The sequence below is a fragment of the Pseudomonas sp. NFACC04-2 genome (assembly GCF_900119265.1).
Lineage (GTDB): Bacteria > Pseudomonadota > Gammaproteobacteria > Pseudomonadales > Pseudomonadaceae > Aquipseudomonas > Aquipseudomonas fluorescens_AA.
Map to the genome: position 1 here is coordinate 288,358 of NZ_FPJC01000003.1, position 186,347 is coordinate 474,704.

The 186,347-nt window shown below is 61.3% G+C and carries 156 protein-coding genes, 3 tRNA genes and 4 pseudogenes (1 of these 163 running past the window's edge); 79 read left to right on the plus strand and 84 right to left on the minus strand.

Annotated elements, in window-relative coordinates; all coding sequences use genetic code 11:
• The 3 genes from BT125_RS05770 to BT125_RS05780 all read right to left on the minus strand — a co-directional run.
• A protein-coding gene (locus BT125_RS05770) for a cupin domain-containing protein (protein WP_072405591.1) crosses the window boundary here: on the minus strand, positions 1–95 show its beginning. Its footprint begins 613 nt before the window's first position; only the first 95 of its 708 coding nucleotides appear in the window; the start codon lies at positions 93–95; its stop codon lies off the left edge, out of view.
• A 49-nt stretch (positions 96–144) separates the two neighbouring features.
• Positions 145–1,002, minus strand: a complete 858-nt coding sequence (locus tag BT125_RS05775; protein WP_072405592.1) for a GNAT family N-acetyltransferase — start codon at positions 1,000–1,002, stop codon at positions 145–147.
• 226 nt (positions 1,003–1,228) lie between these two features.
• Positions 1,229–2,155: a 2-hydroxyacid dehydrogenase gene (locus BT125_RS05780; protein WP_072405593.1), complete on the minus strand. Its 927-nt coding sequence runs from the start codon at positions 2,153–2,155 to the stop codon at positions 1,229–1,231.
• Positions 2,156–2,441: 286 nt separating this feature from the next.
• Here BT125_RS05780 and gabT point away from each other — a divergent pair, with 286 nt between their 5' ends.
• The 9 genes from gabT (at position 2,442) to BT125_RS05825 (ending at position 10,552) form a co-directional block, all read left to right on the plus strand.
• Positions 2,442–3,734: a 4-aminobutyrate--2-oxoglutarate transaminase gene (gene gabT, locus BT125_RS05785; protein WP_072405594.1), complete on the plus strand. Its 1,293-nt coding sequence runs from the start codon at positions 2,442–2,444 to the stop codon at positions 3,732–3,734.
• Positions 3,735–3,827: 93 nt separating this feature from the next.
• Entirely contained in the window at positions 3,828–4,484 is a 657-nt protein-coding gene (locus BT125_RS05790; RefSeq protein WP_072405595.1) for an HAD family hydrolase, read from the plus strand.
• A gap of 46 nt (positions 4,485–4,530) precedes the next feature.
• A complete protein-coding gene (locus tag BT125_RS05795) occupies positions 4,531–5,019 on the plus strand; it encodes an Lrp/AsnC family transcriptional regulator (protein ID WP_072405596.1) in 489 nt (162 codons plus the stop codon).
• Between the two features lie 297 nt (positions 5,020–5,316).
• Positions 5,317–6,348: a phosphate ABC transporter substrate-binding protein PstS gene (pstS, locus tag BT125_RS05800; RefSeq protein ID WP_072405597.1), complete on the plus strand. Its 1,032-nt coding sequence runs from the start codon at positions 5,317–5,319 to the stop codon at positions 6,346–6,348.
• Between the two features lie 72 nt (positions 6,349–6,420).
• Complete coding sequence (pstC, locus tag BT125_RS05805; RefSeq protein ID WP_072405598.1) at positions 6,421–7,386, plus strand: phosphate ABC transporter permease subunit PstC; 966 nt, start codon at positions 6,421–6,423, stop codon at positions 7,384–7,386.
• On the plus strand, positions 7,386–8,297 hold the full coding sequence (gene pstA / locus BT125_RS05810; RefSeq protein ID WP_060742349.1) for a phosphate ABC transporter permease PstA: 912 nt from the start codon (positions 7,386–7,388) through the stop codon (positions 8,295–8,297). The genes pstC and pstA overlap by 1 nt, the downstream gene beginning before the upstream one ends.
• A gap of 75 nt (positions 8,298–8,372) precedes the next feature.
• Positions 8,373–9,134 (plus strand): phosphate ABC transporter ATP-binding protein PstB, encoded by a 762-nt coding sequence (gene pstB, locus BT125_RS05815; RefSeq protein WP_025214260.1) that lies wholly within the window; start codon positions 8,373–8,375, stop codon positions 9,132–9,134.
• A 93-nt stretch (positions 9,135–9,227) separates the two neighbouring features.
• Positions 9,228–9,926, plus strand: a complete 699-nt coding sequence (locus tag BT125_RS05820; protein ID WP_072405600.1) for a hypothetical protein — start codon at positions 9,228–9,230, stop codon at positions 9,924–9,926.
• Entirely contained in the window at positions 9,926–10,552 is a 627-nt protein-coding gene (locus tag BT125_RS05825) for a hypothetical protein (protein WP_371857790.1), read from the plus strand. Before BT125_RS05820 ends, BT125_RS05825 begins: the two co-directional genes overlap by 1 nt.
• 129 nt (positions 10,553–10,681) lie before the next feature.
• On the opposite strand, the gene BT125_RS05830 is transcribed toward BT125_RS05825, so the two are convergent.
• The gene (locus BT125_RS05830; RefSeq protein ID WP_072405601.1) at positions 10,682–11,635 is read right to left on the minus strand and encodes a hypothetical protein; all 954 of its coding nucleotides are present in this window, start codon (positions 11,633–11,635) and stop codon (positions 10,682–10,684) included.
• A gap of 443 nt (positions 11,636–12,078) precedes the next feature.
• On the opposite strand from BT125_RS05830, the gene BT125_RS05835 reads away from it, so the two are divergent.
• Positions 12,079–12,714 carry a hypothetical protein gene (locus BT125_RS05835; protein WP_072405602.1) on the plus strand — a complete coding sequence of 212 codons (636 nt, stop codon included), beginning with the start codon at positions 12,079–12,081 and terminating at the stop codon, positions 12,712–12,714.
• Positions 12,715–12,756: 42 nt separating this feature from the next.
• Here the strand turns inward: BT125_RS05835 and BT125_RS05840 are convergent, their stop codons facing one another.
• From BT125_RS05840 to BT125_RS05855, 4 genes are all read right to left on the minus strand, one after another.
• A complete protein-coding gene (locus BT125_RS05840; RefSeq protein ID WP_072405603.1) occupies positions 12,757–13,302 on the minus strand; it encodes a hypothetical protein in 546 nt (181 codons plus the stop codon).
• A 300-nt stretch (positions 13,303–13,602) separates the two neighbouring features.
• Positions 13,603–14,097 (minus strand): DoxX family protein, encoded by a 495-nt coding sequence (locus BT125_RS05845; RefSeq protein WP_072405604.1) that lies wholly within the window; start codon positions 14,095–14,097, stop codon positions 13,603–13,605.
• A 295-nt stretch (positions 14,098–14,392) separates the two neighbouring features.
• Positions 14,393–14,629, minus strand: coding sequence for an ATP-binding protein (locus tag BT125_RS29960; RefSeq protein WP_072405605.1), 237 nt, complete (start codon positions 14,627–14,629; stop codon positions 14,393–14,395).
• A 229-nt stretch (positions 14,630–14,858) separates the two neighbouring features.
• Positions 14,859–16,001: a DUF3500 domain-containing protein gene (locus BT125_RS05855; protein ID WP_072405606.1), complete on the minus strand. Its 1,143-nt coding sequence runs from the start codon at positions 15,999–16,001 to the stop codon at positions 14,859–14,861.
• 220 nt (positions 16,002–16,221) lie between these two features.
• Here BT125_RS05855 and BT125_RS05860 point away from each other — a divergent pair, with 220 nt between their 5' ends.
• Entirely contained in the window at positions 16,222–17,130 is a 909-nt protein-coding gene (locus BT125_RS05860; RefSeq protein ID WP_072405607.1) for a LysR family transcriptional regulator, read from the plus strand.
• Positions 17,131–17,292: 162 nt separating this feature from the next.
• Here the strand turns inward: BT125_RS05860 and BT125_RS05865 are convergent, their stop codons facing one another.
• Positions 17,293–19,425 (minus strand): xanthine dehydrogenase family protein molybdopterin-binding subunit, encoded by a 2,133-nt coding sequence (locus BT125_RS05865; RefSeq protein WP_072405608.1) that lies wholly within the window; start codon positions 19,423–19,425, stop codon positions 17,293–17,295.
• Positions 19,426–19,474: 49 nt separating this feature from the next.
• A complete protein-coding gene (locus tag BT125_RS05870) occupies positions 19,475–19,930 on the minus strand; it encodes a (2Fe-2S)-binding protein (protein ID WP_072405609.1) in 456 nt (151 codons plus the stop codon).
• Positions 19,931–20,346: 416 nt separating this feature from the next.
• On the opposite strand from BT125_RS05870, the gene BT125_RS05875 reads away from it, so the two are divergent.
• Positions 20,347–20,802, plus strand: coding sequence for an HhH-GDP family DNA glycosylase (locus tag BT125_RS05875; protein ID WP_072405610.1), 456 nt, complete (start codon positions 20,347–20,349; stop codon positions 20,800–20,802).
• 221 nt (positions 20,803–21,023) lie between these two features.
• On the opposite strand, the pseudogene BT125_RS05880 reads toward BT125_RS05875, so the two are convergent.
• A pseudogene (locus tag BT125_RS05880) lies at positions 21,024–21,253 on the minus strand (helix-turn-helix transcriptional regulator); the annotation flags it as partial.
• 373 nt (positions 21,254–21,626) lie between these two features.
• On the opposite strand from BT125_RS05880, the gene BT125_RS05885 reads away from it, so the two are divergent.
• Positions 21,627–23,174: a TerC family protein gene (locus BT125_RS05885; protein WP_072405611.1), complete on the plus strand. Its 1,548-nt coding sequence runs from the start codon at positions 21,627–21,629 to the stop codon at positions 23,172–23,174.
• Between the two features lie 32 nt (positions 23,175–23,206).
• Positions 23,207–24,319, plus strand: a complete 1,113-nt coding sequence (locus tag BT125_RS05890) for an NAD(P)/FAD-dependent oxidoreductase (protein ID WP_072405733.1) — start codon at positions 23,207–23,209, stop codon at positions 24,317–24,319.
• Here the strand turns inward: BT125_RS05890 and BT125_RS05895 are convergent.
• Positions 24,309–24,881, minus strand: a complete 573-nt coding sequence (locus BT125_RS05895) for a TetR/AcrR family transcriptional regulator (protein WP_072405612.1) — start codon at positions 24,879–24,881, stop codon at positions 24,309–24,311. The two genes, BT125_RS05890 and BT125_RS05895, sit on opposite strands and share 11 nt — an antisense overlap.
• A 114-nt stretch (positions 24,882–24,995) precedes the next feature.
• Between BT125_RS05895 and BT125_RS05900 the strand changes: the two genes are divergently transcribed.
• Complete coding sequence (locus tag BT125_RS05900; RefSeq protein WP_072405613.1) at positions 24,996–26,432, plus strand: amidase; 1,437 nt, start codon at positions 24,996–24,998, stop codon at positions 26,430–26,432.
• A gap of 105 nt (positions 26,433–26,537) precedes the next feature.
• On the opposite strand, the gene BT125_RS05905 is transcribed toward BT125_RS05900, so the two are convergent.
• Positions 26,538–27,545: a Rossmann-fold NAD(P)-binding domain-containing protein gene (locus BT125_RS05905; RefSeq protein ID WP_072405614.1), complete on the minus strand. Its 1,008-nt coding sequence runs from the start codon at positions 27,543–27,545 to the stop codon at positions 26,538–26,540.
• A gap of 110 nt (positions 27,546–27,655) precedes the next feature.
• Here BT125_RS05905 and BT125_RS05910 point away from each other — a divergent pair, with 110 nt between their 5' ends.
• A complete protein-coding gene (locus BT125_RS05910) occupies positions 27,656–28,279 on the plus strand; it encodes a TetR/AcrR family transcriptional regulator (RefSeq protein ID WP_170866807.1) in 624 nt (207 codons plus the stop codon).
• Between the two features lie 52 nt (positions 28,280–28,331).
• On the opposite strand, the gene BT125_RS05915 is transcribed toward BT125_RS05910, so the two are convergent.
• On the minus strand, positions 28,332–29,714 hold the full coding sequence (locus BT125_RS05915; RefSeq protein ID WP_072405615.1) for an XAC2610-related protein: 1,383 nt from the start codon (positions 29,712–29,714) through the stop codon (positions 28,332–28,334).
• A 152-nt stretch (positions 29,715–29,866) separates the two neighbouring features.
• Between BT125_RS05915 and BT125_RS05920 the strand changes: the two genes are divergently transcribed.
• Positions 29,867–30,496: a LysE family translocator gene (locus BT125_RS05920; RefSeq protein WP_072405616.1), complete on the plus strand. Its 630-nt coding sequence runs from the start codon at positions 29,867–29,869 to the stop codon at positions 30,494–30,496.
• 64 nt (positions 30,497–30,560) lie between these two features.
• Positions 30,561–31,241 (plus strand): class I SAM-dependent methyltransferase, encoded by a 681-nt coding sequence (locus BT125_RS05925; protein WP_072405617.1) that lies wholly within the window; start codon positions 30,561–30,563, stop codon positions 31,239–31,241.
• 39 nt (positions 31,242–31,280) lie between these two features.
• Here the strand turns inward: BT125_RS05925 and BT125_RS05930 are convergent, their stop codons facing one another.
• Positions 31,281–32,522, minus strand: a complete 1,242-nt coding sequence (locus tag BT125_RS05930; RefSeq protein WP_072405618.1) for an OprD family porin — start codon at positions 32,520–32,522, stop codon at positions 31,281–31,283.
• A 239-nt stretch (positions 32,523–32,761) separates the two neighbouring features.
• Between BT125_RS05930 and BT125_RS05935 the strand changes: the two genes are divergently transcribed.
• The 8 genes from BT125_RS05935 to BT125_RS05970 all read left to right on the plus strand — a co-directional run bounded on the left by BT125_RS05935 (position 32,762) and on the right by BT125_RS05970 (position 40,917).
• Positions 32,762–33,709 (plus strand): LysR family transcriptional regulator, encoded by a 948-nt coding sequence (locus tag BT125_RS05935; protein ID WP_072405619.1) that lies wholly within the window; start codon positions 32,762–32,764, stop codon positions 33,707–33,709.
• A gap of 91 nt (positions 33,710–33,800) precedes the next feature.
• A complete protein-coding gene (locus tag BT125_RS05940) occupies positions 33,801–34,592 on the plus strand; it encodes a putative hydro-lyase (protein WP_072405620.1) in 792 nt (263 codons plus the stop codon).
• A gap of 40 nt (positions 34,593–34,632) precedes the next feature.
• On the plus strand, positions 34,633–35,166 hold the full coding sequence (locus tag BT125_RS05945) for a hypothetical protein (protein ID WP_072405621.1): 534 nt from the start codon (positions 34,633–34,635) through the stop codon (positions 35,164–35,166).
• 58 nt (positions 35,167–35,224) lie between these two features.
• Positions 35,225–36,160, plus strand: a complete 936-nt coding sequence (locus tag BT125_RS05950) for a LysR family transcriptional regulator (protein WP_072405622.1) — start codon at positions 35,225–35,227, stop codon at positions 36,158–36,160.
• A 97-nt stretch (positions 36,161–36,257) separates the two neighbouring features.
• Entirely contained in the window at positions 36,258–37,637 is a 1,380-nt protein-coding gene (locus BT125_RS05955) for a UDP-glucose dehydrogenase family protein (protein ID WP_072405623.1), read from the plus strand.
• Positions 37,638–37,813: 176 nt separating this feature from the next.
• Positions 37,814–38,521, plus strand: coding sequence for an HPP family protein (locus tag BT125_RS05960; protein WP_072405624.1), 708 nt, complete (start codon positions 37,814–37,816; stop codon positions 38,519–38,521).
• A 134-nt stretch (positions 38,522–38,655) separates the two neighbouring features.
• Complete coding sequence (locus BT125_RS05965; RefSeq protein WP_072405625.1) at positions 38,656–39,762, plus strand: enoyl-CoA hydratase/isomerase family protein; 1,107 nt, start codon at positions 38,656–38,658, stop codon at positions 39,760–39,762.
• A gap of 3 nt (positions 39,763–39,765) precedes the next feature.
• Positions 39,766–40,917 (plus strand): acyl-CoA dehydrogenase family protein, encoded by a 1,152-nt coding sequence (locus tag BT125_RS05970; RefSeq protein WP_072405626.1) that lies wholly within the window; start codon positions 39,766–39,768, stop codon positions 40,915–40,917.
• A gap of 260 nt (positions 40,918–41,177) precedes the next feature.
• On the opposite strand, the gene BT125_RS05975 is transcribed toward BT125_RS05970, so the two are convergent.
• The 11 genes from BT125_RS05975 to pssA form a co-directional block, all read right to left on the minus strand.
• The gene (locus tag BT125_RS05975; protein WP_072405627.1) at positions 41,178–41,951 is read right to left on the minus strand and encodes an enoyl-CoA hydratase; all 774 of its coding nucleotides are present in this window, start codon (positions 41,949–41,951) and stop codon (positions 41,178–41,180) included.
• A gap of 13 nt (positions 41,952–41,964) precedes the next feature.
• Positions 41,965–43,092, minus strand: a complete 1,128-nt coding sequence (locus tag BT125_RS05980) for an acyl-CoA dehydrogenase (protein ID WP_072405628.1) — start codon at positions 43,090–43,092, stop codon at positions 41,965–41,967.
• Between the two features lie 9 nt (positions 43,093–43,101).
• Positions 43,102–44,292: an acetyl-CoA C-acyltransferase gene (locus BT125_RS05985; protein WP_170866808.1), complete on the minus strand. Its 1,191-nt coding sequence runs from the start codon at positions 44,290–44,292 to the stop codon at positions 43,102–43,104.
• 13 nt (positions 44,293–44,305) lie between these two features.
• On the minus strand, positions 44,306–45,067 hold the full coding sequence (locus BT125_RS05990) for an SDR family NAD(P)-dependent oxidoreductase (protein ID WP_072405629.1): 762 nt from the start codon (positions 45,065–45,067) through the stop codon (positions 44,306–44,308).
• 16 nt (positions 45,068–45,083) lie between these two features.
• Entirely contained in the window at positions 45,084–46,748 is a 1,665-nt protein-coding gene (locus tag BT125_RS05995) for an AMP-binding protein (RefSeq protein WP_072405630.1), read from the minus strand.
• A 264-nt stretch (positions 46,749–47,012) separates the two neighbouring features.
• Positions 47,013–48,470, minus strand: a complete 1,458-nt coding sequence (locus tag BT125_RS06000) for an ArnT family glycosyltransferase (RefSeq protein ID WP_072405736.1) — start codon at positions 48,468–48,470, stop codon at positions 47,013–47,015.
• A gap of 67 nt (positions 48,471–48,537) precedes the next feature.
• On the minus strand, positions 48,538–48,831 hold the full coding sequence (locus tag BT125_RS06005) for a lipid-A-disaccharide synthase N-terminal domain-containing protein (protein ID WP_072405631.1): 294 nt from the start codon (positions 48,829–48,831) through the stop codon (positions 48,538–48,540).
• A gap of 1 nt (position 48,832) precedes the next feature.
• The gene (locus tag BT125_RS06010; RefSeq protein ID WP_072405632.1) at positions 48,833–49,576 is read right to left on the minus strand and encodes a glycosyltransferase family 2 protein; all 744 of its coding nucleotides are present in this window, start codon (positions 49,574–49,576) and stop codon (positions 48,833–48,835) included.
• A gap of 25 nt (positions 49,577–49,601) precedes the next feature.
• Entirely contained in the window at positions 49,602–50,573 is a 972-nt protein-coding gene (locus BT125_RS06015; RefSeq protein WP_072405633.1) for an NAD-dependent epimerase, read from the minus strand.
• 260 nt (positions 50,574–50,833) lie between these two features.
• Entirely contained in the window at positions 50,834–51,850 is a 1,017-nt protein-coding gene (locus BT125_RS06020; protein WP_072405737.1) for an AraC family transcriptional regulator, read from the minus strand.
• A gap of 11 nt (positions 51,851–51,861) precedes the next feature.
• Entirely contained in the window at positions 51,862–53,205 is a 1,344-nt protein-coding gene (gene pssA, locus BT125_RS06025) for a CDP-diacylglycerol--serine O-phosphatidyltransferase (protein WP_072405634.1), read from the minus strand.
• A gap of 125 nt (positions 53,206–53,330) precedes the next feature.
• On the opposite strand from pssA, the gene BT125_RS06030 reads away from it, so the two are divergent.
• The 3 genes from BT125_RS06030 to BT125_RS06040 all read left to right on the plus strand — a co-directional run bounded on the left by BT125_RS06030 (position 53,331) and on the right by BT125_RS06040 (position 55,123).
• Entirely contained in the window at positions 53,331–53,894 is a 564-nt protein-coding gene (locus BT125_RS06030) for a TetR/AcrR family transcriptional regulator (protein ID WP_072405635.1), read from the plus strand.
• A 43-nt stretch (positions 53,895–53,937) separates the two neighbouring features.
• Complete coding sequence (locus BT125_RS06035) at positions 53,938–54,417, plus strand: nuclear transport factor 2 family protein (RefSeq protein ID WP_060742285.1); 480 nt, start codon at positions 53,938–53,940, stop codon at positions 54,415–54,417.
• 304 nt (positions 54,418–54,721) lie between these two features.
• Positions 54,722–55,123: a hypothetical protein gene (locus BT125_RS06040; protein ID WP_060742284.1), complete on the plus strand. Its 402-nt coding sequence runs from the start codon at positions 54,722–54,724 to the stop codon at positions 55,121–55,123.
• A gap of 36 nt (positions 55,124–55,159) precedes the next feature.
• Here the strand turns inward: BT125_RS06040 and BT125_RS06045 are convergent, their stop codons facing one another.
• The 4 genes from BT125_RS06045 to BT125_RS06060 all read right to left on the minus strand — a co-directional run bounded on the left by BT125_RS06045 (position 55,160) and on the right by BT125_RS06060 (position 59,856).
• Entirely contained in the window at positions 55,160–57,583 is a 2,424-nt protein-coding gene (locus BT125_RS06045; RefSeq protein WP_072405636.1) for a TonB-dependent receptor, read from the minus strand.
• A gap of 76 nt (positions 57,584–57,659) precedes the next feature.
• Positions 57,660–58,604, minus strand: coding sequence for a FecR domain-containing protein (locus BT125_RS06050; RefSeq protein WP_072405637.1), 945 nt, complete (start codon positions 58,602–58,604; stop codon positions 57,660–57,662).
• The gene (locus tag BT125_RS06055) at positions 58,604–59,113 is read right to left on the minus strand and encodes a sigma-70 family RNA polymerase sigma factor (protein WP_072405638.1); all 510 of its coding nucleotides are present in this window, start codon (positions 59,111–59,113) and stop codon (positions 58,604–58,606) included. The genes BT125_RS06050 and BT125_RS06055 overlap by 1 nt, the downstream gene beginning before the upstream one ends.
• Positions 59,114–59,334: 221 nt before the next feature.
• On the minus strand, positions 59,335–59,856 hold the full coding sequence (locus tag BT125_RS06060) for an SgcJ/EcaC family oxidoreductase (protein ID WP_060742280.1): 522 nt from the start codon (positions 59,854–59,856) through the stop codon (positions 59,335–59,337).
• A 171-nt stretch (positions 59,857–60,027) separates the two neighbouring features.
• On the opposite strand from BT125_RS06060, the gene BT125_RS06065 reads away from it, so the two are divergent.
• Genes BT125_RS06065 through BT125_RS06085 form a run of 5 tightly spaced genes read left to right on the plus strand, consistent with a single transcriptional unit; the run spans position 60,028 to position 65,576 of the window.
• Positions 60,028–61,212, plus strand: a complete 1,185-nt coding sequence (locus tag BT125_RS06065) for a sensor histidine kinase (protein ID WP_072405739.1) — start codon at positions 60,028–60,030, stop codon at positions 61,210–61,212.
• Complete coding sequence (locus BT125_RS06070) at positions 61,209–61,877, plus strand: response regulator (RefSeq protein WP_072405639.1); 669 nt, start codon at positions 61,209–61,211, stop codon at positions 61,875–61,877. Before BT125_RS06065 ends, BT125_RS06070 begins: the two co-directional genes overlap by 4 nt.
• Complete coding sequence (locus tag BT125_RS06075) at positions 61,874–64,186, plus strand: ATP-binding protein (protein ID WP_072405738.1); 2,313 nt, start codon at positions 61,874–61,876, stop codon at positions 64,184–64,186. Before BT125_RS06070 ends, BT125_RS06075 begins: the two co-directional genes overlap by 4 nt.
• Complete coding sequence (locus BT125_RS06080) at positions 64,183–64,650, plus strand: response regulator (protein WP_072405640.1); 468 nt, start codon at positions 64,183–64,185, stop codon at positions 64,648–64,650. Before BT125_RS06075 ends, BT125_RS06080 begins: the two co-directional genes overlap by 4 nt.
• Before the next feature lie 32 nt (positions 64,651–64,682).
• Positions 64,683–65,576: an AraC family transcriptional regulator gene (locus BT125_RS06085; protein WP_072405641.1), complete on the plus strand. Its 894-nt coding sequence runs from the start codon at positions 64,683–64,685 to the stop codon at positions 65,574–65,576.
• A 155-nt stretch (positions 65,577–65,731) separates the two neighbouring features.
• Here BT125_RS06085 and BT125_RS06090 read toward each other — a convergent pair whose 3' ends face one another.
• The 5 genes from BT125_RS06090 to BT125_RS06110 form a co-directional block, all read right to left on the minus strand.
• On the minus strand, positions 65,732–66,544 hold the full coding sequence (locus tag BT125_RS06090; protein ID WP_072405642.1) for an energy transducer TonB: 813 nt from the start codon (positions 66,542–66,544) through the stop codon (positions 65,732–65,734).
• Positions 66,541–66,987 (minus strand): protein TolR, encoded by a 447-nt coding sequence (gene tolR, locus BT125_RS06095; protein ID WP_060742274.1) that lies wholly within the window; start codon positions 66,985–66,987, stop codon positions 66,541–66,543. Before tolR ends, BT125_RS06090 begins: the two co-directional genes overlap by 4 nt.
• A gap of 14 nt (positions 66,988–67,001) precedes the next feature.
• A complete protein-coding gene (gene tolQ, locus BT125_RS06100; RefSeq protein ID WP_072405643.1) occupies positions 67,002–67,709 on the minus strand; it encodes a protein TolQ in 708 nt (235 codons plus the stop codon).
• Between the two features lie 63 nt (positions 67,710–67,772).
• Complete coding sequence (locus tag BT125_RS06105) at positions 67,773–69,689, minus strand: phytase (protein WP_256573729.1); 1,917 nt, start codon at positions 69,687–69,689, stop codon at positions 67,773–67,775.
• A 103-nt stretch (positions 69,690–69,792) separates the two neighbouring features.
• Complete coding sequence (locus tag BT125_RS06110; protein ID WP_072405645.1) at positions 69,793–72,321, minus strand: TonB-dependent receptor; 2,529 nt, start codon at positions 72,319–72,321, stop codon at positions 69,793–69,795.
• Positions 72,322–72,796: 475 nt separating this feature from the next.
• Between BT125_RS06110 and BT125_RS06115 the strand changes: the two genes are divergently transcribed.
• Both BT125_RS06115 and BT125_RS06120 read left to right on the plus strand, forming a co-directional pair.
• Positions 72,797–73,711, plus strand: coding sequence for a GGDEF domain-containing protein (locus BT125_RS06115; protein ID WP_072405646.1), 915 nt, complete (start codon positions 72,797–72,799; stop codon positions 73,709–73,711).
• Positions 73,708–74,745 carry an AraC family transcriptional regulator gene (locus tag BT125_RS06120; protein ID WP_072405647.1) on the plus strand — a complete coding sequence of 346 codons (1,038 nt, stop codon included), beginning with the start codon at positions 73,708–73,710 and terminating at the stop codon, positions 74,743–74,745. Before BT125_RS06115 ends, BT125_RS06120 begins: the two co-directional genes overlap by 4 nt.
• Before the next feature lie 44 nt (positions 74,746–74,789).
• On the opposite strand, the gene BT125_RS06125 is transcribed toward BT125_RS06120, so the two are convergent.
• The 4 genes from BT125_RS06125 to BT125_RS06140 form a co-directional block, all read right to left on the minus strand.
• Positions 74,790–75,230: a CBS domain-containing protein gene (locus tag BT125_RS06125; protein ID WP_072405648.1), complete on the minus strand. Its 441-nt coding sequence runs from the start codon at positions 75,228–75,230 to the stop codon at positions 74,790–74,792.
• 176 nt (positions 75,231–75,406) lie between these two features.
• Positions 75,407–75,793 (minus strand): nitrite reductase small subunit NirD, encoded by a 387-nt coding sequence (gene nirD / locus BT125_RS06130; protein WP_072405649.1) that lies wholly within the window; start codon positions 75,791–75,793, stop codon positions 75,407–75,409.
• Positions 75,793–78,354 (minus strand): nitrite reductase large subunit NirB, encoded by a 2,562-nt coding sequence (gene nirB / locus BT125_RS06135; protein ID WP_072405650.1) that lies wholly within the window; start codon positions 78,352–78,354, stop codon positions 75,793–75,795. Before nirB ends, nirD begins: the two co-directional genes overlap by 1 nt.
• A 534-nt stretch (positions 78,355–78,888) precedes the next feature.
• On the minus strand, positions 78,889–79,512 hold the full coding sequence (locus BT125_RS06140) for a TetR/AcrR family transcriptional regulator (RefSeq protein WP_072405651.1): 624 nt from the start codon (positions 79,510–79,512) through the stop codon (positions 78,889–78,891).
• Positions 79,513–79,594: 82 nt separating this feature from the next.
• On the opposite strand from BT125_RS06140, the gene BT125_RS06145 reads away from it, so the two are divergent.
• Positions 79,595–80,224: an NAD(P)H-dependent oxidoreductase gene (locus BT125_RS06145; protein ID WP_072405652.1), complete on the plus strand. Its 630-nt coding sequence runs from the start codon at positions 79,595–79,597 to the stop codon at positions 80,222–80,224.
• Positions 80,225–80,226: 2 nt separating this feature from the next.
• Here the strand turns inward: BT125_RS06145 and BT125_RS06150 are convergent, their stop codons facing one another.
• A complete protein-coding gene (locus BT125_RS06150) occupies positions 80,227–81,789 on the minus strand; it encodes a L,D-transpeptidase family protein (protein ID WP_072405653.1) in 1,563 nt (520 codons plus the stop codon).
• 162 nt (positions 81,790–81,951) lie between these two features.
• Between BT125_RS06150 and BT125_RS06155 the strand changes: the two genes are divergently transcribed.
• Together BT125_RS06155 and BT125_RS06160 are read left to right on the plus strand one after the other, a co-directional pair.
• Positions 81,952–82,635 (plus strand): murein L,D-transpeptidase catalytic domain family protein, encoded by a 684-nt coding sequence (locus BT125_RS06155; protein WP_072405654.1) that lies wholly within the window; start codon positions 81,952–81,954, stop codon positions 82,633–82,635.
• 86 nt (positions 82,636–82,721) lie between these two features.
• A complete protein-coding gene (locus tag BT125_RS06160; protein ID WP_072405655.1) occupies positions 82,722–83,678 on the plus strand; it encodes a class I SAM-dependent methyltransferase in 957 nt (318 codons plus the stop codon).
• On the opposite strand, the gene BT125_RS06165 is transcribed toward BT125_RS06160, so the two are convergent.
• On the minus strand, positions 83,647–88,770 hold the full coding sequence (locus BT125_RS06165; protein WP_072405656.1) for a dermonecrotic toxin domain-containing protein: 5,124 nt from the start codon (positions 88,768–88,770) through the stop codon (positions 83,647–83,649). The two genes, BT125_RS06160 and BT125_RS06165, sit on opposite strands and share 32 nt — an antisense overlap.
• Before the next feature lie 129 nt (positions 88,771–88,899).
• Entirely contained in the window at positions 88,900–89,844 is a 945-nt protein-coding gene (locus BT125_RS06170; RefSeq protein WP_072405657.1) for a LysR family transcriptional regulator, read from the minus strand.
• A gap of 126 nt (positions 89,845–89,970) precedes the next feature.
• Here BT125_RS06170 and BT125_RS06175 point away from each other — a divergent pair, with 126 nt between their 5' ends.
• The 4 genes from BT125_RS06175 to aldA are packed head-to-tail and all read left to right on the plus strand — an operon-like array spanning position 89,971 to position 94,724.
• The gene (locus BT125_RS06175; protein WP_072405658.1) at positions 89,971–91,266 is read left to right on the plus strand and encodes an MFS transporter; all 1,296 of its coding nucleotides are present in this window, start codon (positions 89,971–89,973) and stop codon (positions 91,264–91,266) included.
• 16 nt (positions 91,267–91,282) lie between these two features.
• Positions 91,283–92,467 carry an L-rhamnonate dehydratase gene (gene rhmD, locus BT125_RS06180; protein WP_072405659.1) on the plus strand — a complete coding sequence of 395 codons (1,185 nt, stop codon included), beginning with the start codon at positions 91,283–91,285 and terminating at the stop codon, positions 92,465–92,467.
• 11 nt (positions 92,468–92,478) lie between these two features.
• Entirely contained in the window at positions 92,479–93,279 is an 801-nt protein-coding gene (locus tag BT125_RS06185; RefSeq protein ID WP_072405660.1) for an aldolase/citrate lyase family protein, read from the plus strand.
• An 11-nt stretch (positions 93,280–93,290) separates the two neighbouring features.
• Positions 93,291–94,724, plus strand: a complete 1,434-nt coding sequence (aldA, locus tag BT125_RS06190; RefSeq protein WP_072405661.1) for an aldehyde dehydrogenase — start codon at positions 93,291–93,293, stop codon at positions 94,722–94,724.
• Between the two features lie 108 nt (positions 94,725–94,832).
• On the opposite strand, the gene BT125_RS06195 is transcribed toward aldA, so the two are convergent.
• The 3 genes from BT125_RS06195 to BT125_RS06205 all read right to left on the minus strand — a co-directional run bounded on the left by BT125_RS06195 (position 94,833) and on the right by BT125_RS06205 (position 96,941).
• Positions 94,833–95,435, minus strand: coding sequence for a LysE family translocator (locus tag BT125_RS06195; protein ID WP_072405662.1), 603 nt, complete (start codon positions 95,433–95,435; stop codon positions 94,833–94,835).
• Between the two features lie 53 nt (positions 95,436–95,488).
• The gene (locus BT125_RS06200; RefSeq protein WP_072405663.1) at positions 95,489–96,325 is read right to left on the minus strand and encodes an AraC family transcriptional regulator; all 837 of its coding nucleotides are present in this window, start codon (positions 96,323–96,325) and stop codon (positions 95,489–95,491) included.
• A gap of 193 nt (positions 96,326–96,518) precedes the next feature.
• Complete coding sequence (locus BT125_RS06205) at positions 96,519–96,941, minus strand: GlcG/HbpS family heme-binding protein (protein WP_072405664.1); 423 nt, start codon at positions 96,939–96,941, stop codon at positions 96,519–96,521.
• A gap of 270 nt (positions 96,942–97,211) precedes the next feature.
• Between BT125_RS06205 and BT125_RS06210 the strand changes: the two genes are divergently transcribed.
• Together BT125_RS06210 and BT125_RS06215 are read left to right on the plus strand one after the other, a co-directional pair.
• A complete protein-coding gene (locus tag BT125_RS06210) occupies positions 97,212–98,297 on the plus strand; it encodes an aromatic ring-hydroxylating oxygenase subunit alpha (RefSeq protein ID WP_072405665.1) in 1,086 nt (361 codons plus the stop codon).
• Entirely contained in the window at positions 98,294–99,244 is a 951-nt protein-coding gene (locus tag BT125_RS06215) for a PDR/VanB family oxidoreductase (protein ID WP_072405666.1), read from the plus strand. The genes BT125_RS06210 and BT125_RS06215 overlap by 4 nt, the downstream gene beginning before the upstream one ends.
• 132 nt (positions 99,245–99,376) lie before the next feature.
• On the opposite strand, the gene BT125_RS06220 is transcribed toward BT125_RS06215, so the two are convergent.
• Complete coding sequence (locus tag BT125_RS06220) at positions 99,377–100,090, minus strand: GntR family transcriptional regulator (protein WP_072405667.1); 714 nt, start codon at positions 100,088–100,090, stop codon at positions 99,377–99,379.
• Positions 100,091–100,180: 90 nt separating this feature from the next.
• The gene (locus tag BT125_RS06225; protein ID WP_072405668.1) at positions 100,181–101,212 is read right to left on the minus strand and encodes an Ldh family oxidoreductase; all 1,032 of its coding nucleotides are present in this window, start codon (positions 101,210–101,212) and stop codon (positions 100,181–100,183) included.
• A gap of 220 nt (positions 101,213–101,432) precedes the next feature.
• Between BT125_RS06225 and BT125_RS06230 the strand changes: the two genes are divergently transcribed.
• Together BT125_RS06230 and BT125_RS06235 are read left to right on the plus strand one after the other, a co-directional pair.
• On the plus strand, positions 101,433–106,262 hold the full coding sequence (locus BT125_RS06230; RefSeq protein WP_072405669.1) for a dermonecrotic toxin domain-containing protein: 4,830 nt from the start codon (positions 101,433–101,435) through the stop codon (positions 106,260–106,262).
• 167 nt (positions 106,263–106,429) lie between these two features.
• Complete coding sequence (locus tag BT125_RS06235) at positions 106,430–107,428, plus strand: FecR family protein (protein ID WP_072405670.1); 999 nt, start codon at positions 106,430–106,432, stop codon at positions 107,426–107,428.
• A gap of 195 nt (positions 107,429–107,623) precedes the next feature.
• Here the strand turns inward: BT125_RS06235 and BT125_RS06240 are convergent, their stop codons facing one another.
• Positions 107,624–109,972 carry a bifunctional acylase PvdQ gene (locus tag BT125_RS06240; protein WP_072405671.1) on the minus strand — a complete coding sequence of 783 codons (2,349 nt, stop codon included), beginning with the start codon at positions 109,970–109,972 and terminating at the stop codon, positions 107,624–107,626.
• A 296-nt stretch (positions 109,973–110,268) separates the two neighbouring features.
• On the opposite strand from BT125_RS06240, the gene BT125_RS06245 reads away from it, so the two are divergent.
• Complete coding sequence (locus BT125_RS06245) at positions 110,269–110,649, plus strand: hypothetical protein (RefSeq protein WP_060742244.1); 381 nt, start codon at positions 110,269–110,271, stop codon at positions 110,647–110,649.
• A gap of 9 nt (positions 110,650–110,658) precedes the next feature.
• Here the strand turns inward: BT125_RS06245 and BT125_RS06250 are convergent, their stop codons facing one another.
• A complete protein-coding gene (locus BT125_RS06250) occupies positions 110,659–110,847 on the minus strand; it encodes a hypothetical protein (protein ID WP_042731964.1) in 189 nt (62 codons plus the stop codon).
• Between the two features lie 293 nt (positions 110,848–111,140).
• Here BT125_RS06250 and BT125_RS29965 point away from each other — a divergent pair.
• The 17 genes and pseudogenes from BT125_RS29965 to BT125_RS06330 all read left to right on the plus strand — a co-directional run.
• Positions 111,141–112,220: pseudogene (locus BT125_RS29965) on the plus strand (cache domain-containing protein); the annotation flags it as partial.
• A 333-nt stretch (positions 112,221–112,553) separates the two neighbouring features.
• Positions 112,554–113,081, plus strand: a pseudogene (locus BT125_RS29970) (methyl-accepting chemotaxis protein); the annotation flags it as partial.
• Between the two features lie 221 nt (positions 113,082–113,302).
• Positions 113,303–113,749 (plus strand): DUF411 domain-containing protein, encoded by a 447-nt coding sequence (locus tag BT125_RS06260; protein WP_072405673.1) that lies wholly within the window; start codon positions 113,303–113,305, stop codon positions 113,747–113,749.
• On the plus strand, positions 113,749–114,183 hold the full coding sequence (locus tag BT125_RS06265; RefSeq protein WP_072405674.1) for a YqaA family protein: 435 nt from the start codon (positions 113,749–113,751) through the stop codon (positions 114,181–114,183). Before BT125_RS06260 ends, BT125_RS06265 begins: the two co-directional genes overlap by 1 nt.
• 85 nt (positions 114,184–114,268) lie before the next feature.
• Positions 114,269–115,300 (plus strand): alpha/beta fold hydrolase, encoded by a 1,032-nt coding sequence (locus BT125_RS06270; RefSeq protein WP_072405675.1) that lies wholly within the window; start codon positions 114,269–114,271, stop codon positions 115,298–115,300.
• 11 nt (positions 115,301–115,311) lie between these two features.
• Positions 115,312–116,274, plus strand: coding sequence for a D-2-hydroxyacid dehydrogenase family protein (locus BT125_RS06275; protein ID WP_072405676.1), 963 nt, complete (start codon positions 115,312–115,314; stop codon positions 116,272–116,274).
• A gap of 630 nt (positions 116,275–116,904) precedes the next feature.
• Entirely contained in the window at positions 116,905–118,476 is a 1,572-nt protein-coding gene (gene glgA, locus BT125_RS06280) for a glycogen synthase GlgA (RefSeq protein ID WP_072405677.1), read from the plus strand.
• A 7-nt stretch (positions 118,477–118,483) separates the two neighbouring features.
• A complete protein-coding gene (gene treZ / locus BT125_RS06285) occupies positions 118,484–120,286 on the plus strand; it encodes a malto-oligosyltrehalose trehalohydrolase (protein WP_072405678.1) in 1,803 nt (600 codons plus the stop codon).
• Positions 120,283–122,361: a 4-alpha-glucanotransferase gene (malQ, locus tag BT125_RS06290; protein ID WP_072405679.1), complete on the plus strand. Its 2,079-nt coding sequence runs from the start codon at positions 120,283–120,285 to the stop codon at positions 122,359–122,361. The genes treZ and malQ overlap by 4 nt, the downstream gene beginning before the upstream one ends.
• Positions 122,358–125,144, plus strand: coding sequence for a malto-oligosyltrehalose synthase (locus tag BT125_RS06295; protein ID WP_072405680.1), 2,787 nt, complete (start codon positions 122,358–122,360; stop codon positions 125,142–125,144). Before malQ ends, BT125_RS06295 begins: the two co-directional genes overlap by 4 nt.
• A 20-nt stretch (positions 125,145–125,164) precedes the next feature.
• Entirely contained in the window at positions 125,165–125,518 is a 354-nt protein-coding gene (locus tag BT125_RS06300; protein ID WP_072405681.1) for a DUF2934 domain-containing protein, read from the plus strand.
• Positions 125,519–125,744: 226 nt separating this feature from the next.
• Positions 125,745–127,904: a glycogen debranching protein GlgX gene (gene glgX, locus BT125_RS06305; protein WP_072405682.1), complete on the plus strand. Its 2,160-nt coding sequence runs from the start codon at positions 125,745–125,747 to the stop codon at positions 127,902–127,904.
• 250 nt (positions 127,905–128,154) lie between these two features.
• A complete protein-coding gene (locus BT125_RS06310) occupies positions 128,155–128,919 on the plus strand; it encodes a PIG-L deacetylase family protein (RefSeq protein WP_072405683.1) in 765 nt (254 codons plus the stop codon).
• 292 nt (positions 128,920–129,211) lie between these two features.
• Entirely contained in the window at positions 129,212–129,976 is a 765-nt protein-coding gene (locus BT125_RS06315; RefSeq protein WP_371857792.1) for an endonuclease/exonuclease/phosphatase family protein, read from the plus strand.
• 182 nt (positions 129,977–130,158) lie between these two features.
• On the plus strand, positions 130,159–132,618 hold the full coding sequence (locus BT125_RS06320) for an autotransporter family protein (RefSeq protein ID WP_072405685.1): 2,460 nt from the start codon (positions 130,159–130,161) through the stop codon (positions 132,616–132,618).
• A 295-nt stretch (positions 132,619–132,913) separates the two neighbouring features.
• A complete protein-coding gene (locus tag BT125_RS06325; protein ID WP_072405686.1) occupies positions 132,914–133,828 on the plus strand; it encodes an autotransporter domain-containing protein in 915 nt (304 codons plus the stop codon).
• 252 nt (positions 133,829–134,080) lie between these two features.
• Positions 134,081–135,706, plus strand: coding sequence for an NADP-dependent glyceraldehyde-3-phosphate dehydrogenase (locus tag BT125_RS06330; protein WP_072405687.1), 1,626 nt, complete (start codon positions 134,081–134,083; stop codon positions 135,704–135,706).
• A gap of 33 nt (positions 135,707–135,739) precedes the next feature.
• On the opposite strand, the gene BT125_RS06335 is transcribed toward BT125_RS06330, so the two are convergent.
• Entirely contained in the window at positions 135,740–136,633 is an 894-nt protein-coding gene (locus BT125_RS06335; RefSeq protein ID WP_072405688.1) for a DMT family transporter, read from the minus strand.
• A gap of 133 nt (positions 136,634–136,766) precedes the next feature.
• On the opposite strand from BT125_RS06335, the gene BT125_RS06340 reads away from it, so the two are divergent.
• Positions 136,767–137,204 carry an Lrp/AsnC family transcriptional regulator gene (locus tag BT125_RS06340; protein ID WP_003202176.1) on the plus strand — a complete coding sequence of 146 codons (438 nt, stop codon included), beginning with the start codon at positions 136,767–136,769 and terminating at the stop codon, positions 137,202–137,204.
• 41 nt (positions 137,205–137,245) lie between these two features.
• On the opposite strand, the gene BT125_RS06345 is transcribed toward BT125_RS06340, so the two are convergent.
• Positions 137,246–138,592, minus strand: coding sequence for a hypothetical protein (locus BT125_RS06345; RefSeq protein ID WP_072405689.1), 1,347 nt, complete (start codon positions 138,590–138,592; stop codon positions 137,246–137,248).
• Between the two features lie 382 nt (positions 138,593–138,974).
• Complete coding sequence (locus tag BT125_RS06350) at positions 138,975–139,646, minus strand: Bax inhibitor-1/YccA family protein (RefSeq protein WP_025213780.1); 672 nt, start codon at positions 139,644–139,646, stop codon at positions 138,975–138,977.
• A 124-nt stretch (positions 139,647–139,770) separates the two neighbouring features.
• On the opposite strand from BT125_RS06350, the gene BT125_RS06355 reads away from it, so the two are divergent.
• From BT125_RS06355 to BT125_RS06365, 3 genes are all read left to right on the plus strand, one after another.
• Positions 139,771–139,858: transfer RNA gene (locus BT125_RS06355), tRNA-Ser, on the plus strand.
• Positions 139,859–139,982: 124 nt separating this feature from the next.
• Positions 139,983–140,837, plus strand: coding sequence for a prohibitin family protein (locus BT125_RS06360; protein ID WP_072405690.1), 855 nt, complete (start codon positions 139,983–139,985; stop codon positions 140,835–140,837).
• Positions 140,838–141,102: 265 nt separating this feature from the next.
• The gene (locus tag BT125_RS06365; protein ID WP_072405691.1) at positions 141,103–142,899 is read left to right on the plus strand and encodes a DAHL domain-containing protein; all 1,797 of its coding nucleotides are present in this window, start codon (positions 141,103–141,105) and stop codon (positions 142,897–142,899) included.
• 187 nt (positions 142,900–143,086) lie between these two features.
• Here the strand turns inward: BT125_RS06365 and BT125_RS29640 are convergent, their stop codons facing one another.
• Entirely contained in the window at positions 143,087–143,278 is a 192-nt protein-coding gene (locus tag BT125_RS29640) for a DUF2188 domain-containing protein (RefSeq protein ID WP_072405740.1), read from the minus strand.
• A 101-nt stretch (positions 143,279–143,379) separates the two neighbouring features.
• Positions 143,380–144,279, minus strand: a complete 900-nt coding sequence (locus tag BT125_RS06375) for a polysaccharide deacetylase family protein (RefSeq protein WP_072405692.1) — start codon at positions 144,277–144,279, stop codon at positions 143,380–143,382.
• A 239-nt stretch (positions 144,280–144,518) separates the two neighbouring features.
• Between BT125_RS06375 and BT125_RS06380 the strand changes: the two genes are divergently transcribed.
• The 3 genes from BT125_RS06380 (at position 144,519) to BT125_RS06390 (ending at position 145,700) form a co-directional block, all read left to right on the plus strand.
• Positions 144,519–144,773, plus strand: a complete 255-nt coding sequence (locus tag BT125_RS06380; protein WP_060742222.1) for a DUF6555 family protein — start codon at positions 144,519–144,521, stop codon at positions 144,771–144,773.
• 151 nt (positions 144,774–144,924) lie between these two features.
• Entirely contained in the window at positions 144,925–145,155 is a 231-nt protein-coding gene (locus BT125_RS06385) for a hypothetical protein (protein ID WP_072405693.1), read from the plus strand.
• A 119-nt stretch (positions 145,156–145,274) separates the two neighbouring features.
• Positions 145,275–145,700, plus strand: a complete 426-nt coding sequence (locus tag BT125_RS06390) for a hypothetical protein (protein WP_072405694.1) — start codon at positions 145,275–145,277, stop codon at positions 145,698–145,700.
• 24 nt (positions 145,701–145,724) lie between these two features.
• Here BT125_RS06390 and BT125_RS06395 read toward each other — a convergent pair whose 3' ends face one another.
• Together BT125_RS06395 and BT125_RS06400 are read right to left on the minus strand one after the other, a co-directional pair.
• Positions 145,725–145,952 carry a PLD nuclease N-terminal domain-containing protein gene (locus BT125_RS06395; protein ID WP_072405695.1) on the minus strand — a complete coding sequence of 76 codons (228 nt, stop codon included), beginning with the start codon at positions 145,950–145,952 and terminating at the stop codon, positions 145,725–145,727.
• An 86-nt stretch (positions 145,953–146,038) separates the two neighbouring features.
• Positions 146,039–146,224, minus strand: a complete 186-nt coding sequence (locus BT125_RS06400) for a hypothetical protein (protein ID WP_072405696.1) — start codon at positions 146,222–146,224, stop codon at positions 146,039–146,041.
• Between the two features lie 280 nt (positions 146,225–146,504).
• Here BT125_RS06400 and BT125_RS06405 point away from each other — a divergent pair, with 280 nt between their 5' ends.
• The gene (locus BT125_RS06405; RefSeq protein WP_060742220.1) at positions 146,505–146,867 is read left to right on the plus strand and encodes an NUDIX hydrolase; all 363 of its coding nucleotides are present in this window, start codon (positions 146,505–146,507) and stop codon (positions 146,865–146,867) included.
• A 96-nt stretch (positions 146,868–146,963) separates the two neighbouring features.
• On the opposite strand, the gene BT125_RS06410 is transcribed toward BT125_RS06405, so the two are convergent.
• From BT125_RS06410 to BT125_RS06420, 3 genes are all read right to left on the minus strand, one after another.
• A complete protein-coding gene (locus tag BT125_RS06410) occupies positions 146,964–147,431 on the minus strand; it encodes a hypothetical protein (protein ID WP_256573730.1) in 468 nt (155 codons plus the stop codon).
• Positions 147,432–147,664: 233 nt separating this feature from the next.
• Positions 147,665–147,751: transfer RNA gene (locus BT125_RS06415), tRNA-Leu, on the minus strand.
• A gap of 193 nt (positions 147,752–147,944) precedes the next feature.
• Positions 147,945–148,018 (minus strand) — tRNA-Cys (locus BT125_RS06420).
• A gap of 362 nt (positions 148,019–148,380) precedes the next feature.
• Between BT125_RS06420 and BT125_RS06425 the strand changes: the two genes are divergently transcribed.
• The 3 genes from BT125_RS06425 (at position 148,381) to BT125_RS06435 (ending at position 151,266) form a co-directional block, all read left to right on the plus strand.
• The gene (locus tag BT125_RS06425; RefSeq protein WP_083564462.1) at positions 148,381–149,202 is read left to right on the plus strand and encodes an SRPBCC family protein; all 822 of its coding nucleotides are present in this window, start codon (positions 148,381–148,383) and stop codon (positions 149,200–149,202) included.
• On the plus strand, positions 149,202–150,374 hold the full coding sequence (locus BT125_RS06430) for a zinc-dependent alcohol dehydrogenase (RefSeq protein WP_072405698.1): 1,173 nt from the start codon (positions 149,202–149,204) through the stop codon (positions 150,372–150,374). The genes BT125_RS06425 and BT125_RS06430 overlap by 1 nt, the downstream gene beginning before the upstream one ends.
• Positions 150,375–150,486: 112 nt before the next feature.
• Entirely contained in the window at positions 150,487–151,266 is a 780-nt protein-coding gene (locus BT125_RS06435) for a TSUP family transporter (protein WP_072405699.1), read from the plus strand.
• On the opposite strand, the gene nudC is transcribed toward BT125_RS06435, so the two are convergent.
• From nudC to BT125_RS06550, 23 genes are all read right to left on the minus strand, one after another.
• Positions 151,234–152,064 carry an NAD(+) diphosphatase gene (gene nudC, locus BT125_RS06440; RefSeq protein ID WP_072405700.1) on the minus strand — a complete coding sequence of 277 codons (831 nt, stop codon included), beginning with the start codon at positions 152,062–152,064 and terminating at the stop codon, positions 151,234–151,236. The two genes, BT125_RS06435 and nudC, sit on opposite strands and share 33 nt — an antisense overlap.
• Before the next feature lie 6 nt (positions 152,065–152,070).
• Positions 152,071–152,883 (minus strand): crotonase/enoyl-CoA hydratase family protein, encoded by an 813-nt coding sequence (locus tag BT125_RS06445; protein ID WP_072405701.1) that lies wholly within the window; start codon positions 152,881–152,883, stop codon positions 152,071–152,073.
• A gap of 264 nt (positions 152,884–153,147) precedes the next feature.
• Positions 153,148–154,623, minus strand: coding sequence for an efflux transporter outer membrane subunit (locus BT125_RS06450; protein WP_072405702.1), 1,476 nt, complete (start codon positions 154,621–154,623; stop codon positions 153,148–153,150).
• Entirely contained in the window at positions 154,620–157,724 is a 3,105-nt protein-coding gene (locus tag BT125_RS06455; protein WP_072405703.1) for an efflux RND transporter permease subunit, read from the minus strand. Before BT125_RS06455 ends, BT125_RS06450 begins: the two co-directional genes overlap by 4 nt.
• A 178-nt stretch (positions 157,725–157,902) precedes the next feature.
• Entirely contained in the window at positions 157,903–160,998 is a 3,096-nt protein-coding gene (locus BT125_RS06460; protein ID WP_072405704.1) for an MdtB/MuxB family multidrug efflux RND transporter permease subunit, read from the minus strand.
• Positions 160,995–162,308 (minus strand): MdtA/MuxA family multidrug efflux RND transporter periplasmic adaptor subunit, encoded by a 1,314-nt coding sequence (locus BT125_RS06465; RefSeq protein ID WP_072405705.1) that lies wholly within the window; start codon positions 162,306–162,308, stop codon positions 160,995–160,997. Before BT125_RS06465 ends, BT125_RS06460 begins: the two co-directional genes overlap by 4 nt.
• 191 nt (positions 162,309–162,499) lie before the next feature.
• Positions 162,500–163,000: a thiol peroxidase gene (tpx, locus tag BT125_RS06470; RefSeq protein WP_018602018.1), complete on the minus strand. Its 501-nt coding sequence runs from the start codon at positions 162,998–163,000 to the stop codon at positions 162,500–162,502.
• Between the two features lie 118 nt (positions 163,001–163,118).
• Positions 163,119–163,790: a DUF3313 domain-containing protein gene (locus tag BT125_RS06475; RefSeq protein ID WP_072405706.1), complete on the minus strand. Its 672-nt coding sequence runs from the start codon at positions 163,788–163,790 to the stop codon at positions 163,119–163,121.
• A 92-nt stretch (positions 163,791–163,882) separates the two neighbouring features.
• A complete protein-coding gene (locus BT125_RS06480) occupies positions 163,883–164,377 on the minus strand; it encodes a hypothetical protein (RefSeq protein WP_072405707.1) in 495 nt (164 codons plus the stop codon).
• 97 nt (positions 164,378–164,474) lie between these two features.
• Positions 164,475–164,972 (minus strand): GNAT family N-acetyltransferase, encoded by a 498-nt coding sequence (locus BT125_RS06485; protein WP_072405708.1) that lies wholly within the window; start codon positions 164,970–164,972, stop codon positions 164,475–164,477.
• 179 nt (positions 164,973–165,151) lie between these two features.
• Positions 165,152–166,132, minus strand: coding sequence for a LysR family transcriptional regulator (locus BT125_RS06490; RefSeq protein WP_072405709.1), 981 nt, complete (start codon positions 166,130–166,132; stop codon positions 165,152–165,154).
• 203 nt (positions 166,133–166,335) lie between these two features.
• Positions 166,336–167,280, minus strand: a complete 945-nt coding sequence (locus BT125_RS06495; RefSeq protein WP_072405710.1) for a peptidylprolyl isomerase — start codon at positions 167,278–167,280, stop codon at positions 166,336–166,338.
• A complete protein-coding gene (locus BT125_RS06500) occupies positions 167,277–167,756 on the minus strand; it encodes a YbjN domain-containing protein (RefSeq protein ID WP_072405711.1) in 480 nt (159 codons plus the stop codon). The genes BT125_RS06495 and BT125_RS06500 overlap by 4 nt, the downstream gene beginning before the upstream one ends.
• A 22-nt stretch (positions 167,757–167,778) precedes the next feature.
• Positions 167,779–168,426 (minus strand): DNA repair protein, encoded by a 648-nt coding sequence (locus tag BT125_RS06505; protein WP_072405712.1) that lies wholly within the window; start codon positions 168,424–168,426, stop codon positions 167,779–167,781.
• Positions 168,427–168,441: 15 nt separating this feature from the next.
• A complete protein-coding gene (locus BT125_RS06510) occupies positions 168,442–170,133 on the minus strand; it encodes a putative porin (RefSeq protein WP_072405713.1) in 1,692 nt (563 codons plus the stop codon).
• Between the two features lie 39 nt (positions 170,134–170,172).
• Positions 170,173–170,877 carry an energy transducer TonB family protein gene (locus tag BT125_RS06515; RefSeq protein WP_072405714.1) on the minus strand — a complete coding sequence of 235 codons (705 nt, stop codon included), beginning with the start codon at positions 170,875–170,877 and terminating at the stop codon, positions 170,173–170,175.
• A gap of 2 nt (positions 170,878–170,879) precedes the next feature.
• On the minus strand, positions 170,880–171,305 hold the full coding sequence (locus BT125_RS06520) for an ExbD/TolR family protein (protein WP_003201710.1): 426 nt from the start codon (positions 171,303–171,305) through the stop codon (positions 170,880–170,882).
• Between the two features lie 10 nt (positions 171,306–171,315).
• The gene (locus BT125_RS06525) at positions 171,316–173,115 is read right to left on the minus strand and encodes a DUF2341 domain-containing protein (protein ID WP_072405715.1); all 1,800 of its coding nucleotides are present in this window, start codon (positions 173,113–173,115) and stop codon (positions 171,316–171,318) included.
• Positions 173,116–173,132: 17 nt separating this feature from the next.
• Positions 173,133–174,695: a ShlB/FhaC/HecB family hemolysin secretion/activation protein gene (locus BT125_RS06530; RefSeq protein ID WP_371857793.1), complete on the minus strand. Its 1,563-nt coding sequence runs from the start codon at positions 174,693–174,695 to the stop codon at positions 173,133–173,135.
• A 68-nt stretch (positions 174,696–174,763) separates the two neighbouring features.
• Positions 174,764–175,366, minus strand: a complete 603-nt coding sequence (locus BT125_RS29975) for a transposase (protein ID WP_072405717.1) — start codon at positions 175,364–175,366, stop codon at positions 174,764–174,766.
• A 328-nt stretch (positions 175,367–175,694) separates the two neighbouring features.
• A complete protein-coding gene (locus BT125_RS06540) occupies positions 175,695–176,492 on the minus strand; it encodes a transglutaminase family protein (RefSeq protein WP_072405718.1) in 798 nt (265 codons plus the stop codon).
• A complete protein-coding gene (locus BT125_RS06545; protein ID WP_003201699.1) occupies positions 176,489–177,439 on the minus strand; it encodes an alpha-E domain-containing protein in 951 nt (316 codons plus the stop codon). Before BT125_RS06545 ends, BT125_RS06540 begins: the two co-directional genes overlap by 4 nt.
• 3 nt (positions 177,440–177,442) lie before the next feature.
• Positions 177,443–178,852 carry a circularly permuted type 2 ATP-grasp protein gene (locus tag BT125_RS06550; RefSeq protein WP_072347172.1) on the minus strand — a complete coding sequence of 470 codons (1,410 nt, stop codon included), beginning with the start codon at positions 178,850–178,852 and terminating at the stop codon, positions 177,443–177,445.
• A 768-nt stretch (positions 178,853–179,620) separates the two neighbouring features.
• Here BT125_RS06550 and BT125_RS06555 point away from each other — a divergent pair.
• Positions 179,621–180,616 carry an acyltransferase family protein gene (locus tag BT125_RS06555; protein ID WP_072405742.1) on the plus strand — a complete coding sequence of 332 codons (996 nt, stop codon included), beginning with the start codon at positions 179,621–179,623 and terminating at the stop codon, positions 180,614–180,616.
• A gap of 70 nt (positions 180,617–180,686) precedes the next feature.
• Here BT125_RS06555 and BT125_RS06560 read toward each other — a convergent pair whose 3' ends face one another.
• Positions 180,687–182,771 (minus strand): TonB-dependent siderophore receptor, encoded by a 2,085-nt coding sequence (locus tag BT125_RS06560; protein ID WP_371857794.1) that lies wholly within the window; start codon positions 182,769–182,771, stop codon positions 180,687–180,689.
• 253 nt (positions 182,772–183,024) lie between these two features.
• On the opposite strand from BT125_RS06560, the gene BT125_RS06565 reads away from it, so the two are divergent.
• Positions 183,025–184,821 carry a methyl-accepting chemotaxis protein gene (locus BT125_RS06565; protein ID WP_072405720.1) on the plus strand — a complete coding sequence of 599 codons (1,797 nt, stop codon included), beginning with the start codon at positions 183,025–183,027 and terminating at the stop codon, positions 184,819–184,821.
• 92 nt (positions 184,822–184,913) lie between these two features.
• On the opposite strand, the pseudogene BT125_RS06570 reads toward BT125_RS06565, so the two are convergent.
• Positions 184,914–185,188 (minus strand): annotated as a pseudogene (locus BT125_RS06570) (hypothetical protein); the annotation flags it as partial.
• 134 nt (positions 185,189–185,322) lie between these two features.
• Here BT125_RS06570 and BT125_RS06575 point away from each other — a divergent pair.
• On the plus strand, positions 185,323–186,192 hold the full coding sequence (locus BT125_RS06575; RefSeq protein ID WP_072405721.1) for an AraC family transcriptional regulator: 870 nt from the start codon (positions 185,323–185,325) through the stop codon (positions 186,190–186,192).
• Positions 186,193–186,347: the final 155 nt, after the last annotated feature.

Sequence of the window (186,347 nt, forward strand, 5' to 3'; positions counted from 1 at the left end):
AAAGGATCGTTGGCGCCCAATGGGCCGGAGGTGAATGCTGTTGACGCGGGAGTGCCGTTGGCATGTGCAAGCAGCACGGCGGTGGGTTCTGGCATGAGGGTGTTTCTCCAGGAGAATGGATGGTGTCGTTATGAGGTAAGGGCGTCAGCCGATGGCCTGGGTCACCAGGGCAAATTGATGCACGCCGCCGCTGGCCTGGGGTGGGGTCCCACGAACCATTTGTGCGACGGTGTCGACCTGTTTCAGCCCGGCTTCTTCCAACCAAGGACCCAGGCCACTGTCGGAAGGGATGTCAACGCGCACGAAAGCACTCGGCACTTGAGTCAGCAACACCGCGATCAGGTGCTTGGCCTGCTCTGGGTTTTCTGCAACGACCGGACCGATGGAACGACCACGACCGAAGGGACGCAGGAGGGCGAACGCTCGCAATTGACCCTCACGCTCGATACCCACGACGTCTTCGACACTCTCGAACAGATCGTTGAGCACGGCATGCCTGTCCAGGCCGCTGCCGGCGTTGGCGAGTTCGATCAGGTCGTTTCGATCGGCTTCGGTCAGGTGGCGCAGGCGCTCACCGGATGGCAGATCCGTGGGGGCCGGAGGCGATACGTTTCCTTGGTGCTGTTGGATATGCCCAAAGTCAACGAATCCCTGGCTGGCATAAAGGGGCGTACCGGCGAGTGTCGCATTGAGCATGGCGGTCTGCGAGCCGCACGCCTGGAGCGCCAGCTCCATCAATTTGCGACCGATGCCCTGGCCTTGGTACTCATCACTGACGATCACCAGACCGATCGTGGCGTAATCACCCTGCGGGCAGGTGAACGCCGTACCGATCAGGCGGCCTTCGTCCTCTACGACAAAACCCTGCGAGACACGCTGCAGCATGGCCCAGTCTTCCAGGCGGTGGGGCCACTTCAACTGCATGGACAAGGCATGAGCCGATGTCACATCGGCAGGCGTCATGGGGCGATAGATATAGGCGGGGCGTTGCGTGTTGGACATGACAGATCTCCATGGACAGGGAGCGTGACCGGTCGGATTTCTCCGCTGAAAGTGTTGGTATCTCACCTGCTGCCAGGCCTGACAAGAGGCGGAGATTGATTCGGTAGATTGCATAAGTTGCGGCTTCGCACGCCGCAGTTATTGCTCAAATCGGGAGCAGGCTCAGCAGCAAATATCAGCGGATTTTTTGTAGGTGCTTATCTCGTAGGTGCATGACAAGCGTGGGTCAATAACGTCGCTGAGGGTCAATCTGGCCGAGCATCGGTTCGCCGCGTTGATGGCGACGGATATTGTCCAGCAACACGCCAAAGGCGCTTTCGGGCTGGGTCATCGCCGCGATATGTGGTGTCAGCAATATTTGCGGATGCCGCCAGAACGGGTGATCCGGCGCTGCCGGTTCCTGTTGCAATACGTCGAGCACCGCGGCACTGAGCTGGCCGCTGGCTAGAGCCTCAAGCAGATCCTCTTCGATCAAGTGCCCGCCACGGCCCATGTTGACCAAGGCAGCCCCCTTGGGCAGATGTTGGAACAACTGGCGGTTAAGAATCCCTTTGGTCTGCTCGGTCAATGGCAAGACACACAGCACGATGTCGCATTGGCCGAGGAACGCCGGGAGCTGTTCGTCACCGGCAAAGCAATCCACCCCGGCGATGCGGTGTTCGCTGCGTGCCCAACCTGATAAGGCGAAGCCAAAGGTCTGCAAGGTGGCCAGGATCTGCTGGGCCTGCATGCCTAGCCCCAGGACACCGACCCGACGCTGGGCCGCCGGCTGCAGCAAGTGAGCCTGCCAGCATCGGGCGACCTGTTGCTGGCGATAACGGAGCATGTCCCGGTGCAGGCTGAGCACGGCGAAACTGGCGTATTCGCACATGCCCCGGGTGATTCCGGGGTCGAGTAACCGGACCACCGGCAGGGAAGCGGGCAGGCGATCAAGGTCAAGCTGGTCGACCCCGGCCGACAAGGCAAACAGCACCTCCAGGTTTGGCAGCCGTGTTTCGAGGTCGTCCGGCGCCTGCCAGGCGGCGAGGTAGCGAATATCCTTCGGATCGCCGATGTCCGGCCAGGCACGCCATTCGATATCCGGTGCGTGCTCGGCGAATAGACGCTTCCATTGTTCGCCGCGTACCGGGTCGGCTTTATAAAGCAGGGCCATGGGTCACTTCTCATACTGGATAGGGAACCTCCAGCATGCCCGAGTGGCAAAGCAGGATGTATCAAAAGAGCCTGCGTAATCACACATCGCTGCGTTGTATAGGGCATCTGCCGGCAGATTCCATGGGGTTGGAGACGGCTGAAGGAATCTGCTGTTTACCGGGGTGAAAACAGTCGATCCGAATTTCCCAGAGGCCAAGTTCGGCTTAGACAATTGCGTCGAACGCTTAACCTGTGGAACACATCGCAGCCGTTTCCCGGTTGCAAGGTTCACTGTGGGAGATGCCATGAACAGTAAAGTCGAAGAAACCCCAAGCTTGCTCCGTCAACGCGATCAATTCGTGCCCCGGGGTCTGGTCACCGCACATCCGCTGGTCATCGACCGGGCCCAGGGGGCTGAAGTGTGGGACGTGGACGGGGCGCGCTACCTGGACTTCGTCGGCGGCATTGGTGTCTTGAACATCGGGCACAATCACCCGAAGGTGATCGCGGCAGTGCAGGCCCAATTGCAAAAGGTCAGCCATGCTTGCTTCCAGGTGGTGGCTTACAAGCCCTATCTCGACCTGGTCAAGCGGCTGTGCGAGTTGGTGGGTGGTCAGCAAGCCTACAAGGCGGCGCTGTTCACCTCTGGCGCGGAGGCGGTGGAGAACGCGGTGAAGATTGCCCGCGCCCATACCAATCGTCCCGCCGTCATTTCCTTTCGTGGCGGTTTTCATGGGCGTACCTTGCTGGGTACGACGCTGACCGGCATGAGCCAGCCCTACAAGCAGAACTTCGGGCCCTTCGCACCGGAGGTCTTCCATACCCCATACCCGAATGCCTATCGCGGCTTCAGCAGCGAGATGGCGTTGCAGGCCCTGAATGAGTTGCTGGCGACCCAAGTCGCTCCGGAACGGGTCGCGGCGATCATCATCGAGCCGGTGCAGGGCGACGGCGGTTTCCTTTCTGCGCCACCCGAGTTTCTCCAGGCGCTGCGGACCCTGACCGAGCAACACGGCATCGTACTCATCCTCGATGAAATCCAGACCGGCTTCGGCCGTACCGGCAAATGGTTCGGTTTTCAGCACGCCGGCATTCAGCCGGACCTGGTCACCGTCGCCAAGAGTCTGGCAGGTGGCTTGCCCATCTCGGGCGTGGTGGGGCGTGCGCACATCATGGACGCGCCACTGCCCGGTGGGCTCGGCGGCACCTACGGTGGAAACGCCTTGTCCTGTGCCGCCGCGCTGGCGGTGATCGACGCTTACGAACAGGAGCAGTTGCTCGAACGTGGCCAGGTCCTGGGCGATCGGCTGCGTCAGGGCCTGCTGCGCTTGCAGGCGCGTCACCCGCGCATTGGTGACGTGCGCGGTACCGGCTTCATGCTGGCCATCGAATTGATCAAAGACGATGAGGCCCGCAGCCCCGATGCCGAACTCACCCAACAACTGATCGACCAGGCCAGGGTAGGCGGGCTGTTGGTGATCAAATGCGGGGTGTACCGAAATGTCCTGCGCTTCCTGGCGCCCCTGGTCACCGAAGAAAGTCAGATCGACGAAGCACTGACCATTCTTGAAGCAGCATTGCTCCGCGTGTTGGATTAATCTCAGGCCTCGGTCGGCCCACTAATCGTGAAGGGCCGACCGAGGGCATTTAGCGCATATGGATTGATGAATGCATCATGGGAGGCGACACACATGCACCTGACTGATTATCGTGCGCTGCTGATCGATTGCGACGACGTCCTGGTCGATCGGGATTCTGGTGTCTGGACGGCCCTGCAACCTTTGCTCGACAACCATCCGGGCACGCCAGGCAAAGAAGCAGTGCTGGCTGAGTTCGACGAGGCGATGCGCGGGCTCTATCCGCGGTTTTCCGAACTGGGCTTCAGTGGTTTATTGTGCTTTGCCCATCGTCAGCTGGCAGAGCGCCTGGGGCTCAAGGTCAGTTGGGAGGAGGGCATGAGCTTTGCCCGTTCGGCCTGCAACTGGTCGCTGTTCGAGGACGCGCCCGGTGCCATGTTGTACCTGCGAAAATTCTACCGGCTGCTGGTGTACTGCGATCGTGATGCCGAGGATCGTGACCCGCTCTGCGAGCGCTTGGGAATTCCCCTCGAGGACCTGCATTCCCGCGCCAACAATCCATTGGAGGACGAGGCATGGTTGCTGGCGAACAAGCTCAAGCCTGAAAACATCATGCAGGTGTCCAGGCCGCCCGTGTCTCCGCCAAAGTCGGCGGGCTTGTGCCTGATCCGCCGTGGCCATGAGTCTGATAATCAAGAATATTCCGCCGATTTCTACATCACCAGCATGGCCGACCTCGTCGCTCAGCATCAGCTATCTTTGCGGCGTTGAATTTGCTAAAACCACTGTCAACCTGAAGACAACCGAGGGGTACCCGATGGAAGGTTTAATAAAACTAGACCGAATTGATATCAGTATCCTTGTTGAACTTCAAAAGGACGGTCGAATGACCAACGTCAGTCTCGCCGATGCCGTGGGCCTGTCATCCAGTCCGTGCCTGCAGCGGGTCAAGCGGCTTGAGTCGGCCGGTTATATTTCCGGCTACAGGGCTCATCTCAACCTGGCCAAGATCACTGACTCGGTCACGGTGTTCACTGAAATCACCCTCAGCGACCACAAGCGGGAAGACTTCGCCAAGTTCGAATCCAATATTCGCTTGGTCGATGAGGTGCTGGAGTGCCATTTGATCAGCGGCGGTTACGATTACCTGGTGCGCTTCATGACGTGCAGTATCCAGCATTACCAGGAAGTGATCGAAGGGTTGCTGGACAAGAACATCGGCATTTCCAAGTACTTCAGCTACATCGTCATCAAATCCCCCGTACTCAAGGATGGGATTCCGCTGCGTAGGCTGCTGCGTCACTGATACGTCCCAGCGATAGCCGTCCATGACGGCACCCCCTCAAACGGTCCTTACGACCTTCAAGCAGCCCCAGTGCCACCGGAATCAATGCGCCTCGGCATTGCGTCCGATCAATCGGCGGTGTGACTTCAACGTCTTCAGACTCTGCGCAAACGCCAGGGTATGCGTATGCGCAAGCCTTTCATGTCGGTGCCGTGGCGCAAAACGGGGACATTTGTCCCTTTGCAATTCGATGTTCATAAAACCGTAACACGACTGTTGCAGAGTTCCCCAGCCCGTCATCACAAGGAATTTCTTTCAATGAAAAGTTTGATGAAGTCTGTTGCGCTCGCCGTTACGCTTTCTCTTGGTGCCACTTCGGCGTCATTCGCTGCAGAAAGCGTCCGTCTGACGGGTTCTGGCGCGAGTTTCCCGGCGCCGATCTACCTGACCTGGTTCAAGGATTTCAGCAAGAAATCCGAAGGTGTCACTGTGGATTACCAATCCAAGGGCAGTGGCGCGGGTGTACAGGACTTCCTGAATAAAACCGTTGATTTCGCCGCCAGTGACTCGGCAATGAAAGACGAAGATATCGCCAAGGTGGCCGAAGGCGTGCAGTTGCTGCCGATGACCGCCGGGGAAATCGTGCTGGCCTATAACCTGCCGGGCAATCCTAAAGGCCTGAAGTTGCCACGCGATGTGTACTCCAACATTTTCCTGGGCAAGATCACCCGCTGGAACGATCCGCAGATCGTCGCCGCCAACCCGGACCTGAAATTGTCCGATACCCCGATCACGGTGGTTGTGCGTGCGGATTCCAGCGGTACGACCGCGGTATTCACCAAGCACCTGGCAACCATCAATCCGGAGTTCAAGCAGGCGCTGGGGGAGGGCAACACCGTCAACTGGCCGGCCAGTGACAAGTTCATCAAGTCGCCGAAGAACGATGGCGTGACGGCTACTGTGCGCCAGACACCAGGCGCGATCGGCTACATCGAATACGGCTTCGCCAAGCTCGCCAAGGTTGACTTTGCCCAGTTGCAGAACAAGGCCGGCCACTACGTCGTGCCAAACGCCGAGAGTGGTGCCGAGGCCCTGGCAGCGGTGAAGATGCCGGATAGCCTGGTGTCCTGGTTGCCTGATCCAGACGGCGCCAAGTCCTACCCGATCACGTCCTATACCTGGATGATTTTCCGCAAGGACAACGGCAACCCGGCCAAGGCCAAGGCCATGCGTGAAATGGTCGAATACAGCCTGACCGAAGGGCAGAAGATTGCCGACTCGATGGGGTATATCCCGTTGCCGCAATCGGTTGTCGACCAGGTTCGCAAAGCGTCCGCCAACATTCAGTAACGCCTGAGGCCTCTCTCGGCGTGTGCTGTCAGCCATGCCGGGAGAGCTTTCCCCCTGTTCCGGACTTACCCAATGAACAAACCCTTTGTCGTACCGGTGAATCCAGACTCCGCCTGCCAGCCACCGTCTGCGAAGGACTTTCTGGTTGATCGCACCTTTCGTGCGCTTGCGCGTATTGGGGTGGTCCTGGTGCTGGCGTTGGTATTTGCCCTCGTATTCGAAGTGGGACGCAAAGCCCTGCCTGGCATGGAAAAGCACGGATTTGATGTGCTCCTCGGCACCGTCTGGGACGTTAACCAGGGTAAATACGGCATCCTGCCGGCAATCTGGGGCACGCTCTACAGTGCCTTCATCGCATTGCTGATCGCGGGCTTTTTCGGCGTCAGCATGGCGATTTTCCTGACCCAGGACTTCCTGCCTCCCAAGCTCGCCGCCATTTTCCGAACCATTGTCGAATTACTCGCGGCCATCCCCAGCGTCGTCTACGGCCTGTGGGGGATCTACGTAGTGATCCCGGCGATTCGGCCACTGACGACCTGGTTGAACAGCGAACTCGGCTGGATACCATTTTTCGGCACATCCTTGAGCGGGCCGGGGCTGCTTCCTGCGGCGCTGGTGCTCGCCATCATGATTCTTCCGACCATTGCCGCTGTTTCGCAGGATGCGCTCACGGGCGTACCGATGAAAACCAAGCAGGCCGCCTACGGCATGGGGACCACCCACTGGGAAGCGATTCTCAAGGTGATGGTGCCGTCGGCCGCGACGGGCATCTTCGGTTCTTTGGTACTGGGATTGGGACGCGCGTTGGGTGAAACGATGGCGCTGGCCATGCTGGTAGGCAACGCGAATAACATTTCCCTTTCGCTGTTCGCACCGGCCAACACCCTGGCGGCCTTGCTGGCTCTGAACTTCCCCGAAGCCGGGCCGAACGAGATCGAGGTGTTGATGTATGCCGCACTGGTGCTGATGTTGATCACGTTGATCGTGAACGTCTTTGGCTCCTTGATCATGATGTACGCCCAACGGGGTAATAAGTGATGACCGACCTGACTGCTGCAACAGACTTGACGGCTCCAGCAGGCGCGATGCCCAGCCTGCAACGCAAGTTCGAGGGCCGCGCCCTGCGCAGCCTGATCTTGACCACCCTGGTCTGGGGCGGGGCGCTGCTGGCCAGCGTACCGTTGATTTCCGTGCTCTACATGCTGATCACCCGAGGCGGCGCTCGCCTGAACCTGGAAGTGTTCACCGAACTGCCGCCGACTGGCTTCGAGATGGGCGGGGGCTTCGGCAACGCAATGGCCGGTACCTTTGTGATGGTGGGTATCGCGGCGGCAATTGCGGTGCCGGTCGGCATCATGGCGGCGATTTTCCTGGCTGAACTGGGGCCGGACAGCAAGCTGGCGAACGCGGCGCGCTTTGCCGCCAAGATGCTCACGGGGCTGCCTTCGATTCTGGCCGGGGTGTTTGCTTATGCCCTGGTGGTGATGACCACCGGCACTTACTCGGCTCCGGCAGGTGGCGTGGCGCTGGCAGTCCTGATGCTGCCTATCGTCGTGCTGACGGCGGAAGAGTCGATGCGGATGGTGCCCAAGATCATGAAGGATGCCGCCTATGGCATGGGCTGCACCCGCTCGCAGGTGATCTGGAAAATCGTCTTGCCCACCGGCATGCCGGCGATCCTGACCGGCGTCATGCTGGCGGTGGCACGTGCCGCGGGCGAAACAGCGCCGCTGTTGTTTACCGCACTGTTCAGCAACTACTGGATCTACCACCAAGGCAGCCTCGAGGTCATGAACCCGACGGCATCGCTTGCCGTGCTGATCTACAACTTCTCCGGCATGCCGTTCGACAACCAGCTCGAGCTCGCATGGGCGGCCTCACTGGTGCTGGTGATGATCGTGCTAGTCGTAAATATCATCAGCCGTATTTTCGGCAAGCCCAAGTATTAAGAACGGGAGCATCTGATCTTGAACGTATCCACTGCGCAAATAGCCGCTCCGTTTGTCACCCAGGCGCCTGTAGTCATGGACTGCAAACTGGACAAGATTTTCTACGGCAACTTCATGGCGGTACGTGACAGCCATGTACCGATCGAGAAAAACAAGATCACCGGTTTCATCGGGCCATCCGGCTGCGGCAAGAGTACCGTGCTGCGCAGTCTTAACCGGATGAACGATCTGGTAAAAGGTTTCCGTTTCGAGGGCCACGTGCATTTCCTTGGGCAGGATGTCTATGGCAAGGGCGTTGATCCGGTGGTCGTGCGCCGTTACATCGGCATGGTGTTCCAACAGCCGAACCCGTTCTCGATGAGCATCTTCGACAACGTCGCGTTTGGCCTGCGCCTCAACCGCTACAAAGGCGATATAGGCGATCGGGTCAAGCATGCGCTGCAAGGCGCCGCCCTGTGGGATGAAGTCAAGGACAAGCTCAAGGTCAGCGGCCTGTCGCTCTCCGGCGGCCAGCAACAACGACTGTGCATCGCCCGCGCCATCGCCACCGAGCCGGAAGTCCTGCTACTGGATGAGCCGTGTTCGGCACTCGACCCGATCGCTACCCGGCGGGTCGAGGAATTGATGGTCGAGTTGAAGAAGGATTACACCATCGCGCTGGTCACCCACAACATGCAGCAAGCCATCCGTGTTGCTGACACCACTGCGTTCTTCTCGGTGGATATTTCCCAAGGCACGCGTACTGGCTATCTGGTTGAAATGGGCCCGACGACGCAGATTTTCGACAACCCACGTGAACAGATGACCGGTGACTACATCAGCGGCAAGTTCAGCTAACCATACCTCCGGTCAAGGCCGCATACCTGCAGAAGCCAAATGGATTTGGCGGGCATCCGGTAGACATTTACCAAGCGCTTCCAAGGAGCACCAATGCCTGCTACGCATCGCCTTGATTTGCCTGCGATTGAACATGCACTGCGCGAAGTGCAACACCGCTTCGCCGAGCTCAGCCGGCACTTCACGGAGCCACGCGACCCCTTGACTGACGAAGTGCTGCACAACGTACTTGAAGGCTACGCGTTGATTGACGACTATGTTGCCCGCGGCGTCGATCTGTTTGACCTTCAACACCTGAACCTGATGCTCGAGATCAACGCTACGGTACTTTGTGGCCGAGACCCGACGCGCCGCTTGGAGTACGCACAACACCTGGCAGCGACCGAGGCGCATTTCTTCAACAACGTTGAGGGAGGCATCAAGGACTTGTTCAATTGGTATTGCGCGTACCGCAGCGAATCCGTCTGGAAGCGGGCGGCTGGCGTCTATGTGCGCATTCTCAGCAAGCCGCAGTTGTTCATTGAAGGGAACAACCGCAGTGGGTCGCTCATCGTCAGCTACCTGCTGATGCGCGCGGGCTTGCCGCCTTTCGTGTTGACGCTGGAAAACGCCAAGGGCTACTTCAACCCGTCATCGGTTATACGCAACTCTGCCAAACATGGAGTCAAGGCGTTGTACGAACTCCCCAAGATCAAGAAAAAATACGCAGCCTTTCTAGAAGAACAAGCGCCTGACCCGATGAAGTTTTTTCTCAAGGGCAAGTCTTTGCCCATCTCTCAGGGTGGCCATTGATGAACGAGAATTCAGCGCTCGCCAAATGCAAAACCTTCGGCAGCCGGGCAGGGCAGGCCATCCGCGGGGCCATCCCGATGCAGGTGCCCAGGCGGCAGCGCATACGAATTTCGTTTGATATCGATGACACGCTCGCCTGCCAACTCCACCACTGTGAAATCGAACAAAGCCGATTGCCGGCCTGTCTTCATCGCTGGCTGGGTGAGCCGTTACGCAGGGGGACACGCGCCCTGATCCAAGAGCTGCGCCGCCAGGATTGCAGCATCTGGGTCTATACATCGTCCGGTCGCACGCCGTCCTACATCCGGCGTTGGCTGTTGCTCTACGGCATCCGCGTCGACGGCGTGGTCAACAGCGTGCTGCACAATCAAGCGCTAACGGTCCATGGGCTGTCGAATGCACCCTCGAAATATCCGCCGGCGTTCGATATCGACTTGCACGTCGATGATTCCGAGGGCGTGCAGATTGAAGGTAATGACCATGGCTTTCGTGTTGTCGTGGTGCATCCGGAAGATGACGGCTGGGCGCATAAAGTGCTGGAGGCGGTCGCCATTGTTCAGGCGCAGCTGGCTTGGCAGCAGATGCCTGTCCAACGACCTTCGTTACGTCGGGTGCCGACTGTTTAGCGGGTGATTGCGAGCCGCATCCGTTCTATACAAGCTCACGGACCCGGCTCCATGGAATGTTGATCTCTGAAAGCTTTCTACGTGCTAAAGGCAAATTGTGGGTGAGGGCGCGTTGGCCTTGGCAGCAGCTTATTCAGTAGTAGTTTGGCGAACGAAAGGCGTGCAAATGAAGACGAACATTGCAGCTAAGAAACAGCTTAATCCGCCTCCTAAGGCCGTATTCACTACGGTGCCAAGCAAATCTACAGCACTGTCAGAAGTCTTGAGCTTGTGCTGTGCCATAAAACACTCGGCTTCCAGCGCCCCAAGAAACTTGCAATCCGTTTGCTGCAGCGGCCGGTGGGTGGTCGCCTCAATCTTGAATTTGCTGGTATAGGCATCTAGCTCTTTTTCGTAAAGGGTCAGCGAGGTTTGCGACATACCGACTAGCGCGATGCCGACCATCACGGTGCCAGCTTTAAACAGAGCGGAATAGGTTTTCTGATTGAAGATCGCTTCAAAGATGCGTTTTTCCACTCCGCTTGATTCGATAATCGGCAGGGGCGCGGGTGGAGTCAAAGTGATAGGCGTACCTTGCAGATACCGCTCGATTACGTTGACTAACTCCTCGTGTATCGCGGCCCTGTTACGCACACGCAGCGCATCTTTCACTGCAAGCACAATCGTTAGACCCGCGATAATTAGAAGCATCAGGCTGTCTTTGGAGGCAAGCAGCTTGATGTTACCCGTGGACATATTGCCCCAATCGAACATGCCGGCCGTCTTGGTCAAACCGAAGGCAGTGATGAGTGTGACAAGAGCTAAAAGGAAGTTTCCTCGCTCGGTGAGCTTGGCGTTGATGTTTTTCAAAATCAGTTGGTAAGTTTTCAACTCGGCCGAGGTTTTGGGTTGTCGGGCAATGATGTCGGAAAGCGTTTGCGCGCCGAGATCGAGCAGTTGGCTTTCTTGAGTGGTCAGTTCATCCCAGTATTTCTCAGCGTTAAACAAGCGTGAAAAGAAGCCGCGCAAGGTGAAATGATTTCGCATCGTTGTAGCTTCGCGCTCTTTGACGTAGGCATTTTTCAGCGTGTGCAGCACATCCATACTCAATCTCGTGTGGGGAATTATCGAGTTCGGATTTACGCACCAATGGCTCAGTGATATCAACATGGAAAGCGGAGGAACACAGCCAAACGCCTCCATTCTGATCTTCGCTCCAAGAACCAGCACCGCTGGCGAGGGCCGATGAGCTACATTTAGCCAGACGTTTCTGAATCTAAGTGTTCGCCCAAGGCATAGCGTGGCCTGGCCTAAAACAGGGAATTTCAACGCGCAGCAGTTGATTCAAGTCACGACCGCTGAGGAAGTGGGTCCGGGCAAATTATCCATCAGTCCAGACGCAGTCGCTCAGCTCATCCCTCAGCCTCGTCAATGGAAAAACGCGGGCGAGGGCAGAGAGTGATGGCCTTTTGATTTTAAGCGAATGTCGCTAGAATCCGTCCCCCCTCTCTGTGAGCGGCATCAATACATTAAGCAAGGAAGTCGATATGCAATTTGGAAAAGCCATAGGCCTTGCCTTGGCCTTGAGCCTCAGTGGATGCGCCAGTTTCACCAAAGATGAAGTCGCACCCGTGAATCTGCCTTCGATGGCCAGCTATTCGAACAAGCCGAACGTCTATGTCGACTTCGATTTCTATCAGGGCGAACCCGACAATGCCAAAGCCACCGAGGTGCCTCAGGCCCGTGACATGCTCAAGCCCGATCTGAAGCGAACCTTCGATGAATCAGGGCTTTTCGGGCGCGTGGTGTTCGACGAGTTCCAGAAGCAACCCGGCGACTACAACCTTCGCCTGAAGGTCTACAACCATGCGCCAGGCGGTGGGCAAATGGTCTTGGCGTTCATCAGTGGCTTCACGTTCACCATCATTCCTGCGTTGGCAACCGACCAATACACCATGAGCCTGGAAACCTTGGACGACCAGGGCCAGCCGTTGGGCAAGGCCAGCAATCATGACGCGATCAACACTTGGATGGGTATCTGGTTCCTGCCGCTGGCAGGTAACACGCCCAAGGCCGCCATCACCGACACCTTCAATCGCCAGGTCAATGCGCTGCTGAAAAATTGGGTCGACAACAACCGCATGAAATATTCCGCTGTCGATACCCACATCCCACGGGGTTGAGACCGATAGAAAAAGAGCCGCAGTCGCGGCTCTTTTTTTTGATCACTTCAACGCTTGAGTGAACTGTGGATCGTTGTACAAGCTCTTGAGCAGATCTTGCAGCATAGGGTTGTAGTTGTTAGCCGCCGCCGGAATGGCGATCGGACCGAAGAAGCTACTGTCCCACTCACGTTGCACGTCTTTAGTGGTTTCGTACAGGACCTGGTCACCTTTACGCAGGGTGAAGCGTGCAGCCAGCTCGCCGTGCCCAGTGCCCACGCCAGCGGTGAGCTGGCTCTTGATCAACTGAACCTGCAACTGCCGATCAGCACGAGGATCCAACAGACCCGCCTGACGCAGCTCATCGTTGATCGCGGCCTGGATGTGCAGTGGAACGCTGCCCACGGGCGAAGAAATCGGGTTCAGGCGCACCATCAGCGACCCTTGGCCCGTATCAGCATTCACCTGCGTCTCGCGCAAGGACTGCATGGGCTCATTTTTCTTGAGCTGCTGAACGTTCTGGAAATTGGGTTCATAGCGGGTCATGGTCACGCCGCAACCCTGAAGCAGCAATGCGCAGAACGGTAGAGCCAGGTAGAGCTTCTTCACAGCAAATCCTTATGTGCTTTTTTAGAAGGCGTGATTATCGACAGATAGCCTTGAGCCATCAAGGGTGGGGACAGGTTTATGGTGGACTTAACCATCGTGTGGACGGATCAGTCATTCATCTCCCCCCTGATGACTGCTGTTCACCGAAAGGTCGATAGAGCCGGTGGTCACGGCTGGCGCAGACTGACCCGGCCACAACCAGTAAGACCCAGGGTCAGCAGGCTGCCGAGTGTCAGAGATAAACTGAAAAAGGTCCTGGATATCCTAGATTGCGGCATGACAGCAAATTCCCTGAAGGATTTAAAGTTCGCGCCCGAGCAGGCGGTCCAGTGAGTGGCGGCCGGCTCCCCTGAAGGCGATATAGATGAAGAGAAACGCCATCAGGACCGGGTACTCGATGCCGCGATCGATCCAGGGCCAGGTCGGACCAAGGATGTAGGCGATTGCCGCCATCTGCAGGGCCATGGCCACCGCGAGTCCCCGGGTTGCCAGCCCCAGCGCCAGTAACAATCCGCCGAGCCCTTCAAGCCAGGCGACGAACAGGCCGAAGAGTTCGGGCGCAGGGAGATGCAAGATGTTTTCGATCAAGCGGATCGAACCCGCCATGGGGTCGGCCATGGAGCCGTGTGAGGTTCCCAACAGCTTGGGCAGGCCATGGGTCAGCATGACGATGCCCAGGCATAACCTCAGCAACGCGTAGGCGAGGGGTTCGCCCCATTGATAAAAAGGGCCCAGGGCCGGGATCAGCAGCTTCGGTTGCAGTTCTGCATCTGAGGAGTGAGGAGTCGATTTCATCTAAGGTGTCCTGGCATTGTTCAATGGGGGCTGGTGCAAGTGCGTCGAATCGCTGTTACAACGAAGCGCGCACCGCCCTGGTATTGTGGGTCGCTGTTTGCCAGTGGATAAATCCGCATAAACTGCCATTACTATTCATCTCGGATAAACAATCGCTGATTGGCAGACACCTGTTCCAACAGGCCTGCCGAAAAGGTTGGCGTAGGGCGCTGTGACCGTGACCGACAAGGTAGCCTGGGCGACATTTTGCGCAAGCGCTGAGGCACTGCTCCGTGCTTCGAAAAAGAAGAAGGGGTTAACGGGTCAGTGGAAGATTAATCAGGGCACGCATGCCCGCATCCAGATTGTTCAAGCTGATATCACCTCCATGGTGACGCACTATGGCCTGGGCGATGGACAGGCCCAGGCCAATACCTCCCGTATCGCGACTGCGGGAATCCTCCAACCGGAAGAACGGGGCGAACACTTGTTCCCGGGGATGGTTTGGGATACCGGGCCCGTCATCCTCGATGATGATGTCGATACCTTCCATGGCCTGGAGGATACTGACCCGAGCCTATTCGCCATACCTGACGGCATTAACAATGATGTGGGGGGACGGCTCCATCGGAAACTCCATGTGCCATAAACCGTTCAGGCCGGATATGCGCAGATTTTTGAGTATTTCGCGCACCTGGGCTGTGCCCGTTGAGCTGTGTGTGACATTTCGCGAAAAACAGCTAGGCAACGGGCTTCGACTGTCCGGGGGAAAGTGACCTTTTTCAGTGCGGATGCTGCTCCAGGTGCTGGCGCAACAGACTCTGGCCATAGTCGTTGCCATTGGGCGTGCGCACTACCGCATGTACATGCTGATGATCGGTGAACGTGCCGTGGATCTCGTCGAATTCGATGAGGATCACAGGGCTGAAAATCCGATAGTAGATTCGACCATCATCGCGCTCCCGGGCGACAAACCATGTGTCATCGAGATGCGCCCGGACCTCATCCATGGCAATGTCCGCGTGTCCTTCACGCAAGTTGCCGACAAAGTTTTCGATCAAGACGGCCAGCGCCTGACGCTGGCTGCCCTGCAACTCGTTGCCGCGTATGCCTTCTTGTGGAACCTTGGCATTGTCGTTGCCGGCTCCAGAGATGAACGACTGCCAACCGCGCAGGCGGGCCTTCTTGGCCTGCTCCGGGTTCAGAGAGGCGAGAAAGTCCTTGGCCCCGCTACGTTCAACCTGTAGCACGGACAACCCTTGGTAACGTGGCGGTAGTGCCGCGTCAGGCGGACTGTACATGGGCTCTGAGCCCCAGAAGGTCGGACTCATCACCACTTGATCGCCGAGAATGAAGTAGTTGATGACCAGATGGTGTCCTTCGAACTGAAACCCCCAGGGTTCGTTATCCGAAGGGCGGCCGAACAGCGCCAAGTAATACTCGTCCTCGTTGAAACTATGGGTGTCGCCGGTGATGACGCCCAGCACATGGTTCAACTTGATGATGTCCTCGCTGAGTTTCAGTCCCTTGGCGCTAAGCGACTGGCGCAGCAACTCAAAGACATTGGCGCGGCTGGTTGCAGACAGATCCCCCAGGCGCAGGCCAAGGCGTTCATTGGAGCGGTGGAAGTTGCTCCATACCCGCCATTGTTCACTGTCCACCGCGAAGCTCGCCTGCTGTCTCTGTGTCGCGCTCAAGCCATCCAGCAGATGGGTGGTGGCCTCGGCGATCGCTTGCGTACTGACGCCTGTGGATTTGCGTTTGTGCAGCGACGGATCCACACGTTCGTCGTAAGCGATACCCCTGTAGGGTTCGATCGCTGAAGAGACCGGGCTGGCCAGGAACAAAAAGGCTGTGACGGTGGAAAGTGTCGTTCCGCCCAGCCTACGTAGATACCTGCCTTGTTCCGCTAGAAAACGCTTCATGACTGCGTCGCTCCAGACGTCGGACTACTGATTTGATAATGGTTGGCCTTCATCGCTGCCTCTCACAAGATGGATTCGAAACGACATATGCGCCGCCATGGCATGCCTCGGGAGAAACCATCGAAGCCACGAAAGTAATTCTGATTGCTTCCAGAGGATGGATAAATGCGGAATAACTGGTAAGACTATTTATCCCTTACCAACAATAGGGCGCTCCACGGTGGACAAATTCGACGCCTTGCAACTCTTCATCCGAATCATCGAGCAGGGCAGCTTCACCCGTGCCGCCAATGCCCTGAACATCCCACGAGCCACTGCTACCCTGGCTATCAAGGAGCTGGAACGACAGCTCGGTGCACGCCTGCTCGAGCGTACGACGCGGCAGGTTCGGCCAACGCTGGACGGCCAGGCATTCTATGAGCGTTGCAAGCGTATTCTTGGGGATCTGGAAGATGCCGAGTCTTCGCTCAGCACGGTATTGGCAAATCCACGTGGCACGTTGCGCCTGGATCTGCACGGCTCGCATGCGACCCAGATCATCTTGCCTAACATCCAAGACTTCCATCGGCGCTATCCCGAAATCAACCTGGCGATCAGTAGTGGTGATCGGCTGGTGGACTTGGTGAGCGAAGGCGTCGATTGCGTAGTACGTGCGGGTAACCCGCGCGACTCGTCGCTGGTAGCCAAGCGCTTGGCGTTGATGCCGGAAGTCGTTTGTGCCAGTCCCGGCTATCTGGCGGAGCACGGCACACCGACATCCCCCGAGCAGCTAGGCGAACATCAGGCGGTAGGTTTTTTTGCCAGTAATCACGACATTCGGTATCCCTTCAGTTTTCTCATCGACGGCCAGGTGGTCGATCAGGAGCTGGGCAGCTGGATATCGGTGAATGATGCTGAGTGCTACAGGAGCTGCGCACTCAGCGGTTGTGGCCTGATCCAGGTTCCGCGGTTTCGCGTGGAGCAATACCTGGCAACAGGGCAATTGGTGGAGGTCCTGGGCAACTGGCCCAGCGCCGGACTGCCGGTCTCGGTACTGTATCCTTATCATCGCCAGCTTTCCCCCCGGCTGAAGGTCTTTGTCGAGTGGGTGAGCGGGTTATATACCCAGCGCTTCGGGCCCTTGACCTGAGAAAGAGCAGGGCCTGCTCATCGACGGCATCGGGACGTCAATACGCAGAACCTTCAACCTTGACCACGCTGGTCAGCACCGAATCATCACCATTGCGTTCGGCGGCGATGATCGCTGCCAGCGAGTCACTCATACCTGACATATGCACCTTCCAGAGTTTGCTTATGCACGGCTTGAGAGGCGTAACGGCAACTCGCGCAAGCGCTGGCCCGTCAGGGCGAACAGCGCGTTGGCCACCGCCGGTGCCACTGGGGGCGTCGCAGGTTCGCCCACTCCGCCGGGGCCCTCGGTGCTGGGGAGGACATGCACCTCAATCTGCGGCATCTCATTCATGCGCAGTACCCGATAATCGTGGAAGTTGGACTGCTGGACGCGCCCCTCCTTGATACTTATCTGCCCGAACAGCGCCGCGCTCAGTCCGAAGACGATAGCGCCTTCCATCTGCGCCTTGATGTTGTCCGGGTTGATCGGGATTCCGCAGTCGATCGCACAGACCACACGGTGGACACGGATCTCGTCATGCTCAATGGATATCTCCACCGCCTGAGCGCAGAAACTTCCGAAGGACTGATGCACGGCAATGCCCTGGCCTCGACCAGCCGCTGCTTTACGTCCCCAGCCAAAGCGCTCGGCGGCGAGGTTCAGCACCCCAAGATGACGGGGTTCAGTCTTGAGCAGCAGACGTCGATAAGCCAATGGATCTTGGCCGGCTGCGTGCGCCAGCTCATCAACCGCGCTTTCCATGACAAACGCATTATGGCTGTGTCCAACCGAGCGCCAGTACCACACGGGAACGTTGGAGCGGGGCGAGTGCGCTTCGACTCGATAGGCAGGGGTGTGCTTGATATAGGGCGAGTCGCTCATACCTTCGATTGATGTCGGGTGAATGCCCTCGGCATCGGGGAAGATCGACTGTCCGGCACTGGTCTGCGACCAGGACAGCGGTCGGCCGGCACGATCCAGGCCAACCCTGAGACGTTGCGCGAAGGCTGCGCGGTAATAGCCGCCCTGCATATCGTTTTCGCGACTCCAGAGCGTTTTCACCGGTACTCCCGCGGCCTTGGCGACCTGCACGGCCTCCGCCACGAAATCCTGCACGGCGCGTCTGCCGAAGCCACCGCCCAGGAAGGTGGTGTGGATGCGTATCTGTTCCGGAGCCAGGCCGGTGATTTTTGCGGCAGTTCGTTGATTGAAGGTTTGCATCTGGCTACCCACCCAGATGTCGCAGCTATCGGCACCGAGCCTCACCGTGCAGTTCAACGGCTCCATGGCGGCGTGTGCGAGGTAGGGCACGAAATACTGCATCTCGACCACTTTATGCGCGGCCTCTCGGGCTTTCTCGACGTCACCGTTCTGTGTCGCGACCAGTCCGGGGGTATGGGTCAGTTTGACGAAATCCTCGCGTTGCCGATCGCTGTCGAGGATGACGGCACCGCTCGCAGCTTCCCATTCCACCTGCAGCACATCGCAACCCCTCTTGGCCGCCCAGTAGTGATCAGCGATCACCGCGATACCGCTGGGGACCTGGACCACGTTGCGCACGCCGGGAAGTGCCCAGGCCTGGGTCGCATCGAATGCACGCACAGTGCCGCCTAACATCGGCGCACGTGCTACCACCGCGCACAGCAAACCGTCGAGTTGAACGTCGATGCCGTACTGCGCACGTCCGCTGATTTTCTCTGGCGAGTCCAGACGCAAAGCGCCTTTGCCGATCAGCGTCCAGGCACCAGGTTCTTTCAAGGTGAGGGTGGCTGGGTCCGGTGCCGGGAGGAGGGCGGCCTGTTCGGCCAATTCGCCATAACGCAGATGGGTATTACCGGTGATGACCACACCATTTTCGGTACGCAATGCACTGGGCGCTTGCCCAAGGCGAATGGCCGCTGCCTGGATCAGCAGGGTGCGGGCCATTGCACCGGCCCGACGGTAGCGTTCGAACTCTTCGCGAATGCTGGATGAACCAACGGTGGCCTGAACCCCTCGTTGAGGGCTGGCGTACGCCGCAGCCGCTGGCGCGTGCTCGACCTTGAGTCGACTCCAATCGGCATCCAGCTCTTCGGCGATGAGCATCGTCAGCGTGGTCCAGATTCCCTGGCCCATTTCAGAGTGAGCCAGCAGGATGGTAATGCTGTCGTCCGGCGCGATCCGCAGAAAGGCATTGGGCGCGAATTCGGAGTCTGTGGTCTGAGCCATCAGGCGTTCGGCGCCGGGAACCGAGAAGCCGACGATCAGCCCACTGCCGAGCACCGCACTAGACTTGAGAAAACCGCGACGAGAGGGGACGAGAACGGGGTTCATCAGAGAACTCCTTAACTGGAATAGGACCTATGGAAGAGAGGACGGAGCGTCAGGTCTTGCTTAACTCGGCAGCGCGATGAATTGCGTTGCGAATACGCTGGTAAGTACCGCAACGGCATATGTTCCCGGCCATGGCCTGATCGATATCGGCATCGGTGGGGGTGGGGTTGCTTGCTAACAACGCTGCGGCGCTCATGATCTGCCCAGACTGGCAGTAACCGCACTGGACAACGTCAAGTTCGGCCCAGGCACGCTGTACCGGATGGCTGACATCTGCTGATAGACCTTCGATCGTAGTGATCTTTTTGCCAGTCACGGCGCCGGCCGGCATGACACAACTACGCTGCGGCGAACCATCGATATGCACGGTGCAGGCGCCACATTGGGCCATCCCGCAGCCGAACTTGGTGCCGGTCATGTGCATGAGATCACGCAGTACCCACAACAGCGGCATGTCGGCGGGTGCATCCACGTCTAATTCCTGTCCATTGATCTGTAGCTTCATCGTTAACTCCTGTTTGCGACCGCAAAGATCCGCCATGGTTAACGGATGGCCGCAATGCTGTAGGGGCATAGGGATTGAGGAGAAGCTTACAAGTCGGGCGCTCCGATCATAAAGACAGGAGAATTGAATGATCTGTGCAGGGGGGACTAACAATCAGACGGGCCACCAAAGTCATTCATTGGTGGCTGGCGTTGCAGAAGCCCATGACCTGAGCGCTATATCCAGAAACAATGAAGCCAAGTGAACGTCGAGACCTTGCGCCCCTCCAAATATCAATAAAGGACGATCCACGATGCAACCGAAAACTGAAGGCGTCCAAGAGCACGGCCCCAGCGGCGTGCCCTTATCGATCCAGAGTGGAGGAGCAGAGCAATGGACAACTATCATCTGAGCCCGACCCCAAGGCGCTCCAAGGGATGATTTCTGTCACCGCTGCTGACCTTGGTATCGATATGGAGGATCCGAGCGGCCATGGGTTGTATAAGTGGCTGCTCGCCAGTTTTCTGATCGGTAAAAGGATCCGTTCCTCTGTTGCCGTTGAGGCGTACCGGAACTTGGTTGATCGAAATGGCTTGGATACGCCTGACAAATTGGCTCGTCGCTCGCATCGCGATCTGGTCAGATATCTCGGCCAAGCTGGCTATGCCCGTTACGATGAGTCTACCGCGAGGCGACTGCATTGTCTGGCGACCCGCGTGTCCGGGGAATTGGATTCTCACCTGATTGCCCTGAGCAATGGTGGGATGGACGTCTCCACGTTCCGACGCTGGCTTTTGGGCTTCGAAGGCGTTGGCCCGAAGACTGTGGAGATCTTCATGCGCGAGGCAGCGGCAGTGCTTGAAAGACAATCTACAAAGGGATCTTTACGTTGAGTGGAGCCAGAGTACCGCCTGGCTGTTTTGTGGAACGCGACAGAGGTTAGTGGAAATGGATGGAGAGGACAGGAACCTTATAAACATCTCGTTTAACATAATATACATTATGTGTAGCCAATGATCAGATCATGTGGCGCCCAGTGCAGGCTTTCTCGCTGTGCTACCCGCTGTCAGCCACGGCCCAAAACTTCCATACGTGACAGCGACACTGAACTTCGTCAGTTGGCAAAAGCTTCCTGAAACACCAGCGCGTTACCCGCATTGGCAAGCGGGACATTTGAGGTATGGCTAAGGACAAAATTCACGAACAGATGAAACAGCTCGGATTGGCTGGAAATGCCGAGTTTGAAATACAGGTGCTTGCGATGGTTTTTTACCGTGCCCTCCGAGATACCAAGGTGCAGTGAATCGAAAGGCTGGAGTGTCCACGCAGGATCATGCTGACGATCACCAGCAAATACGTACCGTTAATTGTCGTTCTGTCCACGCGGTGATCCTCCGATATCTCGTTCAGGGCAAACTTCCCGTACGTCATCTTCGAATGCACCACATAAGCTGCCTATGTCTCCAAGGGGTCATGTCGACGCATCGTGCTCATCAATCTCCCCTTTGTCAGATCCTGTAATAAATCGTCCCGTATGAAGTATTGGAAACCGTTGTAGGATTTCTTCCCCAATCATTGCCAGGTCTGTATGAACACCCTTCAGGAACCTCCCAGTCGCCCTTCAAAGAACCGTTTTCTCTCCTGCGCCCCAGCGGCCTGCATACGCTCGTTGCAGCCCCCTTCCCTCGCATTGATCGTCCGAGGGAGCGAATAAACCATGGAATGGATCGTTGACCCCACGGCATGGCTGGGCCTGCTGACATTGATCGTGCTGGAGCTGGTGCTCGGCATCGATAACCTGGTATTCATCGCCATCCTGGCCGACAAACTTCCGCCCGAGCAGCGCGACCGTGCCCGCATCATCGGCCTGTCCCTGGCGTTGCTGATGCGCCTTGGCCTCCTCGCCAGCATCTCCTGGATGGTGACGTTGACCAACCCGCTGTTCGAGGTCTTCGGCAAGACGTTTTCGGGCCGGGATCTGATCATGCTATTCGGTGGTGTGTTCCTGTTGTTCAAAGCGACCATGGAGTTGCATGAGCGACTCGAGGGCCACGTGGCGCAACGTTCCGGCAATGCCGCCTATGCGATGTTCTGGCCTATCGTTGCGCAGATTGTGGTGCTCGACGCGGTCTTTTCCCTGGATGCGGTGATCACGGCCGTGGGGATGGTGGAGCACCTGTCGGTCATGATGATCGCGGTGATGTTCTCGATCGGCTTGATGATGATCGCGAGCAAGCCGCTGACAAAATTCGTCAACGGCCACCCTACCGTCATCATGCTGTGCTTGGGCTTCCTGATGATGATCGGCTTCAGCCTCACGGCTGAAGGACTGGGCTTCCACATCCCGAAAGGCTACTTGTACGCCGCGATTGGTTTCTCGATCCTGATCGAACTGTTCAACCAGTTGGCGCGCTCGCGTCGCAAGAAAAGCCTGCAAGGTCTTCGACCTATGCGCGAGCGTACTGCCCATGCGGTGTTGCGCCTGCTGGGCGGTCAGAAGCTGGGGGCCGATGAAGTCGGCGAGGAAATCGCCGACATGCTGGAAGGCGATGAGCCGGAGCAGGTTTTTCATCGGCGCGAACGGGTCATGATCAGTGGCGTGCTGCAATTGGCCGAGCGCCCGATACGCAGCGTGATGACGCCTCGTGCGCAAATTGACCACCTTGACGTGGCAGACACTGCGCAAGAAATCCGTACGGCATTGATGCACTCTTCTTACTCGCGCTTGCCGTTGATCCGCGAAGGGCGCGTGGATGAGCCGCTAGGCTATGTCCATAAGAAAGAACTGCTCAAGGAAATACTGGCGGGCAATCAGCCGAACCTGGAAGTCATGGCGCGCAAAGCTATCAACCTGCTCGACAGCTTCACTATCCTCAATGCGCTGGAGCAAATGCGTAAAGAGTCGACCCACATCGCGTTCGTCGTGAACGAGTTCGGCGATTTCGTCGGCCTCCTCACCATGACTGACATCCTGGAATCCATTGCAGGTGAACTGCCGGACGCCAGTGAAATCGAAGGCCCGAATATTGTTCCCCAGCAAGACGGTTTCCTGGTCAGCGGCACCCTGAATCTCAGTCAGGTCCTCGAACACATCGACTTTCAGGCGAAAGCGACAGAGGATTACCAAACGCTGGCTGGTTTGGTGATGAGCCTGCTGGATCGCTTGCCGATCATTGGCGACACGCTCAGTTGCCAAGGATGGAGCATGACCGTGATGGAGGTTGAAGAGCGTCGAGTAACCAGGGTGCTGTTGCGTAAGGAATAAGCACAGAGATGCAATTGAGAGGAGCCGTGACGGTGAGTGTCGATATCGATTGCGTAGTCGTGGGTGCGGGGGTCGTCGGTCTTGCCGCCGCGCGTGAAATGGCCCTGGCAGGCCATGAAGTGCTGGTGATTGAAGCCGGAGAAGCGATTGGTATCGGCACAAGCTCACGTAACTCAGAGGTGATCCATGCGGGGATCTACTACCCGCCCGGCAGCCTTAAGGCCCAGTTGTGCGTCGAGGGCAGGCATTTACTCTATGCCTACTGCGATAGCCGTGGCGTCAGCACACGTAACACCGGAAAGCTGATCGTCGCCAAGGATGAAGCGCAAGTTCGCCAGTTGGAACTCTTGCTCGAGCGAGGACGGCTGAATGGCGTGGAGGATCTACGCTTGCTCGATCGTGAGCAAGCCCTCGCGCTGGAACCTGCGCTTGAATGCATCGCCGCGTTGTATTCGCCGTCGACCGGAATCGTGGATTCCCATGCGTTGATGTTGGCGTTGCAAGGCGATGCTGAAGCGGCGGGCACCACCATCGCGTTCCACTCGCCCCTGATCAGCGCCCAGGTCACCGCTGACGGTTTCCTTCTCAATGTCGGAGGGCCTGCACCGATGGCGCTGTCCTGTCGCCTGCTGATCAACGCGGCCGGCCTCCATGCGCCTGCATTAGCCAGGCGCATGGAGGGTTTGGCGCAACAAACGGTACCTCAGGATTACCTGTGCAAAGGCAGCTACTTCAGCCTGGCCAAGCGCGTGCCCTTCACACGTCTCATCTACCCCGCGCCGGAGGCCGCCGGCCTCGGGGTACACATGACCTTGGACCTGGGCGGCCAAGCGCGTTTCGGCCCGGACACCGAATGGGTCGAGACCGAGGACTATCAGGTCGATCCATCGCGGGCCAATGCCTTCTATGCAGCGATTCGCAGCTATTGGCCCGGTTTACCGGACAACAGTTTGCAGCCCGGGTACAGCGGGATTCGCCCGAAAATTTCCGCACCTGGCGAACCTGCCAGCGACTTTCTCATCAGCAGTGAACGGCTGCATAACGTTCCGGGATTGATCAATCTGTTCGGGATCGAATCGCCTGGGTTGACCGCTTGCCTTGCCATTGCCAAGCGGGTTCGGGGCCGCTTGAGCGCTAGCCGCTGATTTTTTTCCGAACCATCTTCATCAGATTTTCACCGACACCCTCGATGCTTTTGTTCTGCGAAACGACCTGGGCCCCCTCCATCAGATAAGTGAGTTCCATCGCAGCTTCGTTCGATTCGGGCAAATCGGCCGCGACACAGAGATCCACCAGCCGGAGGAACTGTCGCTTTTTATGCTCTTCGATGAGTTGGCGGGCAGGATTTCCTGGCTCGGGTAGTTCCGCCAATGAATTGGTAAACGGACAGCCTCTATAAGACGCTGCCGAAAGATCCTGGGCGATGAACTCGGCAAACCCGAGAATCTGCGCCTTTGCATCGTCGGCGTACTGTGCCGAAAGCGCGTCGAATATCTCGGAATATTTATCGACGAGCAGCCGTAGCCACTCCAGCACCAGCGCGTCTTTCGAATCGAAATGCCGGTAGACGGTCATCTTGGTCGACTTGGCCTTTGCCGCGATGGCATCCACCGTCACCCGACTAATGCCTTCATTGAAAAACAGCTCCTCGGCTGCATCGAGAATCCTTTCTCGGGGAGCTAACTGTGGAATTCGTTCGGGCCGCATGGTGTTCTCCGCTTGACATCGATACTTAACGGTATCTTACTATACTCATTAGTATCGATCGATACCGACAAGTAATCATACCGCTTTTGCCAGGTAGATGGCTCGGAGAACGCGATGAGAACCACTGAATACGCCGAATACGATGCAATGGGTCTTGCTGAGCTGATCAGCAGCGGTCAAGTCACTCAAGCCGAAGTCAGCGCTGCGGCCCTGTCCGCCATTGAGCAGCTCAATCCAAAGATCAATGCGGTGGTTGAGGTTTGGGGAAATGAACCTCAGGCAGCTACCGGGCCATTCAAGGGCGTGCCGTTTCTGGTCAAGGACTTAGGGCTGACTGCCAAGGGGCACCTGAATGAGCTGGGCAGTCGCTTGGCGACCGGGTGCATTGCCGTTGAAGACTCTAACCTGATGATCCGTTTGCGACAGGCAGGCCTCGTGACCATCGGCAGAACCACCACTCCGGAATTGGCTGCCAGTACAACCACTGAATCCGTATTTTCGGGCCCTACGCGCAACCCATGGGATTTGAGTCGCAGCGCTGGTGGATCGAGTGGTGGCTCGGCCGCTGCCGTAGCCGCCGGCCTGGTACCTGCGGCGCATGCCACCGATGGCGGTGGTTCTATCCGCGTACCATCAGCCGCTACCGGACTATTCGGACTCAAGTCCAGCCGGGGCAGAATTTCAATGGGGCCTGCGGTGGACGAAGTATGGGCCGGGCTTGCCGTACACGGTGTCGTCAGTCGAACCGTGCGCGACAGTGCCGCTTTACTGGACGCAACCAAAGGGGCTGCTGTGGGTGATCCCTTTGAGATTGTTAAGACGCAACATTCCTATCTGGCGGAAACGACTCGCGAGCCGGGATCCCTACGGATTGGCCTTCTCCTGCATCCGCTAAACGCCACTCGTTGCGCCGAACCGATCGCAGAAGCGACCCGCAATGTTGCGGTCCAGCTCCAAGGCCTGGGTCATAGCGTGGAAGAAGTCCGTCTGGACATTGGTCTGAGCTGGGACGGCTTTATTGAAATGAATGCACGGTTCTGGTCAGCCAATACCGCTGCCTGGATCAATGCCATCGCTGCGGGAACAGGCCGCCCCATTGACGCCACCACGCTTGAACCTGCCACGCTTTCGCTGCATCAGATGGGGAGTCAACTCACCGCCATCGATTTGCTTGAGGCCATGCATTCGAGAAATCTTGTGACCCGTAGCATGGGTCACTTCTTCTGCAAATACGACGTCCTGTTGAGTCCGACGCTGCCAGCACTGCCCCCTGCAATAGGCAGCTATAACGATGGGCAGCAGCATCTGGATGGCAGAGGCTGGATAGATCGAGTATTCAGCCACTCCCCTTTCACCGCGTTAGCGAATGTCACGGGGTCCCCTTCTATGTCCATGCCATTGGCGTTTGATCCAGAAAGTGGTCTACCTATAGGCATGCAGTTCTCAGCGGGCTTTGGTCGAGAGGACTCGCTGCTGCGTCTGGCAGGTCAGTTGGAGCGAGCCTTGCCTTGGGCAGCACGCAAACCTGAGGTTTGGGCTGGAAAGCTGTAGCCGGGTGGGTATCTCTCAGCATTAGCGTGCTAGCCGATAGCCGGCTAGCAGATCTGACCTTTTAGAAGCCGCCAAGAAAACGCTCAGCACACGGGATTGCGCAGGTCATGACTCCTCCAGCTTGCGTAACTCACCGCCCTCCGCCTTCAGACGCTCCAGATACGCGCTGGCGTCCAATAGTTGATAAGGGAAATAAAGCCCTGGCGGAGTCGGTGGCTGGCCGTCCAATCCGAGCAGCCGTTCCAGAGTCATAGCGACGCTGAGGCCGGTCAAGGGTGCAGCGCCTGCCGGGTGGATGACCGCATGACGGGTATGCAGCGGTTCGCCCTTGAGGTCATCGCCAACCAGTTCGATGATGATCTCGGTAGACATCGGCCGCCCCTGGCGTCGGCTTGAGCTCACCGCGGTGGCCATGTTGAACTGGACATTCGGTGCACCCGTCGCCGCCGCCAGGCCAACGACATCAATGGAGGAAAAGCCCCAAGCGTCGATTTGCGTACCATCCACCGCGCGGAAACTTGCCTTGGACTCCTCCCCTTCGCGCCAGACGAACACATCGTCGCGTCGTGTCAGCGCGGCGGGCAGCATTTTGTTCAGGTGTTCAAAGTCGGTGGCGACGGTTGGGCCGCCGGTGTCCTGCTCATCGACCAGCGCGTTGATACAGATATCGTGGACTCGGCTGAATGCCCGGGCAATGCTCAGTGTCGACACTGTTGTGGCGCCTGCCATCCATTCGTAACCCAGGACAATGGGCGAGGCGTCAGGCCTGTGCATGTATGTCGCGATTTCCGGCGCGATCTCGAAAACACCGGAGGAAATGCTGAGGTGCGGCACGCCGCGCTTTTGCGCAAACCGCAACCCGGCAATGGCGTGGTCCATATAAAAGACCACGACAGCGCTGAGCGGGTGATCGCCGAGGCCCAGATCGTCTGCGTCGGCGTCGATCACCACACCCTGCGCCCCGCCAATGTGCTCCGCGGCGCGCTGAGCCTTGGCCAGGTCGCGACCGCCGATCAGCAGGGGTACGTCGGGATGAGCGGCGCGCAGCGCCCGGGCGGTATGGTGGCCAATGGCGCCAGAACCGCCCATTAGCAAGATAGGATCGAGTGACATGGTGTGTTCTCCTTGTCTCTGGTTTAAACCTACTTTCAGTAGGTAAGCTAACACAACATCACGCACTTCAACCTACCATTGGTAGGTTTTTATCAACCAGGAACGAAAACGTGCAGAAAAACACTGAGCAAAACGCTATCAGCTCCCCTCCTCGCCGGCTTTCGAAAGCCGAACGGCGGCGACAGTTGCTGGATACCGCGTTATTGATCGTGCGCGAGGAAGACGCGGATCGCTTGACCTTGGGGCATCTGGCCGTTCGCGCCGGCGTGTCCAAACCGGTGGTCTACGATCATTTCGGCACTCGCTCGGGCCTGTTGATCGAGCTCTACAAGTGGATCGATACCGAGCGGGTCGCCGCTTTCCGTGACGCCATGTCCAAGACTGCGCGCAGCCTGGAGGAGACGGCCCTGGTCCTGGCCAGCGCCTACATTCATTGCGCGGCCGATAACACCGACGAATTCCATGCCGTGGGTGCGGCCCTGGCAGGCAGCGAGGAAAAGGCAGCGGTGTTCCAGGAGCTTCTGGACAACTGTGTGCAGATGTTCATGTCTGTGCTCGAACCTCATACGACGTGGTCAGCGGACGAACTTGAGCGATGCTGCATTGGCCTGGTTGGCGCGGGAGAAGCCCTGTCCGGCGCGTTGGTACGGGGGCGGCACGGCGAAGATGAGGTCATCGGAACGTTCGCTTCACTGATTCGAAGTGTCGTAGAACCGACAGGGACGCAGCGTTAGTCGCTGCCGTAACGGACCCGGGTGCTTACTGTCCGATTGGCTGCTGTGGTGCTCAACGCAGCTTCAAATACACCCCAGCCAGTCCGTCCTGTGAATCCGGCACCGCGTTGTAACCAATGACCGCAAAGCCTTTCACCAATTGAATGTGATACGGCCCGTTCTTCTCGCTGGCTTGCGGCTCGCGCACGATGATCAGGTTGTCGGCGTCCATCGGCACGATGTGATGCTCGGTCCCGCTGTCCTTCGTGGTCACGGTGAACTCGGCGACTTCTTTCCCATTGGCGTCGCGGTCCGGGAGGATTTTCAAGTCCAGATCCGCGTCGTGCCCCGGGGCATCCTGGCGCATCCGGTAATGGCCGCCGCGCTGGTCAGCGTCGACGTCGTCGATTTTCTCGACATCCAACTCCCGTTCTTCGTCATGTAGCAGGACTGCCCGTTGGCGGTCGTCGCCCTTGGCATCGCTGATCCACGTGCCGGTGAAAAAATAGGGCTCGACGTTTTCCCGGGAGATCCGCCAGGTACCGGTTTGACCACCGTCGCCGGCATATTCATGGAGGCTGACAAGGTCATCGTCAGCGTCTTCCCGAATGCCCAGCAGCTTGATCGGTTCGCTATTGCCCGCCTGGGTATAGCGCACTTCGCCAATGATCACAGCGCCTTGCGCCTGATACCAGAGCTCTACCGGCGTCGTGGCATCGAGGGTTCCGGCAAGGATCACCGGATCTTCCCTTTCCGGACCTTCCAGGCGCGATTGTTCGTGCCACTGGCCTTCTTTCAATTCACCCGTGGTGCGCAGCGTGTAGCCGCCAGGCATGCTGGTGTTTTCGCCTGGCTCGGTAGGCTGGATTTGCTCTTCGGTGCTTGAATAAAGCAGCACCAACTCGTCGCCACGCATTTTCCAGTGGGTGGCGCGACTCCAGCAGCAGTCGCGGTCGGTTTGCGAAAGCAGAATGCCGTCCAGCGGGCTGACGGAAAACATGCCCTTGCTGTCCTCCTTTGCCAGGTTCGTCAGGGCCGGGTTGAGGACCCATTGGGTTTTCTGCGGATCTTGCAGGTAAACGTCGAATGTCGGTTTGTAGCTCGCGTCGGGATCATTGCCGTTGCGAATCGCCAAGTCCTGGCGACCGTCGAAGTTGAAATCGTCGAAGTACAACAAGCTCTGGGGGCCAAGTAGCCAGTTATCGACCTTACCGTTGCGGTCCACGGGCACATTGCCGGCGGATGTCTGCAATTGCTGCAGGGCTTCGAGGGTTTTGCCGTCGCGCACGGTAATGAACGCTTGTGCTAGCTGATGTGGATCTTCCGGCGGCTCCGGGAACAGCACGTCGATCAGGTACTGACCGCTGCGATCATTCACCGAAAACGCCCGCGGCTCGGCCATGACCGAGGCTGCCAGCGCCGTGGAAAGAAGCACACTGCCGACAAGCGAACGCATCCATCGACTTCCTTGCTGAATTCGGGGCCGCAGTTTAGCGACAACCGTGACTCATCGCGAGACGACTGTTGCTATCAGATAGGCCCGGACTGTAACTGACGCCCTCCTCGTCCTTTGCTTACTGTCGTGGCTCATCCCACGGAGTGATCCCCATGCCGGATACCGCCAATCTCTACCTGTTCGTGATCGCTGTCGTGCTTCTGCTGATCGTCCCGGGGCCCAACATGGCCTTTGTCACCAGTCATGCGTTGGCCCACGGCTGGCGTGCCGGCGTCGCAGCCGCCCTCGGCATTGCCTTTTCGGACGTGCTGATGACACTGATGGTCAGCGCTGGCATTGGTGCGCTGGTCATGAGCTGGGCGCCAGCGTTCGACGTGCTGCGCCTGGCCGGGGCCGGTTATCTGCTGTGGCTGGCCTGGCAAGCACTGCGAACCCCAGCAGCGACGCAGGATAGCCAGCTCCAGGCGGCTTCGCTGTGGAAAATCTTCTGCCGAGGCACCCTCAACAGCCTCTTGAATCCCAAGGCGCTGCTGTTCTTCATGGTGTTCCTGCCCCAGTTCGTCAACCTCAAGGCCGGCGGCGTGGGCCTGCAGTTGATCTTCCTTGGAGCCTTGCTGGCACTGATTGCACTGGTCTTCCATACGCTGCTGGGTGTTGGCGCCGCCCAGCTCAGGGCAAAACTGGCAAGCGGTGGGATTTCAAGACGCCTGGGCACCTATGGTTTTGCCGGGGTCATGGCAGCGCTGGCGGCACGCCTGTTGTTTCTTGACCGACCGCTTTGACCTGCGACGCCCCTGCGCCAGCCGTTGTCCTATGCTTACTCGACCTATTGCCGGAGCTGGATCAATGTCGCTCTCCGAAACCACCCTCCTCCAAAGCTGGCACCACAATGCCCAAGCCTGGATCGAAGCCATCCGCACGAGGGCCATCGAAAGCCGTCAGACGGTCACCGACCAGGCCATGCTGCTGGCGGTACTGAGCCGTCAGCCCGAGCGCGTGCTGGATCTGGGTTGTGGCGAAGGTTGGTTGTTGCGGGCGCTGGTTGAACGGGGCGTCGAGGCGGTAGGTGTGGATGGCGACGCGACCTTGGTCGATGCGGCCCGGGCGTCGGGATCCTCGCCGGTGCATCTGGCAAGCTATGACGCACTGGTGGAGGCGAAGGTGGACGTCGGCAGCGGCTACGACCTGGTCTGCGCCAACTTCGCCCTGTTGCATCAGGACATCATCCCGCTGCTCGCCGCGATGAACGCCTTACTCGGCCCTGGCGGTGCACTGGTGGTCCAGACGTTGCACCCCTGGACCGTGGCGGCGGGTAATTATCAGGACGGCTGGCGAGAAGAGACCTTCGATGGGTTCAAAGGCCAATGGCAGCCGATGCCGTGGTACTTCCGCACCTTGTCCAGTTGGCTCAATGCCTTGGACATGGCGGGTTTTCGTCTGGTGGGCCTGCAGGAGCCGCAGCACCCGCAAAGCCCGGTGCCGCAGTCATTGCTTCTGGTGGCCGAGCAATCCCCGTCATGGCGTTAGCGACTCGACCGTCCCCCCTTCGGTATTACCGGAATATCTTCACCACAGCGCCATCGTATAGCTGACGATCAGCCGATTCTCATCCAGGTCATTGCCAAAATTCGAGCGCACCGTCGCGTTGCGCCATTTCAAGCCCAGCCCCTTCAACTTGCCGTCTTGCACCACATAGGCAATGTCCGTGTTGCGCTCCCATTCCTTGCCTTCGCTCGCGGCGCTGCGTTGGACGTTGTCGCCACTGATGTATCGAGTCATGAAGGTCAGCCCGGGCACGCCAATCGCCGCGAAGTTGTAGTCATAACGCGCTTGCCAGGAACGCTCGTCGATGTTGGCGAAGTCGCCGATCTGCACGAAGTTGACCAGGTACGGATCGCTGCGGCCGATGTAGGGGAAAGGATCGTCGCCGCTCATGCGCTGATAGCCCAGGCCCACGGCATGGCCCGCCAGGCTGTAGGTGAACAAGGCGCCGAAGGCCTGGTTGTCGAGATCGCGGAAACTGCCGTCTTCGGTGCTGCGGGAATAACGCACGTCACTCTTGAATGACTGGCCTGCGCCAAGGTCCAGGGTATGGACGAACCCGAGGTAGTTTTGCTGGTAGATGTCTTGCAACTGGCTATAGCGGTATTGCGCCGTGAGGTTCGGCAGGAACTGATAGTCCGCTCCGGCGAACTGGAACTTGTCACTGCTGCCACCGATGCGGTTGGCGGTCATGTCCTGGTAGTCGGTGGAGTCGACAAAGTTGATCTGCGTGAGTTGCCCAGCGGTCAGCTTCAAACGATCGATTTCCTGCACGCTCAGTAACCCACCCTTGAACGTTCCCGGTAACAGGCGCGTGTCGTTGGAACTCACCGCCGGGTCCTTGATCTGCAACGTTCCCACTTTCAAGGTGCTATTGGACAGGCGCACCTTGGCGGTCAGGCCCAATTCGCCATAACGGTCCTGGGAACCGCCAGACAAATCCGCCGGCAACAGATTGGTGCCGGCCGTGCCGCCGCCGGAGTCCAGCTTGAAACCGGCCATGCCCAAGGCATCGAGGCCGAAACCCACGGTCCCGGCGGTGTATCCCGATTCTATCCGCAGCAGGAAGCCCTGGGCCCATTCCTCGGCCTTGTCCCGTGCCCCTTCCTGGCGAAAGTCGCGGTTGAAGTAGAAGTTGCGGGCCTCCAGGCTGCCTTTGCTGTCGGCGATGAAGTCAGCCTGGGCGCACGGCACGCCGATCAGGCTCAGGCCGAGCAAGGTGCCCGCCGAGGTGCAGGTCCATCGAGGGAATGTGGCATGTTGCATGGCGCGCTCCTTTTATGGGCGCGAGCGAACCCGCCAGGGCTGTGCGCACGCCTCGTTATTGTTGTCATGGGGATACCGGCGCAATGGGCCTGCGTCGTGGAGCGGATTCTTGGTGCCGGATCCGCGCAGCGTCAAACGGGAAAAAAGCCGGATCGGGCATAAGAAAATTTGATGCGCCCGATGGCCCGATCTGGAGTAACAATTGCAATCATAAGAACCCCCCCCCCTTGAGAGCCTTCATGAACCTCAAATTCCTCGAAACCTTCGTCTGGGTCGCCCGACTGCAAAGCTTCAGCCTCACCGCCGAAAAGATGTTCAGCACCCAGGCGGCGATCTCCAGCCGAATCGCTTCGCTGGAAGAGGAACTGGGCTTGCGCCTGTTCGTGCGGGATTCGCGCGGGGTCTCGCTGACACCCGAAGGCCTCAAGGTGCTCGACTACGCGCAACAGATGCTCGACGTCCAACGGGCGTTGAAGCAATCACTGGACACCAGCAGCCCTCAGCAAGGCCTGGTGCGCATCGGCGTGATGGATACGGTGATCCACACCTGGCTCAGCCCATTGATGTCGATGCTGATGCAAGCCTTCCCCGCCGTGGAAATCGAAATCACCGCCGATGCCGCGCGCAACCTCTGTGAACAATTGCAGAAAGGCTACTTGGACATCGTGTTCCAGACCGATCTGGTACGCCACGAAAGCGTGCGCAACCTGGAACTGGGGCACTACCCCATGCACTGGATCGCCGCCAGCCAGTCGATCTATGCCAGACCCTATGGGTCGCTGGTGGAGATGGCCAGCGAGCGCATCATCACCTTCGTCAAGCATTCGCGACCGCATCAGGACGTGCTCAACCTGCTGTACGCCCATGGCGTGAGTGCGCCGCGGGTCAGTTGCGTCAATTCGGTCTCGGCCATGACCCGGCTGATTCGTGACGGTTTCGGCATCGGTGCCTTGCCGGCCGCGCTGGTGGCCAAGCCCCTTGCCAGCGGCGAATTGATCCAGCTCGAACCCGGTACCGCCCTACCCCAACTGGACGTCGTTGCGTCCTGGCGCGCTGGTGTTGGCCTGGAGTTGATCGAGAGCATCGTCCAGATGAGCCGCCAGGTGGTCAGCCAATACGCCGTCGATGTCGGGCCGCAGCGCATGGTGGCGGCCCCTGGCCTGAACAGCCAGGCGCCGCTCGAATAACTTTTAGTTGTCGCGGGGTACCAATATTCCTTGTTGGACGTCCTTGCCACGCTGTTCTCAAAGTAGCGAACGAACACTTGGAGACCCCGTGATGACGTCCTTCGAACAACTGCAGCAATGCACGCCTCTCGTCCTGCGCCAAAGCATCGCCGCCGGCCAGTACCAGGGCCATACCAGCGGCCTGGGCCAGGGTCGCGTGCAAGCCAATATCGTGATTCTGCCCGGCGACTGGGCCAATGAATTCCTGCGCTACTGCACCCTCAACCGCCAGGCCTGTCCGGTGCTTGACGTGACCGAGCCAGGGGATCCGTTCTTCCGCAACCTGGGCGCTGCCATCGATATCCGTCATGAAGTGCCTCAATACCGGGTCTATCGCCACGGCGAGTTGAGCGAATCGCCGCTGGACATCGAACACCTGTGGCAGGACGATCTGGTGGCCTTCGCCCTCGGTTGTTCGTTCTCCTTCGAACAACCCTTGCTGGAGGCCGGCATCCGTTTGCGGCACATCGAACTGGGGCGCAATGTCGCGATGTTCCAGACCAACATCGACACGCGACCCACTGCCCGCCTGTCTGGCAAGATGGTGGTGACCATGCGGCCGATGAAAGCCTCCGCGGCCATCCAGGCGATCCAGATTACCGGGCGCATGCCCAATGTTCACGGCGCCCCGGTGCACATCGGCGATCCATCGCTGATCGGCATTCAATCCCTGGACACGCCGGACTACGGCGATGCCGTACCGGTGGAGGCGGATGAGATCCCAGTGTTCTGGGCCTGCGGCGTGACCCCTCAATCGGTGGTCCAGACCTCGCGCCCACCGCTGTGCATCACCCATGCCCCGGGCTGCATGCTGGTGACGGACTTATGGAACAGTGATTTGTAGACCTCGAACCAGGCTGCTTTTCAACTTGAAGGGATCCACGATGAATACTGCTCAGTTCTCGATTCAACAGTACATCCGTGCCAAGGACGGCAACCGCCCGCACCTGCTGGATCAGGCCTTTACAGCGGCTGCTACTCTGGAAATGGTCGTGCACACCGGCTCCATCTCGTTTCCCGACCACGTTGAAGGCCGTGCCGCCATTGGCGATGTGCTGGTCCGTCGCTTCGGCCAGACCTTCGAAAACGTCTACACGTTCTGCCTGACCGCCCCTCCGCCGGCAAACGCCGAAGCGTTCCAATGCAAATGGCTGGTGGCGATGTCAGACAAGAACAGCGGCGAGGCGCGTGTCGGTTGTGGCCTGTACGACTGGCAGTTCGATCCGCGGTCGCAGCGGGTCGAGCGATTGACCATCACCATCGAACACATGAAGACCCTGCCGGCGACCGAACTGCCGATGATCATGGCCTGGGTGTCGACGTTGGACTATCCATGGTGCCGGCCCGAGGCGATGATTGATAACGCGCCGGATTCGGGCGCGCTTCAGGACGTGATCCACTACGTGACGGATCTCTGACCAGGCCGGCCCCGCGCTTTCAGGAGTCTTGCATGACTGTTCCAAGGAACCGCCCCCAGTGAACATCAAGTTTCTCGAAACCTTCGTCTGGGTGGCCCGCCTGAAGAGCTTTCGCCTCACCGCGGAAAAACTGTTCACCACCCAGGCCTCCATTTCCAGCCGGATCGCCGCCCTGGAAGACGAAATGGGCGTGCGCCTGTTCGTGCGCGATTCCAAAGGGGTGTCGCTGACCTCCGAGGGCCAGCGCGTGCTGGAATACGCCGAGCGCATCATGGACACCATGCAGAGCATGAAAGCCGTGATCAAGGATCCGCGCCAGGTGCGCGGCCGGATCCGCATCGGCGCGATGGATACGGTGATCCACACCTGGCTCAGTCCCTTGGTGACACGCCTGATGGAATGCTACCCAGCCCTGGAAATCGAACTGTCGGCCGACACCGCGAGCAACCTCTGCTCACAGCTGGAAAAAGGCTACCAGGACATCATTTTCCAGACCGACATCCTGCGCCTGGACAGCGTGCGCAATGCATTGCTGACCCGTTACCCGATGCACTGGGTGGTGCGCACCGGTTCCGCCTATGACCGAGCCTATGGGTCACTGGAAGATCTGTCGCAGGAACGCATCGTGACTTTTTCACGCAACTCACGGCCCCACCAGGACATCCTCAACCTGCTGCACTCGGCCAACATCGTCTCGCCCCGCATCAACTGCGTGAACTCGGCCTCGGCTATCACCCGCCTGGTTCGCGACGGTTTTGGCATCGGCGCCATGCCCGCGGCGCTGGTGGTCGGCGAACTGGCCCAAGGCACATTGACTTTGGTGGACGGCGTGCCGCTGCCATCGGTCATGGACATCGTCGCCAGTTGGCGGACCGGCGCCGGAATGGAGCGGGTGGAAGACATCGTCAGCCTGACCCGGGAAGTGGTCGGCGAGTTCGTCGCGCAACTGCCAGCCGCGTACCGATTGACGGCGCAAGACTTCAGTGGGCTGTAAGTGAACTGCAATATCCCCGACTTATTCTGAACCAAGCGCACTGCGGCGAACGCTGGTTGTGCATGTCGCTCGCTCGGAATGATCCAGGGAATCCGCCATGAAGATCAGTGTATTCGGAAGTGGTTATGTAGGGCTGGTGCAGGCCGCCGTGTTGGCCGAGGTGGGCCATGACGTGGTGTGCATGGACATCGACGAGCGCAAGGTCGACAGCCTTCGGCAAGGCCAGGTGAGTATTTTCGAGCCCGGCCTGGCCGCGCTGGTGCGCGAAGGGCTGGAGGCCGGGCGTTTGCACTTCACCTGTGACGAGCAGCTTGCCGTGCAACACGGCCAGGTGCTGTTTATCGCGGTAGGCACGCCCTCCCGGGACGATGGCAGTGCCGACCTGAGCCAGGTGCTGGCCGTTGGCGAGGCTGTCGCCCGTTATCGCGAGCAACCGCTCATCGTGGTGGAGAAGTCCACCGTGCCGGTGGGCACCGGTGACGTTCTGCGGGCGCACATCGACAAATGCCTGCTCAAGGCCAGTCGCTTGCTGCAGTTCGATATCGTCTCCAACCCCGAATTTCTCAAGGAAGGCTCGGCCGTCGCCGATTGCCGTCGTCCGGATCGCATCGTGATCGGCTGCGAGCGCGATGAAGTGCGCGAAACCATGCGCGACCTGTACGCCCCGTTCAACCGCAACCACGACCGGGTCCTGTTCATGGACCTGCGCAGCGCCGAGCTGACCAAATACGCCGCCAACGGCATGCTGGCGACCAAAATCAGCTTTATCAACCAGATCGCCGAACTGGCCGAACACCTGGGGGCCGACATCGAGTCCGTGCGCCTGGGCATCGGCGCCGACTCGCGCATCGGCTACCACTTCATTTACCCGGGATGCGGCTATGGCGGCTCGTGCTTTCCCAAGGACATGCGCGCCCTGATCCACACCGCCGAGCAGGCTCACTGTTCCAGTGACCTGCTGCAGGCGGTGGAAGCCATCAACGATCGGCAGAAACACAAGCTGTTCGAGCGGATCAACGCGTTCTACCAGGGCGACCTGCGTGGCAAGACCTTCGCGCTGTGGGGCCTGGCCTTCAAACCCAACACCGACGACATGCGCGATGCGCCGAGCCGCACCCTGCTGGAGTCGCTCTGGGCTGCGGGAGCCAGTGTCCGCGCCTTCGACCCTGAGGCGATGCAGCAAACCCAACTGCTCTATCCCGACGAAACCCGACTCATGCTGATGGGCACGCCGGAATCGGTGTTGCCTGGAGCCGACGCGCTGGTCATCTGCACCGAATGGCAGCCCTTCAAGGCGCCGGACTTCGACCTGATCCGGCAGCGGCTCAAGGCCCCGGTGATTTTCGACGGTCGCAACCTGTTCGACCCGGAACGCATGGCAGACAAGGGCTTTACCTATTTTCCGATGGGCCGCGGCCAATCACGCAACCTGCCCATCGCCCAGCAAACGTGGTATCCCGCCTCAAGAAGCGCTTGAACCTGACCGTTACCTCAAAATTAATGCACTCAACCTGCATTAATATGAATTTGTAAGCAAAGGTTGTGGGAGGCACACTGTGCACCGTTCCTCCCCCAACTGTTGGAACACTTAAAGGGCTTTCTGGGTTTTTCCCGTAAGCCCCTTTTTTTGTTAGTTTTTTGGATTCTCGCTTAATGCTTTCTCGCTGGTTCCCCGCCGCTATCAATACCCGTCCAACCGAATGGAGCCGCGCCGCCATCGGCATGGCGTTGGGGACGATGTTCAGTGTCTGGCTATGTGGTCAGGTCTTTGGCCTTGAGGTGGCGCAACACCTGATCGGCCCCCTCGGCGCTTCGGCCGTGCTGCTGTTTGCCGTGTCCTCGGGCGCCCTCGCCCAGCCCTGGTCGATTGTCGGCGGCTACCTCTGTGCATCGGTCGTGGCACTGCTGGTGGCCCATGTATTGGGGCGGACCCTGGGCAGCGCCTGCCTGGCGGCCGGCATGGCGCTGGTGTTGATGTGTTGGCTGCGTTGCCTGCACCCACCGGCAGGCGCCCTGGCGGCGACCTTGGTGCTAGCGGATCCATCCATCGTTGCCTTGGACTGGCAGGCGGTCGGCGCGGCCATGTTGGCCGGCTGCGGGCTGCTCGCCTTTGCGCTGGCCTACAACAACCTCACGCGTGTGCGCTACCCCAAGCGCGCCAGCGAACCGGCGGCCGTCATACCGGCTGACCACTCTCCCGTCGACCGACAGGCCATCACCGCCGAAGACCTGAAATTAGCCCTGGCGGAAATGGAGGCCTTCTTCGACGTCACCCCGGAAGATCTCGAACACTTGATCCATGCCAGCGAACGAAACGCCAGGCGCCGCAGCATCGCGGAGGTGCTTTCCGGTCGCGGTTGAGCCTGTGGCTGCTATAAATATGCAGACAGGACCTGCACGTATCCCGGTTGTGCAAGGCAAATTTGCACTGGTACGATCCTGAACGGGTACGCGCGACACTATTCGTAAAAAACAATAAAAGCAGGGAGTTAGCGATGACAGCTCAGGTTTCATCCCAAGCTGCGGAAACCATGGAAACCGTAGCCCACGAGGTGCTGGTCGACGTTCGCAATCACATTGGCCACTTGACCCTGAACCGCCCCGCCGGCCTCAATGCCCTCACCCTGGGCATGGTGCGCAGCTTGCAGCAACAACTCGATACTTGGGCACTCGACCCACATATTCGCGCGGTGGTACTGCGTGGCGCGGGCGACAAGGCCTTCTGCGCCGGCGGTGATATCCGCTCGCTGTACGACAGCCACAAGCAGGGCGACACCCTGCATGAGGATTTCTTCGTCGAAGAATACGCCCTCGACCTGACGATCCACCATTACCGCAAACCGATCCTCGCCTTGATGGACGGCTTCGTGCTGGGCGGCGGCATGGGCCTGGTGCAAGGCGCCGACCTGCGGATCGTGACTGAACGCAGTCGCCTGGGCATGCCGGAAGTCGCCATCGGTTATTTCCCGGACGTGGGCGGCAGTTATTTCCTGTCGCGCATTCCCGGTGAGCTGGGGATCTACCTGGGGGTCAGCGGCGTACAGATCCGCGCCGCCGATGCATTGTATTGCGGGCTCGCCGACTGGTACCTCGACAGCCACAAGCTCAAGCAGCTCGACGAGCGTCTCGATCGACTTGAGTGGCACGACATGCCGCTCAAGGACCTGCAAAGCCTGCTGGCCAAACTCGGCCAGCAACAACTCCCTGCGCCCCCTCTGGCCGATTTGCGACCGGCCATTGACCATTTCTTTGCCCTGCCCGATGTACCAAGCATGGTCGAGCAGTTGCGCCAGGTCACTGTCGCCAACAGCCACGAATGGTCGCTGAAGACCGCCGACGTGCTGGGCAGTCGCTCGCCCCTGGCCATGGCCGTGACCCTGGAAATGCTCCGGCGCGGTCGGCATCTGAGCCTGGAAGAGTGTTTTGCCCTGGAGCTGCACCTGGACCGGCAATGGTTCGAACGCGGAGACCTGATCGAAGGCGTACGCGCCTTGCTGATCGACAAAGACAAGAACCCGCGCTGGAACCCGCCGACCCTGGAGGCGTTGGACGCCGACCATGTGGCGAGTTTCTTCGACGGCTTCGACGACCACGGGAACTGAGCCATGCACGACCTCGAACTGACCGAAGAACAAGTGATGATCCGCGACATGGCCCGGGACTTCGCCCGTGGTGAAATCGCTCCCCATGCCCAAGCGTGGGAAAAGGCCGGCTGGATTGACGACGGCCTGGTGGCAAAGATGGGTGAACTGGGCCTGTTGGGGATGGTGGTACCGGAAGAATGGGGCGGCACCTACGTCGATTACGTGGCCTATGCCCTGGCGGTGGAGGAAATCTCCGCGGGCGACGGTGCCACCGGGGCGCTGATGAGCATCCACAACTCGGTGGGTTGCGGGCCGGTCCTGAATTTTGGCACCGATGAACAAAAACAGACCTGGCTGGCCGCGCTCGCCAGTGGCCAGGCCATTGGCTGCTTCTGCCTGACCGAACCCCAGGCCGGCTCCGAAGCCCATAACCTGCGCACCCGGGCCGAGCTGCGCGATGGCCAGTGGGTCATCAACGGCGCCAAGCAGTTCGTCAGCAACGGCAAGCGGGCGAAACTGGCCATCGTGTTTGCCGTGACGGATCCGGAGCTGGGCAAAAAAGGCATTTCGGCGTTCCTGGTGCCCACGGATACACCTGGGTTCATCGTCGATCGCACCGAACACAAGATGGGCATCCGCGCTTCGGACACCTGCGCGGTTACCTTGAACAACTGCACCATCCCCGAGGCCAACCTGCTGGGCGCGCGTGGCAAAGGCTTGGCCATCGCTTTGTCCAACCTGGAAGGCGGTCGCATCGGCATCGCAGCCCAAGCCTTGGGCATCGCCCGCGCGGCGTTCGAAGCGGCGCTGGCCTACGCGCGCGATCGCGTCCAGTTCGACAAGCCGATCATCGAGCACCAAAGCATCGCCAACCTGCTGGCCGACATGCACACCCGCATCAACGCCACCCGCCTGCTCATCCTCCACGCCGCCCGCCTGCGCAGCGCCGGCAAGCCATGCCTGTCGGAAGCCTCCCAGGCCAAGCTGTTTGCCTCGGAAATGGCCGAGAAAGTTTGCTCCTCGGCCATACAGATTCACGGTGGGTACGGGTATCTCGAGGATTATCCGGTAGAGCGCTACTACCGCGACGCGCGGATTACCCAGATCTATGAAGGGTCGAGCGAGATCCAGCGAATGGTCATCGCCCGGGAGTTGAAACACTACTTGGTGTGATGGCTGGAAAAAGCATCGCGAGCAAGCTCGCTCCCACAGTGTCCAGTGGTGTACGCAAATGCTGCGTACACCTGAGATCCAGTGTGGGAGCGGGCTTGCTCGCGAAAGCGGTGGGTCAGTGACCTCTATGTTGGATGTGCCGGCGTCTTCGCGGGCAAGCCCGCTCCCACAGGGGGTGATGGCGTATGCAAATGCTGCGTACACCACCAGCACCCTGTGGGAGCGAGCTTGCTCGCGATGGCGTCAATGAAGGCGCCGAGTTACTTGTCCTGAAACGCCGCTGCGCGCTTGGCCACGAATGCCGCCATGCCTTCTTTTTGGTCCTGCGTCGCGAACGCCGCGTGGAATACCCGGCGCTCGAAACGTACGCCTTCGGACAGGCTGACTTCAAACGCGCGATTGACGCTTTCCTTGACCATCATGCTGATGGGCACCGACTTGGAGGCAATCAACGCTGCGGTTTTCAGCGCATCGTCCAGCAGTTCATCGGCCGGTACGATCCGGGCGACGATGCCGCAGCGCTCGGCTTCTACCGCGTCGATAAAGCGCCCGGTCAGGCACATTTCCATGGCCTTGGCCTTGCCCACCGCCCGGGTCAGGCGCTGGGTGCCGCCCATGCCCGGCAGCACGCCGAGGTTGATTTCCGGCTGGCCGAACTTGGCATTGTCGCCGGCCAGGATGAAGTCGCACATCAACGCCAGCTCGCAGCCACCGCCCAAGGCAAAACCGTTCACCGCCGCGATGATCGGCTTGCGACGGTTGGCCACGCGGTCACTGTCGCTGAACAGGTCGTCCAGGTAGATCTGCGGGTAGGTCAGCTCGGCCATTTCCTTGATGTCGGCACCAGCGGCAAAGGCTTTTTTCGAACCCGTCAACACGATGCAGCCAATGCTCGGATCCGCCTCCAGGCTATCCAGCGCCTTGTTCAGCTCACTGACGATCTGCGCATTCAAGGCGTTCAAGGCCTGGGGACGGTTGAGGGTGATCAGGCCGACGCGGTCCTTGATCTCCAATAGAATCGTTTCGTAGCTCATGCAGGACTCCTGTTCAAAGATTGCGCGAAATGACCATGCGCTGAATGTCGCTGGTGCCTTCGTAGATCTGACAGACCCGCACGTCGCGATAAATGCGCTCCAGCGGGAAGTCGTTGAGGTAACCGTAACCGCCCAGGGTCTGCAACGCCATAGAGCAGACCTTCTCGGCCATTTCCGAAGCGAACAGCTTGGCCATGGAGGCTTCCACCAACGCCGGTTGACCGTCGTCCCGCAGGGCGGCGGCGTAATGCACCATTTGCCGGGCCACGGCGATCTGGGTGGCCATGTCCGCCAGACGAAACGCCACGGCCTGGTGCTCGATGATCGGTTTGCCGAAACTCTGCCGTTCCCGGGCATAGTCGCGGGCAGCCTCGAACGCCGCGCGGGCCATGCCCACCGACTGCGCCGCGATGCCCACGCGCCCGCCTTCCAGGTTCGCCAGGGCGATCTTGTAGCCCTCGCCCTCCTCCCCCAAGCGGTTGCCCACCGGCACCTTCACATCTTCGAAGAGAATCTGGCAGGTATCGGAGGCATGTTGACCGAGCTTGTCTTCGACCCGCGCCACGGTATAACCCGGCGAATCGGTCGGCACGATGAACGCACTGATGCCGCGTTTGCCGGCGCTCGGATCAGTCACCGCGAACACGATCACCACGCCGGCGTTCTGCCCCGAGGTGATGAACTGTTTGCAGCCGTTGAGCACGTAATGGTCGCCCTCCAAGCGTGCCCTCGTCTTGAGGCTGCTGGCGTCCGAACCGGCCTGGGGCTCGGTCAGGGCAAACGCGCCGAGCATGGCGCCGCTGGCCAGGGGCGTGAGGAATGTCGCCTTCTGCTCATCGTTGCCGAACTTGAGGATCGGCACGCAGCCCACCGAGTTGTGCACGCTCATGATGGTCGAGCAGGCACCGTCACCAGCGGCGATTTCCTCCAAGGTCATCGCATAGGCCAGGTAACCGGTGTCACAGCCGCCCCACTGTTCCGGCACCAGCATGCCGAAAAAGCCCAGCTCGGCCATTTCAGCGATGGCTTCCCGGGGGAAACGGTGCTCACGGTCCCACTCGGCGGCGAACGGTTTCAAGCGTTCCTGGGCGAAGTCTCGGGCCATGTCGCGGATTTGCGTCTGTTCTTCAGTCGGGAGCATGGTGATTCCTTAATACAGGCATTCAACGGCCATGGCCGTGGCTTCGCCGCCGCCGATGCAAATCGCCGCGACGCCGCGCTTGAGACCTTTTTGGCGCAGGGCCGAGAGCAGCGTCACCAGAATCCGCGCGCCGGATGCGCCGATGGGGTGGCCCAGGGCGCAAGCGCCACCGTGAACATTGACCTTGGCATGGGGAATGTCCAATTGGTGCATGGCGACCAATCCCACCACGGCAAAGGCTTCGTTGACTTCGAACAGATCGACTTCATCCAGCGACCAATCGGTTTTGTGCAGCAGTTTTTTCACCGCGCCAATCGGCGCCGTCGGAAACAGGCTTGGGGTGTCGGCAAACGCCGCGTGCCCATGAATCACCGCCAAGGGTTTCAAGCCCCGCTGCTGCGCCTGGCTCTGGCGCATCAGCACCAGGGCCGCCGCGCCATCGGAGATGGAACTGGCGTTGGCCGCTGTTACCGTGCCGCCCTCACGGAATGCCGGCTTGAGCGACTTGATCTTGTCCAGCTTGGCTTTCGGCGGCTGTTCGTCGTGGCTGATCAGTACCTGCTCTTTGCCGACGGTCACCGTCAGCGGCACGATCTCGGCCTCGAAACGGCCGTCCTTGATCGCTTGTTGGGCGCGGGTGGTGGAGGCAATGGCAAAGGCATCCTGGGCTTCACGGCTCAAACCGTTGGCTTCGGCGCAATCCTCGGCGAAGGTGCCCATCAGGCGGCCCTTGTCGTAGGCGTCTTCGAGGCCGTCTAAGAACATGTGATCCAGCACCTTGCCGTGGCCCATGCGGTAGCCGCTACGGGCGCGATCGAGCAGATACGGGGCGTTGGACATGCTCTCCATGCCACCGGCCACCACCACCTCGGCGCTGCCGGCGATGAGCATGTCATGGGCCAGGATCGCCGCTTCCATGCCCGAACCGCACATCTTGTTGAGCGTGGTGCAGCGGGTCGACTTGTCGAGCCCGGCGCCCAGCGCGGCCTGACGGGCCGGCGCCTGGCCCAGGCCCGCGGCGAGCACGCAACCGAACAGCACTTCTTCAACCGCACCCGGCGCGATACCGGCCCGCTCCACGGCGGCCTTGATAGCGGCGGCACCCAGTTGCGGCGCGGTGAGGCTTTTCAGTTCGCCCTGGAAACCGCCCATGGGGGTACGGACCGCGCTGACGATGACAATAGGATCGTTGGACATCATGAATCCTCCTTACTTATTTGGCTGCCATACGCAAGGCACCGTCGAGACGGATTACCTCGCCGTTGAGCATGCTGTTCTCAATGATATGCCTGACCAGCGCCGCGTACTCGGAAGGTTTCCCAAGGCGCGGCGGAAACGGCACGCCGGCGGCCAGGGAATCACGCACCTCAGGCGTCATGCCGGCCATCATCGGGGTTTCGAAAATCCCCGGGGCAATGGTCATCACCCGGATACCGAAGCGCGCCAGCTCACGGGCGGCCGGCAACGTCAGACTGGCGATGGCGCCTTTGGAGGCCGCGTAGGCGGCCTGGCCGATCTGGCCGTCGAAGGCCGCTACCGAAGCGGTGTTGATGATCACCCCGCGCTCGCCGTCGGCGTTGGCCTCGGTTTCGGCGATGGCCGCAGCCGCCAGGCGCAGCAAGTTGAAGCTGCCGATCAGGTTGACGTTGATCACCTGGCTGAAGCTGTCCAGGCCATGAGGGCCGTTCTTGCCGAGGATCTTCTCGCCGCGCACGATACCGGCGCAATTCACCAGGCCATTCAGACCGCCGAACGCCGTGACCGTCGCCTTGACTGCCGCTTCAGCAGCCCCTTCGTTGCTGATATCGGCCACCACGCTCTGGCAACCCAGCTTGTGCGCCTGGGCGGCCACGGCATCGGCGTTGAGGTCCACCAGCATCACCTTGGCGCCGGCCTTGACCAGCATTTCACCGGTGGCTGCGCCAAGGCCGGAAGCACCGCCGCTGACGAGGAAAATCTTGTTGTCGATCTGCATCATGGTTTCCTTGGATTCAAGCTGAAACGTTTTGCGCCGTAGCTTCTTGGGCTTTGGCGATTTCCTGGTTGCGCAAGATAAAGCGCTGCAACTTGCCGCTTGGGGTCTTCGGCAAGTCGCTGACAAATTCGATTTCACGGGGGTACGCATGGGCCGCCAGGCGCTTGCGCACATGCAGGCGCAGTTCCTCCGCCAGCTCCGGAGAAGCGCGATATTGGGTGCTGAGCACCACGAAGGCCTTCACCAACTCGGTGCGCTCTGGATCAGGCTTGCCGATCACCGCCGCCTCCACCACGGCCGGATGTTCGATCAGCGCACTTTCCACGTCGAACGGACCGACCCGGTAGCCGGAGGTGGTGATCACGTCGTCGCTGCGGCCGACGAAGCTGATGCTGCCATCCGGATTCAACTCCACGGTGTCGCCACTCAAGTAGTAGTTGCCAACGAAGGCCTTGGTCGGCGCGCCTTCGTAACCGGCGAACCAGCACATGGGCGACCGGCTGCGGTCCACCGCGAGAATGCCCGGCTGGCCCACGCCCAACTCGCGTTGCTCTTCATCCAACACCACGATCCGGTGGCCCGGCGAGGCGAAACCGGCCGCCCCCAGGTGCACCGGGTGTTCCAGCCCGTGGTGGTTGCACAGCACCATGCCCAGTTCGGTCTGGCCGTAATGGTCGTGGATCACCACGTTCAAGTTGTCGGCGAACCAGCGGATCACCTCGGGGTTCAATGGCTCACCGGCACTGCTGACGATGCGCAGCTTGCCCTTGATCGAGCGGGCAAACTGCTCACCTCCGGCGATCAACAGGCGATAGGCGGTGGGCGAGCCGGTCAGGTTGGTGATGCCGTACTTGTTGATGATCCGGCAGGTGCTTTCCAGGGTGAACGGGCCATCGTAGAAGGTGATCGGATGCCCCATGGCCAGCGGCCCGGTCACGCCAAAATAAATGCCGTAGGCCCAACCCGGGTCGGCGACGTTCCAGAAGGCGTCTTCAGGGCGCAGGTCCACCGCGTCACGGGTGTAGCTCTGGAACGCCACGATGGCCTTGAGCGGCACCGACAGCGCCTTGGCAGGTCCCGTGGTGCCGGAGGTGAACATCAGTAAAAACGGATCTTCGCCGGTGAGCATCAGCGGTTCGCACTGGTTGGAGTGGTTCGCCACTTCGGCCCAGAAACTGTAGTCGCCCCGCAGGATGCCCTGGCCCTTCTCGCCGCCGACCGTGACGATGGTGGGGCAACCGGCGACTTCATTGAGTTTGGGACGGTTGACGGCGTCGGTCACGACGATCCGCGCCCCCGAGCTGCCAAGGCGGTGCTCGATGGCCTTGGGCCCGAACGCGGTGAACAGCGGTTGATACACCGCCCCGATACGCCAGGTGGCGAGTACGACGATCAAGAGTTCCGCAGTACGCGGCAGCAGGCCGGCCACTTTGTCACCCTTGCCGACGCCTTGGGCACGCAAGAAGTTGGCGAACCGTGCGGCATTGTCCTGCAGGTCGCGGTAAGTCCAGGTGGCTTCGCTGCCGTCACGGCCCTCCCAGAACAAGGCGATGCGACCCGGCAACGCATGCCGGTCGCAACACTCGACACAGGCATTGAGCGCCTCGAGCGAGCCGTGCAGCGCGGCGTTGACGGTTTGCAGGTAATCGAACTGTGACGTGGTGGACGAATAATCGCGCATGACCAGAATCCCTCTGTACTTTTTATTGGCTGGGGGAACCGTGAAGAGCAGACAAATACTCGCGCCGAAGGGCGGTGGCGGCAATGGTCAAAGCCATCAAGTTGCTTGACTGGTTTGGCCATGGTTCGAGGGGTGTATTGCCGGTCAGGCCGTCTTCGCGAGCAAGCTCGCTCCCACATCGGGAGGTTGGGCGATCACAAAATCGAGACCCACCTCACATCCTCTGTGGGAGCGAGCTTGCTCGCGATGGCGGCAGTCCAGCCGCTACAAGGGCTGCTTCCAGGCAAATGAGTAAACCTTCTCCGGCACCGGGGACTGGCAGCGCTGGTTGTCCGCATCAGGCCCCACCAGGAACCACTCGGCCCGCGAGGTATCGCCGACCCGGCGCGCCTTTTGCGGATCGTAGCAGCGCGCCAGGTCCTGCGCGGGCACCAAGGCAAAGGCCTGCGGGTGGCCGCGCAGCCAGGTGGCGGATCGTTCCAGGGACTGGCGGTCATGGAAGCCAAAATGCACGATGGGCTGCTGGGCGAACAGCCAATGGCCCTCGCGCCACCCGACGAGCACCAACTCGGCATTTGAAGTCAGCCCCGCGACATCGCGCATCAAGGTCTGGTGGGGGTTGATGCCTTCCCTGTAAGGCTCGATGAAGCCGCGCACAAACCAGGCGCATAACCACACCACCGTCAACCCAGCGAATACCACCCTGCCCCTCGGACGCCGGCTGAACCAGCGGTGCAGCATCCACGGCACAAGCGGCGCCACCAGCAGGATCAAGGTTGGCAACGCGGGAAAGATATACAGCTTGCGCTTGCCACTGCTCAGGCTGAAGAACAACAGCACCAGCACCACCCACCCCAGCAGCACCAGCACGCGACCGTCATGCTTGAGCAACTGCCTGCGCCAGGCCGGTACGAGCCATGGCAGCATGAAAAAGATCGGCAGCCAGTATTTCGGAATCACCTGAACGAAGAAATACCAGAAGGGTTCGCGGTGCTCCCAGGCATTGGCATAACGCCCCGCCGTCTGCTTCAGCAGGATTTCCTGGGCGTACGCCAGGCTGTCGGGGCTGCCCTGCCACACAATCAGCAACAAAGGCCCAAGCCAAAGCGCGATGGCCACCAGCGCCACAACCAGCCCCAGCCACCAGGCCCCTGCCTTGCCCGGCATGGACACCAGGCCTTTCCACCCTCGACGCACCCCATAGGCGTAGGGAATCAGCATCAATACCGGCAGAAACCCCACGCCTTTGCTGATGACCCCCAGTCCCATCGCCGCGCAGGCCACGTAATACCAGCGCCACGCCGGGCCGAGCATCAAATGCCGGCACAAGCCATAGATCCCCAGGCTGGTCCAGAGCGCAAGAAAACCATCGATCTGTCCGGTGCGCAGGATGCTGTAGGTCTGATAGGTGGCCAGAAACAACAGCGCGGCGATCCCTCCCACACGTCGCCCCCACAAGCGCCGGCCCAGGTCGTACAGGCATGCGGTGGTGACGGCGCCGGCCAACAGCGCGGGCAGGTACAGAGCGACTTTCGGCAGATGGGTCAATTGCACGAACGACGCCACCGCCCACATGAACAACGGCGGCTTGTCGGCGTAGATTTCCCCGGCGCGGTGGGGAATGAACCATGAGCCGTTCTGCAGCATCTCCAGGGCAACGCCGAGGAAGCGCTCTTCATCGACGTTCATCGGTTGGCGCCAACCCAGCCCGGCACCCACCATGATCAAGGCCAATACCACCAGCGCCAGAAGCTCCAGTCGCGAGGAAGGCAATCGTATCCGCACCGTCTCAGCCCTTCTCGGCCAGTTCGCGGTTTTCCTGCTCGTGATGCTTGGTGATCAACTGCAAATTGCGCAGGTAAACGATGAAGCCGAAGGACTGGCCGACAATGAATACCGGGTCTTCGCGGTAGATGGCATAGGCCAGCAACAGCGCGCTGCCGATGATGCTCAAGTACCAGAAACCCACGGGAATCACGCTACGCTTCTTGTACTCGCTGTATAGCCATTGCAGGACAAAACGTCCGGTGAAGGCCAACTGGCCGCCGAAGCCAACGGCCAGCCACAACGTTTCTCTGCCCATGTCACACCTCGGTTTCTTGTGCGTTGATATCCAGGCGGGTGCGTCTTATCAACCACCACACTCCAAACAGATCGACAATGCCCACCAGCGCCCGGTCGAGGTTGCCGTAGTTGGAGACCCCGGCCCCGCGCTCACGGTGATTCACCGGGTGAACCAGCATCCGGCCGTTGTGCCGACGAATCAGCGCCGGAATAAAGCGATGCATGTGATCGAAATACGGCAAGCGCAGAAACGCCTCGCGCTCGATCAACTTGATGCCGCAACCGGTATCGGGTGTCTGGTCCTTGAGCAGGCTGGCCCGCAGTTTGTTGGCGAACCGCGAGGCCCAACGCTTGCTCGCCGTATCCCGGCGATTGACGCGATGCCCGGCCACCAGCTTGACGCCGGCGAGCGTACCCTCCGAACCGCGCACCAGGTCGAGCATCTTTGGCAGGTCGGCCGGGTCGTTCTGCCCGTCGCCATCGAGGGTTGCCAGCCAGTGCCCGCGGGCCACTTCAGCCGCGTGGTAGACCGAGGTGCTCTGCCCGAGAGAACGGGCATGGCTGAGTACCCGCAACTGGCGATAGCCACTGCCTTGCAACGCCCGCAGCTCAGCGGCGGTGGCGTCTGTGCTGCCATCGTCGACGACGATGACTTCGAAGGCCTCGTCGGCCAGCGCCACCCGCACTTCTTCCAGCAGTGGAATGAGGTTGCCGGCTTCGTTCTTTGCCGGAATCAGGACCGACACATAAAGGGTTTCGTGCATGACGCTCCAGTAAACAGCTGAGGGGTTAAACGCGGTAATACCCGCGGTACCAATCGACAAACGACTGCACGCCGACAGGCACCGCGACCTGCGGGCGAAACGCTATGTGTTCCTCCAGCTCGCGCGTGTCCGCCCAGGTGTCGACCACGTCACCCGCTTGCAGCGGCAAAAAATGCTTGATCGCGGGTATGCCCAGGGCCTCTTCCAGGCACTCGACAAACTGCAGGAGCTGCACCGGAGCGCCGAAGCCGATGTTGTAGAGTTTGTGGCGCACGCCTGTTTCATTGGCCGGCGGCCGTGGCAACAACCGCACCAGGCCTTCGACGATGTCGTCGATGTAGGTGAAATCCCGCGACATCGCCCCGTCGTTGTAGAGGTCAATGGCGCGACCGTTGAGGATGGCGTCGGTGAATTTGAACGGTGCCATGTCGGGTCGTCCCCACGGTCCATACACGGTGAAAAACCGCAGGCCGGTGGTGGGAATGCCGTAGAGATGCGAGTACGCGTGGGCCATCAGTTCATTGGCGCGCTTGGTTGCCGCATAAAAAGACACGGGCTGATCCACCGGATCGGTCGTGGCATATGGCAGGCGGTCGTTCAAGCCATACACCGAGCTGCTCGAGGCGAACACCAGGTGCGCCGGCCGGTGGGCACGGCAGGCTTCCAACACGTTGAGGAACCCCACCAGGTTGCTTTGGGCATACAGGTCGGGATTATCGATGGAATGGCGCACACCAGCCTGGGCCGCCAGGTGGACGACGGACTCGAACGTGTTTTGCGCAAACAACTCCAGCAACGCCGGTTTGTCGGCCACATCCAGCCGCTGGAAGCGAAAGTTGCGGCATTCGGCCAGCTGTGCAAGTCGGGCCTGTTTCAGCTCGACGCTGTAGTAGCTGTTGAGGTTGTCGATGCCGATGACCTGATGGCCTTCGCTGCACAACCGCCTGGCGGTATGAAAACCGATGAATCCTGCGGCACCGGTGACCAATACGCTCATACGCTGCCCAAAACGGTCACGTGTATACACTACCTTGATGGATGGCCCGGCTTTTCCGGCGCCTGCACAGGCTTGTATCAAAGAAAAATGACGGTTTTATGAGCGTGCCAACTTGCCAAGCGAAAGCCCCTGTGGGATCGAGCTTGCTCGCGATGAGGGTTTGGCAGTCAATGACGAGGCGGCTGAACCACCGCTATCGCGAGCAAGCTCGCTCCCACAGGGGGCTTGGGTCGGCACAAGATTGGAGACCGCCCGATGGATCAATCCGGGTCGTTGAGAATCAGGCTGCGATAATGCCCCGGGTTGGACCCGGACCATTTGCGAAACGCCTTGTAGAAGGAGCTGGCATCGGCAAAACCCAGGCGCGAGGCGATTTCGACGAAACTGATGGACGGCTCGGCCAGCCAGGTGATCGCCAGATCCTTGCGCACGCTGTCCTTGAGGCCTTGGTAAGTCTGGCCCTCCTCCGCCAGGCGTCGGCGCAGGGTCGAGGCGGACACGCACAATTGCTGGGCCAGGGCCTCGGTTTCCGGCCACTGTTCGGCGGGCAGTTGCCGCAGGTCGTGCCGGATACGACTGGCCAGGCTTTGCGGGTCGCGGTATTTGACCAGGATGTTGGCCGGGGCCCGGGCCAGAAAGCGCTTGAGCTCGTCAGCGTTGCGCCGGATGGGCAGGTCGAGGCATTCGGCGGCGAAAATCATCCGGGTGCGCGGCCGGTCAAAGCGCAGGTTCTGGGAGAACATCACCCGGTAGTCGTCGCAGAAATCCGGTGCCGGGCAGCGCAGTTCGACAGACAGAATAGGAATGCGCCGCCCGGCCAGCCAGCAGGCCACGCCATGGACGATCATCCAATAGGTGAAATAGGTAAAGGCTCGACGCGGATCCTGGTCGTCTTCCAACAGCACGATCTCCGCCAGGCTTTGTTGGCGCGCCCACTGGGCCGGTAGGTGTTCGAGCATCAGCGACAGAAACCCCAGCCCCGCCGTCAAGCCGCTCGCCAGCGTAGGCTGGGCCATGGCGCACTGGCAGAGAAACGCCAGGCTGCCGGACTTGAGCTTGCGCGGGTCCATGCCGAAAAACTCGTCATCCAAGCGCTGGGCCAGCAACCGCCAGAGCCGCGCATAGGCATGGGCCGGGACCCGCGCCTGGGGATCGTCGAGCAGCGCCGGGTCTATGCCGACCTTGCTCAAGACCTCCTCGGTGGCTGCCCCGGGCGCGCAGCTTTGCAGCAATGCCTCACGCACCAGCTGGATGGAGATGGTGTCTTTTTCCGACATGGCGCGGGTGTTCACAGGATCCGGTAAAGCAGCCGTTCTATCCGCACCCGGCTGACCCGCTTCAGGAACCTGGCCACGGCCTCGGGGTAATCCGGCAGGGTTTCCAGGTCCAGGTAACGTTCGATCCGGCGGGTGTGGCAGTAGATCCGCTCAAGCTCGGCCTGGCGCGGCGCCAGCAATTCGCCCTTGGGGTCGTCCAGCAACAGCGCGTTTTCCAGGTCCAGGCGAAAGGCCCGCGGGTTGAGGTTGTTGCCGGTCAGCAAGGTGTAGCGCTCGTCGACCCACATGCCCTTGAGGTGATAGGTGTTGTCCCCGTCACGCCACAGGTGCAGGTTCAATTGGCCGCTGTCGATCGCGTGCTGATGCCGTTTGGCGAAACGTCGCAGGCTGATTTCGTAGAGGTATGGCAGCGCCGCGATGATCTTGAACGGCTCGCTTGGCGGAATGTAGAAGTCGTTGGCGGTCTTGTCGCCGACGATGATGTCGATCTTGACCCCGCGGGCCAGGGCGCGGTTGAGCTCCCGGGTCACGGCCAGGGGCAGGTTGAAATACGGGGTACAGATGGTCAGTTGCTGGCGGCTGCTGGCGATCAGTTCACCGATCACCCGGCTCAGGGGGTTGTTCTTGCCCACGCCCAGCAACGGGCTCACCGACAGGCCGCTCTTGTCGAGGCTGCCGACGCTGGTGTCATAGGTCGCATATTTGAGACGGCTGCGCAGGTCACCGATGTCCTTGCGCAAACTACGGGTGCTGGGCAGGTTGGGCAGGTCCAGGCGATGCACGGCCCTGGAGGTGATCAGGCCATGCTGCACCAGGTGATGCATCGAGTCGGCCAGTGCCGTGTTCTGCAGCAGGTGGTAGCGGTCGTAGCGGTATTTATCGAACTTGTGCAAGTAGACGTTATTCAGACTGGCGCCGCTGTAGAGCACACAGTCATCGATCACGAAACCTTTCAAATGCAACACGCCAAACAGCTCGCGGGTCTGCACCGGCACGCCGTAGATCGGCACTTCGCTGGCATGGGTGCGGGTCTGTTCCTGGTACCACGCCGAGTTGCCCGGCTGCTTCTTGGCGCCAATCAGCCCGCGCTGGGCCCGCAACCAGTCCACGACCACGACCACGTCCAGTTCCGGACGCGCCGCTTTAGCGGCATGCAGGGCATCGAGAATTTCCTGGCCAGCCTCGTCCTGTTGCAGGTAGAGGGCGACGATATAGATGCGCTGGGTGGCCTGGGCGATTTTCTCCAGCAGGCAACGGCGGAATTGGGCAGCGCCATCGAGGATGGTCACCGCGTCGGCGGTCAGTGCAAAGCTGCGCAGCTTGGGCAGCAGGGAGCGTTTGAAGAGCGACGGCATAGGGCTCGCAAAAAGGTCGATTCCAAAGAACGGATGAGCTTACACCATGGATGGGTTCGGGTCTTCCTGTCGTCAAGAAAAAAAAACAACTTGACCAAGGAGAACGATCGTTCTACTTTTACCCCATGAACGAAATCACTGGTAATGAAACACGAGACATCATCCTCGATGTCGCCGAAAAGTTGATCTATAGAAGTGGCATCGCCGCCACCGGCATGGACCTTCTGGTGAAAACCGCCGGCGTTTCCAGGAAAAGTGTCTATCGCTACTTCGCCAACAAGGACGACCTGATCGTGGCCGCCCTCAAGCGGCGGGACGAGCGCTGGATGCACTGGTTCAGCAGCGAAGTGGACAAGGCGCCCACACCGACGGCGCGGCTGCTCAACCTGTTCACCGTGCTCAAGGGCTGGTTCGACAGCGAAGGTTTTCGCGGTTGTGCCTTCATCAATACCAGCGGCGAAACCGGCGATCCACAGGATCCGGTCCGCCAGGTGGCGAAGATGCACAAACAGAAGCTGCTCGATTACGTGACCCGACTGTGCGTCGAACAAGGCGTCGAGAATCCGGACGCCCTGGCCCACCAGCTACTGATTCTGATCGACGGCGCCATTACCGTGGCGCTGGTCATGGGCGACCACAGCGCGGCTGACCACGCCCAGGACATGTTGAAGATATTGCTACACACCTGATCGTTGAACCCTGCGTCATTCATTCACTCATTGGAGATTCGCCATGTCTGCCTCTTCTGAAGTTCGTCCGCCACTGCCACCGTTCACCCGTGAATCGGCGATCGAGAAAGTTCGCCTGGCCGAAGACGGCTGGAACTCTCGCGACCCGCAAAAAGTATCCCTGGCCTACACGCTGGACACCCAATGGCGTAACCGCGCCGAATTCGCGCACAACCGCGAAGAAGCCAAGGCGTTCCTGACCCGCAAGTGGGCCAAGGAATTGGATTACCGGCTGATCAAGGAACTCTGGGCCTTTACCGATAACCGCATCGCCGTACGCTACGCCTACGAATGGCACGACGACTCGGGCAACTGGTTCCGCTCATACGGCAACGAAAACTGGGAGTTCGATGAGCAAGGCCTGATGTACAACCGCTACGCTTGCATCAACGACATGCCGATCAAGGAAAGCGAGCGCAAGTTCCACTGGCCCCTGGGCCGCCGGCCGGATGATCATCCGGGGTTGTCCGAGTTGGGGTTGTAACCCTCTCGACTGAACCACCGTATCGCGAGCAGGCTCGCTCCCACAGGAGATTGAGGTCGGACACAGCATTTGTGTGCGCCGGAATCCAAATGTGGGGGCGAGCCTGCTCGCGATGACGGCGGCAAATCCAACAGGTATGGAAACTGACCCACCGCTATCGCGAGCAGGCTCGCTCCCACAGCACAACAGCCGCGCCAGACCAGCGGCCCCTCCAACAGGCTTGACCCACATGCCGCCAGGTATCACATTGCCTGGGCTGGCGATAAGCTCGCTGTTTCGTTGTGCAGCAGACTTTGTGGAGCCCATGACCGCGTCGATCCCGATCCGTCCCCCCTGCCCGCCCGGCGTCTGCGATTGCGGACGTGATGCCTTGCTGCAAGCGCCTGGCAGCGACCTACGCATCCTGTGTCTCAATCGCCAGGAAGAAAAACGCCTGCTCGAGCGTCTGGAGAACATCCAGAGCCTCGACGAACTCCAGCGCCTGCAACAACGCCTGTACGAAAACCTGGGGATCCGCCTGCGCGTCGAGCCCGGCTACAACGAAGTGCGGACCATGCGCGGCATCGCCATCGAGTTCCAGGAACAACCCGGCCTGTGCCGCAAGATTCGCCAGTCGATCCCCGCCGCCATCCGCCGCGGGCTGGAAAAACGTCCCGAAATCGCCTGGCGACTGCTGGATGCCCACGATCTGTTTCGCGATACCTGAACTCGGGCAGCTCCTTCCCTGGAGCGGCACATCGACCTAGAAATCAACGGTCGCGGAAAGCAGGTAGGTACGCGGGGTCGATAGCGTCAAGCCCGGCTCACTGTCATCCGATGCACCCGCCGAACTCCAGTAGCGCTTGTCTGCCACGTTTTCGATGTTGGCCCGCAGGGTGATGTGTTTTTCGTCGACCTTGAACGCGTAGCGAGCGCCTACGTCGAAACGCGTCCAGGCGTCGATTTCCTTGGTGTTGGACTGGTCCAGGTACTGCGAGCTGGAATAGATGCCGCGACTGGTCAGGGTCAGGCCCTGTACCGTTGGCACGTCCCATTCGGCGCCGAGGTTGACGTTGTACTTCGGCGTGGCCGGTGCGCGGTTGCCGTCGAAGGTGCTGTCGGTGGTGTCAGTCAGTTCACTGTCGATGAACATCACGCCGCCGAGCAGACGGGTTCCCTTCAGCGGCTCGCCGAACACACTCAACTCCACGCCGGTGTTTTCGCGCTTGCCGTTCGGGCCGAAGACCCGTGTCGTGGCGTCGGTCGCATAGGCGGGCTGCTTGATTCGAAAAACGGCGGCGGTGACGGCGAACGGGCCGGCGTCATACTTGGCGCCCACTTCGACCTGGCGGCTGATGAACGGCGGGAAAATCTCATCCTCGTTCACCGACGTCGACGGCGCAATCTTGCCCTGGCTCAGGCCTTCCATGTAGTTGGCATACAGCGACAGCTTGTCAGTCGCCTTGAACAGGATCCCGCCCGACGGCGAAACCTTTTCCTCATCGTAGGCGGTATCGCCCTTGACGTTATTCGTCCAGTCATCAACCTTCACCCGTTGCCAGCGCGCGCCGAGGGTCAGCAGCAAACGATCCTCGAGCAGCCCCAGGGTGTCGGACAAGGCCACGCCGCTGAAGCGGTTCTCGGTATAGACCTTGTCGTCCTGTCGGGTCGGGTTGCTCGGCGTTGGGGTCTGTACCGGGTCATACAGGTTGCTGCGACCGTTGGCGTAACGGGCGCCGCCATTTTCGAAGTCCATATAGAAATAACTGGCCGCCAGGTTGACCTCATGGCTCACCGGACCGGTATGGAACCAGTTGCGCACCCCGGCCGTGGCCGTGCGGACATTTTCCTCCCGGGTAAAGTCACGGGGCTGGACGGTGAAGTCGCCCGCGTCGTTGGTGACCGAAACGTTGTGCCGAAGGAAGTCGTGGTCGCTTTTGCGCGCGCCGACACCGCCATACAGCATCACCGAATCGCTGACATCGAACTCAGCGTTCACCGTGCCGAAGGTGTCCTGGGTGCGCGCCTTGGTCCACGACTGGGCGTAGTTGTCGCGCACATCACTGGCGTGAGGGACCTGGGCATTGGCACCGACCTGCACGCGTTCCTGAGGCGCGTCGGTGTTGCGTTCGGTGTGGCCGATGTCGGTCGAGAGTCGCAGGCGTTCACCGCGAAAATCCAGGCCCAGCACCGCCATCTCGCGGTCCACGCTCTGGTGATCCCATTCGGTGTCGCCCGCCTGCTTCACACCATTGAAACGAATACCGAACTTGTCGTCTTCACCAAAGCGTCGACCGACATCCACCGCCCCGCCAAGCTGGTTGTTGGAGGCATAGCTGCCGGTGAACGAGGTGATGGGCTTGTCGGTGGCGCGTTTGGGCACCACGTTGATCCCGCCCCCCACGCTGCCCCGGGGCGAGATACCGTTGATGAGCTGGCTCGGCCCCTTGAGGATGTCGACGCGTTCGGCCATCTCCATGTCGATCGTGTACGTCGGCAGGATGCCGTAGAGACCGTTGTAGGCGACATCGCTGTTGAACAGGCTGAAACCGCGAATGGTGAACTGCTCATAGCGTCCGCCCGCCGGGTTGGTGGTGCGGACCGAGGGGTCGCTGGCGATCAGGTCGCCCAGGGTGCGCGCCTGTTGGTTCTTGACCGTCTGGCTGGTGTAGGTGGTCATGCTGAACGGGGTTTCCATGAAGTCCCGCGAGCCCAGCAAGCCTTGCGAACCACGCCGTGCCACCTGGCCGCCGGCGTACACCGGGCTGTCCGTCGAAGCCGTGGCGCCGAGAATCGAGGTGGGCGCCAGTTGCAAGCTGCCGCCTTCTGGCGCCGGCATCAGGATGTAAGCCTGCTCCCCCACCGGCTGCAGCTGCAGGCCCGAACCCCGCAACAGCCGGGCAAAGCCCTCTTCCACCCCGAACTCCCCCGAAAGCCCGGCGCTGTTGCGTCCGCTCACCAAGGCCGGATCCACCGACAGGTTGACCCCCGCCAACCCGGCAAACCGGGTCAACGCCGCGCCGAGGCTGCCGGCCGGCACCTGATAACTGCGCCGGGCGGCTTCTTCGGCCAGGCTCGATGACATGAAAAAGGGACTGGCACCCAGGCTCAGCATGAGGCTCAGGTTCAACAGCGAACGCCGGCCGGCAAAGGCCGGGCGCAAACGCAAAGGTACAACTGCGGACATTGGAAAGCGCTCTCGTTTTTGTTCAGTTGCCTTGAATGACAAGCGAGACAAAAAAAGGGGACAGGCCCGACCGGACTCAAGCCAAATTTTTGCGAAGCGTCAACGTGACCCAGTAACGGGTGCGCATATGCACGTCCAGCGGCAGGCTGGCCGCCAGCAGCGCGAGGATTCGATCGGTGTTGTCCAGGCGGAAGCTGCCGCTGATTCGCAGCGGCTCCAGGGTTTCGTCCCAGCGCAACACACCGGGGCGATAGCGGCTCAGTTCCCGCAGGAAACGCCCCAGCGGCTGGTCCTGCGCCACCAGTACTCCGTCACGCCAGCCCAACTGCGCTACATCGAACGCCTGCACCGGCCCCGCGCCCGAAGCCTGGACGTTGACCTGCTGGCCCTCTTCCAAACTCAGCGATGGGCCACGCAGGGGCTGCAGGTACGCCGAACCGCTGGCCACCGACACCCGGCAGTCGCCCTCGCCCAAGTGCAGGCAAACTTCGCCACGATGGATCGTGACGAGCCCATAGGGTGACTGGACGGACAGCGGCGTGCTCCCGGCGAGTTTGAGGGCCATCTCACCGCGCAGCAGCACCAGGCGCCGGGCCTTGAGATCCAGGTCGACGGCACTGTCGGTGTTCAGTTGCAGCGCACTGCCATCGATCAGCGACCAGCGCCGTTGCTCGCCCGTGGCGGTGTGCAAATCAGCGCGCCAGACCTCCAGCGGCAGCTCCCGCCCCAGCAGCCAGGCGGTCGGGACCAACGCGGCGACGCCCAATGCACGCTTGAGCACCGCGCGCCGGGCCAGTACCGGACGGTCCAGGGTTGCCATGCCCAGGGACGCGGGCACCCCGGCGAAACGCTGGCGCAATCGCTGGGCCTTCTGCCAGGCCGCCTCGTGGTGAACGCTACTGTCGCGCCAGCGTTGCAGGGCCGCCGAGTCGAACGCATCCCCGTCGGATTCCATCAGGGTCAACCAACGGGCAGCCGCCCGTGCCGCTTCACGAGCCTCGGGTGATGGCGTCGATGGCATCAGAAGTCCAACAACAGGCAATGCTCATAGGCCTGGGCCATGTAGCGCTTCACGGTACGCTCGGACACTTGCAGGCGCTCGGCGATCTCGCGATAGCCCAGGCCTTCGAGCTGGCTCCATAAAAAAGCCCGCCGCACCAAGGGCGGCAGGCCATCCAGCAACTCGTCCAAGGCTTGCAGGGTTTCCAGCAGCAGCCAACGCTGTTCCGGAGACGGTGCGCAGGCTTCGGGCAGGTTCGCCAAAGCGTCGAGATACGCCTGCTCCAGATTGCGGCGGGTATAGAAATTGCTCAGCAGGCGTTTGCCGACGGTCAGCAGATAGGCCCGGGGCTCTTGCAGGTCCGTCAAGGTCTGGGAACTGGCCAGCACCCGCAGGAAGGTATCCTGGCGCAGGTCCGCCGCATCCCAGGCATTGCCCATGCGCCGTCGCAACCAGCCTTCCAGCCAACTCCCGTGGTCACGGTACAACGCATGGAGGGATTGCTCCGTCGGCGTAACTGCATCACACATGTCCAGAAGCCTGCGCAAGGTCTTAAATGAGACTGATTCTAATTAATGTTCACGCAGGAATCCAAGTTGTTTATGCAAGGTGAGTCTAAAACGGATGCAAGCCCCCTCCCCTGTGGGAGCGAGCTTGCTCGCGATAGCGGTGGTCAGCTTGCTCCATGGCGCTGGGTGGTCGCCATCGCGAGCAAGCTCTCCCCCACAGTCTGGTCTTTGCACATATGCGATCAGTGACTGGCGTGCAAGGTCTTCGGCACTTCCGGCATGGCCGAAGAGTGGTGGTTGATGATCTTCCACTGGCCATCGAGGCGCTCATAGAGGAAGGTGTAGCGCGCCTGGACCTCACGCTTGGAACCATCAGCCTGGGTGAGTGTGAAGGTATAGACACCACTGTCCATCGCCGCGTCGGGACCCAGGTGACGGATTTCCCGGTAGTTGATCTGTCCGACCGGCTTGGCGGCCAGGAAATGCTCGAAGTAGTCCTGGATCTGCGCTGGCGTGTTGCGCACCTTGTTGGAGACGGTCGGTTGCAAAATCGCATCCGGGGCATAGAGGCCGGTCACGGCGGTGGCGCTACCGGTTTGCAGCGCGGCATTCCAGCGATCGAACAGGGCAGCGATTTCCCGGTCATTCACGTTCTTGGGCTGCTCGGCCACTGTGCGATACACGTAGGGTGTGACCTCGACAGCCTGGACAAGCGGCGCACTCAGCAGGAAAAAAGCAGCGATGGCACAGGTTTTCATTTTCATCGGAAAGCTCCTTTGGGTTTCAATGAGCCCACTTTGCCGACCTTCCCGGCTCTCGCCATCGGCCAACCGGTGCCAATCGCCTATGCCATTTGGCAGATAGGCCTGGTGCCGGTGACACGGTCTAATGGCGTCACCGCGAACCGTCCGATCTTTTCCACGCTGGAGCTCCCCATGCAAAGCCCGCCCCATGATCCCGGCAGCGCCCTGGCCATCCGCAGTCAGTATCGCCAGTCGCAAAGCCGTGCCGCGCGCCTGGGGCTGCTGCTGGGCACCGGCCACGAGCTGACGCAGTTGCCCCTGCCGGCCATGCGTCAGCGTGCGCTGCAACGGGCGTGCGCCTTCATGGCGATGGATCACGGCCTGCTGCTGGAGTGGGCGCCGGACAACACGCTGCGCACCCTCGCCAGCCACGGGAGCGCGGAGCGGGTCGACTTCCTCGCCAACCTGGCCCAGCCGCAAACGCCCGGCCCGAATTGGCTGGAATCCCCCGGCAGCGCCCTGCCCCAGGTCTTGCGCATTCCACTGCGCACCTCCGATGGCGTGACGTTCGGGGCGTTGTTGCTGGGCAACAGCGTTGTCCTCGGCGCGCCGGACAACGAAGACATCGAGTCGCTGCAATTGCTGGCGACGCTGTTGGCGGCGCACCTGGAGAACAGCCGCCTGGTCGAAGCGCTACAGGCCCGCGAGCGGACCATGTCCGAGCTGGTCCACCGCTTGTTCAGCGCCCAGGAAGACGAACGCAAGCGCGTGGCCTACGACCTGCACGACGGTCTGGCGCAGAATCTGGCCGGTTTGCACCAGCGCTTGCAGGGCTTCGCCGGTCGTTGCCCGTCGCTAGCGCCGGCGCTGGCGAGCGAGTTGCAGGCCATCCTCGACCTGGCCCAAGGCTGCGTCGGCGAGGGCCGGCAACTGATCGGTGGCCTGCGCCCCCACGTACTGGATGATTTCGGCCTGTACAAAGCCGTCGACAAGGAGGCCGACCGCCTGCGTGACGCGGGCCTGACGGTGAGCTGGGCCGAACACAGCAGCGCGCGCCTGCCGGGCAACACCGAGATCGCCCTGTTTCGCATTGCCCAGGAAGGCATTAACAACATTCTCAAGCACGCCCAGGCCCGTCATGTGGGCTTGGGGCTGGCGGTGGAAGATGGCCACGCCAGCCTGCGGGTGGAAGACGATGGCCGTGGCTTTGCCCTGGAGCAACCCATCGAGACCAACGGCAGTTGTCACCTGGGGCTGGCCGCCATGCAGGAACGCGCCAACCTGCTGGGCGGCCACCTGGCCTGTTGCAGCCAACCCGGCGGCGGCACCCGCCTGCTGGCCAGCGTGCCGCTACCGTCCGCCGGAGTGCAGCCATGAGCCGTCCTTGGCGCCTGCTGCTGGCCGATGATCATGAAGTCACCCGCACCGGCTTTATCAGCATGCTCGCCGACAGCCCGGGGTTCGAAGTCGTCGGCCAGGCCCGCGACGGCCAGGAGGCGCTCGACCTGTGCGAGCGGCTACAGCCGGACATCGCGATTCTCGACATCCGCATGCCCGTCCTCAACGGCCTGGGCGCGGCGCGGATCCTGCAGCAGCGCCAGCCCGGGATCAAAGTGGTGATCTTCACCATGGATGACAGCCCCGACCACCTCGAAGCTGCCATCGGTGCGGGCGCGGTCGGCTACCTGCTCAAGGATGCCAGCCGCGATGAAGTGCTCGACGCCCTCAAGCGGGTCGCCCAAGGCGACGAGGCGCTGAACAGTTCAGTCAGCGCGCGCCTGCTGCGCCGTATGGCCGAGCGCGGTGCCAGTGGCGCCCCCCAGGTCCAGGCTTTGACCGCCCGTGAGCGCCAGGTATTGGGGCTGGTGGCCGGTGGCTTCAGCAATCGTGAAATCGGTGAAAAGCTGGGTATCGCACCCGGCACGGCCAAGGCCCACGTCGAGCGCGTCATCGGCAAACTGGGCGCCGCCGACCGGACCCAGGCCGCCGTGCGCGGCGTCGCCCTGGGGCTGGTGGCGCAACCCGCCGGGCAATGGCCATGAGGTTTCTCGCCGCCCGCCGCTGGGCCGACCTGCCGTTGCGGGGCAAGGCCCTGGTGGTGATTTCCCTGCCCCTGGTGGTCCTGCTGCTGTCGCTGGTGCTGATCTATATCACCGAACGGCAGACTGCACGGGCCGAGGAGGATGTGCGCCGGGTACTGCTCGTCCAGGGTGACATCCAGACGGTCCATACCTTGCTGGCCGAGGCCGCGGCCAGCGTGCGCGGTTACCTGCTGACCCGGCGCGAAGATTTCCTGCCCAGCTACGAACAAGCCACGCCACTGATCCATGGGGCATTGCAGCGCCTGGACCACAACATTCGCGATGCCAGGATGCGCGAGCACCTCAAGACCATCACCCCGCTGATCGCCGACAAACTCGACGGTTTGCTCGCCTTGCGCAACGGCAAGCGTGACGACCCCGAGGCTATCACCGCGATCTTGATCGAAAACAAGCAGGTGCTGGACGTGCTGCGCGAGCAGATCAGCGCTATGCGCATACGTGAGGATGGCCTGCTCGCCGAGCGCAGCGCCGCCGCCTCGGCCACGCGCATGCGCCTGCTGTTCGCCACGTTGCTGGCGGCGGTGTGCGGCTTGCTGGGGGCCATTGTCGCGGTGCTGTTTCTATCCAAAGGCATCGTCGCCCGGGTCCAGCAGGTGCAAGGCAACGCCCAGCGCCTGGCCTTGGGCCAACCTTTGTTGCCGCAACCGCCGGAGCAGGACGAAATCGGCCAACTCGGCACGCGGCTGGTGGAGGCCGGGCAGTTACTCGCCGAACGCGAGCGGGCCCTGCGCGATAACGAGGAGCGCTTGCGGCTGATCATCGACGGGGTGAAGGACTACGGGATCTTCGCGCTGGATGCCCAGGGCTACGTCACCACCTGGAACGCCGGCGCGCAGCGGATCAAGGGCTACACCGAGCAGGAAATCCTTGGCCAGCACTTCTCCCTGTTCTACTTGCCCGAAGAATGCCCGGCGCACCCGGACATGGCCCTGCGCGAAGCCACCCGTGACGGCCATTACATGGAGGAAGGCTGGCGTTGCCGCAAGGACGGCAGCCGTTTCTGGGCCAGCGTGGTCATCACCGCCCAGTACGATGGCACGGGCGCCTTGCGCGGCTTCTCCAAGATCACCCGCGACATCACCGACCGGCGCGCCGCCGAGATCGCCCTGCGCACCGCCCGCGAAGAAGCGGAAAGCGCCAGTCGGGCCAAGAGCGAATTTCTTTCGCGCATGAGCCACGAACTGCGCACGCCACTGAACGCCATCCTGGGTTTCGCTCAACTGCTGGATATGGACTCCACCGCCGGCCAACGCCCCCAGGTCAGCCATATCCTGCGGGCCGGCCAGCACTTGCTGGCGTTGATCAACGAGGTGTTGGACATCGCCCGGATCGAGGCCGGGCGCCTGCCCCTGAACATCGAACCGATCGCCCTGGCGACGGTGCTGCACGAAGCCTTGACGCTGGTTTCACCCATGGCCGCCGACGCTGGGATCCACTTGATCGACCTGCCTGCACTGCCCGACGACAGCGGCGTGCTTGCCGACCGCCAGCGCTTGGTGCAGGTATTGCTCAACCTGTTGTCCAACGCCATCAAGTACAACCGGCCCGGCGGCGAGGTGCGCATCGAAGTGAGCGTGCAGGCCCGCGAGGTGAGCATCGCCGTCCACGATACCGGCCATGGCATCGCCCCTGAACAACTGGGCCAGCTGTTCAAGCCCTTCGAACGGCTGGGCGCCGATCCGCAGGTCGAAGGCACCGGCCTTGGCTTGTCCTTGAGCAAGAACCTGCTGGAGATGATGCAGGGCAACCTGCAGGTTCACAGCGAGCCCGGACACGGGTGCTGTTTTACCCTGCAGTTGCCCGCCACCCAGGTGATCGGCACGCACTTGCCGCCCATCGCCGCCCTGGCCGTGACGCGCGCGCCCGTGGATTACCACGGCAAAATCCTCTGTATCGAAGATAACCTGTCGAGCCTTGCGCTGATCGAAACCCTGATGCAGCGCCGTCCCGGCATCCAGCTGTTATCGAGCATGCAAGGCCAGATGGGGCTCGACCTCGCCCGCCAGCACTCGCCGCAACTGATCCTGCTGGACGTCACCCTGCCCGACCTGGAAGGCCTGGAAGTCTTGCGGCGCCTGCGCCAATCCCCAACCACCGCGACCACGCCGGTACTGATGATCACCGCCGATGCCAGCGACCTGACCCACCGTGCCCTGCGCGACGCCGGGGCCACGGCGATCCTGACCAAACCTATCCATATCCAGGCCTTTCTCGGCCACCTCGAGCACTATCTACCGGAGCCCGCATGAATCGCGACTTGCGCATTCTGATCGTCGACGATCAGCGCCCCAACCTGGACCTGATGGAACAACTGCTGGCCCGCGAAGGGCTGCATAATGTGCTGAGCAGCACCGAGCCCTTGCGTACGCTCGACCTGTTCAACAGCTTCGAGCCGGACCTGGTCATCCTCGACCTGCACATGCCAGCATTCGACGGTTTTGCCGTGCTGGAACAACTGAACCGGCGCATCCCGGCCAACGACTACTTACCGATCCTGGTCCTGACCGCCGACGCGACCCGTGACACCCGCCTGCGGGCCTTGGCCCTCGGCGCTCGGGACTTCATCAGCAAACCCCTGGATGCACTGGAAACCATGCTGCGCATCTGGAACCTGCTGGAAACCCGGGCGCTCTATAAAGCGTTGCGCGAGTTGATCCCGTCCCAGCAGATCGAACTGTTGCGCCAGCACCGTCCCACCGCCAACCCGGTCTAGTCTGGCGACCGTTTCATCGAGGCCATCGAAGCATGGAAGTCACCGAACGAACATCGGCAAACGGCCTGCAAGCGCACATTCGCGGCGAACGCCTGGCCACCTCCGACGGCGTATCGAGCAAGGATATCCTGGTGGAGATCTTTGTCCGTGAGCGTTGCGAAGCCCACATCGTCGTGCCCGCAGTGGCCGAACCGTTGCTTGTCTGGGTGTTGTCCGGGCAAGCCATCGTCGAGGAGCGCACCGCCCACGAGCCGTGGGAAGCGAATACGGTCGGCCGCGGGGATTTTTTCCTGACCACCTCCCCTGTGCCTTATGAAATGCGCTGGAAAGCGACCAGCCTTGAGCCGTTCGTGGTCATGCATGTGTATTTGGGCCTGGCGTTGCTGGAGCGCGCCATCGCCGAAGCAGGCGGCGGCGCGATCCAGCTGCGGGAAGTCTCGGGCGGACGGGATGACGTGCTCTCGGCCCTGCTGGAACAGATCCGGGAGGAACTGAGCCGACGCGGTGAAACCAGTGCCTTGCTGGTCCAGGGCGTGGCGCAATGCGTGGCGGTGCACCTGGCGCGGCATTATATGGATGCCGGGGCCGAGGACATGTCCGGCCGCAACGCCCTGCCCGCCTTCAAACTCAAGCGGGTGATCCAGTTAATGGAACAACACCTGGCCGAACCCTTCAACCTCGGTGACCTGGCCCGGGCCATCGGCCTGAGCGAATACCACTTCAGCCGCCTGTTCAAGCGCGCCACCGGGCGCTCGCCCTCGCAGTACTTCATCCACCTGAGAATGACCCGGGCCCGGCAACTGCTGATCGAAACCGAGCGCAGCATCATCGATATCGGCCTGGAAGTCGGCTATGGCAGCGCCAGTCACTTCTCCCAGGTATTCCGTCGCGAAGTGGGCGTGGCGCCGAGTCATTACCGCAAGTAAAGGCCTGACGGCGCCACAACAATGTGGCCGCACATAACCCCCTGCGGGAGCGAGCTTGCTCGCGATAGCGTCAGACCAGTCAACATTGCTGGCAACTGATCCACCGCTATCGCGAGCAAGTTCGCTCCCACAGGTATTTTCTGCCAGGCCTGTGTTCATTTGATCCGGTAATGAAAGGTATTGCGCACCGCCGGCACCGTCACCGCCTTGCCATCGATGATTCGCGGCTGATAACGGAACGTCTGGGCCGCGGCCAGGGACGGGCGGATGAACAACGGGTGGCAGCCGTCGAGTACCTTGGGACTGTCGATCCGCCCGTCCGGCGTCACGCTGTATTCCACGGTGCAATCGCCCTCCAGGCCCTTGTCCAGGGCCCGTTGCGGATAATCCGGGGCTTGCTTGCTCAGGGGCTGATAGCTGCGGCTGTCGGCGACGTCCTGGCGCGCCTGCCCGGCCTGGCGTTGCTCGGCGAGTGCTTGGGCCTGCCGGGCCTGGCGCTGTTGTTCGGCGGCCTGCTGCTTGGCGTCTTGCCTGCGCCGCTCCCCTTCCAGGCGTTCGCGCTGCTGCTGTTGGGCCTGCTGCTCGCGTTTCTGTTCCTCGACCCGTTTGCGTGCCAGCGCCGCCTGTTCCAGCTTATGCGCCTGGACTCGCGGGTCGACAAGCGGCTTGGTGGGGACAGGAAGTGGCGCTTGCGTGGGTGGCGGCACGGGTTCGACCAGGGGTGGTGCAACAGGTATGACAGCCGCCGGTGCGGGCGTCGGCGCGGCCGGCAACATCACCAGTTGCGTACGCAACACCCGCGACGTCTCGGCGACGGGCTTCTCCACGTTCCACCCCAACACCAATAGCGCAGCTATTGCGGCGTGCAGAGCGACGGCCAGTCCCGCCGCCAGGCTGTTTCTCCAAAAACCGTGGCGGCTCAACGCGGTTACGCTCAAGGCGGGACTGTGCATGATCATCGCCGTCATTGCGGCGCCTCGGTCACCAGCCCCAGGTTACTCACGCCGCCCTGCTGCAAGGCGGCCATGGCCGCAACGACCCGGCCGTAATCGGCATGATCATCGGCACGGATGTACACCTGGGTATCGCTGCGCTCAGCCACGACCTGCGCCACCTTGGCGCGCATCTGCTCCAGGTCCACGGCGCTGTCGGTCTGGTGACGGGTGTCCAGTTCACCGCCCAGGTTCCAGTAGTAACCGCCTTCGGCCTTTACCGACAGGGTGAGGATTTGCTGGCGACTGTCGGTGGCCAGCGCTTCGCTCGCGACCTTGGGCAGTTCGATCTTCACGCCCTGGGTCAGCATCGGCGCGGTGACCATGAAAATCACCAGCAGCACCAACATCACGTCGATGTACGGCACCACGTTCATCTCGGCCTTGGGACCGTGCTTGCGTTGTGGCTTGACGAGCATCTTGTCCTCTCCTTTCAAGCGGCCGAGGCCAGGTTCACCGGGGCGCCGTGCAGCTTGCGGTGCAGACGCGCCTGCAGTTCGTTGCCAAACCCGTAGTAACGGGTCAGCAGGGTCTGGCCGCGGGCGGAAAAACGGTTGTAGGCAATTACCGCGGGGATCGCCGCGAACAAGCCGATGGCCGTGGCGATCAGCGCTTCTGCGATGCCCGGTGCCACGGTGGAAAGGCTGGCCTGTTGCACCTGGGACAGGCCGAGGAACGCATTCATGATCCCCCAGACCGTGCCGAACAAGCCGATGTAAGGACTGACCGAACCGACGGTGGCGAGAAACTGCAAACCTTTCTCCAAGTTCACTTCCTGTTCGCTGATCGCCACCTGCAGCGAACGCTCGACGCCTTCGAGCACCACCTCGGGCGAGCAGGTAGGCTGGTTAAGCTGAGTGAAGGCCAGCAAGCCTGCCTGGAAAATCGGCGTGACGCCGCCCTCGTCTTCACGTATTTGTGCGTGTTCCCGGTACAGGGGCAACAGGTCCTGGGCGCTGCGAAAACGTTGCATGAAAGCGTTGAGCTGTCGCTCGTTGCGCTGCAGCACGCCACTGCGCTGAATGATCAGGTACCAGCTCAATAGCGAGGCCAGCAGCAAGGTGAGCATGACCGCCTTGACCAGCAGACTCGCGTCACTGATCAGGCCCCAGATTGTCATGTGTTCCAAAGTGGCTTGCATGGTAGAGCTCCTGTCTGGCTGCTATTCGATGAAATGTTCGTGACCGGTTGATGACCGTGCCGCTCAAGGCAGACGCAAGGCTTTCGCCACGTCGGCCCAAGGCACGAACTTGAAGTTCTGGGTTTGTTCGGGCATGCGCTTGCGGCCGTCCTGGACCACCAGCAAGCCCTGGCTCCAAGGCCCGCCGAGGTTCACCGAGGTCACCTCCAGGCCATCGGTTTCCGACGCGCCATCAATGCCCGCCGCTGCGTTCAGGCCGACCCGGAACGTCCCCCGCACGGCGAACGGAGGCTCGGCATCGAGCACCAGATAGCTGTCGTTGCCTTGGCTGGAGATCACCAGGTAGTCGCGCCCCTTGGCCTGGTACAAGGCCATGCCCTCGACGTCAGCGTGCAACGACGGGCCAACTCTGATCACACTGCTCAAGGTCGCCGGCTGGTCGGCCCGGGCATCCAGCGCCCAGACCCCCACATCCTCCTCACCGAGAAACAAGCGTTGGCGCTGCTCATCGGCCACGCAGCCTTCGGGCTGGCTGTCGACGCTGAACTGGCGCACCAACTGGCCTTGCACCACGCCGTCCGGTGCGCTCAGGCGGTATTGCACAAAGCGCCCGTCCTTGCCGTTGGCGAAGGCGTACAGCTCACCTTCGGCGGGCTGGAACAGGCAGATGCCGTAGATGCCCTTCAATGACGTCGTAATCTCCCCCGCTTCGCGCAACTCGCCACTGGCGCGGTCGATGCTGAACAAGCTCAAGCTGTTGCGATCGCGGTTGCTGGCCACCGCCAGATCGACGGTTTGCGTGCCCAGCTTGAAATTCGCCCGCACATCGACGTTGTTCAGGCGCCCGACCGGCAGCTCCTGCAGCAACTTTCCTTGCAGGTCATAGGCCAGCAGGCCTTGCTTTTTGTTAGTGCCCAACACCCGGCTCAAGCCCGGCGTGGTCGGATGCACCCAGATCGCCGGGTCATCCGCGGCATCGCCCTGGCGGGCCACCGGCTCGCTCTGGGCGATGGCAGCCACCGTGGGCAGTACCGGCGGTAAGGGCATGGGCGTGGGTTGCCAGTTGAGTTCTCCCTGATACAGGCGCCCGTCATCATCGTCGCGCAGCAGCACCTCGATACCGGTTTTCGTCCGGCGTGCCGCAAGGCTTTCCGGCTCCTTCAGGCCCGGCAGCGACAGCGTGGCGCGGGGTGTCCAGCCTTTGCCGTCCTGTTGATACAGGTGCAACTGCACAACCTCTGGATCGAGGCCCAATACGCCACCGGGCAATACCGCCAAGGCGCCGGCCGCCTGCTGGATATCGCCGAACGGCGCACGCATCGCCACGGGCACCCGCACGGTCTCAGCCTCGGAGAATGCCGGGTAGGCCCACCAGCCTATCCGCTCTTCGTTGACGAACAATTGCTGGCTGGCGTCCTGCACTTGGCAGGTCTTGGCGTCCGGTGGCAGTGGCAGGCCACGCACCCGTTGGGCGTTCGCCCCCAGCTCTTCGCCGGCGCCCACCAGCCATTGCTCGCCCTTGCCCTCTTCCCCCATCAGGAACACAAACAGGTTGTTCGCCTCGTCGCGGTACAGGCACAGGCCGTTTACCGGGAAGTCCCGCGTGGGCAGGTACAGTGGCGTGCCCCACTGACGGCTTTGTGGGTCGAGGCTGACGACCATGGCTTGCTGGCGCTGGCTGTCGAGGCTGGCGACCAGCACCTTCGCGCCCAGGAGCCGACTGTCGAGGCCGTCGAAGGCACCTTTCAGGCGCGTCAGCTCGCGCCCTTGGCCATCGAGCAAGAACAGACCCTCGCGGGCACTGGCCAGTCGCTCGGTGGTTGCAGCGCCAGGCAGGAATGCCAAGGCGTTGAGAGACAGCTCCTGGGATTGAGGCCAGGCTTGCAGCGTTAGCTTGGGCGTCGGGGAAGCCGCCAGGGCTGCGGTCGATGCCAGGCCGATCAGCATCGCCAGCAGGCCGCGCTTGGGTAAAGACAACATCGTGCTCAACGGGAAAATCCTTGTCATTGGGCCAACTTCAGAAATGGCATGTTCACTATTCCCGTGGCGAGGGAGCTTGCTCTCTCGCCACGGGCATCGAAGTTCAGAAATGGGTAAAGGTCAGCCCCAGCTTGTACGTCGGGCCGTACTCTTCGTACTGGCCGTTATAGGAGCGGTGGCCGGTGTAGACGAAATACGACTCGTCGGTGAGGTTCTGGGCCTCGAGGCTGACTTGCAGGTTCTTGGTCAGCGAATAACGCGCGCTGAAATCGACGAAGGTCTGGGCGTCTACGTGCAGGTCATGGTCGCGGTCGCCGATGGACGCCAGCTCGAACAGGTACGCTGACTTGTAGTTGGCCGACAGCCGCAGGCTCAGCTTGTCGTTTTCCCAACCCAGCATCAGGTTGCCGACCGTGTCCGACTGGTTCGGCAGGTCGATGCTGCGCTTGCGCTGGGTACCGCTGGCCTGGTCGAAGCCCTCGATCTCGGCGTCCGAACGGCTGAAGGTGGTGTTGGCCCCCAACAGCAGCCCGTTCCAGGGGGCCGGCAGCCAGTCGAATTTTTGCGAGTAGGCCAATTCCAGGCCGTACAGCTTGGCACTGTCGCCATTGGCGTAGCTGTGGGCTTCTGAAAAATCGGTCCAGGCGCCCGTACCGGCCAGGTCGGTGTTGTAGACGAAATTCTTGATGTCCTTGTAGAACACGAAGGCCGAGACCGTGCCGGCGTGGCCCATGAAATGCTCGATACCCAGGTCCAGGTTGCTCGATTCCAGCGGCTTGAGCTCCGGGTTGCCGAAAGTGGCCTCGTCATCGTCGATGACAAAACCTGGCGCCAATTGCCCGAAGGTTGGACGCACCACGGACTTGGTCCAGGCCGCACGCACCTGGGTGTTCTTGTCCAATTGGTAGCGCGCGTGCAGGCCCGGCAACCAATGGTGATACTTGCGACGGGTCTCGGTATCGGTGAAGACCCCGTCAGTGGCGCCGCTGCCCTTGGCTTCGAATTCGGTACCTTCGTAGCGCATGCCAGCGATGAAGCGCCAATCATCGATGTCGACGGTGTTCATCAGGTACGCGGCATTGATGTCCTCGCTCATCTTGAAGTCGTTGACTCGTGACTCTTGCTCATCAAAAAACTCGTCGCGGTTCAGACCGCCCAGCAACTGCTTGATGGCATCGGCGCTGATACCCGGGCCGAAGCGACCGAGACGGTAGTCCACGGTACCTTTGTGGAACTGCCCGAGGTTCAGTTGCTCGTCGGTGAAACCCAGGTCGTCGAAATCCTCGTAGACCCAGGCGTCCAGGTCGTTGTCCTTGTCCCGCCGGCTGACTTTGCCACCGAATTTGACCTGGGACGCATAGCCGCTGAAGTCATAGTCCCGGGCCAGGTCCAGACGCAGGTTTTTCTCGGTGTCGGTGGTCTTCTGCGCTTCCCAGTCCACCTTGTCGAGGCTGAAGTTGGCCGGATCGTAGAACCCCGAGCCGATGATCGGCCGCGGTTTGTCGTTGTCGTAGAAACCACCGTTGAAACCATCGATGCCTTCGAAGGTGGCACCGGCAATGTGGCCGGGGCTGTCTTCGCTGGATTGGCTGTAGCCGCCCTGGCCACTCAGGGTCCAGAGACCGAACAGGCGCTCGCCACCAAGTACGTAGGATTGGATTTCCTGGGTTTCTTCACGTTGCTTGAGTTTGCGCTCGCCCTCGGCGTCCCCCAGTTGCCCGGCGGCTTGCGGGTCTTCAAAGGCGATGCTGGCGGCGTTGCGGGTTTCGCTGTCCTTGTAACGGCTGTACAGCGTGCGCAGGTAATAGCTGCTGAAGTCGTCGGGCTTGTAGTCGAAATTCAAGCCGCCACCGGCCCGCTCGCGGCGGATGTCGTAGTCACGCTGTTCGAACTCTTCGAGGCGTGAACCCTGCGCGAAATCCCAGGCACCGCCGGTTTCGACGTTGTCCGAACCGAAGTCGCGCTTTTGCCAGCTCAGCGCCGCGGCCACGCCAAAGTTGTCGATACCATCGCCAAGGCTGAAACGATCGCTGATGGCGCCGGAGAATTTCGGGCTGGTCTGGCCGGTGTTCTTGTCATAGCTGGCTTCGCTGCTGCCGGTGTAGAACAGCCCCTTGTGGTCGAAGGCCGAGAGGCTTTTCACATCCAGCGTACCGCCCAGGGAGTTGGCGTCCATGTCCGGCGTCAGGGTCTTGATCACCGACAACGACTGCACCAGTTCCGAGGGCAACACATCCAGGGCAACGGCGCGACGCTCACTTTCCGGAGCCGGCACCAGGGTGCCGTTGATGGTCACGCTGTTGAGGTCCGGCCCCAGGCCACGCACGCTGACAAACCGGCCTTCGCCCTGGTCGCGCTCGACGCTGACTCCGGGCAGGCGCTGCACCGCTTCGGCGACGTTTTCATCCGGCAACTGCGCCACGCCGTCGGCATGCACGACGCTCTTGATGCTGTCGGCGCTGCGCTGTTCCTTGAGGGCCTGGTCGATACTCGCCGCCTGGCCGACCACTTCAACGTGTTCCGTGGCGCCGGACGCTTGCTCGGCGGCATTCAGTCGTTCGCTGGCAATGGCCAACGCCAACGCAGTGAAGGTGAAACCGACGAGCCCGGCGGTGCTTGTGCGGTGGTACATGGTGATCCTCCCCAGGAATCCGGAAATCCGCCAGGCAGTGGCCCGGCAACTGGGAGGGCACGCTAGGGGTGGGGAATGACGGTTCTGTGACAGGGGTTGGCTGGAAGGGGGAAAACGAGCTGATGTGAGGGGTTTGACGGGCAGGAATGAGCTTAAATGACCTGCTGGATCAGCGATCGAAGACTTCGCGGCGAGGGGGCTCGCCACTCCCGTAGGAGCTGTCGAGTGCAACGAGGCTGCGATCTTCCCCAGTCACTTGAATCTCAAGCGAAAAATCAAAAGATCGCAGGCTTCGCCAGCTCCTACAGAGTCGAGCGGAAGCAAGCTCCCTCGCCACAGGGCAGTGTTGCCGCAAAAAAACCGGATGACCGATGAGCTGATTCGACCTCCCCTACCCCGTTACCCGCCGTCACCGCACTGTCACATCCATCTGCTGTGCTGGGCCGCATTCCGCTTCTGGCAAAGGACTTCGGCCATGTTCTCCGTGCTTCGCCCGCACCGCTTCAAACTCGCCCTGCTTCTGCTGGCGGCCAACCTCGGGCTGATCCTGCATTTGGCCAGCGGCGAACTCAAACCCATCGCCGAATGGGTCTGGCTGGATATTCTCGGCGAAGGTGGCTCGGCGCTGCTGGCGTTGGTCTGGCTGGGGCTCGTATTGAAAAGCCGCCCGGCCGGGCGGGTGACCAACTACCTGATCCTGGGCCTGGGCTGCATCTTCTTTTCCTGGTGGATCGACAGCCTCGACGAATTCATCCGCTTGCCCGACAGCATCACTTGGGATCACTGGCTCGAATCCGGCCCCATGCCGGTGGGCATGATCCTGCTGACCCTCGGCATCTATCACTGGCATCGCGAACAGCTGGCGATCAACGGGCAAATGGAGAAGCGCGAGCGACTGTTCCGCGAGCACCGCCTGTTCGACAAACTGACGCCGTTGGGGGGCGCCGACTTTCTCAAGCACGAGCTGTCCGCCAGTCTGGAAGACAGCCGGCGGCGCCAGCAGCCATTGTCGTTGCTGGCCCTGGACCTGGACAACTTCACCGCCATCAACCAACGCTTCGGCCACGGCGAAGGCGATGCGGTGTTGCAGGCGATCAGTCAGTTGCTGGTCTTGAACCTGCGTCGCCAGGATCTGCTGTGCCGCCTGGCCGGTGATCGCTTCGTGGTGCTATTGCCCGACACTGGCGAGAGCCAGGCCAGGCGCCTGGCCCTGGAGCTGGAAATCGCGGTGCGCAGCCTGGCCCACAAGACCCGGCAACACAGCGAGCGCTTGCAACTGGCCGCCAGCACGGCGGTGGTGATGGCGTTCGACGAAGGCCCCGACGCCTTGCTCAAACGCCTGAACCTGGCACTTGCCCAGTCCCGGACCACGCTGGCGAAAAGCGCATGACGCTCAAGACCTGCTGGTACGAAACCGACAGCCGCTTCATTCCGGGGCACTATCAGCCTGCCGCGCTGATCGACCTGGCGCTGTCGCGGGACATCGACAGCCATCGCCTTCTGCGCGGCACCGGACTGTTCCATGACGATATCCTCGCCGGACAGAGCCGCATCAGCCCGCAGCAATTCCTCGGCCTGATCGACAACAGCCGGCGCCTGCTGGATGCCAGCGACAGCAGCTTCCTGTTGGGCCAGCGGCTGTTGCCCGGCCACTACGGACCCGCGAGCCACGCCTTGCGCCACGCACAGAATCTGCATCAGGCCCTGCAAAGCCTGATCGACCAACAGGCGCTGCTCAGTCCGTTGGCAGCCCCGCGCCTGTTGCTGGACGAGCACTACGCCTATGTCCATTGGCTGGACAGCTGCGGCGCCGGGGAACAATGGCGCTTCGTGCTGGAGGCGAGCATGACCTCGATGGTTGCGATGAGCGCCTGGCTCAGCGGTGAACGCCTGCCCTGGCAGTGCAGTTTTCGCCACAGCGAGCCGCGTTACGTCGAGCAGTATTGGGTGCACCTGGGCGAGCACACGCAATTCGACCGTCCCCTGGACCTGATGCGCCTGCCCCGCCACTGCCTCGCCCAGCCCTGGCCCAACGTGTCGGCCACCGCCGGCCAGGTGGCACGGATCGAAGCCCAGGATCAGCTCGACCAACTGGGCTTCGCGTCAAGCTTCCTGGATTGCCTCTACGACTACTTGCACGCCCATGTGCAGCAGACGCCAAGCCTGGAACAAACCGCCCAGGCCTTCGCCATGAGCCCGGCGACCCTCAAGCGAAAATTGCACAAGCACCACTCCGGGTTCCAGCAACAGGTCGACCGGGTGCACACCCACGTGGCTTTGTATCTGTATCAGGTCAAGGGGTTCAGCAACGAGGAAGTAGCGCAGTACTTGCGCTTCAACGATACGGCGAACTTCCGTCGCTCGTTCAAGCGCTGGACCGGCAGCACGCCGAATCTGATCCGGCAGTTGCTGATGCTGGGCTGAACAGTGAGAACAGACCTGCCCCCACAGATAAATTCCCTATGGGCTCAGTGCCCGCGAATGTAGTGTTCCAACTGCCGGATCAGGTCGGCCTGCTCGACAATCGCCTCTTTCACCAGGTCGCCAATGGACAGCAGGCCGATCAACTGCCCGTTATCCAGCACCGGCAAGTGCCGCAAGTGGCTGTCGGTCATGACTGCCATGCAGCGGTCGATGCTCTGCTGGCTGTCGGCGGTGACCACCGGGGCGCTCATGATGGTGCGCACCGTCGTACCCACCGACGACCGCCCCTTGAGGACCATCTTGCGCGCGTAGTCCCGCTCGCTGAACACGCCCACCACCTGGCCGTCCTCGATCACCGGCAATGCACCGACGTTTTTTTCGGCCATGATCCGCAGCGCTTCGAGCACCGTCTGCTCCGGCGCGATGCTGTGGACCTGCTGGTTCTGCACACTTTTGAGTCGCACCAGTTGGGCAGCGGTTTTCATTGTTCATCCCCACATTCAGCCAAAGGCATGCTCGAACATCATGCTGTCAGTTAAAACACCCCCTGTGGGAGCGAGCTTGCTCGCGATAGCGTTGGCTCAGCAGCAGGCTTGTCGACTGATGCACCACCATCGCGAGCAAGCTCCCACAGGTTTTCATTCAGCTTTCAACTCACGGATCAGTCCTCGCCAATCTCCACCACATCGCCATTCAAGCGTACCGGCCACACCCGCAGGCTTTGCTCCGGATATTCCAGGCAATGGCCGTCTTCCAGGCGGAAATGCTGCTTGTACATCGGCGAGGCAATCACCAGGTCACCCTTGATGCTGCCCAGCAAGCCGCGGCCGATGACGTTCGCACCAGACTTGGGGTCGCGGTTGTCGATGGCGTACAGCGGCCTGTCCTCATGTTCCGGCAGATAGAGCAACGCCACTTGGCTGCCGTCGTGCCAGGCGACCACGCCGGAGTTGGGCACCAGGTCGGCGCGGCTGCACAGGGCACGCCACTGCAAGGGCTCCCGGGCGACATCGCGGGCGGGAATACGAACGACGTTTGACTGGCTCATCAGAGCACCTCCTCGGTAACGGGAATCAGGTGAAGTTCATGGGCGTGAACCGGCCGACGCTGGCCGCGCTCGCGGACGAAGTGAACGTCCGGATCGCCGCGCTTGTCGTTGACAAAAGTGCGGAAACGCTTGAGCTTCTCCGGGTCCTTCAAGGCGTTGGCCCATTCGCATTCGTAGCGATCGACCACCAGTTGCATCTGGGCTTCAAGCTCGGCGCCCAGGCCCAGGCTGTCGTGGATGATCACGTCCTTGAGGTAGTCCAGGCCACCTTCCAGACTTTCGCGCCAGACCGAGGTCCGTTGCAGTTTGTCGGCGGTGCGGATGTAGAACATCAGGAAACGGTCGATGTAGCGGATCAGCGTGGCATCATCCAGGTCGGTGGCGAACAGCTCGGCGTGACGCGGGCGCATGCCGCCGTTGCCGGCCACGTAGAGGTTCCAGCCCTTCTCGGTGGCGATCACGCCGACGTCCTTGCTCTGGGCCTCGGCGCACTCACGGGTGCAACCGGACACGGCGAACTTGAGCTTATGCGGCGAGCGCAGGCCTTTGTAGCGGTCCTCGATGGTCAGCGCCATCTGCACACTGTCCTGCACGCCGTAGCGGCACCAGGTACTGCCCACACAGGATTTCACCGTACGGGTGGATTTGCCGTAGGCATGGCCGGTTTCGAAACCGGCTTCGATCAGCTCGGCCCAGATGTCCGGCAACTGGTGCAACTGGGCGCCGAAAAGGTCGATGCGCTGGCCGCCGGTGATCTTGGTGTAGAGGTCGTATTTCTTGGCGACCACGCCAATGGCGATCAGTTTGTCGGCGGTGATTTCCCCGCCGGCGATGCGTGGCACCACCGAGTAGGTGCCGTTTTTCTGCATGTTCGCCATGAAGGTGTCGTTGGTGTCCTGCAGCGCCACCAGGGACGGGTCCATGATCGGCTGGTTCCAGCACGACGCCAGGATCGAGCCCACCGCCGGCTTGCACAGGTCGCAGCCGGTGTGACCTCGACCGTGCTTGGCCAACAGTTCTTCGAAACTGAGGATGCCTTCAACGCGCACCAGCGCATACAGCTCCTGGCGGGTGTAGGCGAAGTGTTCGCACAGGCTCTTGTCGACGCTGACGCCGCGGGCAATCAATTCGTGCTCGAACACTTGCTTGACCAGGGCCGCGCAACCACCGCAACCGGTACCGGCCTTGGTGTCGCATTTGAGCTGGCCGAGATCGGTGCAGCCGCCATCGATGGCCGAACAGATCGAGCCCTTGGTGACGTTGTGGCACGAGCAAATCGTGGCGGTTTCGGGCAACGCCGCCGGGCCCAGGGTCGGGGCGCCTTCGGACGATGGCAGGATCAGGCTGGCAGCGTCCTTGGGCAAGGCGATGCCGTTCTGCATGTATTGCAGCAGGGTGTCGTAGTAGCTGTTGTCCCCCACCAGCACCGCGCCGATCACGCGCTTGCCGGCGGCGTCCACCACCAGCCGCCGGTAACTGGCGCTGGTTTCGTCGATGAACTGGAAGCTGCGCGAACCTGGAGTGTTGCCATGGGCATCGCCGATGGAGCCGACGTCCACGCCCAGTAACTTGAGCTTGGTGGACATGTCGGCACCGGTAAAGGCTTCAGCGCTTTCGCCGCACAGCCGGGCCGCGACGCTGCGGGCCATCTGGTAACCCGGGGCGACCAGGCCGAAAATGCTGCCGTTCCAGGCTGCGCATTCGCCGATGGCGTAAATGTCCGGATCGCTGCTCTGGCAATGATCGTCGATCACCACGCCACCGCGCGGGCCGATCTGCAGGTCGCTCTGGCGAGCCAGGGCATCCTGGGCGCGAATACCGGCGGAAAACACGATGAGGTCGGTTTCCAGGAAATCGTCGTCGCCGAAATTCATCCGATAACGGTACTGCTCACCGGCGCTGATGGACTGGGTGCCCTTGGACAAGTGCACACCGACGCCCAGGCTTTCGATGCGCGCCTTGAGGGCCAAGCCACCCTGCGTGTCCAACTGCACCGGCATCAGCCGTGGCGCGAATTCCACCACATGGGCTTCCAGGCCCAGGGTCTTGAGGGCGTTGGCCGCTTCCAGGCCCAGCAGGCCGCCACCGACCACCACGCCGCGGCGGGCATTGCTGGCAGCGGCGCGGATCGCATCCAGGTCTTCCAGGGTGCGGTAGACCAGGCAAGAATCTCCCTCGGCGCCCTGGATCGGCGGCACGAACGGGTAGGAACCGGTGGCGAGCACCAGTTTGTCGTAGCTGATGCGCTCCCGGGCGGTGACGACCTGGCGCGCCTGGCGGTCGATTTCCAGCACGGGTACGCCCAGGTGCAACGAGACGCCGGGGGTCTGGTACAACGACGCGTCGCCCAGGGCCAGGGACTCGGCATCACGCCCGGAGAAGTACTCGGACAGGTGCACGCGGTCGTAGGCACGCATCGGCTCTTCGCTGAACACATGCACGCGGTAATGATTGAGGGCACCACGTTCGATCAGTTGCTCGACGCAGTGATGGCCGACCATGCCATTGCCGATCACGATCAGCGTTTGCAGCTTGTTCAGAGAAGCAACGTTGGAATTCATAAAAAGCACCCGACAAAAGCCCATCACGATTTTGAAAGCAAAAAAAAGACGCCTGAAACCTTGCGGTTCCAGGCGTCTTTGCCTGTTCTGTGCGGTATCGGCCCGGCGACTGCGCCTTGACCTACCGATGTCCCCCGGCCTGCTGGCGCTCGATCTTCGTTGACCGACGGGGCTGCCCACTCGACTGTGTTCACGGTGGGCCTGGATAGCCTCTTGCAGCGAGCGTGCCAAACCTCATCCGCGACTGTATTCACAACCCCGCATTCGCCGACGATCCCAGTGGGAGCGGGCCTGACCGCGACACCGCAGGCTCAGCCACCGCAAGCTCATCGGCCTGCTGCGCCGTTTCGCAGGCACCGCCAACTGCCTTGCGATGGTGCGATCACCCCGCCTACGGCTTCATAAAAGTGCAATCGTTCGAACCCGCCGTTCACCGTAAGACCGTCATCGCGAGCAAGCTCGCTCCCACATAGGGTTGGGCTCAATCCACCGCAACTCCCTTGTAGGAGCGAGCTTGCTCGCGATAGCGGCGGATCAGCTTGGAGAGGTGTCGACGGTCCTGGTCACCATCGCCACGATACTGGCCAACAACTCTTCTTTCGCCTCGTCAGCGCTGATTTCCCCAGTGGCGGCGGCATTGGACAATGCTTCCGCCGCTCCCAGCATCGCTCGCAAACCGGCCTGGGTGATGCCCTTTGTGCCGGCGAACGGCTCCAGCACCGCGCGGCACTTGTCGAGGAAAATGCCCTCGTATTCACGCTTGATACGTTCCAGCTCCGGCGAGCTGGTCAACGCTGCAATCACCCCGGGAATCTCTCGACCTTGCAACAACACGCATTCGACGTAGGAAGAAGCGATCACCGCCGCTCGACTTTGCAAGGTGGCCTCACTGGCATCCAGGGCCGCATCCATCAGTGCGGTCTGACGGGCATCGAAATCCTGGTAAAGCGCCGCCAGCAGCCCAGACCGGGTAATGAAGTGGTTGTAGACGATGGGTTTGGTCACCCCCGCCTGGTCCGCCAGCCGCGCCAAGGTCAAGGCGTCGCTGCCCTCCTCGCGCACCAGTCGCCAGGCGGCATCCAGCAATTGGCGCTGCCGGTCGTGCCGGGATAAACGACGACGAGGTGAAGCCTGCGAATGTTCGTCAGTGCTTGACATGCTAACTTTACCAACCATAACTTACTAAGCGTAACTTAAGCATACCTGTCATCAAGACCTCGTGACCAGAAGGAGTTTCGCCATGCATGCACTCATCGTTGTGGCTCACCACGATCCGCGCTCCCTCACCCACAGCCTGGCCGGGAAAATCGCCGAGGGCATCACCCGCGCCAACCCTGCCGATACGTTCGAGATCGCCGACCTGGCTGGCGAAGGCTTCGATCCGCGCTTCAGCTTTGCCGACCACGCCGTGCACCATCGCGAGGCGTTGCCGCCAGCGGATGTGCTGGCCGAACAAGCCAGAATCGACCGTGCCGACGCGTTGGTGTTGGTCTATCCGATTTATTGGTGGTCGATGCCGGCACTGCTCAAGGGCTGGATCGACCGGGTGTTTTCCAACGGCTGGGCGTTCGATTTCAGCCTCGACAAGCCGTTTATCCAGAAGCTGCAGCACCTGCGGGTCCATTTGGTGGAAGTCGGTGGCGCCGATGCCGACAGCTTCCAGCGCCACGGCTACGGTGAGGCGATGACCACGCAGATCGACCATGGCATTTTCGGTTATTGCGGTGCCCGGGTAGTGAGTTCCCAGCGTTTGCTCGACTCGGAAACCGCCGATCCGCAACAGCATTTGCAGGCCGCCGGCGTTATCGGCCAGCGGTTATCCGCAACACTCGACGAAACCATCCATGCGCCCGCGCCCGCATGCGCTTGAGCTCAGAGCGCGCGACCACGGGCGGCCGACAGTGTCGCGTCACGCCCATAGATATCCGGGACGTATACCGCCTGGCCCTGGCTGTCCGCTTGTGCTGTCCAGTAGCCCAGCAGGATCGGCACGGGCCGGGCCAGCCTGAACTCGTGGGTCGACTCACTGGCCAGCAGCGTGTCGGTGCGTGCGCGTTCGGCCGGGCTTACCAGCAGGTCGCGCAGGTGCATCACTTGCTCGATCCGCACGCAGCCTGAACTGAAGGCCCGTGGGCCTTTGCTGAACAGTGCCTGGCTCGGTGTGTCATGCAGGTACACCGAAAACGGATTGGGAAAACGGATCGCCATTTTGCCCAACGGGTTCTTCGGGCCTGGATCCTGGCGCAACATGAGGTTGCCCGGGTGCTCCCAGTCGACATCTTCCGCCAGCAACGGCAGGCCATCACCATCGAGAATCCGCAGGTTGTGACGGCTGAGAAACTCCGGATCGCGGCGAATCTCGGGCAGTTTGTCTTCGCGCATGATGGTCGGCGGAATGGTCCAGGTCGGGTTGAGTGTCAGTCGGGTGACGTGGGATTTGAGCAGCGGCGTCTGCCGTTGCGCACGACCCACCTGGGTGCGGGTTTGCCAGACCGGCGCGCCGCCCCGGTAGACCGTCAACTGCGCCGCTGCCACGTTGACCAGGACACTGTCGGTCTCCACGTCCTGGGCCAGCCAGCGCATGCGCTCCAGGTTGATGCGCAACTGCTCGCGGCGCATGGCCGGGCTGATGTTCAGCTCGGTGACGGTCCATGGTCCCACCACACCATCGGCCTGCAACGAATGCTGGGCCTGGAAGCTCTTCATCGCCTCCACCAGCATGGGGCTGTAGTGCTCGTCGCTCACCTGCGGCGGCGTACTCAGATACCCCTCGTTGAACAGTCGTTGGGCCAGGGCGGGTACGCGGGCGTCCTGTTTGTCCGGTTGCAGCAACGGCCCGCCCGGCACCGCTTGCCATTCGGCTAAAGGCTGTTGCCGCAACCGGGCATAAAGGCCGCGCAGGTTGCGGTAGAGGTCCAGGTTCGGTCGTGCCTGTTCAAAAGCGTCGGCCAGGTTCTGCAAGCCCAGCCCGGCGATGGCCAGCACCACGGCCGGGTGGTCCTGTGGCGGTGGGTTGGCCTTCCACACCGGCTCCAGCCGGTCTTGAGGCAGGTAGCCGAAACGCAGGTCATGCAAGGCTTGCAGGTAGCGTTGGCTGATGGCGATGTCGGCACAATGAGGGCCTTGGATCGCGCCCTCGACCGGCAAGCCATAGCGCGCGGGATCGAGGCCGTCATCGGCCAGTTGTTGCAACTGGACCTGCAACGCCCCCCGTCGTTCGTTGTCCGACCAGACTTCCTGGCCTGCGTTTTGCTGATAGAACGCTTGCAAATCGAGCAGCGTCGGAAAGTCGACACCCACCGCGACGTCCGGGCACGCGACCGCCAATTGCGCCAGGGTGGTCTGCACCAGTGCCGGATCGCTGTCTTCGGCTGTGGCGACCAATGGCGCAGTGAGCAATAAAAGGCTCAGGTAACATGCGGACTTTTTGAACAACTGCTTTACTCCAATCCATGGCCGTCTCGCTGACGGTGAATTTTGCGACAGGTACGACCCGCCATCATGCACACAAACGAATTCGGACGGGATGCCGCGAACGAACACCACGTTGGAACGCCTTCGCCTGTATCGGGCTTTTTGCGCCGGCTCTGCCTGGTCATGCTGGGCCTGGGCATCATTTGCAGCCCGGCGCTGGCCGACAAAAAGGCAAAGTCGCAGACGCTTTACCACAGCCTCGCCCAGGCGGCGCCGGAACTCAATCCCCTGGCGCTCAAAAGTGCCTTGAGCGCTATGCAATGCGCGGTCGCCAATGGCGCCGGCCAGGCCCGTCACCTGGCGGTGATCGACTACTCGCAACCGTCCACGGCCCGGCGTTTGTGGATCTTCGACTTGCGCCAGAAAAAACTGGTACTGCGCGACCTGGTGGCCCATGGGCAGAAATCCGGGGAAAATTTCGCCACGCAATTCTCCAATCGCCTGGGCAGCTATCAGTCGAGCCTGGGGCTGTTCCGTACCCAGGAAAGCTACCAGGGCACCCACGGCTATTCACTGCGCATGGACGGCCTCGAACCGGGCTTCAACGACCTGGCCCGTGACCGGGCGATCGTGATCCATGCCGCCGACTACGTGAATCCGCTGTGGAGCGTGCGCCAGGGGCGAATCGGGCGCAGCCAGGGTTGCCCGGCTGTGCGCCCGCAAGTGGCGCGGCAGGTGATCGACAAGCTCAAGGGCGGCCAATTCATGTTCTCCTGGTACCCGGATCCGGGCTGGCTCAAGCGTTCGGCGTATCTCAACTGCCAGCCGCAACAGGTGGCGAGCATTCTGTCTAGCAGCGGTGGCTGAACAGGCCGTTGCTGTGCAACTGAGCGGGAGCAAGCTCCCGCGCCACAGGTTAAAATGCCGGCCTTTCGAATCGCCGGCCTTGCCTGATGACCCCTCAAGTTCTAAATGATCTGCAGACCCATTTGCTGACAGCCCTGGCCTCCCCGCCGGAAGAAACCCGCCGTTTGTTCCATGGTCGCGGCCGGTGCTGGCCAGGGTTGGAGCACCTCACCGTCGACTGGCTGCAAGGGATTGTGCTGGTTTCGTTGTTCAAAGAACCGGAACCAATGCAGTTGGATGACTTGATGTCCATGCTGCTCACTCTCGCCGCCTCGCCCGCCTGGAAAAACAGCGGCGCCCATACCCTCGCCGTGCAACACCGCTACCTGCCCCAGAGCCTCACCCAGTGGCTGGTGGGCGACCCCATCGACGAATGGACCCTGACCGAAGGTGGCCTGCGCTATCGGATCGACTTGGGCAGGAAACAGAACAACGGCCTGTTCCTCGACATGCGCTACGGTCGCGACTGGGTGCGGGCCAACGCCAGTGGCAAGCGGGTACTGAACCTGTTCGCCTACACCTGCGGCTTCTCGGTGGCGGCCATCGCCGGCGGTGCGCGGCATGTGGTCAACCTGGACATGTCGCGCGCGGCCCTCAGTCGAGGCCGTGACAACCATCGCCTGAACGGCCATGACCTTGGCCAGGTGAGCTTCCTCGGCCATGACCTGTTCAAATCCTGGGGCAAGGTGATCAATAGCGGGCCGTATGACCTGGTGATCATCGACCCGCCGACCTTCCAGAAAGGCAGCTTCCTGCTGACCAAGGACTACCAGCGGGTCCTGCGCCGCCTACCAGAACTGCTGACGGCCGACGGCACGGTCCTGGCCTGCAGCAATGACCCGGCCACCGGACCGGACTTCCTCATCGACGGGGTCACCCGCGAAGCCCCCGGGCTGACGTTCGAGCAGCGGCTGGCCAATCCACCGGAGTTTCCCGATGCCGACGTGCAATGTGGCCTGAAGGCGCTGGTCTTCAAAGTGGCAGCACCGGCCACCAGGCGGTAACCAGGCTCCTGGTCACCCGGCGCACCAGGGCCTCGATCTCCCGGCTCTTGACCGAGCGGTAGATGGCCATGGTGCGGCGCAACTGATCCTCGTTGAGCGTCACCGGCTGGCCGCCCCGCCAATCCACATCGGCAACGGCTTCGAGCCCCGTGCGCCGCCAGACGATCCGCTCGCCTTCGGTGACCGGCTCCAAGGGGCTGGGTAATCCGGGGTCAGGCGAAACCAGGTTATCCAGCATGACCTGGGGCCAGCGGGACGGATCGATAGGCTCGCTGAAGGCATTCACCAGGTCGTCATCGACCGTTTCCCAGAGCGCCAGTCCATCGGTCCATTCGCGGGACATCAGGCCCAGGTAAGGCCGCCAGGTCATCTCGCCGGTACGCGGGGTTTGATCGTTGCTGTCGAAGGTATCCTGGGCATCGCTGAGCCATTCGATGAACGCCTCCCGGCTCATCTGCGCATGGCGCTGCAAGGGATCGATATAGCGATCCATCAGCGCGAAGTCCCAATGGGAGAGGTGTTCGGCCAGGAAACTCGCGAACGGCGCCCCGTCCCGGGACAGTCGTGCACGCATCACCGACTCGAACATCGTGAAGTGCAGCTCCAGCTCGCCGATGTCCGGCTGCTCCCTGTCCTGGCTGCGAATTTGCAAGCGCGTGCGCAATTGTCGAAGTTGTACGTCGAAATCGCCAATCAAGGTGGGCAACTGGTCATAGACGTTTCCATAACCGATGAAGTGCTGCAGAACGGCCCCGGCCCTCTGGCGAACGCCAAACGCCAGCCCGGCTGGGGAATCCTCGTCGGCTTCGCGGACGCGGCCAGAAAACCAATCGATGAAACTTCGCATCCCGGGATCGTCACGGGCAACCTCCAGTGCCCTTTGGAGCGAGGCAGAAATATAGAGCCACTCGTCGACGGTGTAGTGAAACGCCTCGGGAAACACATTGCGCAGGGCATTGATCTGGGCGCTGGGCAAGGGGTTGTCGTCAAGCCAGACCCCAAGTGTGTCAAGGCTCGGCAAACGGTTGAGCGCAGGGAGCAAGTCATCCTGGATAGTGGTGATACGGTTGCCGCTGAGATCGACGACGAACGTATCGGAGATGAATACATCGGAATGCCTGGCCAGCACCGCCAAGGCCAACGAGGGCACCCGATCCAGGCCGGTCCTGCCCAGCTCCAGCGTCATCAGGTTCGCAAGCTCGGGGAGCTCCGGCAGGTCCCGGCAGTTGTTTTCACTCAGGCGCAGTTCCTGCAAAGCGGTGGCGCTGCGCAGGAAAGCGCTGCCCTCCTCGTCCAGCCGCAAGCCACAGCGCGCCAGGTTCAGCGCCCGCAGGTCGGGCAATGTGGCAGTCAGGGCCTGCAACTGCTCGGGCGTGAAATCCAGATTGTCGGTCCAGATGACTTCACGCAGGGACGGTAGCGCGGCCAGGCTGCCAATGGCGGCAAGCACCTCGGCGTTGGTCCCCGATGCCGCGCCGCTGCTGATCCCGGACACGTCCAGGGTCCATAACGGGATCGAAGGATCATTGCCCAGCAGAGGGGCAAACACATCCGCGCTCAAGTGCAACGGGTTGCGGGCCAATGACAGATCCACCAGCGCCCGCAACTCACCTACCGCTACGGGGACGGCCGTGAGGTTATTGCCCCGCAGGTTCAGCGATTCGATGCCGGGGAACATGCGCAGGAAGTCTGAAGGATCCTCGACCAGCTCCAGATTGGCTAGCACCATTGATTCGATGTGCTCGAAACGAACCGGGATGGGGGGCAGCCGGCCGACGTTGATGTTTTCTATCCGCAATACCAACTCTGCGCCCTCCCTGCCCGGGTCAGGCGCGCGCTGCCAGGCCCGGCGAATTTCCCTCGCAATGACCTGGCGCTGCGCGACCAGCGCCTCACGGTCCAGTATCTGTTCAGCGGGGTGGTGAAAGCCTTCCTGGTCGACCCATTGGCGCAGCCCCTCGTCCAGGGTGGTCCATTCGTGCTCCAGGCGGGTGATCACATCGTTGAGGCTGATGCCCTCGAGCCCGGCCTGTTCGTTCAGGCCAAGCTGCAGCCGTTCCAGTGCATTTCCCGCGTGGGCGGGATAGAGCCGCTCCAGGCGCTGACGCAGGCTGCCTTGCCACTCCTGCAACGGCAGCCGGCCACGGCCGCTGAGCGGGTAAACCAGGTGTCCGTTCAGCCATTGCGGACGAGACCCCAGGCTACCCAGGCGACGCATCGCCAAGTACGGACGCAGGGCTTGCCGGTCCACCAGGGCCCGTGTCAGCAGTTGGCGGCGCAGCCGGTCCGCCTCCCAGATATTCAGGCCCAGGGCACTGCGAGCCTCGTCCGGCATGGCCCTTAGCAGCGCAGCCTCCAGGGCCATGGCGTTCGCCAGTTCTTCGCCGGTTTCGTCGAAGGGGCGATACAGTTCACCTTCCTGGCGGATGACTTTCAGCGGCCCGGCGTCCCCTAGCCCGACCGGATCCGCCAGCTCGCGCAACCACAACCGCAGGTGCAGACGCCCGCGGAGATTGGGCATATCCGCCAGCAGCCCCATGATGATGCGATCCCGATCGACGCTGCTTTCGCCACGCTCCAAGGCGCGCAGCGCACGGCTCAAACGTAGCTCACGCAACGCTTCGGCCGCCTGCCTGCCGAGCTGCCCGGCCACCCGACCCTCGAGCAAGCGCAGCCGGTCTTTGCCTGTCACGTCGCGAACGAGCTCGTTGGCGATGGATTCAGGCAGGCTCGGGAATGCCTGGACCAAGGGAACTGCCAGTGGATCGAGTCGGGTGGACCTGCCCATGGCCATCGTCACGCGCCTGGCGTCACGCTCAAGGCGTGCGGCCCAACGGCCGGCCAACAAGCGACTTCGCTCCAGCGGTTGCAAACCGACACTGCTTTGCCCCAGCAGTACGGTTTGCTCGTCACTGCTCAGGCCTTCCAGGATGCGAGCGGCCCAGGCATCGTCGGCCAGGTCGGTTTTGGTCAGGAGGATGGAGCGGGTGTCGGCCGTATCGCCTACCGGGTACAGATTGATGCCATCGTGGTAGCGCAAGGTCATGTCTTCCGGCCAGCCCGGCAGCTCCACAAGGGTCTGGACGATGCGAAAATGCATCCCTTGCGGCGCTTCGCCACGGCGCAGGCGTTCAATGGTGTGCCGCACCCATTGCCAGTTCCGTGCCTCGTCCAGGCCATCGGCCAATATGGCCGGCATCGGCCGCGCCTCCACTTGCAGGTAGCGCAGATGCGCTTCGCCGATACCGACCTGGCGTTGCACGGCCAGTATCGTAGGGTCGTCGAGTTCGACGGGCGTTTCGGGGAAGGTTCGCAACAGCTCCAGGCCACTTCGCTGCAAGGGGTTGCGGTGTGCCCACTGCCAGCCTCGCGTGCGGTTCCATTCCAGCGGCGGCGCAACGCCTGTATGCCCGGGAGGCAGGCGCAGATTCACGTTGTCCCGCGTGCCTTGCACTTCGAAGTAACGATCCTCGATTCGCACCCAGGCCTCGTCCGCCGTGCGCCAGACACCCCAGGCGTCCTGCTCGGCGTCAACGGGAGGCAAACGCTGTGCTTCAAAGGGGCGCATGTCGCCATTCCACAACCGGGTGGTGCCGTCAGCCACGGGCATGGGCTCGATGGCTGCGCCAATGAAGCCCAGGTAAGCGCCCTGGGCCACCCCGAACAACGCGTTGAAGATATGCTCAATACCTTCTTGCGCGTGACCTTCATTGAACGCCTGGATCCCTTCGAAGATTTCATACACCAGGCGCACCCCGCCTACTGCGGCGGCAACCAGGCCCACCGGTGCGCAGAACGGGAAAAAGGTCGCGGCGACCATCAGCGAACGCTCGACCAGGCTTTCCCAGTATTCGAGGCGAGCCAGCAGCGCCCGCCAGTCCTGATCCCGGGTCGGGACCATCAAGGCCGAGGCGTTGGCCAGGGTATGACCACGCCATTCGTGGTAGGTGGCGTGCCAGGGATCCTCGCGCAGGTCATCCAGGCCCCAGGCCACCTTGGGCGTGGGGATCCGAATCCGTCGAGGGTTGCCGTCCTCGCCTCGCTCGCCCTCGCGCCACCCGGTGATTCGGGCATGGATTTCCTGGAAGAGATTGAGGTTGTCCGTGACCTTCCACTCCACTTGATCGTGCAGGGCCGACCCCAGGCTGGCCTGCAGACGCAGCGGCAGATAACGCAACAGGGTCTGGCGATAACTGCGTTTGCGGACCCGTTCGGTCAGCTCGGCCGACAGTGCCTGCAGGCTGGGAAACTGTTTGAGCGGTGCCACTGCATCATGGGGCATGTGCAGCACGATCGGGCGAACACCCTTGGCATCCCCTGCCAGCCCCCAGTACACCCGAGCGCCGAACAGCGGTGCCGACAGCAACGCCAACGCCTTGACCTCGCAGGCCAGCGGCGCCACAGGCCGATCTTCCAACTGGACGCCGACGTGGGCCAGCAAGCGCTCACCGGTGTTATCCAGGCGTCCATCCAGCTTCGCCTCGTAGGCGTCATAGGCAAGCTGGCTGCGCGCATAGGCCATGTAGGCCGTGGCGACAATGGGCACCTGATGGCCGATACGCGGCAGTCGCCATTCGAGCGAGCGCCGGTAGGCCCCGCCCACATCCACACTGCGGCACAGGCGGGCAAAACTGGCCGGGGTCATGGGCAGTGGCATGGTGTCCGTCGGTGCGCCCCAACGATAGAACTCCCCGGGCTTGCCCTTGATGAAAAGCTCGCCTTTTCGATCGAACGCGCTGCCGGTGATTGCATCGTCGGGAGGGTAGTTGCGCATGGCCGCTTCGACGACCGACAGCGAGGGATCCGTGATGAACGAGCTGCGCCGGACCCTTGCCCGACGTAACACCTCCGCGATATCACCGCGGCCATTGACCTGGCTCCAGCCTTGCATCTGCGGCTGCACCTTGAGCAGATCGAGGGTAAAGGCATAGGGCGTGGGCAGGTCCTTGAGCAATGCGTTGAGCGCATCGCTGTCGTGTTGCAGTTGCCGGGTGAGCACCCTGAAGCGCTCCTGCTGGAGCCGTGTGGCTCGTTTCAGCCAGGCGGGCAGCCTGGCCTGGATAAACTCGACATGGTTATCGAGGGTAGACATGGTGGAACCTCCATCCTTGGGGGCGATTGAGTGCGTTGACGTGGCCGATGCTCTCCAAACCGATCGGTTTTTGAAACCGCGCAACCGTTGCAAGGGGTTGCGGGCGTCAGCGCAGCAAGCGCTCAGGCGCTACCTTCCCACCGCGGCCTGCGTGCGTAGCAGATCAATGAACAACCCCAGCTCCCGGCTCACCGGCTCCCCCTTGCGCCGCAACAAGCCAAACGGCGCCAACTGCACGTCCAGCGCCACCGGCAGCGCCACCACCAGGCCCATCTTCAGGTAATCGCGCAAGGCGGTTTCCGAGAGCACCATGATCGCGTCGGTCAGTTGAATTAGCTGTTGCATGGAATACACCGAGCTACATTCGATGATGTCTGCGGGCGTCGGCAGCGCAAGACGTTGCAACGCTTGATCGAGGCCGATGCGCGCCGGGCTGGTTTCCGGCTGCAGGATCCACGGCCATTCGCTGACCAGTTCGGTCAGGTCCAGTTTTTTGCGCCGGGCCAGGGGATGGCCGGCGTGGACCACCACCAGCAGTCGTTCATTGCCCAGTTGCTCGAAGTCATAGTGCTCGCTGTCGGTGGAGGCGTTGCGCCGGGCGATGGCCAGGTCGATGCGGCCCTGCTCCAGCAACTGGATCACCTGGTCGCTGGTGTCCCCCATGATGCGGATCCGCAGCTGCGTATTGAGCGCCTTGATCCGGGCGATGGAGTCCATGACCAGGTCCGGCGCCGCCCCCATGATGGTGCCGATGGACAGGTAACCATAACCGCCCTGCTGACGGGCCAGCAGGTCTTCGGCGCAGCGGTCCAGACCGCTGAGGGCCAATTCGGCGAAGCGAATCAGCTCCTGGCCCAGGGCGGTCGGGCGCATGCCCCGGGGCATGCGCTCGAACAGGTCGCAACCGAACATGTCCTCGATCTCGTGCAGCATCCGGGTCGCTGCCGGTTGCGACATGTTCAGGCTCTGGGAAGCCCGGTGCAGGTTCTGGCTGGCGTTCAAGGCCACCAGCATGTGCAAGTGCTTGTAGCGCAGGCGGTTGAACAGACTGCGCGACGATACTGGATGAGTCATGGATAGGCCTCTTATTACCGATACCTTAACGGTATCGATTGTTAGCTAGATTCGATTTGTAACGCATCAATCGCCCGCCGTACAGTCCAGCCCATAAGAACAAATACCTGCTAAAGGACTCCCGCGATGAAGACTCTTCCTGTGTCTGTGCTGGCCAAGATTTCCTGGCGCCTGCTGCCCTTCCTGCTGCTGATGTACATCATGGCTTTTCTCGACCGGGCCAACGTTGGCTTTGCCAAACAGGCCTTCCAGGCCGACACCGGCATCGGCGACGCCGCATTCGCGTTTGGTGCGGGCGTGTTCTTCGCCGGTTACGCACTGCTGGAAGTGCCCAGCAACCTGATCCTGCACCGCGTCGGCGCGCGATTGTGGATGTGCCGGATCATGGTTACCTGGGGCCTGGTGTCGGCGGCCATGGTCTTCGCCCACAACGAAACCAGTTTCTACGTGCTGCGCTTCCTGCTGGGCGTGGCCGAAGCCGGATTCTTCCCCGGCGTGATTCTCTACCTCACCTATTGGTTCCCCTCGGCGGCCCGGGGCAAGGCCATGGGCTTCTTCTATTTCGGCGCCCCGCTGGCGTTCATTTTCGGCAGCCCGCTGTCGGGACTGCTGTTGGAGCTGGACGGTTTCGTCGGTGTTCACGGCTGGCAATGGCTGTTCGCCGTGGAAGGCCTGATGGCGTCGGCGGTGGGCGTGTGGGCCTACTGGTACCTGGACAACCGCCCCGCCGATGCGAAATGGCTGACGCTCGAAGAGCGCCGCCAGGTCCAGGAACTGCTTGATGCCGAGGACCAGCACAAACAATCCCATGGCCGCAGCCTGCTCAGCGTGTTGTGCCAGCCTTCGGTGCTCTACCTGTGCCTGATTTACCTGCTGATCCAGGCCAGCGTCTACGGCGTGGTGTTTTACCTGCCGACCCAAGTGGCCGGGTTGCTGGGCAGCAAGGTTGGCTTGTTGGTGGGTCTGGTCACGGCCATTCCGTGGGTTTGTGCGCTGTGCGCGGCCTACCTGATTCCCGGTTACAGCGACCGCACCGGCCAGCGACGCCGTACGGCTGCGTTGACCCTGTTGATGGCCGCCGCCGGGATCGCCTGCTCGGTCAGTGTGTCCAGCCCACTTCTGGGCATCATCGCCCTATGCTTCGCCGCTTCCGGCTTCATCGCCGTGCAGCCGGTATTCTGGACATTTCCCTCCAGTTACCTGGCTGGCAGTGCCGCTGCGGCAGGCATTGCGCTGATCAACTCCTTCGGTGCCCTCGGCGGCTTCATTGCCCCGGTGCTGAAGAATTGGGCCGAAGGCGCCTTCCATTCTCCTGCGGCCGGCCTTTACCTGCTCGCCGCCACCACCGTCATCGCCGCGTTGCTGGTACTGGGCATCCACTCCCCCGGCCAACGCGCCTCGAACACACCGGCCACGGTTTAACTCAAGGAGCTGCACAATGGGAATCCCCACTATCAAACACGTCCGCGCCTTTGTCCTGCGAGGCGGCGGCGCGGATTATCACGACCAGGCGGACGGCCACTGGATCGACGATCACATCGCCACACCGATGAGCAAATACCCGGACTACCGCCAGAGTCGCCGCAGCTTCGGCATCAACGTACTCGGCACCCTGGTGGTAGAGATCGAGGCCAGCGATGGCACGGTCGGGTTTGCCGTGACCACCGGCGGCGAACCGGCGGCCTACATCGTTGAGAAGCACCTGGCGCGATTCGTCGAAGGAGCCCGGATCACCGACATCGAAAAGATCTGGGACCAGATGTTCCAATCGACGCTCTACTACGGCCGAAAGGGCCTGGTGATCAACACGATTTCCGGCGTGGACCTGGCGCTCTGGGACTTGCTCGGCAAGATCCGCCAGGAACCGGTGCATCAACTGCTCGGCGGCGCGGTGCGCGATGAGTTGCAGTTCTACGCCACCGGTGCACGGCCTGACCTGGCGAAGAAAATGGGCTTCATCGGCGGCAAGATGCCTTTGCATCACGGCCCGGCCGAAGGCGAGGAAGGCCTGCGCAAGAATCTCGAGGCACTGGCGACGATGCGCGAGCGGGTCGGTCCGGACTTTTGGCTGATGCTCGATTGCTGGATGAGCCTGGACCTCAACTACGCCACCAAACTCGCGGTCGGCGCCCATGAGCACGGCTTGAAATGGATCGAAGAGGCCCTGCCACCCGACGACTACTGGGGCTACGCGGCGCTGCGCAAAAACGTCCCCAAGGGCATGCTGGTGACCACCGGCGAACACGAGGCCACCCGCTGGGGCTTCCGCATGCTCCTGGAAATGGGCTGCTGCGACATTATCCAGCCCGACGTCGGCTGGTGTGGCGGGCTCACCGAACTGGTGAAAATCTCGGCTTTGGCCGACGCCCACAACGCGCTGGTGATCCCCCACGGCTCTTCGGTCTACAGCTACCACTTTGTCGCCACCCGGCATAACAGTCCGTTCGCCGAGTTCCTGATGATGGCGCCCAAGGCGGACGAAGTGGTCCCGATGTTCCACCCGCAATTGCTGGGCGAGCCGGTACCGGTGCAAGGCCGCATGCGCCTGTCGGTCCTCGATCAGCCCGGCTTCGGCGTGACGCTGAACCCTGAGTGCCAACTGCATAGGCCTTATAACCGCTAGAGGAGCCCACCATGACCATGCCCCACAACGCCTTCAAGGCCGCGCTGACCTCCAAGCATACGCAGTACGGCATCTGGGCCGGTTTCGCCAGCGGTTACGCCGCCGAAATCGTCGCTGGCACCGGTTACGACTGGATGCTGATCGACGGCGAACACGCCCCCAACACCGTGCCCAGCGTGCTCAGCCAGCTCCAGGCCGTAGCGCCCTATGCCACCGCGCCAGTGGTGCGAGCGGTGACCGGCGATGCCAACCTCATCAAGCAACTGTTGGACGTCGGCGCCCAGACGCTGATGATTCCCATGGTCGAGACCGCTGAACAAGCCCAGGCCCTGGTGCGCGCCATGCGTTATCCGCCCCACGGCATGCGGGGTGTCGGCGGAGGCCTGACCCGCGCCACCCGCTGGGATGGCGTCGCCAACTACCTCACCACGGCCCATGAAGAGCTGTGCCTGATCGTCCAGGTGGAATCGCGCACCGGAGTGGAAAACGTCGAGGCCATCGCCGCCGTCGAAGGGGTGGACGCGGTGTTCATCGGCCCCGCCGACCTGTCCATTGGACTTGGCCATGCGGGCAATCCTGGTCACCCCGAAGTCCAGGAGCGTATCCAGTTCGCGGTCAATGCCACCCTCGCGGCCGGCAAGGCTTGCGGCATCCTCGCACCCAACGAAGAAGACGCCCGCCGTTATCAGGGCTGGGGTTGCCAGTTCATCGCCGTGGCCATCGACATCAGCCTGCTGCGCCAGAGTGCCCTTGCCACCCTTGCCCTCTACCGCGAACCCTCCCCCGCTCAAGCGCCGTCGCGCACTTACTGAAGGATACCGCCATGTCATCCGTTCCTGTGTTCCAGAACTTCATCAACGGCCAGTTCACCCACAGCGAGGCGCACCTGGACGTGTTCAACCCGGCTACCGGGGCGCTGCTGTCCCGGGTCCCGGCTTCCAACGCCGCCGACGTCGATCAGGCCCTGGCTGCCGCCCGTGCCGCGCAGAAAGACTGGTCGGCCAAACCGGCCATTGAACGCGCCGGATACCTGCGCCGCATCGCTGCCAAACTACGGGAAAACGTCACCCACCTGGCGCGCACCATTACCCTGGAGCAAGGCAAGATCAGTGCCCTGGCCGAGGTAGAGGTCCATTTCACCGCCGACTATCTCGACTATATGGCCGAATGGGCCCGGCGCATCGAAGGCGAGATCATCACCAGCGACCGCCCCGGTGAAAACATCTTCCTGTTCCGCAAGCCCCTGGGCGTGGTGGCGGGGATCCTGCCGTGGAATTTTCCGTTTTTCCTGATCGCTCGAAAGATGGCCCCGGCGCTGTTGACCGGCAACACCATCGTCATCAAGCCCAGCGAAGAAACCCCGAACAACTGCTTCGAATTCGCCCGGTTGGTCGCCGCGACCGACCTGCCACCCGGTGTGTTCAATGTCGTATGTGGCGACGGCCAGGTGGGCGCTGCCCTGAGCGGTCACAAAGGAGTGGACATGATCAGCTTCACCGGCAGCGTCGCCACCGGCTCACGGATCATGACGGCGGCGGCACCGAACATTACCAAGCTCAACCTGGAACTGGGCGGCAAGGCCCCGGCCATTGTGCTGGCGGATGCCGATCTGGCGCTGGCGGTGAAAGCCATTCGCGATTCACGGATCATCAACACCGGGCAAGTCTGCAACTGTGCCGAACGCGTTTACGTGGAGCGCAAGGTCGCCGATCAATTCATCGAGCGGATCAGCGCGGCGATGTCTGCCACCCGCTACGGCGACCCGATCGCCGAAGCCGACGTGGAGATGGGCCCGCTGATCAACCGCCAGGGCCTGGACAGCGTTGAACACAAGGTTCGAACCGCCCTCATCCAAGGCGCCAGCCTGGTGAGCGGCGGCAGCGTGGCGGATCGCTCCAGCGGCTTTCATTTCCAACCCACGGTACTGGCCGGTTGCAACGCATCAATGGACATCATGCGTGAGGAAATCTTCGGTCCGGTGCTGCCGATCCAGATCATTGACGACCTGGACGAGGCCATCGCCCTGGCCAACGACTGCGACTACGGCCTGACTTCTTCGATCTACACCCGGGACCTGAGCCGGGCCATGCACGCCATTCGTGGCCTCGACTTTGGCGAGACCTACGTCAACCGCGAAAACTTCGAAGCCATGCAGGGGTTCCATGCCGGCGTGCGTAAATCCGGGATTGGCGGGGCCGATGGCAAGCATGGTTTGTATGAGTACACCCATACCCATGCGGTGTACTTGCAAAGCTGACTTGCGATAGACCGAGGCTTGGCGAAGCGCTGCCTGTCTGGGTGCGCTTCGCACCCCAGCGGGAGCAAGCTCCCTCGCCACAACGATTCTTCCCAGTCCTCCTATCTCTCAGACCACCAAGGTCAACCACGCCGATGCCAATAACAACACCGCCATGGTCCGATTGAACCGGCCCATCGCCACAGCGGAACGGCAGAACCGGGCAGCGCCGAGGCCCAGATAGGCCCACAGGGTCATGCACGGAATGGAAATCGCGAAAAACGCCAGGGATAGCCAGAGCACCCGCACGGTACGGTCAGCCTCGGCGCCGGCAAACACGCTGACCACCGCCAACGCCATCATCCAGGTTTTCGGATTTACCAACTGCAATCCGGCCGCTCCCGCCAGGCCCAGTCGCGGGCCCTCGGCGGGCCGGTCCGGGTCTATGGCCTGGGCCGGGGCGCTGAAAATCTGCCAAGCCATCCAGCTCAACCAGGCAATGCCGGCCCATGAGAGCAATGTTTGAATCGTGGCATGGCGCGCGAGCACATCCCCCAATCCGGTGCCGACCAGGAGCACCAACAAGGCTGCCGCCGCGCACGCGCCGAGGATGATCGGCAAGGTGGTGGCCAGGCCGAAGCGCGAGCTATGGCTCAGCACCAGAATATTGGTCGGGCCCGGGGTGATGGAGGCGACAAAGGCGAACAAGGCAAACGGCAGTAACTGGTCCATGGAGCAACTTCTCGGTGAATGATCGTCACTCGATCATCCCCACGAAGGCCCGCTCAGTCTGGAACAATTGAGCAGCGCTTGCGGTAGTCCGCCGGGCTCAGGCGATAGGCACGCTGGAACCAGCGCCCCAAGTGGCTCTGGTCGGCAAAACCGAGCATGGCCGCCACCGTCCCGGCGCTCTCGCCAGAGGCCAGCAAGCGCCGGGCGCGGGCCAGGCGCAACTGGATCAGATAGGCATGGGGCGCCAGACCGAAAGCGGCCTTGAATGCACGGCTCAGGCGAAAACGATCCACACCGGTGACCCGCGCCAGGTCGTCCAGACCGATGTCGTCGCTCAGGTGGCTGTGCAGGTAATCCCGGGCCTGCTGCGCCACCAATGGCAACCGCGGATCCGGGTTGATCCGCGCCCGCCAGTGCAGGTGTTGGGTCAGGTTGGCCAATAGAGTGTCGAGGGCCGTCTGGCGCACGATGCGGATTTCCTGCTCATGCAGGCTCTGGAAGGCCAAGGCCGTGGCACTCGCCAGCCGCGCATCGTCAGTCAGGGTAGCGGCGAATCCCAATTGGGCGTTGTCCGGCGCCCCGTCGAACAAGGACCGCAACTCGCGCTCCAGCCATTGGGGCTCCAGGTACAACGTGCGGTAGGTAAACCCATGGTCGTGGGGCGCATTGCCGTCATGCAACTCGCCGGGCTCAAGCAGGAACACCTTACCCGGCGTGCTGTTGTGCTGCTGGCGGCGGCAATGAAACTGCTGCACACCCTGCTCGGTCACGCCCACCAGGTAGGTGTCATGCCAATGGGGATCATAGGCATGCCCCTCGAAATGCGCGCGCACGGTCTCGATACCGGACGTGGCGTCCTGCTTGAGATCGATCCAGTTGCGCGCCGTCATGAGCCGCCTCGTTTTGTGTACCCGACCGAAGCAGATTAACCGCTCGTAGGGATGACGTCTGGAAGATTTGTGCAATTCCCGGTGGGAGCGGGCTTGCTCGCGAAGGCGGTGTATCAGCCAACCCATGCATCGACTGACACACCGCCTTCGCGAGCAAGCCCGCTCCCACAGGTTATCAGCCTCGTCCTCAGCGTCAGGCTTGCGGGGTTATAGGCAGCACCGCCTCCATTGCCAGCCGCGCCAATTCCGCATCCTGCTCGGCCCTGACCCCGGACACGCCAATGGCGCCGATGCATTGACCGTCATGACGGATCGTCACGCCGCCTTCAAGCATGCCCTGCAGGTGCGGAGCGCTGAGGAACGCGTAGCGACCGCCATTGATCATGTCTTCGAAAACCTTGCTGTCGCGCCGGCCCATGGCGGCGGTGCGGGCTTTTTCCGTCGCGATGTAGGCCGATAACGGCGAGGCATCGTCCAGGCGCAACAGCCCGAGGGGATGACCGCCGTCGTCCACCACACAGACCGAAACGGCCCATTGACGCTGGTGCGCCAGCTCCTTGGCCGCCACCAGCAATTGCGCAACGTCCTGCTCAGTGAGTACCGCTTTGGTCTTCATGAATCACTCCGTGTTGTGCAGCAGCAAGCCCGCAAGACAATCAGACACCCGCCCAGCAGGTCCAGGAATACTTCGTTCTGCGAACCATAGCGCACCTGCAGCCGTTCAATGAAGCCCCGGATGCCAGCGGCCTGCGATCGTCCACCGGCCACTAATGGATCCACTAAACAAACCAATCATCCATTTATTCAGCAAAAACGTTGACAAGGAAATTAGTTAAGAGAGTTAATGGATCCACAGACAAAAACAACATCCGCCTGGAGATCCGCCATGTACCCCAAGAACGCCTGGTACGTTGCCTGCACCCCCGATGAAATCGCCGACAAACCCCTGGGTCGCCAGATTTGTGGTGAAAAGATGGTTTTTTACCGGGGGCACGAAGGCAAGGTCGCAGCCGTGGAAGACTTCTGCCCTCATCGCGGCGCCCCGCTGTCCCTGGGCTACATCGAAAACGGCAACCTGGTGTGCGGCTATCACGGCTTGGTGATGGGCGGTGATGGCAAGACCGTCGAGATGCCGGGGCAACGGGTACGGGGATTCCCCTGCAACAAGACCTTTGCGGCGCAGGAACGGTATGGCTTCATCTGGGTCTGGCCCGGTGACCAGGCGCTGGCCGACCCGGACCTCATCCATCATCTGGAATGGGCCGAAAGTGATGAATGGGCCTACGGTGGCGGCCTGTTCCATATCCAGTGCGACTATCGCCTGATGATCGACAACCTGATGGACCTGACCCACGAAACCTACGTCCACGCCTCAAGCATCGGCCAGAAGGAAATCGACGAGGCGCCACCAGTGACCACCGTCGAAGGCGATGAAGTGGTCACCGCCCGCCATATGGAAAACATCATGGCTCCGCCCTTCTGGCGCATGGCCCTGCGCGGCAACAACCTGGCCGACGACGTACCGGTGGACCGCTGGCAGATCTGCCGCTTCACCCCGCCCAGCCATGTGCTGATCGAAGTGGGCGTGGCCCATGCCGGCAACGGCGGTTATCACGCCGCGCCGCAGTTCAAGGCGTCGAGCATCGTGGTGGATTTCATCACACCGGAAACCGAGACCTCGATCTGGTATTTCTGGGGCATGGCCCGGCACTTCCAGCCGCAGGATGAAGCACTCACCGCGTCCATTCGCGAAGGCCAAGGCAAGATTTTCAGCGAGGACCTGGAAATGCTCGAACGCCAGCAACGCAACCTGCTGGACCACCCGCAGCGCAACTTGCTCAAGCTCAACATCGATGCTGGCGGCGTGCAGTCCCGGCGGGTGCTGGAGCGTTGGATCGCACGGGAGCGCGAACCTCAAGCCGGCCTGATCGCCAGCAGTCAACAGCCACAACTGGCGGAGCAACGGCCATGATCGAAGTCCAGGTCACGGCGCGACACCGCGAAGCCCTCGATATCTGCAGCTACGAGCTGACCCGTGTCGACGGTGAGTCATTGCCGGCCTTCACCGCTGGCGCCCATATCGATGTGCACTTGCCCGACGGGCTGATTCGCCAGTACTCGCTGTGCAATCATCCCGAGGAACGGCATCGCTACCTCATTGGGGTGCTCAAGGACCCGGCGTCCCGCGGTGGTTCGCGCAGCCTGCATGAGCTGATCCAGCCAGGCATGCGCTTGCACATCAGCGAACCACGCAACCTGTTCTCCCTTGCGCCCCAGGCCCGGCGCAGCCTGCTGTTTGCCGGAGGCATCGGCATTACGCCAATCCTTTGCATGGCCGAGCACCTGGCTCAGAGCGGAGCGGCATTCGAGCTGCATTATTGCGCCCGCTCCCGAGACCGTGCTGCCTTTGTCGAACGCCTGCGCCAGGCCCCTTACGCTGACCGGGTGTTTCTGCATTTCGATGAAGAACCAGAAACCCTGCTGGACGCCGCCAGGGTGCTGGCCGCACCCGATGACGACCTGCACCTCTACGTGTGCGGGCCCGGTGGGTTCATGCAGCACATCCTAGACACCGCCAAGGGCCAGGGTTGGCAGGAAGACCGCCTGCACCGCGAATACTTCGCCGCCGCCCCTACCGACACTCGTGCCGACGGCAGCTTTTCAGTCAAGCTCGCCCGCACTGGCCAGGTCTTCGACGTGCCGGCGGACCGCAGTGTGGTGCAGGTGCTGGAAAGCCATGGCATCGAGATCCTGATCTCCTGCGAACAAGGCGTGTGCGGCACTTGCCTGACCCGCGTGCTGGAAGGCGTGCCGGAGCATCGGGACATGTTCCTGACCGAGGCTGAACAGGCCTGCAACGACCAGTTCACACCGTGTTGTTCCAGATCAAAAACCCCGGTGCTGGTGCTGGATCTCTAAGGACGAATCCTGTGGAAGCAAGCTTGCTCGCGATGACGCCGGCTCTGCGGCATTGATGGCGACTGACCCAACGCTATCGCGAGCAAGCTCGCTCCCCCAAGGGATCTGGGCAAGAGAAATCTGCCGGGCGAGTTACTCCGAACGCAGAATCACCGTCATCCGCTCGTCAGCCAGCGTCGAGCCGAACACTTCGGCGTAGCGCAGGGTCGCATTGGCATGCTCGCGCATGATCGCCTCGGCACGGCCGCTCTGGCGATTGATCAGGGCGTCGAACACCGAATGGTGTTGCATGTGGGCATAGTTGAAGCGGCGAAACTCGCCGGCCATGTTCTGGCGATCCACCGCCAAGGCGGTGACTGAAGCGAAAGGCAGATGATCGTTGCGAGCCAGGGCATCGGCGATCGCCGGGTTGTGGCTGCCTTCGACGATCACCTGATGAAAGCGCATGTTGAGGTCGTGATAGACCTCCAGGTCATCCTCGGTCACATAACCTTTGGCGAACAGTTCATCCCCCTGCACCAAGCATTGCTCGAGTATCGCGCGCGCTTCTTCAGACAAGCCATGCTCAGCCGTCTGCCGTGCCGCCAGGCCCTCCAGCACGCCACGTACCTCCACAGCCCCGGCGATTTGCTCGGCACTGACCGAACGCACCTGAAAACCTCGCCCGCCAAAGCGCACCAGCAGCCCTTCCTGCTCCAGGGTGCGGAACGCCATGCGCACCGGCATGCGCGACACGCCGAACAACTCAGCCGTGGGAATTTCCATCAAGCGCTCGCCAGCGGCCAACTCACCCGAGGCGATCATCTTGCGCAGCGCAACCAGCACCATTTGGCCGGGCTTACTCATCCAGGCGATTCCAGAGAAAAGAAGCCGTCATAGTAGAAGGCTTGGCGCAACGTGTCACGACAGTGCAAGGCCTCGATAAAAGCCGGTGGTTCAAATGCCCGCCAATTCCCGCAACTGCGCCAAAGTCAGCTCGTCCAGGACAATCCCCTGCTCATTGGCCTTGCTGCGCTCGCGATGACGACGGTCACCCGGCAACCGCCGCAGCCCGACACCATGCATCTGTCTGACCAGTTCCCGGCTGCGCTCGGCAAAGTCTTGTCCGGCGGCCTTGCTGGGGTCGATCACGATCAATAACTGGCCGGTCCATGGCGTCTTGGCGCCCGGATGATTGCTCCAGTCGAACTCGAAGGAAAAGTTCCCCCCGGTCAGGGCCGCCGCCAGTAGCTCGACCATCATCGACAGCGCCGAGCCCTTGTGTCCGCCAAACGGCAGGAGCGCTCCGCCTTCGAGAATCGCCTTGGGGTCGCGGGTCGGTTGACCGAGGCTGTCCACACCCATGCCCGGCGGCAACAACTCGCCCTTGCGTGCAGCAATCTGCACGTCACCGTGGGCGATGGCGCTGGTGGCCAGGTCGAAGACAATCGGCTCACCGTCGGCCCGTGGTGCGGCGAAGGCAATGGGATTGGTGCCGAACAGTGGGCGATCCGCGCCATGGGGCACCACACACGTCATGCTGTTGACCACGCTCAACGCCACCAGGCCTTCGTAGGCAAACGGCTCGACATCCGGCCAGAGCGCCGCGAAGTGATGGGAGTTGCGAATGGCCAAGACGGCGATACCGGCGCTGCGGGCCTTTTCCACCAGCAATGGCCGCGCCGCAGCCAGGGCTGGCTGGGCGAAGCCGTTACCGGCATCCACCGCGACGAACCCTGAGGCCACATCTTCGACTACCGGCACGGCCTTGCCGTTGACCCAGCCGCTGCTCAGCGTCGAGACGTAACCGGGAAGGCGAAACACGCCATGGCTATGGGCACCGTCGCGCTCGGCCCCGGCGCAGTTTTCAGCCAGGCACCGGGCGACGTCGGTCGACGTGCCATGACGCAGGAAAATCTTCTCCAGCAAGCTCACCAGAGCATCGAAGGACAGGGTGCAAGAAGCGGCATGATCGGATGGCGCGGACATCTGAAGCTCCGGAATGATTGTTGGAGGTAGCAACAGCGTGAAGAACCCACCCGGTGATTAAACACTGTTTCAGGCGCGCACTGTCAATCCTTCCCCACCGCAGATCAAAGAAGCCTGGCGTGCAATAACTATGTACCACCTTTGCCCATCCATCGTTGCCTAGCCTGAACGCTTGCGCCCCATTCGCGCCGTCTTGCGGCGCCTTGATCGAGAAGCAACGATGACCACTGAAACCACGCCACTGCTATTTCCCGAGGTATTGAACGCCACTCGCCTGGACGAATTGACCGCTCCCCACGGGCTGACCCAAGCCGACCTCGACTGGTTGCACCATGTCTCCCTGCCCAGCCATGCGCAACGTGCGGCGCAGAGGCCGCCGATGTCCGCCGAGACGATCCAGCTCCAGGCCGAGGACAAAGCGCCGATTCCATTGGTCGGCTGCTTTATCCTCAAGGCCCTGCCAGATACCGACGGAGCCGACCTCAAGTCTGCGTTCCTTTACACGCCGGACAGGGGGATTACCCAGTTCAGCGACCCGCAAGCCCTGGAAAACAAGATCGATGAAATGCTGCAGGACGCCACGGGGCGCGACGAACTGTTTCGCTACCTGTCGATTGCCCAGCGCAGCGAACTGAACAGCAGCACCGACATCACACAAACCAGCCAGATCATCGACGAAGACGTTTTCCAGGCACAGATCGAATCCATCGAACACGCCCAGAGCCTCAATGCCCTGGCCATGGTGGATGAGCTGATCAAACTGCCCACACTGACCTCGATGCTCGACCAGGCGTTGAACGAGCGGCTTCCCGACTTCGATCAACGACAGGCCCGCGTCGCCTTGCGCAAGGGTGGCCCGCTGGGCGATAGCCATGCAATCCCGGTCACTGAGAGCATTGCGCTGAGCGACGCCGTGCTGGTGTACTTTCACCATCAGGGTTGGCCAGCCGGGCATGACGTCGACCTGACACACCCCGGCATCAGCGCGCACACGGCGCAACAATGGGAAGGCATCATCAAGGCTACGGCCAGGAACCTGATCCCAAAGCTCAGCCAATGCATCGATGCCTACTGGGAGGCGAACAGCCCCTTCCACCTGTCGCGCCGCCACTTTCTTGCCCGCGTCATTCGCGACGCATTGCAGGCCGCGATCCTGATCGAGCGCGAAAAAGGACAACTGACCCAGGCCCAAAGCCAGGAGCTGCTTCGACTGTTCAGGCCTTCGCGTCGGGAAGAGCCACTTCTGTTCATCGAAACGATTCGCCTCTGGGAATATGCGCCGCGTTTCGTCGAACTGGCGGGTTCGTTGATGATCAGCGGCAAGGATCATTATCTCTACACCCCCAGCCACGGCCTGCAGAAGGTCGCCAACTACCTGGGTTTCAAGGATGCGCTGCTCAAGCCCCCGGCCACAGTCGAGCCCGGGCAAGCGCTCTACAACCTCTTGAGCCTGGAAGAACGCAACCGTTTTCTACGCTTCGACCAGCCGCACGTGTCGGGCGAATCGGTGAACTTGCCAGTGGCTGAATCCCTGGCTGACGCGATCATTGCCAAACAGCTGGACAACTTGCACTACGCGTTGGAAATGTCCCGCCAGGGCGACATCAATCTCCACTCACTCATCGACAAGGCGCTGGATATCCGCACCTTGATCAACAAAAGGTTGTTGGACCAGAAAACCGATGGGCATTGGGGCACACGACCGGCGTTTTACGGGGACTTGCGACCGTCCAGCTTCATGGCCGACCAACTGGAGAGGAAGATCAGGAGCTACACCGATGTCGAAGACACTTTTCACACCCACTTCATCAAGCTGCCGCCCGCCAACACCGCCTCGCTACACAGCGGGTTGGACAAACTACTGCCTGAACTGACCAACGTCTTCTCACTGGGCCTGCGCGCCGAGGCCGAACTCAGAGAACGTGACGGAACGCTGCCGACCGCCGCCCATGACTTGATCAGGAACGTTTTCGCCTACGACGGCGACTACCCGGACCGCACGCAACGCCTGGGCATCAGAGGCTTTCAACCAGATGTCTATGCGTTGAAGCTGACGTGCCGTACTGAAGAGCGTGTGATTTCCCTACGCCTGTCCAACTGTTTTTTAATGACCGAGCGCGGCGGCCTGGATACCCCCTACTCGGGCATGGCCATCCTTTGGTCCCCCACTGGCGGCCTACAGGCTTTTGCGAGCGTAGACCTGGCCACGGAGCAATTGAACAAAAACCTGCTGGACACTCGAACACGCTTTGCCTGGCTCTCGAACCTGGCGCCCGCTCAACGCATGCCCCACGGACGCTACCAACTCCAGGCCTATGAACTGCTGGAAGACAATGTGCTGGTAAATCGGATGAACTCGTTCATCGAGCAGTTCAAGGCCGAGCGCAATTACTTGAGCACATTGAAAATCGGGGATTGGAAACTCAGCGGATCGGCGTTGCGCAACAGCCTCGACGCCTTGCTGGCTAAAGGCGCGCCCACCAATCTGAAGCGCGCCGTGGACATCGCCCAAGCCAACCGGCGGCAACAGACACTGCCCGCCTGGCTCGGTACGGCGTCCCTGGAAGATCAACGCCTGCATATCGAAGTGCTCGAGCAGTACAAGAACAGCGTGGTCGATGCCGAGGCCAAGGACTACCTCGACGGTATCGAGCCATTGCGCATCTACGTGCATAAAAAACTCAAAGCGTTACTGGACGCACGTTTCCCTGGAAAAAACCTCGACCCCGATACCCTGCAGATCACGCCGGACCTTGCCGTCGTGGGGCCGGCCAGCGCGTTGACCGACTTTGCCTTGCATCATGTCGATGTGACCCGAAACGGCTTCAAGATCTCGTCAACCTCCACGCACAAACTGCCTGACGGCTTGAACGAGATGGCGGTCAGGCAAATATTATCGTCATTGGATATTCCCACCGCCTATAAAGCACAAGTCATGGACAGGCTGTCCGGCTCCGCCGCGCCAGTCTTGCAAAGCAAGCGACGATTCCGCCGGCAACTCCCCTGGCAACTGCTGCAACATGCTCACGCCCGGCACCTGCAGCAACATCTCTCCAGCAAAGCATTCGACCTGATTCGCCAGGTACTGGACATGCCGGATGCCGTAGCCCGTAGCGCGGTCGAAGGTGCCAGTGCAGTGTTTCGTCCAGTGGAACTGATCAAGACTGGTGGCGCGGCGGCGGTCAAGGCCCTTGGCCTTTATCTGGTGGGTTCGAGCGCCCGGGCAACCACCCCCCTTGTTCTGTATGCCCCTTATCACTCAGGTCATTGCTTTACCGAGTTCAAGGACGAAGCGAGTGTGGTCGCGGCATTCAACACGCCCGGCGCGCTCCAGGATTTGCTGGTCCGCCGGCTTCCCGAGGACCAGCAAGCCCTTTTCAAGAACCTGTTCGCTTCGACACTCGGGCACCTTTCGGAAATCACCCTGGGTTCCAACCCTATCCGCACAAACCTGCTCGACACGCTGTTCGATGACAACACGAGGTTGCTGGCAGAACTGTTGGGTTCCCAGGCACAGGACAAGCGCCAATTCGACTGGAATACCGCCTTGCACCTGTTCAGCTCGGGCATCCGGTTAGTGGGAAGACAGTTGCCGGGCAAACTGACGTTCATAGAAACGCTGTGGGAAAGCTACCAAGACTTCAAAGCGTCTTCCGAAGCCTTGCAAGCGCATGACTGGAAAACCGGCTTGCACAACTTCATCGCCGGCGCCGCCGAGATGGTCTCGCTGGGCCTGCTCAATCGCGACGATACATTCGGCCTGCTCGATCCCGTTGACCCCGCCTTGCCAACTGTCCCATCGGCGCTCACCTGGAAGGACATCGCTTCCACCAGCCAACTGCGTACCGACCTGGGCGTCTTCGAAGCCACGGGCGTCAGTTTGTCCAGCCTGCAAAAAAACCTGGCTGAGGGAACTTACAAGGCCATGGAAAACGGCAAGCTTTATATCCCCTTGGCCGGCAAAGTCTTTCAAGTGGCAAAAGCCGGCCAAACCTGGCGAATCATCCATGAACAGGGTGAGGGGCCGTTATTGAAAAGGTCCCCGGATGGCCGGACATGGGGGATCGACCCACAACGCCAAACCATCCGCTTTGGCAAGGCCGGGTCGAAGATGGCCATCACCTATAGCGACTTCAAGGCCAAAGGTTCGTTGAATATTGAAGCGCGGGGCATGACGGAAATACGCCGGAAATATCCCCATCGGGCCAATGCGATCGTGCAAGCACTGGAGACCGCGCGACTCTACTCGTTCAATGCCCTCCACAACCTCCATCAATTCAAGCAACACGTTCTTCCGGGCTCTCGACTGGACAGCTACCTTAGATTGTTTTTTGGTGTCAGCAACGTCGATGCCAGTCTTATCAGCAAAATAGAGACAGCGATCTCACCGATATGCCAGGCATTGGCCGATCCTTCCTGGGAACTGCAAAATGCGAACCGCATTGTTGTCGGCCACCTCAAGCACCTGGAGGATAGAGCCACTGCATTCGTGCTCGAACCGACCGCCGCTGGAAGAATCTACCTCACACAGTTCTTCTTCGACATGGGATTGGATGGGTACAAGGCCGTCGTCCCCGGCACCTTTAATGTCGACGCCCATGCCCAGGCAGCGACCTTCATCCATGAAGTCTCCCATCAGTTGTTCGATACCCTCGATATCATCTATCTGGACGCGGTACTGCCATTCCTCGACTTGATTTCGACAACGACTTATCTAGGGCAAGTGCAATACGCCAAGCAAAAGGAGCTGCAGCTCAACGGACTTTCGTTGACCACCCCAAAATTCAAACTGTTCACGCAATGGGATAGCGCAGACAACACCTACAAGAAGTTGGAGCTGCTGCCTTTATACAAAGAAACAACCCGGGAGATCCTGAAGCTCACTGGCGCCAGAACCATGGATATCGCCCGAGATGATTTTCTGGATCCGATTTTGCCGGGCAAGCGCATCGACGTCATACTCCGCAACGCCGACTCGATCACACTATTGATTTGTGAACTAGGGCGGCAACTCGATGCGAGTCCCTCCCGGCAACTTGCCGTGCCGTGAGTTACACAAGAGGGGGCTTGTTGATCTTTTTTTCACGCAAGGTATGCGACGGTAGGCTACGACTGATGTTTGAGCGAAAAAACAGACTCATTGATGCGCAAACGCCATGACGGCAGTTCTCGGCAGCTCATGCCGAAGGTTAGAATGCGGCAAACCAGGACGAATCAATGACCGAACATACTCTCTCGGAAGCCGAATACGACGCCATTACCGATGCCGCAGCCCATTGGTGCATGCGATTGCATGCCGTCGACTGCACCGACGCCGAACGGCAGGCATTCAAGCAGTGGCATGATGCCGATCCCCTGCATGCTTTCGAATACGAAGCCATGCAGGAAATCTGGGATGTTGCCGATCATCTGCCGCGTGTCGAGGCAGCCGCCGCCACACCAGCGCCCAGGCCCCGGTCACGCTGGAGCCGGTTGGCTGCCGCTGCCGCGGTGTTCGTCGTCGGCCTGCCCCTGGCCGCCTACACTGGCTGGAACCTGGACTGGATCGCCAATTCCTACCAGCGGTTCGAAGCCGGCACAAGCGTGCGCCATATCACCCTGAGCGATGGCAGCCAGGTGGAACTCAACCTGGGCAGCGAGCTGACCTTCGCCAATTACAAGAACGAGCGCCGGGTCACCCTGGAAAAGGGCGAGGCGTTTTTTGACGTCAGCCATGACAAACAGCATCCGTTTGTGGTGCGCGCAGGCCAAGGCCAGGTGCGTGTGACCGGCACTCGCTTCAACGTCTGGATGTACCAGGACCAGGTGCGGGTCACGCTGGTGGAAGGCTCGGTCAGGGTCACCAGCAACCAAGCGCTCACCCGTAACGGCCTGCAACTCTCGCCGGGCATGCAGGCGAGCTACAAGGCGGGCGACCACCAGCCCCAAGTCCGCGAGACAGCCCCGAACGACAGCTCGCTGGCGTGGCGCAACGGCAAGCTGGTGCTGGATGACCTCGCCCTGAGCGATGCGCTGCCGCTGATCAACCGCTACCTCGAGCGTCCCGTCATGCTGGCTGACACCAGCACCGGCGGCCTGCGTGTCGGCGGTGTCTACAACATCAGCGAAGTACAGAACCTCGTGGCTTCGTTGCCCAAAGTCCTGCCGGTCTACCTGACCCGGAACAAGGACGGCAACCCGGTGCTCAATTCCATCGGGCAGCGGCCGGTCCAATAACTGAAGGGCTCCCCTGTGGAGCAAAGCTTGCTCGCGATAGCGGTGAATCAGCCTGACTCGTTCTTGAAGTACCGCCCCCATCGCGAGCAAGCTCGCTCCCACAGTTTGGATCGCTGTTGGTGTCATTTCCCAACCACCAGAAATCCCCTGTGGGAGCGAGCTTGCTCGCGATGACGCCTGCAAGCACAACCGCGGTTATTGCGTCGCCACCCTGCCCGCCTCATCACGCTCACGGATAATCACGGCCTGATAATGCGGATCGGCCTCGATCTGCTGTTCGGTGAAAGGCAGCACACTCCACTGCTTCTGCGAAAACGCCTGGGTCTGGTCGGTCGAATACGGTGAAGCGGGGTCGCTGGAAATGGAAAACGCCAACAACCCCTGGGCTTGCGGACCTTTACCGTCAAACGTCACCACTTGCAGGTAACTGGTGCCGCTGACCACCTCCCGCTTGCCGTTCGCCCCCGGCACGCTCTGGATCGCGTTATAGATGCCCAACTCCCCGGGGCCGCCGTGGATCGGCGTCTGTCGGCTGCCGCTGCTGGCCACCTGGACGTCTTGCCACTGGCTGTCCTTCGACAACCCCGCAACCTTCACTGCCTCCACCGAAGCCAGCATGGCCTCGCGCACAGCCTTGAGCACCGGCGGTCGCTCGATCGCCAAGCCACGCGGGGTGTGTTGCGGGTCTTTGGAATCGAACGCAACGCGCCATGAATCAGGCACCGCCTGCAGCCGCTCCATGATCTGCTGGAAGTACACCAATCCCAGACCGCTGTTCAGGCCGGCCTTGCGATCCCAGGCCTTGAGGCTGGCACAGGCTTCGGCCAATGCCGATGCATCGCCCCCCAGGTCTGCGACGCAAACGCCGAGCAGATCCGGCATCACCTGGTCAGCCAGGTAAACCTGATCGTCCATGACCATGCGCTGCAAATCCTCGACCTTCACCGGCCCGCCCTTGGCCAGTTGGCCCACCCGTTCCAGCGCAAAACGCGCCCGCAGGCCCAGCGGCTGGCCTTGCTGGCTGATCACTGGGGAAAAACCGGACAACGGCTGCGCAGGGTTGACCATCCAGGCCGAATCGTTGGAGTTCTGCACATAATCGCGGCGCAGCAGTTGCGGGAGCTTGTCGGCGGCATAAATGCCCTTTTGCACCGCGTTGGAATCGCTGCCCCAGGCACATTCGCTACGACTGCCATCCAGCACGATAAGCTGCAATCCGGCCCTGGGATCGCTGCACCGGGCCAGTTTGTCGGCGTCGACGTTCGGCACCACCGACACGTTCATGTAGAGGCTTTGCCCCTGGTCGTCCACCGCCAGGGTATTGACCCAGGGAATGCCTTGGATCTTATGGACCGCGTCCTGCAAATCCTTGAGGGTGACCGCCCTGTTCATGGCGTACCACTGGGCCAGTACGCGATCATTTTCCAGGTTCGCGTCCCGCAGGCTGTAGGCGAACTGGTTGTCCCAGTCCAGCCGACCGGGCCATTGCACGATCGGGCCGAACTGCGAGCCATAGACCACACGAGAAACCGTCTGCACCTGGCCGCCGGGTTGCTTGATGTCCACCGCGACGGTCTGCTGGCTCATCGGTACGGATTTGCCGTCGAGCAGGTAGCGGGTCGGATCTTTCGGGTCGAGCTGCAACCGGTACAGGGTGAAATGCTTGGAACTGTCGACGGTGTGGGTCCAGGCCAGGTGCTGGCTGAAACCGATATTGATCATCGGCAAGCCTGGCAGCGCCGCCCCCATGACATCCAGCTTGCCGGGAATGGTCAGGTGCATCTGGTAGAAACGCATGCCGCCCACCCACGGAAAATGCGGGTTCGCCAGCAACATCCCGCGACCGTTGAACGAGCGCTCACTGCCGATGGCCAGGGCATTGCTGCCGCGCTCCAGGGCGAAACGCTGCTGCCGGGTTGCGGCGGCGGCGAAACCGTCGACCTGGGGGTGCGCGAGTGCCGTCGCCTGGGGCGGTTGCGCGCCAGCCAGGGCTTCGGCGAACTGGCCGACGCCGCCTTCCACCAACAACCGACGGGTCAATTTGACCAGGTCCAGCGCGGTGATAGGCCGCACCCAGTCGCTGACGCATTGCTCGGGCAGGCCCTTGGCCTTGAGCTCGGCCAACGCGCGGTTGTAGCCCGCCGCGTAGCCTTCGACCAGTTGTTGCACTTGAGGCGTCTGGGCCTGCCAGAAACCGGAGACCGCTTGCGGCGTGTTGAGCCAGCTGAAAAACAGATCGCTGACGCGGTTCTGCCGCTGCTCCACCGTGACCTGCTCGGGCCCGAAATAACGCGAGCGCTGGGCATTGACCGTGACGATCTCATTGGCCAGCAGGCACAGATTGTCCTGGGCGTAGGCATAACCGATGCCATAACCCAGCCCACGCTCGTCCTGAGCCCGGATATGTGGCACGCCAAAACGGGTGCGACGGATCTCGGCACTGGCCTGCTGCCCATCGTCCTGTGCATTGACCACGGGGCTGAGCCCGAGGGCGATCCCTAAAAAAGCACCCGCAAGGCCAACCCTCGATAACTGCCCGGACATTCTCACGTTCACTCCTGATGAAAACTGCAGAAACCAGGACGGCTACCGGTGCGCCAGTAGACAAGTACTCGGCCCGCCTGGGAAATCACACGCCGCATGCTGAACCGGAATGTGCCTACCTTGAAAACGAACCGGATGAAAAAAAATTAATGGCCACACGCCGCTTGAATACGGGGGTTTGACGAAGCAGGGGCAATTTTTTCACATCACCACCCTCATGATTGCCCATCCTCGTTCGTCCTATAACAGGAGAGTATTCGTGACCTTTTCTGATCTGGCTGGTAAGGAGTTTCTGCATGCGTAACGCGCAACTGCCCATGGAGGGCAAGCCAAGGCCGACCGGCGTCTCGCTGAGCGCCACCCACCGTGAATTCGAGAGGCCGCCAGAGCGCGGCGGCAATGACCATATCAGGCGCCTGCTCAAGAGCTTCGGGCTCAGGACCAGCCTGATTCGCCTCAAAGTCATCGACGCGTTGCTCAAGGCCGCCCACGAAAACCGCTGCTTGGGCGTGCGTGGTGTGCACAGTCAGTTACTGGGGCTGGACATTCCGTTGTCCTTTCTCAGCGTGCGCGAGGTGTTGAAGCGCCTGTGCAGCGAGGGTGTCGTGACCCTCAACCCCGATAAAAGCTACCGCCTGCACCCCAGCGCGATGGCCGTGCTCGAGGCCGAGGAATGAAACCGGCGCTCAGGGCTTGACCTTGCGCCGCATCACGCCGTTGATCACCACCACGATGACCGCCACGGCAATGGCGATGTATTGAAACAGCTGCTCGCTGATCATGCCCTTGCCCTGCATCCAGGACAGCCCGAGCATGATTGCCAGGACGACGAGGACGATCAGAATCGAGTATTTCAAACGTTGCGAATGAGTCATTGCCAATTTCCTGAATGTATCCGTTCTGTATCCGAAGGCTTGCCGATCCATACCTCATTTGCCGGCATGACGACTCACCAACGGGGCCCCATGGTACAGCCGAAGGCCCGCCTTCGTGCAATCCGCTCGTTTTATCCCTTGGCTGACTGACATCTAAAGCTGCGTCCTCCCAGGCCGATATATACGGAACTGCCCATTCGCCAGTTTCAGAAAATCGCCTTCGTGCAAGGATTCTCCGTATGCCCTCACTCCGAACGATTCAGGCTCGCTATACCCTGTTTCTGGTTGTTTTCATGCTGGTGTTGTCCCTCCTGACCGTGGTGGGTATCAGTTACCTGGTCGCGCCCAAGCTGCGCCAGACTGAAGAGGAAGTGGCACTTAACCGCATCGCCGAGGTTGCCGAACAAATCCAGGGCGAACTGAACAAAGTGCAGGCGCAGCAACGCAGCATTACCCAGACCATCCCGCTGCTCGACAGCGATGCCATCGACAAAGTGTTGCCGGGGCTGGTGGATCAGTACGGCGAGCTGAAAGTCTTCGGCGGCGGGATCTGGCCTTTGCCCAACCAGCGAGCCGAGGGACGCAGCAAATTCAGTACGTTCTGGCACCGCGACGCGTCCGGCAAACTGGTGGTCAATACCTTCTGGAACAGTGACGCCGCGCCCAACTATTACGAACAACCCTGGCACAAGGGCGGCATGGCCACCCCACCGGGCAAATGCGCCTGGGCCGCGGCCTACAAAGACGACGCCAGCGCCGAACCACGCACCAACTGCGCCATGGCCATCCAGAAAAACGGCGTGCCTTACGGCGTTTCCACTATCGACGTAACCCTGGGCTTCTTCAATGAGCTGGTGGCACGCAAGGAAGCCGACCTGAGCGCCGAGATGCTGATCGTCGAAGGCGACGGCAAGATCATCAGCAACAGTTCGCGCATCAGCGGGCCGATCGTGCTGAAGAACATCAGCGAACTGGCGGCCACCTCGCCATTCGCCGCTCAGGTCAAGGCAGGCCTGGCCAAGCGCGACCAGCCGCTGCAACGTGTGGAGTTCGACAACAAGGGCGAGGCCAGTACCTTCTTCATGCGCCCTATCGAAGGTTCGCCGTGGTTCCTTGCCACCGCATTGCCGACCCGCCTGATCACGGCCCAGCGCGATGACGTACTGAGCACGCTGAGCCTGCTGCAGGTCCCGATGGTGATCCTGTTGGTCTTGATGCAGCTGTACGCGATCCGCCAGTTGACCAATCGCATGAAAGTCCTCAAAGGCAACATCGACGCCTTGTCCACGGGCGATGCCGACCTGACCCGACGCATCACCATCCGGGCCGAGGATGAATTGGGGGCGATCGGTCACTCGGTCAACCGCTTCATCGCTTACCTGCAAGGCATGATCGGTGAAGTCACCCAGGCCACCGGCGCCATGGCGTCGAGCCTGGGCGATCTGCAGCGGACCTCGGCCCACACCAGCGAAATCCTGATGCGCCACGCCTCGGAAACCGACCAGACCGTGACGGCCATCACCCAGATGAGCTCCACGGCTGAAAGCGTCGCGCAAAACGCGGCCGAGACCGCGGCGTTCACTCAACGCGCCAACGAGCATGCCGATCGTTCCCGCGTGGTGGTCGGTGAAGCCTCCAACAGTGTGGTGGCCTTGATCGATGAAGTGGCCAGCGCCACCCGCAAGGTCGAGAGCATGCAACAGGACGCTCAGCGCATCACCGAGATTCTGGGTGTGATCGGCGCCATCGCCGGGCAGACCAACCTGCTGGCGCTCAACGCCGCCATTGAGGCCGCCCGGGCCGGCGAGCAAGGCCGTGGTTTTGCCGTGGTGGCCGACGAAGTCCGCGCCCTCGCCGCCCGCACCCAGGCCAGCACCTCGGAAATCAACGAAATGCTGACCCGCCTGACCCAAGGCGTGAGCTCGTCGGTCTCGGCCATGGAAAACACCCAGGCCAGCTGCCAGTCGGCCGCCGACGCGACCTCCCGCGTCAACTCGGGCCTGGACGAAATGGCCGGCTCGGTCAGCCAGATCAACAGCCTGAGCACCCAGATCGCCACGGCCGCTGAGCAACAAAGCGCAGTAACCGAGGAGATCAATCGCAGCATGGTGCAAATCCGCCACATGGTGGAGGAACTGGTGGAAAGTGGCCTGGCCAGCGAAACCAACACCCGGCAACTGCTGGAAGCCAACACACGGGTGAATGCGATCATGGGTCGGTTCAAGGTGCGCTAAAACCTCACCATCCCCCTGTGGGAGCGAGCTTGCTCGCGATAGCGTCGGATCAGTTGCAAGGTTGTGATTGACAAACCGCTATCGCGAGCAAGCTCGCTCCCACAGGACTGTATTCGCCCTCCCAACCTGACAACTCTGCAATCCCCGCCTCAGGCCCCTGTCAGCTCGTGCCCGCTACTCTGTTATCCTTGCGCCAAACCGTTCGACACGAGACCTCCTTCATGGCCAACCCCCTGCATCTGCTCGCCTTGAGCGCCCTGTTCATGACCACCCTGGCCCAGGCCGCGGAACCGGTCTTCATCGATGTGCATCGCGACGCCAATTGCGGCTGCTGCAAAAAGTGGATCTCGCATTTGCAAGAAAACGGTTTCAAGGTCAATGACCATGTCGAGGCCGACATGAGTTCGGTCAAGCAACGCTTGGGCGTGGCGCCGAACCTGCGCTCCTGCCACACCGCCGAAATCAACGGCAAATTCGTCGAAGGCCATGTCCCGGCCGACCAGGTGCTGGCGCTGAGCAAGCGCGATGACCTGCTCGGCGTGGCCGCACCGGGCATGCCCATGGGCTCGCCCGGCATGGAAATGGACGGCATGAGCGACGCTTATCAAGTGATCGGTCTGAAAAAAGACGGGACCCAAACCGTAGTGGCGGATTACCCGGCCCGCTGATGGGCGAAGCCTATATCGGCTTGTTCCTGGCGGCATTTGGCGCGGCGACCTTGCTGCCCCTGCAATCGGAGGCCTTGTTGGTCGGCCTGTTACTCAGCGAGCGCCACGTTGTCGGGCTGTTGCTGGGGGTCGCCACGCTCGGCAACGTCCTGGGCTCGCTGGTGAACTGGTGGCTGGGCACGCGCCTGGAACATTTCAAGGACCGGCGCTGGTTTCCGGTCAGCCCTGCGCATCTGGACAAGGCTCGTGCGCATTACCAGCGCTTTGGCCGCTGGTCGCTGTTGCTCAGTTGGCTGCCGATCATCGGCGATCCATTGACCCTGATGGCCGGGGTGATGGGCGAGCCGTGCCGCCGCTTCCTGCTGATCGTGACCGTTGCCAAAGGCCTGCGCTACGGCGCTCTCGCCCTCGCCACGCTGGGCTGGATGGGTTGAACATTTGGGCCGTTCGGTTGCCTGTGGTTAATGTCGCCATAATCGGGTCGCGCCAGGATCGGCGACGGCCACAAGGAGATTGACCATGTCCCGAACACCCACCCGCTGGTTGCCCAGCCTGTTCCTCAGCGCCGCCCTGCCCCTGCTCGCCCAGGCCGCCAATCCGCCGGAAGGCCCGGCCTACGGCGCCCAGTTGGAGGGCTTCGAATACCCTTATACCCTCAAGCACTTCGCCTTCCAGTCCCAGGGCCAATCGTTGCAGATGGGCTACATGGATGTGCCGGCCCAAGGCAAGGTCAATGGCCGCACCGTGGTGCTGATGCACGGCAAGAATTTCTGCGCCGCCACCTGGGGCGATTCGATCAAGGTACTGAGCGAAGCCGGCTACCGGGTCATCGCCGCGGACCAGGTCGGCTTCTGCACATCGAGCAAACCCGAGCATTACCAGTACAGCTTCCAGCAACTGGCGACCAACACCCAGGCCTTGCTCAAGGCCCTCGGAGTACAGAAAGCCATCGTCCTCGGCCATTCCACCGGCGGCATGCTCGCCACCCGTTACGCCTTGCAGTTCCCCGATCAGGTCGAGCGCCTGGCAATGGTCAACCCCATTGGCCTGGAAGACTGGAAAGCCTTGGGCGTGCCCTACCGCACCGTGGACCAATGGTACGCCCGTGAGCTGAAAGTCACCGCCGAGGGCATTCGCAATTACGAGCGCACGACCTATTACGCCGGCCGCTGGAAACCTGAGTTCGACCGCTGGGTGGACATGCTCGCCGGTTTGAACAAGGGGCCGGGCCATACGCAAGTGGCGTGGAACTCAGCGCTGATCTACGACATGATCTTCACCCAGCCGGTCTATTACGAGTTCAAGGACCTGACCGTACCCACCCTGCTGTTGATCGGTACCTCTGACACCACCGCCATCGGCAGCGACATCGCGCCGCCGGCGGTAAAGGCCAAACTGGGCCACTACGAGGTATTGGGCAAGCAGACCGCCGGGCTGATTCCCCGCTCAACCCTGGTGGAGTTCCCCAATCTGGGGCATGCCCCGCAGATGGAAGAGCCGGATCGGTTCCACAAGGCCCTGCTGGGCTGGCTGGACAAACCCATTCCCTGACGAGGTGTTCCATGGCGGTGCAAATAGCAGTCATAGACGATTGGCAAGATGTGGCACGCGGTGTGGTGGACTGGTCGGTGCTCGACAGCGTCGGCCAAGTGACCTTTCTCCACGACTATCCCGCCGACCGCGACACCCTCGCCGAACGCTTGCAGCGCTTCGAGGTGATCTGCGTGATGCGCGAGCGCACTGTGTTCGATGAAGGCCTGCTGCGCCGCCTGCCCAACCTCAAGCTGCTGCTCACCGGCGGCATGCGCAATGCCGCCCTGGACCTGAAGGCCGCAGCCGAGCTGGGCATCCAGGTGTGCGGCACCGACAGCTACAAGCACGCCGCGCCCGAACTGACCTGGGCACTGATCATGGCCCTGGCCCGAAACCTGGTGCCGGAAGCCAATGCCTTGCGCGCCGGTCTGTGGCAGCAAGGCCTGGGCGGCGACCTGCACGGCAAGACGCTGGCGATCCTCGGCCTGGGCAGCATCGGGACACGGGTGGCGCAGTTCGGCCAGGTATTCGGCATGCGAGTCATCGCCTGGAGCCAGAATCTCAGCGCCGAACGGGCCGCCGAAGCGGGTGTGACCTACGTCAGCAAGCAGGCGTTGTTCGAACAGGCCGACATTCTCTCGGTCCACCTGGTGCTCGGCGAACGCACCCGCGGCCTGGTGGATGCCCAGGCGCTGGGCTGGATGAAACCCGAGGCGCTGCTGGTCAATACCTCCCGCGGGCCGATCGTCGATGAGACCGCGCTGATCGACGCCCTGCTGCACCGGCGCCTGGCCGGTGCCGCCCTGGACGTATTCGCCCAGGAGCCCTTGCCCCTCGCCCATCCATTCCGCACCCTGGAGAACGTGCTGGCCACACCTCATGTGGGTTACGTCAGTCGACAGAATTACCAGCAGTTCTATTCCCAGATGATCGAAGACTTGCTGGCCTGGACGGCGGGCCAGCCGATTCGGTTGCTGACGCCGATGGGCTGAACCCGGAGGAGCATCCCACCTTTTTCTGTGGGAGCGAGCTTGCTCGCGATAGCGGAGGATCAGTTGCAGGTTTGTGACTGACACACGAGTACGCTCCCACAGGAAACGGTGCTCTTCCAAGGATGTTATTAGCCATCAAAGTGCCTCTATCTCACCCGCCCTCCAATGGTGCGTCTCGCCATTCCATCGCGCACGCCAATGAACCGCCTCCCTCCCCCTACACTTTTTTCTTTGCAGGAAACTGCACTTCGTCGGTGCGTACTCCCCTTCGTCGTGTAAGACATTGCCGCTAAAAAACGTGATTGTCGGACAATACGACGAACCGAGGCGCACCGCTCTAGGATATGACCTAGACTGCCAAACCGGGGAGAAAACCGACCGGTCATCCAGACGAAAAAAAGTCGAAACTTTTCGCAACGGCGACAGGTCAGGTTAGAGGTAGGGCAACAGCGACTGGTGCAGTCCTTGCACAGGTCATTGCAACAGCTCCTTCAGCTGATTCGCTTCGTCGCGTTTGGGTAGCCGTTCGCTTTCCTTGCGTAGCGCTTGTGCGCCTGGCCGCAGGATTCGGCCAATGAAACAACAGCTCTGGCGCTTGCCGGAAACAGATCGAGAAAATGGGAGATATTTATGATCAGTGCTGCCTTGGAACCACAACAAGTCCGTTCTCAATTACCGCCGGCGGCCGAATCGCCGACGGCCCCGGTGTTGGTCACCGGCGGCAAGGCACTGCTCCCCGTCGTTCGACAGAATCCCAATCGCAAGAAAGTCTTGTTCGTCACCTCGGAAATCGCCGACCTGGTCAAGACCGGCGGCCTGGGCGATGTGTCCTCGGCACTGCCTCGGGCCATGGCCGGGCTGCATGATGTCCGGGTGTTGATCCCTGGCTATCCGCAAGTGATGAACAGCGGCAATCCGATCCACATCGTCGGCGAACTGGGCGGCCACGCAGCGCTGCCGCCCTGCAAGATCGGGCGCATGGACATGGCCGACGGCTTGGTGATATACGTACTGATCTGCCCGGAACTGTTTGCCCGCGAAGGCTCTCCCTACGGTGCCAACAACGGTCGCGACTGGCCGGACAACCACATTCGCTTCGCCCGCCTGGGCCTGGCTGCCGCCGACATCGCCGCCAACCTGGCACAGATCCACTGGTGCCCGGACCTGGTCCACGCCCACGACTGGCCAGCCGGGCTGGCCCCGGCCTACATGCACTGGCGCGGGCAACGCACCCCGACCCTGTTTACCATCCACAACCTGGCGTACCAGGGCGTGGTCAGCCTGGCGTCCTGCCCGGAACTGGGCATCCCCGAGCACGCCCTGCAACAGGAAGGCATGGAGTTCTACGGCAAACTGTCGTTCCTGAAGGCCGGAATGGCCTACTCCAGCCATATCACCACTGTCAGCGCCACCTATGCCCAGGAGATCACCACCCCTGAGTTTGGTTGCGGACTCGACGGCTTCCTGGCCGCCAAGACCCAACAAGGCTTGCTCAGCGGCATCCCCAACGGCATCGATGAAAGCTGGGACTCGGCCACGGACACGCACCTGTTCCGTCAGTTCTCCATGGGCGACTGGGAAGGCAAGGCCGTCAACGCCAGCCATGTGCGTGAACTGTTTGGTCTCGACGACTCCACTGGCCCGTTGTTCGCCGTGGTTTCGCGCCTGGTCTACCAGAAAGGCCTGGACCTGACCGAAGCGGTCGCCGAGTTCATCGTCGAATCCGGCGGCCAGATCGCCATTATCGGTCGTGGCGAACCGGAGGAAGAACAGGCCATGCGCGAACTGGCACTGCGCTTCCCCGGCCGCATCGGCGTGCGCATCGGCTTCAACGAAACCGATGCGCGGCGGATGTTCGCCGGCAGCGATTTCCTGCTGATGCCGTCGCGCTACGAGCCCTGCGGCTTGAGCCAGATGTACGCCCAACGCTTCGGCTCGCTGCCGGTGGCGCGCAATACCGGAGGCCTGGCAGACACCATCGAAGATGGCGTCACCGGTTTCCTGTTCGACGAGTCCACCGTGGAGAGCTACCAGCAGGCGCTGAGCCGGGCCTTCAAGGTTTTCGAGTTCCCCGAGCTGCTCAACGCCATGCGCTGCCGGGCCATGTCGGCACCGTTCAACTGGCGCCAGGCCGTGGAACCCTACGCCGAACTCTACGAACAGCTGGTGGCGAAGTCACTGGGAAAATCGGCCAGACAATGAGGTAACAATGACGTCAAGGACGCCTGATACATGGACCCACGGGGCGGTCATGCTGGATGACGAGCACACCCGCTTCGCCCTCTGGGCCCCGGATGCCTTTTTTGTCAGTGTCGAACTCGACACTGGAGACTCCATACCGCTACTGCCTCAAGCCGACGGCTGGTTCATGATCCAGACCCGTTGCCCCGCCGGCACCCGCTACCGCTACAACATTGATGGCGAGTTGGAGGTGCCGGACCCGGCCTCTCGCGCCCAGGCCGGCGACATTGACCGCCACAGCGTAGTGGTCGACCCCCATGCTTACCCATGGCGGCACACCCAATGGTCCGGCCGCCCCTGGCACGAAGCCGTCATCTACGAATTGCACGTGGGCGCCCTGGGCGGTTTCAACGGTGTCGAACAGCATTTGGCCCGCCTGGCCGGGCTGGGCGTCACCGCCATCGAGCTGATGCCCCTGGCGCAGTTTCCCGGCGATCGCAACTGGGGCTACGACGGGGTCCTGCCCTACGCGCCTCAAGCCTCCTACGGCACACCTGAACAACTCAAGCATCTGATCGACAGCGCCCACGGACATGGGCTGTCCGTCATCCTGGATGTGGTCTACAACCACTTCGGTCCCGACGGCAACTACCTGCACCGCTATGCCAAGGGCTTCTTCCGCGAAGACAAGCACACGCCCTGGGGCGCGGCGATCGATTTCCGCCGCCGCGAAGTGCGGGACTTCTTCATCGACAATGCGCTCATGTGGTTGCTGGAATACCGCTTCGACGGCCTGCGCTTCGACGCGGTACACGCCATCGAAGACCCGGATTTTCTCCAGGAACTGGCGGCCAGGGTGCGCGAACAGGTTGACCCCGGTCGGCATGTCTGGCTGACCGTGGAAAACGAACACAACCAGGCCAGCCTGCTGGAACAGGGCTACGACGCCCAGTGGAACGACGATGGCCATAATGCCTTGCACGTGCTGCTGACTGGCGAGACCGACGCCTATTACGCCGACTATGCCGAGCAGCCGACGGAACAATTGGCACGTTGCCTGAGCCAGGGTTTCGTCTTCCAGGGCCACACCAATCGCCACGGCGAATCCCGGGGCGAACCCAGCGGTCACCTGCCACCGAGCGCATTCGTGCTGTTCCTGCAGAACCATGACCAGATTGGCAACCGTGCCCTGGGCGAACGCCTGCATCAGCTCGCCCCGTCCCAGGCCTTGCAAGCGGCGACAGTCTTGTTGCTGTTGTCACCGATGATTCCGCTGCTGTTCATGGGCGATGAGGTGGCCGCCGAACAACCGTTCCTGTTCTTTACCAGTCATCACGGCGAACTGGCAGAACTCGTGCGCGAAGGCCGACGCAACGAGTTCAAGGCGTTCAGTGCCTTTGCCGATCCGCAGACACGCGAGCGGATTCCCGACCCCAACGCGGCCAGCACCTTCGAGGTTTCCCGTCCAAGCCTGGAATCGCAACGCGCAGAGCAGCAGGCCAGCGAGGCGCTGTATCGCCAACTGCTGAAAATCCGCCGTGAAGAGATCGTCCCGCGCCTGCCCGGTGCCCAGGGCCTGGGAGCCGATGTGCTGGGCCATGGTGCTGTCAGCGCACGCTGGCGACTGGGCGATGGCAGTGTGTTGCGCATCGACCTGAACCTTGGCGACCAGCCCGTCGCACATCACGCCCCGGAAGAGGCCCGCATTCTTTTCGAACATCCGCAGCAGGTCGTGGGTCTGTTGCAACAGGGCGTCCTTGCGCCCTACAGCGCGCTGGTCAGTCTGACGCAGGCGACAACCTTGCCCAACATCACTGGAGAGCGCCAATGAGCGATGCGCAACTGGAAATCCTCGCCGGCCGAGCGGGCCTGGCGGTGGATTGGATCGATGCCAATGGCCGGCCCCAGAAAGTCTCACCGGCCGTCTTGCGTTCGGTCCTCACTGGCCTGGGCCATCCAGCCGGCAGTGCCCAGGAAATCGATGCCAGCCTGCTGCAGTTGCAGGAGGATCAACAGAACCATCAACTGCCACCGCTGATCACCGCCGATGTCGGGACCAGCCTGGACTTGAGCCGCTACTTCGAGGCCGGGACCCCCTGCGAAATCAAACTCGAAGACGGCGCGACACTGAATCTGAACCTCGATGCCGACGGCAAGCTGCCGGGCATGGTCCCGGTGGGTTATCAGCACGTCCACATCCGGGACCAGCATTTCACCCTGGCCGTCGCACCCGCCCGCTGCTACAGCGTGGCCGATGCGGTGGACGACCCGACGCCACGGGCCTGGGGCCTGAGCGCGCAGCTGTATGCCCTGCGACGTCCCGGGGACGGCGGTTTCGGCGATACCCAGGCCCTGGAGGAACTGGTGCGTGTGGCCGGCGAGCGCGGCGCCGAGGCCATTGCCATCAGCCCTATGCACGCGATGTTCAGCAGCGACACCGGGCGCTACAGCCCTTATTCACCGTCCAGCCGACTGTTCCTCAACAGCCTGTACGCCGCCCCCGGCACTATCCTCGGTGAACGTGCCCTGCGCACCGCCATCGACGCCACCGGCTTGACCAACCAGCTGCGCAACCTGGAAGAGCAGCCGCTGATCGATTGGCCAATCGCCGCCCAAGCCAAGCAGAAAATCCTTCGCGCCTTGTACGACGGGTTCAGCCAGGGCGCGCACCCGCTACATGAAGACTTCAGCAGTTTCCGCCACACCAGCGGCGAAGCCCTGGAAAACCATTGCCGCTTCGAGGCCTTGCAGGCCGAACGCGCCGCCCGTGGCGAAAGCCTCGACTGGCGGCAGTGGCCGGAAGAATGGCGCGATCCGCGCAGCGCGGTCCTGGCCCATTTCGCCGAAGAAAATGCCGACGAAATCGGTTTCTACGCCTTTTGCCAATGGTTGATCGCCCGTTGCCTGGAACGCGCCCAGAGCGCAGCCAAATCCAGCGGCATGGGCATCGGCCTGATCGCCGACCTGGCGGTAGGTGCCGATGGCGCTGGCAGCCAAGCCTGGAGCCGGCAGGATGAACTGCTCGCCTCGTTGACCGTGGGCGCGCCACCGGACATTCTCAATCGCTCCGGCCAAGGCTGGGGCATTTCGGCGTTCTCCCCGGAAGGCTTGGTGCGCAACGGCTTTCGCGCCTTCATTGAAATGCTGCGGGCCAACTTTGCCCACGCCGGTGGCTTGCGCATCGATCATGTCATGGGCTTGCAACGGCTCTGGGTGATTCCCAACGACGCCCCTCCCAGCGACGGTGCCTACCTGTATTACCCAGTGGACGACCTGTTGCGCTTGCTGGCACTGGAATCCCATCGGCACCAGGCCATCGTGCTGGGCGAAGACCTCGGTACCGTGCCGGATGGTTTGCGGGACAAACTCAGCGCCCGCTCGATCCTCGGCATGCGCGTGCTGTTGTTCGAACAGGACAACACCCACTTCAAACCCATCCTGGACTGGCCGGACAACGCCCTGGCCACTACCAGCACCCATGACCTGCCGACGCTCAACGGCTGGTGGCACGGTCACGACATCGACTGGAATGCCCGGCTGGACCTGATCGACTCCCACACCGAAATGGACTGGCGCAAACACCGCGAGCGCGAACGCGAAGGTCTGCGTCATGCGCTGAATCAGGATCCGCAGAATTTTCGCGAAGAACACCGCGAGACCGACCAGGTGCTGGATGCCAGCGTGCGTTTCCTCGGCCACACCCGCGCACCGCTGGTGTTGTTGCCACTCGAAGATGCCCTGGGGATCGAGGAGCAGGCCAACCTGCCCGGCACCATCGATACCCATCCCAATTGGCGCCGCCGCCTGGCCCAGCAGAGCCAGGCGTTACTGGATCACCCGGACGCCGCCCGGCGTCTGGAAATACTCGCCTGCGCGCGACTTCAGGCGAACGAGCGTGACCGATGAAACAGCCATTGATCCAACCTCTGCGGGCAACCTTGCGCCTGCAGTTCCATAAAGGCTTCACCCTGGACGATGCCATACCCCAGGTGCCGTACTTCGCCGCGTTGGGCATCAGCCATATATATGCCTCTCCGCTGCTCAAGGCCCGGGCCGGCTCCATGCACGGCTATGACGTGGTCGATCCGACCCTGGTCAACCCCGAGCTGGGTGGCGAAGCCGCGCTCAAGCGCCTGGTTGCAGCCTTGCGCGAGCACCGAATGGGCTTGATCCTCGACATCGTGTCCAATCACATGGCCGTCGGCGGCAATGACAATCCCTGGTGGCTGGATCTGTTGGAATGGGGTCGACTCAGCCCTTACGGCGAGTTCTTCGATATCCAGTGGCATTCCCCCGACCCGCTGATGGAAGGCCAGTTGTTGCTGCCGTTCCTGGGCAGCGACTACGGCGTGGCCTTGCAGGAAGGCACCTTGCGACTGCGCTTCGATACCACCCACGGCAGCTTCTACGTCGAACACTATGAACACCGCTTCCCGATTTGCCCGATGCACTACGGCGAGCTGCTCAAACCCGCCGAAACCCTGCCCACCGAGCAGGCCGAATCGCTCAAGACCCTGGCTGAGCGATTCACCACGTTGAATTACCAGACCGATGCCCACGCCCTCGCCCGCCCGCTGCAAACGGAGTTGCGGGACCTGGCGGTACACGCCGGCATCCTGGCCGCGATCGAGGACAACCTGGCCGGCTACGACTCTACTCAGCCCCAGGGCTTCGAACACCTGCATCAGTTGCTGGAGCGCCAGAGCTACCGGCTCGCCAGCTGGCGCACCGCGGCGGACGACATCAATTGGCGGCGCTTTTTCGATGTCAATGAATTGGGTGGGCTGCGGGTCGAGCGTCCGGCGGTATTCGAAGCCACCCATGCCAAGATCTTCGAATTGATCGGCGAAGGGTTGGTGGATGGGCTGCGGATCGATCACATCGACGGTCTTGCCGACCCTCGTGGTTACTGCCGCAAATTGCGCCGACGCGTGAATTCGCTGTCGCCGACCCGACACCTGCCGATTTTCGTCGAGAAGATCCTCGGCGATGGCGAGACGTTGCGGCGGGACTGGAACATCGACGGCAGCACCGGCTACGAGTTCATGAACCAGGTCTCGCTGTTGCAGCATGACCCGGTCGGTGCCGCCCCCCTTGCCGAATTCTGGAGCCGGCACAGTGAGCGGCCGGCGCACTTCATCGAAGAAGCCCGCCTGGCTCGCCAGCAGATACTCAATGGTTCCTTGGCCGGGGATTTCGAAAGCGTTGCCCAGGCCCTGCTGCAAGTGGCCCGGGACGATGTGATGACCCGCGACCTGACCCTGGGCGCGATTCGGCGGGCCTTGCAGGAATTGATCGTGCATTTCCCGGTGTATCGCACCTACATCACGCCGTTGGGGCGCTCTGCTGAAGACGAGGTGTTTTTCAACCAGGCCCTGGAAGGCGCCCGGCAAACCCTCAGCGAAGCCGACTGGCCGGTGCTCGACTGCCTGGCCGGCTGGCTCGGTGGCATGCCTTGGCGGCAACGCCCCCGCGGCAGCCAGCGCAAACGCCTGCGCCACGCCTGCGTACGCTTCCAGCAACTGACCTCGCCGGCCGCCGCCAAGGCCGTGGAGGACACCGCCCTCTATCGCTCGGCGGTGCTGCTGTCGCGCAATGACGTGGGCTATAACACCGAGCGTTTCAGCGCCCCGGCGCAGGCGTTCCACCAAGTGTGCGCCGAACGCCTCGAGCATTTTCCCGACAACTTGATGACCACCGCCACCCACGACCATAAGCGCGGCGAAGATACCCGCGCCAGGCTGGCCGTGCTCAGCGAGCGCGCCGACTGGTACACCGCCTGCGTGGAACAATGGCGCATCCTCTCACCTTCATTGCACAGCGATCCGGCGGCGCCCTCGGCCGGCGATGAACTGATCCTGTACCAAGCGCTGCTCGGCAGCTGGCCGCTGGACCTCGACCTCCAGGACCATCAGGCGCTGGCCGCCTACAACGAGCGCCTGTGGCAATGGCAACGCAAGGCCCTGCGCGAAGCCAAGTTGCAAAGCAGTTGGGCGGCGGTCAACGACGCCTATGAGCAAGCCACCCAGATGTTCCTCGAACGTCTGCTGCTGGGCGAAGAGGGGCTGCCCTTGCGCAGCGCCATCGCCGAGGCGGTCCAGGCCGTCGCGCCGGCGGGCGCCCTCAACAGTCTGGCGCAAACTTTGCTGCGCATGACCGTACCCGGCGTACCGGACCTGTACCAAGGCAACGAGTTCTGGGACTTCAGCCTGGTGGACCCGGACAACCGCCGCCCGGTGGATTTCCAGGCACGCCGCGAAGCGATGCAGGCCGACAACACCCCAGCCGCGTTGGTACGCGATTGGCGTGACGGCCGGATCAAGCAGGCATTGATCGCCCGGACACTGGCCGTGCGGGCCGAGTATCCGCAGCTATGGCGCCAGGGCCGCTACCAACCGCTGGAAGTGCTCGGTGAGCAGGCCCATCGGGTATTGGCCTTCATGCGTGAGGACTCGCAACAACGGGCGATCGTTGTCGTACCTGTCCATGCGGCGCACTTGCTGGAAAACAGTGCCGTGCCGCTGGTGGCTGCGTCGGATTGGGGCGATACCCGCGTATCGTTACCGTTCGCCGCCAAGGATGAAAAACTGAAGGGACTTTTTTCAAGCGCAACAGTCACACCCCAAAGGGAGCTGCTGATCAGCACCGCGCTGGGGAATTTCCCGGTCAATGTCTTTATCCAACCTTGAGTTGAATCAGGAGCACTGCGATGAGTACCGACGATAAACGCATTCGCGAATTCGCCTATCAGATCTGGGAGTCCGAAGGTAAGCCTGCCGGGCAGGAAAAACGCCACTGGGAGATGGCGCGCAAACTGGCTGAAGCCGAAGCGCTTGCGCCCAGCAAGCCACCCAAGGCCGCGAGTAAATCGGCGGCCAGCAAGACCGATGGCGCCAAGCCTGCCGCAACCAAGGGCACCGCGGCCAAGACCGTCGCGAAAAACACCACGCCCAAGGCTAAGCCAGCGGCCAAACCTTCTGCGGCGACCGCAGCGATCGTGCCACCGGCGAACAAGGCCGCCGACAAAAAACCTCGGGCACCGCGCAAGCCGCCGGCGGTTTGAGTCGTCCTACCGGTCTCCTCGCCAAGTGGGAGCAACGCTTGCTCGCGAAACAGGCGCCTCGATGTCCGGAGGAACCCATCTTCGTCGCGGACAAGCCTTGCTCTCACAGTGAAGCAACTTTGTCCCACGTAGCGGGATAAATCCCCTCGCCACAGGTGAAGGGTGATGCCATCCCCTTCAAGTGAACCGCATCGCTGTATCTGTCTGTTTTTTTGCAGGAGCAATTATGACCCGTCCAAATAAAACCACGCCGCCGCCCGTTATCGAGGCTTCGCGGATTCGTGAAGGGCTGCCTTTTCCACTGGGTGCAACCTGGGATGGCCTCGGGGTCAATTTCGCGCTGTTTTCAGCCAATGCCACCAAGGTCGAACTGTGCATTTTCGATGATGCCGGCGAAGTCGAACTCGAACGCATCGAGCTGCCGGAATACACCGACGAGATTTACCACGGCTATCTGCCGGATGCCCACCCGGGATTGATCTATGGCTACCGGGTCTATGGCCCCTATGATCCGGCGAACGGCCATCGCTTCAACCCGAACAAGCTGTTGATCGACCCCTACGCCAAGCAACTGGTCGGCCAACTGAAGTGGTCCGAAGCCCTGTTCGGCTACACCATCGGCCACCCCGACGGCGACCTCAGTTTCGATGAGCGCGACAGCGCCCCGTTCGTTCCCAAGTGCAAAGTCATCGACCCCGCACACACCTGGGGCCACGACCAGCGCGTCAGCGTGCCTTGGGACAAGACCATCCTGTATGAAACCCACGTGCGCGGCCTCACCATGCGTCACCCGTCGGTGCCCGAGAACCTGCGCGGTACGTTCGCCGGGCTGATGGTCGACGATGTGCTGGAGCATATCCGCAAGCTGGGTGTCTCTTCGGTGGAACTGCTGCCCATCCATGCCTTCGTCAATGACCAGCACCTGCTGCACAAAGGCATGACCAATTACTGGGGCTACAACAGCATTGCCTTCTTCGCGCCCGACCCGCGCTACCTGGCCAGCGGCAAAATCGCCGAGTTCAAGGAGATGGTCGCCCACCTGCACGAGGCCAACCTGGAAGTCATCCTCGACGTGGTCTACAACCACACCGCCGAGGGCAACGAACAGGGCCCCACCCTGTCCATGCGCGGCATCGATAACGCCTCCTACTATCGACTGATGCCCGACGACAAGCGCTACTACATCAACGACTCCGGAACCGGCAACACCCTGGACCTGAGCCATCCCTGCGTGCTGCAAATGGTCACTGACTCGCTGCGCTACTGGGCCACGGAAATGCACGTCGATGGCTTCCGCTTCGACCTGGCGACCATTCTCGGCCGTTACCATGACGGTTTCGACGAGCGCCACAGCTTCCTCGTCGCCTGCCGCCAGGATCCGGTGCTGCGCCAGGTGAAAATGATCGCCGAGCCTTGGGACTGTGGCCCCGGGGGCTACCAGGTCGGACACTTCCCGCCGGGTTGGGTCGAGTGGAACGACAAGTTCCGCGACACGGTACGAGCCTTCTGGAAGGGGGATGACGGCCAGCTTGCCGATTTTGCCAGCCGGATGACCGCCTCGGGCGAGATGTTCAATCAACGTGGCCGGCGGCCGTATGCGTCGGTGAACTTCGTCACCGCCCACGATGGTTTCACCTTGCATGACCTGGTGTCGTACAACGACAAGCACAACGAAGCCAACGACGAGAACAATCAGGACGGCAGCAATAACAACCTGTCCTGGAACCATGGCGTCGAAGGCCCGACGGATGATCCGGAGATCAACGCGCTGCGCCATCGGCAGATGCGTAACTTCTTCGCCACCCTGCTGCTGGCCCAAGGTACGCCGATGCTCGTCGCCGGCGACGAGTTCGCCCGTACCCAGCACGGCAACAACAACGCCTATTGCCAGGACAGCGAGATTGGCTGGGTCAACTGGGACCTGAGCGAGGATGGCGCGGCGCTGCTCAAGTTCGTCAAGCGCCTGATCAAGTTGCGCCTGACCTACCCGATCCTGCGACGTGGACGCTTCCTGGTGGGTAATTACAACGAGGACATCGGCGTCAAGGATGTGACGTGGCTGGCCCCGGACGGCAGCGAAATGACCATCGAACAGTGGCAGGACAGCCATGGTCGCTGCCTCGGCATGCTGATGGACGGCCGCGCCCAGGAAACCGGCATTCGGCGCAAGGGGGGCGATGCGACGCTGCTGCTGGTGGTCAACGCCCATCATGACATCGTCAATTTCCGCTTGCCGGAAGTCCCGGAGGGCAGTTTCTGGACCTGCATGGTCGACACCAACCAGCCAACCGTTCGTGGGCAGGAGCGCTTCGATTTCGATTCCGAATACTCTGTCACCGGACGCTCGCTGCTGCTGTTCGAGCTGCAACGCGAAGAAGAGGATTGAAATACCTGCTGTAAACAGCCATAAGGAACCGCAAGGACGCGGTTTTTTATTCCACACCGTCCAGATTCAAGAAAAAAATGCAGCTCAGATGCACATGTCACGAGACGGATCGGCTGACATGGTCAATACTTCCCCTGCGGTAGTCTCCAGGATTCGGAGCGCTGTGAATCGCAGTCATGCCCCATCGGTGCCATCGGACAGTAGGCCCGGTGCATGGCTGAAAGATTGAATACATACAAGGATGTCGCTTATGAAGCCCGCCTCTCGCCTGCCTGGCCGGCAGCACCCGCAAATCTGGAACAGTGCTGCGCAACTGGCCGATATTCCGATCATCAGTACCCAGACCCTCATTCCCGCCGGCGCTCGCGCCGTCATCCTTGCCCCGCACCCGGGCGATGAGGTCGGGGCCTGTGGCGGATTGCTGCAATTGCTGAACAATCTGGACCAGCCCATGTTGCTGATCTCGGTCACCGATGGCGCCCTGGTCCACCCCGGCTCACCGCTGTGGCACGACGAACGCCTGCGTGCCCACCGCCCTCACCCCCAGGAAAGCGTCGACGCCCTGCATCGCCTGGGCATCGACGCCCATGACCTGCAATGGGTGCGCGGCGGTTTTCCGGAAAAAAACCTGGCCGAACACGAAACCGAACTGGCCACGTTTATTGCCCGTCACCTGCAACCCGGTGACGTGGTGTTCAGCACCTGGCGCCAGGACGGCGACAGCGACCATGACACCGTCGGACGCGCCGGGGCCCTGGCCGCCGACAGGATCGGAGTGGCGTTCAACGAGCTGCCGGTGTGGGCCTGGCACTGGCCGGTCCGCGAGCAGAATAAGATCCCCTGGCACCGGGCCCGCAAACTGCGTCTCGACGTCTGGACCACCGCCCGCAAACGTCACGCCATGCACGCCTACGTCAGCCAACTCGCTGGCGAACCGGCGAGCGGCATCGCCCCACTGTTGCCCAGGGTCATCCTAGACCGGATGGGCTTGCCCTATGAGATTGTCTTCATCTGAAACTGGACTTGTTCGCGATGGCGGTGGTTCAGATACACCGCTATCGCGAGCAAGCTCGCTCCCACATTGGATCTTTGGGAATGCAACCTCTGCATGCCCCCTGTGGGAGCGGTGGTGTACGCAACATCTGGGCACACAGCCAAAAAATGTGAAGCGAGTGTGCTTGCGATAGCGATCGGCGGGGACACGAAAAATCCGGAACTGCCGATGCCTTGGGTCAGTCGCATGAACAAGTACCTCTGATTCAGGAGTGAACGTGACTCAAGATCCCGATTGGCGAGCCGTCGAACCAATGCCATCGGACGCGCCTGCGGCGGTTCATCGGCTGCGGGTCCTGACGGTCAACACTCATAAGGGCTTCACCGCCCTCAACCGGCGCTTCATCCTGCCCGAATTGCGCGAAGCGGTGCGCAGTACCGGCGCCGATCTGGTGTTCCTGCAAGAAGTGCTCGGCGAACATGACCGCCATGCGTCACGCTACGAAAACTGGCCCCAGACGTCCCAGTACGAATTCCTCGCCGACAGCATGTGGAGCGACTTCGCCTATGGCCGTAATGCGGTCTACCCCGATGGCCACCATGGCAACGCCTTGCTTTCCAAGTACCCGATCCGCCAGTTCCGCAATCTCGATGTGTCCATCACCGGCCCCGAGCGGCGCGGGTTGTTGCATTGCGTGCTGGATGTCCCAGGCCACGCCGCGGTCCACGGGATCTGCGTGCATTTGAGCCTGTTGGAAAGCCATCGCCAGTTGCAGCTCAAACTGCTCTGCCAGTTGCTCGATTCGCTGCCGGCGGACGCCCCGGTGATCATTGCCGGTGACTTCAACGACTGGCAACTGCGCGGCAACCTCGCCCTCGCCCGCCGAGGTTACTTGCACGAAGCCTTCGAGCACCACCTGGGCCGCCCCGCCAGGACCTATCCGGCCCGCTTCCCGCTGTTGCGCCTGGACCGCATCTACCTGCGCAACGCCAGCAGTCATTCCCCGCAAATATTGGGCAACAAACCCTGGACCCACCTGAGCGATCATCTGCCGCTTTCGGTGGAAGTGCATTTGTAGCGCCGGTCTTCTCTCACGCTTTCTGCCCGTGGACCTGTAAGTTCTGACAGTAGCGACGCCTGTCATTCGTTGCTAGCGTGCCATTCCATACAGCGAGCGTTGCCAGGCCCTGTGTGCCATCTGTTGCGCAACCGATGCTGAAACCGGTATCCAATGGGGATGCCGATGCAGAGGGATAGCACATGATTCGGCACGATAAAGGATTCAATCGGCTGTTCAATGCCTTGTGGGTATCGATTCCCTTCCTGTTATCCGCACCTGCCGCCATGGCGGCCTGCACCCTGGCACCCACCGCGGGCGATGACACTTATGTCTGCGACAGCGGCACCAGCCCCGGGCTGACGGACCTTTCGGGTAACAACCGCCTGACCATGCCCATCAACGGCAGCGGCGTCATTTCCGGCGATGTCACGTTCGGCACCGGCGTCGACACTATCGAGATCAACGCCAACGGCGTGATTGACGGTGATGTCGAGCAAGGCTCGGAAGCCGACTTTTTCATCATCAATGGCGGTAGGCTCCTCTCCCTGGCTCAAGGCGACGGGCTCGATGAGTTCCTGATGACGGGGGGCACCATCGTCGATGCGTTCGAAGACGGCGACATCGCCAGAATGACGGGCGGTACCATCGGCCGGGTCGACATGAAGCTCGATGACAACGTTTTCGATATGTCTGGCGGCAACATCATCGGCAACCTGGTGACCGGTTTCGGCCAGGACACCATCATCCTCTCCGCCGGACGCATCGGCGGCAATGTCAGTGTCAGCGGCGGCAACGACAGCATTACCGTCAGCGGTGGGGAAATCCTTGGCGAGGTCCGAGCCAGTGCCGGCGATGACCAGTTCCAGTGGAGCGGCGGCCTCATTCACTCGGCCATCTTGATGGGTGACGGCAGCGACACCGCGTTGTTAAGCAACCTCAATGAAACCCAGCTCGCTACCACACCCAGCCTGAACGGTGGCGTGGGCCAGGACGTCCTGACCTTCAGTGGCAGCACTTCCAGCACCGGCGCCCGTTATCCCAACTGGGAAACGGTCAACCTCACCCAGGGCTCGCAACTGGACCTTAACGACACGCTGACCTTGGGTGACAGCGCCACCGGCACTGGGGCGCTCAATATCGAAAGCGGCAGCACGCTGACAGCGACCCAAGGTGTCATCGCCCCTTTTACTGCCGGTCAGCTGGCAACGCTCAATAACGCCGGCACGGTGGACCTCACTCGGGGCAACACTCGTACCAACGATACCCTCACCGTCCAGGGCAATTACGTCGGCGACAACGGCCAGTTGCACGTGCAAACGGCAGTCGGCGCAGATGGCTCCGCCAGCGACAAACTGGTGGTCAATGGCGGGACGCTCACCGGCAATACCGCCATCACAGTCACGAACCTGGGCGGCACGGGTGCGCTGACGACCCAGGATGGCATCGAAGTGGTCCAGGCCCAGGGTGGCGCGGTCAGTAACGTCAATGCCTTTTCGCTGGCGCAGTCCGTCTCGGCCGGTGCGTTCGATTACCGTCTGTTCAAGGGCGGCGTGAGCGGTAACCCAGACAACTGGTACCTGCGCTCCACTGTGGTCGCCGGCCCGGTAGCGGCCCCCATCCCAACGGCGCCTCCCACGCCGGGCGCGCCCCCAGTCCCGACGCTACCGCCTTTGCCAACGGCCGTGCCCGGCGCGGCGCCTATCCCGTTGTATCGCCCGGAAGTGCCGACCTGGTCGGTATTGCCTCCGGCGGCGGCGCAACTGACCCTGATGGCCCTCGGCACGTTCCATGACCGTCAAGGCGACCAGCGCCTTCTCACCGAAACCGGCGCGTTCGGCGCGGGTTGGAGCCGGGTCTATGGCGTAGACCTGGATAAAACCTGGGCCGGTACGGTGACGCCGCAGTTCGATGGGTCGATCAAGGGGTTCCAGGTGGGCAACGACCTGTACAGCTCGCTTCTGTCCGGTGGCCAGACCCAGCGCATTGGCTTCTTCGTCGGGCACACGGAATTGAACGGCAATGTCAAAGGTTTCAACCTGGGTTTCGAAGGCCGACACGCCGGCAAGATCGAACTCGACGGCGACAGCTACGGGCTCTACTGGACGCTCACCGACCCCAACGGCGGCTACGTCGACACCGTGGTGATGGGCACGCGATTGAACGGCGACAACCGTTCCGAGCGCGGCCTGAAAATCGACAATCGCGGGCACGCCTTGACCGCTTCGGCGGAGACCGGCTACCCCTTCAAGATGACCACTGACTGGGACTTTGAACCCCAGGTCCAGATCATCTACCAAAAGGTCTCTCTGGATACGCAAAACGATGGGGTCTCCAAGGTCGAATTCGATTCCGACGGTGCCTGGACCGGCCGCCTCGGTGCGCGCCTCAAGGGCCGCTATCAGGTCAGCGGCATGCCCGTGGAACCGTACTTGCGCGCCAATCTCTGGCATACGTTTTCCGGCACCGATTCGGTGATATTCGACGACACCGAACGGGTCGAGACCCAGCAGCGCGCCTCCACCGGTGACCTCGGGATTGGCGTCACCGTAAGCCTGGCGCCCACCGTCGCCCTGTACGCCGGCGCGAACTACAGTCAGAACCTCGACAGCAACCAGCAACACAGTGTCATGGGCAACGTCGGTTTTCGGATCAGTTGGTAGGCAGGGTTTACGACAGGGGCTTGACGCCCGAACACCCACCACAATAACCAATTGAAATCAGCGCTTTATTAGCGCTGATTTCATCATGCCATTCATCGTTCATTTTCTTGACGCGCCGCCATCAGTCTTCTTGACTACACCGTACTACCCCCGGAAATACAGTCAGGGGCAGGCCTCTGGAACCCGTCAAGACGGGCCGCCAGAGGCTTGCCCCAATCCATTCGGTCGCCCCTCATTCGGGGTAGGAGAGACGCCAAAAAAGCGAGAAACGCATGCGATTGCAAGGCAGGCCCCCATGAAAACGTCCCTTCGCCCACAAGAGTTCACCACCACTTTCCATACCGTCTCGACATCGTTGCTGCTGCTTTCATCCATGGAGGTCCAGGCCTGGCCTGCCGAGGAGACCGTGCAGCCCTGGTACGACCGACCATCATCCACCCACCTCGATACCGCACTTGTTGGAAGTGAACCTCCTTCCGGCAAAAGCCCCGCTCTGTTCACATTGCGCAACGACAACGGCCATACCCAGCGCATGGGACTGATCAGCGGGCAACACCAGATCATTTCAACCGGCGGCGGCCTGCTGGTGATGCCTGCGCTGGCCGACCCGGACAAAGATGCCCTCAGCCTGAAAGGTTCGAGTCTAGGCGCCTATTGGAGCCTGACCGGCCCCGCAGGCTGGCATGTCGACCTGAGCGCCAGCGGCGGGCGGGTCAACGGCTACAGCCGCACCGAACAAGGCCAGCGACAGGCCACCGAAGGCCATGCGGTGACGCTGTCGGTCGAAGGTGGCTTCCCTATTGGCATCAGCACCCACTGGGTGGTCGAACCCCAGGCGCAACTGATCAACCAGCGCGTCACCCTCGACACGCCGAATGCCGAGAGCGGCACCGGCGATGAACTGAGCAGTTGGAGTGGCCGCGTTGGCGCACGCCTCAAAGGTAATTACCAGGTCAAGGGCCTCGGCGTGGAGCCTTACCTGCGAACCAACCTGTGGCACACCGTCCAGAGCGCCGGCACGGTGTCCCTGGACAAGGTCGACAAGATCAGCAGCAGCCGAAAATCCTCCACCGTTGAAGTCGGCCTGGGCCTGGTGGCCCGGGTCACGCCGGTGGTAAGCCTGTATGTCAGCGCCGATTACAGCAGTGACGTCGACGACAACGACCTCAACGGCATCATTACCAGCATGGGGGTGCGGATGCGCTGGTGATCCCGATCCCGTAGCAGAAGCTGTGTAGGAGTTGTGTAGGAACTGTCGAGTGCAACGAGGCTGCGATCTTTTGATCTCCCGCTTGAGACTCAAGTGTCCAGGGAAAGATCGCAGCCTCGCTTCGCTGGGCAGCTCCTACAACGTCGTCTGGCGCAAGCCATCTGCCGCCACTTAAAAAGGCGTATAACGCTAAAAGCGTTTCATACCTGCAAGCCGTCCACCCATGGCTCATTTCATTGATGGAGTAACGACATGACCACAGCCCCCTTCCTCACCAACCTGTTCCCCGGTCCCGCCGACATCCCCGACGCCTACCGCCTCGAAGGTCGGATCGAGCAGCGCGAATACCTGGTCGACGGCGTCCTGGAAACCTGGCAAGGGCCACTGGCCGTCGTCCGCAGCCCCGTCTACCTGACCGGCGAGCTGGGTGATGAACAAGTGATTCTCGGCAGCACCCCCCTGCTGGATGCCGAGACCGCTCTCACCGCCCTGGACGCCGCCGTCCGGGCTTACGATCGCGGGCAGGGCCAATGGCCAACGATGCGCGTCGCCGAGCGCATCCGCCATGTGGAAACCTTTCTGGCGCGCATGCGCGAGCAGCGCGAGGCCGTGGTCAAGTTGCTGATGTGGGAGATCGGAAAGAACCTCAAGGACTCCCAGAAGGAGTTCGACCGCACCTGCGATTACATCGTCGACACCATCAATGCCCTCAAGGAACTGGACCGCCGCTCCAGCCGGTTCGAGCTGGAACAGGACACCCTCGGGCAGATCCGCCGCGTGCCCCTGGGCGTGGCCTTGTGCATGGGGCCCTACAACTATCCGCTGAATGAAACCTTCACCACCCTGATTCCGGCCTTGATCATGGGCAACACCGTCGTGTTCAAGCCGGCCAAGCTCGGTGTGCTGCTGGTGCGGCCGCTGCTCGAAGCCTTCCGCGACAGCTTCCCGGCAGGTGTGATCAACGTGATCTACGGCAGCGGCCGGGAAACCGTCAGCGCGCTGATGGCCAGCGGCAAGATCGACATCTTCGCCTTCATTGGCACGAACAAGGCCGCCAGCGACCTGAAGAAGCTCCACCCGCGCCCGCACCGCTTGCGTGCCGCCCTGGGGCTGGATGCGAAGAATCCCGGGCTGGTGCTGCCGGATGTGGACCTGGACAACGCGGTCAGCGAGGCGTTGACCGGCTCGCTGTCCTTCAACGGCCAACGCTGCACGGCGCTGAAAATCCTGTTTGTCCATGAAGACGTGGCACCGGCGTTCATCGAGAAATTCAACGCCAAGCTGGCCGGCCTGAAACCCGGCATGCCGTGGGAAGCCGGTGTGGCGCTGACGCCGCTGCCCGAGGCGGGCAAGGTCGACTACTTGCATTCACTGGTCGCCGATGCGGTCGCCAAGGGCGCGGAAGTGAAGAATGTCCACGGTGGCGAATCGCGCAATTCGTTCTTCTATCCGGCGGTGCTGTACCCGGTGAACACGGCGATGCGGGTCTACCACGAAGAACAGTTCGGCCCGGTCGTGCCCATCGTGCCGTACCGCGACCTCAATACCGTGGTCGATTACGTGCTGGAGTCCGACTTCGGCCAGCAGCTCAGCATTTTCGGCACCGACCCGGCACAAGTCGGCAAGCTGGTGGATACCTTCGCCAACCAGGTTGGCCGCATCAACATCAACGCCCAGTGCCAGCGTGGCCCGGACACCTTCCCGTTCAACGGCCGGAAGAACTCGGCCGAGGGCACCTTGTCCGTCCACGATGCGCTACGCACCTTTTCCATCCGCACACTGGTGGCGACCAAGTTCCAGGAGAGCAACAAGGCATTGATCAGCGACATCATCCGTGAGCGGGATTCCAACTTCCTGACCACGGACTACATCTTCTGAGCCACGTCTGCTGGTCCACGCCCGAACGATGGGCTACGACAGGGCTGGGCGACGCCACTTGATGCTCCAGCCCTGTTGCATGCCGGCAGCCGCCAGCAGGATCGCCGCCACCCCCAGCCATTGCAGCGGTTCGAGGCGATGGCCGAAGGCGAACCAGTCGACGAAGATCGCCGCGATCGGATAGATGAACGACAGGGCCCCGGTCAACGCGGTCGGCAACCGTTGGATGGCGCTGTACAGCAGCACGTACATCACGCCGGTGTGCACCATGCCCAGGGTCAACAGGCTGGCCCAGGCCTCGGCGTGTTGCGGTAACGCCGAGAAGTTCGCCCAGGGCGCCAACAGCAACACACCGGTACTGACCTGGATCAAGGCGATCAGATGGGGTGGCGTGCCCGTCAGGCGCTTGATGATCAACGCTGCGATGGCGTACAACAACGCAGCCCCCAACGCCAACGCAATGCCCAGTAGATAGTCACCGCCGCCTTGCCCTTGCTCGCCATGGGCACTGACGATGGCCAGCATTCCGAGAAACGACACCGCGAGCCAGAACAGTTTTTGCGCGGTGATCCTCTCCCCCAGGAACAACGCCGCAAGCCCTACCAACATGAACGGCTGGACGTTGTAAACCGCCGTGCCGATGGCGATCGAAGCACGGGAGTAAGAGGCAAATAACAACACCCAGTTACCGACGATCGCCACTCCACTGAGCACCGCCAGCAGGAAGGTGGTCCGGGTGAGGATGCCGGGCCGCAAAAAGCCGAACCCGGCGCAGATCAGCAGCAACGTCACGGCGCCGAACACGCACCGCCAGAACACCACATCCAGCACCGGCAAACCGGAAACCAGCACGAACCAACCAATGGTTCCAGAGATCAGCATGGCGGCGGTCATTTCCAGCGAACCGCGGCGTAAGGTCTTGTCCATCTTCAGGCTCCTTCAGCAAGTGGGCACAGTATGCCGAGCCGGCCGGGGCCTTCTCCATGGTTTGAAAAAGGCTAAACTGCGTTTCGACCTTTTTTATCAAGGCAACTTCACGCATTCGCCTAATGGAACTGAAATGACTGACGACATTGACCAGATCCTCATCAGCGCCCTGATGGAAGACTCCCGACGCTCCCTCAAGGCTCTGGCAAACCTAAGCGGCCTGTCCTCCCCCAGTGTCGCCGAACGTCTTCGCCGGCTCGAGGAACGCGGCGTGCTCAGGGGCTACACCGTCGAGGTGGACCCCAAGTGCTTCGGCTATCAACTCCAGGCCATCGTGCGTATCCGCCCGCTGCCAGGGCAGTTGCAGGAAGTGGAGCGGCAGATCCAGGCCATTGCTGAATTCACCGAATGCGACAAGGTCACAGGCGACGACTGCTTCATCGCGCGTCTGCATGTGCGCTCGATGGAACAGCTGGATACCTTGCTGGACAAGCTCAATGTCCACGCCGAGACCAATACGGCCATCGTCAAGAAGACCCCGGTCAAGCGGCGGTTGCCGCCGATGGCGTGAGTGGAAGCCGGCCTCGGATCGTCCGAGGCCGGGAAAGCGTGTTATTCGAGCTCTTCCAACTCGGGACTGCGCTGCACTTTGTGCACTTGTTCCTCAGGCGCGTTGCTCGCTTTGATCAACCTGAGCGTCTGGAGCTTGGTGCAGGCATTGACGCCATCGGCATAGACGCCGCTGTGGTTGCACTTCCAGTCATAGAAGTTGGCCAGGGCTCCGGACAGTTGCAGGCTGTAGTCCGTGCTTTGCGTGCCCGGGCTGAACGGTTGACCGGCCGGAATGTTCTGGAACCATTGCATCCAGACATCGCCTCCCACAGGTGGCGGGTTGGCCTGGAACGTCGGGTTCATGATCGCCAATTGCTGGTACTCGGCGGTCATGTGGCAACTCAGGCAGGACGCCTGGGGGTTGTCCACCGGCCCATTGAGTCGCCCGTTCCAACCCAGGTGGGTCGGTGGCAGTTCCTGGGTGGCGTTGATCGCGGTCTGTTTCAGGGCCGGGTTGATCTTGGTGACCACCGGCTTGGGGTTGGTGAAGTCGTTGCCGGTTTCCTGGGGATCATTGCCCCACATGATCCCCACCGGCACCAGATTGTTCCAATTCGCCTTGCCGGTCTTGGCGCCGTTGTATTGGAACGTGCCGAACAGCCAGCCGGTATCGCTCACGCGGGTGTCGCGCACGGCAATGTCCATCTGAATCAGCGCCACCTTGGTGACGGACCGTTTTGTCGAGCTGAAGGTTTCGGTGGTGTAGGCGTTCCAAAGCAACGGATTCGCCAGGAACGGCACCGTCTTGACGTCTATATCGGCGAACAGCGCCTTGCAGACCACCGTGCCGTTGGCAAAGCTCTTGGGTTTGGAGGTATAGCTTGGGTCTGGATTATCCGGGTCCTTCCAGACCTGGCCGATAGTGTAGGCCCCTATGTCGTTATAGATACCCACCGCGTAGGTCTGCCCGCTCTCGGTTTGCGTACTTGCCAGTTGCCCGGGCTGAATCGGTGCCTCCTTGGTCAGCCCGCTGATGCCTTCACGACCGTTGGGACCGTAATGCTGCCAAGGCATGTGATACCACCGGCGAATCTTGTTGTTCTGTACCTTCCAGCCGATTTCAGTATTGCCTTCCAAACAGTATTTCTTCACCTCCTCCATGTACGGGCGCCAGGTTTCGAAGTCATTGGAAAATGTCTTGGGCAAATGTTGGAAGAATGCCGGTACCGACGATGCGCCCGGGGCCACCTTCGGATAGTCCTGGCTGAGCTGGAACGGCGCTCCGGCGTATGCACTCTTGGGCGGGGCGTAGCCGAAATCGGGGAAGACTCCGGCATGGACGCTAGCGGTGGACAATGCCCCCGTCAGGGCCAGCCACGCAATGATCTTTCCTTGAGGCTGCTTCATCAATATCTCCTTATAGGGAAGCGTCTGCTATCGCATCGGATTCCTGGCCGATGTGCAGGGCCTCCTTCTGTTATCAGGCTGCAGCACGATGCCCAAGCCTGCTCACGGTCCTGCGGAGTCGCCTTGATAGCCTCCCGCCCCCAACGAACGGCCACGACCAGACCGGGCTCGGTAGCCGCATACGCGATGAGGGAACTTCAGGTAGGTAACCAAGCGATCCACTTCTTGCCTCCCATGGCAATACGCTTCCATTTCCATAGGTGTAGATCATTTATTCAAAGGTGCCATCTGTTTCAGATTTTTTGTTGGCCATTGGCCACAACTCGAAACACGGGCGAAAAAAAGCCCGCCGAAGCGGGCTTTTCGTTCATCGCGGATACAATCAGTCGTCACGACCCATCAGGCCGAACAGCTGCAGCAGGCTGACGAACAGGTTGTAGATCGATACATACAGGCTGACAGTCGCCATGATGTAGTTGCGCTCGCCGCCGTGGATGATGGCGCTGGTCTGATACAAAATGCAGACCGACGAGAACAGCACGAAGCCGGCGCTGATCGCCAGTTGCAGGCCGCTGATCTGGAAGAAGAAGCTGGCCAGCACGGCCCCCATCAGGACGAAGAAACCTGCGGTGATGAAACCGCCGAGGAAGCTCATGTCCTTGCGGGAAATCAGCACGTAGGCCGACAGCCCACCGAACACCAGCGCGGTCATTGCAAAGGCCGAACTGACCACTTCGGCGCCGCCCTGCATTTGCAGGTAGCGATTGAGGATCGGGCCGAGCAGGAAGCCCATGAAGCCGGTCAGGGCGAAAGCCGACACCAGGCCCCAGGCCGAATCACGGAGTTTGTTGGTGAGGAAGAAAAGGCCATAGAAACCGATCAGCACCACGAAGATATTCGGGTAACCGACCCGCATCTGTTGTGCGACGTAGGCCATCACACCGCTGAAAGCGAGTGTGAGTGCCAGCAGGCCATAAGTGTTGCGCAGGACGCGGCTAACCTCTAGCTGCTCAGCCTGCACGCTGTTGTTCACTGCGTAATCCTGTTCGCGCATGGCGACACTCCTCCGGTTTTGAAACATTCAGTGGCAAGGATCATAACAGACGCTCTGTAACAAGCTACGTAGAGAGTTTGACAGTGTGTTTCATTCGGGTATTATGGCGCCCGCAACGCAATACGGAGGTGTGGCCGAGTGGTTTAAGGCAACGGTCTTGAAAACCGTCGACTGTAACAGGTCCATGAGTTCGAATCCCATCGCCTCCGCCATCTTCTAACGTTAAAGCCCTGATTATTCAGGGCTTTTTCGTGTCCGGCATTCAAAATCCCTATTGCAGCTTCAGCATTGGACATCGCTATGGCTAAGCCCGCCCCACCACTCAAGGAAAGTAAAGTGACCAGCAAAACCATCGGCTCCATCGGTGCTGCAATCGTCGGCATTGTCTTGTTGTGCGTATTGTTCGGCAGTTGGTACACGGTCGACGAGACCGAGCGCGGCGTGCTGCTGCGTAACGGGGCGCTGGTCGGGGTGGTTGAGCCGGGATTGTCCTTCAAGACGCCCTTCATCGAATCCGTACGCATGATCAGCGTCCAGAGCCAGGTCACCGCTTACGAAGACCTGCAGGCCTATAGCAAGGATCAACAGTCCGCCCAGCTCAAGGTGTCCGTGTCCTGGCACATCGCCCCTTCCGATGTAGCGAAGGTCTATACCCAGTTCAAGGACCTTGAAGGCATCCGCGACCGGATGATCAGCCGCCAAGTGCCAACCCAGGTGGAAAACGTCTTTGGCAGGTTCAACGCCGTGGCTGCCGTGCAGAACCGCGTCCAACTGGTCAACGATATTTCCACGGCCATCAAGGCCACCATTACCGGGCCGGTGATCATCGACAGCGTCCAGGTCGAGAACATCGACTTCAGCGATGCCTATGAAAAGGCCATCGAAGCGCGCATGGCCGCGGAAGTCCAGGTCAAGACTCGCGAACAACAACTGGCCACCGAGCAGGTCCAGGCGCAGATCCGCGTGACCCAGGCCCAGGCGGAAGCCGACTCGCAAGTCGCCCAGGCCAAGGCAGACGCCCTGGCGACCGAGCTGCGCGGCAAAGCCGAAGCCGAGGCCATCAAGGCGCGGGCCCAGGCCCTCGCGAGCAACCAGAACCTGGTGGAGCTGACCAAGGCTGAGCGCTGGAATGGCGTGCTGCCCACCACCGTGCTGCCGAACAGCACCCTGCCCTTCATCGACATCAAATGACACCCCTGGCGCGGCCTCCCGGGCCGCGCCAGCTCCATTCCGGAGCGCCCTGAGCAAACGTCGCCCCTCCCGTTAGCGCTACACTGCCAATGAACCCGACGTTCATCGTTAGCAGGGAGCTCAACGTGTACCCAGGCAAAAGCAGACTGACACGTCCCACCGTACGACGATTACCTTGCCTCCCCTTCGGCTCATGCCTTGAGCAACTCCCTCCCCTCGGCAGTTCACCGGCGCATTCGATAAGCATCCTGGACAGGAGAGTAGCGTGACCCCTCTTATCAAAAAATATAAATGGCCCGCCCTGTTGGCCGTCGCGCTTATTGTGTTTTCCGCACTGATATTCTTTTTGATCAAGTCATACACGTACGATTCATCGACCTACTTCGAGTCCCGCGATTTCATTCGTCAACTCAAGCAATCCGATGCGAACTGGAACGGCAAGATCCTGAGGAAAAAGATCGGCATCAACAACAACCTGTCACTGGCCCCGCCCCCGGAGGCCGACAGTCGCTGGCAGCAGTTGGAACGACTCAATGACGCCGGCCCCTTGGCGGCGCTTTGGGCCTCCCGACGCAAGGGTTATGTGGATGCCGTCAAGAACAAGACCTCGCTGGTGGAGCAGTTCGAACAACACAACGCCCGGCTGCGCACGTCCCTGGATGCGCTGCCGCAGGCCGAAGACCAGATTCAAACGCTGCTCGATGACATGCATATCGAAAGCCCCATGGAACGCCTGACCGCGGCGTCCAATGTGCTTGAGTTGACCCTGACGACACTTGAGTTCGGGCTTTATGTCACGACGGACAAAGCCCAGGAAATACAAGGCAAGTTAACTGAGCTGGAGCCTTACATTCACCAGTTGCCCGCCACCTATCAGGCGCCCTTCATCAGCCTCATCCAACACGTCAAGACCATTGTCCAGGAGCAACCGGTGGTCAATGACCTGCTTGATCGCATCAGCGTCATTCCGGTTGCCCAGGAACTGGATAACATCAATGAGCTGCTGAACGAGACACAGCGCAGGACCGCCGCGACCGACCGTCAATACCACATCTACCTGGCCGTGTGCGCCAGCTTGATGGCACTGTTGATGATCTACCTGGCGGTGCGCCTGATTCGCAGCTATGCGGTGATCAATCAGATCAACCAAGCGTTGCAATCATCCAACGAACGCCTGGAAGAGCGGGTGCAGGAGCGTACCCGTGAGTTGATGGAAGCCGAACGCGAACTGGTGGATGCGGCCCGCATGGCGGGCATGGCCGAAATCGCGACGAATGTGTTGCACAACGTCGGCAACGTGCTCAACAGTGTCAATATTTCCGCCGAGCTGGTGACCCGCAAATTGAGGAGCAGCAAGACGCTCGGACTCACGAAAGCGGTCAACATGATGAACGAACATGCCGAGGACCTTGGCCGGTTCATTACCCTTGATGAAAAAGGCCGGTTACTGCCTCGTTACTTCAATGAGTTGGTCGACTCCATTGCCGCCGAACAGAAACTGCTGATCGATGAACTGGCACAGTTGACCAAGAGCATCGATCACATCAAGGAAATCGTCACGACTCAACAGACTTACGCAGGTGCCGCCAGGCTGATCGAACCGCTCAATGTCAGCGACCTGTTCGAAGATGCGCTGCGCATGAACTCGGGCGCCCTGAGCCGGCATCACGTCACGGTCATCAAGGATTTCCAAGACGTACCCGCGATCATGGGGGACAAGCACAGGTTATTGCTGATCCTGATCAACTTGATCAGCAACGCCAAATTCGCCATGTCGCACATCAGCGAACATCCGCGCGAAATGACCCTGGGGATCCGTATCCTCGACGAAACCAAGCTGTGCTTGAGCGTCCAGGACCGCGGTGAAGGCATTTCCCCGGAGAACCTGGCGCGCATCTTCAACCATGGTTTCACCACCCGCAAGGACGGTCATGGCTTTGGCCTGCACAGCTGCGCCCTGGCGGCGGTTGAAATGAACGGCCGCCTCCATGTCCATAGCGACGGCCCCGGGCAAGGTGCCCTGTTTACCCTGGAGATCCCGTTGGAGTTGGCGCGCGCCTGATCAGCGAAGGATGCAGGCTGACCCACCGCCATCGCGAGCAAGCTCGCTCCACAGGGTATCTCTGATGGACGCACTCTTGATGGGCACCCGGGAAAAAACTGTGGGAGCGAGCTTGCTCGCGATGGCGGTATGGCTGTCACCCGGATTTTGAATGTACTGACCGTATCGCGAGCAGGCTCGCTCCCGCCTATTTCGTGTTCCCAGGCCGGCCGCTACGGCTTCTCCGGGTCGGCAAGGCGGCCGCGTAGGCCAGCGCTTCCTCGCGGGAAGCAAAGGAGCCCAAGCGGTCTGCCTGGGTACAGACTCGCCATGGGCCGCTGTTTACGCTGAGCACGTCATAACCGTTGATGTGCATTTTCGTCATCATCGCAGTACTCATGATCACCTCCGACTTTAACAAGGGTGCATCGCCTACCATACACGCTGATTACCCGCGGGTGCCGACCGGACGTCGCGACGCCGACTGCGCCGGCGATGCCATCAGTGGGAATCCGAATCCCACAACCAGTCCCACAATCCCGGCAAATGGACGGGCTCTGCGCTGCGATCGACCGTCCGAGCCAAGGCCGCTCGCTCCAATGCCTGGTGCTCATCATAGAACGGCCTGGCGGCGGTCCTCATGCCGGTCGCCTTGGCACTGTCGAGCAGGATCTGCAGGTATTCGCGGGCATGTCGGGCGGTATAACGATTGATGTCGTGAAAGGTCACCACCACCGGGATGACCCCATCCACCGCCGGCAACTGCCCGGCGGCGATGCGCTCGCGCACCTCGGAGAGTTGTCGGGTCAGGTTTATCCGCCGCCGAGGGCTCATCGTGATGCCCCAGACCTTGCCGTCATTGGCGCTCAGGTCGGTCAACAAAATGTGCAGGCCATGTTGCCGGTAGGCAGCTGCGGTACGCCTGTCGAAACTCCAGAAAGGAGGCCTGACCAGGGACGGTGCCGCGCCGGTCATGGCGGCAATATCACTCCCGCCGCGGGTGAGCGATTGTTCCAGCTCATCAGGGCTCAGGAACCGATGATTGGTGTGCCAGTAGGTCGCCGTATGGAAACCCAGCACATGGCCTTCCTGCTGCTGACGACGCATCACCGAGCGGCCGATATCACTGCCGCCGGCCCGCGGCCCGCGTGTCTGTAGAAAAAACACGGCCTTGATGCCGGGCTGTATCGGGTTGTCTGCGAGTGCGTCCAGCACCTCCAGGCTAGGGTTCCAGATAGACGAGGCGCTGGGACCGTCATCGAATGTCAGCAGGAAACGGATCGGGGGTTGTTCGTGCAAGCGTTGTTCAGTGTGTGGCGTCAGTTCGATGGGAGCGCCAATGCATCCCGATAAACCGATGGCGAGGGCTGCGATGGACAGGACCCTGGCGATTTTTTTCATGTTTTGCCTTTAGTTGATGCTGCGTTGCTTCGCCTTTGATCCCTGGCCGACGGTGTTGAAGCCCACCTTGGAGAAGGGTAACCGGGTTTGGTTCCTTGCAGTAAACAATGGCCGTTCGCAAAATGTGTTAGCGCCCCCGTGCTTGAGCTTGAGCGTTATTAATTGACCGTCTGGAAATTCGATGGAATTTTCCCAATGCCTTTGCATCCATCCGTATAGGACTATATTAGGGAGGATTTATGGGCGGGCCATCGCTTTACATCATTGACTACATACTCCATGGCGAACCCAAGTCATTCATTATTCGCGCAGAAGTGATGAATAACTCCGAGGCTTGGCATTGGGCCAGTTGCGACGCGGGAGTCGGGCGCATACCGAAATTCGGCAGGGAGAAGGTCAAACGAGTTTCCAAGCCCCTGGCGGAAAAATACGGCATTACCGATGTACGCTGGCGGGCGAGCGTCGCGCCGACCTGGGTCAAGGAGTCCGGCTGAAATAACGTGTACCGCTTCCGGCGCGCCGGTTGTCTGGCCGGGCGCCGGATTCTTCGACAGATCCGAAATAACTCAACTACGCTTAAACCACAGCATGACCCGCCCCTGGCGGGTTTCGTGCTGCCCCATCAACCCTGAATGGAGGTGTGACATGTCCGAAAAAGAGTCCATCACCACCCTGCTCACCCTGCTGGAATCACGTCAGGCCAGGCTCACGGCAGCCTGCAAGGAAATCGCTGATTGGGTCGACCACCAGGGCGGGCACCCTACAGCGGTGCGTATCCGCGATCGGCTCAACGACATCGAAAAAGACGGTCCTTCGATCCAGAGCGCGCTGACGTCACTCAAGCCCACTGAGCCGCCGCTGCCCAAGTTCCGCTGACACACCACGTCAGAGGTTCCCCTTGAGTTCTATCGGTTGGAAACACGGATGGAACGCGGACATTTTTTGCGCCTCGAAATGGATAGGTACCGGCTCAAAAACCGCAAAGGGAGAATCACATGAATGCCAGAATCCTGCTATTGATCGCTTGTGCGAGCCCCGCCGCCGTCATGGCCCAAGGCTGCGACGTCATCACCCAGTCCCAGAGCCAGTCGGTTCCGGTGATCGAAAGCCATAGCTGCTACGAATACAAAGGCATGCCCGCCGAAACCCTGGACTGGTCTTGCAGCAATGAAAGCAAGGGAACGCTCAGCACCCAAAAGCGAAAAGTCGAGCATTGTGCCGAGGGCTATGTGGCGACCTGCCAGGCACGACTGACCCAGGAAGCGTTGGCCAACCCACGCTCCACCAGCAAAGACAAGCACGGTGGATCGGCCAACCTCCCCGATAATGCCAAAGTGACCTGGTATTACTACGGCGTCGAACAGCTGCAGCAGGCCCAGGAAGACTGCGAAAGCACCGGCGGCGAGTGGAAAAACCAGTGACGGGCCGGCTCGCAGAAAGGCTTGTCAGCCCTTGCTGTGTTCCGGTGACGACGGCCCTTCCTTGATGCCACGAGGCCCCGCCACGCCCCAGATAACCAGGCCCAACACCGGCAGGATGATCAGCAACAGCGCCCAGCCGGCCTTGGTTCCAGTGGACTTGTCACTCCGAAAGACACTGACGATCGCCCATAGATCCACAAGCAGCAAAAGCACCGCGACAGCGATCCAAAAGTAACTGGCTAATTCAGACATGGCCTAATCCTCTTGTCGGTTTAAGGATTAGGCACAGCCGTTCAGGCACCGTTCAAAGAATTTCGCCCATGGCGCGTGCAGGGCAGCTACCCCCGCTCATTCAGATAAGCGACCCACTGCTCATAGGCCTCATGTTGACGCCGGACCGCCTCATCCCAAGTCGATCCGCTCATTTGATGGATGCATATGAGCTGCATCATTTCCGCTGTGGCCGCATCGAGCTCCACCAGGAGCTGATGGGATTTGATTTTGAAGTCTTCAACGGTGGTCATTTGTCTTTCTCCCCTACGGGGCAGGCTATTGCACCCAACATGGATTCATTTTTTTGGAGCTGATTCAATTTGAGGCGATAGCCGGTCGAAAGCCTGGCGCTGACGGTAGGGAAGATCGACGAGAGCGATGACAGACTCAAATGAACCCAGCCCTTTCGACCCTGTCGTGGTCTTACGGATAGGACCCTGAAAATCGCGATATTTGAACGAGCAACTAATGCCAGGCTCAAATATTGCAGATATATTTCAGTTTAATGACAGTCACGGATCGAGCACCACTATGAAAATTCGAGCGACCGTCATCTGCGAGGACAATCGCCACGTCCTGCTGGTTCGCAAAGCCAATAGCCGATGGGCGCTACCCGGCGGTACCGTCGAACGCGGGGAAACCCATGCGGGGGCGGCTATCCGGGAACTGGCAGAGGAAACTGGCCTGGACGTCGAGAACCTGCTCTACCTGATGCGAATCAATGACGGGCAAACCGAGCACCATGTGTTCGAAGCCTCGGTCAGCGACTCGTCGGCGGCCCGGCCACAGAATGAAATCAGCGATTGCCTCTGGCACCCGCTGGATGCCATTGCCCAATTGCAAATGAAAAAGGGCACGCGGGATATTCTCGAGGCATTTCGCCGGCGGTTGTGATAAGTCGGTACAAGCTGACTTACACCGAATAGGCCGCATGAGAATTGTCATGCAACCTACTGTTATTTATAAGAAATAATTCTTAGCGAGACGGACTCACTTTTTGTCCCAGGCGGTGCTGATGGGGTTGAGCACGGTGTTCTTTTCCTGCGTGTAGGTCCCGTTCTGCTGCGCTATGGCCTCGCCGGTGTCGACAATCGCGTTCTGGATAAACACGTTTTGTGCATCACCTCGAATAAAGGTGAGTTGGTGATACGCCGTTTTATTACCCCAGTCTGGGGAAGGCAGTGAGATGAACTTCACGGTATAAGTCTCGTCCGTGTGTTGGCCTTGCAGGACATAGACGCCGTAATGATTTTCTCCCTGAGAAATGATTTTGTATAAACCGTTGCTGTAGTAATAAATTTCCGCATCAGGAAAAGGCTTCTTGTCGTACATTTTCCGATAGTGCAGAACCTGCTTGACAGTCGGCTCGCCAAAGTTCACAGCCAGGGTTTTTCCATCAGCGGATGTTGTCTCCCCAGCGCATACGGCGCTACTGCTCATCAAGGCCAACAGGCTCATCGTTGCGATTGTCTTCACGTCATACCTCTCCATGGTCAAAGGATTAGCGTATCAGGCGGGACCTGGACGGCAGATAACCGCTTGGCCATTCACCTTGCTAATCGCAACGCCGAGTGTAGAGGCTTGTGCATGAAAATGCCCGGAGGCCCTACTTCGTTTCTTCGACAGTTTTTCAGAAACTGAAACGAACAAGGGTTTGCATTAGCTTTCGCTCGCAAACCCTTGATTTTAGATGGTGCCCGAAGCCGGAATCGAACCGGCACGCCCTTACGAGCGGGGGATTTTAAGTCCCATGCGTCTACCAGTTTCGCCATTCGGGCGGTAGCGCGGTTAGCCATGAGAATGTCGGCAAAATCCAATGGCCGAAGTCTTGGCTGGTGCAGCAAGAGGGGGAATATATACATCCCTCCCCTGTGAAGCAAGGTAGCTCATGCCCTTTTCAAGACAAAACCTTTCAATGCTTCGAAAATAAAAAAGCTCCGTAAATCATAGATCTACAGAGCTTTTTAAAAGTGGAGGCCGAAGTCGGAATCGAACCGGCGTAGGTGGATTTGCAATCCACTGCATAACCATTTTGCTATTCGGCCTCAAGACGCTTGATGCGATGCAGCCACATCAATCGCAGTACAAACCTGATCAGGAAACTAGCTACTTACGCAGCGCTATCTCCTTGAAAACATTGAGATTTTTTACGTCCCAGTGCGTTCGATGGGCGCAATTATGTACTCATTTGCCTAGACTGACAACCCCTTGATTTCAAAAAAAAATCGTCGAACGGTCAGCTTTCCCCTTCCCTGGCCAAACCGGCCAGCGAATACCGGACCGCCCTGGCACCCCCTTGAAGTGCAGCGCCATGATTCGCCTCATCGGAAAGCTCGCATGTGGACGGAACAACCGCACCTCCTCCCGGTTCATCCTTATATCGCCCCTGGAGAATGAGGAAACCATCATGTCTGAACGACCCAAACTGGTTGCGAGCCGGGCAGCGATGCCGACCCCGTCGCATCCCAATCTCGGCACACCGGAGCGTGCGGTGTCTTTGCTGGCTGGCACGCTATTGATCGCCAATGGACTGCGCCAGGGCGGGCTCCAGGGTTGGCCGCAAGTGCTGTTGGGTGCCTGTGCCGCCTGGCGCGGTTATTCAGGTATCTGCAGGATCAAGCGCGCACTGACCCACACCCCCTTCGAACAAGCTTTCGAGCAGGATCGAGACTGGGACGGCAGCAAGGTGATCTCTCGCAGCATTACCGTGGGTAAACCAAGGGAAGCGGTCTTCGCGTTCTGTCGCAACCCTGGCAACCTCGGTGCGCTGATACCCTGGGTCGATGCAATCGAACAGACCGCTGAACGCACCTACCGTTGGGTCGCCCACGGGCCGATGGATAAGACCCTGCATTGCGACATCGAACAGGACGAACCCAAGGACGGCCGCAAGCTGCATTGGACGGCCGCTCCAGGTACACGATTCAAACATGACATCCAGATGCACTTCAGTGATGCACCGGCCGGCCGAGGCACGCAGCTCAAGGTCATCGTCGCCTGCCAGACACCTCCCAGTGCTGCGGGATATGCGCTGGCAGCCGCCCTTTCGAAGTTCTCGGACAAAGCCTTGTTGCATCTGTTGCGCAGCATCAAGCAACAACTGGAAACCGGTGAGGTGGCCACTCATCGAATGCACGTCCCCGGCACCAAAGACTTCTTGTTCGTCCACCCGGCCACCGATACCCCTCTAACACCGACCCACCAGCCGTCCACTGGAGGTAACGCCTGATGCGCGCATTGACTTGGCAAGGCCCGAACAAGCTACAAGTTGAAACCGTCGATGACCCGTCCATTATCAACCCCCGCGACGCCATCGTCCGGGTGAAGATGTCGTCCGTGTGTGGGTCAGACCTGCATCTGCTGGGGGGCTACGTTCCGACCATGCAGGCTGGCGATATCATTGGCCATGAATTCATGGGTGAAGTCGTGGAGATCGGTTCAGCCGTCAGTTCATTGCGCAAGGGTGACCGGGTCGTCACGGTTTCGATCCTGGGTTGCGGCGAATGTGAACATTGCAGGCGCTCGGATTTTTCCTGCTGCGACAACTCCAACCCCAATCCCAGCGCCACGGATATCGCCTACGGCCAACCGGCGTGCGGCATTATCGGCTACAGCCATGCGTTTGGCGGCTATGCAGGCAGTCATGCGACCTATATTCGCGTGCCGTTTGCCGACGTCAACTTGTTCAAGATTCCCGAAGGCATTCGCGACGAGCAGGCGGTATTCGTCTCAGACGCGGTGCCCACCGGTTATTTCGCCGCCGATAACGCCAATATCCAACGGGGCGATACCGTGGCGGTATGGGGGTGCGGCGGGGTCGGGTTGATGGCGATGTCCAGTGCCTATTTGCTGGGGGCCGAACGGGTGATTGCCATCGACCGTCTGCCTGATCGCTTGCAACTGGCCGAAGAAAAGACCGGCGCCATCGCCCTCAACTATGAGACCACGGACGTGCATGCCGCTTTGCTGGAACTCACCGGCGGCCGGGGCCCGGATCGCTGCATCGACTGTGTGGGCATGGAGGCCCATGGAACAGAGGTCGATTATCTCTACGACAAGACCAAGCAGATGCTGCGCCTGCACACCGAACGCGGGACGGTGCTGCGCCAGTCGATCCGAGCCTGTCGCAAAGGCGGCACCGTCTCGGTGGTCGGCGTCTATGGCGGTCTGCTGGACAAATTTCCCATGGGTGCCATCGTCAATAAAGCGTTGACCTTGCGCTCCGGCCAACAGCCCGGACAGCGTTACGTGGAACGATTGTTCGAGCACATCCAGAAAGGTGAGCTGGACCCCTCCTATCTGCTGACCCACCCAATGGGGCTCGAACAGTCGGTGGAAGGTTATGCAATGTTCAAGGAGAAGACACAGAATTGTGTGCGGGCGGTGTTTCGGCCAGAGTGATTGCGTTGTTTGCAGGGCTGCGCACTCACCAGCAGTCGCAGCCCTGCACCATTATGGGTAACATACCGGCCTTCCCGCAGCCCTTCTGCGACCTGCCCAATAAGCCCATTCCATGCCTTTCGAACTCAGCGTTGACCTCACTACCCTCGCTATCCTTGCCGTTGTCGCTTTCATTGCCGGCTTCATCGATGCCATCGCCGGTGGCGGCGGGCTGCTGACCACGCCGGCGCTGCTGACCGCAGGTTTGCCGCCTCATCTGGTCCTGGGGACCAACAAACTCAGCTCGACCTTCGGCTCGGCAACAGCCAGCTTCACCTTCTACAAGCGCAAGCTGTTCCACCCGAGGCAATGGACCCACGCCCTCGTCGGCACACTGGTCGGGGCCCTGACCGGTGCCATCGTCGCCCATTACCTGCCTGCCGAGTGGCTGAACAAAATGCTACCAGTGATCGTCTTCGCCTGCGGCCTGTACCTGCTGTTTGGCGGCACACCCAAGGCGCCGCTGGACAGCGACGCACCGATCAAGAAAACATGGCAGTCGTCCCAGGGTTTCAGCCTGGGTTTCTATGACGGCGTGGCCGGTCCGGGTACCGGTGCGTTCTGGACGGTCAGCAGCCTGCTGCTCTACCCCATCGACCTGGTGAAGGCCAGTGGCGTGGCGCGCAGCATGAATTTCGTCAGCAACATCGCGGCGCTGTCGGTGTTCATCTTTTCCGGACAGGTGGACTGGGTGATCGGCCTGAGCATGGGCCTGTCGGTGATGATCGGCGCGTTCTTCGGCGCTCGCACCGCCATCAGCGGCGGCGCGAAGTTCATCCGACCGGTGTTCATTACGGTGGTGCTGGGTTTGACCGTGCGCCTAGCCTGGCAACACTGGTTCAGCGTGGCCTAAGCGCCGCGCCACATAAAGGTCGATCAGGTAGCGAGCGATCGAGCGCGAGGCCGGCAACGGTGGCAGATCGTGGACGTTGAACCATTGGGCGTCCTCGATTTCATCTTCCTGGGGCACGATGTCGCCGCCAGCATATTCAGCGTGAAAACCCAGCATCATCGAATGGGGGAACGGCCAGCACTGGCTGCCCATGTACTGGATGTTCTTCACTTCGATACTGACTTCTTCACGCACCTCCCGCACCAGACAATCCTCGGCCGACTCGCCAGGCTCGGCAAACCCCGCCAGGGTGCTGTAGACGCCCGTGACGAAACGCGGCGAACGGGCCAGCAGGACTTCATCGCCGCGGGTAATCAACACGATCATGCTCGGTGAAATCCGCGGGTAGTGGCGCAGGTCACAGGCGTCGCAGTACATGGCCCGCTCCAACGGAATCTGGCTCATGCGCTTGCCGCAACTGCCGCAGAAGCGATGCTCCCGGGCCCAGGTGCCGATCTGCGCCGCATAGCCCAACACCTTGTACAGCGTATGGTCGCCCTCGAGCATGAACGCCCGCAGGCCTTTCCAGTTGCAGCCAGGAATTTCCAGCGGGCTGTGCAACTCCAACAGGTAGACCGGCTCGCCATCCAGGTGACCGATGCCGTGTTCGGCGAGGATCGACAGGTCTTGGCGCTTGAGCCACTCGCGGGGGAACAGCGCGCCGTTGTCGTCGAACAGAAAGCCTTCCGGGCTACGGGCCACGGCCCAGCCGCCAGGAAGATCGGTATCGAGTACTGCGGTGGTCCAGCGTGAAATCATGGTCAGTCAATCCAGAAATTCGGGTTTCTGTTTGCTCATATGGGCGGCCATGGCCACGCGCAGGTCGGTCGATTGCAGCATGGCGGCGTTCCAGGTGGCGACGTATTCCAGGCCGTCGTCAATGCGGTGGTCGCGCATGTAGCTGATCATTGCCTTGGTGCCGGTCACGGCAATCGGCGACTTGGCAGCGATTTCCCGGGCAATGTCCATCACGCCGTCGAGCAGGCTGGCGGTGTCGCTGTAGACACGATTGACCAGGCCGATGCTGCGCGCTTCTTCGGCACCGAAGGTGCGCCCCGTATAAGCGAGTTCACGCAGCATGCCGTCCCCGATGATCCGGGGCAAGCGTTGCAATGTGCCAACATCGGCAGCCATGCCGATATCGATTTCCTTGATGGAGAACTGGGCGTCCTCGGTGGCATAACGCATGTCGCACGCGGCGATCAGGTCAATGGCCCCACCCAGGCAATAGCCTTGAATGGCCGCGAGCACCGGTTTGCGGCAATTGTCCACGGCGTTGAACGAGGCTTGCAGTTGCAGGATCTTGCGCCGCAACAGCCGTGCATTGCGTCCCACGTCCTTGCCCAGCTCGTTGGCCACGCCCGCCAGCATCATCAGGTCGATCCCTGAGGAAAAATGCTTGCCGGCACCGCTGAGCACCACCACCCGCGCCTCGTCGGTGTCATCGACCCATTGGAAGATCTCGATGATCTCGCGCCAGAACGCAGCGTTCATCGCATTGATCTTTTCCGGGCGGTTGATCTGTACATGGGCGATGTTATCGGCAAGTTCGACATTGAACGCTTGATATTGCGACATGGCAGTGGTCCTTTACCGGCTGAAAAGAGGCCTGAACTATAACAAGCCATCGCGACAGGACGTAGGCAGTGCATCGGCCAAAAGCGGGACTTGGCTGACGACCAAGCTAAGGTGCCCCTGTGGCGAGGGATTTATCCCCGCTGGGGCGCGAAGCGTCCCCTCTTGCATCCTGCCTGACGTACCGCAGTGACAAAAATAGTTGGGGCTGCTGCGCAGCCCAGCGGGGATAAATCCCCTCGCCACAGGGACCTGCTTCGTTCTGACTTACTCATCCGTCTTTAGCTGCCCATCCCAACCACCGCCCAACGCCGCGATCAATTGGACGCTGGCAATCAACCGGCTCTGTTGCAGGTTCAGCATGCTGCGCTCGTTGCTCAACGCGGTGGCCTGGACGGTGACCACGTCGAGGTAGGCGATCAATCCGGCCCGGTATTGGTTCTGCGTCAGGCGCAGGGATTCCCGGGCGGCGTCGAGGGCTTCCTGGCGCACGCGAGCTTCGTCTTCCAGCACCTTGAGCTGGATCATGTAGTTTTCCACCTCGCGCAAGCCATCGAGCACGGTCTGGCGATAGGTGGCGACGGTCTGGTCATACGCCGCAACGGTGCGGTCGACTTCCGCCGAACGCTGGCCGCCATCGAACAGCGTCATCGCCAGTTGCGGCCCTACCGACCAGAAGCGGTTCGGCACGCTCACCCAGTTGTCGTAGGTACTGCTGCTGTAGCCGCCGCTGAGGCTCAGGGTCAGGTCCGGGTAATACGCGGCCTTGGCGACGCCGATGTTGGCATTGGCGGCCATCACCGAGCGCTCTGCCGAGGCGATATCCGGCCGGCGCTCGAGCAATTGCGAAGGCAGCGCCACCGGGATCTGCGGCAATATTGGGATGTTCTGGACCTCGGCCAGGTTGAATTCCGCCGGCGGCAGGCCGATGAGCACGGCGATGGCGTTTTCGAACTGCGCTCGCTGCCAGATCAGGTCGATCAGGTCGCCCTGGGTGGTCTTGAGCTGGTTTTGCGCCTGGGCCACCGCGTCCTTGCCAGAGACCCCGGCACGGTACTGGTTTTCGGTCATTTTCAGCGAGCGCTGATAGTTGTCGACAGTGGTCTGCAACAAACGCTTCTGTTCATCGATCACCCGCAACTGCAAGTAGTTCTGCACCAGTTCCGACTGCTGGCTCAGGCGCATCGCCGCCAGGTCGGCGAAACTGGCTTGCGCGCTCGCCTCGTCGGCCTCCAGGGTGCGGCGCAACTTGCCCCACACGTCTGCCTCCCAGCTGACGCCGGCCTGGGCGCTGTAGGTGTCGCGAATGCCGCTGGACGAACTGCTCAAGCTCGAACTGCTGCTGCCGGTGCCCTGGCTGGAGCGCGTCTTGCCAACGGTCAGGTCCACCGTGGGGAAAAACGCGCCACGGGCATTGCGCACCAGTGCCCGGGCCTGCCGGTACTGGGCTTCGGCCTGGGCCACGGTCTGGTTGGAGGCGTTGAGCTTGTCCACCAGGCCGTTGAGTTGCGTATCGCCGTAAAGCTCCCACCAGGCGCCCCGGGCCAGCGCATCGCTGGGGTTGGCCTGACGCCAGCCCTGGGCCTCCTTGTACTGCACCGGGGCGGCCGCCTCGGGGCGCTGGTAATCCGGGCCGACGGCGCAGGCGCTGAGCATCGCCACGCACAGCACCAGGCTCAGTACCCGCGAGCCACGGGCAGTCGCCAGCGTTGCGGCAAGATTGAAGGGCGAACGGTCGGTCATAGCGGAGTTTCCAGGGCAGCATCGGTGCGCACGCCACGCCAGCGGTTGAAGCGATGGCGCAGCTTGTCGAGATAAAGGTAAACCACCGGCGTGGTATAGAGCGTCAGCACCTGGCTGAACACCAGCCCACCGATGATGGTCAGGCCCAGCGGCTGGCGCATTTCCGCGCCTTCGGCGGTGCCGAGCAGCAGTGGCAGGGCACCCAGGATCGCCGCCAGCGTGGTCATCAGGATTGGCCGCAACCGCAGCAGGCAAGCGCTGCGGATCGATTCCAGTGGCGTCTGCCCGGCACGTTCCAGTTGCAGCGCCAGATCGATCATCAGGATGGCGTTTTTCTTCACCACGCCGATCAGCAGGAACAGCCCCAACAGCGAGATCAGGCTGAACTCGCTGCCCAGTGCGTAGATCGACAACAAGGCGCCGACCCCGGCCGATGGCAAGGTGGACAGGATCGTCAGCGGATGAATATAGCTTTCATAAAGCACGCCCAGCACCAGGTACACCGCCAGCAACGCGCCGAGGATCATGAACGGCTGGCTCTTCTGGGTGGCGGCGAACGCGTCGGCGGTACCGGCCATTTTCGCGATGACATCCTCGGGCATCCCGAGCTTGGCAATCGCCCGCTCGATAGCCGCAGTGCCCTGCTCCACCGTGACGCCTTCGGCCATGTCGAAGGAAATGCCCTCGGAAGCGAACTGGCCTTCATGACTGACGCGGTCGTCCTCCAGGCTGTTCTCGTAATGGGCAATGGCCGACAGCGGCACCCGCGCGCCGTCGGCGGTGATCACCTGGACCTGTTCGAGGGTATTGGGATCCTGGGCATACTTGGGATTGACCTCCATCACCACCTGGTACTGGTTGAGACTGTCGTAGATGGTGGAAATCTGCCGCTGGCTGTAGGCGTTGTTGAGCACGGCGGTGACCATGTCCATGTCGATGCCCAGGCGCTTGGCCTGGTCGCGGTCCACCACCAGCGTCACCTGCTGCGCCCCGCCACCGTCGCGGGCATCGATGGCGGTCAGCTCCGGCAAGGCCCGGAAGGCCGCCACGACCTTGGGGTACCAGGTGCGCAGCGTCGCCAGGTCGGCGCTTTGCAGGATGTAGGAATACTGCGAAGTGGTCTGCTCGCGCCCACCACCGAACTGCAGGTCCTGGTCGGCCATCAGCATCAATTGGCCGCCGGGCACCTTGGGCATTTCCTTGCGCAGGCGCTCGATGACTTTCTGTGCGGAAATCCCGCGCTCCTTGATCGGCTTCAGACGCACCAGCATGAAGGCGTTGTTGGTGCCGTTGTTGCCGCCGATGAAACCGGCGACACTTTGCACCGCCTCGTCCTTGAGCACGGCACGACGGAAGATTTCCATCTTCGGCTGCATCACATTGAACGACAGCCCGTCGTCGCCACGCACGAAACCGATCAGTTGGCCGGTGTCCTGCTGTGGCATGAAGGTTTTCGGCACCACCACATACAACGCGACGTTCACGCCAATGGTCACCAGCAGGCTGAGCAACGTCAGGCGCCGATGGCGCAGCACCCAGTCCAGGCTGATGGCGTAACCGCGGACCATCCGCTCGTTGAGCCCCTGGCTCCAGCGCTGCAAGCGGTTCTCCTGCCCCGGTACGTGAGGCTTGAGCCAACGGGCGCAAAGCATCGGCGTGAGGGTCAGCGACACCACCAGCGAGACCACGATGGAGGCCGCCAGGGTGATGGAGAATTCGCGGAACAGGCTCTCGATGATGCCGCCCATGAACAGGATCGACAGGAATACCGCCACCAGCGAGACGTTCATCGACAGCAACGTAAAGCCGACTTCTTCGGCGCCCATATAGGCAGCTTTCATCGGTGGCACGCCTTCGTCGATGTGCCGGGAAATGTTCTCCAGCACCACGATGGCGTCGTCCACCACCAACCCGGTCGCCAGGATCAACGCCATCAGCGACAGGTTGTTCAAGGAGAAGCCGTACAGGTACATCACCGCAAACGTGCCCACCAGCGACACCGGTACCGCCAGGGTCGGGATCAGCGAGGCGCGGAAGTTGCCGAGGAACAGGAATACGACGAGCACCACCAGGGCCACGGCGATCAGCAAGGTCATTTCCGCTTCATGCAGGGTGGCCTTGATCACCGGCGAACGGTCCATCGCCAGGTTCAGCTTGACGCTGGCCGGCAGCACCGCCTGCAACGCCGGCAGTTGCGCCTTGATCTCGTTGACCGTCTCGATGATGTTGGCCCCGGCCTGGCGGTTGATCACCAGCAGCACGGCCGCGTCGTTGTTGAAGAAACCGCTGTTGTAGCGGTCCTCGACGCTGTCGGTGACTTTCGCCACGTCCTTGAGCCGCAGCACCGAGCCGTCCTGGTAGCGGATAATCAGCGTTTCGTAGTCCTTGGCCTTCTCCAACTGGTCATTGGCCTGCACCTGCCACATGCGCCGGTCGTCCTCCACCGAGCCCTTGGGCCGGCGTACGTTGCTGTCGGCGATGGCGGTGCGCACATCGTCCAGGGCCACGCCGTACTGATTGAGCAACTGTGGCTCCAGTTCGATGCGCACCGCTGGCAACGAGCTGCCGCCGATCTGCACCTCGCCGACGCCCGACACCTGGGACAGGCTCTGGGACAGGATGGTGGACGCCAGGTCGTAGAGCTGGCCCTTTTCCAACACATCCGAGGTCAGCGACAGCACCATGATCGGTGCCTGGGACGGGTTGACCTTCTTGTAGGTGGGCATGCTGCGCATGCCGCTGGGCAACAGGTTGCGCGACGCATTGATGGCCGCCTGCACTTCCCGGGCGGCGCCGTTGATGTCGCGGGCCAGGTCGAATTGCAGGATGACCCGCGTAGAACCCTGGCTGGAACGGCTGCTCATGGTGTTGACCCCGGCAATAGCGCCGAAGGAACGCTCAAGGGGCGTTGCCACTGTCGAAGCCATCACCTCGGGACTGGCCCCTGGCAGGTTGGCCTGGACCACGATGACCGGGAAATCCATTTGCGGCAGCGGCGAAACCGGCAGCAGGCCGAAGCACACGCCACCGAGCAGCATGATGGCGAAACTCAGGAGCATGGTTGCCACGGGGCGGCGGATGAAGGGGCCGGAGAGGTTCATCGGCCGCCGCTCCGGGCTTCAGACCAAAGACCGAAAAGAATGACCAGGCTTTTGTGGCGAGGGAGCTTGCTCCCGCTTGAGTGCGCAGCGCTCACAAAAGGGGCCGTTGCGCAGCCCAGCGGGAGCGAGCTCCCTCGCCACGGGAAGCCCGTTCCGCCCAGGCTTTCGGGCGCGGCTGTCATACCCGCACCTCTTTCCCTTCCGGCCTGGCAAACCGGCGTCCCAGTCGATCGAAATACAGGTAGATCACCGGCGTGGTGAACAACGTCAAGACCTGGCTCACCAACAACCCGCCCACCATCACCAAGCCCAGGGGCTGGCGCAGTTCGGCGCCGGAACCGGTGGCGAACATCAGCGGTATGGCACCGAACAACGCCGCCAGGGTGGTCATCAGAATCGGGCGGAAACGCAGCAACGCCGCCTGGTAGATCGCCGTCTGCGGGTCCATGCCCTGGTTGCGTTCGGCGTCGAGGGCGAAGTCGATCATCATGATCGCGTTCTTCTTGACGATGCCGATCAGCAGGATGATGCCGATGATCGCGATCATGCCCAGGTCATTGCCGCTGAGGATCAACGCCAGCAAGGCGCCGATGGCCGCCGAGGGCAAGGTGGAAAGGATGGTGATCGGATGGATGTAGCTTTCGTACAGCACACCCAGGACGATGTACATGGTCACCACCGCCGCCAGGATCAGCAGCAAGGTACTCGACAATGACGCCTGGAACGCCTGGGCCGCGCCTTGGAATTCGGTCTGCACGCCCACCGGCATGCCAATGTCCTGCTGGACCTTTTCGATCACCTCCACCGCGTGCCCCAAGGCCACGCCCGGCGCGAGGTTGAACGACATCATCACCGCTGGAAACTGGCCAATGTGGGCAATCGCCAATTGCGCCTGGCGCTCTTCGACCCGGGCCAGGCTCGACAACCGCACCTGCCCGCCATCGGTGGTCTTGACGTGGATCTGGTCCAGCGCCTGCGGCCCGAGCCGTTCTCCGGACTGGGCCTGCAACACCACGCGGTACTGGCTGGCCTGGGTGTAGATGGTGGAGATCTGCCGCTGGCCGAAGGCGTCATACAGCGCATCGGTGATGTTCGACACCGAGACGCCCAAGCGTGAAGCCGCGTCGCGGTCGATCACCAAGTAGACCTGCAAGCCCTTGTCCTGCAGGTCGCTGGCCACGTCGGTCAGCTCCGGCTGGCGGCCCAGGGCCTCGACCAGGCGCCCGCTCCAGAGGCTGAGCAATTCAGCGTCCGGCGATGACAGGCTGAACTGGTATTGGGTACGACTGACCCGGTCTTCGATGGTCAGGTCCTGCACCGGCTGCATGAACAGGCGAATGCCCACCAGTCGATCCAGCTGTGGCTGCAAGCGGGCAATGATCTCGGTGGCGCTGTCATCCCGTTCGCTGTGGGGCTTGAGGTTGATCAGCAGGCGACCGCTATTGAGCGTGGCGTTGTCGCCGTCCACACCGATGTAGGACGACAGGCTCTGCACCGCCGGGTCGGCGAGGATCACCTTGGCCAACTGCTGCTGGCGCTCGCTCATGGCGGCGAAGGAGATCGATTGCGGCGCCTCGGAAATGCCCTGGATCACCCCGGTGTCCTGCACCGGGAAAAAGCCCTTGGGCACGGCCAGGTACAGCACGACCGTCAGCACCAGGCTGCCCACCGCCACCAGCAGGGTCAGTGGCTGATGCTTGAGCACCCACTGCAACTTGCGCCCGTAGGCAGCGATCAACCAGTCGATCCAGGCGCCGCTGGCGCGGTAGAAACGGCCCTGCTCTGCTTCCTTGGGCTCGCGCTTGAGCAAGCGGGCACACATCATCGGCGTCAGGGTCAGGGACACCACCAGGGAAATCAGGATCGCCACCGCCAGAGTGATGGCAAACTCGCGGAACAAGCGCCCGACCACATCGGCCATGAACAACAGAGGGATCAGCACGGCGATCAACGACAGCGTCAGGGAAATCAGGGTGAAGCCGATCTGCTTGGCACCCTTGAGCGCGGCCTGCAACGGACTGTCGCCCTCCTCGATGAAGCGGGCGATGTTCTCCAGCATGACAATGGCATCGTCCACCACGAAGCCGGTGGCGATGGTCAGGGCCATCAGGGTCAGGTTATTGATGGAGAAACCGGCCAGGTACATCACGCCGAAGGTGCCGATCAACGACAACGGCACGGCGACCGACGGGATGATCGTGGCACTGACGCGACGCAGGAACAAAAACGTCACCATGACCACCAGGGCGATGGCGATCAGCAACTCATGTTGCACGTCGGTGACCGAGGCGCGGATGGTCTGGGTGCGGTCGGTCAGCACGGTGACGTCCAGGCCGGCCGGCAGGTTGTCGGTGATGCTTGGCAGCAAGGCCTTGATCCGGTCCACCACCTCGATGACATTGGCCCCTGGCTGGCGCTGGATATTCAGCAGCACGGCCTGGTTTTCGTTGGCCCAGGCGGCAAGGCGTTCGTTTTCGGCACCGTCGACGATCTGTGCCACGTCCTTGAGCCGCAACGGCGCGCCATTGGCATAGGCCAGGATCAGCTCGGCGTAGTCTTTGGGGGAGGTCAACTGGTCGTTGGCATCGAGCATCGAGACACGAGTCGGGCCGTCGAAGTTGCCCTTGGGCTGGTTGACGTTGGACGCACCGATCAGCGTGCGCACATCCGCCAGGTTCAGGCCGTTGGCCGCCAGGGCCTCGGGGTTGACCTTGATTCGCACGGCCTGGCGCTGGCCACCGGCGATGGTGACCATGCCGACGCCGCTGATCTGGGCGATTTTCTGCGCCATGCGGGTGTCCACCAAGTCATTGAGCTTGGGCAGCAACATGGTCTTGGAGGTGATCGCCAGGGTCAGCACCGGGGTGTCGGCGGGGTTGACCTTGTTGTACACCGGCGGTGCCGGCAAGTCCGTGGGCAGCAGGTTGGTGGCCGCATTGATCGCGGCCTGCACCTGCTGCTCGGCGACGTCCATGTTGATGTCCAGGTTGAAACGCAGGGTAATCACCGACGCGCCGCCGGAACTGGTGGAAGCCATTTGCGTCAGGCCTGGCATCTGCCCGAACTGCCGCTCCAGGGGGGCGGTGACCGCACTGGTCATCACATCCGGGCTGGCGCCCGGGTACAAGGTCATCACGCGGATGGTCGGGTAATCAACCTGGGGCAATGCCGACACCGGCAGCAACCGGTAGGCGATCAGGCCGGCGAGGATGATCGCCAGCATGCTCAGGGTGGTGGCGACCGGGCGAAGGATGAACAGCCGCGAGAGATTCATGCGCCGCCCTTGTTCGCCTTGTCGGCCTCAGCCGGCCCAGGCACTGCCGCAGACTTGCCCTGCAGGTGCTCGGTCGGCGTGGTGGGCACGTCCTGGCTGTCGTTGACCACCTCCACTTCGCTGCCTTCCTTCAGGCGATCGGTGCCTTCGAGCACCACCCGATCGCCAGCGGCCAGGCCTTCGGTGACTACGGTGTTCGTGCCGTCGCTGGCCCCGATCTTCAGCTTCTTGATGGTGACCTTCTTGTCGCCCTCCAGGGCGTAGACGAAAGTGCCATTGGTGCCGAACTGGATGGCCGCCGTAGGCGCCAGGACCACGCCTTTGAGGGTGTCGGCCAGCAGATGGACGTTGACGAACTGATTGGGGAACAGCGACTGGTCGCGGTTCTCGTAGCGGGCCTTGAACTTCAAGGTGCCGGTGGTGACATCGATCTGGTTGTCCAGGCTTTGCAACACGCCACTGGCCTGGCGCTTCTCGTCGCCACGGTCCCAGGCTTCGACGGGCAGCTTTGCCCCGCTGCGGTAACGAGCGAGCACGGTGTCGAGGGTGTTCTCCGGCAAGGTGAACACGACGCTGATGGGTTGAGTCTGGGTAATGACTGCCAGGGCCGTGGTGTCGTTGGCCGCCACCAGGTTGCCGATGTCCAGTTGGCGCAAGCCCACGCGGCCGGCAATCGGCGCGCGGATCCTGGTGAACTCCAGATTGAGCTTGGCGTCGTTGACCGCCGCCTGGTTGGTCTTGACCGTGCCTTGGTACTGGCCCACCAGCGCGGCGGCGGTGTCGAGGGTCTGCTTGGCAATACTGTCTTCGGCATACAGGCCACGGTACCGCTCAAGGTCGACCTGGGCATTTTTCAGTTGGGCCTGATTCTGCAACAACGTGCCTTCGGCCTGGAGCAAGGCGTTCTGGTACGGGCGTGGGTCGATCTCGGCCAGCAAGTCCCCAGCCTTGACCATTTGTCCCTCTTCGAAGGCGATCTTGACCAGTTCGCCACCCACGCGGCTGCGCACGTTGATGGTGTTGAGGGCCGTGACCGTGCCCAGCGCCTTGAAGTACAGCGGGAAATCGCCGGTCACCGCCGGCGCCACACGCACCGGGATCGGCCCCGTCGCCCCACCGAACCCCGGCCGCATGCCACCCGAGCGCCCCACGTGCCCCGCCGCGGCCTTGTCCCCTGCCCCCGGCTTCTGGGCCGAACCACTGGGCCAGAACTTCCAGGCCAGCGCCGCGACGACCAACAGGACGAACAGGCCGAACAGCCAGCGACGGGAATTGGGGGAAACAGAGGATTGCATGGAGTGATCAACCATTGGGCGCGTGGACTTCTTTTACGGGAGGCTGAACGATAAGCACTGTCGGGTATTTAGCAAAGCGCCTTTACCGGCAATTTACGTTGGGCTTACCTTTCGAATAGTTGGATAAAGCCTTGAAGCACAAAAGAAAACGGCCTGGACAAGGCCAGGCCGTTAACAATTGTAATAAATACCTTATTTCATTCCACTTATTTCAGAACAGCCAAGGCCGCGTCGTAGTTCGGCTCTTCGGCGATTTCCTTGACCAGCTCGCTGTGCAGCACGGTGTCGTTTTCGTCCAGTACCACCACGGCACGGGCAGTCAGGCCCTTCAGTGGGCCGTCGGCAATCGCCACGCCGTAGTCCTGGATGAACTCGGCACCGCGCAGCGTGGACAGGTTCTGGACGTTTTCCAGGCCTTCGGCACCGCAGAAGCGCGCCTGGGCAAATGGCAGGTCGGCGGAGATGCACAGCACCACGGTGTTGTTCAGTTCGTTGGCCTGGGCGTTGAATTTGCGCACGGAGGTGGCGCAGGTCGGCGTGTCGACGCTTGGGAAAATGTTCAGCACTTTGCGCTTGCCGGCGAAGTCCTTCAGGGAAACGTCCGACAGATTGCCGGCGACCAGGGAAAAGGCTGGTGCCTTGGAACCAGCTTGTGGCAACTGACCGTTGACTTGGACCGGGTTGCCTTTGAGGGTGACTTGAGCCATGAACGGATTCCTTCTGACAGTTTGAAAATGGTGAGGCCGGAGTTAACCACGAAATGCTCACGCGACCTATGGCCGGACATAAAAAGACGTGGCGTCGACACCCCGGCAACGGTGACGGCTATTTGGCCTTGAGCTGCAGAAACGACTGATGCAAATCTGCCGCCCAGCCATCGATGACCCCTTTGACGTCATCGGGCTTCATGACCTGGGATTCGTTGGACAGTGGCTTGCCCGTGCCCTTGCGCACCACCTGGGCGACCACCGCGTTATTGCCTCCGTCGAGAAAAACCGCTTCGGTGCCCAAGGTGGTTTCCTGGTCGCGAATACCGCTGGCGGTGCTGACAGCGGCCGCCACCAGCGCAATCGGGACCACCTCATACGGTTTCAAGCCTTCGGTCTTGCTGCTGACAGCCGTGATCGCCGCCCGTATCACCAATACACCCGGCCCTGGTACGGTCGCCAGGGGCAAGGACTTCCCCGCCTCCCGCATGAGGGCCTGATCGTAATACGCGGTAATGCCCGACAGCGTGGCCTGGGGGATTTTCACGGTCGGCTGCGGTTTGGGATAAAGCTGCGTCGGCTCGATGTAGAGACTGGTGAACTTGTCCAGGTCAATCTTCGGATCGACCCAGCGCATGACCTCGGCCCCCGACGGCGACTTCTCTTCCTTGAGCCGGCTGTAATCCCCCAGGAACCCGGAATACTCATCCGGCTGGGTGACTTTGCTCGAACAACCCGCCAAGGCAAGCGAGGCTAGGCAGATGCTGCCAATCATTGACGCGAACTTCATGCTGTCACTCCTGTAAGCCACACGAGGCGGGGCCGGAACTACAGGTATAGCCAATGGGCAGTTTTTTGCCTGCCCTGAAAAGAACAAGTGATTCAGCCGCGCTCGCGAGGTATCAGGCTCTGCAATTGTTGTGCGAGGAAGTTTGCATCGAAGGCAAACGTGTCGGGGTCCTTCAACCCATTGGTCCGGCGCCATTGCCATTGCGTCGATGGCGGCTGGCACACCAGGGAAATGCTGCCGTGACGGGTCGCGGCCAGGCCGATGATCGACAAAGAAACCAAGCCGCCCACACCCATCACATCCGGCACGAACTCCACCGGTTTACCGGTAATGGCCAAAGTCAGTTTTTCGGTCTTGAAAGCGGATGTTTCTACAGAAACATTCGCCCCGTGAGCCACATACGTCTCACGGTTCAGCTCCAGCAGGCCGAACGCCATGACCGGCGCCAGCCATTGCTCGATTTGCCCGTACAGCGCCTTGATCTGTTGCGCCCAAACCGCCGACTGGGCCTGGTGCAGTTGTTTTTTGTGCGCTTCGCTGTCGGCGTAGTGACGAAGCATCTCGCCCAGTTGCTGTACATCGTCCATGGGCCGTTCCTCGGTTAGGGAGTGCTGCGAAGCTGGATGATGACAGGTCCAAGACGCCGGCGTACGTAAAAGCCACTTTACCTGCGTGACTGATCCTTCAGCGCAGGCGCGCCATGGCGAGGGTGTCCACCCAACGTCCGTCACGCACGGCATAGTCGCGCATCAGGCCTTCGCTTTCGAAGCCGAACTTGCGGTACAGCCCGATGGCCGCTTCATTGTCGGCGTACACCGTCAGCTCGACCCGGCGAAGGTTCATCCAGTTGTCCGCCACGTCCAGCGCGGCGGCCAGCAGCATAGACCCCACGCCTTTGCCCTGCCAGGCGACAGCCACCCCCATGCCGAGACTGCCGCAATGGGCCCGACGCACCCGCGAAAACTGCTCCAACCCCAGATTGCCGATGACGTCACCCGCGTGCAGGGCCACCAGTTTCAACAAACGCTCGTCATCCGTCGCCAAGCGCTTGCGCCAGACTTCGGTGGACTGGAAAGGCATTTGCAGCACCTGGCGAGTCACCGCCGGGTCGTTGTAGAGCGCGGTGACACCGGCGATGTGGGCTTCAGTGAAGCGTGCGAGGGTAATCGAAGACTCGGACATGGGGGCTCCTTCCTGGAGACGTGACAAGGCCGACCACTATAAGCCGCGTCAGCTTATGCGAGGAACCCGTGGGAGCGAGCTTGCTCGCGATGAGGCCCTTCCAGCCGGCATTAATGTTGAATGAACGACCGCTATCGCGAGCAAGCTTGCTCCCACAGACAGGCTACTTCCTGCTTCGGTCAAGCCTGGAACCAATCCCGCCGCTCATCCAGCGTGTGGTGGATCAGTTCCCGAAGCATTTGCACCTCTGGCGAGCCTTCGGCCTGGGCATTGACGGCCATCCACAAGTGCCGTTGCATCGACAGGCCGAACACTTGCGGCAACGCCACCAGGCCCCGGTCGAAGCGGCTCATGTACTGCGGCAACAGGCCGATGCAGGCGCTGCAGCGAATCATCTCCAGCATCAATTCGTAGGATTGCACCTGCACCACGCCGGCCCGGCGTTGTTCTATCAAGGCGTTCCACGGTGCGAAGCCGTCCACGTGTCGGTCCGCCTGCCATTGCACCAGCATGTAATCGTTCAGGTCGTCCAGGCAGTCCGGGCGCGTGGCCGGGCGCGAGTAGCGCTTGGCGATGTGCGGCACATAGTCCAGCCGCGCCAGTCGATCCGCGGGCAAGGTGGCGAAGCTCGGCCCCGGCACCGACGTGTGGGCATCGCTCAACCACAGCACCAGGTCGGCGCTGACGGCTTGCAGCGCCAGGTCACTGTCCAGGGTGAAGATCTGCAGTCGCACGCTGGCGTTGCGTCGCAGCAATGAAATCAGGTCACGGCCCAGGATGTCATGCAGTATCGACTCGGCCACAGCCAGGCGAATCAAAGGTTGATCGTTCAAGGGTGGCGCGCTTTCGTGGGCCAGGCTGATCAAGCGCGCCTGCAACTGCCGGCCCTCGCGGCTGAGGGTCAAGGCGCTGCCCTGGAAGCTGAACAGCGAACGTTGCAGCCGCGCCTCCAATTGCGCCAACTGCTTACGCAGCCATGTCGCCTTGACGTTGAGGCTGCGGGCCGCTTGCATGAAGCAGCCGCAACGGGCACTGACCAGGAAGCACTGCGCCACCTGCGGCTCGATACCACCAGCCATGGTCAGCCACGGGTCGGGGGCACGCAACGGTGTGCGGTATGCGGTGACAGCCTGGCGTCCTGCGGGCTCGATGAAGGTCATGGGTGACTCCCTGTCGGTTGTACGAAGTGGCGAGGGGATCTATCCCCGTGGGTCGCAAAGCGGCCCGCTTGGCTTGAAATCCATCAGGTCTGACACTGAGGGATATTGATAGGGGCTGCTGCGCAGCCCAACGGGGATAAATCCCCTCGCCACACATAAATCCTCTTGCCACAAAGGTGTTCACATTAAACAAAGTACCTGGGCTAAAGCCCCTCCTCCAACACCTTGCTCAACTGCGCGCCATCGATGCTCAATGTCGCCGTGTCGAGCATGCCGTCCAGGTACGCCTTGGCGATCTGTTCCTGGCGCTGGGCACGCAGGGCCTGGGTCAGGCGCTCGCGGACTTCATCCAGGGTCGCCTCTCGGGCCGGCTGTTGCTCAGTGAGCTTGATGACATGGAACCCTGCCGGGCTCTGCACCGGCTCCGATACCGCGCCGACCTTCAAGCGTGCCACCGCTTCGCGCACCGGCGGCACCAGTTGCTGCAACGGCTGGTAACCGCTGTCACCGCCGCGCTCGGCACTGGTGCGGTCCTGGGAAAAACGACTGGCCAGGGCGCCGAACTCAGCGGGTGAGGCTTGGGCTTTCCTGCTCAACTCCAGCGCTTGCCGGCGCACCGCCTCCACGGTTTGCGGTTCGGTGGCTGCCAGGAAAATCTGGCTGACACGGTACAACGCCGGCGCGGTCCAGTTGGCTTTCCCGGCGTCGTAAGCCTGCTTCAACTCGTCCTCACTGGGATACCCGGCCGGCACCTGGCTCACCGACTGCAAGTAATCGCGAAACACAATCTGCTCAGCCGCCGCTCGTGTCTGCCGCTCCACCTCGGGCCGCTGGCGCCAACCCTGGGCATCGGCCTGCTCCAACACGGCTTTTTCCGCCAGGCGGGCACGGATCCAGCTCTCCAACGCAGCCCGATTACCCCGCATTTGCTGACGAACCTCGGGAGCCAGTGCGGCCAGCAAGGTCTTGAGCTCTTCGGGGCTGACCTGCTGGTTGCCCAATCGGGCCAAACTCGGCGAGTCGGCCGAAACAACGCTGGCGGCCTGCACCGCGGCGACCGGATCGCTGCCCGGCCGCAGGCCCAGCACCAGCGCCATGGCAATCAGGCCCAGTGCTGCGGCACTGATGACGAAGGTCGGCTTTTTCACGATGCGACAGCCTCCTCCAAGCACGCCTCGACGGGCTCGGCCGGGGTTTGCATCTGTGCCGCGCTCTGGCTGTACTCACGCAGGTACACAATGAATTCCTGCAACAAGCGGTCCCACAGTTCCAGGTGGCTGCGCAGATGATCGGCACTCACGCCCGCCGCAACCACGACATCCGTTTCCATCACCAGGAATTCGCCTTGCAGCGATAACCGGGCAAAACGTCGCGAAGCGTTCCACAGTTCTGCCAACCCGGCCGGCAATTGGCCCTGCACCCGCAAGGCACAGCTGAAGGTGAAGTCCAGGTATTGCCCCGCCGTCGCCGCCGGATTGCCGAAACGCACGGCAAAGCCGATGCCCTGACTGGCACTGAGCAACTGCACAATGCCGTTCTGCTCGGTTTCGTTGACCCGATAACCCGCGGCCTGCAACAACTCGGTCAGGGATTTTGCATCGACGTTTTCAATCATTGAGGTCATGTTCGATTCTTCCTTGTTCTGTTCAGTGAGTGATCGAGGCCTGGGGCGCATCGAAACGGTTCTTGTAGAGATCATCGCCGAACCCTTGGGCCAGCTCTTCGAAACGCACCCGGGCCTTGGCCGCGAACGGCTGGCGGATCTTCACGATGTCGGTCACATCAATGGTTTCGTAGGCATGCAGCAGCGTCTTGGCGACTTCGTACATCTGCTGATTCTTGACCGAACATTGCTGCACTTGTGTGTCACGCTCCGTCAATTGCGCCTTCAGGCGCGCGCGCTCGGCCTCTTTGCCGCGAGCCAGGACCAACAGTTCGTCGTAGGCTTTCTTGAACTTGCCAATTTGCTCGTTGCTGGCAGCCACCTGGGCCTGGGCCTGGCTTTGCAGGTTTTGCTGATGCCCGGCCAGTTGCTCATTCAGGGCCTGGGCCTTGCTCAATTGCGCTGTCAATTGCTTGATCTGCGCCTGGGCCTCCTTGGCCTGGCTCTCCGCGGCCTGCCGGGCGACGCTGGCCTGGGCCTGTTCGCTTTGCAGGGTTTGCAACTGGGCGGTGGTGCTGCGAAGTTGCGCCCGCAGGCGTTCTTCCAGGCCTTCGCCGTGGGCGCCGCCGCTCAGAAACAGCCCCAGCACCAGTAACGCGGCCGGACATTGGTATATGCCACGTCTTTTCATGAGACCTCCCTGCGCTTAGAAGCGCGTGTTGATTTCAAGCTGCAAGACATCGATGTCGTACGGCGCGCCGTACACCGCTTCGGAACTCAACCAGCGACCAGTGGCGAAGACGTTGCTGGCCAGGCCATAGTTGCCGCCCAGGAAATAACCCTTGGCGTTGGTGCCACCCAGGTGGAATGACGAATCGTTGAAGCCGTCCGGCAAGGCGTCCGGCTGGATGTACTTGTAGCCGGCGAACAGGTTCCAGTCGCCCTCGCGCTTGAGCTCCAGGGAGTTGCCAAGGGTGAACTGGAGCATCCAGGCGTTGGCGCCGCTTTCCACCTCGCCATCGCTGTCCAGGTTGTTGGCGAACTGCCCTGCGGAGCGCTTGCGCATTTCGCCTTCGTCGTAGCCCAGGTTGTGGACGTAGTGGGCCTGGCTGCGCAGTTTCAGGTCTTCGGGCAGATCGGTGTCCCAGGCGAAGTTCAAGTCCAGCAGGTTGAACTCCGATGCCAGGCCGACGTATTGCGGCTGTGGCGTGGTCGATGGGTTGAGGGGGTTGGGCGTGATGTCGCGCAGCAGGAACACGGTGTTGCCCTTCTGCATGAACGCCACCCGCGAACCGTCGCTGTCACAGCCTGGATCACCGGCCCAGGGCTGGCACGGCGAAGAGCGCTGGCCTTCGATGTCATCGAAGCGGTAATAGGCCAGCGCGCCCTTGATGCGGTTGCTGTCGTTGATGGCCCAGTTGGCCCCCAGTTGCGCACCGTACAGCCACTTGTTATCGCTCTCTTCCTTGTCGCTGCCATTGCTGGTGCTGGTGTCGTTGGTGTACTCCACCGGGAACGCGCCGACGGTGCCGAACACGCCCCAGTCCTGATTGAGCTTGTGATTGAAATTCGCCGCCACGCCATCGAAGTTCAGGTCGCCGGAATACAACAGGTCGGTGGAGAAAAACGGGTTGGCGAAACGCCCGCCTGTCAGGGTCAATTCGTCCGAGGGCTTCCAGGTCAGATAGCCCTGGTCGAGCCAGATGTCTTTTTTGCCAAAGCCGCCACCGAGGGTCTGGGTGGTGGACACCGGGTTGTTGTCCGAGCCGGTGCCGATGCGGATGCCCGCCGTCCATTGCGGGGCAATCACCGCCTTCATGCCCAGGCGGGCGCGCAGGCGGAACAGGTTTTCCCGGTCTTCGCGGGTATTGAGCAACGGCGGCAGGCTGGAACTGCTGTTGGGGTTGACGTCGTAAGGCCCCTTGTCATTGAGCCGGGCGAAATCGACGATTTCGTTGCTGTTGGTGCCGGAGTAATAGCGCGACTCATCCCGCAAGCGAATGTCGCCATCGAAGCTGATGCGTGAGACCCAATCCGGAAAGGTGTTGGGTTGGGCCCAGTTTTCCTGCTTGGCGGTGGCCATGACTTCAGCCTTGACCTGGTCGCGGATCTGCTCACGTACGATATTCGGCACGTATTGCACCCGCACGTCCCCCGGCGCACCGGCCGGCGTCGCGGCGACTGCCGTGGCGGCCTGGCGGGCCTGCACGGCTTCCCGTTCGGCCTGGGCGATCAAGCCATCGGCCTGGTCCTGTTTCAACACGCCCTGCTGAACCAGCAGGCGGATCAGATTGATCGTGGCGTTTTCCGAAGGCGCCGCAGCGGCGGCCCCGTGGCCGGCCAGGCTAAGGGCCACCAGGCCGATCGCCCACGACAATCGATTCACATTGGAAATCATCTGCACACAACTCCTGTTGGCAAACTTTCAAATAGTCGGTTAACCCGGCCGCCGCCCCTGCAAGGACAGGCGCACGGGCAAAGTCAGGGAGGCCGGTGGCCGTTCACTCAAATGGGGCGCGGTACGCAGGGCGGAAATCACTTGCTCGTCCACTTGCCGGTTGCCGCTGGACTTGACCAACTCGACCCGGGTGATTTCGCCCACGGCACTGAGCCAGACGTCGGCCTGCAGCGAGAACGCCAGGCTGCGCAGGTCGGGGTTTTCCCGCAGCAAGCGCTGGAAGGTGAACGCCAGGAACTGGCTGTAGGTGCCATTGTCCAGGCGTCCGCCCCCTGCCCCGGCCATGCCGCCGCCCTTGCCGGCACCGATGTTGAACGCGTCGTTACCGGACTGGGCATCGCCGTCCATTTGCATCGGGTTCGCCAGGTCATCCACGGGCGACGGCGGCGCCTCTTCCTCGGGCTTGACCTCTTCAGGTTCCGGGGTCGGCTCTGGCTCGACCACTTTCTCCTCGACCTGGGGTTCCGGTTCCTTGGGCTTCTCTGGCGGTGGTGGGGGCGGAGGCGGCAGCGGGATGATAGTCGGCACCTTCGGGGCTTCGCGGCGCACGCCACTCATGTCGTTGGCCCACTGCCACAGCAGCCAAGCCGCGACGGCGCCCAGCAGCAGGCCGGCGGCCCACTTAAGCAGGCGCAGCGGCGAAGTCTTCACCGGGGGCGGATCGATGGGAAGTCTGGCGGTCATGATCAACCCTGGCTCGGTTTGCCGGTCACGAGACCGACCTGGGACAGTTCCAGGCGCCTCAACAGATCCAGCACTTCAATAACTTTCTGGTACTGCACCGTCGCGTCGCCGCGCACAATCACCGGGAAGTCCGGGCTCTGCGCCTTTTCGATGCGCAGGCGCTCTTCCAGCTCGGCCAGGGTCACCGGGTAGGCATCCAGGAACACCTGCCCGCCGTCATTCACCGAAATCGCCTTGGTCTTGGCCTCGGACAACGACACCGAGGCACTGGCCTTGGGCAGATTGATCTGGATACCTGACACCTGGGCCGTGGCCGTGAGGATGAACATCACCAGCACCACCATGAGCACATCCACCAGCGGCGTGATGTTGATGCTGTCGACCGCTGCATCATCGTCGTCATCGTGTGAAGCGTTTACGCTAGCCATGGCGACTCCCTCAGGCCGGTACGGACGATTGGACGTGATGACCGCGACGATGGGCCGCTTCACCGGACTGGCCTTCGCCGTGCATCTCCGCCAGGCGCGTGATGAACTCGTCGACAAAGACCCGCATGTCGGCGCTGACTTCCTTGTTGCGGGTGATCAGGCGGTTGTAGCCAAACAACGCCGGGATCGCGACGAACAGGCCCATGGCCGTGGCGAGCAATGCCGCGGCCATGCCCGGGGCGATGGCGTTGATGTTCACGTCGCCGGCCATGGCCGTGCCGAGAAACACCACCATGATCCCCAGCACCGTGCCGAGCAGGCCGATGTACGGCCCGCCGGCGATGGCGTTGGACAGGGTCGAGAGCTTCGAACTCAGCGCCTGGTTCTCGCGAGTGCGCACGCCATCCATCGAGCACCGAATCGCTTCGATGGTGGCCGCTGACACCGACGAGGTGTCAGCGCCCTGCTCACGGCGGGTGCGAATTTCCTTGACGGCCACCAAATACAAGCGCCACAGCGATGAATGTTGCAGGCGCTGGGCAAGGTCCTGGTCATCGGCGAACATTTCCAGGCGCGTGCCAATCTTGGCGAACTGCTCGCGGAAGGCTTCGTTGGCAAGGCTGAGGCGGCTGACCATGCGGTTCTTGCGGATCATGATGATCCACGACTGGAACATCATCAGCACCAGCACCCCGATGATCACCCACGCGTCGAGCGGCACGGCGTTGAGCAGGAACCCCAGGCTGCCGAAACCGAAGCCGGACTGTTCTTCATCGACGCCGTAGGCCACCAGCTTCGATTCGGCGCCCTGGGCATTGGCGTCGGCCAACAGCAACGGCGCCGGGCGAGCGACCTTGGACAGGCGCGCTTCGTCCATGGCGCCGCTGAAAGGCGCGAAGGTTCCGGCGGAGACATCGGCACCCAGGGCGATCGGCGAATTGAACGCCGGCATCGCCACCGCCAGGCTCGCGGCCTCACGCCCGTTGACGTACAGCACGACCCGGTCGCCCGAGGCGGTCAACGCCAGGTGCTGCCACTGACCGGGGTTCAGCGGCTGGGTCGAGACCACGCGTTGATCATTGATCGCCACGAACGGCACACCCTGGTTGACCCCGACCAACAGGCTGGTGGCGGCTTCGCGACGGGCCAGGAGCACTTGTTCGCCACTGGCCTGATCCTGGCGCAGCCAGGTGCTGAAGGTGAACGCCGCACCGGCACTGTGTTGCAACGACGGACTGGCCGGCAACAACAACGGCTGGCCGTTGAACTGCAAGGCCCGCCCGATCACACCGTCGATGCTCACGCCGGTCGCGCCCTGGGCATTGTTGCCGTAGGCCGTGGTATCCCGGGCCGGTACGCCGGTGGCGCCGTCGAAGTGGTATAGGGCGGTGTAGTCCGGGTCGAAGGTCAATTGGCCGCTGCCCGTGGCCGGCGCCTTCTGGTTGCCGTAATACATCCACACGTCCTGGCGCTGACCGCCCTCCACGCTCGGCACGTCGACCCAGATCAGCGCCATGCCCATCAGCGGGTCGAAGCTTTCGATCTGGTGATTGAGCACGGTCTTGTCGTCGGCACTGACAAAACGCAAGTCCGAGCCGTCGTCCTTGACCCCGTCGAAGGTGAAGTTGCCGGTGTGCAAGCGCACCAGCAACGCGGTGCGGCCCAAGGCCTGGGCGATGGCGGCGCCCTGGGGCGTGGTATCCACCGAAATCTGTTTGCGATAGTGCCAGTCGTCCTGCCACCAGGCGTTGGCGGTCGCCGGAAGCACCAGCCCCAGGCAGATAAACAGGGATAACAATAAGCGTTGCATGGACATGACTCCTGGGTTCAAAACGTCGCTTGCAGGTTGAAGTGCAGGCGCGATTCCTGTTTCGAGGTGTTCGGCCCTTCGAGCAGCGGATAGCCCCAGTCGAGGCTGCCGGACAACCATTTGCTCAGGCTTGCGCGGGTGCCGAGGCCGACGCTGGCGAGGCTGTAATCGGCTTCCTGGTCGGGCAGTTCATCACGCAAATACAGCTGTGCGCCTTCGGCGAAGGCATAGAAGCGCCACTCCTGGACATAACTGCCGAGGAACTTGGCCAGGGACGGGGTACGCAGTTCCTGGGACAGCAGGTAGCCGTCGTCGCCGGTGCGCTCGGCAGCCAGGTAGCCGCGCACCGAGGTGGCGCCACCGGCGGAGAATTGCTCGTTGGAAACCAGCGGCCCGGAGGCCAGTTGGAAGGCGGCCTTGGAGGCGGTCTGCCAGTCGTTGCCGAAGGTGAAGGTGTAATTGCCGTCGCCCTTGAGCACCGCGAAGCTGGGGCTGGCGCGATAGCGCTTGTAGTCGAACTCTTCGTCGGAGCTGCCATAGCCCAGCAGGCTCCGGGTCCCCGCCACCAGGCTCAGGCCGAGGCCCAACTGGCTGTTTTCGGTGTAGCGAAAGCCGTTATAGGCGAAGGTGAACGGCGCGTACTTGAGCGGCGCCTTGTCGCTGGCACCGCCCAGGTTCAGTTCTTCCTCGAAGTCCTTGAAATCCACCCCGACCGAAAAGCTGTTGGCCCATGCCCCCGTGGACGGCAGGCTGTAGATCGCCGACACCCCGTAGGAATGTCCTTTGCCCAACACGTTACTGCCGCCGACGGTCGCCACGTTGCTGTCGGATTGGTACCCCGAGAACTGCACACTCCAGCGTTCGCTCAGGGGCGCGGTGTAGGAACCCGACCAGACCTTGGCGTTTTCGGTGTCCTGGGGCGCGGTGAAGAAGGTCAGCGAAACGCTGTGGCCCAGTTGCCAGAGGTTGTTGTAGCCCAGGCTGGCGACCGTGCGCAGCTTTTCGGTGTCGGCACTGTAGTCGTTGTTCAGCCCCAGGCTGGCTTGCCAGGGGTTCTGGTCTTGGACTTGCAAATCCACGTCCATGGTCCCGGGGCGCTGGCCTTCGCGCACCAGCGGCATGACCTGGCGTCCCGGGGTCTTGTTCAACTGCGCCAGCTCTACCTGGACCCGGGCGAAATCCGGCACCTCGCCTTCCTTCAGCGCCGGCACGTCTTCACGGATTTCAACCGGTGAATAATGCTTGGCCCCTACCACGCGCACCCGACCGATCTTGGTCTCGCTGACTTGCAGGTAGACGATGCCGTCTTCGACTTTCTGCTCCGGCAGCTCGACGAATACCGATTGATAACCGCGGGCCTGATAAGCTTTTTGCAAGGCTTCCCGGGCGCCTTCGATGTCGCTCAAGGCCTTTTGCGGCCCCAGGAACGGGTACACCGCTTCCTCGATGGCCCGGGCATCGAGCACGGTGTTGCCGCGCACGAAGTACTCGTTCACGTCCACCAGGCGCGTCGGCGCCGCTTCGGCCGCCTGCCCGCCTTCGGCGGCAACGGCCGACGGCCCCCCGACCGCCAGCAGCAGCCAGCCCCACAGCGCCGGCCGCGATTTGAAGAAATGCTCCACACCACCCCCTGAATTCAAAGTACGGCTCAATTGCTTATGGTCGATGTCGTGGCATGCCGGGCCAGCCAGGTGTGCAAAAGCGCGAAGTTCAAGGAGAACTCCGGCATTTGCAGCAAGGCGCCACAGAACACTTCACCGATGATTTTCTCGATGAGCCGCACCGCCCGCGCATCGCCCAACAGCGTGGCGAGGTCCTTGCTCAGAACGTTGAAGCTCCAGACCTTCTGGTTCAGGTCCAGGCCGACGAACCAGCGGAACAGCAGGTTGTAATTGAGTTGTTCGTAGAGTTGCTGCTCGCTGGGCACCGAATAGAGCAGTTGCAGCAGGAGGATGTGCATGGCGGTTTGCGGTGCGATCAGCATCTGGGCACTGGCGTTGAGACCCTGCAGCACATCGCGATGGTCATCCAGAAGACCGTCGATCTGCGGACGCAGCAAGACCAGTGAATGGCCTTGCGGAATGTAGCTGGACACTTCCTTGAGCGCGCCTTGCCAGTCATCCTGGGAAACGATCCAGACCCACGGCGCGCCGTAGCGATACACCGAGACCGGCTGCTTGCGCGCCGCCTCGACGATCTTCGACAGCCGCTGGTCAAGCTCCTGCATGCCTACTTTCGAATAACGTTCCATAGTCCCCATCGCCTCACTCCCGGCTTCGCGCCCCGGCTCCAAACGACCTGAAAGGTCCCCTCGAAGACGTCACACAGGCATGACGGGAATGGCGTTGTGCTACCGAACTTTTGTCATGAAAGCTTCATTTTGGAGGGTAAGGAGGAAGTGAGCTTTTTGTGGGAGCGAGCTTGCTCGCGATGGCGGCGGGTCAGTTGGCAGTGATGTCGAATGGGCCACCGTCATCGCGAGCAAGCTCACTCCCACAAGGGTTCTCGGGTGGAGACAGGGTGTGTGTCCACCCCCATTCCAGTGTGGGAGCTCGGTATTGGCGAGGAGGCCTGTGCCTTTACTGGTGTTGTACCTGCACCATCGAACTCACCTGCACCCGCGCCTGCATCTGTTCCGCCCCGCCCCCCCGGCGCATGCCGCGTACCGGACAGGCGTCGAGGTAGTCCAGGCCGATCGCCAGTTTCAGGTGGCGATCGGGAAGGGTCAGGCGGTTGGTCACGTCGAAGCTGTACCAGCCATCGTCCAGCCAGGCTTCGGCCCAGGCGTGGCTTGCCAGATGGCTTTCATCTTCGGTGCACAGATAGCCGGAAACATAGCGCGCCGGAATACCCAGGCTGCGCGCGCAGGCCAGGAAGGCGTGGGTATGGTCCTGGCAAACCCCCGTTCCACCGGCAAACGCCTCGGCGGCGGTGCTGTTGACCGCTGTGGTGCCAGGGCTGTAGGGCATCCGCGCCGCCAGGCCGTTCATCAGGTCGGTCAAGGCCGAACGATCACGCCGGCCGGCGCATTGTTCGACGGCGAAGGCGCTGAGGGTCTCGTCCGCCTGGGTGAGGCGGCTGGTGCGCAGAAACGGCAGCGGTGACTGAGAGTCCGGTTCCATCGCGATGGACTGATGGATTTCCACCTCGCCATACGCCGTCAGCACCAAGGCTCCGTGGGGCTCGTCCATGGTCATTACGTGGAGGATGTTGCCATAGGGGTCAATCTGGCTGCGCACCAGTCGCGGCAATTCCAGATGCCATTCCAAAATGCGCTGGCGCTGGGTGTCCCGAGGCGTCAGGCGCAAGAACTGGATGCTGGTGCAGACTTCATCGGCGTAGCTGTAAGTCGTGTCGTGGCGTATGGACAGTTTCATACGACCTCCAGGTAAGACTCATGGACGGTCTGGCCCAAGTGGCGGATCTGACCAATCAGGTCGGTCAACCATTGGTGCAGGCCCGACGCCAGGATTTCGTCGATTCCGGAATAGCGCAGGCGCGCATTCAGCTCGGCGGCCAGGCGTTGTGCCGGCCGGCCGTTGTTGCCCGGCAAGCTGGCGAGGATATGATCCAGTTCCTCGATACAGGCATGCAGCGAGCGTGGCACATCGGCCCGCAACAGCAACATCTCGGACACCTGCTCGGCATTGGGCGCGTTGCGGTAGATCTCGTTGAACGCCTCGAACGAAGACAACGCGCGCAACAACGCACTCCACTGGTAATAGCCACGGGCCGAGTTGTCGCTGACCTCCTCCGATTCCTCGCCGAACATTTCATAGCGAGCGTCCAGCAGACGCAGGGTGTTGTCGGCCCGTTCGATAAAGGTCCCCAAACGGATGAAACAGTAGGCATCGTTGCGCATGATGGTGCCCGATGTCGCGCCACGGAACAGGTGCGAACGTTCCTTGACCCACTCGCAGAAATGGCTGATGCCGTAACGCCCCAGGCCGTTGCTGGCGATGTTGCGCATTTCCAGCCAGGTGGCGTTGATGTTTTCCCACATGTCGGCAGTGATACGCCCGCGCACGGCATGGGCATTGGTTCGCGCGGCTCGCAGGCAGCTATAGATACTGCCGGGGTTGGTTTCGTCCAAGGCGAAGAAATGCAGCATGCGCTCGGTGTTGAGGGCGTCATAACGGGCGTTGTAGTCGTCCAGCGTACCGGCCGCCAGCAGCGACATCGCCAGTTCGGCATGGCCATCGCTGCGTCCGGCCTGGGGCATCAGCGACAGCGAATAGCTGACTTCGAGCATGCGCGCCAGGTTCTCGGCGCGCTCCAGGTAGCGGGACATCCAATAGAGGTCCGAAGCAGTTCTTGAAAGCATGTCTTAGTCCTCCACTACCCAAGTGTCTTTGGTGCCACCGCCCTGGGACGAGTTCACCACCAGCGAGCCTTCGCGCAGCGCCACGCGAGTCAGCCCGCCGGGTACCAGGCGCGTTTCCTTGCCCGACAGCACGAACGGACGCAGGTCGATGTGGCGCGGCGCGATGCCGCTCTCGACAAAGGTCGGGCATGTGGACAGGCTCAAGGTCGGCTGGGCGATATAGGCTTCGGGACGGGCCTTGAGGCGCGCGCGGAAATCTTCGATCTCCGCCGCGCTGGCGGCCGGCCCGACCAGCATGCCGTAGCCGCCGGAGCCCTGGGTTTCCTTGACCACCAGATCCGGTAGGTTGGCCAGCACATGGGACAGGTCCTGGGGCTTGCGACACTGCCAGGTGGGTACGTTTTTCAGGATCGGTTCTTCGGTGAGGTAGAAGCGGATCATTTCGTCGACGTAAGGGTAGATCGACTTGTCATCGGCCACGCCTGTGCCGACCGCGTTCGCCAGCACCACGTTGCCCGCGCGGTAAACAGCGATCAGCCCGGGCACGCCCAGCATCGAATCGGGGTTGAACGACAGCGGGTCGAGGTAGGCGTCGTCAAGGCGACGGTAAATCACGTCCACCTGTCGAGGGCCGGCGGTGGTGCGCATGTACACGTGGTCGTCCCGCACGAACAGATCGGCCCCCTCCACCAGTTCCACCCCCATTTCACGGGCCAGAAAGGCGTGTTCGAAATAGGCACTGTTGAAGCGTCCCGGCGTCAGCACCACGGCGGTGGGGTTTTCCAGAGGGCTTGAGCTCTTGAGGGTGTCGAGCAGCAGGTTCGGGTAATGATCGATGGGGGCCACGCGCTGGGCGGCGAAGAGCTCGGGGAACAGGCGCATCATCATCTTGCGGTCTTCGAGCATGTAGCTCACGCCGCTGGGGGTGCGCAGGTTGTCTTCCAGCACGTAATAACTGCCGTCACCGTCGCGAACCAGGTCGACACCGGCGATATGGGCGTAGATGCCCCGGTGCAGGTTCAGGCCCTGCATCGCGATCTGGTAGCCCTCGTTGGCGAGCACCTGCTCGGGGGGGATGATTCCTTCCTTGAGGATGTGCTGCCCATGGTAGATGTCGGCCAGGAACATGTTCAGGGCCTGAACCCGCTGGATGCAACCACGCTCGACCATTTGCCATTCACTGGCCTTGATGCTGCGGGGAATGATATCGAAGGGGATCAGGCGCTCGGTGCCCTGCTCGTCCCCGTAGAGGGTGAAGGTGATACCGGCGCGATGGAACAGCAGGTCGGCTTCGCGGCGGCGTTGCTCCAGCAGTTCAAGCGGGGTGTCCGCCAGCCAGCGCGAGAAGGCTTGGTAATGCGGGCGGCAGTCACCCTGGGCGTCATACATTTCATTAAAAAAAGCGTGGGGCATAGCCAACTCCCAGCCGCGTTCTACACGGCATTTCTTATCACTTCGTCATTCCGACGGTTCGGCCTTGCCTTGCTTTAAACCCTGCTTGATTGAGTGCGGTCCCGGGATTGCCCTCTGTTACTCTTCATGGATGATGTGTCCTGGCCTGAAAGGCCGGGTTTTCAATACTTAGCAAAGGGTGTGCCTAAGCGTGACGGTGTCACGTACTGAATAGAAGAAGCATTGCAAAACCGCAAAAAGGCGAAATTATTTTTCGATCTGGCGACATGAATGAACGTAAATGCTGGCGCCCTTTGTCTCGAGCGCTGGCTTGAGCGGCCTTTGAGCGGGTGAAATGGGACAACAACGCCCCACAAGAGGGAAGTTTTTACTCATTCGTCCATGGCCGATCCTTCAGACGCCGCCAACAACCCCAGGTGGCGTGACCCTGAACGCACTGCAACGTTGCAGGAACATGCACGGATTCATACCCTCGCCCCACCGTGAAGCAGCCAGGCCGTTCACCTCAGCTCATCCAGGACCGGGCGGTGATTGAACCATTGATGTCCGTGCACGAGGCGTAGACCACTTCCCTCAAGGTCGCGGGCAGGCTTCATCGAGCCCGGTGGGAGCGAACCTGCTCGCGACAGGCATCCACCTGAAACAACAGTGTCAAATCTGACAATTATCCCCACTACCCCGCCGCTGCCCCGAAAACCACTATTAACGGCTCAAAAATCCCAATAACGTACTGCGCAAAAGGATCAACTCTGATTAAGGATGATGTGCGTGGGGGTTTATCGGTTGCTGCTGGCCATGCTGGTGGCAGTTTCTCATATGGGCGTGACGTTCATGGGTTTGAATCCCGGCGTCGTTGCCGTGGTGTCATTCCTGATCATCAGCGGCTTCGTGATGACCTCGCTGATCGAGAGGACCTACAACACGCCAGGTCAGATCGGTCCGTTCTACGTCGATCGATTGTTGCGGCTGTATCCACAGTTCCTGGTGTACTTCGTCATGTCCTGCGCGGTGATCCATTTCCTCTTGCCGGGAACGCCCCAGGCAGCCGCCCTGACCCTGGAAAACATCGCCACCAGCCTGCCGATCCTGCCACTGGGTTTCTACATGTTCGGCATCACCGTGCCCGAGATCCTGCCACCCGCTTGGTCCCTGGGACTGGAAATGTGCTTTTACCTGCTGATCCCGTTCCTGTTCCTCTATAAAATACGGGGTGTCGCCTTTGCCGTATCCGTGACGGTGTTCATGGTCGCTTCCCTGGGCTACCTCGACACGGACATCTACGGCTATCGCCTGCTGCCGGGCGTGCTGTTCATTTTCCTCTGCGGCAGCTACCTGTATCGGGCCCAGGCCAAAGGGCTGTGGATCGTGTCCATCGCCCTGTTCGTTGCCGCCTTGATGTTCCTGGCCATTGTCGTGGGGATCATTCCCCGTCGGCCGTTCAACGCCGAGGTGACCCTGGGCATCGCCCTGGGCCTGCCAGCGGTGTTTCTGCTCGGCAGGCTTAGGCATCACCGGCTCGATGAGTTCCTGGGCAACATCAGCTATGGCGTGTTCCTCAACCACTTCGTGGTGATGTATGTATTGCGGGCGTTCTGGCCGGTGGAGTACAGCGCCCTGATCATCACGGCGGTACTGGTGCTGTCGTTCGCGTTGAGTGGCGTTTCGTACTATGGGGTCGAGCGACCGGCGCTGAAGCTTCGTCATGCCCTCAGGGCAGGCGTTAAGTACGATTCCACGGCTCCCGTTGGCAGCACGGCGACTTAGCCTCTGACTGCCGTACAAAAAAATGCCCGGGACGCAGGTCCCGGGCATTTTTTGTTTCAGCGCAGCAAAATCAGAACGTCACGCTGGCGCTCAGCTTGGCGGTACGCGGCTCGCCGACGTTGACCTGCAACTGGCTGCCGGTGGAGGACGGGTAGTACTGCTTGTCGAACAGATTGTCCACGTTCAACTGCAACGAGGTCTTGTGCCCCATCACCGGCGCTTCCCAACGCAGGAAAGCGTCGGCGACGGTGTAGCTGCTGAGCCAGAAATCGTTGGCGTTGTTGGCGGCGCGTTCGCCGACGTAACGAGCGCCGGCACCGGCGTGCCAGGCGCCGAATTCGGCGGGTACGTTCAGGTGGTGGGACAGGTAGAGGCTGGCGGTGTGTTTAGGCGCGTCGGAGAGACGGTGACCTTCGTCATCCGGATCGTCGAGAATCTCCGTGTGGGTGTAGGCATAGGTGCCGATCAGGTCCCAGCGGTCGGCCAGGCGGCCAGTGATGTCAAGCTCCAGGCCCTGGGAACCCACCTTGCCAGCGGCTTCTGCAATGTTCTTTCCGCCGACTACAGTGGTCGTTACCACGTTCTTTTTGACGATATCGAACAAGGCGAGATTGATATTCAGCCCAGGGATCGGGTCGTATTTGGCACCCACTTCATAGCTACGCCCTTCTTCCGGTTTGAAGGTGCTGAGGTTGTCGTCGACGGTATCGTTAGGCTTGAATGAACGGCTGTAATTACCATAAAGAGACAGGGTCTCGGCAGCTTTATAGACCAATCCCAGAAATGGAACGAAGGCGTCGCCATTATCGTCGCGAACCCCCTCTCGCTGGATCATGCCTTGTTCGGCGAATTGGTCGTAATGCTGGTAGCGACCACCGAAGACCAGTATCCAGCGATCATTCAGATGCCAGTTGTCCTTGAGATAAATGGAGCTGGAGGTCAGTTGGTTACTCAGGTTGCTCTGTTTTGCATTCAGCTTGCTGGGTTCTGCCAACCCACCATAAACCGGCGCAGTGATGTCGAACCCTCCTTGCGCATCCCCACGGTAGGTCTTGCCACGAAACTGATCCGACACTTGATTATCGATGCCAACCAACAGGTCATGGCGCTGGCCGAACAACTCCTGCTTACCGATGAAGTCCCAACTGGCGTAGCGCGTTTCGTCATCGTAATGAGCGCCGTTGGATTTTCTGCTCAGTTGATTTCCCGTCAAGACATCGGGCTGTGCAATCGAAAGACTGTACCGATCATTGTTCCAACCATAGGTAACCCGCGTTTTCCACGTCTCACTCAGCTCATACTCAAACCGCGCCGTCGCCGTTTCGCGAATACCGACACTCTTGGCCCAAGGCTCATCGAGGCGCTTGTCATAATCGATATCGGCCGGATGCCCGTTGGTGAACACCGTGCCTCGGTCAAACGGATTGGAGTATTCGTTGTACTCATAACTCAGGTTCAACGTGGCCCGCTCACCCGTCCAAGCCAGGGACGGCGCCACCAGCGTGCTCTCATTGACACCATAGTTGCGCCAGTAATCCTCGTGGCCGCGCTCGGCAATCAGGCGATAGGCCAGGCCGGTATCGCCCAGCGGCCCGGTGGTGTCCAGGGCCATGGTGCCGCCACCTTCGCTGTAGGCCGAGCCGCTCAGCGTGGTGCTTGGGGTGTATTCCGGTTTCTTGCTGATGACGTTGATCAGGCCGCCGGGCTCCAGCGCGCCGTACAGCATCGAGGCCGGGCCCTTGAGCACTTCGACGCGGTCGGTGGTGGCGCTGAAGTTGTGGCCCAGGTTCGAACGCACGCCGTCGCGCAGGATCGAGCCGTCGTCGTTGGTGCCGAACCCGCGCTTGACCAGCGAGTCCCTCGAGCCGCCCAGGGTATTGCCCTGGCTGACGCCGCTGACGAACTTCATCGCGTCGTTCAGCGAGCGCACCTGGTAGTCCGCCAGGGTCTGCTGGGTCACCACGTTGATCGACTGCGCCTCTTCCTTGATTGGTACATCGCTCTTGCTCGCCGTGCTGGCTTGCGACGTCGTATAGCCTTCATCCTGAGTGACACGACTGCCCTGGATATCCGTGGCCGGCAGTTCGACAGCGTCCTGTGCCCACAACGGGCTTGCAATGAAGCAGCAGGACAGGGTTGGCAACACACACTTGATGAAGACGTTGCGATTTGCGAGGGGGGTGGAACGATTCAAGACGCGCACTCATGGAAGGGTCGTTAATGAGAGCGAATATACTTTGAGAATAATTCCCAGTAAATCTTTTGTATCAAATGATGATCACCCCAAACCTCTGTGGGAACGAGCACGCTCCCACAGACTGATATCAAATTGCCCCATCGCCCTAAAGCTTTGGCGCTCGCGGTCGAATGTATTCCATTAAGAGATTTTTTTGCCCAGGAGCAGCGGCATGCAGACGTTGAAGGACTTGTACGAGTCTATCGAAATGCAGTTTTTCGATACCCTCACCAAAAAGCTCTCGAGTCTTTTCCTGTTGGTGCTGGTCAGTGGCTTGTTGTACTGGGTGGCCGTCAGCGCCCGCGCCGAGATCCTGCTGCTGTTGCGCAACGCACAGTTGGACGGTGCCTTGCTGGGGCAGATCGAAGGCCGGCTCGACAGTCTTACCCATGCCCTGCTCTTCGGCGCGGTCCTGACGCTGGGCATGATCAGTTTCATGGTCTGGTATTTCCGCCACCTCATCGTGCGCCCCGTTACCGCCATGACCAAGGCCCTGGAAGAGATCGCCAACGGCGAAGGTGACCTGTCCAAGGACCTGCCGCTGGTGACCCACGATGAGATCCGCGTGCTGGCCGGCACCTGCAACCGATTCCTGGCCAAGCAGCGGGAGATCATCAGCAATGTCCAGGCGCTGACTGTGCACATCGCCGTCGAGTCGGCTCGCTCGCTGAAGAACATCAGCGACTCCAGCGACAGCGCCACCCACCAGGCCCGCTTCGCCAAGGAAGTGATGGACCAGAGCAACACCGCCGTGGGCCGCATCGAAGAAGTCTCGCGCCAGACCCAGGGCATCTCCAGCACCACCGCCCAGAACCTGAGCATGGCCCGCGACTCCTACGCCGAGCTACTGGAAGTAACCGGCAACATCAGTGAGATTTCCAGCAGTCTCGGTGAATTTGCCACCCTGGTGAGCGCCTTGAACCAGCGTTCCTCGAGCATCAAGTCGATTGTCGGATTGATCCAGCAGATCTCTGCCCAGACCAACCTGCTGGCCCTCAATGCTGCCATCGAAGCCGCCCGGGCCGGCGAAAGTGGCCGTGGCTTCGCGGTGGTGGCCGATGAAGTGCGCACCTTGGCACAGAATGTCAGCCGGGCCACCGACGATATCTCGCGCAACATCGACGCCATGCTCGAAGAAGTCAGCTCCACCCACGAACAGACCACGCAGATCAGCCACAGCGCCCGGGAAACCCAGAAAGTGGTGGAACGCGCCTCTGGCCATTTCGAAAGCATGATCGTCGACTTCGAATCCACCAACGGCAAGCTGGCGGACATCGCGACCCACATCCAACAGTTCGCCGACAGCAACACCGGGATCAACGACCGGGTGACCCAGATTCACGCCGACAGCCAGTTGATCGACCAGCGCATGCAGCATTCGGCAACGGCCACCCGCGACCTCTCCGGCGTGGCCGAAAAGGTCCAGGCACTGCTGGGTCGTTTCGTGCTCGGCCACGGCAAGCTGGATGCCGCCATTACCCGTGCCAGCGAGTGCCGCGACACGCTCCAGGTCCGCCTGGAGGCGCTGCAACGCGAAGGCCTGAACCTGTTCGATCAGAATTACCAGCTGATTCCCGGTACCGATCCCAAGCAGTACATGACCAGCTACACCGAACGCTTTGCCCAGGTCTGCCAGGAAGAATGCGATAAACTCACCCGCAGCACGCCGGGTGGCAAGGTTTCGTTCATTGTCGACAGCAAGGGCTACTGCCCGGTGAACAACAGTTGGGTCTCCAAGCCGCCAACCGGCGACCGGGCGGTGGATTTGCCAGTGTGTCGCAACAAGCGAATCTTCAACGACCCGATCGGCCTGCGCGCGGCGGGCAACGTCCAGCGCTTCCTATTGCAGACCTACCTGCGCGATACCGGGGAAATCATGACCGAGATCGACGTCCCGTTCTTCTTCGGCGGCCGCCATTGGGGCAACTTGCGGGTGGGCTTCGATGCGGCGGTGTTGTTGGCGGAGTGAGGGTGCACTCAGAAAGGGATCGATGGTGTATGCACCTCTTGAAACTCCCCCAAAAACAACTGTGGGAGATCTTCGGATCTGTCGGGTTCCTTCGTATGCCCGGTCTGCGAACCACACCCAAGCCCCACTGCCCGAACGCCGATTTTCAGGCGGTCTTCCTTGTGCCAGGCCACGTTCTCGGTGCGCCGGGTCTGGGCGCCGACGTTGTACTGGCTTAGGATACGCCCAGTGGTCAGCGGCAGCGGATAGCGGCCGTTGACCTTCTCTTCAGTGCGCACTAGCCAGTGAGCATGAAACGTCCTTTTCCGCACACGCACTGCTCGATGTGCATGGTCGGCGTGCCGTCCGGTGCGGCATCGTTGCGCGGTCATTGCAGGCTGCCAGGGCGATGGTGGCCTCCCAGTCGGCCTTGCCGGCCCGGAGTTGAGCAAACCCGGCTAGGCACCCTCCCATCGTTATCGCCGATCTTATGACCGACCGTACTTCCAAGAGCCCTTGCCAGTGTCCGACACATCCACGCCCCTTGCCTATACCGAACGCTTCAACGCGGTGCTCGCCTACATCGATGACAATCTCGAAGGTGACCTGTCGGTCAAGAGGCTGAGCCGTGTGGCGAACTTTTCGGCCTTTCACTTCCACCGTCAATTCACCGCTTTCGTCGGCGTGCCGGTCTCACGTTATGTGCAACTGATGCGACTACGACGGGCGGCCCATCGCCTGGCCGCCCTCGCGGATCATTCGATACTGGACGCCGCATTCGGTGCAGGGTTTGAAAGTCCCGAAGCATTTTGCAGGGCGTTCAGGCGGGCGTTCGGCATGACGCCGAGTGCATTCAGGAAGGAGCCGAACTGGCAAGTCTGGAATGCGGTGTTCACCATCCCTCACTTTTCCAGGAACATCATCATGCAAGTACGAATCGTGGAATTCCCCGAAGTCAGAGTCGCTGCGCTAGAGCATTGCGGGCCCGGCGGGCAGGTGAATGAAAGCGTGCGCAAGTTCATCGAGTGGCGCATACAGAGCGGACAGTCGCCAGTACTTTCGAGTCGCACCTTTGGCATTCCCTATAACAACCCCGATACGACACCTCCTCCAGACTTCCGCTTCGCCATCTGCGGCGAGATTCACGAGGCCGTGGGGCCAAATGAATCCAGCGTGCAAGAGCGCGTCATTCCCGGCGGTCGTTGCGCTGTGGTGCGGCACACAGGGTCGCCGGACCACATCGGTGAAACGATCTATCCGATTTACCGCGACTGGCTGCCTACCAGTGGGGAGGAACTGCGAGACCATCCATTGTTCTTCCACTACCTGAGCGTTTATCCCGAGACACCGCAGGATCAATGGCAAACGGATGTTTATATTCCGCTGCAATGATGGAACAGGCAGCGTTCAACTCATCTGTGGTGTATGCACATCTTGAGACCCACCCCAAAACAACTGTGGGAGCGGGCTTGCTCGCGAAAGCGGTGTGTCAGCCACATCAATGGCGACTGACCCGACGCCTTCGCGAGCAAGCCCGCTCCCACAGG

Excerpts from the sequence above, each read along its gene's own strand:
- BT125_RS05775 (WP_072405592.1), bottom strand. The coding sequence starts at position 1,002 with ATGTCCAACACGCAACGCCCCGCCTATATCTATCGCCCCATGACGCCT.
- BT125_RS05780 (WP_072405593.1), bottom strand. The coding sequence starts at position 2,155 with ATGGCCCTGCTTTATAAAGCCGACCCGGTACGCGGCGAACAATGGAAG.
- gabT (WP_072405594.1), top strand. The coding sequence starts at position 2,442 with ATGAACAGTAAAGTCGAAGAAACCCCAAGCTTGCTCCGTCAACGCGAT.
- BT125_RS05790 (WP_072405595.1), top strand. The coding sequence starts at position 3,828 with ATGCACCTGACTGATTATCGTGCGCTGCTGATCGATTGCGACGACGTC.
- BT125_RS05795 (WP_072405596.1), top strand. The coding sequence starts at position 4,531 with ATGGAAGGTTTAATAAAACTAGACCGAATTGATATCAGTATCCTTGTT.
- pstS (WP_072405597.1), top strand. The coding sequence starts at position 5,317 with ATGAAAAGTTTGATGAAGTCTGTTGCGCTCGCCGTTACGCTTTCTCTT.
- pstC (WP_072405598.1), top strand. The coding sequence starts at position 6,421 with ATGAACAAACCCTTTGTCGTACCGGTGAATCCAGACTCCGCCTGCCAG.
- pstA (WP_060742349.1), top strand. The coding sequence starts at position 7,386 with ATGACCGACCTGACTGCTGCAACAGACTTGACGGCTCCAGCAGGCGCG.
- pstB (WP_025214260.1), top strand. The coding sequence starts at position 8,373 with ATGGACTGCAAACTGGACAAGATTTTCTACGGCAACTTCATGGCGGTA.
- BT125_RS05820 (WP_072405600.1), top strand. The coding sequence starts at position 9,228 with ATGCCTGCTACGCATCGCCTTGATTTGCCTGCGATTGAACATGCACTG.
- BT125_RS05825 (WP_371857790.1), top strand. The coding sequence starts at position 9,926 with ATGAACGAGAATTCAGCGCTCGCCAAATGCAAAACCTTCGGCAGCCGG.
- BT125_RS05830 (WP_072405601.1), bottom strand. The coding sequence starts at position 11,635 with ATGGATGTGCTGCACACGCTGAAAAATGCCTACGTCAAAGAGCGCGAA.
- BT125_RS05835 (WP_072405602.1), top strand. The coding sequence starts at position 12,079 with ATGCAATTTGGAAAAGCCATAGGCCTTGCCTTGGCCTTGAGCCTCAGT.
- BT125_RS05845 (WP_072405604.1), bottom strand. The coding sequence starts at position 14,097 with ATGAAATCGACTCCTCACTCCTCAGATGCAGAACTGCAACCGAAGCTG.
- BT125_RS29960 (WP_072405605.1), bottom strand. The coding sequence starts at position 14,629 with ATGGAAGGTATCGACATCATCATCGAGGATGACGGGCCCGGTATCCCA.
- BT125_RS05855 (WP_072405606.1), bottom strand. The coding sequence starts at position 16,001 with ATGAAGCGTTTTCTAGCGGAACAAGGCAGGTATCTACGTAGGCTGGGC.
- BT125_RS05865 (WP_072405608.1), bottom strand. The coding sequence starts at position 19,425 with ATGAACCCCGTTCTCGTCCCCTCTCGTCGCGGTTTTCTCAAGTCTAGT.
- BT125_RS05870 (WP_072405609.1), bottom strand. The coding sequence starts at position 19,930 with ATGAAGCTACAGATCAATGGACAGGAATTAGACGTGGATGCACCCGCC.
- BT125_RS05875 (WP_072405610.1), top strand. The coding sequence starts at position 20,347 with ATGATTTCTGTCACCGCTGCTGACCTTGGTATCGATATGGAGGATCCG.
- BT125_RS05885 (WP_072405611.1), top strand. The coding sequence starts at position 21,627 with ATGGAATGGATCGTTGACCCCACGGCATGGCTGGGCCTGCTGACATTG.
- BT125_RS05895 (WP_072405612.1), bottom strand. The coding sequence starts at position 24,881 with ATGCGGCCCGAACGAATTCCACAGTTAGCTCCCCGAGAAAGGATTCTC.
- BT125_RS05900 (WP_072405613.1), top strand. The coding sequence starts at position 24,996 with ATGAGAACCACTGAATACGCCGAATACGATGCAATGGGTCTTGCTGAG.
- BT125_RS05905 (WP_072405614.1), bottom strand. The coding sequence starts at position 27,545 with ATGTCACTCGATCCTATCTTGCTAATGGGCGGTTCTGGCGCCATTGGC.
- BT125_RS05915 (WP_072405615.1), bottom strand. The coding sequence starts at position 29,714 with ATGCGTTCGCTTGTCGGCAGTGTGCTTCTTTCCACGGCGCTGGCAGCC.
- BT125_RS05920 (WP_072405616.1), top strand. The coding sequence starts at position 29,867 with ATGCCGGATACCGCCAATCTCTACCTGTTCGTGATCGCTGTCGTGCTT.
- BT125_RS05925 (WP_072405617.1), top strand. The coding sequence starts at position 30,561 with ATGTCGCTCTCCGAAACCACCCTCCTCCAAAGCTGGCACCACAATGCC.
- BT125_RS05930 (WP_072405618.1), bottom strand. The coding sequence starts at position 32,522 with ATGCAACATGCCACATTCCCTCGATGGACCTGCACCTCGGCGGGCACC.
- BT125_RS05935 (WP_072405619.1), top strand. The coding sequence starts at position 32,762 with ATGAACCTCAAATTCCTCGAAACCTTCGTCTGGGTCGCCCGACTGCAA.
- BT125_RS05940 (WP_072405620.1), top strand. The coding sequence starts at position 33,801 with ATGACGTCCTTCGAACAACTGCAGCAATGCACGCCTCTCGTCCTGCGC.
- BT125_RS05945 (WP_072405621.1), top strand. The coding sequence starts at position 34,633 with ATGAATACTGCTCAGTTCTCGATTCAACAGTACATCCGTGCCAAGGAC.
- BT125_RS05955 (WP_072405623.1), top strand. The coding sequence starts at position 36,258 with ATGAAGATCAGTGTATTCGGAAGTGGTTATGTAGGGCTGGTGCAGGCC.
- BT125_RS05960 (WP_072405624.1), top strand. The coding sequence starts at position 37,814 with ATGCTTTCTCGCTGGTTCCCCGCCGCTATCAATACCCGTCCAACCGAA.
- BT125_RS05965 (WP_072405625.1), top strand. The coding sequence starts at position 38,656 with ATGACAGCTCAGGTTTCATCCCAAGCTGCGGAAACCATGGAAACCGTA.
- BT125_RS05970 (WP_072405626.1), top strand. The coding sequence starts at position 39,766 with ATGCACGACCTCGAACTGACCGAAGAACAAGTGATGATCCGCGACATG.
- BT125_RS05975 (WP_072405627.1), bottom strand. The coding sequence starts at position 41,951 with ATGAGCTACGAAACGATTCTATTGGAGATCAAGGACCGCGTCGGCCTG.
- BT125_RS05980 (WP_072405628.1), bottom strand. The coding sequence starts at position 43,092 with ATGCTCCCGACTGAAGAACAGACGCAAATCCGCGACATGGCCCGAGAC.
- BT125_RS05985 (WP_170866808.1), bottom strand. The coding sequence starts at position 44,292 with ATGATGTCCAACGATCCTATTGTCATCGTCAGCGCGGTCCGTACCCCC.
- BT125_RS05990 (WP_072405629.1), bottom strand. The coding sequence starts at position 45,067 with ATGCAGATCGACAACAAGATTTTCCTCGTCAGCGGCGGTGCTTCCGGC.
- BT125_RS05995 (WP_072405630.1), bottom strand. The coding sequence starts at position 46,748 with ATGCGCGATTATTCGTCCACCACGTCACAGTTCGATTACCTGCAAACC.
- BT125_RS06000 (WP_072405736.1), bottom strand. The coding sequence starts at position 48,470 with ATGGTGGGTGCCGGGCTGGGTTGGCGCCAACCGATGAACGTCGATGAA.
- BT125_RS06005 (WP_072405631.1), bottom strand. The coding sequence starts at position 48,831 with ATGGGCAGAGAAACGTTGTGGCTGGCCGTTGGCTTCGGCGGCCAGTTG.
- BT125_RS06010 (WP_072405632.1), bottom strand. The coding sequence starts at position 49,576 with ATGCACGAAACCCTTTATGTGTCGGTCCTGATTCCGGCAAAGAACGAA.
- BT125_RS06015 (WP_072405633.1), bottom strand. The coding sequence starts at position 50,573 with ATGAGCGTATTGGTCACCGGTGCCGCAGGATTCATCGGTTTTCATACC.
- BT125_RS06020 (WP_072405737.1), bottom strand. The coding sequence starts at position 51,850 with ATGTCGGAAAAAGACACCATCTCCATCCAGCTGGTGCGTGAGGCATTG.
- pssA (WP_072405634.1), bottom strand. The coding sequence starts at position 53,205 with ATGCCGTCGCTCTTCAAACGCTCCCTGCTGCCCAAGCTGCGCAGCTTT.
- BT125_RS06030 (WP_072405635.1), top strand. The coding sequence starts at position 53,331 with ATGAACGAAATCACTGGTAATGAAACACGAGACATCATCCTCGATGTC.
- BT125_RS06035 (WP_060742285.1), top strand. The coding sequence starts at position 53,938 with ATGTCTGCCTCTTCTGAAGTTCGTCCGCCACTGCCACCGTTCACCCGT.
- BT125_RS06040 (WP_060742284.1), top strand. The coding sequence starts at position 54,722 with ATGACCGCGTCGATCCCGATCCGTCCCCCCTGCCCGCCCGGCGTCTGC.
- BT125_RS06045 (WP_072405636.1), bottom strand. The coding sequence starts at position 57,583 with ATGTCCGCAGTTGTACCTTTGCGTTTGCGCCCGGCCTTTGCCGGCCGG.
- BT125_RS06050 (WP_072405637.1), bottom strand. The coding sequence starts at position 58,604 with ATGCCATCGACGCCATCACCCGAGGCTCGTGAAGCGGCACGGGCGGCT.
- BT125_RS06055 (WP_072405638.1), bottom strand. The coding sequence starts at position 59,113 with ATGTGTGATGCAGTTACGCCGACGGAGCAATCCCTCCATGCGTTGTAC.
- BT125_RS06060 (WP_060742280.1), bottom strand. The coding sequence starts at position 59,856 with ATGAAAATGAAAACCTGTGCCATCGCTGCTTTTTTCCTGCTGAGTGCG.
- BT125_RS06065 (WP_072405739.1), top strand. The coding sequence starts at position 60,028 with ATGCAAAGCCCGCCCCATGATCCCGGCAGCGCCCTGGCCATCCGCAGT.
- BT125_RS06070 (WP_072405639.1), top strand. The coding sequence starts at position 61,209 with ATGAGCCGTCCTTGGCGCCTGCTGCTGGCCGATGATCATGAAGTCACC.
- BT125_RS06075 (WP_072405738.1), top strand. The coding sequence starts at position 61,874 with ATGAGGTTTCTCGCCGCCCGCCGCTGGGCCGACCTGCCGTTGCGGGGC.
- BT125_RS06080 (WP_072405640.1), top strand. The coding sequence starts at position 64,183 with ATGAATCGCGACTTGCGCATTCTGATCGTCGACGATCAGCGCCCCAAC.
- BT125_RS06085 (WP_072405641.1), top strand. The coding sequence starts at position 64,683 with ATGGAAGTCACCGAACGAACATCGGCAAACGGCCTGCAAGCGCACATT.
- BT125_RS06090 (WP_072405642.1), bottom strand. The coding sequence starts at position 66,544 with ATGACGGCGATGATCATGCACAGTCCCGCCTTGAGCGTAACCGCGTTG.
- tolR (WP_060742274.1), bottom strand. The coding sequence starts at position 66,987 with ATGCTCGTCAAGCCACAACGCAAGCACGGTCCCAAGGCCGAGATGAAC.
- tolQ (WP_072405643.1), bottom strand. The coding sequence starts at position 67,709 with ATGCAAGCCACTTTGGAACACATGACAATCTGGGGCCTGATCAGTGAC.
- BT125_RS06105 (WP_256573729.1), bottom strand. The coding sequence starts at position 69,689 with ATGTTGTCTTTACCCAAGCGCGGCCTGCTGGCGATGCTGATCGGCCTG.
- BT125_RS06110 (WP_072405645.1), bottom strand. The coding sequence starts at position 72,321 with ATGTACCACCGCACAAGCACCGCCGGGCTCGTCGGTTTCACCTTCACT.
- BT125_RS06115 (WP_072405646.1), top strand. The coding sequence starts at position 72,797 with ATGTTCTCCGTGCTTCGCCCGCACCGCTTCAAACTCGCCCTGCTTCTG.
- BT125_RS06120 (WP_072405647.1), top strand. The coding sequence starts at position 73,708 with ATGACGCTCAAGACCTGCTGGTACGAAACCGACAGCCGCTTCATTCCG.
- BT125_RS06125 (WP_072405648.1), bottom strand. The coding sequence starts at position 75,230 with ATGAAAACCGCTGCCCAACTGGTGCGACTCAAAAGTGTGCAGAACCAG.
- nirD (WP_072405649.1), bottom strand. The coding sequence starts at position 75,793 with ATGAGCCAGTCAAACGTCGTTCGTATTCCCGCCCGCGATGTCGCCCGG.
- nirB (WP_072405650.1), bottom strand. The coding sequence starts at position 78,354 with ATGAATTCCAACGTTGCTTCTCTGAACAAGCTGCAAACGCTGATCGTG.
- BT125_RS06140 (WP_072405651.1), bottom strand. The coding sequence starts at position 79,512 with ATGTCAAGCACTGACGAACATTCGCAGGCTTCACCTCGTCGTCGTTTA.
- BT125_RS06145 (WP_072405652.1), top strand. The coding sequence starts at position 79,595 with ATGCATGCACTCATCGTTGTGGCTCACCACGATCCGCGCTCCCTCACC.
- BT125_RS06155 (WP_072405654.1), top strand. The coding sequence starts at position 81,952 with ATGCTGGGCCTGGGCATCATTTGCAGCCCGGCGCTGGCCGACAAAAAG.
- BT125_RS06160 (WP_072405655.1), top strand. The coding sequence starts at position 82,722 with ATGACCCCTCAAGTTCTAAATGATCTGCAGACCCATTTGCTGACAGCC.
- BT125_RS06165 (WP_072405656.1), bottom strand. The coding sequence starts at position 88,770 with ATGTCTACCCTCGATAACCATGTCGAGTTTATCCAGGCCAGGCTGCCC.
- BT125_RS06170 (WP_072405657.1), bottom strand. The coding sequence starts at position 89,844 with ATGACTCATCCAGTATCGTCGCGCAGTCTGTTCAACCGCCTGCGCTAC.
- BT125_RS06175 (WP_072405658.1), top strand. The coding sequence starts at position 89,971 with ATGAAGACTCTTCCTGTGTCTGTGCTGGCCAAGATTTCCTGGCGCCTG.
- rhmD (WP_072405659.1), top strand. The coding sequence starts at position 91,283 with ATGGGAATCCCCACTATCAAACACGTCCGCGCCTTTGTCCTGCGAGGC.
- BT125_RS06185 (WP_072405660.1), top strand. The coding sequence starts at position 92,479 with ATGACCATGCCCCACAACGCCTTCAAGGCCGCGCTGACCTCCAAGCAT.
- aldA (WP_072405661.1), top strand. The coding sequence starts at position 93,291 with ATGTCATCCGTTCCTGTGTTCCAGAACTTCATCAACGGCCAGTTCACC.
- BT125_RS06195 (WP_072405662.1), bottom strand. The coding sequence starts at position 95,435 with ATGGACCAGTTACTGCCGTTTGCCTTGTTCGCCTTTGTCGCCTCCATC.
- BT125_RS06200 (WP_072405663.1), bottom strand. The coding sequence starts at position 96,325 with ATGACGGCGCGCAACTGGATCGATCTCAAGCAGGACGCCACGTCCGGT.
- BT125_RS06205 (WP_072405664.1), bottom strand. The coding sequence starts at position 96,941 with ATGAAGACCAAAGCGGTACTCACTGAGCAGGACGTTGCGCAATTGCTG.
- BT125_RS06210 (WP_072405665.1), top strand. The coding sequence starts at position 97,212 with ATGTACCCCAAGAACGCCTGGTACGTTGCCTGCACCCCCGATGAAATC.
- BT125_RS06215 (WP_072405666.1), top strand. The coding sequence starts at position 98,294 with ATGATCGAAGTCCAGGTCACGGCGCGACACCGCGAAGCCCTCGATATC.
- BT125_RS06220 (WP_072405667.1), bottom strand. The coding sequence starts at position 100,090 with ATGAGTAAGCCCGGCCAAATGGTGCTGGTTGCGCTGCGCAAGATGATC.
- BT125_RS06225 (WP_072405668.1), bottom strand. The coding sequence starts at position 101,212 with ATGTCCGCGCCATCCGATCATGCCGCTTCTTGCACCCTGTCCTTCGAT.
- BT125_RS06230 (WP_072405669.1), top strand. The coding sequence starts at position 101,433 with ATGACCACTGAAACCACGCCACTGCTATTTCCCGAGGTATTGAACGCC.
- BT125_RS06235 (WP_072405670.1), top strand. The coding sequence starts at position 106,430 with ATGACCGAACATACTCTCTCGGAAGCCGAATACGACGCCATTACCGAT.
- BT125_RS06240 (WP_072405671.1), bottom strand. The coding sequence starts at position 109,972 with ATGTCCGGGCAGTTATCGAGGGTTGGCCTTGCGGGTGCTTTTTTAGGG.
- BT125_RS06245 (WP_060742244.1), top strand. The coding sequence starts at position 110,269 with ATGCGTAACGCGCAACTGCCCATGGAGGGCAAGCCAAGGCCGACCGGC.
- BT125_RS06250 (WP_042731964.1), bottom strand. The coding sequence starts at position 110,847 with ATGACTCATTCGCAACGTTTGAAATACTCGATTCTGATCGTCCTCGTC.
- BT125_RS06260 (WP_072405673.1), top strand. The coding sequence starts at position 113,303 with ATGGCCAACCCCCTGCATCTGCTCGCCTTGAGCGCCCTGTTCATGACC.
- BT125_RS06265 (WP_072405674.1), top strand. The coding sequence starts at position 113,749 with ATGGGCGAAGCCTATATCGGCTTGTTCCTGGCGGCATTTGGCGCGGCG.
- BT125_RS06270 (WP_072405675.1), top strand. The coding sequence starts at position 114,269 with ATGTCCCGAACACCCACCCGCTGGTTGCCCAGCCTGTTCCTCAGCGCC.
- BT125_RS06275 (WP_072405676.1), top strand. The coding sequence starts at position 115,312 with ATGGCGGTGCAAATAGCAGTCATAGACGATTGGCAAGATGTGGCACGC.
- glgA (WP_072405677.1), top strand. The coding sequence starts at position 116,905 with ATGATCAGTGCTGCCTTGGAACCACAACAAGTCCGTTCTCAATTACCG.
- treZ (WP_072405678.1), top strand. The coding sequence starts at position 118,484 with ATGACGTCAAGGACGCCTGATACATGGACCCACGGGGCGGTCATGCTG.
- malQ (WP_072405679.1), top strand. The coding sequence starts at position 120,283 with ATGAGCGATGCGCAACTGGAAATCCTCGCCGGCCGAGCGGGCCTGGCG.
- BT125_RS06295 (WP_072405680.1), top strand. The coding sequence starts at position 122,358 with ATGAAACAGCCATTGATCCAACCTCTGCGGGCAACCTTGCGCCTGCAG.
- BT125_RS06300 (WP_072405681.1), top strand. The coding sequence starts at position 125,165 with ATGAGTACCGACGATAAACGCATTCGCGAATTCGCCTATCAGATCTGG.
- glgX (WP_072405682.1), top strand. The coding sequence starts at position 125,745 with ATGACCCGTCCAAATAAAACCACGCCGCCGCCCGTTATCGAGGCTTCG.
- BT125_RS06310 (WP_072405683.1), top strand. The coding sequence starts at position 128,155 with ATGAAGCCCGCCTCTCGCCTGCCTGGCCGGCAGCACCCGCAAATCTGG.
- BT125_RS06315 (WP_371857792.1), top strand. The coding sequence starts at position 129,212 with ATGCCATCGGACGCGCCTGCGGCGGTTCATCGGCTGCGGGTCCTGACG.
- BT125_RS06320 (WP_072405685.1), top strand. The coding sequence starts at position 130,159 with ATGATTCGGCACGATAAAGGATTCAATCGGCTGTTCAATGCCTTGTGG.
- BT125_RS06325 (WP_072405686.1), top strand. The coding sequence starts at position 132,914 with ATGAAAACGTCCCTTCGCCCACAAGAGTTCACCACCACTTTCCATACC.
- BT125_RS06330 (WP_072405687.1), top strand. The coding sequence starts at position 134,081 with ATGACCACAGCCCCCTTCCTCACCAACCTGTTCCCCGGTCCCGCCGAC.
- BT125_RS06335 (WP_072405688.1), bottom strand. The coding sequence starts at position 136,633 with ATGGACAAGACCTTACGCCGCGGTTCGCTGGAAATGACCGCCGCCATG.
- BT125_RS06340 (WP_003202176.1), top strand. The coding sequence starts at position 136,767 with ATGACTGACGACATTGACCAGATCCTCATCAGCGCCCTGATGGAAGAC.
- BT125_RS06345 (WP_072405689.1), bottom strand. The coding sequence starts at position 138,592 with ATGAAGCAGCCTCAAGGAAAGATCATTGCGTGGCTGGCCCTGACGGGG.
- BT125_RS06350 (WP_025213780.1), bottom strand. The coding sequence starts at position 139,646 with ATGCGCGAACAGGATTACGCAGTGAACAACAGCGTGCAGGCTGAGCAG.
- BT125_RS29640 (WP_072405740.1), bottom strand. The coding sequence starts at position 143,278 with ATGAGTACTGCGATGATGACGAAAATGCACATCAACGGTTATGACGTG.
- BT125_RS06375 (WP_072405692.1), bottom strand. The coding sequence starts at position 144,279 with ATGAAAAAAATCGCCAGGGTCCTGTCCATCGCAGCCCTCGCCATCGGT.
- BT125_RS06380 (WP_060742222.1), top strand. The coding sequence starts at position 144,519 with ATGGGCGGGCCATCGCTTTACATCATTGACTACATACTCCATGGCGAA.
- BT125_RS06385 (WP_072405693.1), top strand. The coding sequence starts at position 144,925 with ATGTCCGAAAAAGAGTCCATCACCACCCTGCTCACCCTGCTGGAATCA.
- BT125_RS06390 (WP_072405694.1), top strand. The coding sequence starts at position 145,275 with ATGAATGCCAGAATCCTGCTATTGATCGCTTGTGCGAGCCCCGCCGCC.
- BT125_RS06395 (WP_072405695.1), bottom strand. The coding sequence starts at position 145,952 with ATGTCTGAATTAGCCAGTTACTTTTGGATCGCTGTCGCGGTGCTTTTG.
- BT125_RS06400 (WP_072405696.1), bottom strand. The coding sequence starts at position 146,224 with ATGACCACCGTTGAAGACTTCAAAATCAAATCCCATCAGCTCCTGGTG.
- BT125_RS06405 (WP_060742220.1), top strand. The coding sequence starts at position 146,505 with ATGAAAATTCGAGCGACCGTCATCTGCGAGGACAATCGCCACGTCCTG.
- BT125_RS06410 (WP_256573730.1), bottom strand. The coding sequence starts at position 147,431 with ATGAGCCTGTTGGCCTTGATGAGCAGTAGCGCCGTATGCGCTGGGGAG.
- BT125_RS06425 (WP_083564462.1), top strand. The coding sequence starts at position 148,381 with ATGTCTGAACGACCCAAACTGGTTGCGAGCCGGGCAGCGATGCCGACC.
- BT125_RS06430 (WP_072405698.1), top strand. The coding sequence starts at position 149,202 with ATGCGCGCATTGACTTGGCAAGGCCCGAACAAGCTACAAGTTGAAACC.
- BT125_RS06435 (WP_072405699.1), top strand. The coding sequence starts at position 150,487 with ATGCCTTTCGAACTCAGCGTTGACCTCACTACCCTCGCTATCCTTGCC.
- nudC (WP_072405700.1), bottom strand. The coding sequence starts at position 152,064 with ATGATTTCACGCTGGACCACCGCAGTACTCGATACCGATCTTCCTGGC.
- BT125_RS06445 (WP_072405701.1), bottom strand. The coding sequence starts at position 152,883 with ATGTCGCAATATCAAGCGTTCAATGTCGAACTTGCCGATAACATCGCC.
- BT125_RS06450 (WP_072405702.1), bottom strand. The coding sequence starts at position 154,623 with ATGACCGACCGTTCGCCCTTCAATCTTGCCGCAACGCTGGCGACTGCC.
- BT125_RS06455 (WP_072405703.1), bottom strand. The coding sequence starts at position 157,724 with ATGAACCTCTCCGGCCCCTTCATCCGCCGCCCCGTGGCAACCATGCTC.
- BT125_RS06460 (WP_072405704.1), bottom strand. The coding sequence starts at position 160,998 with ATGAATCTCTCGCGGCTGTTCATCCTTCGCCCGGTCGCCACCACCCTG.
- BT125_RS06465 (WP_072405705.1), bottom strand. The coding sequence starts at position 162,308 with ATGGTTGATCACTCCATGCAATCCTCTGTTTCCCCCAATTCCCGTCGC.
- tpx (WP_018602018.1), bottom strand. The coding sequence starts at position 163,000 with ATGGCTCAAGTCACCCTCAAAGGCAACCCGGTCCAAGTCAACGGTCAG.
- BT125_RS06475 (WP_072405706.1), bottom strand. The coding sequence starts at position 163,790 with ATGAAGTTCGCGTCAATGATTGGCAGCATCTGCCTAGCCTCGCTTGCC.
- BT125_RS06480 (WP_072405707.1), bottom strand. The coding sequence starts at position 164,377 with ATGGACGATGTACAGCAACTGGGCGAGATGCTTCGTCACTACGCCGAC.
- BT125_RS06485 (WP_072405708.1), bottom strand. The coding sequence starts at position 164,972 with ATGTCCGAGTCTTCGATTACCCTCGCACGCTTCACTGAAGCCCACATC.
- BT125_RS06490 (WP_072405709.1), bottom strand. The coding sequence starts at position 166,132 with ATGACCTTCATCGAGCCCGCAGGACGCCAGGCTGTCACCGCATACCGC.
- BT125_RS06500 (WP_072405711.1), bottom strand. The coding sequence starts at position 167,756 with ATGACCTCAATGATTGAAAACGTCGATGCAAAATCCCTGACCGAGTTG.
- BT125_RS06505 (WP_072405712.1), bottom strand. The coding sequence starts at position 168,426 with ATGAAAAGACGTGGCATATACCAATGTCCGGCCGCGTTACTGGTGCTG.
- BT125_RS06510 (WP_072405713.1), bottom strand. The coding sequence starts at position 170,133 with ATGATTTCCAATGTGAATCGATTGTCGTGGGCGATCGGCCTGGTGGCC.
- BT125_RS06515 (WP_072405714.1), bottom strand. The coding sequence starts at position 170,877 with ATGACCGCCAGACTTCCCATCGATCCGCCCCCGGTGAAGACTTCGCCG.
- BT125_RS06520 (WP_003201710.1), bottom strand. The coding sequence starts at position 171,305 with ATGGCTAGCGTAAACGCTTCACACGATGACGACGATGATGCAGCGGTC.
- BT125_RS06525 (WP_072405715.1), bottom strand. The coding sequence starts at position 173,115 with ATGCAACGCTTATTGTTATCCCTGTTTATCTGCCTGGGGCTGGTGCTT.
- BT125_RS29975 (WP_072405717.1), bottom strand. The coding sequence starts at position 175,366 with ATGGAACGTTATTCGAAAGTAGGCATGCAGGAGCTTGACCAGCGGCTG.
- BT125_RS06540 (WP_072405718.1), bottom strand. The coding sequence starts at position 176,492 with ATGAAACTGTCCATACGCCACGACACGACTTACAGCTACGCCGATGAA.
- BT125_RS06545 (WP_003201699.1), bottom strand. The coding sequence starts at position 177,439 with ATGCTTTCAAGAACTGCTTCGGACCTCTATTGGATGTCCCGCTACCTG.
- BT125_RS06550 (WP_072347172.1), bottom strand. The coding sequence starts at position 178,852 with ATGCCCCACGCTTTTTTTAATGAAATGTATGACGCCCAGGGTGACTGC.
- BT125_RS06565 (WP_072405720.1), top strand. The coding sequence starts at position 183,025 with ATGCAGACGTTGAAGGACTTGTACGAGTCTATCGAAATGCAGTTTTTC.